At 41.2% G+C, this 230,686-nt stretch carries 221 protein-coding genes and 2 pseudogenes (2 of these 223 running past the window's edge); 120 read left to right on the top strand and 103 right to left on the bottom strand.

What is annotated here, in order from left to right; genetic code table 11:
- The 17 genes from NSQ17_RS08595 to NSQ17_RS08675 form a co-directional block, all read left to right on the top strand.
- Nucleotides 1-783: the 3' portion of a DUF3388 domain-containing protein gene (locus NSQ17_RS08595; protein WP_039166619.1), read on the top strand. It extends 9 nt beyond the left edge of the window; the window shows 783 of its 792 coding nt (coding positions 10-792); the start codon falls outside the window, past its left edge; its stop codon occupies nt 781-783.
- Between the two features lie 23 nt (nt 784-806).
- Complete coding sequence (locus tag NSQ17_RS08600) at nt 807-1,718, top strand: helix-turn-helix domain-containing protein (protein ID WP_039166616.1); 912 nt, start codon at nt 807-809, stop codon at nt 1,716-1,718.
- 75 nt (nt 1,719-1,793) lie between these two features.
- Nucleotides 1,794-2,375, top strand: a complete 582-nt coding sequence (gene pgsA, locus NSQ17_RS08605) for a CDP-diacylglycerol--glycerol-3-phosphate 3-phosphatidyltransferase (RefSeq protein WP_008358030.1) — start codon at nt 1,794-1,796, stop codon at nt 2,373-2,375.
- 16 nt (nt 2,376-2,391) lie between these two features.
- Nucleotides 2,392-3,642, top strand: coding sequence for a competence/damage-inducible protein A (locus NSQ17_RS08610; RefSeq protein WP_081114823.1), 1,251 nt, complete (start codon nt 2,392-2,394; stop codon nt 3,640-3,642).
- A gap of 177 nt (nt 3,643-3,819) precedes the next feature.
- Complete coding sequence (gene recA / locus NSQ17_RS08615) at nt 3,820-4,863, top strand: recombinase RecA (RefSeq protein WP_007499478.1); 1,044 nt, start codon at nt 3,820-3,822, stop codon at nt 4,861-4,863.
- 300 nt (nt 4,864-5,163) lie between these two features.
- The gene (rny, locus tag NSQ17_RS08620; RefSeq protein WP_003211958.1) at nt 5,164-6,726 is read left to right on the top strand and encodes a ribonuclease Y; all 1,563 of its coding nucleotides are present in this window, start codon (nt 5,164-5,166) and stop codon (nt 6,724-6,726) included.
- 89 nt (nt 6,727-6,815) lie between these two features.
- A complete protein-coding gene (locus NSQ17_RS08625) occupies nt 6,816-7,610 on the top strand; it encodes a TIGR00282 family metallophosphoesterase (protein WP_019744184.1) in 795 nt (264 codons plus the stop codon).
- A 202-nt stretch (nt 7,611-7,812) separates the two neighbouring features.
- Complete coding sequence (gene spoVS / locus NSQ17_RS08630; protein ID WP_003211281.1) at nt 7,813-8,073, top strand: stage V sporulation protein SpoVS; 261 nt, start codon at nt 7,813-7,815, stop codon at nt 8,071-8,073.
- 203 nt (nt 8,074-8,276) lie between these two features.
- The gene (locus NSQ17_RS08635) at nt 8,277-11,321 is read left to right on the top strand and encodes an efflux RND transporter permease subunit (protein ID WP_342468025.1); all 3,045 of its coding nucleotides are present in this window, start codon (nt 8,277-8,279) and stop codon (nt 11,319-11,321) included.
- A gap of 178 nt (nt 11,322-11,499) precedes the next feature.
- The gene (gene tdh, locus NSQ17_RS08640) at nt 11,500-12,564 is read left to right on the top strand and encodes an L-threonine 3-dehydrogenase (protein WP_058337312.1); all 1,065 of its coding nucleotides are present in this window, start codon (nt 11,500-11,502) and stop codon (nt 12,562-12,564) included.
- On the top strand, nt 12,561-13,742 hold the full coding sequence (locus NSQ17_RS08645; protein ID WP_007499472.1) for a glycine C-acetyltransferase: 1,182 nt from the start codon (nt 12,561-12,563) through the stop codon (nt 13,740-13,742). The genes tdh and NSQ17_RS08645 overlap by 4 nt, the downstream gene beginning before the upstream one ends.
- Before the next feature lie 158 nt (nt 13,743-13,900).
- Nucleotides 13,901-15,427: a tRNA (N6-isopentenyl adenosine(37)-C2)-methylthiotransferase MiaB gene (gene miaB, locus NSQ17_RS08650; RefSeq protein ID WP_007499471.1), complete on the top strand. Its 1,527-nt coding sequence runs from the start codon at nt 13,901-13,903 to the stop codon at nt 15,425-15,427.
- A 1-nt stretch (nt 15,428) separates the two neighbouring features.
- Entirely contained in the window at nt 15,429-15,863 is a 435-nt protein-coding gene (locus tag NSQ17_RS08655) for a RicAFT regulatory complex protein RicA family protein (protein ID WP_008344661.1), read from the top strand.
- Nucleotides 15,864-16,325: 462 nt separating this feature from the next.
- Nucleotides 16,326-16,871: an outer spore coat protein CotE gene (cotE, locus tag NSQ17_RS08660; protein WP_007499466.1), complete on the top strand. Its 546-nt coding sequence runs from the start codon at nt 16,326-16,328 to the stop codon at nt 16,869-16,871.
- Between the two features lie 124 nt (nt 16,872-16,995).
- Nucleotides 16,996-19,572: a DNA mismatch repair protein MutS gene (mutS, locus tag NSQ17_RS08665; protein WP_342468026.1), complete on the top strand. Its 2,577-nt coding sequence runs from the start codon at nt 16,996-16,998 to the stop codon at nt 19,570-19,572.
- Nucleotides 19,573-19,594: 22 nt separating this feature from the next.
- Nucleotides 19,595-21,496: a DNA mismatch repair endonuclease MutL gene (gene mutL, locus NSQ17_RS08670; RefSeq protein WP_342468027.1), complete on the top strand. Its 1,902-nt coding sequence runs from the start codon at nt 19,595-19,597 to the stop codon at nt 21,494-21,496.
- 201 nt (nt 21,497-21,697) lie between these two features.
- A complete protein-coding gene (locus tag NSQ17_RS08675) occupies nt 21,698-21,871 on the top strand; it encodes a hypothetical protein (protein ID WP_155720697.1) in 174 nt (57 codons plus the stop codon).
- 145 nt (nt 21,872-22,016) lie between these two features.
- Here NSQ17_RS08675 and bslA read toward each other — a convergent pair whose 3' ends face one another.
- On the bottom strand, nt 22,017-22,553 hold the full coding sequence (gene bslA, locus NSQ17_RS08680) for a biofilm surface layer hydrophobin BslA (protein WP_024720390.1): 537 nt from the start codon (nt 22,551-22,553) through the stop codon (nt 22,017-22,019).
- Between the two features lie 125 nt (nt 22,554-22,678).
- Complete coding sequence (locus NSQ17_RS08685; protein ID WP_173426647.1) at nt 22,679-23,080, bottom strand: hypothetical protein; 402 nt, start codon at nt 23,078-23,080, stop codon at nt 22,679-22,681.
- A gap of 590 nt (nt 23,081-23,670) precedes the next feature.
- Here NSQ17_RS08685 and NSQ17_RS08690 point away from each other — a divergent pair.
- From NSQ17_RS08690 to NSQ17_RS08700, 3 genes are all read left to right on the top strand, one after another.
- Nucleotides 23,671-24,144 carry a CarD family transcriptional regulator gene (locus NSQ17_RS08690; protein WP_007499456.1) on the top strand — a complete coding sequence of 158 codons (474 nt, stop codon included), beginning with the start codon at nt 23,671-23,673 and terminating at the stop codon, nt 24,142-24,144.
- 314 nt (nt 24,145-24,458) lie between these two features.
- Nucleotides 24,459-25,208: a poly-gamma-glutamate hydrolase family protein gene (locus tag NSQ17_RS08695; RefSeq protein ID WP_008344021.1), complete on the top strand. Its 750-nt coding sequence runs from the start codon at nt 24,459-24,461 to the stop codon at nt 25,206-25,208.
- 165 nt (nt 25,209-25,373) lie between these two features.
- On the top strand, nt 25,374-26,522 hold the full coding sequence (locus NSQ17_RS08700; protein WP_056704766.1) for a Rap family tetratricopeptide repeat protein: 1,149 nt from the start codon (nt 25,374-25,376) through the stop codon (nt 26,520-26,522).
- Nucleotides 26,523-26,611: 89 nt separating this feature from the next.
- On the opposite strand, the gene NSQ17_RS08705 is transcribed toward NSQ17_RS08700, so the two are convergent.
- Entirely contained in the window at nt 26,612-27,937 is a 1,326-nt protein-coding gene (locus NSQ17_RS08705) for a S8 family peptidase (protein ID WP_342468028.1), read from the bottom strand.
- A 583-nt stretch (nt 27,938-28,520) separates the two neighbouring features.
- Here NSQ17_RS08705 and NSQ17_RS08710 point away from each other — a divergent pair.
- Both NSQ17_RS08710 and NSQ17_RS08715 read left to right on the top strand, forming a co-directional pair.
- Complete coding sequence (locus tag NSQ17_RS08710; protein WP_024720397.1) at nt 28,521-29,255, top strand: poly-gamma-glutamate hydrolase family protein; 735 nt, start codon at nt 28,521-28,523, stop codon at nt 29,253-29,255.
- A gap of 76 nt (nt 29,256-29,331) precedes the next feature.
- Nucleotides 29,332-29,781 carry an OsmC family protein gene (locus tag NSQ17_RS08715; RefSeq protein ID WP_058213761.1) on the top strand — a complete coding sequence of 150 codons (450 nt, stop codon included), beginning with the start codon at nt 29,332-29,334 and terminating at the stop codon, nt 29,779-29,781.
- A 45-nt stretch (nt 29,782-29,826) separates the two neighbouring features.
- Here NSQ17_RS08715 and NSQ17_RS08720 read toward each other — a convergent pair whose 3' ends face one another.
- The 4 genes from NSQ17_RS08720 to NSQ17_RS08735 all read right to left on the bottom strand — a co-directional run bounded on the left by NSQ17_RS08720 (nt 29,827) and on the right by NSQ17_RS08735 (nt 31,449).
- Nucleotides 29,827-30,195, bottom strand: coding sequence for a multidrug efflux SMR transporter (locus NSQ17_RS08720; RefSeq protein ID WP_007499443.1), 369 nt, complete (start codon nt 30,193-30,195; stop codon nt 29,827-29,829).
- Between the two features lie 15 nt (nt 30,196-30,210).
- The gene (locus tag NSQ17_RS08725) at nt 30,211-30,528 is read right to left on the bottom strand and encodes a multidrug efflux SMR transporter (RefSeq protein ID WP_017367286.1); all 318 of its coding nucleotides are present in this window, start codon (nt 30,526-30,528) and stop codon (nt 30,211-30,213) included.
- 2 nt (nt 30,529-30,530) lie between these two features.
- A complete protein-coding gene (locus NSQ17_RS08730) occupies nt 30,531-31,073 on the bottom strand; it encodes a TetR/AcrR family transcriptional regulator (RefSeq protein ID WP_041507251.1) in 543 nt (180 codons plus the stop codon).
- Nucleotides 31,074-31,185: 112 nt separating this feature from the next.
- On the bottom strand, nt 31,186-31,449 hold the full coding sequence (locus NSQ17_RS08735; RefSeq protein WP_017359036.1) for a hypothetical protein: 264 nt from the start codon (nt 31,447-31,449) through the stop codon (nt 31,186-31,188).
- A 104-nt stretch (nt 31,450-31,553) separates the two neighbouring features.
- On the opposite strand from NSQ17_RS08735, the gene NSQ17_RS08740 reads away from it, so the two are divergent.
- The 9 genes from NSQ17_RS08740 to NSQ17_RS08780 all read left to right on the top strand — a co-directional run bounded on the left by NSQ17_RS08740 (nt 31,554) and on the right by NSQ17_RS08780 (nt 38,426).
- A complete protein-coding gene (locus NSQ17_RS08740; RefSeq protein WP_007499437.1) occupies nt 31,554-31,955 on the top strand; it encodes a YmaF family protein in 402 nt (133 codons plus the stop codon).
- Nucleotides 31,956-32,023: 68 nt separating this feature from the next.
- Nucleotides 32,024-32,974: a tRNA (adenosine(37)-N6)-dimethylallyltransferase MiaA gene (gene miaA, locus NSQ17_RS08745; protein WP_342468029.1), complete on the top strand. Its 951-nt coding sequence runs from the start codon at nt 32,024-32,026 to the stop codon at nt 32,972-32,974.
- A gap of 25 nt (nt 32,975-32,999) precedes the next feature.
- Nucleotides 33,000-33,221, top strand: a complete 222-nt coding sequence (hfq, locus tag NSQ17_RS08750; RefSeq protein WP_003211269.1) for an RNA chaperone Hfq — start codon at nt 33,000-33,002, stop codon at nt 33,219-33,221.
- Nucleotides 33,222-33,382: 161 nt separating this feature from the next.
- Entirely contained in the window at nt 33,383-33,715 is a 333-nt protein-coding gene (locus NSQ17_RS08755; RefSeq protein ID WP_035391989.1) for a YmzC family protein, read from the top strand.
- 79 nt (nt 33,716-33,794) lie between these two features.
- Complete coding sequence (locus NSQ17_RS08760) at nt 33,795-34,007, top strand: hypothetical protein (RefSeq protein ID WP_045035119.1); 213 nt, start codon at nt 33,795-33,797, stop codon at nt 34,005-34,007.
- Nucleotides 34,008-34,272: 265 nt separating this feature from the next.
- The gene (gene nrdI / locus NSQ17_RS08765) at nt 34,273-34,665 is read left to right on the top strand and encodes a class Ib ribonucleoside-diphosphate reductase assembly flavoprotein NrdI (RefSeq protein ID WP_017359034.1); all 393 of its coding nucleotides are present in this window, start codon (nt 34,273-34,275) and stop codon (nt 34,663-34,665) included.
- Complete coding sequence (gene nrdE / locus NSQ17_RS08770; protein WP_017359033.1) at nt 34,625-36,727, top strand: class 1b ribonucleoside-diphosphate reductase subunit alpha; 2,103 nt, start codon at nt 34,625-34,627, stop codon at nt 36,725-36,727. Before nrdI ends, nrdE begins: the two co-directional genes overlap by 41 nt.
- 17 nt (nt 36,728-36,744) lie before the next feature.
- The gene (gene nrdF, locus NSQ17_RS08775) at nt 36,745-37,725 is read left to right on the top strand and encodes a class 1b ribonucleoside-diphosphate reductase subunit beta (RefSeq protein ID WP_024720404.1); all 981 of its coding nucleotides are present in this window, start codon (nt 36,745-36,747) and stop codon (nt 37,723-37,725) included.
- An 83-nt stretch (nt 37,726-37,808) separates the two neighbouring features.
- Nucleotides 37,809-38,426: a hypothetical protein gene (locus NSQ17_RS08780; RefSeq protein ID WP_007499431.1), complete on the top strand. Its 618-nt coding sequence runs from the start codon at nt 37,809-37,811 to the stop codon at nt 38,424-38,426.
- A gap of 55 nt (nt 38,427-38,481) precedes the next feature.
- On the opposite strand, the gene NSQ17_RS08785 is transcribed toward NSQ17_RS08780, so the two are convergent.
- Nucleotides 38,482-39,240 (bottom strand): N-acetylmuramoyl-L-alanine amidase, encoded by a 759-nt coding sequence (locus NSQ17_RS08785; protein WP_008344009.1) that lies wholly within the window; start codon nt 39,238-39,240, stop codon nt 38,482-38,484.
- A 320-nt stretch (nt 39,241-39,560) separates the two neighbouring features.
- Here NSQ17_RS08785 and spoVK point away from each other — a divergent pair, with 320 nt between their 5' ends.
- The 5 genes from spoVK (at nt 39,561) to glnA (ending at nt 45,099) form a co-directional block, all read left to right on the top strand.
- On the top strand, nt 39,561-40,520 hold the full coding sequence (spoVK, locus tag NSQ17_RS08790; RefSeq protein ID WP_008344008.1) for a stage V sporulation protein K: 960 nt from the start codon (nt 39,561-39,563) through the stop codon (nt 40,518-40,520).
- A gap of 120 nt (nt 40,521-40,640) precedes the next feature.
- Entirely contained in the window at nt 40,641-41,903 is a 1,263-nt protein-coding gene (gene hflX / locus NSQ17_RS08795; protein WP_342468030.1) for a GTPase HflX, read from the top strand.
- A gap of 18 nt (nt 41,904-41,921) precedes the next feature.
- Nucleotides 41,922-43,202, top strand: a complete 1,281-nt coding sequence (locus tag NSQ17_RS08800; protein WP_342468031.1) for an aminotransferase class I/II-fold pyridoxal phosphate-dependent enzyme — start codon at nt 41,922-41,924, stop codon at nt 43,200-43,202.
- A gap of 91 nt (nt 43,203-43,293) precedes the next feature.
- A complete protein-coding gene (locus NSQ17_RS08805) occupies nt 43,294-43,704 on the top strand; it encodes a MerR family transcriptional regulator (protein WP_007499423.1) in 411 nt (136 codons plus the stop codon).
- A 60-nt stretch (nt 43,705-43,764) separates the two neighbouring features.
- Nucleotides 43,765-45,099, top strand: a complete 1,335-nt coding sequence (glnA, locus tag NSQ17_RS08810) for a type I glutamate--ammonia ligase (RefSeq protein ID WP_007499421.1) — start codon at nt 43,765-43,767, stop codon at nt 45,097-45,099.
- Between the two features lie 115 nt (nt 45,100-45,214).
- On the opposite strand, the gene NSQ17_RS08815 is transcribed toward glnA, so the two are convergent.
- On the bottom strand, nt 45,215-45,475 hold the full coding sequence (locus NSQ17_RS08815) for a YesK family protein (protein WP_268355797.1): 261 nt from the start codon (nt 45,473-45,475) through the stop codon (nt 45,215-45,217).
- 34 nt (nt 45,476-45,509) lie between these two features.
- Nucleotides 45,510-45,929, bottom strand: coding sequence for a hypothetical protein (locus NSQ17_RS08820; protein ID WP_024720408.1), 420 nt, complete (start codon nt 45,927-45,929; stop codon nt 45,510-45,512).
- Between the two features lie 190 nt (nt 45,930-46,119).
- Here NSQ17_RS08820 and NSQ17_RS08825 point away from each other — a divergent pair, with 190 nt between their 5' ends.
- The 6 genes from NSQ17_RS08825 to NSQ17_RS08850 all read left to right on the top strand — a co-directional run bounded on the left by NSQ17_RS08825 (nt 46,120) and on the right by NSQ17_RS08850 (nt 52,492).
- Nucleotides 46,120-46,965 (top strand): SMI1/KNR4 family protein, encoded by an 846-nt coding sequence (locus NSQ17_RS08825; protein WP_144678753.1) that lies wholly within the window; start codon nt 46,120-46,122, stop codon nt 46,963-46,965.
- Nucleotides 46,966-47,363: 398 nt separating this feature from the next.
- On the top strand, nt 47,364-48,473 hold the full coding sequence (locus NSQ17_RS08830) for a RapH N-terminal domain-containing protein (RefSeq protein ID WP_039166523.1): 1,110 nt from the start codon (nt 47,364-47,366) through the stop codon (nt 48,471-48,473).
- A gap of 223 nt (nt 48,474-48,696) precedes the next feature.
- Nucleotides 48,697-48,918 (top strand): hypothetical protein, encoded by a 222-nt coding sequence (locus tag NSQ17_RS08835; protein WP_259254330.1) that lies wholly within the window; start codon nt 48,697-48,699, stop codon nt 48,916-48,918.
- Nucleotides 48,919-49,405: 487 nt separating this feature from the next.
- Complete coding sequence (locus NSQ17_RS08840; protein ID WP_072367230.1) at nt 49,406-49,741, top strand: hypothetical protein; 336 nt, start codon at nt 49,406-49,408, stop codon at nt 49,739-49,741.
- Between the two features lie 337 nt (nt 49,742-50,078).
- Nucleotides 50,079-52,004, top strand: coding sequence for a T7SS effector LXG polymorphic toxin (locus tag NSQ17_RS08845; RefSeq protein WP_342468032.1), 1,926 nt, complete (start codon nt 50,079-50,081; stop codon nt 52,002-52,004).
- Between the two features lie 5 nt (nt 52,005-52,009).
- Nucleotides 52,010-52,492 carry a TIGR01741 family protein gene (locus NSQ17_RS08850; protein ID WP_342468033.1) on the top strand — a complete coding sequence of 161 codons (483 nt, stop codon included), beginning with the start codon at nt 52,010-52,012 and terminating at the stop codon, nt 52,490-52,492.
- Nucleotides 52,493-52,561: 69 nt separating this feature from the next.
- On the opposite strand, the pseudogene NSQ17_RS08855 reads toward NSQ17_RS08850, so the two are convergent.
- Nucleotides 52,562-53,028: pseudogene (locus NSQ17_RS08855) on the bottom strand (macro domain-containing protein).
- A 186-nt stretch (nt 53,029-53,214) separates the two neighbouring features.
- On the opposite strand from NSQ17_RS08855, the gene NSQ17_RS08860 reads away from it, so the two are divergent.
- Nucleotides 53,215-53,757 (top strand): GNAT family N-acetyltransferase, encoded by a 543-nt coding sequence (locus NSQ17_RS08860; RefSeq protein WP_058337299.1) that lies wholly within the window; start codon nt 53,215-53,217, stop codon nt 53,755-53,757.
- Between the two features lie 140 nt (nt 53,758-53,897).
- A complete protein-coding gene (locus tag NSQ17_RS08865; RefSeq protein ID WP_047946250.1) occupies nt 53,898-54,479 on the top strand; it encodes an undecaprenyl-diphosphatase in 582 nt (193 codons plus the stop codon).
- Between the two features lie 58 nt (nt 54,480-54,537).
- Here the strand turns inward: NSQ17_RS08865 and NSQ17_RS08870 are convergent, their stop codons facing one another.
- Complete coding sequence (locus tag NSQ17_RS08870) at nt 54,538-54,909, bottom strand: iron chaperone (RefSeq protein WP_017357912.1); 372 nt, start codon at nt 54,907-54,909, stop codon at nt 54,538-54,540.
- Nucleotides 54,910-55,294: 385 nt separating this feature from the next.
- Here NSQ17_RS08870 and NSQ17_RS08875 point away from each other — a divergent pair, with 385 nt between their 5' ends.
- The 5 genes from NSQ17_RS08875 (at nt 55,295) to NSQ17_RS08895 (ending at nt 59,409) form a co-directional block, all read left to right on the top strand.
- Nucleotides 55,295-55,948, top strand: a complete 654-nt coding sequence (locus tag NSQ17_RS08875; protein ID WP_024720419.1) for a CotZ-related putative spore coat protein — start codon at nt 55,295-55,297, stop codon at nt 55,946-55,948.
- A gap of 74 nt (nt 55,949-56,022) precedes the next feature.
- Complete coding sequence (locus NSQ17_RS08880) at nt 56,023-56,367, top strand: S-Ena type endospore appendage (RefSeq protein ID WP_008343952.1); 345 nt, start codon at nt 56,023-56,025, stop codon at nt 56,365-56,367.
- 44 nt (nt 56,368-56,411) lie between these two features.
- On the top strand, nt 56,412-57,368 hold the full coding sequence (locus tag NSQ17_RS08885; RefSeq protein WP_342468034.1) for a collagen-like protein: 957 nt from the start codon (nt 56,412-56,414) through the stop codon (nt 57,366-57,368).
- A gap of 244 nt (nt 57,369-57,612) precedes the next feature.
- Entirely contained in the window at nt 57,613-58,725 is a 1,113-nt protein-coding gene (locus tag NSQ17_RS08890; protein WP_056703282.1) for a tetratricopeptide repeat protein, read from the top strand.
- Between the two features lie 462 nt (nt 58,726-59,187).
- The gene (locus NSQ17_RS08895) at nt 59,188-59,409 is read left to right on the top strand and encodes a hypothetical protein (protein WP_024719106.1); all 222 of its coding nucleotides are present in this window, start codon (nt 59,188-59,190) and stop codon (nt 59,407-59,409) included.
- Nucleotides 59,410-59,448: 39 nt separating this feature from the next.
- Here the strand turns inward: NSQ17_RS08895 and NSQ17_RS08900 are convergent, their stop codons facing one another.
- Together NSQ17_RS08900 and NSQ17_RS08905 are read right to left on the bottom strand one after the other, a co-directional pair.
- Nucleotides 59,449-60,144: a YoaK family protein gene (locus tag NSQ17_RS08900; RefSeq protein ID WP_008343947.1), complete on the bottom strand. Its 696-nt coding sequence runs from the start codon at nt 60,142-60,144 to the stop codon at nt 59,449-59,451.
- Nucleotides 60,145-60,178: 34 nt separating this feature from the next.
- Entirely contained in the window at nt 60,179-62,044 is a 1,866-nt protein-coding gene (locus NSQ17_RS08905) for a DNA ligase D (protein WP_342468035.1), read from the bottom strand.
- Nucleotides 62,045-62,159: 115 nt separating this feature from the next.
- Here NSQ17_RS08905 and NSQ17_RS08910 point away from each other — a divergent pair, with 115 nt between their 5' ends.
- Entirely contained in the window at nt 62,160-63,008 is an 849-nt protein-coding gene (locus tag NSQ17_RS08910; RefSeq protein ID WP_007499384.1) for a Ku protein, read from the top strand.
- 28 nt (nt 63,009-63,036) lie between these two features.
- Here NSQ17_RS08910 and NSQ17_RS08915 read toward each other — a convergent pair whose 3' ends face one another.
- Nucleotides 63,037-63,480, bottom strand: coding sequence for a DUF2188 domain-containing protein (locus NSQ17_RS08915; RefSeq protein WP_007499382.1), 444 nt, complete (start codon nt 63,478-63,480; stop codon nt 63,037-63,039).
- 159 nt (nt 63,481-63,639) lie between these two features.
- Here NSQ17_RS08915 and NSQ17_RS08920 point away from each other — a divergent pair, with 159 nt between their 5' ends.
- From NSQ17_RS08920 to NSQ17_RS08950, 7 genes are all read left to right on the top strand, one after another.
- Nucleotides 63,640-64,113, top strand: coding sequence for a VOC family protein (locus tag NSQ17_RS08920; protein WP_051404169.1), 474 nt, complete (start codon nt 63,640-63,642; stop codon nt 64,111-64,113).
- 48 nt (nt 64,114-64,161) lie between these two features.
- A complete protein-coding gene (locus tag NSQ17_RS08925) occupies nt 64,162-64,575 on the top strand; it encodes an Rrf2 family transcriptional regulator (protein WP_259254351.1) in 414 nt (137 codons plus the stop codon).
- 134 nt (nt 64,576-64,709) lie between these two features.
- Nucleotides 64,710-65,561, top strand: a complete 852-nt coding sequence (locus NSQ17_RS08930; RefSeq protein ID WP_342468036.1) for an SDR family oxidoreductase — start codon at nt 64,710-64,712, stop codon at nt 65,559-65,561.
- Between the two features lie 188 nt (nt 65,562-65,749).
- Nucleotides 65,750-66,466 carry a (Fe-S)-binding protein gene (locus tag NSQ17_RS08935; RefSeq protein WP_135008851.1) on the top strand — a complete coding sequence of 239 codons (717 nt, stop codon included), beginning with the start codon at nt 65,750-65,752 and terminating at the stop codon, nt 66,464-66,466.
- A 21-nt stretch (nt 66,467-66,487) separates the two neighbouring features.
- Nucleotides 66,488-67,912: a LutB/LldF family L-lactate oxidation iron-sulfur protein gene (locus NSQ17_RS08940; RefSeq protein WP_342468037.1), complete on the top strand. Its 1,425-nt coding sequence runs from the start codon at nt 66,488-66,490 to the stop codon at nt 67,910-67,912.
- Complete coding sequence (locus NSQ17_RS08945) at nt 67,909-68,631, top strand: lactate utilization protein C (protein ID WP_342468038.1); 723 nt, start codon at nt 67,909-67,911, stop codon at nt 68,629-68,631. Before NSQ17_RS08940 ends, NSQ17_RS08945 begins: the two co-directional genes overlap by 4 nt.
- Before the next feature lie 132 nt (nt 68,632-68,763).
- Complete coding sequence (locus NSQ17_RS08950; protein WP_039167701.1) at nt 68,764-69,672, top strand: DMT family transporter; 909 nt, start codon at nt 68,764-68,766, stop codon at nt 69,670-69,672.
- 13 nt (nt 69,673-69,685) lie between these two features.
- On the opposite strand, the gene NSQ17_RS08955 is transcribed toward NSQ17_RS08950, so the two are convergent.
- On the bottom strand, nt 69,686-69,877 hold the full coding sequence (locus NSQ17_RS08955) for a hypothetical protein (protein ID WP_057079493.1): 192 nt from the start codon (nt 69,875-69,877) through the stop codon (nt 69,686-69,688).
- Nucleotides 69,878-69,984: 107 nt separating this feature from the next.
- Here NSQ17_RS08955 and NSQ17_RS08960 point away from each other — a divergent pair, with 107 nt between their 5' ends.
- From NSQ17_RS08960 to NSQ17_RS08995, 8 genes are all read left to right on the top strand, one after another.
- Complete coding sequence (locus NSQ17_RS08960; protein ID WP_342468039.1) at nt 69,985-72,201, top strand: RNA ligase; 2,217 nt, start codon at nt 69,985-69,987, stop codon at nt 72,199-72,201.
- A gap of 64 nt (nt 72,202-72,265) precedes the next feature.
- Complete coding sequence (locus NSQ17_RS08965; RefSeq protein ID WP_047946233.1) at nt 72,266-72,976, top strand: DUF421 domain-containing protein; 711 nt, start codon at nt 72,266-72,268, stop codon at nt 72,974-72,976.
- Nucleotides 72,977-73,204: 228 nt separating this feature from the next.
- The gene (locus NSQ17_RS08970) at nt 73,205-73,786 is read left to right on the top strand and encodes a TetR/AcrR family transcriptional regulator (RefSeq protein ID WP_058213736.1); all 582 of its coding nucleotides are present in this window, start codon (nt 73,205-73,207) and stop codon (nt 73,784-73,786) included.
- A gap of 21 nt (nt 73,787-73,807) precedes the next feature.
- On the top strand, nt 73,808-76,951 hold the full coding sequence (locus tag NSQ17_RS08975) for a bifunctional cytochrome P450/NADPH--P450 reductase (RefSeq protein WP_342468040.1): 3,144 nt from the start codon (nt 73,808-73,810) through the stop codon (nt 76,949-76,951).
- 245 nt (nt 76,952-77,196) lie between these two features.
- Nucleotides 77,197-78,105 (top strand): trypsin-like serine protease, encoded by a 909-nt coding sequence (locus NSQ17_RS08980; RefSeq protein WP_342468041.1) that lies wholly within the window; start codon nt 77,197-77,199, stop codon nt 78,103-78,105.
- Between the two features lie 146 nt (nt 78,106-78,251).
- Nucleotides 78,252-80,246 carry a glycosyltransferase family 39 protein gene (locus tag NSQ17_RS08985; RefSeq protein ID WP_342468042.1) on the top strand — a complete coding sequence of 665 codons (1,995 nt, stop codon included), beginning with the start codon at nt 78,252-78,254 and terminating at the stop codon, nt 80,244-80,246.
- A gap of 227 nt (nt 80,247-80,473) precedes the next feature.
- Nucleotides 80,474-80,854 (top strand): NucA/NucB deoxyribonuclease domain-containing protein, encoded by a 381-nt coding sequence (locus tag NSQ17_RS08990; RefSeq protein WP_224559893.1) that lies wholly within the window; start codon nt 80,474-80,476, stop codon nt 80,852-80,854.
- 144 nt (nt 80,855-80,998) lie between these two features.
- Nucleotides 80,999-81,847, top strand: a complete 849-nt coding sequence (locus tag NSQ17_RS08995; protein WP_017359585.1) for an STAS domain-containing protein — start codon at nt 80,999-81,001, stop codon at nt 81,845-81,847.
- Nucleotides 81,848-81,879: 32 nt separating this feature from the next.
- On the opposite strand, the gene NSQ17_RS09000 is transcribed toward NSQ17_RS08995, so the two are convergent.
- The gene (locus NSQ17_RS09000) at nt 81,880-82,422 is read right to left on the bottom strand and encodes an IseA DL-endopeptidase inhibitor family protein (RefSeq protein ID WP_017359584.1); all 543 of its coding nucleotides are present in this window, start codon (nt 82,420-82,422) and stop codon (nt 81,880-81,882) included.
- A gap of 296 nt (nt 82,423-82,718) precedes the next feature.
- On the opposite strand from NSQ17_RS09000, the gene NSQ17_RS09005 reads away from it, so the two are divergent.
- A complete protein-coding gene (locus NSQ17_RS09005) occupies nt 82,719-83,156 on the top strand; it encodes a hypothetical protein (protein WP_057079489.1) in 438 nt (145 codons plus the stop codon).
- Nucleotides 83,157-83,203: 47 nt separating this feature from the next.
- Here the strand turns inward: NSQ17_RS09005 and lexA are convergent, their stop codons facing one another.
- On the bottom strand, nt 83,204-83,824 hold the full coding sequence (gene lexA, locus NSQ17_RS09010) for a transcriptional repressor LexA (protein ID WP_007499350.1): 621 nt from the start codon (nt 83,822-83,824) through the stop codon (nt 83,204-83,206).
- A gap of 159 nt (nt 83,825-83,983) precedes the next feature.
- On the opposite strand from lexA, the gene yneA reads away from it, so the two are divergent.
- The 6 genes from yneA to NSQ17_RS09040 all read left to right on the top strand — a co-directional run bounded on the left by yneA (nt 83,984) and on the right by NSQ17_RS09040 (nt 88,400).
- The gene (gene yneA, locus NSQ17_RS09015; protein ID WP_007499348.1) at nt 83,984-84,295 is read left to right on the top strand and encodes a cell division suppressor protein YneA; all 312 of its coding nucleotides are present in this window, start codon (nt 83,984-83,986) and stop codon (nt 84,293-84,295) included.
- A 17-nt stretch (nt 84,296-84,312) separates the two neighbouring features.
- Complete coding sequence (locus NSQ17_RS09020) at nt 84,313-84,960, top strand: recombinase family protein (RefSeq protein WP_017359583.1); 648 nt, start codon at nt 84,313-84,315, stop codon at nt 84,958-84,960.
- Nucleotides 84,961-85,029: 69 nt separating this feature from the next.
- Nucleotides 85,030-85,260 (top strand): DUF896 domain-containing protein, encoded by a 231-nt coding sequence (locus tag NSQ17_RS09025; protein ID WP_008343816.1) that lies wholly within the window; start codon nt 85,030-85,032, stop codon nt 85,258-85,260.
- Between the two features lie 188 nt (nt 85,261-85,448).
- Nucleotides 85,449-87,452, top strand: coding sequence for a transketolase (gene tkt / locus NSQ17_RS09030; protein WP_041092713.1), 2,004 nt, complete (start codon nt 85,449-85,451; stop codon nt 87,450-87,452).
- Nucleotides 87,453-87,650: 198 nt separating this feature from the next.
- On the top strand, nt 87,651-88,097 hold the full coding sequence (sirA, locus tag NSQ17_RS09035) for a sporulation inhibitor of replication protein SirA (protein WP_041507216.1): 447 nt from the start codon (nt 87,651-87,653) through the stop codon (nt 88,095-88,097).
- 84 nt (nt 88,098-88,181) lie between these two features.
- Nucleotides 88,182-88,400: a YneF family protein gene (locus tag NSQ17_RS09040; protein ID WP_003212379.1), complete on the top strand. Its 219-nt coding sequence runs from the start codon at nt 88,182-88,184 to the stop codon at nt 88,398-88,400.
- 268 nt (nt 88,401-88,668) lie between these two features.
- On the opposite strand, the gene NSQ17_RS09045 is transcribed toward NSQ17_RS09040, so the two are convergent.
- The gene (locus NSQ17_RS09045; RefSeq protein ID WP_008343814.1) at nt 88,669-88,836 is read right to left on the bottom strand and encodes an aspartyl-phosphate phosphatase Spo0E family protein; all 168 of its coding nucleotides are present in this window, start codon (nt 88,834-88,836) and stop codon (nt 88,669-88,671) included.
- A 214-nt stretch (nt 88,837-89,050) separates the two neighbouring features.
- Here NSQ17_RS09045 and NSQ17_RS09050 point away from each other — a divergent pair, with 214 nt between their 5' ends.
- Together NSQ17_RS09050 and NSQ17_RS09055 are read left to right on the top strand one after the other, a co-directional pair.
- Entirely contained in the window at nt 89,051-89,758 is a 708-nt protein-coding gene (locus NSQ17_RS09050) for a cytochrome c biogenesis protein CcdA (protein WP_008343813.1), read from the top strand.
- A gap of 94 nt (nt 89,759-89,852) precedes the next feature.
- Nucleotides 89,853-90,335, top strand: a complete 483-nt coding sequence (locus tag NSQ17_RS09055; RefSeq protein WP_342468043.1) for a CcdC protein domain-containing protein — start codon at nt 89,853-89,855, stop codon at nt 90,333-90,335.
- 21 nt (nt 90,336-90,356) lie between these two features.
- On the opposite strand, the gene NSQ17_RS09060 is transcribed toward NSQ17_RS09055, so the two are convergent.
- The 4 genes from NSQ17_RS09060 to sspO form a co-directional block, all read right to left on the bottom strand.
- Nucleotides 90,357-90,785: a DUF2621 domain-containing protein gene (locus NSQ17_RS09060; protein WP_007499335.1), complete on the bottom strand. Its 429-nt coding sequence runs from the start codon at nt 90,783-90,785 to the stop codon at nt 90,357-90,359.
- A gap of 259 nt (nt 90,786-91,044) precedes the next feature.
- Nucleotides 91,045-91,434: an Hsp20/alpha crystallin family protein gene (locus NSQ17_RS09065; protein WP_024719083.1), complete on the bottom strand. Its 390-nt coding sequence runs from the start codon at nt 91,432-91,434 to the stop codon at nt 91,045-91,047.
- Between the two features lie 102 nt (nt 91,435-91,536).
- A complete protein-coding gene (locus NSQ17_RS09070) occupies nt 91,537-91,683 on the bottom strand; it encodes a small acid-soluble spore protein P (protein ID WP_003211331.1) in 147 nt (48 codons plus the stop codon).
- A 17-nt stretch (nt 91,684-91,700) separates the two neighbouring features.
- Nucleotides 91,701-91,847, bottom strand: coding sequence for a small acid-soluble spore protein O (sspO, locus tag NSQ17_RS09075; RefSeq protein ID WP_017359581.1), 147 nt, complete (start codon nt 91,845-91,847; stop codon nt 91,701-91,703).
- Between the two features lie 220 nt (nt 91,848-92,067).
- On the opposite strand from sspO, the gene acnA reads away from it, so the two are divergent.
- The 7 genes from acnA to NSQ17_RS09110 all read left to right on the top strand — a co-directional run bounded on the left by acnA (nt 92,068) and on the right by NSQ17_RS09110 (nt 96,859).
- On the top strand, nt 92,068-94,797 hold the full coding sequence (acnA, locus tag NSQ17_RS09080; RefSeq protein WP_008343808.1) for an aconitate hydratase AcnA: 2,730 nt from the start codon (nt 92,068-92,070) through the stop codon (nt 94,795-94,797).
- 66 nt (nt 94,798-94,863) lie between these two features.
- Complete coding sequence (locus NSQ17_RS09085) at nt 94,864-95,367, top strand: TlpA disulfide reductase family protein (RefSeq protein WP_008343807.1); 504 nt, start codon at nt 94,864-94,866, stop codon at nt 95,365-95,367.
- 75 nt (nt 95,368-95,442) lie between these two features.
- Nucleotides 95,443-95,568, top strand: coding sequence for an FbpB family small basic protein (locus NSQ17_RS09090; RefSeq protein WP_003211002.1), 126 nt, complete (start codon nt 95,443-95,445; stop codon nt 95,566-95,568).
- Between the two features lie 51 nt (nt 95,569-95,619).
- Nucleotides 95,620-95,763 (top strand): acid-soluble spore protein N, encoded by a 144-nt coding sequence (locus NSQ17_RS09095; RefSeq protein WP_008357830.1) that lies wholly within the window; start codon nt 95,620-95,622, stop codon nt 95,761-95,763.
- A gap of 15 nt (nt 95,764-95,778) precedes the next feature.
- Nucleotides 95,779-96,021: a small acid-soluble spore protein Tlp gene (gene tlp, locus NSQ17_RS09100; protein ID WP_017359579.1), complete on the top strand. Its 243-nt coding sequence runs from the start codon at nt 95,779-95,781 to the stop codon at nt 96,019-96,021.
- A gap of 103 nt (nt 96,022-96,124) precedes the next feature.
- Nucleotides 96,125-96,547 (top strand): thioesterase family protein, encoded by a 423-nt coding sequence (locus NSQ17_RS09105; RefSeq protein WP_178930214.1) that lies wholly within the window; start codon nt 96,125-96,127, stop codon nt 96,545-96,547.
- Nucleotides 96,548-96,550: 3 nt separating this feature from the next.
- Nucleotides 96,551-96,859 (top strand): hypothetical protein, encoded by a 309-nt coding sequence (locus NSQ17_RS09110; protein ID WP_024719080.1) that lies wholly within the window; start codon nt 96,551-96,553, stop codon nt 96,857-96,859.
- 41 nt (nt 96,860-96,900) lie between these two features.
- Here the strand turns inward: NSQ17_RS09110 and NSQ17_RS09115 are convergent, their stop codons facing one another.
- A complete protein-coding gene (locus NSQ17_RS09115) occupies nt 96,901-97,188 on the bottom strand; it encodes a HesB/YadR/YfhF family protein (RefSeq protein ID WP_008343795.1) in 288 nt (95 codons plus the stop codon).
- A 95-nt stretch (nt 97,189-97,283) separates the two neighbouring features.
- The gene (gene plsY, locus NSQ17_RS09120; protein WP_008343794.1) at nt 97,284-97,865 is read right to left on the bottom strand and encodes a glycerol-3-phosphate 1-O-acyltransferase PlsY; all 582 of its coding nucleotides are present in this window, start codon (nt 97,863-97,865) and stop codon (nt 97,284-97,286) included.
- A 154-nt stretch (nt 97,866-98,019) separates the two neighbouring features.
- Here plsY and NSQ17_RS09125 point away from each other — a divergent pair, with 154 nt between their 5' ends.
- The 3 genes from NSQ17_RS09125 to parC all read left to right on the top strand — a co-directional run bounded on the left by NSQ17_RS09125 (nt 98,020) and on the right by parC (nt 103,260).
- A complete protein-coding gene (locus NSQ17_RS09125; RefSeq protein WP_041092719.1) occupies nt 98,020-98,433 on the top strand; it encodes a CoA-binding protein in 414 nt (137 codons plus the stop codon).
- 415 nt (nt 98,434-98,848) lie between these two features.
- Nucleotides 98,849-100,816 (top strand): DNA topoisomerase IV subunit B, encoded by a 1,968-nt coding sequence (parE, locus tag NSQ17_RS09130; protein ID WP_007499323.1) that lies wholly within the window; start codon nt 98,849-98,851, stop codon nt 100,814-100,816.
- Nucleotides 100,817-100,818: 2 nt separating this feature from the next.
- Entirely contained in the window at nt 100,819-103,260 is a 2,442-nt protein-coding gene (gene parC, locus NSQ17_RS09135) for a DNA topoisomerase IV subunit A (protein ID WP_282747253.1), read from the top strand.
- 53 nt (nt 103,261-103,313) lie between these two features.
- Here the strand turns inward: parC and NSQ17_RS09140 are convergent, their stop codons facing one another.
- The 3 genes from NSQ17_RS09140 to NSQ17_RS09150 form a co-directional block, all read right to left on the bottom strand.
- On the bottom strand, nt 103,314-103,439 hold the full coding sequence (locus NSQ17_RS09140; RefSeq protein WP_008343787.1) for a hypothetical protein: 126 nt from the start codon (nt 103,437-103,439) through the stop codon (nt 103,314-103,316).
- Between the two features lie 29 nt (nt 103,440-103,468).
- Nucleotides 103,469-103,816, bottom strand: coding sequence for a hypothetical protein (locus NSQ17_RS09145; RefSeq protein ID WP_008343786.1), 348 nt, complete (start codon nt 103,814-103,816; stop codon nt 103,469-103,471).
- Between the two features lie 194 nt (nt 103,817-104,010).
- Entirely contained in the window at nt 104,011-105,183 is a 1,173-nt protein-coding gene (locus NSQ17_RS09150; protein ID WP_282747255.1) for an MFS transporter, read from the bottom strand.
- Nucleotides 105,184-105,260: 77 nt separating this feature from the next.
- Here NSQ17_RS09150 and NSQ17_RS09155 point away from each other — a divergent pair, with 77 nt between their 5' ends.
- Together NSQ17_RS09155 and NSQ17_RS09160 are read left to right on the top strand one after the other, a co-directional pair.
- Complete coding sequence (locus NSQ17_RS09155) at nt 105,261-106,424, top strand: isocitrate/isopropylmalate dehydrogenase family protein (protein WP_342468044.1); 1,164 nt, start codon at nt 105,261-105,263, stop codon at nt 106,422-106,424.
- Between the two features lie 2 nt (nt 106,425-106,426).
- The gene (locus tag NSQ17_RS09160; RefSeq protein ID WP_024719077.1) at nt 106,427-106,981 is read left to right on the top strand and encodes a sugar O-acetyltransferase; all 555 of its coding nucleotides are present in this window, start codon (nt 106,427-106,429) and stop codon (nt 106,979-106,981) included.
- Between the two features lie 237 nt (nt 106,982-107,218).
- Here NSQ17_RS09160 and NSQ17_RS09165 read toward each other — a convergent pair whose 3' ends face one another.
- The 4 genes from NSQ17_RS09165 to NSQ17_RS09180 form a co-directional block, all read right to left on the bottom strand.
- Nucleotides 107,219-107,671, bottom strand: a complete 453-nt coding sequence (locus tag NSQ17_RS09165) for a VOC family protein (protein ID WP_039167759.1) — start codon at nt 107,669-107,671, stop codon at nt 107,219-107,221.
- Nucleotides 107,672-107,859: 188 nt separating this feature from the next.
- Nucleotides 107,860-108,573, bottom strand: a complete 714-nt coding sequence (locus NSQ17_RS09170) for a DsbA family oxidoreductase (RefSeq protein WP_342468045.1) — start codon at nt 108,571-108,573, stop codon at nt 107,860-107,862.
- A 125-nt stretch (nt 108,574-108,698) separates the two neighbouring features.
- The gene (locus NSQ17_RS09175; RefSeq protein WP_342468046.1) at nt 108,699-109,319 is read right to left on the bottom strand and encodes an NAD(P)H-dependent oxidoreductase; all 621 of its coding nucleotides are present in this window, start codon (nt 109,317-109,319) and stop codon (nt 108,699-108,701) included.
- A gap of 127 nt (nt 109,320-109,446) precedes the next feature.
- Nucleotides 109,447-110,091: an NAD(P)H-binding protein gene (locus tag NSQ17_RS09180; protein WP_342468047.1), complete on the bottom strand. Its 645-nt coding sequence runs from the start codon at nt 110,089-110,091 to the stop codon at nt 109,447-109,449.
- A gap of 226 nt (nt 110,092-110,317) precedes the next feature.
- On the opposite strand from NSQ17_RS09180, the gene NSQ17_RS09185 reads away from it, so the two are divergent.
- Both NSQ17_RS09185 and NSQ17_RS09190 read left to right on the top strand, forming a co-directional pair.
- The gene (locus tag NSQ17_RS09185) at nt 110,318-110,596 is read left to right on the top strand and encodes a TetR/AcrR family transcriptional regulator (protein WP_342468048.1); all 279 of its coding nucleotides are present in this window, start codon (nt 110,318-110,320) and stop codon (nt 110,594-110,596) included.
- A complete protein-coding gene (locus NSQ17_RS09190) occupies nt 110,565-110,897 on the top strand; it encodes a hypothetical protein (RefSeq protein ID WP_342468049.1) in 333 nt (110 codons plus the stop codon). Before NSQ17_RS09185 ends, NSQ17_RS09190 begins: the two co-directional genes overlap by 32 nt.
- Nucleotides 110,898-111,268: 371 nt before the next feature.
- On the opposite strand, the gene NSQ17_RS09195 is transcribed toward NSQ17_RS09190, so the two are convergent.
- A complete protein-coding gene (locus NSQ17_RS09195; protein WP_203144357.1) occupies nt 111,269-111,850 on the bottom strand; it encodes an NAD(P)H-dependent oxidoreductase in 582 nt (193 codons plus the stop codon).
- Nucleotides 111,851-111,973: 123 nt separating this feature from the next.
- Here NSQ17_RS09195 and NSQ17_RS09200 point away from each other — a divergent pair, with 123 nt between their 5' ends.
- Nucleotides 111,974-112,318, top strand: a complete 345-nt coding sequence (locus tag NSQ17_RS09200; RefSeq protein ID WP_039167768.1) for a helix-turn-helix domain-containing protein — start codon at nt 111,974-111,976, stop codon at nt 112,316-112,318.
- A gap of 62 nt (nt 112,319-112,380) precedes the next feature.
- Here NSQ17_RS09200 and NSQ17_RS09205 read toward each other — a convergent pair whose 3' ends face one another.
- The 6 genes from NSQ17_RS09205 to NSQ17_RS09230 form a co-directional block, all read right to left on the bottom strand.
- Nucleotides 112,381-112,635, bottom strand: coding sequence for a hypothetical protein (locus NSQ17_RS09205; protein WP_342468050.1), 255 nt, complete (start codon nt 112,633-112,635; stop codon nt 112,381-112,383).
- Between the two features lie 78 nt (nt 112,636-112,713).
- Nucleotides 112,714-113,817: a threonine synthase gene (locus tag NSQ17_RS09210; RefSeq protein ID WP_342468051.1), complete on the bottom strand. Its 1,104-nt coding sequence runs from the start codon at nt 113,815-113,817 to the stop codon at nt 112,714-112,716.
- Between the two features lie 72 nt (nt 113,818-113,889).
- Nucleotides 113,890-114,264 (bottom strand): RidA family protein, encoded by a 375-nt coding sequence (locus NSQ17_RS09215; protein ID WP_017367342.1) that lies wholly within the window; start codon nt 114,262-114,264, stop codon nt 113,890-113,892.
- 11 nt (nt 114,265-114,275) lie between these two features.
- Nucleotides 114,276-114,926 (bottom strand): PAS domain-containing protein, encoded by a 651-nt coding sequence (locus NSQ17_RS09220; protein WP_342468052.1) that lies wholly within the window; start codon nt 114,924-114,926, stop codon nt 114,276-114,278.
- Nucleotides 114,927-115,088: 162 nt separating this feature from the next.
- Complete coding sequence (locus NSQ17_RS09225; protein ID WP_342468092.1) at nt 115,089-115,748, bottom strand: TetR/AcrR family transcriptional regulator; 660 nt, start codon at nt 115,746-115,748, stop codon at nt 115,089-115,091.
- 63 nt (nt 115,749-115,811) lie between these two features.
- Entirely contained in the window at nt 115,812-116,981 is a 1,170-nt protein-coding gene (locus NSQ17_RS09230; protein WP_342468053.1) for an NAD(P)/FAD-dependent oxidoreductase, read from the bottom strand.
- A gap of 254 nt (nt 116,982-117,235) precedes the next feature.
- Between NSQ17_RS09230 and NSQ17_RS09235 the strand changes: the two genes are divergently transcribed.
- From NSQ17_RS09235 to NSQ17_RS09245, 3 genes are all read left to right on the top strand, one after another.
- Nucleotides 117,236-117,424, top strand: a complete 189-nt coding sequence (locus tag NSQ17_RS09235) for a hypothetical protein (RefSeq protein WP_047946213.1) — start codon at nt 117,236-117,238, stop codon at nt 117,422-117,424.
- A 108-nt stretch (nt 117,425-117,532) separates the two neighbouring features.
- Entirely contained in the window at nt 117,533-117,700 is a 168-nt protein-coding gene (locus NSQ17_RS09240) for a YdhR family protein (RefSeq protein WP_342468093.1), read from the top strand.
- A 93-nt stretch (nt 117,701-117,793) separates the two neighbouring features.
- Entirely contained in the window at nt 117,794-118,561 is a 768-nt protein-coding gene (locus tag NSQ17_RS09245) for a pentapeptide repeat-containing protein (RefSeq protein WP_342468054.1), read from the top strand.
- A 43-nt stretch (nt 118,562-118,604) separates the two neighbouring features.
- Here the strand turns inward: NSQ17_RS09245 and NSQ17_RS09250 are convergent, their stop codons facing one another.
- From NSQ17_RS09250 to NSQ17_RS09260, 3 genes are all read right to left on the bottom strand, one after another.
- Nucleotides 118,605-119,027: a cytidine deaminase gene (locus NSQ17_RS09250; protein WP_178896722.1), complete on the bottom strand. Its 423-nt coding sequence runs from the start codon at nt 119,025-119,027 to the stop codon at nt 118,605-118,607.
- A 224-nt stretch (nt 119,028-119,251) separates the two neighbouring features.
- On the bottom strand, nt 119,252-120,178 hold the full coding sequence (locus tag NSQ17_RS09255) for an alpha/beta hydrolase (protein WP_045034793.1): 927 nt from the start codon (nt 120,176-120,178) through the stop codon (nt 119,252-119,254).
- Between the two features lie 26 nt (nt 120,179-120,204).
- Nucleotides 120,205-120,606 carry a MerR family transcriptional regulator gene (locus tag NSQ17_RS09260; protein WP_217967104.1) on the bottom strand — a complete coding sequence of 134 codons (402 nt, stop codon included), beginning with the start codon at nt 120,604-120,606 and terminating at the stop codon, nt 120,205-120,207.
- 385 nt (nt 120,607-120,991) lie between these two features.
- Between NSQ17_RS09260 and NSQ17_RS09265 the strand changes: the two genes are divergently transcribed.
- Nucleotides 120,992-121,300 carry a DUF4870 domain-containing protein gene (locus NSQ17_RS09265; protein WP_024719064.1) on the top strand — a complete coding sequence of 103 codons (309 nt, stop codon included), beginning with the start codon at nt 120,992-120,994 and terminating at the stop codon, nt 121,298-121,300.
- A gap of 53 nt (nt 121,301-121,353) precedes the next feature.
- Here the strand turns inward: NSQ17_RS09265 and NSQ17_RS09270 are convergent, their stop codons facing one another.
- The 18 genes from NSQ17_RS09270 to NSQ17_RS09355 form a co-directional block, all read right to left on the bottom strand.
- A complete protein-coding gene (locus tag NSQ17_RS09270; protein ID WP_144680424.1) occupies nt 121,354-122,757 on the bottom strand; it encodes a HAMP domain-containing sensor histidine kinase in 1,404 nt (467 codons plus the stop codon).
- A gap of 2 nt (nt 122,758-122,759) precedes the next feature.
- Nucleotides 122,760-123,467, bottom strand: coding sequence for a response regulator transcription factor (locus NSQ17_RS09275; RefSeq protein ID WP_342468055.1), 708 nt, complete (start codon nt 123,465-123,467; stop codon nt 122,760-122,762).
- Between the two features lie 131 nt (nt 123,468-123,598).
- Entirely contained in the window at nt 123,599-124,864 is a 1,266-nt protein-coding gene (locus NSQ17_RS09280) for a glucuronoxylanase (RefSeq protein WP_342468056.1), read from the bottom strand.
- A gap of 41 nt (nt 124,865-124,905) precedes the next feature.
- Complete coding sequence (locus tag NSQ17_RS09285; RefSeq protein WP_342468057.1) at nt 124,906-126,450, bottom strand: glycoside hydrolase family 43 protein; 1,545 nt, start codon at nt 126,448-126,450, stop codon at nt 124,906-124,908.
- A gap of 223 nt (nt 126,451-126,673) precedes the next feature.
- Complete coding sequence (locus NSQ17_RS09290) at nt 126,674-128,134, bottom strand: CoA-acylating methylmalonate-semialdehyde dehydrogenase (RefSeq protein ID WP_041092751.1); 1,461 nt, start codon at nt 128,132-128,134, stop codon at nt 126,674-126,676.
- A gap of 374 nt (nt 128,135-128,508) precedes the next feature.
- Entirely contained in the window at nt 128,509-129,840 is a 1,332-nt protein-coding gene (locus NSQ17_RS09295; RefSeq protein WP_342468058.1) for an alpha-glucosidase/alpha-galactosidase, read from the bottom strand.
- A 31-nt stretch (nt 129,841-129,871) separates the two neighbouring features.
- A complete protein-coding gene (locus tag NSQ17_RS09300; RefSeq protein WP_039167804.1) occupies nt 129,872-130,702 on the bottom strand; it encodes a carbohydrate ABC transporter permease in 831 nt (276 codons plus the stop codon).
- Nucleotides 130,702-131,634, bottom strand: a complete 933-nt coding sequence (locus NSQ17_RS09305) for a sugar ABC transporter permease (RefSeq protein WP_100325064.1) — start codon at nt 131,632-131,634, stop codon at nt 130,702-130,704. The genes NSQ17_RS09300 and NSQ17_RS09305 overlap by 1 nt, the downstream gene beginning before the upstream one ends.
- A 30-nt stretch (nt 131,635-131,664) precedes the next feature.
- Complete coding sequence (locus NSQ17_RS09310; RefSeq protein ID WP_342468059.1) at nt 131,665-132,921, bottom strand: ABC transporter substrate-binding protein; 1,257 nt, start codon at nt 132,919-132,921, stop codon at nt 131,665-131,667.
- Between the two features lie 217 nt (nt 132,922-133,138).
- Nucleotides 133,139-134,179, bottom strand: coding sequence for a LacI family DNA-binding transcriptional regulator (locus tag NSQ17_RS09315; RefSeq protein ID WP_024719056.1), 1,041 nt, complete (start codon nt 134,177-134,179; stop codon nt 133,139-133,141).
- A gap of 183 nt (nt 134,180-134,362) precedes the next feature.
- The gene (gene alsE / locus NSQ17_RS09320; protein WP_039167812.1) at nt 134,363-135,055 is read right to left on the bottom strand and encodes a D-allulose 6-phosphate 3-epimerase; all 693 of its coding nucleotides are present in this window, start codon (nt 135,053-135,055) and stop codon (nt 134,363-134,365) included.
- A gap of 17 nt (nt 135,056-135,072) precedes the next feature.
- On the bottom strand, nt 135,073-136,335 hold the full coding sequence (locus NSQ17_RS09325; RefSeq protein WP_265786155.1) for a PTS ascorbate transporter subunit IIC: 1,263 nt from the start codon (nt 136,333-136,335) through the stop codon (nt 135,073-135,075).
- Nucleotides 136,336-136,360: 25 nt separating this feature from the next.
- The gene (locus tag NSQ17_RS09330; RefSeq protein ID WP_017359544.1) at nt 136,361-136,627 is read right to left on the bottom strand and encodes a PTS sugar transporter subunit IIB; all 267 of its coding nucleotides are present in this window, start codon (nt 136,625-136,627) and stop codon (nt 136,361-136,363) included.
- Between the two features lie 15 nt (nt 136,628-136,642).
- On the bottom strand, nt 136,643-138,715 hold the full coding sequence (locus NSQ17_RS09335; RefSeq protein ID WP_342468094.1) for a BglG family transcription antiterminator: 2,073 nt from the start codon (nt 138,713-138,715) through the stop codon (nt 136,643-136,645).
- A 398-nt stretch (nt 138,716-139,113) separates the two neighbouring features.
- Nucleotides 139,114-139,413, bottom strand: coding sequence for a contact-dependent growth inhibition system immunity protein (locus tag NSQ17_RS09340; RefSeq protein WP_024719051.1), 300 nt, complete (start codon nt 139,411-139,413; stop codon nt 139,114-139,116).
- Between the two features lie 160 nt (nt 139,414-139,573).
- Nucleotides 139,574-140,029: a hypothetical protein gene (locus NSQ17_RS09345; protein WP_024719050.1), complete on the bottom strand. Its 456-nt coding sequence runs from the start codon at nt 140,027-140,029 to the stop codon at nt 139,574-139,576.
- 14 nt (nt 140,030-140,043) lie between these two features.
- Complete coding sequence (locus tag NSQ17_RS09350; protein WP_342468095.1) at nt 140,044-141,639, bottom strand: T7SS effector LXG polymorphic toxin; 1,596 nt, start codon at nt 141,637-141,639, stop codon at nt 140,044-140,046.
- 168 nt (nt 141,640-141,807) lie between these two features.
- Nucleotides 141,808-142,227 carry a MarR family transcriptional regulator gene (locus NSQ17_RS09355; protein ID WP_335350305.1) on the bottom strand — a complete coding sequence of 140 codons (420 nt, stop codon included), beginning with the start codon at nt 142,225-142,227 and terminating at the stop codon, nt 141,808-141,810.
- A 170-nt stretch (nt 142,228-142,397) separates the two neighbouring features.
- On the opposite strand from NSQ17_RS09355, the gene NSQ17_RS09360 reads away from it, so the two are divergent.
- Nucleotides 142,398-143,921 (top strand): MDR family MFS transporter, encoded by a 1,524-nt coding sequence (locus tag NSQ17_RS09360; protein WP_342468060.1) that lies wholly within the window; start codon nt 142,398-142,400, stop codon nt 143,919-143,921.
- A 41-nt stretch (nt 143,922-143,962) separates the two neighbouring features.
- Here the strand turns inward: NSQ17_RS09360 and NSQ17_RS09365 are convergent, their stop codons facing one another.
- From NSQ17_RS09365 to NSQ17_RS09385, 5 genes are all read right to left on the bottom strand, one after another.
- Nucleotides 143,963-144,832, bottom strand: coding sequence for a class II fructose-bisphosphate aldolase (locus tag NSQ17_RS09365; RefSeq protein ID WP_024718283.1), 870 nt, complete (start codon nt 144,830-144,832; stop codon nt 143,963-143,965).
- A gap of 2 nt (nt 144,833-144,834) precedes the next feature.
- Entirely contained in the window at nt 144,835-145,293 is a 459-nt protein-coding gene (locus NSQ17_RS09370) for a fructose PTS transporter subunit IIA (protein WP_039167830.1), read from the bottom strand.
- Nucleotides 145,294-145,308: 15 nt separating this feature from the next.
- Nucleotides 145,309-146,724 carry a PTS fructose transporter subunit IIBC gene (locus tag NSQ17_RS09375; protein ID WP_039167833.1) on the bottom strand — a complete coding sequence of 472 codons (1,416 nt, stop codon included), beginning with the start codon at nt 146,722-146,724 and terminating at the stop codon, nt 145,309-145,311.
- A 12-nt stretch (nt 146,725-146,736) separates the two neighbouring features.
- The gene (gene pfkB, locus NSQ17_RS09380; protein ID WP_039167835.1) at nt 146,737-147,651 is read right to left on the bottom strand and encodes a 1-phosphofructokinase; all 915 of its coding nucleotides are present in this window, start codon (nt 147,649-147,651) and stop codon (nt 146,737-146,739) included.
- A 130-nt stretch (nt 147,652-147,781) separates the two neighbouring features.
- On the bottom strand, nt 147,782-148,558 hold the full coding sequence (locus NSQ17_RS09385) for a MurR/RpiR family transcriptional regulator (protein ID WP_342468061.1): 777 nt from the start codon (nt 148,556-148,558) through the stop codon (nt 147,782-147,784).
- A 160-nt stretch (nt 148,559-148,718) separates the two neighbouring features.
- Here NSQ17_RS09385 and NSQ17_RS09390 point away from each other — a divergent pair, with 160 nt between their 5' ends.
- Nucleotides 148,719-150,125 (top strand): phospholipase D family protein, encoded by a 1,407-nt coding sequence (locus NSQ17_RS09390; protein ID WP_024718279.1) that lies wholly within the window; start codon nt 148,719-148,721, stop codon nt 150,123-150,125.
- 12 nt (nt 150,126-150,137) lie between these two features.
- Here the strand turns inward: NSQ17_RS09390 and NSQ17_RS09395 are convergent, their stop codons facing one another.
- The 3 genes from NSQ17_RS09395 to NSQ17_RS09405 are packed head-to-tail and all read right to left on the bottom strand — an operon-like array spanning nt 150,138 to nt 151,770.
- Complete coding sequence (locus tag NSQ17_RS09395) at nt 150,138-150,623, bottom strand: DMT family transporter (protein ID WP_039167841.1); 486 nt, start codon at nt 150,621-150,623, stop codon at nt 150,138-150,140.
- A 21-nt stretch (nt 150,624-150,644) separates the two neighbouring features.
- Nucleotides 150,645-151,331 carry a Crp/Fnr family transcriptional regulator gene (locus tag NSQ17_RS09400; protein WP_041092782.1) on the bottom strand — a complete coding sequence of 229 codons (687 nt, stop codon included), beginning with the start codon at nt 151,329-151,331 and terminating at the stop codon, nt 150,645-150,647.
- A gap of 13 nt (nt 151,332-151,344) precedes the next feature.
- Complete coding sequence (locus NSQ17_RS09405) at nt 151,345-151,770, bottom strand: DMT family transporter (RefSeq protein ID WP_342468062.1); 426 nt, start codon at nt 151,768-151,770, stop codon at nt 151,345-151,347.
- A gap of 212 nt (nt 151,771-151,982) precedes the next feature.
- On the opposite strand from NSQ17_RS09405, the gene NSQ17_RS09410 reads away from it, so the two are divergent.
- The 3 genes from NSQ17_RS09410 (at nt 151,983) to cysI (ending at nt 157,187) form a co-directional block, all read left to right on the top strand.
- Nucleotides 151,983-153,410, top strand: a complete 1,428-nt coding sequence (locus tag NSQ17_RS09410) for an aldehyde dehydrogenase family protein (RefSeq protein WP_135008810.1) — start codon at nt 151,983-151,985, stop codon at nt 153,408-153,410.
- A 213-nt stretch (nt 153,411-153,623) separates the two neighbouring features.
- The gene (locus NSQ17_RS09415; RefSeq protein WP_342468063.1) at nt 153,624-155,435 is read left to right on the top strand and encodes an assimilatory sulfite reductase (NADPH) flavoprotein subunit; all 1,812 of its coding nucleotides are present in this window, start codon (nt 153,624-153,626) and stop codon (nt 155,433-155,435) included.
- A gap of 33 nt (nt 155,436-155,468) precedes the next feature.
- Nucleotides 155,469-157,187, top strand: a complete 1,719-nt coding sequence (gene cysI, locus NSQ17_RS09420; RefSeq protein ID WP_039167852.1) for an assimilatory sulfite reductase (NADPH) hemoprotein subunit — start codon at nt 155,469-155,471, stop codon at nt 157,185-157,187.
- A 27-nt stretch (nt 157,188-157,214) separates the two neighbouring features.
- Here the strand turns inward: cysI and NSQ17_RS09425 are convergent, their stop codons facing one another.
- The 10 genes from NSQ17_RS09425 to NSQ17_RS09470 form a co-directional block, all read right to left on the bottom strand.
- Entirely contained in the window at nt 157,215-159,149 is a 1,935-nt protein-coding gene (locus NSQ17_RS09425) for an AMP-binding protein (RefSeq protein WP_327855587.1), read from the bottom strand.
- Between the two features lie 14 nt (nt 159,150-159,163).
- The gene (locus NSQ17_RS09430) at nt 159,164-160,687 is read right to left on the bottom strand and encodes an acyl-CoA carboxylase subunit beta (RefSeq protein WP_342468064.1); all 1,524 of its coding nucleotides are present in this window, start codon (nt 160,685-160,687) and stop codon (nt 159,164-159,166) included.
- An 18-nt stretch (nt 160,688-160,705) separates the two neighbouring features.
- On the bottom strand, nt 160,706-161,485 hold the full coding sequence (locus NSQ17_RS09435) for an enoyl-CoA hydratase (RefSeq protein ID WP_047947138.1): 780 nt from the start codon (nt 161,483-161,485) through the stop codon (nt 160,706-160,708).
- Nucleotides 161,486-161,500: 15 nt separating this feature from the next.
- On the bottom strand, nt 161,501-162,406 hold the full coding sequence (locus NSQ17_RS09440; RefSeq protein ID WP_342468065.1) for a hydroxymethylglutaryl-CoA lyase: 906 nt from the start codon (nt 162,404-162,406) through the stop codon (nt 161,501-161,503).
- 12 nt (nt 162,407-162,418) lie between these two features.
- The gene (locus NSQ17_RS09445) at nt 162,419-162,634 is read right to left on the bottom strand and encodes an acetyl-CoA carboxylase biotin carboxyl carrier protein subunit (protein WP_309173023.1); all 216 of its coding nucleotides are present in this window, start codon (nt 162,632-162,634) and stop codon (nt 162,419-162,421) included.
- Entirely contained in the window at nt 162,631-163,980 is a 1,350-nt protein-coding gene (locus tag NSQ17_RS09450) for an acetyl-CoA carboxylase biotin carboxylase subunit (protein ID WP_041507175.1), read from the bottom strand. Before NSQ17_RS09450 ends, NSQ17_RS09445 begins: the two co-directional genes overlap by 4 nt.
- 8 nt (nt 163,981-163,988) lie before the next feature.
- Nucleotides 163,989-165,626, bottom strand: a complete 1,638-nt coding sequence (locus NSQ17_RS09455) for an AMP-binding protein (protein ID WP_025207461.1) — start codon at nt 165,624-165,626, stop codon at nt 163,989-163,991.
- 42 nt (nt 165,627-165,668) lie between these two features.
- Nucleotides 165,669-166,811, bottom strand: a complete 1,143-nt coding sequence (locus tag NSQ17_RS09460) for an acyl-CoA dehydrogenase family protein (protein WP_039167867.1) — start codon at nt 166,809-166,811, stop codon at nt 165,669-165,671.
- A 148-nt stretch (nt 166,812-166,959) separates the two neighbouring features.
- Nucleotides 166,960-168,495, bottom strand: a complete 1,536-nt coding sequence (locus NSQ17_RS09465) for a family 10 glycosylhydrolase (protein ID WP_342468066.1) — start codon at nt 168,493-168,495, stop codon at nt 166,960-166,962.
- A 24-nt stretch (nt 168,496-168,519) separates the two neighbouring features.
- A complete protein-coding gene (locus NSQ17_RS09470; RefSeq protein WP_017367392.1) occupies nt 168,520-169,407 on the bottom strand; it encodes a tyrosine-protein phosphatase in 888 nt (295 codons plus the stop codon).
- 90 nt (nt 169,408-169,497) lie between these two features.
- Here NSQ17_RS09470 and NSQ17_RS09475 point away from each other — a divergent pair, with 90 nt between their 5' ends.
- Entirely contained in the window at nt 169,498-170,250 is a 753-nt protein-coding gene (locus NSQ17_RS09475) for a DeoR/GlpR family DNA-binding transcription regulator (protein WP_342468067.1), read from the top strand.
- 121 nt (nt 170,251-170,371) lie between these two features.
- Nucleotides 170,372-170,761, top strand: a complete 390-nt coding sequence (locus NSQ17_RS09480) for a tautomerase family protein (RefSeq protein ID WP_047947144.1) — start codon at nt 170,372-170,374, stop codon at nt 170,759-170,761.
- A gap of 33 nt (nt 170,762-170,794) precedes the next feature.
- Here NSQ17_RS09480 and NSQ17_RS09485 read toward each other — a convergent pair whose 3' ends face one another.
- On the bottom strand, nt 170,795-171,349 hold the full coding sequence (locus tag NSQ17_RS09485; protein WP_342468068.1) for a branched-chain amino acid aminotransferase: 555 nt from the start codon (nt 171,347-171,349) through the stop codon (nt 170,795-170,797).
- 125 nt (nt 171,350-171,474) lie between these two features.
- Here NSQ17_RS09485 and NSQ17_RS09490 point away from each other — a divergent pair, with 125 nt between their 5' ends.
- The 6 genes from NSQ17_RS09490 to NSQ17_RS09515 all read left to right on the top strand — a co-directional run bounded on the left by NSQ17_RS09490 (nt 171,475) and on the right by NSQ17_RS09515 (nt 179,208).
- Nucleotides 171,475-172,608 carry a sugar diacid recognition domain-containing protein gene (locus NSQ17_RS09490; protein ID WP_342468069.1) on the top strand — a complete coding sequence of 378 codons (1,134 nt, stop codon included), beginning with the start codon at nt 171,475-171,477 and terminating at the stop codon, nt 172,606-172,608.
- 77 nt (nt 172,609-172,685) lie between these two features.
- Entirely contained in the window at nt 172,686-174,095 is a 1,410-nt protein-coding gene (gene glcD / locus NSQ17_RS09495; RefSeq protein WP_342468070.1) for a glycolate oxidase subunit GlcD, read from the top strand.
- Entirely contained in the window at nt 174,092-175,432 is a 1,341-nt protein-coding gene (locus NSQ17_RS09500) for a (Fe-S)-binding protein (protein ID WP_342468071.1), read from the top strand. The genes glcD and NSQ17_RS09500 overlap by 4 nt, the downstream gene beginning before the upstream one ends.
- A gap of 78 nt (nt 175,433-175,510) precedes the next feature.
- Nucleotides 175,511-176,998 (top strand): spore germination protein, encoded by a 1,488-nt coding sequence (locus tag NSQ17_RS09505; protein ID WP_110487512.1) that lies wholly within the window; start codon nt 175,511-175,513, stop codon nt 176,996-176,998.
- 12 nt (nt 176,999-177,010) lie between these two features.
- The gene (locus tag NSQ17_RS09510; RefSeq protein ID WP_025207468.1) at nt 177,011-178,111 is read left to right on the top strand and encodes a GerAB/ArcD/ProY family transporter; all 1,101 of its coding nucleotides are present in this window, start codon (nt 177,011-177,013) and stop codon (nt 178,109-178,111) included.
- On the top strand, nt 178,108-179,208 hold the full coding sequence (locus NSQ17_RS09515) for a Ger(x)C family spore germination protein (protein ID WP_025207469.1): 1,101 nt from the start codon (nt 178,108-178,110) through the stop codon (nt 179,206-179,208). The genes NSQ17_RS09510 and NSQ17_RS09515 overlap by 4 nt, the downstream gene beginning before the upstream one ends.
- A gap of 43 nt (nt 179,209-179,251) precedes the next feature.
- Here NSQ17_RS09515 and NSQ17_RS09520 read toward each other — a convergent pair whose 3' ends face one another.
- On the bottom strand, nt 179,252-179,482 hold the full coding sequence (locus NSQ17_RS09520; protein WP_008346618.1) for an excisionase family DNA-binding protein: 231 nt from the start codon (nt 179,480-179,482) through the stop codon (nt 179,252-179,254).
- Between the two features lie 155 nt (nt 179,483-179,637).
- Here NSQ17_RS09520 and NSQ17_RS09525 point away from each other — a divergent pair, with 155 nt between their 5' ends.
- Genes NSQ17_RS09525 through NSQ17_RS09535 form a run of 3 tightly spaced genes read left to right on the top strand, consistent with a single transcriptional unit; the run spans nt 179,638 to nt 181,599 of the window.
- Nucleotides 179,638-180,057, top strand: coding sequence for a GtrA family protein (locus NSQ17_RS09525; protein WP_342462620.1), 420 nt, complete (start codon nt 179,638-179,640; stop codon nt 180,055-180,057).
- Between the two features lie 4 nt (nt 180,058-180,061).
- Nucleotides 180,062-180,943: a UTP--glucose-1-phosphate uridylyltransferase GalU gene (gene galU, locus NSQ17_RS09530; RefSeq protein ID WP_039167895.1), complete on the top strand. Its 882-nt coding sequence runs from the start codon at nt 180,062-180,064 to the stop codon at nt 180,941-180,943.
- 53 nt (nt 180,944-180,996) lie between these two features.
- On the top strand, nt 180,997-181,599 hold the full coding sequence (locus NSQ17_RS09535) for a DedA family protein (RefSeq protein ID WP_007499192.1): 603 nt from the start codon (nt 180,997-180,999) through the stop codon (nt 181,597-181,599).
- A 38-nt stretch (nt 181,600-181,637) separates the two neighbouring features.
- Here NSQ17_RS09535 and NSQ17_RS09540 read toward each other — a convergent pair whose 3' ends face one another.
- Complete coding sequence (locus NSQ17_RS09540) at nt 181,638-182,459, bottom strand: uroporphyrinogen-III synthase (RefSeq protein ID WP_058337187.1); 822 nt, start codon at nt 182,457-182,459, stop codon at nt 181,638-181,640.
- Between the two features lie 148 nt (nt 182,460-182,607).
- Here NSQ17_RS09540 and NSQ17_RS09545 point away from each other — a divergent pair, with 148 nt between their 5' ends.
- Nucleotides 182,608-183,228, top strand: coding sequence for a GPR1/FUN34/YaaH family transporter (locus NSQ17_RS09545; protein ID WP_007499188.1), 621 nt, complete (start codon nt 182,608-182,610; stop codon nt 183,226-183,228).
- A 38-nt stretch (nt 183,229-183,266) separates the two neighbouring features.
- Here NSQ17_RS09545 and NSQ17_RS09550 read toward each other — a convergent pair whose 3' ends face one another.
- The gene (locus NSQ17_RS09550; protein WP_160757612.1) at nt 183,267-184,286 is read right to left on the bottom strand and encodes an LLM class flavin-dependent oxidoreductase; all 1,020 of its coding nucleotides are present in this window, start codon (nt 184,284-184,286) and stop codon (nt 183,267-183,269) included.
- A 175-nt stretch (nt 184,287-184,461) separates the two neighbouring features.
- Here NSQ17_RS09550 and NSQ17_RS09555 point away from each other — a divergent pair, with 175 nt between their 5' ends.
- On the top strand, nt 184,462-188,811 hold the full coding sequence (locus NSQ17_RS09555) for a collagen-like protein (protein WP_342468072.1): 4,350 nt from the start codon (nt 184,462-184,464) through the stop codon (nt 188,809-188,811).
- A gap of 31 nt (nt 188,812-188,842) precedes the next feature.
- Here NSQ17_RS09555 and NSQ17_RS09560 read toward each other — a convergent pair whose 3' ends face one another.
- The 9 genes from NSQ17_RS09560 to nirB (NSQ17_RS09600) all read right to left on the bottom strand — a co-directional run bounded on the left by NSQ17_RS09560 (nt 188,843) and on the right by nirB (NSQ17_RS09600) (nt 201,554).
- Nucleotides 188,843-189,403, bottom strand: coding sequence for a CatB-related O-acetyltransferase (locus NSQ17_RS09560; RefSeq protein WP_058336768.1), 561 nt, complete (start codon nt 189,401-189,403; stop codon nt 188,843-188,845).
- A 64-nt stretch (nt 189,404-189,467) separates the two neighbouring features.
- The gene (locus NSQ17_RS09565) at nt 189,468-190,835 is read right to left on the bottom strand and encodes an MATE family efflux transporter (RefSeq protein WP_035703202.1); all 1,368 of its coding nucleotides are present in this window, start codon (nt 190,833-190,835) and stop codon (nt 189,468-189,470) included.
- A gap of 19 nt (nt 190,836-190,854) precedes the next feature.
- Complete coding sequence (gene dacB, locus NSQ17_RS09570) at nt 190,855-192,339, bottom strand: D-alanyl-D-alanine carboxypeptidase/D-alanyl-D-alanine-endopeptidase (RefSeq protein ID WP_277518507.1); 1,485 nt, start codon at nt 192,337-192,339, stop codon at nt 190,855-190,857.
- 131 nt (nt 192,340-192,470) lie between these two features.
- Complete coding sequence (locus NSQ17_RS09575; RefSeq protein ID WP_057079440.1) at nt 192,471-193,451, bottom strand: pectinesterase family protein; 981 nt, start codon at nt 193,449-193,451, stop codon at nt 192,471-192,473.
- A 99-nt stretch (nt 193,452-193,550) separates the two neighbouring features.
- Entirely contained in the window at nt 193,551-194,243 is a 693-nt protein-coding gene (locus NSQ17_RS09580) for a DUF421 domain-containing protein (protein WP_144665578.1), read from the bottom strand.
- A 66-nt stretch (nt 194,244-194,309) separates the two neighbouring features.
- Entirely contained in the window at nt 194,310-194,633 is a 324-nt protein-coding gene (gene nirD / locus NSQ17_RS09585; protein WP_144665580.1) for a nitrite reductase small subunit NirD, read from the bottom strand.
- A gap of 23 nt (nt 194,634-194,656) precedes the next feature.
- Entirely contained in the window at nt 194,657-197,068 is a 2,412-nt protein-coding gene (nirB, locus tag NSQ17_RS09590) for a nitrite reductase large subunit NirB (protein ID WP_342468073.1), read from the bottom strand.
- Between the two features lie 89 nt (nt 197,069-197,157).
- Nucleotides 197,158-199,296, bottom strand: a complete 2,139-nt coding sequence (locus NSQ17_RS09595; protein ID WP_277518510.1) for a nitrate reductase — start codon at nt 199,294-199,296, stop codon at nt 197,158-197,160.
- Nucleotides 199,293-201,554 (bottom strand): nitrite reductase large subunit NirB, encoded by a 2,262-nt coding sequence (gene nirB, locus NSQ17_RS09600; protein WP_342468074.1) that lies wholly within the window; start codon nt 201,552-201,554, stop codon nt 199,293-199,295. Before nirB (NSQ17_RS09600) ends, NSQ17_RS09595 begins: the two co-directional genes overlap by 4 nt.
- Nucleotides 201,555-201,723: 169 nt before the next feature.
- Here nirB (NSQ17_RS09600) and NSQ17_RS09605 point away from each other — a divergent pair, with 169 nt between their 5' ends.
- Entirely contained in the window at nt 201,724-202,926 is a 1,203-nt protein-coding gene (locus NSQ17_RS09605) for a nitrate/nitrite transporter (RefSeq protein ID WP_008346586.1), read from the top strand.
- Nucleotides 202,927-202,989: 63 nt separating this feature from the next.
- Here the strand turns inward: NSQ17_RS09605 and gltD are convergent, their stop codons facing one another.
- Together gltD and gltB are read right to left on the bottom strand one after the other, a co-directional pair.
- Nucleotides 202,990-204,474: a glutamate synthase small subunit gene (gene gltD, locus NSQ17_RS09610; RefSeq protein WP_024718332.1), complete on the bottom strand. Its 1,485-nt coding sequence runs from the start codon at nt 204,472-204,474 to the stop codon at nt 202,990-202,992.
- Nucleotides 204,475-204,490: 16 nt separating this feature from the next.
- Nucleotides 204,491-209,062, bottom strand: a complete 4,572-nt coding sequence (gltB, locus tag NSQ17_RS09615) for a glutamate synthase large subunit (protein ID WP_159159710.1) — start codon at nt 209,060-209,062, stop codon at nt 204,491-204,493.
- 153 nt (nt 209,063-209,215) lie between these two features.
- Here gltB and NSQ17_RS09620 point away from each other — a divergent pair, with 153 nt between their 5' ends.
- From NSQ17_RS09620 to NSQ17_RS09630, 3 genes are all read left to right on the top strand, one after another.
- Nucleotides 209,216-210,118 carry a LysR family transcriptional regulator gene (locus tag NSQ17_RS09620; protein ID WP_024718330.1) on the top strand — a complete coding sequence of 301 codons (903 nt, stop codon included), beginning with the start codon at nt 209,216-209,218 and terminating at the stop codon, nt 210,116-210,118.
- A 94-nt stretch (nt 210,119-210,212) separates the two neighbouring features.
- Nucleotides 210,213-211,946: an ABC transporter ATP-binding protein gene (locus NSQ17_RS09625; RefSeq protein ID WP_024718329.1), complete on the top strand. Its 1,734-nt coding sequence runs from the start codon at nt 210,213-210,215 to the stop codon at nt 211,944-211,946.
- Nucleotides 211,943-213,772 carry an ABC transporter ATP-binding protein gene (locus NSQ17_RS09630; protein WP_024718328.1) on the top strand — a complete coding sequence of 610 codons (1,830 nt, stop codon included), beginning with the start codon at nt 211,943-211,945 and terminating at the stop codon, nt 213,770-213,772. Before NSQ17_RS09625 ends, NSQ17_RS09630 begins: the two co-directional genes overlap by 4 nt.
- A gap of 59 nt (nt 213,773-213,831) precedes the next feature.
- Here the strand turns inward: NSQ17_RS09630 and NSQ17_RS09635 are convergent, their stop codons facing one another.
- Complete coding sequence (locus tag NSQ17_RS09635; protein WP_058336762.1) at nt 213,832-214,653, bottom strand: MerR family transcriptional regulator; 822 nt, start codon at nt 214,651-214,653, stop codon at nt 213,832-213,834.
- Nucleotides 214,654-214,741: 88 nt separating this feature from the next.
- Between NSQ17_RS09635 and NSQ17_RS09640 the strand changes: the two genes are divergently transcribed.
- Nucleotides 214,742-215,311 (top strand): GNAT family N-acetyltransferase, encoded by a 570-nt coding sequence (locus NSQ17_RS09640; protein ID WP_217967072.1) that lies wholly within the window; start codon nt 214,742-214,744, stop codon nt 215,309-215,311.
- Nucleotides 215,312-215,659, top strand: a pseudogene (locus tag NSQ17_RS09645) (hypothetical protein); the annotation flags it as partial.
- 53 nt (nt 215,660-215,712) lie between these two features.
- Here the strand turns inward: NSQ17_RS09645 and NSQ17_RS09650 are convergent.
- The 4 genes from NSQ17_RS09650 to proC form a co-directional block, all read right to left on the bottom strand.
- Nucleotides 215,713-216,276: a GNAT family protein gene (locus NSQ17_RS09650; RefSeq protein WP_178896681.1), complete on the bottom strand. Its 564-nt coding sequence runs from the start codon at nt 216,274-216,276 to the stop codon at nt 215,713-215,715.
- An 87-nt stretch (nt 216,277-216,363) separates the two neighbouring features.
- Nucleotides 216,364-217,632: a glutamate-5-semialdehyde dehydrogenase gene (locus NSQ17_RS09655; RefSeq protein ID WP_342467382.1), complete on the bottom strand. Its 1,269-nt coding sequence runs from the start codon at nt 217,630-217,632 to the stop codon at nt 216,364-216,366.
- 18 nt (nt 217,633-217,650) lie between these two features.
- A complete protein-coding gene (gene proB, locus NSQ17_RS09660; protein ID WP_058336759.1) occupies nt 217,651-218,769 on the bottom strand; it encodes a glutamate 5-kinase in 1,119 nt (372 codons plus the stop codon).
- A 27-nt stretch (nt 218,770-218,796) separates the two neighbouring features.
- Nucleotides 218,797-219,642, bottom strand: a complete 846-nt coding sequence (gene proC / locus NSQ17_RS09665; protein ID WP_072368378.1) for a pyrroline-5-carboxylate reductase — start codon at nt 219,640-219,642, stop codon at nt 218,797-218,799.
- A gap of 421 nt (nt 219,643-220,063) precedes the next feature.
- Between proC and NSQ17_RS09670 the strand changes: the two genes are divergently transcribed.
- Entirely contained in the window at nt 220,064-221,260 is a 1,197-nt protein-coding gene (locus tag NSQ17_RS09670; RefSeq protein WP_096881522.1) for a cytochrome P450, read from the top strand.
- A 118-nt stretch (nt 221,261-221,378) separates the two neighbouring features.
- On the top strand, nt 221,379-223,418 hold the full coding sequence (locus NSQ17_RS09675; protein ID WP_342467383.1) for a molybdopterin oxidoreductase family protein: 2,040 nt from the start codon (nt 221,379-221,381) through the stop codon (nt 223,416-223,418).
- 46 nt (nt 223,419-223,464) lie between these two features.
- Here the strand turns inward: NSQ17_RS09675 and NSQ17_RS09680 are convergent, their stop codons facing one another.
- The 3 genes from NSQ17_RS09680 to xylA all read right to left on the bottom strand — a co-directional run bounded on the left by NSQ17_RS09680 (nt 223,465) and on the right by xylA (nt 227,110).
- Nucleotides 223,465-224,151: a glycoside hydrolase family 11 protein gene (locus NSQ17_RS09680; protein WP_008346560.1), complete on the bottom strand. Its 687-nt coding sequence runs from the start codon at nt 224,149-224,151 to the stop codon at nt 223,465-223,467.
- 94 nt (nt 224,152-224,245) lie between these two features.
- Nucleotides 224,246-225,739, bottom strand: coding sequence for a xylulokinase (gene xylB / locus NSQ17_RS09685; RefSeq protein WP_342467384.1), 1,494 nt, complete (start codon nt 225,737-225,739; stop codon nt 224,246-224,248).
- A gap of 33 nt (nt 225,740-225,772) precedes the next feature.
- Complete coding sequence (gene xylA / locus NSQ17_RS09690; RefSeq protein ID WP_268360963.1) at nt 225,773-227,110, bottom strand: xylose isomerase; 1,338 nt, start codon at nt 227,108-227,110, stop codon at nt 225,773-225,775.
- A 213-nt stretch (nt 227,111-227,323) separates the two neighbouring features.
- Between xylA and NSQ17_RS09695 the strand changes: the two genes are divergently transcribed.
- On the top strand, nt 227,324-228,484 hold the full coding sequence (locus NSQ17_RS09695) for an ROK family transcriptional regulator (RefSeq protein ID WP_342467385.1): 1,161 nt from the start codon (nt 227,324-227,326) through the stop codon (nt 228,482-228,484).
- A gap of 46 nt (nt 228,485-228,530) precedes the next feature.
- Here NSQ17_RS09695 and NSQ17_RS09700 read toward each other — a convergent pair whose 3' ends face one another.
- Entirely contained in the window at nt 228,531-230,138 is a 1,608-nt protein-coding gene (locus tag NSQ17_RS09700) for a glycoside hydrolase family 43 protein (RefSeq protein WP_159145746.1), read from the bottom strand.
- A gap of 25 nt (nt 230,139-230,163) precedes the next feature.
- On the bottom strand, nt 230,164-230,686 hold the 3' end of the coding sequence (locus NSQ17_RS09705) for an MFS transporter (protein WP_024718316.1). Its footprint extends 869 nt past the window's final position; 523 of the gene's 1,392 nt are visible here — the last part of the coding sequence; its start codon lies off the right edge, out of view; the stop codon is at nt 230,164-230,166.

A 230,686-nucleotide genomic window follows, 5' to 3' on the forward strand; every position in this document is an offset into this window, starting at 1 on the left:
CTCGAATGGTATTTTGAATATGAGATACAGGTGAACCGTCCCGGACTTTTAGGAGACATTTCTTCTTTAATGGGGATGCTTTCAATTAATATTGTGACAATTAATGGTGTTGATGTATCAAGACGCGGCATGCTTCTTCGCTGTGACCACACAGAACAAATTAAGCGGCTTGAATCAATTTTAAATACAATGGAAACGATAAAAGTAACGAAACTAAGACAGCCAAAACTTCGTGACCGTTTAGCTGTTCGTCATGGAAGATACATTCAGCGTGATGCGGATGACAAAAAGACGTTCCGTTTTGAAAGGGACGAGCTTGGTCTACTTGTCGATTTTATGGCTGAATTATTTAAAAAAGAAGGACATAAATTGATTGGAATTCGCGGAATGCCGCGGGTTGGAAAAACAGAATCAATTGTTGCTTCAAGTGTATGTGCAAGTAAGAGATGGCTGTTTGTATCGTCTACTCTTTTGAAACAGACCATTCGCAGTCAGCTGATTGCAGATGAATACAGCCCGGATAACGTCTTTATTATTGATGGGATTGTGTCGACAAGAAGAGGTTCTGAGAAGCACTTGCAGCTTTTAAGAGAAATTATGAGACTGCCTGCTACAAAGGTTGTAGAGCATCCAGATATCTTTATTCAAAATTCAGAATATACAATGGATGATTTCGACTACATCATTGAATTGCGTAATAGTGCAGACGAAGAAATTACATACGAGCACGCTGAAGAACCACAAGTGTTTGATCATTCTGGTTTTTCTGGCTTCGATTTTTAATATGGTAATGGTAGGTGTTTGTTTTGACTGAATTGGGAAAACGGCTCGTTGAGGCCAGAGAGGAAAAAGGGATGTCGCTGGAGGATCTGATGGCGGCTACCAAAATCCAAAAGCGCTATTTGCTAGCAATAGAACAAGGAAATTATGATATCATTCCAGGTAAATTTTACGTCAGAGCGTTTATTAAACAATATGCCGAAGCCGTTGGACTGAATCCTGAACAATTGTTCGAAGAGTTTCGTAAAGATGTACCAAGTACGTATAACGATGAAGTGTCTGATAAATTATCAAATATTAAACCGCAAAGAGAGCTGCCAAAGCCCGCCTCAAAGGTACTAGAGCTGCTTCCGACGATTTTAATCATTGGAGGGATTCTTGTGGTGATCGCTATCATTTATGTGATCGTTCAAGCGGTTAATCATGATAGCGGACAAAAAAATAATCAGGCGGCTCCTCAGCAATCAGAATCAAAATACGAAGTGTCTGAGGATTCATCGCTTGCAAAGGATCAAAAGAAAAAGGATAAAGCTTCGTCAGATGATCAAGAAAAATCATCTGAAAAAGACGATTCCTCAAAGGATTCATCTAAAGACGATGAAGATGTTTCTTTGAAGGCGACGGATACAGAGGGTTCTACGACAACGTATGAAGTATCAGGTGCAGAAGAGATGGAGCTAACCATTTCTGCCTCACAAGCTTCATGGCTTCGTGTGAGAGACGAATCTGGAAAAGTGCTGAAGATGGGTGAATTGAAAGATGGCGAATCGTTTAAAACAGACTTAACTGATCTTTCCCAAGTCGATATCCGCTTAGGAAATGCAACAGGAATCGATATCAAAGTCAATGACGAAACGCTGAAGTACGAATTAGACCCTAAAAACACCATGACACAAAACATTGTGATTGTGAATAAAGGAAAGGAAAAGTCATCTTAAGCAAGTAGATGACTTTTCTTTTGTTCCTACTATTATATATACATAAAAAAATGGCTTATTGGAGGATTGAAATTCATGTTTAACTTACCGAATAAAATAACTCTTTCTAGGATCGCCTTGATCCCTGTTTTTATGATCATTATGCTTGCTCCATTAGATTGGGGTGTTGCGCGCTTTGGTGACGTCAGCATCGAAGTCACTCACCTTGTTGGAGCGATCTTGTTTATTGTCGCTTCGACAACCGACTGGATTGATGGTTACTATGCACGTAAGCTCAATTTAGTCACAAACTTTGGTAAATTTTTAGATCCGCTTGCAGATAAATTGCTTGTTTCAGCGGCTTTAATTATACTTGTTCAATACAATCTCACACCGGCATGGATGGCAATTGTGATCATTAGCCGTGAATTTGCTGTAACGGGCCTAAGGCTTGTCTTAGCTGGAGGCGGTGAAGTGGTCGCAGCCAATATGCTTGGAAAAGTGAAGACGTGGGCGCAAATCATTGCGATTTCGGCACTTCTTTTGCATAACCTGCCGTTTGAACTTGTATCATTCCCTTTTGGTGATCTTGCCATGTGGGTAGCGGTGTTCTTCACTGTTGTCTCAGGATGGGATTACTTTGCGAAAAACTGGGAAGCCTTAAAGAATTCTAACTAAAAAGGACGTGTACGCTTTGAAGTCAGAGAGAAAAGCAGAAATTATTGCAGTCGGTTCCGAACTTTTGCTAGGGCAAATTACGAATACGAATGCACAATTCATCAGCAAACAACTAGCTGAAATTGGTGTGAATGTTTATTACCACACAGCAGTTGGTGACAATCCAGAGCGTTTAAAAAGGGCCATTCAAGTGGCACAGGAAAGATCGAATTTTATTATCTTCTCAGGTGGTCTTGGACCAACGAAAGACGATTTAACAAAAGAAACCATTGCGAGTACGCTCGGTAAAGAGCTTGTGCTAAATGAAGAAGCATTTGAGTCTATTCAAGAATACTTCCGTAAAACCGGACGTGATATGTCGCCGAACAACCGTAAACAGGCGCTCGTTCTAGAGGGATCTGATGTGCTCGTAAACCGTTTCGGAATGGCACCTGGTATGTTTATACAAGAGGGAGATACGTTTTACATTCTGCTCCCTGGACCGCCAAGTGAATTGCACCCGATGTTTGAAAACGAAGCGAAGCCGCTTATTTCTGAAAAACTCGGCCTAAAGGAAAAAATCGTGTCTGTTGTCTTGCGTTTCTTTGGCATCGGTGAATCTCAGCTGGAAACAGATCTTGAAGATTTAATTGATGCACAGACCAATCCAACGATTGCACCGCTTGCAGCTGACGGGGAAGTGACGCTAAGGCTGACAGCCAAGCATGAGGATGAAAAAGAAACAGAGCGTCTGTTAAAAGAAACAGAAGCACAAATTTTAGAACGGGTCGGCGAGTACTTCTACGGATATGGTAATACATCTCTTGCCTTTGAAGCTTCAAAGGCCTTGCATGAACACGGGAAAACAGTAGCAGCGGCTGAAAGCCTGACTGGTGGTATGTTTTCAGAGTGGCTGACAGATCTCGAAGGGGCATCATCCATTTTAAACGGCAGTGTGGTTTGTTACACAAATCAAGTCAAGCAGCAAGTGCTGGGCTGCCGTGAAGAAACATTGTCTTCTCATGGTGCTGTCAGCAAAGAGTGTGCGTTAGAGCTCGCCGAAGGCGTTAGAAAACTGACGGGAAGCGATATCGGTATTAGCTTTACAGGTGTGGCAGGTCCTGAACCACACGAAGGACAGCCGGTTGGAAAAGTATTTATCGGGCTATCGACAAAAGACCAGACAGACGTGTTTGAATGGATGTTTACTGGCAGTCGATCAGGCATTCGCAAGCGTGCTGTGAAATATGGTTTGCACCACCTTCTCAAATTATTAAAAGAAAGTTAATTTTGTTTTTTATGAGGTTTACTCCTTTATAAAAGAGCGTTTTTTCTAATAGAAACAGCTCTTTTCTTAAATAATCTGCCAAGAAAAAATCGAATATGTGTTCGTTTTTTTCTTGGCAAATGACGTGAAACAAGGTATAGTATAGATAGTGGAATTGATAAAGGAGGAAACAATAGAATGAGTGATCGTCAAGCAGCCTTAGATATGGCTCTTAAACAAATAGAAAAACAGTTTGGTAAAGGCTCTATTATGAAACTAGGAGAGCAAACAGATACACGTATTTCAACAGTACCTAGTGGTTCGTTAGCACTTGATACTGCGCTTGGAATAGGTGGATACCCTCGCGGCCGTATTATTGAAGTATATGGTCCAGAGAGTTCTGGTAAAACGACAGTAGCACTTCATGCGATTGCTGAGGTTCAGCAGCAGGGAGGACAAGCTGCATTTATCGATGCGGAGCATGCGCTAGATCCAGTTTACGCTCAAAAATTAGGTGTCAATATTGATGAGTTGTTACTTTCTCAGCCGGATACAGGAGAACAAGCACTTGAAATTGCAGAAGCACTTGTTCGTAGTGGTGCAGTTGATATTGTTGTCATTGACTCAGTAGCTGCTCTTGTACCAAAAGCAGAGATCGAAGGAGACATGGGAGATTCACACGTTGGTCTTCAAGCACGTTTGATGTCTCAAGCACTTCGTAAACTATCTGGTGCTATCAACAAATCAAAAACAATTGCGATCTTTATTAACCAAATTCGTGAAAAAGTAGGGGTTATGTTTGGTAATCCTGAAACAACGCCTGGTGGACGTGCACTTAAGTTCTATTCATCTGTTCGTTTAGAAGTACGCCGTGCTGAACAGTTGAAACAAGGGAACGACATCATGGGGAACAAAACGAGAATTAAAGTTGTGAAAAACAAAGTGGCACCACCATTCCGTATTGCCGAAGTAGACATTATGTACGGTGAAGGTATCTCGAAAGAGGGAGAAATCATCGACCTTGGAAGCGAACTAGATATCGTACAAAAGAGCGGGGCTTGGTATTCTTATCAAGAGGAACGTCTTGGACAAGGACGTGAAAATGCGAAGCAATTCCTAAAAGAGAATAAGGACATTCTTCTTATGATTCAGGAGCAGATCAGGGAGCACTATGGTTTGGATACAAACGGAGTGAAATCAACTGACGAAGAAGGACAAGAAGAATTGGAATTGAATGACTAAAAAGACGCTGAAAAGCGTCTTTTTTTTACAATTACATAACAGCTAGCGGGTCAAAAGTTCTGTCTTTGCTTGAAATAACGACTTACGCCTTAGTCTGACTAGCTTGACAAGTATTTCCGACACAATTACAATGGGAATGTATCACTTGTTTTTCTTAACATGATTGATAACTAATTTAAACTTGACAAGGGCAGTGAGGATCTCATTCCCTGTGAAGGCCCTGTATGTTGAGACACAAAACAATGTACATGCCGACACTTTATTTGTAAAACCAAGTTCATAGCAAGAGGAGGTGAAAATATGTCGCCTACGATGTTTACGATCATCTCCATTTTGCTGAGCCTAATCTGTTTAGTTGTTGGCTACTTTGTTCGTAAAACCATTGCAGAAGCAAAAATATCCGGCGCAAGAAACATGGCCGAACAAATTGTTGAGGATGCAAAGCGTGATGCGGAAGCATTGAAGAAAGAAGCGCTCTTAGAAGCGAAAGATGAAATTCATTCGTTTCGTGTAGAGGCGGAGCAAGAAGTTCGTGAAAGACGTAATGAGCTTCAAAGACAAGAAAACCGTTTACTTCAAAAAGAGGAAAACCTTGATCGCAAGGACGAATCTTTAGATAAACGGGAGTCCCTGTTGGAGAAGAGAGATCATTCTCTGAATGAACGACAACAACATATTGAAGAGATGGAAAGCAAAGTGGATGATATGATTCGTTTGCAGAAAGCTGAGTTGGAGCGTATTTCTAGTCTAACTCGAGATGAAGCGAAACAAATCATTCTGGATCAAGTTGAAAATGAGCTTTCCCACGACATTGCAGTCATGACGAAAGAATCTGAAAACCGGGCGAAAGAAGAGGCTGATAAAAAAGCGAAAAACATTCTTTCACTTGCGTTACAGCGTTGTGCAGCTGATCATGTAGCTGAAACAACAGTATCTGTAGTCAATCTTCCAAATGATGAGATGAAAGGTCGTATTATCGGGCGTGAGGGACGAAATATCCGTACGTTAGAAACGTTAACAGGTATTGACCTGATCATTGATGATACACCTGAAGCTGTCATCTTATCGGGCTTTGATCCGATAAGACGTGAAACAGCGAGGATAGCTCTGGACAAGCTAGTCCAGGATGGACGTATTCATCCTGCACGAATTGAAGAAATGGTGGAAAAATCACGCCGTGAAGTCGATGATTATATCCGCGAGATGGGTGAGCAAACGACATTTGAAGTCGGAGTTCACGGTTTGCATCCGGATCTCATCAAAATTCTCGGTCGCTTAAAATTCCGTACAAGTTATGGACAAAATGTCCTGAAGCATTCAATTGAGGTTGCACATCTTGCAGGTCTCATGGCTTCAGAGCTTGGAGAAGATGCAAAGCTTGCAAAACGAGCAGGTCTTCTGCATGACATTGGAAAAGCCATTGATCATGAAGTAGAAGGAAGCCACGTGGAAATTGGCGTTGAGCTTGCGACGAAATATAAAGAGCATCCTGTTGTCATCAACAGTATTGCATCTCACCATGGTGACCAAGAACCGACATCTATTATCGCTGTTCTTGTTGCGGCAGCCGATGCATTATCTGCAGCACGCCCTGGTGCAAGAAGTGAGACGCTTGAAAATTACATTCGGAGACTTGAGAAATTAGAAGACATCTCTGAATCTTATGAAGGTGTTGAAAAATCGTTTGCGATACAAGCTGGACGTGAAGTGCGTATTATGGTGAAGCCAGATTCAATTAATGATCTTGAAGCTCACCGTCTAGCAAGGGATATTCGTAAGCGGATTGAGGACGAGCTCGATTACCCTGGTCACATTAAAGTGACAGTTATTCGAGAAACTCGCGCAGTAGAGTATGCAAAATAGAGCGGTGCGCTTAGCGCCGCTTTATTTTTTTGTGTAAATATGCAACACTGATAAGAAGATCATTTTATAAGAGAAAGGGTTCAAAACGTATGAAAATATTATTTGTTGGAGATATCGTTGGTTCACCTGGCAGAGATACACTGAAAGAATACTTGCCAAAGCTAAAGAAAAAATATCAGCCACACTTTACGATTGTCAATGGAGAAAATGCGGCTCATGGGAAAGGGCTTACTGAAAAAATCTATCACGAGCTGCTTCAAGCTGGGGCTGATGTGCTCACGATGGGGAACCATACATGGGATAAAAGAGACATTTTCGATTTCATCGATGATGCACCCCATATTGTTCGTCCGGCAAACTTCCCGCAAGGTACACCAGGGAAAGGTCTCACTTTTATTAAAAAACAAGGTAAAGAACTAGCTGTCATCAACTTGCAAGGCCGCACATTTTTACCTCCGATTGACTGCCCATTTCAAAAAGTAGATGAGCTCATAGCAGAAGCTTCAAAACGTACACCGTTTATTTTTATTGATTTTCATGGTGAAGCCACAAGTGAAAAGCAAGCAATGGGTTGGTATACTGATGGCCGTGCATCGTGTGTCGTTGGAACGCATACACATGTTCAAACAGCAGATAACCGTGTCTTGCCAAAAGGAACTGCTTATATTTCGGATGTTGGCATGACTGGTCCTTATGACGGTATTTTAGGTGTTGATCGGGAAACGATTATTAAACGATTTAAAACGAGCCTCCCTGTCCGTTTTGAAATTGCAGAAGGCCGCACGACATTAAGTGCAGTGATCGTAGAAATTGACGAACCGTCGAAAAAAGCTGTCAAAATTGATCGAATTTTGATAAATGATGACCATATTTTCTTTGAATAAATATTCACATATTTATTTCAGAAAAATATTAATCAGAAAGAAGGAATATGCGCCCTCTATCGTGAATATAGTAAAAATGGTAGGTAGCCTGCTATTTTTGAAAAACATTTTGGGGATGGATTTTCAAAAAAATAGCAACATCTAACAAAGATTGTTCTAATGAACACTCACTTATCCATTGTAAATTTAAGGGGGAGCAAAAATGGAAATTTTAAAAGTTTCAGCAAAGTCAAATCCAAATTCAGTAGCAGGAGCATTAGCCGGCGTTTTACGTGAACGCGGTGCAGCGGAAATACAGGCTATCGGCGCTGGAGCACTGAATCAGGCGGTCAAGGCTGTCGCCATTGCAAGGGGATTTGTTGCGCCTAGCGGAGTGGATTTGATATGCATTCCAGCCTTTACTGACATTCTTATCGATGGAGAAGAAAGAACAGCAATCAAACTGATTGTTGAACCACGATAATTCTAATTTTATTATTTTCAACCTGCTTACATCATGTAAGCAGGTTGTTTTTGTTTACCGCTATACATTTCTCATATAACATATTTCTTTCACAAAATAGATAGAAAATGACATATTAGAGCTTGCATTTTTTCACCATGATGATAAATTAAGATTAAGTTGAAAATACTTCATCAAAAATAAATATTTAAGTAGGTGAAATAATGATCGAAGCTTTTTTAAAAAGAGGAAAGCTTGTTTTTATTTTATTTTTTATCGTTCTCATTGCTGGAGGTTATTTGTTTACACAGCTTCCTAAACGAGAACTGCCAGAGTTTCAAGCAAATATTGTAACCATTTCGACTGTTTTCCCTGGTGCTGATGCAAAACAGGTAGAAAGTGATGTCACCAATAAGCTCGAGTCGGCCATTTCTGATATCAATGGTGTAGAGAAGACAAGCTCTGTTTCTGCTATTGGTATCTCAAATATTGTGCTTGAAATTGATGATCAAGCCGATTTTCAAAAGGTGGCAAGTCAAATCAAGAGTGAAACCACAAATGCCACCTCTTCTTTTCCAGATGGTGTGATGGAGCCAGATGTAAAGGATGAGTTTGGCAACGTGCCAGTTGGTTCTTATATGATTGTAGCAAGTAACTCATCTGATTTAGCAAAAAGTCAGGAATCGCTGCGTGCGTTAAAAGAAAAAGTGGAGGACATCAAAGGTGTTGATGGTGTCGTCATCAAAGGGTTCAATGACAAACAAGCAATATTGAACTTGGATTCAAGTAAACTGGAGGATAACGGGTTAAACGTGACCGATGTCACAAATGCCATCAATCAAGAATTTGACACATCCCCTCTAGGTGACGTCCAGGCAGATGGAGAAAAGGTCAAGCTGTCCATTGATGCCTATGATCGTTTAGATCAAATGAAAAAGATTGAGATTTTCTCAAAAACGAGCCGAGAGCCTGTTACAATCGGTGAGCTTGGTCGTTTAAAAGAAGTAGAAAAAGAGAAAAGTGATATCGTTTCATATAACGGAAAGCCAGCCTATTCATTTACAGTCAATATTAAGCCAGGACTGGATATTCCTAAAATGTATGACAAAGTCAGTGCGGTCATTGAAAAAGAGAAAGAGCTGCCAAATGGTGTGGATTGGATAGACTACTATTCACAAAAAAGTGAAGTAGATGCCATTTTTAACGATTTAATCAAAGAAGCGATCGTGGCCGTCATCGCCGTCATTGTCGTCACCACACTTGGTCTAACTATTGGTGGTGCGTTTATCGTTTCACTTGCGATTCCGCTATCCATAACGATCGGAACCATCCCGCTGCCGTTTTTACAAGTGGACCTTAATCAAATTTCAATTATTGGCTTTATCATTGCGCTAGGGATACTTGTAGATGACGCCATTGTCGTCAACGATAATATTTTGAGGCAGATGAAAAAATACGAAAGTCCGCTTAAAGGAACAATTGCAGGTGTAAAAGAAGTGGCTGGATCCATTTTGACGTCAACACTAGCTGTTGTCTTTGCCTTCTTGCCGCTTGTTTTCCTTTCTGGTGCGAACGGTTCATTTATTCGAGCGTTACCGTCTGTTCTAGTCACAACTGTACTTGCGTCAATGGTCATTTCATTGACACTTGTGCCAGTGTACCAATATACAGCAAACCGAAAAAGAAAGAACAAGAAGATTCAAAAAGAACCGGGCTTTTTAGGCAAACCATTAAAAAGGTTAGCCGATTTTTATGCAGATCGAGTACTGACAAACATCGTGAAGCGACCACTTCTCATTGGATTAAGTGGTTTGCTCGTTGCCACACTTGCCTTTTTGCTTATTTTCGCCACACCATTTGAGTTTTTCCCTGCGGCGAATAAGAAAGAGGTGGTTGTCACTGTGACACTGCCAAGTGAAACAACCTTAGATAAAACGAATGACACATTAGAGAAAATAGAACAAGAGATCAAACAGCAAAAAGGCATTGAAGAGACGGCCATTTTTGCAGGCGGCGGTGTGCCGAACTTGTTTAATGAAAGTATCTCAAACGCAAGTGATCATACGGGTCAGGTTGTTGTCAGAGTAGACAATGAACAGATGACAAGCAAAGCATTGATCGATCGTATGACAGAGCCATTGCGAAAGAAATTTAAAGATGCTGATATCTTTATGAAAACCATTGTTCAAGGACCGCCAATTGGGGCGCCTGTGACCGTAACCATTGCAGGAGAACAATTTTCAAAGCTCGTGGATGTGAAAGAGAAGCTCACAAAAGAAATGAAAGAAAGCGGAGCAAGTCTGATCACAGACGATGTCAATCAACCGGTGAAAACCATCTCATTTGAATTGAATCGTGACCGAATGGCAGAGGATGGGCTCACTGCTCAGTTTGTCAGCAGACAGCTTGGTCTTGTCACAGAAGGAATTCCATTAGGCACCTTTAAACAAGGAACAGATGACATCGACCTCGTAGTGAAACAAGACATGAGCACACATCAAAACGGACTGAAGCTAAAAGACATCAAGGTGCCTGTGAGTGCAAATGAGGGAGGCATGCCTCAACTGGAGCCGCTTAGCCGATACGTAAAAGAAAAAGAAACAGAGCAATTTGAAAGTATTCCGCATGAAAACGGGATGCCGACGATCACGTTAAAGGCATATCCTGGTACATCAGATACGTTTAAAGACGATATGACAGAAGTTGTAAATGAAGTTGGGAAAAGCGATGCAGCGAAGAATTTGTCCATTTCTCAGGGCGGAGAAAATGAAGATCAAACCCAATTCTTTATTGAAATTAGTCTCTTATTTGGGGTAGTCCTGCTGCTCATTTATGTGACCATCGCTTTCCAGTTCAATTCACTCATGCTGCCGCTTTTAGTTCTTGGAACGGTTTACTTAGCGATATCCGGAGCCATTATTGGACTATTTGTCACTCAAACGCCATTTAGCTTTATGGCGACAATGGGGATTGTCTCATTGGCAGGTATCGTGGTCCGAAATGCGGTCGTTTTGTTTGAATTTATTGAACAGAGGCGCAAGCAAGGTCTCGATCAACAGGCAGCTGTGATTGAAGCGGGGAGGGCAAGGATTAGACCTATTTTGCTGACAGCATTTACAGCACTTGTCGCTCTTATGCCCGTTGCTCTAAGTAATGACCCACTCTTTAAGCCGTTAGCGATCTGCATCGTATCAGGTGTCTTTTTCTCAACGATTCTGACACTACTGATTGTGCCGGCTTTATATGTAGCCGTTTCAAAAAAACGCTGACAACTTAAAAGCAAATCTCCGAATAAAAGGAGATTTGCTCTTTTTTTTTAGAAAAATGTCTAAAAAAATATGTGGAGTGTTCATTTGTCTTCTCCTGAAAGACAGTGGTATTTACGTCTAAAATAAGACATGATAAGATCGGATTGGGAGAAGTTTTTTAACAAAGGGGTTGTACGTCATGTGTGGAACGATGAAAGCGATTGTTAAAAAAGAAAGCGCTTACGGAGCGACGATGATGGAAATGCCGATTCCAGAAATAAGTGATCATGAAGTGCTCATCCAGGTAAAGGCTACATCGATATGCGGAACGGATGTGCATATTTATAATTGGGATGATTGGGCGAAGGGGAGAGTCCAAGCACCGTACATTTTTGGTCATGAATTCACAGGGGAAGTTGTCAAAACGGGGAACCAAGTCTCACGAGCAAAAGTAGGGGATTTTGTATCGGCTGAGACGCATATTGTCTGTAATCAGTGTTATATGTGTTTAACGGGTCAGCAGCATTTGTGCAGCGAAACGAAAATTTTAGGGGTAGACATTGATGGCTGTTTTGCTGAATATGTCAAAGTACCAGAACAAAATGTGTGGCATAATCCAGCTCAAATGCCAGTGGAACTTGCATCTATTCAAGAACCGCTTGGAAATGCTGTTCATACAGTTCTGCATACACCTGTTTCAGGAAAGTCAGTGGCGATTTTTGGCTGTGGTCCCATTGGTTTAATGGCGATTGCGGTTGCAAAAGCCTCCGGGGCTGTCCAAGTGTTCGCTGTTGATAAAAATGAATACAGACTGGATCTTGCCCGTAAAATGGGTGCAGATCATATCGTGGATATCGGAAAAGATGATCCTGTTGCCATGATTAAGCAGCTCACGCGGATGGAAGGGGCAGACGTGATGTGTGAGATGTCAGGACATCCCGTTGCAATTAATCAAGCACTCGAAGCTTGTGCAAATGGAGGGAAAGTGAATATACTAAGTTTGCCAGAGCGGCCAGTAACCATTGACATTACGAATCAAATTGTTTTTAGGGGATTAACCGTGCAAGGGATCACGGGGAGAAAAATGTTTGAGACGTGGCGTCAAGTATCTGAACTTTTAAGAACGAATACCATTGATGTACAGCCGGTTGTCACCCATACGCTGCCATTTGAAGATTTTGAAAAGGGATTTGAACTCATGAGAAATGGTACGTGCGGGAAGGTCGTACTGATCATGCCATCATATCAAAGGGGGACGAAATGATGAAAGAATTTACGTATTTACAAGATGAATTGGACACAATGAAGCAGCAAGGCACCCATCAAACACTGAAAGAAATCGATTCCAAACAATCTTCCACGGTGACATTAAATGAACAATCCGTCATACAACTCTCTTCAAATAACTACTTAGGTCTCACCTCACATCCAAGGCTGATGAAAGCGGCAAAAGAGGCGATTGATGAATTCGGTGCTGGAACAGGATCTGTACGAACCATTGCTGGAACGATGACAATGCATGAACGGCTTGAAAAAAAGCTCGCTGCTTTTAAAAAGACAGAGGCAGCCCTCGTATTCCAATCAGGCTTTACGACCAACCAAGGGGTTTTATCCAGCATTCTCACAAAAGATGATATTGTCATTTCAGATGAGCTGAACCATGCCTCAATCATCGATGGGATTCGCTTAACAAAGGCAGATAAAAAAGTATATGCTCATTCTAATATGGAAGAGCTTGAGAAAATTTTAAAGAAATCGATGAATTACCGCGTCCGTCTTATCGTGACAGATGGTGTGTTCTCAATGGATGGAGATATTGCACCGCTTCCTGAGATTGTAAGACTTGCAGAAGCATATGATGCCTTTGTGATGGTAGACGATGCCCATGCGTCTGGAGTACTTGGTGAAAATGGGCGCGGAACAGTGAATCATTTTCAACTTGACGGCAGAGTGCATATTCAGGTTGGCACACTTAGTAAGGCAGTTGGTGTGCTAGGCGGTTACGTCGCTGGTTCTGCCGTTTTAATCGACTATTTAAAGCATAAAGCAAGACCGTTTTTATTCAGCACCTCACATCCGCCGGCTGTCACAAGAGCCTGTGAAGAAGCCATTGAAGTGCTGTTAGACGAACCGGAGCGCATTGAAACACTTTGGGAGAACGCGGCCTATTTTAAAGAAAAAGTCATCGGTCTTGGATTTGAGGTGGCACCAACAGAAACGCCTATTATTCCGATGATGATTGGAGACGAGGCACTCACTTTCCGGTTTTCAAAAGCATTAATCGAGCGCGGCGTTTTCGCTCAAGGCATTGCTTTCCCAACTGTAGCGAAAGGAAAAGCGAGAATTAGAGCCATCATCACAGCAGAGCACACAAAAGAAGAGCTTGACCGTGCACTGACAATCATCGAAGAAGAAGCAAAAAAACTGAATATACTTGATTGAGAGAGCTGAGGCTCTCTTTTCTTTTGATAAAGAGTATTGATGACTGTCCAGATGAATAGACATTTTTCATAGAAAAAACACATATGAATTTATTTTCAATTCACGACAAAATAGTCTATACTGTAGGGTGGAGCTTGGTTTGAAAGGAGTACAAATTCATGAATGAAGAGCAGAGAAAAGCGAGCGGACAAGTAAGTTCATCGGACAAAAAATCCGAGAAGGACTACAGCCAATATTTTGAAGCTGTGTACATTCCGCCTTCCTTAAAAGATGCAAAAAAACGGGGTAAAGAAGAAGTCGAATACAATCAATTTCAAATTGACGAGCGGTTTCAAGGGTTAGGGAACGGCCGCAAGTTTTATATTCGCACATATGGCTGTCAAATGAATGAGCATGACACAGAAGTGATGGCTGGTATTTTTATGGCGCTTGGTTATGAACCAACAAATTCGACTGAAGATGCGAATGTCATCTTATTAAACACTTGCGCCATTCGTGAGAATGCAGAAAACAAAGTGTTTGGAGAGCTTGGTCATTTAAAAGCATTAAAGCGTGAAAAGCCAGATTTAATCTTAGGCGTCTGCGGATGCATGTCGCAAGAAGAATCTGTTGTTAACCGTATTTTAAAGAAACACCCATTTGTTGATTTGATTTTCGGTACCCACAACATTCACCGCCTGCCAGAGCTATTATCTGAATGCTACCTTTCAAAAGAAATGGTCATTGAGGTTTGGTCTAAAGAAGGCGATGTGATTGAAAATCTTCCGAGAGCCCGCCAAGGAAAAATTAAGGGCTGGGTGAATATTATGTACGGTTGTGATAAATTCTGTACATACTGTATCGTCCCTTACACGCGCGGGAAGGAAAGAAGCCGCCGTCCGGATGAAATTATTCAAGAGGTCAGACGCTTAGCAGCAGAAGGATATAAAGAAATTACCCTTCTTGGTCAAAACGTGAATGCGTATGGAAAAGATTTTGAAGACATGGAATATGGTCTTGGTCACCTCATGGATGAGCTGCGTAAAATCGATATTCCACGTATCCGTTTTACAACAAGCCACCCGCGTGACTTTGATGATCACTTAATTGAAGTGCTTGCCAAAGGCGGAAACCTTCTCGACCATATTCATTTGCCGGTTCAATCAGGAAGTTCTTCTGTGCTGAAACTCATGGCAAGAAAATACGACCGTGAACGTTACCTTGACTTAGTGCGTAAAATCAAAGAGGCAATGCCAAATGCTTCATTAACAACGGACATTATCGTTGGGTTCCCAAATGAAACAGATGAGCAGTTTGAAGAGACGCTTTCCCTCTATCGTGAGGTTGAGTTTGATGCGGCTTATACGTTCATTTACTCTCCAAGAGAAGGAACACCAGCAGCCAATATGAAAGACAACGTGCCAATGCGTGTAAAAAAAGAACGTCTGCAGCGCCTGAATGCACTCGTAAATGAAATTTCTGCGAAAAAAATGAAGGAATATGAAGGGCAGACTGTCGAAGTATTAGTAGAGGGTGAAAGTAAAAACAACCCTGAGATCCTAGCCGGATATACAAGTAAAAGCAAGCTTGTGAATTTTAAAGCACCAAAAGAAGCGATTGGCAACATCGTCAAAGTGAAAATCACACAAGCCAAAACTTGGTCTCTTGACGGAGAAATGGTTGGAGAAGCTATCGAGGTGAATTAAAATGACGCTTTATTCAAAGAAAGAGATTGTCGAGCGCGCAAGAGAGCTCGCAAAAATGATTTCTGAAACAGAAGAAGTTGATTTCTTCAAAAAAGCAGAAGCGCAAATCAATGAAAATACAAAAATTGCAGCGATCATTAATCAAATTAAGGCGCTTCAAAAGCAAGCTGTGAATTTAAAGCATTATGGCAAACATGAAGCCTTAAAACAAGTGGAAGAAAAAATTGATGCCCTGCAAGAAGAACTGGATGAGATCCCAGTGATTCAAGAATTCAAAGAATCACAAACAGAGGTTAATTCCCTGCTTCAGCTTGTAGCGCACACAATTTCTAATCAAGTAACGGATGAAATCATTCTTTCAACCGGCGGTGACCTCTTATTAGGAGAAACCGGTTCAAAAGTGAAAAACTCATCCCCAAGTTGCTCCATTAAATGAGAAAACCCCGCAGATGCGGGGTTTTTTGTTTGTGTATTCTTATCTATATTTGTTATTTGTAGTTTAAAGGCTGTGACATCAACAATTTGTTGACGCCACAGCCCCTATTTTATTTTATATGGTTAGTTTATTTCTTTATGAAATACCTAATACGAGTTAAAAGAAGTAAAAATTTTTTGATATTCATTTTAATCTTTAATTCTAAACGAAAATTTATATTAATTTTTATATATAGCCACTCCTAAAGGGACTGTGACTTCATTATTAAATCACATCTTTCAGCTTCCATCAACCTCAATCTCTCACTCTCCAACTTTTCCAATTTTCAAGGCAAGTTTATGGGCGACCATGCATACACTGAAACAGAAATGAATTTAATTGAACATGAGACTCAAAATCGTGACACACTAGACGAATGCCCAGCATAAGATAAAACGATCAAGAACAAGGAGGCATGCCGGAATGTCTGAATACAGAGAAATTATTACAAAAGCGGTGGTTGCAAAAGGGAGGAAATTTACCCAAAGCACACACACCATTTCTCCATCGCAAAAACCAACCAGCATCCTAGGCGGTTGGATCATTAATCATAAGTATGATGCTGAAAAGGTCGGTAAAACAGTTGAGATTGAAGGTACATTTGATATTAACGTGTGGTATTCTTACGCAGACAACACGAAAACCGAAGTGGTCACAGAACGTGTAAAATATGTAGATATCATCAAACTGAGATATAAAGATAAAAACTTCCTTGATGATGAGCACGAAGTGATTGCGAAAGTCTTACAGCAGCCCAATTGCTTAGAAGTCACCATTTCTCCAAATGGCAATAAAATTGTCGTTCAAGCAGAGCGTGAATTCATTGCTGAAGTAGTAGGGGAAACCAAAATTGTTGTAGAAGTCAATTCAAGCTGGAAAGAAAAAGATGATCACGAATGGGAAGAAGAAGTGGATGAGGAATTAGAAGATATTCATCCAGAATTCCTCGCGGGTGATCCAGAAGAGTAATTGATGACTAGGGCGCATATCCCCCTAGTTTTTTTGTGCCTTGATCTAGGGAAAAAAGGTGAATTTTTATGCTATAATGAAAGATGGTATGAATTCGAAAGTAATATAGTGAGGGATTAGAAATATGGCAAGTTATACGCCCATGATACAGCAATATTTAAAGATCAAGGCAGATTACCAAGATGCCTTTTTATTTTTTCGCTTAGGCGATTTTTATGAAATGTTTTTTGATGATGCAAAAGAAGCAGCACAAGAATTAGAAATTACGTTAACAAGCAGGGATGGCGGCACGATTCCAATGTGTGGTGTTCCATATCATTCTGCGTCTGCATACATAGAACAACTGATAGAAAAAGGCTATAAAGTCGCCATTTGTGAGCAGGTGGAAGACCCTAAAACGGCAAAAGGTGTGGTCAAAAGAGAGGTCGTTCAACTGATTACACCAGGTACGGTCATGGATGGCAAAGGACTGAATGAAAACGAAAATAACTTTATCGCGTCTGTTTCCAGCTTTCAAAATGGCTACGGTCTTGCGCTTTCCGATTTATCAACAGGTGAAAACATGGCGGCTTTCATTGAACGGTTAGATGAAGTTGTGTCTGAAATTTATTCTGTCGGTGCAAAAGAGATTGTGGTATCAAAGCAGCTCGATGAAGAAACGGTGAAAACCCTGAAGGAACGCTGCCAAGCGACCATCTCATACGAAGATAGCGATGAATTAATAGATGAAGCTGAACGACTCGTTTCTCATCTTGACGAGCATCTGAAAATAGCATTTTTAACACTCTATGCATACTTAAGAAGAACGCAAAAAAGGAGTCTTGATCATCTTCAGCAAGTTCAAGTATTTGAGCTTGAACAAACGATGAAAATTGATCTTTACTCAAAAAGAAACCTTGAATTAACAGAAACCATCCGTTCAAAAAGCAAGAAGGGTTCTTTATTATGGCTCTTAGATGAAACAAAAACGGCAATGGGCGGAAGATTGCTGAAGCAATGGATCGATCGTCCGCTCATCCGCCTTTCACAAATCAAAGAACGCCAGGAAATGGTGCAAATTCTGATGGAACATTTCTTTGAGCGAGAGGATCTGCGAGAACGTTTAAAGCAAGTGTATGATCTTGAACGTCTAGCAGGCCGTGTGGCATTTGGAAATGTGAATGCCCGTGATCTTATTCAATTGAAAGAATCTCTCAAGCAAGTGCCGGCTATTAAAGAGCTTGTCCATTCTCTCCCGGAGGATATGGCGAAATCTAGAGCAAATGACATTGACCCATGCGGTGATTTACTTGATTTATTAGAAGATGCTCTTTATGAGAATCCGCCGATGACGTTAAAAGAAGGCAATTTGATTAAAGACGGCTACAATGCAAAATTAGATGAATATCGTGATGCGAGCCGAAACGGGAAAGACTGGATCGCTCGTCTTGAACAGCAAGAAAGAGAATATACAGGCATTCGATCGTTGAAAGTCGGCTTTAATAAAGTGTTTGGCTACTATATCGAAGTGACCCGTGCAAATACGCATTTATTAGAAGAAGGCCGTTATGAAAGAAAACAAACCCTTGCCAATGCAGAGCGGTATATTACACCTGAATTGAAAGAAAAAGAAGCCCTTATTCTTGAGGCGGAATCAAATATTAGTGAATTGGAATATGAACTATTTTCTGCGCTTCGGGAACAAGTAAAAGCCTATATTCCTAGATTACAGTTGCTCGCAAAACAAATGAGTGAGCTTGATGCGCTGCAATGCTTTGCGACTGTGAGTGAAAAGCGGCGTTATGTCCGCCCTGAATTTTCATCAGATGAAGTGGAAGTCATTGATGGTCGTCATCCTGTTGTTGAAAAAGTGATGGATCATCAAGAGTATGTGCCGAATGACTGCCAAATGGGCAAAGGGAGACAAACCTTGCTCATTACTGGTCCGAATATGTCAGGGAAAAGCACATATATGAGACAAATGGCATTGATCTCGATTCTTGCGCAAATTGGCTGTTTTGTGCCAGCATCAAAGGCAACCCTTCCGATTTTTGATCAAATCTTTACACGTATTGGGGCGGCAGATGATTTGATTTCTGGTCAAAGTACTTTTATGGTAGAGATGCTCGAAGCAAAAAATGCGATGGTGCATGCGACAAAGAACAGCTTGATTTTATTTGATGAAATTGGACGCGGGACAAGCACTTATGATGGAATGGCTCTTGCACAGGCAATCATTGAATTTGTGCATGATCATATTGGAGCCAAAACGCTTTTCTCTACCCATTATCATGAACTGACGGTACTGGAATCCCAATTAAGCGAACTGAAAAATGTCCACGTACGAGCAGAAGAACATGAAGGGACAGTTGTTTTCTTACATCAAATCAAAGAAGGAGCAGCGGATAAAAGCTACGGCATCCATGTAGCGCAGCTTGCTGAACTGCCTGATGCGATCATTGATCGAGCCCAGACCATCTTAACGGAGCTTGAGAGCGGATCACATGAAGTGATTCCGCGCGTCTCTAAAGCCCCGAAAAAAGAAGTGGCTGAGGAAAAACAGCAGCTTTCTTTCTTTGAAGTGGAAGAAAAACCGCAAACAAAACCTGTGCTGAAAAACAAAGATCAAGCAGTGATCGAAGAATTGAAGTCATTTAATTTAATGGATATGACACCGCTTGAAGCGATGACAAAGCTATATGAATTGCAAAAGAAATTATAATGTAAGGTGAGGTGAGCAAGAAATGGCAAAGATTATTCAGTTATCCGATGACCTATCAAATAAAATTGCAGCTGGTGAAGTGGTCGAACGTCCGGCTTCTGTTGTGAAGGAGCTCGTGGAAAATGCGATCGATGCTAGTAGTACTGTCATTGAAATCGATGTAGAAGAAGCAGGACTTTCTTCTATTAGAATTATTGATAATGGGGTGGGAATCGATGCTGAAGATTGTAAGCTCGCCTTTCAGCGTCATGCGACGAGTAAAATCAAAGATGAAAATGATCTGTTTCGTGTCAGGACGCTCGGTTTCAGGGGGGAGGCGTTGCCAAGTATTGCCTCCGTCTCTCACTTAGAAATGAAGACAAGTACCGGTGAAGGTGCTGGAACACACTTAGCTCTCCAAGGCGGGAAGATCATTTCGGAGAAAAAAACCTCTGGCCGTCGCGGCACCGAAATTGTGGTCACCAATTTATTTTATAATACGCCAGCCCGTCTAAAATACATGAAAACTGTTCATACGGAGCTTGGCAACATTTCTGATGTTGTGAACCGAATTGCACTTGCTCATCCAGAAGTGTCGATTCGTTTGCGACATCAAGGAAAAGTGCTGCTTCAAACAAATGGAAACGGAGATGTGCGGCATGTGCTTGCGGCCATTTATGGAACGGCAGTGGCCAAAAAAATGCTGCCACTACATGTACAATCACTTGATTTTGAAGTGAAAGGCTATATTTCCTTACCAGAAGTGACAAGGGCATCACGTAATTATATGTCTTCTGTTGTCAACGGTAGATATGTCAAGCATTTCCCGCTGGTGAAAGCCATTCATGAAGGATACCATACACTGCTCCCGATCGGACGCCATCCGATTACATTTATTGAGATGAAGATGGACCCAATTTTAGTCGATGTGAACGTACATCCTTCTAAACTTGAAGTAAGACTAAGTAAAGAGCAAGAACTTCATGAGTTGATCAAACAAGGGATTAAGGACGTCTTTCAAAAGCAGCAGCTTATTCCAAGTGCTTCAGTGCCAAAAAAAGCACCAATGACAGCAGTGAAAAATGAGCAGCAGTCTTTATCTTTTGATTCTAAACAAACAATGAATAGCCGAATGGAAACACCTGTTTCCTATGAGCCGGACTCGCTCGAATCGGCTGTATACGAGACCAGTCAGAACAACACATACGGGGTGCGTGAACCGGAAAGTACGGAAGCGACTTTACCAGCATCGTCTGAAGAAACGTTTGACCATGTATATGTAGAGGAATCTGCAGCTTCGCATGAACAACATGACGAAGTGATGCTGGAAGACAGTGCAGCCCAGCATCAGGCTGAAAGTGAACGTGTCCCTGTGATGTATCCGATTGGACAAATGCACGGAACGTATATTTTGGCTCAAAATGAACGCGGTCTTTATATCATCGATCAGCACGCTGCCCAAGAGCGAATCAAGTATGAGTACTTTCGTGAAAAGGTAGGAGACATTGAACAGGAAGTGCAAGAAATGCTTGTTCCATTAACCTTTCACTACTCAAAAAACGATATGTTGATTATTGAAGAGCATATCGATATTTTAGCCAAAGTAGGGGTCTTCTTAGAGCCATTCGGATCAGGCAGCTATATCGTTCGATCGCATCCGCAGTGGTTTCCTAAAGGAGAAGAGGCTGAACTCATCGAAGAAATCATTCAGCAAGTACTTGATGAAAAGCGTGTGGATATCAAGAAACTGAGAGAAGAAGCGGCGATCATGATGAGCTGTAAAGGCTCGATTAAAGCAAATCGTCATTTGCGTCACGATGAAATCAAAGCCTTATTAGATGAACTCCGGCAAACACAAGACCCATTTACATGTCCGCATGGTCGACCGATTATAATTCATCATTCCACATATGAAATGGAAAAAATGTTTAAACGGGTGATGTAGCTAGGTTTGAGATGGTGGGTGAATCGGTTTGCCCACCAATTAATTTTTCAATCCGATAGTCTATTTCGTGTTGTTGTGATGTGAAGATAAACATCCGCTGTCATGTTGTAAGGATAACCCCTTTCCTCAAATGGATAGGGGTTTTTGTTATTTGGTTATACGATTAAGTGAAGCGTGATATGATTGTAAAAAGGAGGGAATATGATGACATTCAAAAAAGCGTTCAATATAGGTTACTTTGTTTTGCTTTTATCTTTTGTTGTCGTATATTTTTTGCTTCCAGTCGATCAACTATTTACCGCAATTATGATCCTAACCTTACTATTTGGAGTATATCAATTTGTGATTTTTAAAAAACTAAAAGAGCAAAAATAACAATAAAAAACGCCATATATGGGTTTGCCAACTAAATGATGACAGACCATCATAAGATATGGTGTAACAATTATATAAAATGCAGTAAGCACAGCGGCAAGACATGTGATAAATGAGAAAAAGCGCTCTAAGAGCGCTTTTTTGTTTAGCATCCGCAAGGATTTGGCGGTGTGACGACAACTGGTCGTTTATTAATATCAATCGTATCCTCTGCATAAAATGTGGAACCGATGCTGATCGCACGATTTTCTGCACGGAACGTATATGTACCTGCAGCAGGAAGTACTTTATGAGAAAGTTGTAATGTATATTGGGAACTTCCGAATAAATCGAAACGAGCTGGAATGCGGACAGTTTTTCCATTGTTCAAAATGTAACTGTCTTTTAAAGCTTTTCCATTGATAATATCCTTTGTTGTGGCTTGAAAACCTGCTGGTAAAGTAAATTCAACTGCACCAATACTTAGAACAGAATTTGGACGGTAAGTCAGGTCAATGTCAGAAAAAGACCATTCTTGTTTACTTGCTCCTGTGATTTTTGCATAAAGGGCAGCTGGCCTTGCATTCGTTGAAGCTTTGCTTTCCTCTGTTTTAGCCCCTTCAGCTGATGCGGCTAGCGGTACTGAGAGTGCCATGACCAATGTAAGCATCCCCATCATAATCATTGTCCATGTTTTCTTCATTTCTTCCTTCCCCCTTGGTTGATTATAGGTAAATAATAGATGATTACATCCATTATTTACCTATAAGGTTACCATATTCCTATATGTCATTAAATGGTATTTTATACCCTTATTTTGCTTGTTTTTTAGTAATAACGGGGTAGGAATGCATTTGGTTGGTTCATTCCGTAAGCATTTCCTGTCATATGATGATTTGCAGGCATCATCATCTGCATATCATGATAGCCGTTTGGATGGTAGGGAGCCATACCATAACCGCCGTAGTGACCGAAGTGATGGTGATCGTTCATCTGTACATTTGAATAGGGTTCATACTGCTTCGTAAAAGGGGAATAAGCTGAATGATGATGCGGGTGGTGTCCGCTATAAGCATCTTTTTTACCGGTATGATAATGATTTGGCATATTCATAGGGTCATGCATGTTTGGTGCGATCATATGCTCATGATTGGCTGTATACACATTTTCAAACGTGTGATAGGGATTTCCTTGATGGTAATGGTTGGTTTGGTTATTCATATTATTCATTTTGTATCTCATCCTTTTTTTCAGGTTGCCATATCTTATGAGCTGCACCTGTTTCATGAGCCTATCCATATGAAAGAAAAGAACGACATGTAACAAAAAAACCGGCTTTTCAGCCGGGAAAACAAAAAGCAGGTGCAGCGTCAAACGCTAAAATGAGAAGCTATGTCTTTTTCTGCGACGCTTCTTACATCTGCTGCAGACACTTTTAGGAAAATAATGGGGATCGTAGCTTCTTGACGTATCCCAAAAATCGCTCTCAAACCAATCATCTTTTTTATGATAAAACTTCTTTTTTTCACACGGATCAATATGGTGATGATCGTCATGCTTTTTATAGCATTTTGAGTGGGAATGTTTGCTCTTGCATTTGCACATTGTCATCCCTCCTAAATGTGACTCAATGCTAGTATATGCAAGAAAGGTGTACGAGGACTGGATGGTGGCGCTCCTTTTGTAAAAAAAGGCTAATTCTTTAAAAACTCAAATAAAAAGAATTGACTAGTGCTAAATTAACATGATAAAATATAAATTTTTATCCTCTGCTGAAATGTGTTATAATGATATTGTGAATACTTTCGGAGGTGGCGGATTTGTTTCAAATAGGTGATAAAATTGTTTATCCAATGCATGGAGCCGGTGTGATTGAAGGAATGGAAGAAAAAGAGATTTTAGGTAAGACGCAGGAATATTTTCTGATTCAAATGCCGAATATGCAGATGATGGTCCCAAAAGGCAGAATCAATCAACTAGGTATACGTCCGGTAGCTGATCAAGCTACGCTGAAAGTTGTGATGAACAATTTTGCAGAAGAAACAAACGACGACACGCTTACTTGGAAGCAAAGATATGATGAAAATCTGAAAAAGCTAAAAACAGGTTCGATTGAAGATGGCGCAGACGTTGTCAAAGATCTGATGAGACGTAATCAGAAAAAAGCCTTAAATTCTAGTGAAAAGAAGATGCTTGAAGATGCACGGGGCATGTTAGTGAGCGAAATTTCACTGGCACAAGGCATGTCGCAAGATGAAGTGCTGACAGCATTAGAGAATGAATTAAGAGTTTAATGCTGGATATACAGAGACTGGCTGTAAACAGAAGGAGATATTCCTTTTGTTTACAGCTTTTTTATTTGAAAAAAGATGAAAATTCCCAATTTTGTAGGTGTTTTTGACTAAAACTAAAATGAGGTCATAGGATTTAGTTTTTACTTACACATGAACCGTTTTAAAGAAGCCGAAAATACCTAGGGCAACATAAAAAAACAGGTAAGTTCTCCTGATTCATGAAAAGGAGCCGGACATTCTTTGAATTCTTTTTGCGATTGATAGTAAAATAATGCGATAAGATGACATCGAAGAGAATGAAAAGGAGCGGTGAAATGAAAAGACTACTCATAAGTGGATTCATCTTTCTAATCCTGTGTGCTCTTTTAATGGTGAAATGCAGCCATTCTATCCAAGAAAATAAAGAGCAAAAACAACATCATGAAGAAGTAGAAAAGTATAAGAAAGAGCGAAAAAAAGGGGATCAATATGAAAGTTTTAAACAGCTTATACGGCATGAAAGAGACGGCTATGAGATAGAGTTTCATGAAAAAGGGGGAAGTGACTTACTTGTCTTTTCTCCTCACGGCGGCGAAATTGAACCAGGAACAAGTGAAATTGTAGAAGCATTTGAAAAGAAGTACTCTACGTATTTATTTGAAGGGACAAAACAAGATAACAATCGTGACTTGCATATCACTAGTACAAAATTCGATGAACCAATTTTGGTTCAAATGATTAAAACATATCCCTTTTCTATATCAATCCACGGCTATAAAAGTGATAGAAGACATACACTTGTGGGCGGGACAAACGAAAAAATGCAAGAAGCGGTTGTGCGAGAACTAAAAGACCGGGGCTTCTCCGCAGAGCTCGTGCAAAAAGGTGAGCGCCTCTCTGGAACGGATCCAAACAACATTAATAATCAAAATGCCAGTGGCGAAAGCGTCCAGTTAGAAATTAGTACGGCGCAGAGAAAAGCTTTTTTTGACAACTTTGATACGAGAAAAGGAAAGAAAAAAGCATTTAGTCGCTATGTCAGTGGTTTAAAAGAAGTGCTTAGAGAATTCGACCCTTCTTCGTAGAAAAAAGGTTTTGATGGGCAAAAGTACTCTCTTTAAACTTGGTAAAAAAGATAGAAATGTGCAAAATCAACATAAAATATGAAATAAATGACAATTTGCCTTAAAATCATAAATTATGTAAAATAATAGTTATCAGTTTGATATGATAGAATGGGGCTGAAGTGGATGGCACACAAAATACCATCTTCCGAAGTAGGTGTAAAAATCAATCAATGGTACACACATATTTGCAAATTTGAAGTTGATCAGGCAAACGATATGAAGCGCCTTGTTGAAGAAGACATTCATGAGATGGAAGAAGATCAAGATTTATTACTCTATTATTCTCTCATGGATTTTCGCCATCAAATGATGCTTCAGCACTTAACGCCAGTCCATGCAGGGAATGAATCGCTTCAAGCGGTTTCTTTTCCAAAAGAAATTGAAGAGGCAGAAGATGAGATGACGGGTTTATTGGGCTATTACTTTCATTTTTTCCATGGAATGTATGCATTTACCCAGCACCGGTATATCGAAGCCATTTCTTATTATAAGCATGCGGAACATCAGCTGATCTTAGTGACAGATGAGATCGAAAAAGCGGAATTTTATTATAAAATTGCTGAAGTATACTATCATATGAAACAAACCTATTTTTCTATGCATTATGCGAAAAAAGCGAGAGACATCTATAAGAAACATCAGCTTTATGGAAAAAGAAGCATTCAATGCGATTTTGTGATGGCAGGTAATTGGATTGATGTAAATCAGCATCAAAAAGCGCTCCCGTATTTAGAAAAAGCTTTAAAAGTGTGTGAAGCAATGGAAAGAAAAGAATGCACATCTTATTTTAAGGCGATGGCCCTCAATAACTTAGGAACTTGTCATTATAGTATGGGAACCTATCATACAGCGACTGTCTTCTTTGAACAAGCCATTTCACTTTATCAAAAAGATCAAGCTGCAACGATGATCAAATCATTGTTTTCACTGGCTCTTACTTGTTTTAAACTCGAAGATATGGAGCGAGCGAGTGAGGCTATAAAGGAAGGCATGAATCAGGCCTCTATATTGGGAGATGAAATTTATCAATTGAAATTCCAATTTTTACAGGCACTCTATATAGAAACAGACAGCTCTGAACAATTGAGATCAGCCCTTTTGGGACTACGAAACAAAAAAATGTTTGCTGATTTAGAGGAATTGGCACTTGATGCGGCTAATTATTATAAGGAACGCGACATGTACAAGGAATCTTCCACTTTTTTTGAAATTGTGATCGAAGCGCGTACGCACATTCAAAAAGGAGATGAGATGTATGAGAACGAAGCATAACATGTCAGCTGCTCAAGTAGAAGAAAGACTTCACACATAAAAACAGACAAAACAACACCCTTTACGAAAAACGTAAAGGGCTTTTTTATTTATTCTTGGATTGCTTTTTCTGCGTCGATGGCACCTGCTCCGTAAATCATTGGGTCCTCTCCAGACCACTTGCTTGTATTTTCTTTTAATAAGGCTTTGACTTCATCAGGTGTTAAATCTGGTGAATGCTCTAATAATAGTGCGCAGATACCGGCACAAATGGGTGTCGCCATCGAAGTGCCAGATAACGTCGTATAATCATCATCGACTCTACTTGATTTATCTAGTTTATCTAGGAATGATCTTGGTGATCTAAGAGAGACGATATTGACTCCTGGTGCGAGGAGGTCGGGCTTTGTTTCACCGTAGACCGTTGGACCTCTGCTCGAAAATGGTGCCACGACATCGTCACTTGATTCTGGCGTATTTCGATCGTCATAGGCTCCGACTGTAATGACTTTTTGACTCACGGCAGGGCTTGCGATCGTTTGACTGTTAGGACCGGAGTTCCCGGCAGCAACGCATACGACAATCCCTTGATCCCAAGCTGCATTAACAGCGCGCACCATCGGATCGTCTTGTTCGTCATCATAACGCTGCGCATCGCCGCCTAGTGACATACTGATGATGTGAATTGGGTCATCAGGATGGTCTTCGTTGAACTGTATGCACCACTCAACACCTTCTATAATAGTAGAAAGTGATCCAGCGCCTTGTTTATTTAACACTTTTACCCCAATGATATTGGCTTTTGGAGCGGGTCCTTTGTACAAGCCGTCTGAGGCAGCTCCGTCTCCAGCCACATCCCCAGCGCAATGCGTTCCATGACCGTTATCATCATAAGGTTTCATTTTTTGTTTGACTAAATCTACAAAGTCGCGAATTCTTCCATCTAAGTCCTCATGTGGGTATACGCCTGTGTCAACGACCGCAACCGTAATGCCTTCACCGGTTAAGGTTGTGCCATTTCGGATGACTTCATCCGCATGACTTGATTGTGTTGCCACATCCAGCAGTGCATGTACCTGTCTGTCTAAATATATTTTGCGAATATGCTCCCCATTTGCTAAGAGTTCCTCTAAAGCAGCAGGGGTAAGATCAGCAGCGCAGCAGTTAATATGTGAAAAATGTTTTTTGATGTTTGTTTTTCTGCTTTTTTTCATTAGCTGCTTTGTGCTTTGAATACCTGCTTCAACTGCATCTTCTTTAAATTCAATGATGACCCGAAGCTTCTTGCTCTTCTTTAACCTTCCTTCAAAAAAACGATGAAGAAAACAAGGCGTCCACTTAAAAGGCTTATAGAGGTGAAGGACGGTTTCTCTTAAAGGCTGATCCAATTTACTAGCATGTGTTCTGACCATTTGTACCATGGAAAATCCAAACATGTGATGCCCTCCATTCTAGCTATCCATTCTCGTACACTCTTACGTTATGAACATGACAGCATCTTTGTTCGGATTCTTGTCCCTTCTTTTGTTCATATTGGCGGCTGACTCATTCCCTTTAAAAAGAAAAGCGCTTACATTTTGTAAAATAATAGAAAAAGGTGGAAATCATATCAAAACTGCCGATGATAGGTGGGAGAGTTCTTCTTAGAGAACCAGTAAAACAGAGGATTCTGCAGAAAAAAGGGGGTTCTAGACAGGGTCAATGCTCATACAAATGTGATTCATTCCAGATGAAAAAAATCAAATTCGCATAAAAAAAAGACGAATTAAAGAAAACAGACTGGGTAGGACTAGGTCATTTTAAACATAACTTCATTTGTTTGTCATACTATTCTAACTCTGTTTTCAATCAGGAGAGGCGTTTCTGTGTATATAAATGCAATTATCTTATTTTTGAGGAATCTCATGATCTAGAGTGTTATGATCAAATTTGAAGAGAAAATGTGGAAAAAATGAAAAGAAATGATGATTCAATATTAATCATAGAAACGGCTTAGAAATCTGTTAAAGGAGAACGGGAATGAAGAAGTTTTTTGCTTTGCTTCTCCTGCTTGTCATCGGATGGGGCGTCTATTATACCATGCAAGCACAGGAACATGATGAGCCAGTGTCATCAGGTGGAGAAGACGAAAGCGGTTCAAATGATATGTATCGCAATTTTAAAGAACTGGAAGAGAATGAATCAACAGATCATTATCAAATTACATCCAATCCAGTGCCCGGCAGCCGTCTTCTAGTGATGTCGCCTCATGGCGGGAGAATCGAAGGCGGCGTTAGTGAGATTGTCCATTTTTTTGATAACGATTTTTCTACGTACTTATTTGAAGGTTTTAGAGAAAATGCATCAGAACTTCATATTACAAGTACAAACTTCGATGAACCAATCGGAGTCGCACAGGCAAAAGCACATGATTATGTCTTAGCTGTTCATGGTTATAAAGGGGAGCCGGGAATTGATCACACCCTTGTTGGCGGAACAGACTATAACCGTGCTGAGAAAATTGTGAACTCATTAGAGCGCAACGGTTTTTCTGCTGAACTTGCAGTTGCACACGCAACCCTAAGCGGAACGAGCAATCATAATATTAATAATCTTACAAAAACAGGGCAAAGTGTACAGCTTGAGATTAGTAGAAGTCAACGGGAAGCGTTATTTGACAGTTTCGATTTTCGGCAGCGGTCGAGTACAAAAAACGAGACGTTCTACCGGTATGTCAGGGCGATTCGAACGGTGCTGGATGAAGAATATACGTAAGGATGGTGCACATCTTAAGACAGCAAGATGAATTCTTGTTACACTATAAAAAGTGATAACAAAAGGAGAGACAGATATGGCGCGTCATCATTTTCATCTTCAGGCAAACTGGCCTGGTCTGCGTAACGATGTGGGGACAATCGAATGTGAACAGTTAAAGACGGAGATTTCCATTCCAAAAGAAATGGATGGACCGGGTATTGGAACAAATCCAGATGAGATGCTCCTAGGTGCAGCGGCCACATGTTATATCATTACACTTGCAGCCATGATGGAGCGGAGTCAATTAGAGAAAGAGGATTTATCGATGAGCTCTGAGGCAGTTGTCGATGTGACAAACGGTGTGTTTACATATGAGAAAATCATTCACCGTCCTGTCATCATTCTCAAAGAGTCGGCTACAGCACAGGACATAGAACGAGCTCGTAAGCTTGCACATAAAGCTGAAAGCTCATGTATGATCTCTAGAGCTGTGCAAGGGAATGTCCATATTTCCTTAGAAGAAACCATCAAAGCTGGTTATTAAGTAAAAAAGTCATTTTCTCTTGATTAATGGAGAAAATGACTTTTTTTATGACGTCCATTCGGTTTGATCGAATGGTTCTTTCTTTTCTTCCTTTTGTTTTTTGGATTGATTTAAGACAATGACGCCGCATATGACAAGTGCAAGACCAATGAATCCTTTCATATGAATGGTTTCGTTAAATAGCACGAGGCCCACAAGAGCAGTAAGTGCTGTACCGACCCCAGACCAAGTGGCATATGCAGATGACAGCTCAATTGTTTTGAGTGCCAAACTGAGAAAGGTAAAGGCACACCCAAATCCGATCAGCACCCCCATACTCGGCAGCACCTGTGTAAAACCTTGCGAAAGCTTCAGCATCGTACTGCCAAAAACCTCTGTCAAAATGGCTCCTGTTAAATAAAGCATTCCTTTCATATCACTTCACATCCTTTAAGACATATTTAATAGTACGACCCCTGAAACAAGCATTGCCATTCCAATAAGTGCTTGACGGTTCAAGGTTTCTTTGAAAAAGAGCACGCCAAAAAAAGCCGTGAGGACGGTACCGACCCCAGACCAAGTGGCGTAAGACATGCTAAGTGGAATGATATTAAGGGTCAATGACAACATGTAAAAAGCAAGTGTGTAGCCAGCGACAACGACAGCGCTAGGTTTAAAGCGTGTGAAACCATTTGATAGTTTCAGCATCGCTGCCCCGATTGCTTCTGAAAAAATGGCGATAGCCAAAAAAAGATATCCGAGGATCATCATCATCCCTCCTCTAAAATGTGTAAAATCCGATGAAGTAAAAGGGTTTTTTCCTCTCGATTCAATGGTTCAAGCTGAAACATTTCTGAAAACCATATACCATCACAGGCAAGACGGATCAGCTGGCTAAGTGCAGGGTCATTGATTTCCTCGGTTGCTTTTTCTTTAAATTCCGCATAAAAATGACGCCAAGGATTTAATAATGCTTCATCAAATGACATGGTAGCCAGCATGCTTGTACATAGCTGTGTGGTGTTTTGTCTATCAAGGTCATTTAATGTGGCCAATATATAGGCACGTACATAAGGTGCCTTTTCGTTTTTGTATGTTTCCTGATACGTGTCAAGCTGCTGACGAAAAGAGGCAACCGCATGCTCATTCATTTGCTGGATCAGGTCTTCCTTGCTCGAAAAATGATACAGTAGCCCGGCTTTGGTCATATTTGCATGTTCTGCCACCTGCTGAAGGGTGAGCTGACTCAATCCTTCTTTTAGAATGGTGTGAGCTGCTGCCTCAAAAATTTGTTCTTTTTTCGTTTTAGACATAAAAAAAACACCTACTTTACTGAACGGTCGGTAAAGTAAATGTTAACCTATGAAAAACAAATGTGTCAATCGATTCATTTTATAAGAGGATGTTTTCACTAAATCGTCATATTTAATAATAAGGGTATGGTCCATATGGCGGGTATGGCGGTGGATAAGGATAACCATAGCCATATCCTGGAGCAAGAAGCGACCCAGCTAAAAGCCCTCCAGCAAAACCACCTAAAAATGGCGGTCCAAAAAATCCAGGTCTCCCATAGCCAAAACCAGGGCGCCCAAACCCAAACCCAGGTCTTCCAAAACCAAATCCAGGGCGTCCAAATCCAAAAGGTCTTCTCATCTCATCTTGAACAAACGGTGCGTCAAAATAATTCATAAAAAAAGACTCCTTTCACATAAAATCACTGTAACTGACATCAGTGTATTCGAGTGGCCCACTTGTGTTTGGGTGAATGCCTAAAATAAGGAGGAATGTAAAAAATGGGCCTGTATCCGTCTGATTGGGCTAAATGTCCACCTCATGCACATGCTTATAAAGCGCGAACGGATGTAACAGAAGAACATTATCATTTAATAGAAGGTATTTCTCAGCCTGTGAATGGAAGCAGTACCGACAGACATACTCATTATTACCGGGGGATCACGTCATTTGAAAGAGGGCATTTTCATAGATATTATGGCGTCACTGGACCTGCTATCCCAAGAGTGGACGGGACGCACTACCATGAAATTGAGGAAGTCACGTTTTCTGCCTATACCGACTCTGTCCCGATTCCATATGGGGGAGTCGTTTACAGTCCAGATGAAGAAAGGCCAACGCATAAGCACCGTTTAAAAGGAAAGACATATGAAGTGGTCGGGAATGAACCACTTGGCTGGTGACGGGAGGATATAGGAGAGAAAGAGAAGTTATGCTATACTTTAGGCAGTTTGTAAAAGAGAGTGATGTTATGAAAAAACAACCAGTGATTGTATTAGTAGGTCCGACGGCTGTCGGAAAAACAAAGCTGAGCATTGATATAGCGAAAGCATTTAATGGAGAAATTATCAGCGGGGATTCCATGCAGATCTATAAAGGGATGGATATTGGCACAGCGAAAATCACCCCTGAAGAAATGAATGGCGTACCGCACCATTTAATCGATATTAAACAACCGGATGAATCGTTTTCTACAGCTGAATTTCAGCAGCTTGTCCGCTTAAAAATCAAAGAGATTGCTGCGAGAGGGAAAACGCCCATGATTGTTGGTGGAACTGGGCTATATATTCAGTCTGTTTTATATGATTACACGTTTACTGATGAGAAAAGTGATCCTGCTTTTAGAGAAGAGATGACGCTGTTTGAACAGCAACATGGACCGATCAAGCTGTATGAAAAGCTAAAAGAAGCCGATCCTATCGCTGCAAAAGCGATTCATCCGAATAACGTCCGCCGCGTGATCAGGGCGCTTGAAATCATCCATACAACAGGTCAGAAAATGTCTGATATGCAAAACGGGCATCAAGAAGTTCCTCTTTATGACACTGCCTTCATTGGGCTGAAAATGGACCGAGAGCTTTTGTACGAGCGCATTCATCAAAGAATTGATATGATGTTAGATGAAGGCTTAATTGAAGAAGTGAGCGCACTTTATCAATCTGGTTTGAAAGATTGTCAGTCTGTTCAAGCGATTGGTTATAAAGAGTTGTATGCCTATTTTCAAGGCGAGTGCTCACTTGATGAAGCCATCCAGCAATTAAAACAAAATTCCCGCAGATATGCGAAGCGTCAGTTTACGTGGTTCCGTAATAAAATGGATGTCACCTGGTTTGATATGACACCACCTTGCCACTTTTCGGACAAAAAAGAGGAAATTTTCGCATATATAGCAGGAAAGCTTGGACTTAAAGCGAAACTGTAGTTATCAGAATCAAGGAGGACGAAACATGAAACCGATTAATATTCAGGACCAATTTTTGAATCAGATCCGCAAAGACAATACATTTGTCACAGTATTTTTACTGAATGGCTTTCAGCTTCGCGGTCAAGTAAAGGGATTTGACAATTTCACGGTGCTGCTTGAGACAGAAGGGAAGCAGCAACTTATTTATAAACATGCGATTTCAACATTTGCTCCTCAAAAAAATGTAAATCTTGAATTAGAATAAACACCCGTTTTCACCAATAGCCCCATGCAGCTGCGAATAAACCGGCCGAAACCCGCTACGTTTTTTGTCAGTGCAGAGGGGCTATTTTGTATGCCATGAAACTTTTCTGTCCAAGTTGCGTATAAATCCTTATTGGACATTTAAAAGGTGAGGGGCTTTATATGGAAAATGCAGAGCTTGAATTGAGAAGGATTCGAGTGATCCTTCTTTTGATTGGAATCGTTGTCTTATTTGGATCATGCGCCATCTCGAACATCGAAACGAGACAAGAAAGTTGGCATAACCATTCTAGTGAGCATGATGGGAGCCATGTTGATGGTCTTTTACCATCATCTGTTGCGCTAAAAAATAATCACATTGCTGTTGTGAAAGATGATGAAGTACATGTATACCGGTTTGATGAAAAAGAAGGAGAGCTGACGCTCATTACGACAAAGTACATAGATGAATGGGATGAAGATGATGGTGATAGTGAAGACTTTGATGAAGAGTAAGCACGTAAATTTACAAATGAATGTGAAGTCGCTACACTATAAACATGCATTAGACATCTAGACAGAAAAGGATGAGTTCATGACACACAAAATTAAAATTAATCATTGGGAACAAACTTGTGAAGATGACTCCTGTTTCGAATATGGAACAAGCGTTTCTGTAAACGGGAAAGAGTTAGTAAGAGAAGCCTCGATCGTCTCTGCGCTTGAAGCGGTGCTCAAAGAATTAGGTGTTGCAGTGGAAATAACAGAAGTGTCAGAAGATTTACAGTGCGATGCCTACAAAAAATAAAACAAAAAGTCTAGTCTACTAAGCGATTTTTTTTCGTGTTATGATAGATTTCGGTTTCAGTTGAATAGGGAGTAGGGCAGTCTATTTTTAGAACCTGCTCTGCTCTATTTATTTGAACGTACGAGTTCGGCTATGAATGTTCGGCCGGGTTGGTTGATTTTTTTCGTTTCGAGTATCTATATATTGTGTTTTGAAAAAACATAGTATACTATATATAGTGAATAACGAAATGATCAACAATACTAAAAACTAGGTCGTGATGGAATTGATTCAAATCGTATTTGATTCAAAAACAGGAAATGTTCAACGCTTTTTGGACAAGACCCCTTTTACAGACAAACGAAAATTGACTGGAGAAGAGTTTTTGGATACGCCGTTTATTCTCGTCACCTTTACGACAGGATTTGGACAAGTCCCTGGTACCACTCAGTCATTTTTAGAGAAAAATGCGCACCTTTTACTAGGTGTAGCGGTGAGTGGGAACAAAGTGTGGGGAGATAACTTTGCCAAAAGCGCCGATACGATTTCTAAACAATATCAAGTTCCTATTTTGCACACCTTTGAACTAAGCGGAACAAAAAGGGATGTTGAATTGTTTACACAGGAGGTAGAAAGAATTGTCACAAAATCAGGTTCCAAAGTGGATACAATTAAATAACGAGATTATGATTCAAAAAGAAGGAAAGTTTCAGTTCGACAAGGACAAAGAAGCTGTACATAGTTATTTCGTAGATTATATTAATCAAAACACGGTCTTCTTTCATAATCTAGAAGAGAAGATTGATTACTTAATAGAAAACGACTACTATGAGGAAGAATTTTTAAGACAATACAGCATGTCAGATATTAAAGAAGTATTTGAAGCTGCATATGCCAAGAAATTTAGATTCCCATCATTTATGAGTGCGTTTAAGTTTTACAATGACTATGCACTGAAAACAAATGACAAAAAGAAAATCCTTGAACGCTATGAAGACCGCATTTCAGTTGTGGCTCTTTTCTTTGCGGGCGGAGACAAAAAGAAAGCACTCGAGTTTGTGGAACTGATGATCAACCAAGAGTATCAGCCAAGTACACCAACATTCTTAAACGCAGGCCGTAAAAGACGTGGTGAGCTGGTGAGCTGCTTCTTGCTTGAAGTGAATGACTCATTAAACGATATCTCAAGAGCCATTGATATTTCCATGCAGCTGTCTAAATTAGGCGGCGGCGTCAGCTTGAACCTTTCAAAGCTTCGTGCGAAAGGTGAAGCAATCAAAGATGTTGAAAATGCGACCAAAGGTGTCGTAGGCGTCATGAAACTTCTTGATAATGCATTCCGATATGCAGATCAAATGGGACAAAGACAAGGTTCAGGCAGTGCCTACCTGAATATTTTCCACAGAGATATTAATGATTTCTTAGATACGAAAAAAATCTCTGCGGATGAAGATGTTCGTGTAAAAACACTTTCGATCGGTGTCGTCATCCCAGATAAATTTATCGAGCTTGCTAGAGAAGATAAAACAGCTTACACATTCTATCCTCATACAGTTTATAAAGCTTATGGACAGCATCTTGATGAGATGGATATGGAAGAAATGTATGACGAGCTTGTAGAAAACCCGAAAGTCAAAAAAGAAAAAGTCAATCCGAGAAAACTTCTTGAAAAATTAGCTGTTCTGCGCTCAGAATCAGGCTATCCATATATCATGTTCCAAGATAATGTGAATAGAGAGCACGCTCTGAACCATATTTCACGCGTGAAATTCTCAAACCTTTGCTCAGAAGTACTTCAAGCTTCAGAAGTCTCTTCTTACACGGACTATGATCAAGATGATGAGATCGGACTTGATATTTCTTGTAACCTTGGTTCTTTAAATATCATGAACGTGATGAAAAACAAATCCATTGAAAAAACAGTCAAGCTTGCAACGGACTCACTCACACTTGTGTCTGAAACAACAGATATCCGCAATGCACCAGCTGTTAGAAAAGCGAACAAAGCGATGAAGTCAATTGGACTTGGTGCGATGAACCTTCACGGGTATTTAGCTCAAAACCAAATCGCTTATGAAAGTGAAGAAGCAAGAGATTTTGCTAATACGTTCTTTATGATGGTGAACTATTACTCCATTAAGCGTTCAAGTGAGCTTGCAAAAGAAAAAGGGGAAACATTCCACCGTTATGAGGGCTCTGGTTATGCAACAGGTGAGTACTTCAATAAATACGTAGAAAATGATTTCACTCCAAAAACAGAAAAAGCAGCTGCGCTATTTGAAGGGATGCACATTCCAACAAAAGAAGACTGGGCAGCACTCAAAGATTTTGTAGCGGAAAATGGCATGTATCATAGCTATCGATTATGTATTGCGCCAACAGGTTCTATTTCGTATGTTCAATCGGCAACAGCGTCTGTGATGCCAATTATGGAACGTATCGAAGAAAGAACATACGGAAACAGCAAAACGTATTATCCAATGCCAGGACTTTCAGCACAAAACTGGTTCTTCTATAAAGAAGCATACGATATGGACATGTTTAAAGTGGTCGATATGATCGCAACCATTCAGCAGCACGTCGATCAAGGAATCAGCTTTACATTATTCCTAAAAGATACGATGACAACGCGTGACTTAAACCGCATCGATCTTTATGCACACCATAAAGGCATTAAGACACTTTATTATGCAAGAACGAAGGATACAGGGCAGGAAGGCTGTCTTTCTTGTGTTGTTTGATTAAAGGAGAGTTTAACGTGACAAAAATTTATGATGCAGCCAACTGGTCAAAACACGAAGACGATTTTACACAAATGTTTTACAACCAAAACGTCAAGCAATTCTGGCTTCCAGAAGAGATTTCCTTAAACGGGGATCTCTTAACGTGGAAATATTTAGGTGAAAAAGAGCAGGATACGTACATGAAGGTACTGGCTGGACTGACGTTACTTGATACAGAACAAGGAAATACAGGAATGCCGATAGTGGCTGAACATGTGGACGGTCATCAGCGTAAAGCCGTGTTAAACTTTATGGCCATGATGGAAAATGCCGTGCATGCAAAATCATACTCAAATATCTTCATGACACTTGCACCGACTGAAACGATTAGTGAAGTATTTGAATGGGTCAAGAAAAATAAATTCTTGCAAAAGAAAGCAGATATGATTGTAGGTCTGTACCGTTCCATTCAAAAGGATGACCCGATTTCATTATTTAAAGCAATGGTTGCTTCAGTGTATTTAGAAAGCTTCCTATTCTATAGCGGCTTTTACTACCCGCTATATTTCTATGGTCAAGGAAAGCTCATGCAAAGTGGTGAAATCATTAACTTGATTTTGCGCGATGAAGCGATTCACGGTGTGTATGTTGGATTATTAGCACAAGAAATTTACAACAAACAAACACCTGACGTGCAAAAAGAGCTTTATGATTTCTCTATCGATCTGCTTAATGAGCTTTATGAAAATGAACTTCATTACACTGAGGATATTTATGACCAAGTCAATTTATCGCATGATGTGAAAAAGTTCATTCGTTACAATGCCAATAAAGCGTTAATGAACCTTGGATTTGCCCCTTACTTTGAAGAAGAAGAGATCAACCCAATTGTATTGAACGGACTCAATACAAAAACAAAGTCACATGACTTCTTCTCAATGAAAGGGAACGGCTACAAAAAGGCAACAGTTGAGCCGTTAAAAGATGACGATTTCTTCTTTGGAGATGAATCATAAGAAAGCGCAAAAGTCAAAACGCATCACTCGTTTTGGCTTTTTGCCATTTCTAACAATGTGTTACATACTGGAGGTTACCGAACATGGGAAAAATGGACGAAATGATTTTAGTTGCACCGCGCGCACGCGTGTTCCAAAACGAAACACTTGCGTTTAATGGTGTGAATAGTGAAGAGAAAACAATCAGCACCATTATGAAAGAAATCGAAGAACACTTCGAGCAGATGCGAAGAGGCGATGCAGAAGAAAATCCTGACTTCAAACAGCCGATACCTTATGTCGTGATTAAGCGTGAGGACGAAGTGTATGTATATGAAAGACTTCAAGGCGGGGGAGAGACGCGCTTACATCATAAGTTATCTCTTGGCTTTGGGGGTCATATGAATTTCATTGAAGGAAAAAAATTTGCTGAGATTCTAAAAGAAAATACCGATCGTGAACTGGACGAGGAACTTTCGATTCAAGAAGAAGACAAACTTGAGATGAAAACCCTTGGACTCATTAATGATGATGACAACAGTGTCGGCCGTGTGCACATCGGACTGTTATCAGCTCTTGAATTATCGCCGGGTGCTCATGTAGAAGTAAAAGAAACAGATCAAATCTCAGGCAAATGGATGAAAGTAACAGATTTGAAAAAGCCTGAGTACTTCGATCGTCTTGAAACATGGTCTCAATTTGTCGTGAACATTTTAGCATAATTGGATAGACAACAAACCGGCTCTAAAGATGACTTGAGCCGGTTTGTTTTTTAGATTATTGAAAAACGAATGCGTCGTGACCGGCCTGCTTTAATCGAGCGACGAGGTCATCTGCATTTTGCTTTGAACGGAAAGCGCCAGCTTGGACTCGGTACATGCCGCTATCCAGTACGACCAGCGCTTCAAATCCTTTGGATCTGAGTGTAGCTGCTAGTTCATCCGCATTGGCTTTGACCTTGAAAGCCCCTGCTTGCACTTTATATAGGTTACTTGCTTTTTTTTTCAATTGAAGGGCTTTTTCTAATCCAGTGGCATGAGCACGAGCGATCCCTTGAAGGAAAGTAGCGTTACGGAGCTTATTTGCATCAGCTACCGTATCAATGAAACCGTTTTCAGTTAAAATGGCAGACATAGAAGTTTCCCGCAGAACGTGGAAGTTCGCCGTTTTCTTGCCGCGGTCGGCAAAATCAACGGAGCGGACAATCTCATCATGAAGGGCATTGCGATACGTGGTGGTTGGTGCTGAAACGCCAGGGTACACATAACTTTCAAAACCTGTGCCTCCGCCAGCATTAATATGAATAGACACGAAATAGTCAGCTCCCCAGCTGTTTGCCGCATTCGTACGCTGGGATAACGTGACGGATTGGTCAATTGAACGACTTAAGCGGACGGAAACCCCATCATATTCACTAATCAACATATCTCTCAGAAAAAGCGCAATTTGCAGTGTGATATTTTTCTCCAAAAGTCCATTAGCAGCAGCTCCAGAATCTGTTCCTCCGTGGCCAGGATCAATAAAAATTTTCACCATCTATTCATCACCTCGTCTTTATTTTATGAGGAAATAGAAAAATTGCCTGTACAAAATGCGGAAATCATTGAGACTCTTTTTTGCACAATTTGTGATGAAAAAGCGCCATTTTTCTAAGAAAAAACAAATTGTTGGTTTGTCCGCCCGAAATGGATGAATACAATGGAAATAGCACATCATTTCCTGGGAAACCGCACAATCCCCTACAATAACCGGTATCTCGGGTCATTTTGACAGTAAACCGATGCTAGTGCGGGCGATTGTCACGATTACAGCTCCACCCGAATAGATTAAAGAGAGAAGAGCGAGAGGTGAATACGTTGGAGCGAGCTGTCACATATAAAAATAACGGCCAAATCAACATTATACTTAATGGACAGAAGCAAGTATTGGTTGATGCAGATTCAGAGGCAGAATACCTAGAGGCCTTGCAAAAAAATGAGGCCAAACACAGCATCTTACGAGAAATAGAACGAGAAATGAACAGCCTTGTCGGGATGGATGAAATGAAACGAAACATAAAAGAAATTTATGCTTGGATTTTTGTCAATCAAAAAAGACAAGAACAAGGATTAAAGGTAGGAAAACAAGCGCTTCATATGATGTTTAAAGGAAATCCTGGCACAGGGAAAACAACGGTTGCACGGCTTGTCGGGAAGCTTTTCTTTGAAATGAATGTTCTTTCAAAGGGGCACTTAATTGAAGCAGAACGAGGAGATCTGGTTGGAGAGTACATTGGACATACAGCTCAAAAAACAAGAGATTTGATTAAAAAATCACTAGGCGGCATTTTGTTCATCGATGAAGCCTATTCTCTTGCCCGCGGAGGAGAGAAGGATTTCGGGAAAGAAGCCATTGATACCCTTGTAAAACACATGGAGGATAAGCAGCATGAATTCATCCTCATCTTAGCTGGATACTCCAAGGAAATGGATCATTTTCTTTCTCTAAATCCTGGTCTGCAATCGAGATTTCCGATCAATATCAACTTCCCTGATTATACGGTCGATCAGCTGATGGATATTGCAAAACGAATGATGGCCGATCGGGAATATGTCTTTACCCAAGAGGCAGAATGGAAACTGCGAGACTATTTAATGCACATCAAGAGCACAACGAGTCCTGCTAAATTCAGCAACGGCCGTTTTGTGCGAAACACCATTGAAAAAGCGATTCGAACTCAGGCGATGAGGCTGCTTCTTGTGGATCATTATGATAAAAAAGACTTACTTACGATTAAAAGCCATGATCTGCAAATGAAAGAGGATACGCCTTCTTGAAATGGCGTATCCTTTTTGTAAAGAGACAAGAAATTAAACCTTCCGAATGGTGGTATACGTGTGATGTGTTTGGTATGATGGTACTACTGAAACTTAAGTACAGAAAGGAAACAACTGACGTTGAATGAACATGAAATGATCGAAAAAGCGATCCTTGTCGGCTGTCAACTGCCGCATATAACGGATGAACGCTTTCAATATTCTATGGAAGAATTAGCTTCCTTAACCAAAACAGCTGGCGGTGAAGCTGTCAGCATCATGACGCAAAAAAGAAATAGACAAGACAGCGCGACTTACATCGGGAAAGGGAAAGTGGAAGAGCTTGAAGTGCTTTGCGACGAGTTAGACTGTGACGTTATTATTTTTAACGACGAGCTTTCGCCTAGCCAGTTAAAAGCTTTGGCGACTGCCTTAGATGTGAAAATCATTGACCGTACGCAATTGATTCTAGACATTTTTGCCAAAAGAGCCCGTACAAGAGAGGGGAAGCTGCAAATAGAGCTTGCCCAGCTTCAGTATGCCTTGCCAAGACTGAGTGGACAAGGGATCAGCCTTTCAAGACAAGGCGGCGGAATTGGCGCAAGAGGTCCAGGTGAAACAAAACTTGAAACAGACAGACGTCATATTCGAAACCGCATACACGAAATTCACGGACAACTGTCTGCAGTCAAAGAACATCGCACGAGATACCGGGAACGACGGAAGAAAAATGGCGTATTCCAAATCGCTATTGTCGGGTACACAAATGCCGGGAAATCTACATTGTTTAACCAGTTAACAGAAGCGGATAGCCATGAAGAAGATTTGCTGTTTGCCACACTTGACCCAATGACGCGTAAAATGACACTTGAATCTGGCTACAGTGTACTGATTTCCGATACAGTTGGTTTTATTCAAGACCTTCCAACCACACTGATTGCAGCATTTCGTTCCACTCTTGAAGAAGTAAAAGAAGCAGACTATTTGCTTCATGTGATCGATTCTTCGAATGAGGATTATGAAGGGCATGAACGAACGGTTCATAAGCTTTTAGAAGAATTAGAAGCTGACCGTATTCCGATGCTCACTGTCTATAACAAAAAAGACCAAATCCGGCCGGATTTTATCCCTTCCTCAAAGCAGCGCCACATTTTAATCAGTGCTAGGCGCGAGGAAGATGTGAAGCGGTTAAAAACGGATATCATGGCTGAACTGAAAAAAGATTTTTTAAAGCCATATCATGTAAGGATTCCGGCATATGAAGGGAAACTCATATCTGCCTTAAAGTCAGAAACCTTGGTGGAATCACTGGAATTTCAAAAGGAAGCAGAGCTTTATGACATCACTGGATTTAGTGGTGAGGAACAAACCGTATTAGGACAAATCAAGAAGTATATGTTGTAGGAAAGGAATTAAATCACGATGTTTCACACTTTAAAACATGGCACCATTTTAGAAAAAATAGCAGCAGAAGCAGAACAAGACATTTCACAAATACATCAGCAAATTGATCGAAAGAGCGAACGAAATGAGTGGCGGGTTCTTGAAAGCTACCGGAAACATAAAGTCAGTGACTCTCATTTTAACCCGACAACTGGTTATGGTTACGATGATATGGGAAGAGACACGTTAGAAAAGATCTATGCGGATGTATTTGGAGGGGAAAGCGGTCTTGTACGCCCGCAGATCATTTCTGGAACACATGCCATTTCCATCGCCTTATTTGGTGTGCTAAGACCTGGTGATGAATTGATCTACATGACGGGGAAACCTTACGATACCCTAGAAGAGATTGTCGGGATTCGCGGCAAAGAAGGGACAGGCTCATTAAAAGATTTTCAGATCGATTACAAAGCCATTGATTTGCGTCAAGATGGATCTGTCGATTTCGACAAAGTCAAAGAATCTATTTCCAAAAAAACAAAAGTCATCGGGATTCAGCGTTCTAAAGGCTATGCGTCAAGACCATCTTTTACAATAGAAGAAATTGAACAAATGATTTCATTTGTGAAAGACATCAATGAGGACATCATTGTGTTTGTTGACAACTGTTATGGTGAATTTACTGAATTACAAGAGCCGTGTCATGTGGGCGCAGACCTTATGGCAGGTTCTCTCATTAAAAACCCAGGCGGCGGCCTTGCCAAAACTGGCGGCTACATCGTTGGAAAAGAAAAATGGGTAGAAGCTTGCTCTTATCGAATGACATCTCCAGGCATCGGCAGTGAAGCGGGTGCATCGCTGTATGCGCTCCAGGAAATGTATCAAGGATTTTTCTTAGCACCGCATGTTGTTGCACAAAGTTTAAAAGGTGCCGTGTTTACAGCGCGTTTTCTTGAAAAACTCGGGTTCCAAACAAACCCGTCGTGGAATGCGAAAAGAACCGACTTGATTCAATCTGTAGAATTTGGAGACCCTAAAAAAATGATTGCATTTTGTCAGGCCATTCAATATGCATCACCGATTAACAGTCATGTCACACCTCATGCGAGCTATATGCCTGGATACGAGGACGATGTTATTATGGCAGCGGGCACATTTGTCCAAGGAGCCAGCATTGAATTATCAGCTGATGGTCCGATTAGACCGCCTTACACAGCCTATGTTCAGGGTGGTCTCACGTACGCCCATGTGAAAAATGCCATTTGCAGTGCTGTAGATGCCTTACTAGAGCAAGGTTTTATTGAAGTGCCTGCTCGATAAAAAAATCCATGTTAATATTCCTAACATTTCGTTGACACATAATATAACATGACATATAATAAATTTAAGCAAAGAGGAGGAGACAGTTGAGATGAGTGATAACATTCGCCGCTCAATGCCTTTATTCCCAATTGGGATTGTCATGCAGCTAACAGAATTATCTGCAAGACAAATTCGCTATTATGAGGAAAATGGTTTAGTATTTCCAGCGAGAAGTGATGGGAATCGCCGATTATTTTCTTTCCATGATGTTGATAAATTACTAGAAATCAAAAACCTCATCGAACAAGGTGTAAACATGGCAGGAATCAAAAAACTTTTTGCCAAAGCTGAGGCAGAAAATCCATCGTCTGAAACAAAGACAGAGGAGAAAACCACAGCGAAGCACAACTTGACAGATGATGAACTCAGGAAGCTACTGAAGAAGGAACTCATTCAGGCTGGACGTTTCCAACAAGGAACGACCTTTAGGCAGGGGGATATGTCAAGGTTCTTCCGTTAACCAATTAGCAAAAGCATTGCTATACACATTTTACCTTTTGTAGGGGAGGAGTTTTACGAAATGGCAAAGTACACAAGAGAAGATATCGTAAAATTAGTAAATGAGGAAAACGTAAAGTACATCCGTCTGCAATTTACAGACATTCTCGGAACAATTAAAAATGTTGAGATTCCTGTGAGCCAGTTAGAAAAAGCTCTCGATAACAAATGTATGTTTGATGGTTCATCTATTGAAGGGTTTGTACGTATTGAAGAATCAGATATGTACCTATATCCAGATCTAAACACGTTTGTTATTTTCCCTTGGACAGCAGAAAAAGGTAAAGTTGCACGCTTTATTTGTGACATTTATAAGCCAGACGGAACACCATTTGATGGAGACCCTCGTAACAACTTAAAGCGTATCTTAAAGGAAATGGAAGAACTAGGATTTAGTGATTTCAACCTTGGACCTGAGCCAGAATTCTTCTTATTTAAATTAGACGAAAAAGGCGAGCCAACGCTCGAACTAAACGATAAAGGTGGATACTTTGACCTTGCACCAACAGATTTAGGTGAAAACTGCCGCCGTGACATCGTGCTTGAGCTTGAAGAAATGGGCTTTGAAATTGAAGCTTCTCACCACGAAGTAGCACCTGGTCAGCATGAAATTGATTTCAAATATGCAGGCGCCATCCGTTCTTGTGATGACATTCAAACGTTCAAGCTTGTTGTGAAAACAATCGCTAGAAAGCACGGACTTCATGCGACATTCATGCCAAAACCATTGTTCGGTGTAAACGGATCTGGTATGCACTGTAACCTATCATTATTTAAAAATGGTAAAAACGCATTCTTTGATGAGAAAGCAGATTTACAATTAAGCGAGACGGCTAGACACTTTATCGCGGGTATTGTGAAGCACGCAACAAGCTTCACAGCGGTCACAAACCCAACAGTGAACTCTTACAAACGTCTTGTTCCTGGCTATGAAGCACCTTGCTACGTAGCATGGAGTGCACAAAACCGCAGCCCATTGATTCGTATTCCAGCATCACGCGGCATTAGCACACGTGTAGAAGTACGCAGTGTAGACCCATCTGCAAACCCATACCTTGCACTAAGTGTATTACTTGCAGCAGGTCTAGACGGAATCAAAAACAAACTAGACGCACCAGCGCCAATCGACAGAAACATCTATGTCATGGACAAAGAAGAGCGCCTTGAAAATGGCATCGCTGACTTACCTGCAACACTTGCAGAAGCACTTGAGCTGCTCAAGTCAAACGAAGTCATGATCAACGCACTAGGCGACCACTTATTCGAGCACTTCATCGAATCAAAAGAAATCGAATGGGATATGTTCCGCACCCAAGTACACCCATGGGAACGCGATCAGTATATGTCTCAGTATTAATAAAGAAAACCCCTTGGAGCCATTGGCTTCAGGGTGTTTTTTGAGGGTGTTTTTATTTTAATTAGTATATTTTTATAATCGAAAGAGCCACTTCTTATGCAGAAGTGGCTCTATGTTATTTATGACTAAAATAACTCAAGGTACTATGAATAATTAAGGTGATCACAGATGCAATCAGTAAAGATATACTGATTGCACCCAGTCCTAAACCTTCCCACTTTCCTACGAAAAAACTTATTAATAATAAGATAATACTGATGAGAATGAGAATCGATGGTATTCCATACTGTAAAGGTGCATTCTTTCTTTTAAAGATCAAAGAAACACCCAATATAACAATCGTAAGGATAACTGTTAGCAGCCAAAATGATGACATTTATTGACCTTCCTTCTTTTAAAAATATATGAAATTATTTTATTTCCTCATCCATTACTTTCTTATACTTTTCAAATTCAGCATCTTTCATTTCACCGTTCATTTGTAATAAAAAGTTTCCTTTTGAATAGGTGTGAGAGAAGAACATAGATCCAGCATTGCCTAACTCATCATAATAAGATTTCGCCTGCTGTAAATCAGTTTCATTTCCAAATTTAAAAATCCGTCCACCAGCATTTTCACCTAAGGAAGGAACGAGAATTCTTTTTCCTTCTTCTCTTATATTTCCAAACTCTTTTTGTTTAAGATCAGATGGTTTTTCTGCTTCAAGCCCAGCACTTTTAAAAGCTTCAATAATATTGGCTGTCGTGAGCTGTTTTTCATTTGATGCTGCGCTACTGCAAGCTGTTAGCATCATTAAACAAATAAAAATGAATATAGATAATTTCTTCATATTGGATCCTCCTGATTTTTAGGTGCAAAGGAAATTTTACATGAAGTACCTTCTTTTTACTATCGTTTCGACAAAAATAGACATTGTGAATGACTAAGTAACAAATATTCTTCTTTTATTTTGCCTAAATTGTTAAATATACTCAGCAAGATGGTATACTTATGTGCATATTTTACTAGGAGGCATCACCTTGAAATCATTTTGGGAAATAGACGAGGAAGGTTACTATACGTTAAAAAAGATCAACGAAGCAGAAATAGCTAAAGCTGAAAAGAAACTTGGTGTCACTTTGCCAGATACATATAAAAAGCTCATATTAGAGCAGAATGGTGGTTATACCATTCATAATGCTTTTCCAACCACTCACTCTAATTCATGGGCTGAGGATCATATTCGATTTAATCACCTGCTGGGAATTGCTGAAGATGAAGGAATTATGGAGAGTGCCTATTTGATAAAAGAGTGGGAGCTGCCAGAAGGGCTTGTTTTGATCAACGGGGATGGCCATACTTGGGTAGCGATGGATTATCGAAAAACGAAAGAGAATCCTACAATTCATTATTTTGATGTTGAGATGGAAGAAGACTTTAAGTTAGCAGATTCCTTTGATGAATTCATTGAGGGACTTTATACAGCTGAGTACAGTGTTGATGAGGAAGCAGCAGAGGGTGAATACGAAGAAGAAGAGGAGGAATATATAACTAAAGCAGAACTTGAAGCGATCTTAGAGAAAGAAGCAGCTAATCCAGCCGATATTCATCAAATTACTAAATATCCGTTACAAGATTTAGAAGAAGTAGAGTGGTTCTTTAAAAGAATAAAAAGTTACATTGAATCTGTTAAAGATGAAGACGTTCTTTTTGAAGTAGCTAGAAGCATTGAAACAATCCTTATATTAAGAGTATATACAATGCCAAGTAACGATATTATAAAAAAGACATTATTTGAAATTGTAGACATTTTTGAAAAAACTAAAATTCCTCAGATAACTGTAACAGCTGGAAATTTCGCTGTTAATATTGATTTTTTAGATTAAGGCAAAATTAGAGCATGTAGAGTATACTGTATAGGTTGAATTTTCAAAGAGTGAATGAGAACGGATGTTTAATTATCTGTTTTGATTTCATTATAATATAATTTAGATTGACCCCTTCATGAACCTGGCTGAAACTCAGTCAGGTCTTTTTATATCAATTTCAAAACAATATTTTGTGAATTTCTTTTTAAAAAATGAAGGTGGTCAATAAAAGAAATAAGTATCAAGTCCTTTCTGGCTACTCTCTCTTTTAACCAACTCTTATAATTGCATACCATTCAATTATTATCATATTTGCGGGATACCGAAAATTTCTATTATGAGCAGATTCACTTTACATATGTTGTAAAATGCGTGTTAGAATTATACTAGGGATTTGTTTAGAAGGGGGTAAAGGAATGTCAGGATTAATTGCCTCTCAGGAGGTAGGGAACATGTTAAACACTTGGAATCTTGCGATACAAAAAGGGGATTTATCGGCAGCTATAGAAATGCAAGATGACATAGACAGGGCAATTGATTTAATGGAAGAAAATCAAGATATTCTTTTGTACTATCAACTTTTGAGCTTTAGGCTTAAGCTGAAACTTCAGAATATTAGCAGAAATTTAGATAAGCCATTCTTTCAGCGGAATGCTCCAGACGAAAAAGAAGAAAAAACAAATAAACTCATGTCATATTACTTCTACTTTTATAATGGGATCTATCATGACTACTTGCAAGATTATGATAAGGCATTAAGTTACTTCAGAATAGCTGAAAAAAAGTTGGCTTATGTTGATGATGAAATAGAAAAAGCTGAATTTCATTATAAAATCGCAGTTCTATTTTATGATTTGAAAATGACCTTTTTATCAAAATATCATGCACAAATTGCGTGTGACACATTTAATGCGCATGAAACATATATCAAAAGACAGATTAACTGTAGGATGCTACATGCGTTAAACTTAATTGATCAATTTGAATATGATAAAGCAAGAGCTCTTTTTAGTGAAGCTGAGAATATGATCGAAAGTATTAATGACAATCATTTAATCATTCATCTATATTACAATATGGGTTTTCTAGAAAGCAAAAAAGAAAATTTAGAAGAAGCATCAGCACTATTTAGGCGCACGTTGAGTTATAAAGAGATCGAAAATCAAGATTTATTGAAGATGAGATGTTTATATGAACTTTCTAGAATAGAAATCTCCAGTAAAAGTAATGACGCGATTGAATGGATTGATCTAGGCATTTCTTTATCAGAACAAGTCAACCATAACGTTTTTCAAATAAAATTTAAATTGTTAAAAGAACTATTGTATGAAAAAAATCAATCTCAATTGAACAATATAAACAATCTGTGTTTAGAGCTTGAAGAGAAAAGAGTATGGGTTGATTTAGAGGAGATTCTGGTTGATGTGGCGAAATATTTAGAGGGGAGAGGCTTGCTGAAACAGTCATTAAATTACTATAAAAGAGCCTTACTCGCAAGCCAGTATGTAGGAAAAGGAGTGAATTAATTGAAGAAGTCGGTTTTTATTACATTTTCACTAGCTGTGGTAGCTCTAGGTACACTTTTCTTTACAAACGGTTTGACTCAACCTCTACATGAAGATGTCCAAACAGTTGCATCAAGAGGTAGCTCTGGAGGTTAATTGGTTAAAAAACGATAAAGTGGATTAAAGTGTCAGGCTCCTTATGGTATTCTGGTAAAAGAATATGCCATAAAGGAGTCTTTTTTATATGAAAATATTAGATGCTCCATTTGCTTTGATGGCAGCGTATAGAGATTCTAAAAAAATAAATGAATTTATTTGCTTTTTGAAGAGGGAAATTTCAGTGTCCGTTAGAGGAACTCTGGGTATTACCCAATTTCACTGTATATATTTATGCGAGAGCTGTATAAAGCATGGGATTCTGAAAAACCGAAAAAAATTTATGAAGAAAGAGAAGAAAACAATTTGAGGTAAAAACAAATATAGTACATACTTTCAATTTTGTTACTTAAATCCTAAATATGGCACTGACTGTAGAATGTTAAGACTGATTGTTTTATAATTTCACGGTAACATAACTTTCTCTGGATTGTAATTAAAAGTATAAAACGTAAGTGAATGTATATCGGGGGATTTGGATGATAAAAAAAGAAGTTTTTCAAATAGTTTTGTTTACAGTCCTTTTGGCAATTTTTCTTTATCAAGGTGTACAAAGAGATTTTCCTTTTGAATATCTGATTACATTAGTTACATGCTATGTTGCAGTGATAGTTTATAGAATTATAAAAGTAATGAAATATAAAAAGAAGCAAAGTACCGTTAAGTAGTTTGAGCTATTTTTGTTTGCGGTGTCCGCAATCACTATTGGGATCAGACGTTTGAGGTCATGGCTCTTTGGCATGTTGACATTAAGAATTATATAATGAACTAAAATTTAACTTCAGAGGTGCTTTTGAATGTCTATTCAAGTGGATGATGATGATGTTTTAGAGATGTGTAATATATATGCTCAAGAAACTCATCACAGAGAAGCATTGATTTTAGGAAACAGGAAGGGTCTATTGGAATTAAAAAATGCGATAGGTCAGGCTTTAAAAAACGGCAGTGCTGTTGCAAATTTATACCCATCTGATTTTGAAGGGTATGAAACTTGTATTGCTCTAGTGGATGATGAAAAGCAGTTTGAGAAATTAATTACTCCTTATGTAGAGGAATATACACAAGATGATGATGCGATTGATCCAATTGATATTATTAAAGAGTACGATTCCAAAAAAGAAAAACCCTTATAATAGGGTTTTTCTTTTTTTAGTGGAGTATAGTTTCACCTTTTTTAGCTTTGTGTTTACTTGGAGTAAGGGATGGAGAAAGTTCTTTCTTCACATGTAGGTGTGAAAATAAATGAATGGTAAACAGAATATAGCTTTGTATATGGAGATAGATAAGAGAAGAGTGAAGCCCTTCTCTTTATTAAGGATTCCTTATTAATTCCTATTGATAACAGCATCTCATTCAATGAGTATGTTCAAACCCTTCAAAATTGGTTAAAAAACGATAAAGTGGATTAAAGTGTCAGGCTCCTTATGGTATTCTAGTAAAAGAATATTCCATAAAAGGAGTCTTTTTTATATGAAAATATTAGATGCTCCATCTTTACTATCAGCTGTAGAACAGAGATCAAAGGCCTATCATGAGCTTCAAGAAGAAATGAAACTTGTGAAAAAAGCATTAAAAAGTGTGTCAGGGTTAGGTGATGAATTTACTGGAAAAGGTGCAGACAATATCAAATCTTTTTATGAGGACCTTGCGCTGTACACAGACGCTTATCTTGATTTTATCGATATGCAAAAGGCTTTTTTAGATGGAGTCAAAGGAAAGCTTGATGATGAATCATTAGGCGGGAGTACTTTTATTGATGAGCACTTTTTAGACACTCAATTGAAACAAGGGATTCAGAACAATAAAGATATGGTCAAAGAACAAAAAGAGGCACTTTCCACTATTTTTGATGATATTAGTGATTTAATTGAATTACATACATTTTCAAGTAAAGAGGTCAATGAACATTTAGACGATGCGAACAAAAAAAGAAAAGAGACCATTGAAGTTTTACATCAAATAGACAATGATTTAAAAACGGAATACGCAAAGTCAGAAGCGGTTGAGAACCACCTCAACACTTTTTATGCAAAGATGATGGCTGCTACTGGAAAAGGAAAGAATGCGCAGCCAATGTATTATGATGCAAAAGCATTTCATGAGACAGATGTGTACAAGAACCATGATAAAATCGATGCACAGGTGAAAGCCTATTTAAAGGTGAAAAAAGAAGAAAAAGAAAAACGAAGAATCAAAGAATTGAAAGAAAAACTCAATGATCCTTCGTGTCTATCAGAAGCGAAGTACTTTGAGATTGTAGATGAGATCGGTTATGAGAATCTCACATATGATCAAAAAATGTATTACAGCCAGCTTCTCCAAATCAAAGCACAGGAAGAAGCATCGGAGGTATTCGTTGATAGTGTAAAAGGTGCTGCAGTGGGTCTATATGATGTAGCAAAAGATACAGTAGTTGGTATCTACGATCTTGTGACAGATCCTGGAGGTGCCGTTGAATCGGTCGTAACGGCTGTTTCACATCCAATTGAAACATCGAAAGCGATTGGAAAATCGATTTCAGACTCATTCCAAAAAGAAGTCATAAATGGTGACGCGTATTCACGGTCACACTGGTTCGCCTATGCGACAGGTTCTCTTGCAGAAATTGTCTTTGGTTCTAAAGGGGCAGGAGCCATCACAAAAACAGGGACAACAGCTGCCAAAACAACAGTGAAGAAAGGCCTTGAACAAGGGGCAAAATCAATCGGTAACGTCACCATTCCGAATCTATTGCCATACTCACCAAAGTTTCAACTATCAGGTGGAGGGAAACTCCCTTATAACGTGTTTGACGGAGAAAATCTCAAAAATAAACTCATCTCCATGGCAAAGCGTCTAGACAACAACTCAGGATACGGTATCTCTCAGACAGGCAGAAGATTACCAGCACCCAAATCACCACCGACCGTTGTCAGTTACGGAGAGCACTATGTGCGCTGGAAACGCAAAAAGGTATTAAAACCGAATGTCGTTTATTCAACAAAGCAAGGTTACACCTACACAACAGATCACTATGGTCGCATTGTCAAAGTAGAAGCAAGTGATTTAAAATATGGAGAGATGAAAAGAAACCAATATGCTCAATCCAATTCAGGAAAGCCGGATCGATTACTGGATGATGATGGAGGGCATTTAATTGCATCTATTTTTAAAGGGTCTGGGGATATTGATAACCTACTTCCGATGAATTCCCAGATTAATCGTAGTGGCGGGAAATGGTATAACATGGAGCAGGAATGGTTGGCTGCACTCAAAGAGATTCCACCTAAACATGTAGAGGTAAGTATTGAGCCTATTTATCAAGGTGATTTGCTAAGACCTGATAGTTTTTTTGTGGAATATAAAGTAGGAAAAAGTTATGTTCAAGAATTTATCAAGAATCAACCTGGAGGTTAAAGATAATGGAATCAATAGAACACTATTATAAAAAGATAGCAGAATCAATTAATGAATTAATACCATATGATTGGGATAAAGTTTGGATGTATGCAGAAATCCTTGATGATTCGGCTGGAATTACATTTTGTTTCAACGAGACTAATAGTGAAGAGTATGTTTATGGACATGAAATTCCACTTAAATATAATGTAAGTAAGTCAACATACATTCATTCATTATACGAACTAAGTAAAACTTTTGAAGAATTGAAAAAAGCATATATACAAAATGATTTAGGTGCTTGGACAACAGCTACCCTACAATTAGATAAAACAGGGAAATTCTCGATTGATTATGGCTATGAAGATATTTTATCTATAGGGCTTTATGGTATCCAGAGAAGAGCCGTATGGGAGTATAAAACGTTCGGGTTTTTACCAGAAGATGAGAAAGATAAAGAAGCTGTGCTAGATTATTTGAAAAATAAAGAAGAAAATAGAAAATAGCAAATGACCCTCCAAATAAATGAAGGAGGGTTTTTGTAATATTAGTTTCATAAGAATTTCTCATTTTACTTATTTAAACCGATAAACCGTCACTTCACACTCACCAAGGACCTCTTCTATCATCTCTCGAACAACCGTCCAATCGCCACCTGCCAAGCCGCAGCCGATCCCATAAGGAATGGCGATAGAATGAAGGGGGTTCTCTTCATTTGGATTTGTCACTGTCTGTTTTAGATGTTCAAAGCAGCTGCGTAATGCGTCGTCATCTGTTTGTTTTGTTTTTCTTCCGTATCCAACTTGAGCGAATAAGTTGGCAATGGTTTTTCCGTCGTTTGTTGTGATGAGCTGGACGGAGCTTAATAAGTCATCTCCTTGTTCTGCACATAAACGTTTATAGTCTTTATACACATTTGGGTATTTGCTTTTGATTTGCTTTGCTTTGCTAATCCTGCTCCCATGACACCCTTACAATTCACTTGGTGACAGATGATATCTTCTTCTGCGTCTAAGATATTGCCTTCTACCGTTTTGATCATTTCAAGTCATCCCTTTTCAATAAAATGCAAACTTATGTTCTATTATATCAGTTTTGATGACATTATTTCATTACAAAAAGCGCTTGGAGTTTGAAAAATGGATACGTCCATGCGATCAAATGATCAAAAACAGTCCATGACATCTAAAATAGTGAAAGATAAAGAAGAAATAGTAAGGAGACCCTTATGGATAAAATAGAAACAAAACGGTTAATTCTTAGACCATTTCGCGATGAAGATGCACCTGGAATGCTTGCATACTTATCTCATCCAAGAGTAAATTGTTTTCTGGATGATCAAATCTCTACATTAGAAGAAGCGGTCGCTAAGGTGCAAAAAAGAAAAGCAGATCACTCTTATATGGCGATTTGTTTAAAAGAAAGTCAGTTGATTATCGGTGAACTGTTTCATTTAAAAGATGAGCCTGACACGTATTCAATTGGCTGGAATTTTCATGCGTTATATGAAGGGAAGGGATATGCCCGTGAAAGTGCAGAAGCTCTCTTGTCATATCTATTTGTCAATCAAGGAGCAAGGCGCTTATATGCATATGTAGAAGATGACAATGATCGATCTCAAACATTATGTGAGCGTTTAGGCATGAGGAAAGAAGGCCTCTTTCTTGAGTTTGTTTCATTTACTACAAATGAGGATGGCACCCCTAAATATGAAAACACCTATCAATATGCTTTGCTGAAAAAAGAATGGGAGCAGTTTCATTCTAAATAGTGCTTTGTTTCTTTGTATCCGGATGACAACGAAGTGACAAAAATGTGAGATGATCCCTTTATTTTGTTCGCTCGATCGATGTCACGGGCTTCTTTTTTCATTTATCCTTTTCCTAAACGAAGCAAAAGGAATGAAATGAGATGCAGGAGTTTAATGAACGGGTATTTCGGTCGATTAATCAACTTAGTATGAATCACGATGTCTTAAATCCAGTTCTTATTGGATTGGCTGAATATTCAGTGATGTTCATTGCGATCATGTTTTTGATCATGTGGTTTCAAAATCGGAGCAGAAGAAACAGATGGATGATGATATCTGCTGGGTTGACCTTTATCTTGGCAGAGATGTTAGGGAAAGTCGCTGGGCTCTTTTATTCCAATCAACAGCCCTTTGCAGAATTGAATCAAGTCAATCTTTTAATCGAAAAGGAAGTGAACAACTCTTTTCCGAGTGATCACACCATTTTTATTTTTTCCATTTGTATAGTCTTTTGGCTTTTCCACAAGCGTCGTATTTATTGGCTTTTCATTGCCTGCGCTGTAGGCTTTTCAAGGATTTGGGTAGGTGTTCATTATCCATTTGATGTGTTGGTAGGTGCTATGATCGCCTGTTTAACGGCGGTAACCGTTGTTTATTTGCCGCTATTCCAAAAGGGCGTTAGCCTGCTTCTGTCGTGCTATGAATGGGTGGAGCAGAAATGGGCAGGAGAGAGAACCAAATAGAATGTAAATCCCACGAAAAAACACCCCAATCTGTTATGACATCAGATCGGGGTGTTTATTACTTTCGCCAAAATGTAGTACAATCTGCTTTGTCTTCAATGTTAAATTCGATGATTTTTTTTAGCAGAGGATAGTCAATCGGTAAGCTTTCCTTCATCCGAAACATCTTTTTTCCATGGTCATAACCAGCTTGTACAATATCTGCTGAAAAGTGATCAATCCCTTTTCCTTCTGGTGCGACAGAAATGTGGTGTTTTGCGACGCTAAATCCGATAATAAATGTGCCATGATCTGTGAACATGGGCTGATTCCAAGCAATTCTTGGCTCTAATTGAGGGAATGTGTCTGAAATCCATTGTAAGATGTCTTGCATGCGCTGTTTCAGCTCTGGATGACCGATATTGCTTACATATTCTTCAAAAACCTGCATTGTTTTCACCCTCCATATTCATCAAGCCTCAGACGGGATTCGAACCCGCACTCCTTTCGTAAGCATAGGCTAGGGGGCAACACGCTTCCCTACGGAATTTCACCGACAGGAGTTTCACCTGTCTCAGCTCATTTGCTTTTCGGTGCTTCTGAAACCCTTGCCTTGCGACCCGCTAGCTACAATTGTTTTACGGCGCTCTTCCCTTCTAGAGCTACTGAGGCACGGAAAGTTCTTGTTCATATTATATAGAGAAACTTGAAAAATGAAAAGCTATGCTCATCATCTAATCCAATCGCACAAAATAGTCAAAGGCACATATGATAAAAGACCATATAGTTATGTATACAGCATGGAATTGGGCTGATTGTAAGTGACAAACCTGTTGATGAGTAAACTAAAAGAGATAAACAATCAAACAAAATTAGAAGGCTTTACTCACAAACGTTCGATGAGTTCTCCCTTTTTGCTCACCATGGAAGATGGGGAACCTTTTTACTCATGGGTGTTTTTTGAAAGAAGTGTGTTTAAGACTTGCTATTTTTCTTTGAGTTCTATCAATGAAAAGCAGAATTGTGTGGTGTTGGAACTTCTTGTACCGTGTTGCAATAGATCAACATGCTGTCAAAAAGTTTTGTATCGATCCAGTTCGAAAATTCTTGTAGATCTTTCTTTTTTATGTGGAATCATTGAAGTAGAGCTTCCTGTATATGATGCGCTTATTTTAAAAAACATAGAATCTCACCACATCTTTCTTTGTTTTTCCACAACGCCCAGTTCGGTGGAAGTATGGCGGAATGGAACAAAATTTCTCAATACGGCAACTGTTGTGTTGCATCATCAAGATCATCAGGATGTACCAGTCGCAATTAGGATTCACACTGGTACATTTTGTTATGATCTTCTTGTCCAAAAAGGAGAAAGTCGTGCGATTACTGTGAAAGATGTGAAATTTATCTTGAAATCTCCATCAACTGAAAATGTGCAAGCACGATTAGACATGCAAATCAACATGGTGCAAAGAAGAAAAATAAAGCTTTGAAGCTGTGATAATCGCACAATCATCCAATATCAATGGATCATAGTCTATCAAGACTAGGTTGAAGGAGGGTTAAAATGGCTATTTTAGGCGGATGTAGTAATGAACAAGCGGGCTTTGTAAATGATGCAGTATGCTTCACACTTGATTTAGCAGCAGCAGCTGATGCAGTTGTCGTCTGGACAGATGGAACACCTTATGTCATAAACGGAACCATCATGGTGGAAAACAATGGGATTGTGGCTGTAGCACCTACTGTGGCTTTAGAGGTAAACGGTACAGCTGTTCCTGATTTCACGGTACCTCCAGGAGAGAGTCGATCCATTACGCTCAGTGATCTGAACTCGATTGGGATTTTAGCTACTGGTGGAACCTCGACTGGAAGTATTGTCGTTTCGTTTTCTCTCAATTATCAGTATTAGTGTGTATGTCTTGAAGATTCCACAGTTTGAAAGTAGTGAGAGACATGTGCGCCCAACTTAATATGTGTGGAGGAATAACCGGCCCGACTGGAGCCACAGGTCCAACGGGAGTAACTGGCGCAACAGGGACAACTGGAGCCACGGGTTCAACAGGAGTAACTGGCCCAACTGGAGCCACAGGTCCAACCGGTGCAACGGGCACAACTGGAGTCACAGGTCCAACCGGTGCAACGGGTCCAACTGGAGCCACAGGTCCAACGGGAGTAACTGGCGCAACAGGGACAACTGGAGCCACGGGTTCAACAGGAGTAACCGGCGCAACCGGCTCGACGGGTCCAACGGGAGCCACAGGTTCAACAGGAGTAACCGGTGCAACTGGAGCCACGGGTTCAACAGGAGTAACCGGCGCAACCGGCTCGACGGGTCCAACGGGAGCCACAGGTTCAACAGGAGTAACTGGCCCAACGGGAGCCACAGGCACAACTGGTGCCACAGGTTCAACAGGAGTAACCGGTGCAACTGGAGCCACAGGTCCAACGGGAGTAACTGGCTCAACCGGAGCAACAGGTGACACAGGTCCAACCGGTACTAGTTTAACAACTAACTCGATGTACGCATCCAATACGTCGGGAAGTACGGTGCTGGTTGTTTTAGGCGGAACGGCAGTGACGCTGCCTAATAACCAAAGTTTAGATGGATTTACCGTAAGTGGTGGTAATACGGTGTTTACTGTACCTGTTTCAGGGCGGTATTTTATCACGTATCAAGTAAATACAAGCGCTGCACTTCTGGCAGGAACAAGGGTGATTAACAACGGAACACCCATAGCAGGGTCTATTTTAACACCTGCTTTATCTACATCTACCTACAATGTATCTCTCATTACAACACTTGCAGCAGGGAATCAAATTTCTCTTCAAATATTCGGTTTAGTCGCAACCGTAGTATTACTTGGCGGGGGATCTGTTGGAGCGGCATTAACCATTATCAGATTGGAATAAATCCAAAAAGCCCAATAAGGGCTTTTTTTCAATTCAACCGTGTCCTTTAGTAGAAAAAAGACGGAATTTTTAGTGTATACATCATTGACTAGGAGAAAGAAACGCAATAACAAAGGAATCGGTTATTGAAGATTCAAGTGATTCATATTAAAATGATGTCAAATGGACGAATTAGCAATTGCTAATAGAAGTTCCATATTTAGTGAAATCATGTGGTGTAGCTGAAGGTGATTGGGGGTGTAGAATGAGCAAAGTTCCTGTGGCGGAATTGGCATCACTATTAAATGACTGGAACATGGAAATCAAAAAAGATCATGCAGATGAGGCAGAACGGCTATTTGCTAAAGCGAAACAGGCAGTAGAGGAAATTGATGATGCTGACATCCTCATGTATTATTCTCTTCTAGAGAAAAGGCATCATATTTTGATGTACAATTTAAGAGGGCAAAAAGGCAATGTTTCAACGAAAAGTATAGAAGGCCATTATGGGAAAAAAGATGATGATTTGTCTAATCGCCTTGCTTATTATTTTGATTTTTATGAGGGTGTGTATGAACAGCATCAGGGGAATTATGAGGTTGCATTACAGATGTATCAAAGTGCGGAAAAGCTCTTAGATAAAATTCCAAGTGAAATCGAACGCGCTGATTTTGATTTTAAGGTCGCGTGGCTTTACTATCGCCTGAGTCATATTATGCTTTCATTAAGTTATATTCGTAGGGCTCTACACGTCTATAAGCGTCACAAGCACTATGAAAGAAGAACTGCACTTTCATATTCTCTTATTGCAGCCAACCTTACAGAGATTGGCAGGTACGAAGAAGCGCTTGAGAATTATCGTTTAGCGGAAGAGGTGTTGACTAGCGAACAGGATGATTTTATGCTGGCTCAGCACCACCATAATGTGGCCATTTTATATTCATTTTGGAATAAACCGAAAGAATCTATACGACATCTTGAAAAAGCATTGTCTCATCAAGAGTATTATGATTCAGATTTCTTTTTCCATTCTACGTATCTGATCAGCCGGGAACTCTGTGTGATTGGTGAAAAGCAACGTGCAAGCCAGTATATAGAGGCTGCATATGCCCGAATGAAAGAAGCTTCTCATGAAGTGTTTCAGCTCAAAATAGGCATCGTACATGATCTTTACTTAACGAATGTACCACAAAGATTTCAGCAAATTAATGAGAAATTAAGAAAGTTAGAAGAAAAGAATGAATATCATGAAGTGAAAGAGCTTTCTCACTTTGCTGCAAAGTATTGTGAAAAGCAAGCACTTTATGAGCAGTCTGTTTTTTACTTGAATAAAAGTTTAGAAGCGGATTTACATATGAAAAGAATGGGGTTGATATAAGATGAAAACAGGATTAAAAGTATTATTCGTTGTAGGGTTAGCGGTCGCTGCGGCTGTTTTAACTGAAAATGTAGCGGGTTCTTTCGAAGTAGCAGAAAAAATCATTGGTGGTTAATCACCCAATCATATCTCGCCCTTGTTGATGATGATCAGCAAGGGTTTTTTATATGGGTGAAAATAGGCTCTTCTTATTAAACGCTGCAAGAACGTTTAATAAGAAGAATTCGCAACAAAGGGGGTGTGCAAATTTGTTACCTGCTCCATTATTCTAAATAAACATTGGGCAGAGCAACAAGTTAAAAAGGTCACCTTTCTTTGCTTAATTTAATTTTTTGCAGGACTTTTCATTCAAATTTCATCAAATTGGTCTATTGTACATAGAAATTGTTACAAAAGAGGGAACACCGCTCCATTTGTCACGCATATGATGAGATGAGGTGTAAGTTGAAGGCAGGTGATTGTATGGATTCACGGGTGTATGGAGGCTTTCATGGCGGCGGTTTTAGCGGCGGAGCAGTGGGACCTCATATTGGCTTTGGCGGGTATTATGTGAGCCCTGGCGTGTTTTCGGGCTTAGGAGGTTACCCTGGATATGGGGGGTTCGGGACGTTTTCTGGATATTCTCCATATGGCTCCACATTCATTATGGGGCGTCCTCCTGGTTTTTATGTAAGAAGTTATTAATGTTTCATCACAGTGATTGAAATAGCCATCTAAGATTGGCTATTTCAATTGGTGAAAGTGCTTAAATGTAGCTGTGATCACAATAACCCCTAGGATGCAAATAGGCAGCCAAATGATGATAAACGGATCGTAAGCATCTGTATACGCAGCTAAAGCAGCTCCTAGGCAGTAAAAGACAATAGAACCGATTCGCAGCAAGCTCACATGTTGAATAGGGGCTTTTCTTTTTTCCCGATTTGATAAGCGTTGCGCCAAATCTTCAAATAAGTTAGCAAGTGTACTCGTTAAAACTGTTGTAGAAATGCCAGCGACATTTAATTTGCGTGCGGCCGCCGTTTGCATGCCCATCGCCATACTTAAAAGGATAATCAGCATAAAATAAGCACCTTGCGTATAAGGAAAAATGGTCATAAGAGCAAATAGAAGCAAGATGATGACTTCTATGATAAAGATGCGTGTAACGGCTTTTGGCCAAAATGTTTTTTCTTGTTTTCCACCTATGACAACAGCTAGTAAAACACCTAAAACAAATCCGCTAAGTGCCGTGATGGAATGAAGAGCGGTTAACTGCAATGAACTGCCTGCTGCAATGCCAAGCAGTACAATATTGCCCGTCATATTTGCTGTAAACACATGTCCTAGGCTTAAATAGCCGATAACATCCACTATTCCTGCGGTAAGACATAAGAACATCAGGGCAATGTTTCGTATTGAGTGTGCGGTCAAAATGGTCATCCCTTTCTTTCTCTCTAATGAATAAGTGTAACGCTTAATGACCGCGTATGTCCATTTTATGAGCTGGTAACATGTCCTGCAGCTGATATAAAACTTGTCGAAAAGAATCATCATTCACATGGTGCCTCATTTGCCGGAATGGGTCGCCTTTTTCCTTTAGACGTTTCATAACAGCCGGCATCGTAAATAAAGAAGGGTGACATTCTTCACTATTTAATTCTTCCCATTCAATCGGTGTTGCAACAAGTCCGAGCTCGTTTCCTCTCGGGGAATACGGGGCGATGATTGTTTTTCCAGCATCATGTTGAAGGTAGTCTAAATATAAACGGTTGCCGCGGTTTTTCTTTAGACGCTCTAGCGTAAACAGCTCGGGTGCTTGTTCACATAAAAATTGGCAGATGAACGCAGTGAATTGTCTAGTTTGTTCATATGTGAAGGCATTTTTCTTCAATGGGATATAAACTTGTAGCCCTTTTCCACCACTTGTTTTAATAAATGCGGTGAGAAAGAGTCCATCTAAAATGACCTTGATTCGTTTGGCTGCTTCTATTGCTAGGTGAAACGCTTTAACAGAAGGCGGATCTAAATCAAATACAATTTCTACAGGCCGCTCTGTATCTCTCGTTTCAAAAGGAATATGAAATTCCATCGCCAGCTGGTTACCAAGCCAAAGCAACGTGTCAGGATCATTACAGATTGTGTAAGTAATATCGTGTGCTTGATCTGTCTCAACAAAATCAGGCGCATAATCGGGCGTTGCCTTTTGATAAAAAGATTCTCCACCAGTGCCATGAGGAAAGCGTATTAACGTAAGACGTCTTTCACGTAAAAAGGGTAATAAATAGGGAGCGGCTTGCCTCAAATAAAGTAAGTAATCTGCCTTTGTGATATGAAGGGCAGGTACAACCGGTTTCTCTGGGTGGGTGACGTCAATCAAAGCTGGGAGCGGATAAAGCTGTTTGAGCATGTGTTGAAAGGTACACGTTGCTGGGTCTGCATCGAATAAAAACGAAGAAAACCGGGGCTCTCGTAAGGCTGATCCATCAAAAGAGATACAGGCAATCTTTGCGACAATGGATGGTGGGATTTCATAATGTGATGCTCCAGTCATTTGACCTTTCGTTAGAAATAAGGTGCGCAGGGTTTGTTCTTCTTCTTTAGAAAAACCATGCTTAAATTGGACAACCTTTATGAGATTCGTTTCTTGATAAAGACATCCTTGAAAATAGCCATTGTCTTTATCAAAACGAGTCACGATGACAGATACATACCGCCAATTTTTGATTTTGAGCCATTCTTTCGAGCGGGTATGCTCCTGCCATTTACTCATCTTCTTTTTAGCAACTAATCCTTCCGCTAAATAGGTCAGCATGATTTTTTTCATGTCATCAGGGCTGCTATCGGTTTGGATGATTTGAAGAAGAGAGGGGTGATTCAGCTGAACGGAGGGAGGAAGATTTGCTTCTTGGAACACCTCATGCAGCTCAGCTTTTCTTTCAATCAGCGGTAAATCAACGAGGGATTTCCCTTTAAATCTCAATAGATCAAATGCAATCAAATGACATGGAAACCGCTTAGCCTGGCGTTGAATGGTTTCTGTGTTTTTCAGGCGGCCTCTTTGCTGAACCTTTGTAAAGTCGCTTTCTTGTTCACTCAGTAAAAAGACCAATTCTCCATCTAGGGTCAGCGGTAAAAAAGGTGCAAGCTGCTTTGTTAGTTGCTGGCACTGATCAATGACTTCAGGAAATTGTTCATTTAATCGCTTTCCGGCTCTGCTCTCTAAATGGATGGTGTCTTTTTCCCAAATAAGAATGGCCCTGAAGCCGTCATATTTTAATTCATACAGCCAGTCTGCTCCAACAGGAATATCATGTGCAGACGTTAAACGCATCGGTTTCATTGTGTTTTTCACTCCCTTACATCATGTGTTCTTAGAGTGGGATGAAATTTTCATAAACATACATAACTCTGATGAAAACATTACATAGTAAGGAGAAAAGAACGGAGGCGTTACGATGCATACAGTATGGAAGGGTGGCATTAGCTTCGGACTGGTGAATATTCCAGTCAAGCTGTTTACCGCTACAGAAAACAAAGATATTAAATTAAGACAGCTTCATAAAGAATGCCATACGCCGATTAACTACAAAAAGGTTTGTGCTAACTGCGGCGAGGAGGTAGCGCCAGAGCAAATTGTAAAAGCGTACGAGTATGCCAAAAATAAATTCATTGAATTGGATGAGGAAGAACTCGAAAGGCTGAGAAAAGAAAATGAAGAAAAAGCCGTCGAAATCATTGATTTTGTGAAGATAGAAGAGATCGACCCCATCTATTATGAAAGAAGTTATTTTCTATCTCCAGATACCGGCGGAGCAAAGGCTTATTCATTATTAAGAAAAGCGTTACAAGAATCAGGGAAAATCGGTGTAGCCAAGATCATGATTCGCTCAAAGGAGCAATTAGCGATTGTTAGGTGCTACGAACATATTTTACTAATGGAAACCATTCATTTCCCTGACGAAATTAGGCAAGTATCAGATGTCCCGAATATCCCGCAAGAGGAAAATATCGTGAAGAAAGAGTTGGATACAGCACTCCTTTTAATTGAGCAGCTGACCACCACATTCGATCCAGCCGCTTATCGCGATGAATACAGAGAGCAGCTGATGAATGTAATTGGAGACAAAATCTCTGGAGAACATACCGTTCAACCAGCAACGACAGGTAAAAAAGAGGCTTCATCCAATGTCACCGATTTGATGGCCGCTTTGCAGGCTTCTATCGATCGATCAAAACCTGAAAAAACGAAAAAAGCAGCACCTAAGAAAAGAAAAGCACCCGCTAAAAAAGAAAAGAATGCATAAAGAAAAGACCGCTCGCCAAAGGGCGGTCTTATTTTGGCTTCACCACATCCTGAATCGTCCCGTCTGTTCGGTGGATGACAACTGCTGTTCCTTTTTTAGATGAAATCTCTTTCGCGCGGTCGATGGCTTCCTGTTTCGTTTCTTTTACCTCACTTGCACGCTTCGCTTTTTCAGTTTGAACCGCCCAGCCTTCATCATGTTTCACGACATGCTGCGCATGATCCATGAGCTCAGGTCGTGCAGAGCTGCTTTTCTTAGAAGGAGTCACAGAACCATGAGAGTGAAAGTCCTCCATTTCTTTTTCCGTCGCATTCTTTTTCCACTCTTTCGCTTGATTGATCGCAATTGGAATCGCTCTACCTTCTTCATAGCCTTCCTGCACCATTTTGTTGGCAATCTCAAGTGCTTTTTTTCGAATGACTTTGTCTAGTGATTGGAATGAAGCTGGATAATCTTCCATTGTCCAAGGCATATTGAACGCTCCTTTCTTTTATTTGAACACCTTCCCCCATATGCAATGGATCAAACATTTCACCATCTCAATCCAATGGCTTGGTTGAAATACATCGTTTTGCTGAGGAAGAATGTTTTCAATTCCTGCACAATAGAAGATAGTAAAGGAGTGATTGAAATGATGATGAAAGGCTTGTATGAAGCACATTTACCTGTGAGTGATTTGAAGGCATCCATTTCTTTTTTTGAAAAATTGGAATTAACGCTTGCTCATGAAAATGAACGAGTGGCCTTTTTATGGATTGAGAAAGGAAAGAGCTGGCTCGGCCTTTGGAAGGTTGATATGTCCACTGTTCCATATCACCCAGCGACGCGACATGTGGCCTTCCAAATAGAAACATCCAGCCTTGACCAGATCAAAGAATGGCTGATAGAAAAAGGGATCAGCATACATCCGATGTTTGGCTTTTCGGAAGAGCAACAGCCTTTAGTACTTGATAATCCACCACAATTTCATGCCGCCATTTATTTTCTTGATCCCGATGGAAATCTGCTTGAATGTATTGCACCGCTAGAAATTGATGCAGCAGAACATCATGAGATGATGACATTTGAAGATTGGGAAAGAAAGAAAAATCCGTTTATTGATTGACAAAACCGCTCATTGTAACTATATTGATTACAACGGTGGTGAAGGAATGTGAAACAAATTAGCAGCAGGTATACCATTGCTGTTCATATCTTATCTTTTATTGCGGGTGTTTCAAAAGAGTGCACAGGGGATTTTATTGCAGAAAGTGTCAATTCAAATCCAGTCATTATCAGAAAAATGATGGCTATGCTCAAAAAGGCGGATCTCATTGAGATTCGCCGAGGAGTTGGCGGTGCTTCCTTAAAAAGGCCGGCAGAGGACATTACTCTACTAGATGTGTACCAGGCTGTGGATGTAAGCGCAGATGAAGAGTTATTTAACTTTCATCAACCAGTCATTGCATGTTCAATTGGTCAAGCCATGGATACGAGACTGCGGCAAGAACTTAAAGAAGCACAGTCCGCACTTGAGCATCACCTTAAACAAGTGACAATTAAGCAATTATTAATCGAGGCGGAGTAGAAAAAGCTCATACATAGAGCTTTTTTTACCCATTCGTTGTAACCATTTTGATTATAACGAATGCTATGATGTAAGAAACAAGCTGTTTCATTCAGGAACATCACCGTTGAACGAAAAATGAGGAGGTCAAATCAATGACATTATTAGTGACAGGTGCAACAGGACAACTTGGATCGCTCGTCGTCAAACATTTGCTCGCGAAAGTGCCAGCTGAACAAATTGCGGTCAGTGTTCGAGATCCGCAAAAAGCAGTACATCTAAAGGAAGCTGGGGTGGATGTGCGCAAAGGAGACTTCACACAGCCGGATACACTTCAATCAGCGTTTCAAGGGATTGACCGTCTTTTGATCATTTCGTCTGGGGATGGAGAACGAGTGAAGCAGCATCTAAATGCCATCGAAGCAGCGAAAGCAGCGAATGTATCATTTATTGCTTATACAAGTGTTGTCAATGCAAGAGAAAGTCAGCTTAACCTAGCACATGACCATGCAAAAACAGAAGAAGCGATTTTGGCTTCTGGCATTCCTCATGTTTTTTTAAGAAACAATTGGTATGTGGAAAATGAAAAAGATACGATTCTGGCATCAGTCAACGGAGCGCCGTTTATCAGCCCAATTGGTGAAGGTAAAGTCGGCTGGGCGACAAGAAATGACTATGCAGAAGCAGCAGCAAATGCGTTAACACTGCCGGCACATGATCAGGAAATCTATGAATTGTCAGGACCGCTTCGCACACACACTGAACTTGCACAAATGGTTAGCAATGTGAGCGGGAAAGAAATCAAAGTAGAACACATGGGTGTAGATACATTTGGAGAATTTTTAGCGTCAAATGGTGTACCGAAAGAAGCTGTTCCATTTGTCAAAGCGATGCAAAGCGGAATTCGCGATGGGGCATTAGCAGTCGAAAGCCATGATTTCGAAAAACTATTAGGCCGTTCTTTAACACCTCTTGAAGACGGAATACGTGAAATGATTTCAAAATAAACATGTCAAAACGCCCTGTAAAAAGGGCGTTTTTTCATGTACCTTCACAAGCATGATGTCCAAATTTTAGACAAATCCGTTCGTTGAAATTTCAGAAATTTGGGATTAAAATGAAATGAAGGTCCATTATTTAGTCATCAGATGACCAGACATAAATCAAGGTGCAGCAAAAGAAAGGAAGTTCGCCGATGAGAGTCAGTTTATTTGTCACCTGTATCATTGACACGATGCATCCACATGTAGGAAAGGCGACTGTTGAGGTATTAGAGCGGCTTGGTGTTGAAGTGGAATTCCCTGAAGCACAAGTGTGCTGCGGGCAGCCCGCCTTTAACAGCGGCTATACAAAAGAAACAATCAAAGCGGCCAAAAATATGATGAAAGCCTTTGAATCAGCTGAATATGTCGTCACACCATCAGGTTCTTGTAAGGCCATGTTTTTAGAATATCCGCACCTTTTTAAAGAAGACCGAGCGTGGTTTGCCCGTGCTCAGGCACTTGCTGCGAAAACATATGAATTAACGGAATTTATTGTTGATATATTACATGTAACAGATGTAGGAGCGAGTTTGAAAGGAAAAGCCACCTATCATACCTCCTGCCATATGACGAGACTGCTTAGAATTAAGGAAGCGCCTTTCACACTGTTGTCAAATGTCAAAGATTTGGTGATGGAACCATTGCCTCGCGCTGAAAATTGCTGCGGATTTGGAGGAACTTTTTCAATCAAAATGACACCCATTTCTGAGCAGATGGTTGATGAAAAAGTACAAAGCATAGAGGAGGCAGGCGCTGAATATATCATCGGTGCTGACTGTGGATGTCTGCTCAATATCGGAGGAAGGCTGAATCGTCTTCATAAGCCAGTTAAAGTGATGCATATCGCAGAAGTGTTGAATAGCCGCTGAAGCTAAGAGGGGGAACGGCACATGAGTATGAAAATTGGAGAGAAGGCTTTTAAAGAGCGGATCGGCGAAGGATTAGAAGACGCTGTGATGAGAGGAGCTGTTTCCTCGGCACAGGAGCGTCTGTATAAAAGACGGATGACTGCAAGTGAAGAGCTTGGAAACTGGGAAAAGTGGCGTGAACTTGGAGAGGACATCAGGCAGCATACACTTGCCCATCTTGATGACTACTTATATCAATTAAGTGAGAGCGTGAGTAGACGTGGAGGTCATGTGTTTTTTGCAAAAACAAAGGAAGAGGCATCGGCGTACATTCAAGATGTAGCACAAAAAAAAGCAGCAAAAAAAATCGTGAAATCAAAATCAATGGTCACAGAAGAAATTGAAATGAATGAAGCGCTAGAAGAGATTGGCTGCGAGGTAGTTGAAAGCGATCTTGGAGAATATATTCTTCAAGTTGATGACCATGAACCACCTTCACATATCGTGGCACCAGCCCTTCATATGACGAAAGAACAAATACGGGAAGTTTTTCACGAAAAGCTTGGATATGATATGTCAGAGACTCCTGAAGAAATGACCAAATTTGTAAGAGCTTTGTTACGAGAAAAATTTCTTGAAGCAGATATTGGTGTGACGGGCTGTAACTTTGCTGTGGCTGACACAGGATCGATTTGTCTTGTGACGAATGAAGGGAATGCGGATCTTGTCACGTCTATTCCAAAGACACATATCGCAGTCATGGGGATGGAGCGGCTTGTACCAACGATGGAGGAGCTCGATGTTCTTGTCGGTCTATTGTGCAGAAGCGCAGTCGGTCAAAAGTTAACAAGCTATATCTCTGTCGTGGGACCAAAAGGAGAAGGAGAGGTCGATGGACCAGAAGAGTTTCATTTGGTCATTGTGGATAACGGACGGTCAAATATATTAGGGACGGAATTTCAGCCAGTTTTGCAATGTATTCGGTGTGCAGCCTGTATCAATGTGTGCCCCGTTTACCGGCATGTTGGCGGTCATTCGTACGGATCAATTTATCCGGGTCCGATTGGCGCTGTTCTTTCGCCGCTATTTGGAGGATATGACGACTACCAAGAGCTTCCTTTCGCCTCAAGTTTATGCGCAGCCTGTACAGATGCTTGTCCAGTGAAAATTCCACTTCACGAATTATTAATCAAACATCGACAAGCCATCGTTGAAAAAGAGGGGAGAGCGCCTAAAGCGGAAATGATGGCAATGAAAATGTTCGGAATGGGCGCATCCACTCCTAGAATGTATCGATTTGGAACAAAAGCAGCCCCTGTGCTCTTGAAACGTATGGCTTCAAACGGACAGATTTCAAAAGGTGCGGGTCCTTTAAAGAATTGGACAGAAATTCGTGACCTCCCAGCGCCAAGCAAAGAAAGGTTTCGGGATTGGTTTAAAAAGAAACAAAAGGAGGAGCGGCAATGAAAGGTACCATTTCTCATCGAGATCCATTTTTAGCACATATCCAGCAACAATTAGGCAAAAGCTCCTCCAAGCCTGCATCTATTCGGCGTCCGGTTTGGAAGCATCGAGTCAATTGGGAAACAAATGAAGGTCTGTCGAAAGAAGAATTGATAGAGCAATTGAAGGTGCAATGTCAGCAAATTCATACGAGAGTGGTAGAAACAACGCCTAAAGAAGCACCCTCAACGATACGATTATTGATGAAAGAGTATGGAGAAGGTCCTGTGATGACTTCGAGCGATAGACGTTTTGCACAATATGAATGTCATCCTATGTTTCAAGCCTTGCTGAAAGAAGGAATCTCAGTCACTAGCTGGAATGCAGATACATCAAGAGAAGAAAATATAAGGCAGGCAGAACAAGCGAAATATGCAGTGGTATTCAGCGATTACACACTTGCAGAATCCGGAACCGTTGTTCTTTCCTCCCATCAAGGTCAAGGGAGAGCACTTCATTTTTTACCGATGATGTATATCGTATGTATTGAAAAAAGCATAATTGTCCCGCGGATGATTCATGCTGTTTCAGCTCTTCATCGCCTAGTAGAAGAAGGAGAGCAGACGAAAGGTGCCATTCATTTTATATCAGGTCCAAGTAATTCTGCCGATATTGAAATGAATTTAGTGGTTGGTGTTCATGGGCCGGTGCGGGCTGTTTATGTATTAATAGATGATGAATGAGGCTTTCGTGAAGAAAGCCTTTTTTATGTAAACATTCTTAAAATTCATCTTGCCTCTAGGCGAATAGTCATAGTAAGATGACGTCATACAAGATGAGAAGCTCATCTACTGCTGATGTAAAGGAAGCTGCTAATGGAAATGAAGACAAATGCTCCAAAGAAGTCGATTGCGGTGCCGCTTGTGATCTCAATCATTGCGATTTCGTTTTCGGCCATTATTGTGAAGTGGTCAAGTGCGCCTGCTGCTATTTTAAGTATGTATCGAATGATATTTGCGGCGGTTTTGATGCTTCCGTTTATTCTGCCGCGTCAAAAAGAGTTTGTCTCGTTAAAGCGGAGAGACTGGTTTTTCTTATGTATGTCAGGTTTCTTTTTAGGGCTCCATTTTGTTTTGTGGTTCGGCTCATTGAAGCTCACCACAGTGGCGAGCTCTACAATCATCATTGCACTTCAGCCGATGGTGTCATTATTAGGCGGATTTCTCATTTTTCGTGAACGAACAACGAAGTCAGCCATTTTCACAATGTGTGCGGCGATTGTTGGTGCGCTCATGATCGGATGGGGGGATGTCGGCCATAGTCAAGACGCCATTATAGGAGACATTTTATCCTTTTTCAGTGTAATCGCTGTTGTTTGTTATTTATTAATCGGTCAACAAGCTGTGAGAAAGATATCTCATTGGATTTATAGTTTTTGTGTATTTGGTTTTGCCGGCCTTTTTTTAATTTTATTTAACCTTATACAGCAAACGCCTTTTGTAGGCTATTCGGGTAAAGAATGGGGGATTTTCTTACTGCTCGCCATTATCCCTACCATGTCCCATGTCATTAACAACTGGCTGTTAACCTATGTGAATGCGACAACTATTTCAATGAGTATTCTAGGCGAACCTGTTGGGGCAACGATACTCGCTGTTTTACTGCTTGGAGAGAAAGTCACGCTGCTGCAAATGTTCGGTGGTCTTCTTGTCCTTTTAGGTGTCTTTTTCTTTTTGATGCAGCAGCGACAAGGAATCGTGATGAAAACAAAAAAATCCGGTTAACTCCCGGATTTTTTTACTCTTTTAAATGATTTTTTTCAATTACTTTGTTTAATCTAGCCTCGACTTTCTTCAATTCCACTTGTTTTCTTCTTATCATTCGAATCGCGATGACAACGATGGTCACGATCAATGCAATGAATAGAAGAGAAAATACTTGAAATGCGATATCCCCAATGTTGAATGCAGTATTCGCTTCATTAGGCATGTGTAACCCTCCTTATATCTATATATTACCATAATCAATAAAAGATTGAGATTTATCCATAATTTATCTATAATAGGTAAAATATCACTCATTAAAGGAGAACCATTATGAGAACTTTAGTCCTTTTACGAGGTCTCCCAGGTGCAGGTAAATCAACTTGGATCAAAGAACAAGGCTTAGAACCATATACATTATCAGCGGATCAAATCCGTCTGTTAACCCAGCCTCCGCAGTTATCAGTCAATGGGAAACCGGAAATTTCAAGCAAACATGATCATAAAGTCTGGTCTTTATTATTTGAACTCCTCACAGCCCGAATGGAACGAGGAGACTTTACTGTCATTGATGCAACACATGTCACAAGTAAGTCCATTTCGCAGTATAAATCATTAGCTACTTCATACCGCTATAGAGTGTATGTCGTCGATTTTACGCAAGTGCCTCTTGAAACATCCCTGCTGCAAAATCGCGGTCGAGAGCCGCACAAAGTAGTGAAGGAATCTGTGTTATATCAAATGAATGAACGGTTAAAGACAGAGAAGGTGCCTTCATGGGTAACCGTTTTGACGCCTGAGGAATATCCAGCCATTATGACTTATCAGCCCAGGTCTTTTGATCAGTATGAGGCCATTCACGTCTTCGGTGATATTCACGGCTGTTACACGGCTCTAAATACTTATTTGCAAGGAGACTTGAAAGAAAACGAGCTTTATATCTTTGCAGGTGATTTGCTTGATAGAGGAATAGAAAACAAGGAAGTTTTAGAATGGATGCTGGCACATAGAGAATGCCGCAATGTGATCGTCATTGAAGGAAATCATGATCAGCATCTTTACAAATATGCGCATGAAGAAAAAGTGAGAAGCAATATGTTTAACCGTCATACTGCGCCTGAAATTGCGGAAGCAGGTTTTGACCTAAAAGAGTTAAGGAAGTTTGTCAGAACATTTCATCAGCTCACCTATTTTACGTATCATGGTCAGACATTTCTTGTCACCCATGGTGGGCTTGCTCATTTGCCAGAAGAGCTTCTGCATGTCTCAGCGCAGCAGCTTATTCACGGAGTAGGTGAATATTCAGATGACATTGACCACTTATTTGTGCAAAATACTTCTGGATTAGATATCATTCAAATTCATGGTCATCGCAATTTATATAGACTGCCTATCCAAGCGGCGGAAAGATCTTATAATCTCGAAGGTCAGGTTGAATTTGGCGGACAGCTGCGTGTGTTAAAAATCACAGCAGGCGGGATTGAGACACATGAAATTGACAATCCTGTCTACAGAGCTTCTGAAAACAAGCAACCGGTCTTTGTGCAGCCCAATGTGACGCTGGATGATTTTTTAGCCCATTTAGATCAGCATGAATATGTACAGGAATTAAAGCTGCCACACGATATTTCATCTTTTAATTTCACCAAAAAAGCATTTAGTGAAAGACAATGGGATGAAATAAATGTCAAAGCAAGAGGGTTGTTTATCAATATGACTTCAAAGCAGATTGTGTCTAGAAGTTATAATAAGTTCTTTAATATTGATGAACGTCCTGAAACCAGAATGCAGCATCTAGTGAATCATCTTCAATTTCCTGTGACGGTCTATGATAAAGCAAATGGATACTTAGGTACGGTTGGGTTTAACGATATAAAAGATGAACTGGTGTTTACGTCCAAATCGTATACGTCACATGTGAAGCAAAATCAGCATGCTGCTTGGGTCGAAGAGCTATTTTATGCGACCTTTGACGATGTGCAGGTCGATTACATCAAATCATACGTACGCGACAACCATGTATCCCTTGTATTTGAAGTCATTTTGCCAGAGAAAGACCCGCATATTATCACATATGATCATGATCAACTCATTTTACTTGATATCGTGAAGCGTCAGCTGAGCTATGAAAAAGAACCATTTGCTGAAGTGAAAAGGCTCAGTGAACAGCTTGGCATGCGGTGCAAACAGCAAGTGGCAGTGTTTCATGATTGGACCTCTTTCTATAAATGGTATCAATCTGTATCACATGATGACACAATCAAAGAAGAAGGCTATGTCATTGAGGATAACAGCGGCTTTATGACCAAGTTAAAGCTTCCTTATTATCAATTTTGGAAGCAAATGCGATCCATTAAACAGCGTGTTGCAGATAAGCGCTCCACCCAAAAATATATGCAGGCTTTGCAAACAGCAGAGCAAGCAAGATTTTATACATGGTTGCTTGAGCAAGATCCAGTAAACGTGAGAAACTGCTCAATCATTGAGCTGCGTTCACAATTTGAGCAAACGGAAGCGGGCCATTTGAATAATGACGGAATAAATGCATAGTCTAACAAAGAGTCTTTTCTAAAGAAAAGGCTTTTTTTCATGAAATCGAAAGGTGGAAGCTGAAATGCCAGATCATATTGAAGTCATTCTTCGAACCATATTTGCTTTTGCTATTTTATTCGGCGGTGCCCGTCTTCTTGGAAAGCAAACCATTGCGCAAATGAATATTTTTGATTTCATTGCAGCGATCAGTCTAGGTTCAATTGCGGCGAACCTGGCGTTTAATACTACGCTTCCGCTTCATCACACAACCATATCTTTTGTGTCACTTGTCATCATCATTTATGTCATTTCTTTGCTTGCTTTAAGAAGCCGGAAGATGAGAGGTTTTATGGCCGGTAAACCAACGCTTGTGATTCAAAATGGCAAAATCCTTGAAGAGAATATGAAAGGAATGAGGTATACACTTGATTATTTAAATCAACAGCTCAGAGAAAAGAATGTGTTTGACATTAGTGAAGTTGAATTTGCAATGATTGAAACAGATGGGCATATGTCAGTGAAAAAATACCCTTCATTTGATTATGTCACGCGAAAAGATCTTAACCTGTGGAAGCAGGCAGAGCGTTACATGCCCATTGAAGTCATTATGGACGGAAAGCTCATTTTGAAAAACCTTCAAGAAAACCAATTAACGGAGCAGTGGATCTATGAAGAACTTCAAAAAAGGCAGCTGTCTTTAAAAGACATTGTTTATGCGGTTCGTTCAAGTAATGGCAGTTTATATATTGATACATATGACGATCACATCCATTCTCCAATTGACCAAGAATGAACATATAGTTCAGACGACACCCACGCGTCACAGAACTGCCAATATTTATAAGTCGTTTGGATGTCATCTATCTAGGTATCATTTCTCAATTATTATTATTTTCAGAAAATGTAGTGACGGAGAAAAATAAGTATGTTTAAGTATAAATAGAAGAATTTAAAATATCAATATAATATACATCAAGCGGAATGAACATTCATTCCTATTAAAACGAAAGGAGAGGATGAAATGCCCGCAGCAACTACTGATAAACAGGAGCAGATTATGAAGGCTTCTCTGGACTTATTTATTGAACGGGGTTTTGACGGTACAACGATGCCGATGATTTCGAAAAGAGCCAATGTTGGAGCAGGAACCATTTATCGTTATTTTGATAGTAAAGAGGCTCTTGTGAACATTTTATACCAGCGAAGCCTGATTGCATTTATCGACAAGGTGAATACAAACAGTCCAGACCCTAAAGCAAGTATCAGGGCTTATTTCAAACATGTCTTTTACTGCTTAGTGCTCTTTACAAAAGAGAATCCAAGTGGTCTGTACTTCTTAGAAATTGACAAACGCTCACACTATTTAGATGAGACAAGTAAAGAGAAGATGCAGCAGCTATTAAATGAGCTATTTCATATTTTTGAAGAAGGCAAAAAGGATGGAATTCATCCAAATCTTTCAGGGAGAACGATTTTATCCATTGTATTTGGAGCGTTCGTTCAGCTTCATAAACAGATTCTAGCAGAGGAAATTGAGCCAACGATTGAATTTTTAGAAGATATTGAGCAATGCTTATGGCGTGCCATTAGCGTTGCATCATAAAGAAATAAAGGGAGTGGGCACATGCAACAAACATCAATCATTCCAAAACCAAAAACATACGGACCTTTAAAAAATATTCCTCATATCAAAAAAGGAGAGCTTTCTCAAACCTTTTGGCGGCTGGCAGATGAATTAGGGCCGATCTTTCAGTTTGAATTTTCAAAAGCAACAAGTATTTTTGTTTCCAGCCATGAACTTGCCAAAGAAGTATTTGATGAGAGGCGTTTTGATAAATTCATTGGAAGCAGTCTCAATAAAGTGAGAACATTTTCAGGGGATGGGTTATTCACAAGTTGGACAGAAGAGCCGAATTGGAGAAAGGCTCATCACATCTTGATGCCGGCGTTTAGCCAGCAGGCCATGAAGGGCTATCATGAGATGATGCTCGATATTGCCACACAGCTTGTACAAAAATGGCAAAGAACGGGCCGTGATGAAGAAATTGAAGTAGCAGAGGATATGACAAAGCTCACTTTAGATACGATCGGGTTATGCGGTTTTGATTTTCGATTTAACAGCTTTTATAAAGAAAATCAACATCCATTTATTGAAAGCATGCTGAATGGCTTAAATGAAGCGATGGATCAAGCAAGTAGATTGCCGGTCGCAGATAAATTAATGATCAAAAGAAGAAAAGAATTTGAACAAGATGTTGATTTTATGAAGCAATTAGTAGATGACATTATTCAAGAACGGAAAAAACAAGATAAAACGGGCAATGATTTACTTTCTCTCATGCTACATGCAAAGGATCCTGAAACAGGTGAACGCCTGTCAGATGAAAATATCCGTTATCAAATCATTACCTTCTTAATAGCAGGTCATGAAACAACAAGTGGATTGTTGTCATTTGCGATTTATTTTTTACTAAAGAATCCAGACAAATTAAAAAAAGCCGTACAAGAAGCAGACGACGTGCTGCAAGGCGGACTGCCGACATTTAAGCAGGTTCAAAAACTAAGTTATACGCGTATGGTCTTAAACGAAGCACTTCGCCTCTGGCCGACGGCGCCTACGTTCTCTCTTTATGCGAAAGAGGATACAGTCATTGGAGGGAAATATCCGATCAAAAAAAACCAAAGTGTCAGTGTGCTGCTTCCTAAAATACATCGGGATCAAGCGGTTTGGGGGGAGGATGCAGAAGAATTCAAGCCTGAACGTTTTATGCATCCTGAAAAAATTCCACAGCATGCCTATAAACCGTTCGGAAATGGCCAGCGTGCATGTATTGGGATGCAATTTGCCCTTCATGAAGCCACGATGGTTCTGGCGATGGTTCTGCACAACCTTGAACTGATTGACCATACGTCGTATGAACTGGATTTAAAAGAATCTCTGACGATTAAGCCGAATGATTTTAAAATCAAAGTGCGGCCAAGAAAGCAGCAATTCTTTATGGCGCCTCCGAAAGAAGAACCAACAAAAAGCACGGCATCTGCTGAAGTGAAAATAGCGAGTCATGGAACACCGCTATTGGTCTTGTACGGATCAAATCTGGGCACAGCAAAGCAGATGGCAAACGAATTTGCTGAAGACGGAAAAGCAAAAGGGTTTGACGTGACAACGGCACCGCTTGATGATTATACTCGAAAGTTACCAGAGTCAGGCGCAGTTTTAATTGTAACGGCTTCATACAACGGTCATCCGCCTGATCATGCGAAACAGTTTGTGGATTGGGTGACGCAGGATGAGGAGCAGGATCTATCAAACGTGACATTTGCAGTCTTTGGGTGTGGGGATCGAAATTGGGCGAGCACGTATCAGCGTATTCCTCGTCTGATTGATGAAGCACTTGAAAGAAAAGGGGCGAAGCGTGTAACGGATATTGGTGAAGGCGATGCGGGCGGTGATATGGATGAAGATAAAGAAACATTCCAGAAGACAGTCTTCAATGAGCTTGCAAAAGAATTCAAATTAACCTTGCAGGAGAAACGTCAAGAAAAGCCAAACCTATCCATTGCATATACGAATGAGCTAGTGGAACGTCCTGTTGCTAAAACATACGGTGCCTTTTCAGCTGTTGTATTGAAAAATCAAGAATTACAATCTGAAAAAAGTACCCGCCAAACAAGGCATATCGAACTTCAATTACCTGAAGGCAAGCACTATAAAGAAGGAGATCATATCGGAATCGTGCCAAAAAATAGTGCAACACTCGTTCAGCGAGTGACCGATCGTTTTAAGCTCGATCCAGAGCAGCACATGATACTCTCTTCGGAAAAAGAAGCAAGTCATTTACCATTAAATCAGCCAATTCAAGTCGGAGAATTGTTGGCGTCACATGTAGAGCTACAAGAGCCTGTGACACGTACTCAGCTAAGAGATCTTGCAAAATATACGGTATGCCCACCTCATCGTATTGAACTTGAACAAATGGCGGGAGAAATTTATCAAGAAGCTGTATTAAAGAAGCGTGTGACCATGCTGGATTTACTAGAACAATACGAAGCATGTGAACTGCCATTTGATCATTTTTTAGCCCTTTTACCAGGATTGAAGCCTCGTTATTACTCGATCTCCAGTTCGCCAAAGGTAGATGAAAAGAGGCTTAGTATCACAGTAGCTGTTGTGAAAGGAAAATCATGGAGCGGACGCGGTGAATACGCAGGCGTCGCATCAAACTATTTATGCGGACTGCAAGAAGGAGATGAAGTGGCCTGCTTCCTTCATGAAGCTCAAGCAGGATTCGAATTGCCGCCTTCTCCTGAAATACCAATGATCATGATTGGACCAGGAACAGGTATCGCCCCGTTTAGAGGGTTCATTCAGGCAAGGGAAGCATGGCAAAATGAAGGGAAGTCGTTAGGTGAAGCCCATCTTTATTTTGGCTGCCGCCACCCGCATGAAGATGATCTGTATTATGACGAAATGCAGCTTGCACAAGAAAAAGGAGTCGTCACCATCCACCGTGCTTACTCTCGCTACGAGGAGCAAAAAGTGTATGTCCAGCACTTCATTAAAAATGATGGAGCCAAGCTCATTGAATTGCTCGACAAAGGCGCCTACCTGTATATTTGCGGGGATGGAAAGGTCATGGCACCAGATGTCGAGGCAACACTTATTGAACTGTATCAGACTGAGAAACAGTGTGCGAAAGAAACAGCTGAACAATGGCTGACATCTTTAGCCAATGACAACAGATATGTAAAAGATGTATGGAGCTGATCATGTTGAAAAGAAGACAAAGGGCTAAAATAAATCACATTTTAGCCCTTCGTCAACAATCTTGAAACCGCCAAAATGGCGGTTTTTTCTTTTTTCATAGAGAGATCGCTAGAATAAATATTTGGAAGATACGAAACACCTAATTTACAAATGAAATATTTTGTAAAAAATAAGAATATTCTCTCATTTACTCCAATATGAAACAATCGTATCATTTTTGATATAGGATATAAAGGAGGAATATGATGAAAAAGGTGAAAAGAATAATCCCTTCTCTACTCGTTTTTGGTGCTTTAAGTGTGCCTAGTTTTGCCCATGCAGCTTCTGATTCAGTACTTACGTCTGATTATGACATGGTGACTTCTGACGGAAAGGTGATTTCTTCAGCTGACTTCCACAACGATATGAAAACCCCCTCATCCTTTGACAAAGTGGATGATCTCTCTTCTACTATTGGCGAAAAAGTAAAACCACTCACAACATATTTAAAAGACTTTCAAACAAAAGTAGTCATTGGAGACGATGGTAGAACAAAAGTGACGAATACAAGAGTAGCACCCTACAACTCTATTGCTTATATTACATTTGGTGGGTCTAGCTGCACCGGAACACTCATTGCTCCAAACAAAATATTGACAAACGGACACTGCGTCTACAATACAGCCACAAGAAGCTATAGTGCAAAAGGGTCTGTCTACCCAGGCATGAATGACAGCACGGCCGTGAACGGCTCAGCAAACATGACCGAATTCTATGTACCAAGCGGATATATCAACACGGGGGCGAGTCAATATGATTTTGCCGTCATTAAAACAGATACGAACATTGGAAATACGGTCGGCTACCGCTCTATTCGTCAAGTGACAAATCTAACAGGTACAACGATTAAAATTTCTGGATATCCAGGTGATAAAATGAGATCGACTGGCAAAGTGTCACAATGGGAAATGTCAGGTCCAGTCACGAGAGAAGATACGAATCTCGCATACTATACGATCGATACATTTAGCGGAAACTCTGGCTCTGCGATGCTAGATCAGAACCAACAAATCGTCGGGGTCCATAATGCGGGTTATTCAAACGGAACGATCAACGGCGGACCAAAAGCGACTGCTGCCTTTGTTGAATTTATCAACTATGCGAAGGCGCAATAAAAAATAGAACAATCAGCTTGTTTCCTTTACAGGGGACAGGCTTTTTTGATTGTCAAATGCAGAAAAGTTTCTTTTTTTGTTCATCACTATTTCATATTTACAAGCTATGCTGAATGAAATAAATGAAAAAGAAAGAAGAGATATGAGTGAAAAATAAAAAAATAGATATGATATTGTTGTTGATTTTATTGATTGCAGCTTTTCTCTACACTTATCAAATTTGGCAGAATGACAGTGCCAATCAATATTATTTAGCTGCAGTCAAAAGTATGTCCAAAAGCTTCCATCACTTTTTTTATGCCTCATTTGATGCAGCTGGATTCGTATCAATTGATAAACCACCCGTCGTTTTATGGATTCAAACCATCAGCGCACTTATTTTTGGCTTTCATACATGGAGTGTGATATTGCCGCAGGCACTTGCTGGAGTGGGGTCTGTTCTTCTTCTTTATCTCATGATAAAACCGGCTTTCGGTCAAGGTGCTGCAAGGGTGTCAGCGGCCGTTATGGCTCTCACACCAATTGCCGCAGCTGTGAGCAGAACAAACAATATAGACAGTATGCTCGTCTTCACATTACTTGCGGGTACATATTTCTTAATGCGTGCTGTAAAAAGCGGAAAGATGCGCTGGCTTCTTATGGCCTTCGCTTTGGTAGCGGTAGGATTTAATATGAAGATGCTGCAAGCGTTTATGGTCGTTCCAGCATTTATTTTCTACTATTTCATTGCTGCTCGCGTACCGTTAAAAAAGAAAATTTTCTCTCTCTTATGCTCGATCGTCGTATTAGCCTGCTTATCTCTATCGTGGGCAGTTGCTGTAGATATGACAGCTGAAAGTGAGCGCCCTTATGTGGGAAGCAGCCAAACAAATTCAGTGTTAGAACTTGCCTTTGGTTATAACGGCACGGAACGGCTGCTTGGTCAGACGACAGGGAAATCCTTTGGTGACATGAACCAGCAAGCAGGTATGATGATGCCAGACAATTCTGGATTAGGGAATTCGTCAGAGGATCAGTCAAACAGAAATCAGCCGCCTCCATCCCAAAATCAAATGATGCCACCTCAACATGGTTCAGGTAGTGGTTCTCCGCCTGGAAGTGCTGTAGGTCAACAAAGTATGAATATGTATGGCACTGGGAATCCCGGTATATTTCGTTTATTTCAATCTGCATTGTCAGGTCAAATCAGCTGGATGCTGCCATTTGCTTTGTTTGGGCTTTTAGGGATGATCATCAGCTGGTGGAAGGAGAGAAAAGCTCAATTAAATGAATGGAAACAAACGATGTTTTGGACAGCATGGCTGATTCCTGCTGCCGGATTCTTTAGTATTGCGGGTTTCTTTCACCATTACTATCTCATTATGCTTGCCCCGCCTATTGCAGCACTATGCGGCATAGGAGCTAAGAAGATGGGAGAGTTATTTAAGGCAAACAAAGGAGTATCTGCGTATTTGCTTCCAGCAGCAATCGCTGTTACAGCCATCTTCCAAGGGTATATTTTGAGTAACTATACGACTCAAATCAGTAGTATTTGGATGTATGCCATTGCGATTGCTGGAACAAGTATCGCTATCCTATTGCTGATGTACAGAGAAAAACAATTGATCATGAAACGACTGCTCATCACTGCTTTGACAACGCTGTTACTGTTTCCAGGTTTTTGGTCCGCCACCCCAATCATATATGGTGGAAATGCTGTTCTTCCAGAGGCAGGTGTACAGCTGGCTAGTTCACGAGGAGGGAACATGTTTACATCTAGTGTCGATCAAGGCTTACTCACTTATTTAAAGGCTCATCAAACAGGTGAAACGTATTTATTTGCAACGCTTACGACTGTTACCGCAGCGCCATATATCATTGACGAAGATGAGAATGTCATGGCTTTAGGCGGTTTTAATGGGACAGATCCTATTTTGAATGTCAACAAATTAAAAGCACTTATTCAACAAGGAAAGGTGAAATACTTTTTATTACCAGACAATCAGTCATCAGCTAACAGCAAATTGGTTAGCTGGATTAAATCACATGGTACAGTCATCTCATCTGAAGAATATAAACGATCCACATCAGCTGAAGAGGGGATGCCATCCGAGATGTCTTCACAAAACGAAACATTATATAGAGTAGATGAAATATCTTAAGTAGAACAAGGCGAATGATGAAGAGATCATTCGTTTTTTCTTATGGATCAGTATCCAGGAAGATTCAGCTCATGTTTTTCACATGTCATCACTCAGCCACTCATACATTAAAAATGACTCATTCCCTTCAAGTCAACATCATTTCATCAAAAGTATGAGGAGGTCACGAGCTTTTGAAGATGAGAAAAGGCTGGATCGCTGCTGTCGTTCTTTGTTTTGTCATTTGGATGGGTGCGTTATTAGGTGGTTTTGGAGAGGATCGTTCCGCAAAAGGAGCAGATCGTTATGATCATGTGATTCAATTTCCTAAGGAACGGTATCCTGAAACAGGCAGTCATATTCAAGAAGCTATTCGAAAAGGGCACTCAGACGTGTGTACCATTGACCGAAATGGGGCAGATGCCCGCAGGCAAGAATCATTAAAAGGAATTCCCACAAAACCTGGTTTTGACCGGGATGAATGGCCGATGGCGGTGTGTCTTGAAGGAGGAAAGGGGGCAAGCGTTCAATATGTCAGTCCATCAGATAATAGAGGCGCTGGTTCATGGGTCGGGCATCAAATCAGCGGGTATCCTGACGGGAAACGAATTTTATTTATTGTCAAATAAACATAGACAAGAGGCTCCTTGAGAGGGGGCTCTTTTTGTTCAACAGGAGCGTATTCGAGCTAGCAGGTACAAAAGATTCAATGGTACAATCAATCCATCAGGTACAAAGACTGACAAGTAGAAAATGTGAAGGGACATATGCTTATGGAAAAGAACCGTGCATTATACGATTTTTTCATGCAACATGCAGAGAAACTGACTGAAACATGGTATGAATCAATTGAGGATGATGATCCAGAATCCATTTATCGTTCAACAGATTCCAGCATCATAGCAGAGCTTAAACGGCAAAATCAAGATTATTATCAGCATTTTATCCGCGCACTTATTGAAGACAAGACGTATTTACATACGAAATTTAAAAAATGGTCTGAAGACTTAGCAAGTGATCCGAAGCACTTGAACACACCATTAGATTACGTCGTGAGAGAATATATGTCCAATCAAAGAGTGGTTCTTCATTACTTAAAAGAGTTTATAAAACAGCATCAAGGTGATATTGACATTGATCGAATATTTTATTGGTATGATTTGATATCTGAGGCATTTAACATTTCGATTCATGTCTTTATTCAGCAATATGTGAAAAATACCACCAAAAAACTCGTTGCACAAAGAGACATGATTTATGAGCTGAGTTCTCCAGTCATTGTGTTAAAAAGTCATGTTGCCTTATTGCCTTTAGTTGGAGATATTGACACTGCGCGAGCAAAGATTATCTTAGAAAATACATTAAAACAGTGTTCGCAAAAAGGTGTTCAACATTTATGTATTGATTTATCAGGTGTCGTCATCATTGATACGATGGTAGCACATCAAATCTTTGATCTTGTCACGTCACTTCGGTTAATTGGGGTTGATACGACCATTTCAGGGATTAGACCAGAAATTGCTCAAACGGCTGTACAGCTTGGACTTCCTTTTAATGAATTTCAAACGGCTTCATCACTTGCTCACGCTTTAGATCGTATGACTGAATTTTCATCCATATAAAAACCAGGCCTAGTAAACGGCCTGGTTTTTATTTAGATCACAGCGTCAATTTTTGTTACTTTCCACTCGTTTTGTACTTTCTCGAAAGTGACAGTACGTTTTACTTTGCGTCCATCAAGTGTTGGAACTGTGAATTCGTATGTGCGGATTGTACTTTTCTTAGAGACGAGTTTAGGTGTTGCCTTATCCCAATTAAGCATATTGTCTCCGTCACCAACTGGCACAGCCATTTTTCCTTTATGAACGATGAACTGATAGTCTTTTAAACCGTGAGTAATGGCATCTTTTGTGAAAACTTGAGATAGATAGCTGTTTAGTTTTTTCTTTGTATCAAATGTTTTAGACAGGTAGTTGTAAGTCATATCTTTATAAGTAAATGATTTTAATTTGTAATCTGAATGCTCTTTAATGTTGTAGCCTGACATCGCACTCCAAAAGTGTTCTCTTGCATCAAGGGCAATATGTAACGCTTCTTTATTTGTCAAAGCGGCTGATTTTTTGGAAGCGGCCAGTGTTGTTGTTTGTAATGAGATCATAAGCATAATAGCGGTTAATAAAACAAATAATTTTTTCAAGGCGATTGCCTCCTTTTCTCAATGAAAACTTCTTATGTTACAAATGTTACAATAGTTACAGAGATATTACAAGTATTAAATCTAAATGTTTTTTATTTCTTTTCTTTCTATCTATATAACGTTTGAGGGAGACAAAAAGTTTTCATTTTTTTATTTTTTTCTTCCTCATTAGTATTTAACCGTTCTAAAGAAGAATAAAACGTCTTTTGGAAAGATTTCTATTTGTCTCCTCAACACTCTTTTTTTATGTATGACATATACTGTCGTGATGAATGTCTAAGAAAGTGGTGTTTAGTATGTATAATCCATATGAAGGTACGTGGAATGGGTACTTGTACGATCGGCAGGTACAAAGCATGCCGGCGTTTCCTATTTCTCAAGTTGGAGGATTTCCCGGTTTGCCATTCGGAGGGACTGGGCAAGGTGCAGGAGGACAATCGGTCCCGCCAGCCCCGCCGCAGCATATCATCTCGCAATATCAACAAGCAGTCTCTCAGCCTCAAAGTATGCAGCCGCTCATTGCGGGGCAGAGTGTAGGCGGAAGCCAGCAAACGGTTCAATTTGCAGCTGGATGTAATAGAAGGTGGACCATTGTGTTCCTTAGAAACGGTCAAGTATTTCTCATGTATGTTCTTTCCTCGCAGCCTTTTGGCCGTACAACGGGTTTCATATGGCCGAACTTTACATTTGGCTCGTTCCCAAGCTCCAGTATTCTTGCATATTCTTGTTCATAAAAGAAAAAGCCGGCTCTCATCAGCAATTGATGAAATACCGGCTTTTTTTAATGAATATTTCTAAATACGCCAATCACTTTACCTAGTATACTCACATTCTGTAAAATAATCGGTTCCATTGATGGATTCTCGGGCTGTAATCTAAAGTGTGTATCTTCCTTATAAAAACGTTTCACTGTTGCTTCATCTTCTTCTGTCATAGCCACCACAATATCTCCATTGTTGGCAGTGCTTTGCTGACGCACAATGACGTAGTCTTTGTCCAAAATACCTGCATCAATCATACTTTCTCCCATAATTTCAAGCATAAATACTTGTTCATCTGGCGCTGCAAAAGTTTCTGGAAGTGGGAAATATTCTTCTACATTCTCAACAGCCGTGATAGGCAAGCCTGCTGTGACTTTTCCGATGACTGGAACATTCATTACAGCGCTTTTTGGAATATTCATTTCCTCTTCATCTAGTACTTCGATCGCTCTAGGTTTCGTTGGGTCTCTTCTAATTAAACCTTTCGTTTCTAGTCTAGCTAAATGTCCATGGACAGTTGAGCTGGATGCTAGACCGACAGCTTCGCCAATTTCACGAACGGATGGGGGATAACCCTTGCTTTTTACTTCTTCTTTTATGAATTTCAGGATATCGAGTTGTCTTTTTGATAGCTTCGTCATCTTTTGCACCTCAAAACGTCAATTTTAAAGAAATTATAGCATGTTTTTCCTAACAGTACAAACATAGGTTCGAAAAAAACGTTTGACAGAAACGTTTGTTCGTATTTATAATGAGTGTCAGAAAGAACGAACACACATTCTATTAGGAGAGATGACATTATGAGGTTAAAGGAATCTATTATTTTTATTGGGCTATTCTCATTCATCGTTGGCATATTTCTCTCACTTATTGCAGTCACTAGCCATAATGATCCAAATCAATATGTTAAAATAGAGGTTCAATCAGGTGATACTCTTTGGGGATTAGCTGATCAAGTAAACGACAGTAAATCAATCGATAAAAATGCTTTTATTGACTGGGTAACTGAACACAATGATCTCGCTTCAACTGACATCCAGCCGGGAGATATCCTTGTGATTCCAGTTAAAAAAGAGCATCCAGTCGTATATCAACTTGCAACAGTACAGTAGAAAGGTCGATTGAAGACATGAATGCAATCATTTATGCGAGAGTAAGTACTGCCAAAGAAGAGCAAGAAACCTCGCTTAAAAGACAAGAAGAAGAACTGCTTGCTTTAGCTGCAGCGCACAAGATGAATGTAGTCAAAGTGATTAAAGAAAAAGCGAGTGGATACGATCTTGATCGTGACGGTGTTTTTGACATGCTGGCTGCGCTGAAAGAGGAAGAAATCGATGCTGTTCTCATTCAAGATGAGACACGCCTTGGAAGAGGGCAGGCGAAAATCGCTCTTCTTCATTGTCTGTTTAAAGAAAAAGTCAAGGTGTACAGCGTATTTCATAGAGGAGAGCTTGAGCTTTCAGAAGCAGACGAAATGGTCATTGAAATTGTAGGCGTTGTAGAAGAGTATCAGCGTAAAATTCATAATTTGAAAATTAAGCGTGGGATGAAAAAAGCTGTTGAGCGAGGGTATCAACCCGAACTAAATTTAAAACACCAAGAACAGGCGCCTGGCCGCGAACGTATTGAAGTACCGATTTCTGAAATTGTTCGATTAAGAAAAAACAACATGACATTCGCTGAAATTGCAGTGACATTGCAGGCACTTGGTTTTGACATTTCAAAAGCAACCGTCCATAGAAGGTACCAAGAATATGAAAAAGGGCTTGCGACTTAAAGCGTGATTTGTTGTAAAAATGACTGATATTTAGTAGTATGTAGAGAAAATGTTTTAAAGGAGTTTGTCATGATTTCTAAAGAACAGCTTGCAAGAATCAATGAGCTTTCAAAAAAGTCGAAAGAAGCCGGTTTGTCGGACGCTGAGAAAACAGAACAGAAGCAATTAAGAGAGGAATATTTAAAGGCTTTTCGTTCTTCTATGAAAAATACACTCAAAACCGTGAAAATCGTCGATCCAGAAGGAAACGATGTCACACCAGAAAAATTAAAAAGAGAAAGAGACCAGAATCTTCATTAAAGGTCATCATTTCTTTATTTTTGAAAAGATGGGAGGAATATTCTCATCTTTTTTCATATTTGCATAAGTTTTTAGGTGATCGATAAACTAAATGTGACAAAATCCTTCTTTTTCGGCGTGAAATAGTTGTGAAAAAAGGACAGTAGATTTATGATAATGGTGTACACAAGATACGGAAGGGGATTTATATGGAAACGATTGAATTGAAATCTATTGCAACAATACGTACTCTCTCCATAGACGCAATTGAAAAAGCGAATTCCGGTCACCCTGGAATGCCGATGGGCGCTGCACCAATGGCATACGCTTTATGGACGAATCACTTAAACGTAAGTCCGCAAAATCCAAATTGGTTTAACAGAGACCGTTTTGTGTTATCTGCGGGACATGGCTCTATGCTTTTATATAGCATGCTTCATTTAAGCGGATACAATCTGAGCATCGAAGATTTAAAACAATTCCGCCAATGGGGAAGCAAAACACCTGGACATCCTGAGTTTGGACATACAGAAGGCGTAGATGCGACAACAGGTCCTTTAGGACAAGGGATTGCGATGGCTGTTGGAATGGCACTTGCAGAAAGACATCTTGCAGAAACGTATAACAAAGATAACTTTAATGTTGTGGATCACTATACATACAGCATTTGCGGAGATGGAGACTTAATGGAGGGCATTTCCTCTGAAGCTGCTTCACTTGCTGGTCATTTAGGCTTGGGCCGTTTAATTGTTCTTTATGATTCAAATGACATTTCTTTAGATGGCGACCTCGATCGTTCTTTCTCTGAAAATGTGAAGAATCGTTTTGAAGCGATGAATTGGGAAGTTCTTTATGTAAAAGACGGCAATAACATTGACGAAGTGACGGCTGCCATTGAAAAAGCCAAACAAAGTACAGACAAACCTACACTTATTGAAGTGAAGACGACGATCGGTTTTGGATCTCCAAACCGTGCGGGAACGTCTGGGGTGCACGGTGCACCGCTTGGCAGTGAGGAAGCGAAGCTAACGAAGGAAGCTTATTCTTGGACGTTTGAAGAAGATTTCCATGTACCTTCTGAAGTGTACGATCATTTCAAAACAGCTGTTAAAGACGCTGGACAGAAAAAAGAAGCAGCGTGGAATGAACTGTTTGAGCAATATGAAAAAGAATATCCAGAACTAGCAGCTCAGCTGAAGCTTGCGATTGAAGGAAAACTTCCTGAGAATTGGGATCAAGAGGTTCCTGTTTATGAAGCAGGTTCAAGCCTTGCCTCTCGTGCTTCTTCTGGAGAAGTATTAAATGGCATTGCAAAACAAGTACCATTCTTTATTGGCGGGTCTGCTGACCTTGCTGGATCAAATAAAACAACAATCAAAGATACAACTGACTTTGGCAGAGAGAATTACGCTGGCAGAAACATTTGGTTTGGTGTGAGAGAATTCGCAATGGGTGCAGCATTAAACGGTATGGCACTTCACGGCGGACTTCGTGTATTCGGCGGAACATTCTTTGTTTTCTCAGACTATTTAAGACCTGCCATTCGTCTTGCTGCATTAATGGGACTTCCTGTCACTTATGTATTTACGCATGACAGCATTGCGGTTGGGGAAGATGGACCAACGCATGAGCCAGTTGAACAGCTCGCTTCATTACGTGCGATGCCTAACCTTTCTGTGATTCGTCCAGCTGATGGAAACGAAACAGCTGCAGCATGGAAAATTGCTGTATCTTCAACGAATAAACCGACAGCGCTTGTTCTTACTCGTCAAAACCTTCCAACGATTGATCAAGCACCAGAGAAGGCGTATGAAGGCGTAGAAAAAGGTGGATATGTCGTCGTTGAAGCAGCTGATGCACAGCCAGAAGCTCTTCTACTTGCTTCAGGATCTGAAGTAGGTTTAGCCATTGAAGCGCAAAAAGCACTTGAAAAAGAAGGCATTCGCGTTTCTGTCGTGAGCTTACCTGCATGGGATCGCTTTGATGAGCAGTCAGACGAATACAAAGAGTCCGTTCTTCCTAAAGCAGTGAGAGCACGTGTTGCAATCGAAATGGGTGCTTCACTTGGCTGGGAACGTTACACTGGCCTTGATGGCGATGTGATTGCGATTGATAAATTTGGCGCTTCTGCACCAGGCGAAACCATTATTGAAAAATACGGTTTCACTGTCAGCAACGTGGTGAGCCGCGTAAAAGCAAAGCTGAATAAATAATCAGTCTCCAAGCATCATGCTTTTTTGCAGTCGGTTTGCAGAGCTTTTCACTATGCTCTGCAAACTTTTTTCTTTTTTCTTGTTTTTTTGACAAAACTAGTTTCTTCTTGCTTCATATATAGACAATTCTTTCTTTCACATTTTTGTATAATACAAGCAATAAGCGAGATTGACGAAATGTGAAAGGAAGGGATAGACATGGAACGCCATTATTATATTTATTGGATTGAGGATGAGTTTGCTCATCATTATTTTGGTAGAGAATCTATTTTGTTTCATTTGTTTGAATCGTTACACTGGACGAACCGCAGTGATGACGAATTAGTCATGCTTGTTAAGCAAGTGGATTATGTAACAAAACGAATCCCTGCTTTTCATATGCACCAGCGTTTAATGAACAATTTAACCAACATTCACTATACACAAATAGGCTCAATATACAGTGCATCGCTGCCAGATGGAAAAGGCACAGCCGCATTCATTATAAAAGACCGTTACATTCAAATGTCTGCCACAGGCAGTTATGAGGCAGAAGCGGTGTTTTTTGAAGTACTCAGAAAAATTAGTCCTTGTTTCCTGGCTATGGACTTTGGATCAAAGAAGCATGGGTGGCTCAATCCGGTAAAAGTGATGAATTTTGTTTAAAAAAATAAAATTGAACGTGAAATGTTGTATAATAGCCTTTTGTTTAGTACACTTTATACGAGACAACATGAAGGAGGAAGAATTATGGATTTATGGGTTGTCATCCTTGTAGGCGTTGTTGCACTGCTTGCAGGAGTTGCACTCGGATTCTTTATTGCTCGTAAGTATATGATGAGCTACTTGAAAAAGAATCCACCAATTAATGAACAAATGCTTCGAATGATGATGATGCAAATGGGCATGAAACCGTCCCAAAAGAAAATCAATCAAATGATGAAAGCCATGAACAACCAAGCGAAATAATACGTACGTTATTATGATCATAGATGGAACATGGTCCCTAAAGATTGGACAAGCGATGTCCTTTCTTTATTGAAGTCACCTTCATCAGACGCATAAAACCACTGTACTTGCATGAATAAAGCAGGGAAAGTGGTTTTTATTTTGCCGTGAACCGTCCGTTAAAGACAAAACAAAAAACCCCTGTGAGCAGAGGTTTTCGTTTCTTTTATTGTCACACATATCAACTTTTCTAAAATCGTGCGGCATTTGTTTCTATCTTGAGATATCATTAGTTGGCTGAGTTTGAGTGTAAGTGTCGTTGATATTGTAAGAGGAGATGATCTAGCTGCTGGCTATGTTCGATGGTCACTGTTGATGTCATCCCATTATGCAAGACAACTTTCATCAACTCTTCTCTTTTTTCTTCAATTTGAGTTAATAATGATGTTTTTACCAAAGTCATGTTCCTTTCATGCAAATCTTGATAAAAAGAATCGGTTCTATTATATCCATTTTAAGGTTTATTTTCAAATTTAAAGGGTTTGGTATCTTGATGTCAAATTAAATTATATAAGGTTTTAAGAGATTAGACCATCTTTATTGAGATGATGTAAAAAAAATGAAATGAATTTGTCATCTCTTATTGTATATTGTAAGAAGGGGGTGTTCTTTTGTCAGATTTGAATTACTTTTTAGCGTTTGGAGCAGGGTTTCTTTCTTTTATCTCACCGTGCTGTCTGCCACTTTATCCAGCCTTTTTATCCTATATTACGGGCGTTAGTATAGATGAAGTGAAATCTGAGAAGGTGATGCTGAGAAGGAGAAGTCTTCTTCATACATTATTCTTTTTAATTGGGTTCTCTCTCATTTTTATTGCCATTGGATTTGGGACATCGTTTGTTGGGAAGTTTTTCATTGAATATCAAGATGCGATTCGTCAAATCGGTGCCATTCTCATTATTTTCTTTGGCTTTATGATTCTTGGTGTATTTCAGCCTTCTTTTTTAATGGGAGAAAAGAGGTTGCAGTTTAAAAATCGTCCAGCCGGTTTTTTTGGATCGATTCTCATCGGAATGGGTTTTGCTGCTGGTTGGACACCATGTACCGGCCCGATTTTATCAGCTGTCATCACACTTGCCAGCAACAAGCCAGAGTCCGCTGTGACCTACATGATTGCGTATGTATTAGGTTTTGCTATCCCATTTTTTGTTCTTTCCTTTTTCATCACAAAAATGGCTTGGATCAGAAAGCGTCAGCAGCTCATTATGAAAACTGGCGGGATTATTATGATCGTGGTAGGAATCTTGCTGTTCTTTGATCTTCTGACGTGGATCATTATTATGTTCTCATCATTATTTGGAGGATTTACTGGTTTTTGAAATCGTTTTCTACAGTCGCGGCGAATGGTTTTTTTTCGTCAATTGGAGTATATTATACATAGGCTGACCTTAAAGAATAAAGGAATGATTTGATATGATGATCATAATTTCTTCTATAGTGGCGGTATGTATGGCGGTAGCCGTCATGTTTATTCGCATTAAATCATCTGCAAAACCTGCAACCGCGAAAAAAATTATTTTACCTCCTATCTTTATGAGCACTGGTGCACTGATGTTTTTTGTGCCAATGTTTCAAGTAACTGGAGCTGAATTTTTAGAGGCGATTACTGTAGGGATGTTTTTCTCTATCTTTTTAATTAAAACATCGAAATTTGAAATTAGAGGCAATGAAATCTATTTGAAGCGTTCAAAAGCATTTGTGTTTATTCTCATTGGGCTTCTTGTCCTTCGTATCGGAATGAAGACGATTTTAAGCTCTTCCATTGATTATGGTGCGCTTAGCGGGATGTTTTGGATTCTAGCCTTTGGCATGATTGTCCCTTGGCGGGTTGCGATGTATTTGTCGTTTAGAAAGATGTCTAAACAATTAGATGTGCAGCATGCCCAAATAAATTAAACCTCCTTTTTAAAAAGGAGGTTATTTTAATAAAGATTCATATGGTGAATGGTCGATCTTTTTTTCTTGAAGGCGCTTTAGTAGAAATTTATGATCCCGCTTCGGTGTAGCGATAATATAGCCGCGAATGATTAAGTCTAAATTAATGCTGGCCGCTTGTTCTTTAAGTGCCAGCTCGCCAATTTTACCGGCGATTTTTTCTTTGGCGACATCTCTAAACAGCTCTGGAACCGGTAATACTAGCTCATTTAATAGCTGTTTGTCTTCATCGCGCCATAGGTGCAGGCTCTTTTGAATATATTCATCCTGCCAATCAAGCTCTGATTTCCCGTCTTCTTTCGGCAATCGTTTTAAAAACTTGCGAAACATAAAAAAGCCACCGATTGCTAGTAATCCAATCATCACTGTACCCCAAAATAAAATGAACCACAAAAACCAGCCGCTTAACATGTTCTCACTCCCTATATCCCTTCTCTCTATTCTATTTTACATGAAGGGAAGGTAGAAGAAAATAACAAAAATGTATGAGTTTTTTCTCTATAAACGCCTTTTTTGATCAAGAGGCGCCCATTTACTAGAATGACCCAAACCATTTAGTAGAAAAGGAATACATTATTGTATAGCGACTCTACTATTTGGCCATGGTGGTTCGCACAAGGTATTGACTTGAAACGAACGGAAGAGAGCCCGCCTGTATACAGGCGGGCTCTTAATGTTTGAAGTGTGGCATTTGAAAGGAAAATGCTCCGTCTTGACGATGGGCATCCTTTTTGATTTTGATTGATATGATTCTGTTTTCGTAATCTGTATCAATGTCTTTGTCATTCAAATAAAAAGGGAGCATGACACTTTTTTCAATCGGCTGTTCTCTTTCATCAATCAAATAAGCGAGGATGAGCTCACATCCGGAAAAGGTCAGTTTTAAATCAGTGATCGATAGGGTGGAGAGGTCGATTTCAATAATATAATCACGGCTCGTTTCATAAAGATCTATTGGGAGCTGTTCGTCATACCATGCAAAAGGATCGTCCATTAATACACTCAGCCAATCATCTATTTCAAGAAAATCAGAGGAATTCACTTGCTTTTCATTCTCCATAAACACTCCTCCATCACATCTCATAATAAATCATATGATAAAAGCTGAAATGTGTGAAAGACCTAAAACATCCCGTTTGGTCACGGGCTTAAGAGAGAATGTTTACATATCATGATGTGAATTGTGCTTTTGTCTTGTATGGTTGCGATTTTTCACTTTTTTACTGCCTGATAGTGGCTCAGGCTGCCCGCCTTGATGCTCTTTAGGAGAGTTTTGACGTATGTCTTTCCCTGTGTTTTTGTTCGTCATCATTTCTCACTCCTTTCTTATTGGTTTTTTTTACGCTTTTTATTGTTTTGCTTTTGTTCTTCTGTTAAAACGAGCTGATCATTTTCTATATAACCTGCACCATTTCCTTGGCTTTTGGCTGCGTTCATGCCGTCAATGACATGATTTGCTTTTCTTTTTGTCATGTTCTATCACCTCAGCATTAGTATGAACCCGTGCTGCTCAGTTTATGAAGAGTAATCATTTCCTCATGATAAGCTAAACTTATTGAATTTAATAAAAGCATTGTTATTTACTTATGTATGAATTTGTTTTAAGATGAAATTGTGAGAAAATTGTGGTGAAATACGACGATTTTTCTGAGAATTGAAATTGATCTTGATCATCAAAAGGGGGATTTTGGACATGTCGAAACAGCAGCAAGTCGCTAAACAAGACGCTTTTCAATCTAGAAAAACGTTTTCGACAAATGGGAAAACGTATCACTATTATTCGTTAGAAGCACTAGAGAAACAAGGAATCGGAAATGTTTCTAAGCTGCCTTATTCCATTAAGGTACTTTTAGAATCAGTGCTTCGCCAAGTAGACGGTAGAGTGATCAAGAAGGAACACGTTGAAAACTTGGCAAAATGGGGAACTGCCGAGGTAAAAGAAATTGATGTTCCATTTAAACCTTCTCGTGTTATTTTACAAGACTTCACGGGTGTACCAGCCGTCGTTGACCTTGCTTCTTTAAGAAAAGCAATGGCAGATGTGGGCGGAGACCCAGATAAAATCAACCCTGAAATTCCAGTTGACCTGGTCATTGACCACTCTGTACAAGTCGATAAAGCTGGAACTGAAGATGCATTAAACATTAACATGGATTTAGAATTCGAACGTAACGCAGAGCGTTATAACTTCCTTAGCTGGGCAAAGAAAGCGTTTAACAATTATCAAGCTGTTCCGCCTGCAACAGGGATCGTTCACCAAGTGAACTTAGAGTATCTTGCAAGTGTTGTTCATGCAATCGAAGAAGATGGCGAGATCATCACTTACCCAGATACATTAGTTGGTACTGACTCACATACAACAATGATTAACGGTATCGGTGTACTTGGATGGGGCGTTGGCGGTATCGAAGCAGAAGCTGGTATGCTTGGTCAGCCTTCATACTTCCCAGTACCAGAAGTTATTGGTGCTAAATTAGTTGGAGAGCTTCCAAACGGAACAACTGCAACTGACCTTGCATTAAAAGTGACACAAGTTCTTCGTGAAAAAGGCGTAGTGAACAAGTTCGTCGAGTTCTTCGGACCTGGTGTTGCACAATTGCCGTTAGCAGATCGTGCAACAATTGCAAACATGGCGCCTGAATACGGTGCTACTTGCGGATTCTTCCCAGTAGATGAAGAAGCTCTTGCTTACCTTCGCCTTACTGGACGTGATGAAGAGCAAATTAATATCGTTGAAGAATATTCTCGCGCAAATGGCTTATTCTATACGCCAGATGCAGAAGAGCCAATCTTTACTGATGTTGTGGAAATTGATCTTTCTCAAATTGAGTCAAACTTATCTGGTCCTAAACGTCCACAAGATTTGATTCCACTTTCTCAAATGAAAGAGACGTTCCATAAACACATCGAAAGCCCAGCTGGTAACCAAGGGTTTGGCTTAGAAAAATCAGAGCTAGACAAACAAATCGAATTTGATCTAGCAAATGGTGAAAAAGCTGTGATGAAGACAGGTGCGATTGCCATTGCAGCGATTACGAGCTGTACGAATACATCGAACCCATACGTCTTAATCGGAGCAGGTCTTGTTGCGAAGAAAGCAAGTGAGCTTGGCATGAAGGTGCCAAACTACGTGAAAACGTCACTAGCGCCAGGTTCTAAGGTTGTAACAGGATACCTCGTGAACTCAGGACTTCTTCCATACTTAAGAGACCTCGGATTTAACATTGTTGGGTATGGCTGTACAACATGTATCGGAAACTCAGGACCGCTGGAAAAAGAAATTGAAGATGCTGTCTCTGAAAATGATCTGCTGATCACTTCTGTTTTATCAGGTAACCGTAACTTCGAAGGTCGTATCCACCCGCTTGTAAAAGGAAACTACCTTGCATCTCCACCATTAGTTGTGGCGTATGCACTTGCTGGTACGGTGAATATTGATTTAACAAAAGATCCGATCGGTGTCGATAAAAATGGCGAGAACGTTTATTTCAATGACATTTGGCCATCAATGGATGAAATCAACAGCGTCGTGAAAAGCACTGTCACACCTGAGCTATTCCGTTCAGAGTATGAAACTGTTTTTGACAACAATGACCGCTGGAATGAAATTAAAACGACGGACGATGCATTGTATAAATGGGATGAAAATTCCACATACATTGATAACCCGCCATTCTTCGAAAACTTATCAGTTGAACCTGGTAAAGTTGAACCACTTAAAGGATTGCGCGTAGTGGCGAAGTTCGGTGATTCTGTCACAACGGACCATATTTCTCCTGCTGGAGCGATTGGTAAAGACACACCTGCAGGTAAATACTTGCAAGAAAGAGGCGTATCGCCTAGAGACTTTAACTCATACGGATCTCGCCGTGGTAACCACCATGTTATGATGAGAGGTACTTTTGCAAACATCCGTATTAAGAACCAAATCGCACCAGGAACAGAAGGCGGGTATACAACGTACTGGCCAACTGGTGAAGTAACATCCATTTATGATGCATGCATGCGTTATAAAGAAGATGGAACTGGTCTTGCGATCTTAGCAGGTAAAGATTACGGAATGGGTTCTTCTCGTGACTGGGCTGCAAAAGGAACAAATCTTCTTGGAATTAAATTCGTTCTAGCGGAAAGCTTTGAGCGTATCCACAGAAGTAACCTTGTCTTCATGGGTGTACTTCCTTTACAGTTTAAAGATGGAGAAAGTGCAGAAACTTATGGACTAACAGGAACAGAAACATTCGAAGTAGATGTTGATGAAACAGTTCGTCCGCGTGATCTTGTCACTGTAAAAGCAATTGATACAGATGGCAACGAGAAAACATTTGAAGTAATTGTTCGCTTTGACAGTGAAGTCGAAATTGACTATTACCGTCATGGTGGTATCCTTCAAATGGTATTGCGTGAAAAATTGGCAAGCAACTAATAAAGCAAAGAAGAGAAGGCGCTTAGACAGCTTTCTCTTCTTTTTTAACATAGTGGAGGATCAATCATGTGGAAAAAAGGAATGGCAAGCGCTGTTTTACTTGTGTTGATTGGTTTACTTGCATGGAATGTATTCGGACCAAAAGAACCTGCCATCGGTCTTGAAACAGGGGACAAAGCCCCTGATTTTGAGCTCAAAACCCTTGATGGCAAAACGGCATCGTTATCTGATTATCGAGGGAAAAAAGTACTCCTCAATTTTTGGGCGACATGGTGTAAGCCTTGCCGAACAGAAATGCCAGATCTAGATGCAATTAGAAGTGAAAATGACCAAGTTGAGGTACTAGCGGTGAATTTGACGAACACTGAAAAGAGTGTGGATCACGTCGCCTCATTTATTGATGAACTTAAGGTCAGTTTTCCTGTTTTATTAGATCAAAAAGGTATTCAAGCGAGATATCAGGTACTTTCCTATCCGACGACATACATACTAGATGAAAAAGGGCGTATCCTGTCTGTAAAGCATCAAATGCTCACAAAAAAAGAAATTGAAAAAGAGCTGGATCTATAATGATTCAGCTCTTTTTGCTTATTTTCTAAATGTTTTGGCGAAAATGGTATGAACAGAGTGGAGGTGGTGATAGACATGAGAAGAAGAAAGCGCCGTACATTTGAAGAACTTGTGCTTGAAAATAAAAAAGAATTATTAAGCAATGAGGAATTTTTAAACCAGCTTGAAGAAAAGTTGGAAGAGCGATTTAGACAGAAATAAGTTATGATTTGTCCTTTTTCGTTCATCCTAAAGAAGAGGGAGGGATGAATGATGGGTAGAGAGCATGATAAACAAGCGCAGTTTACACCAGACCATTTAGGGACAAAACCTGTAGCATACAAACGAAATAAAGGCAAAAAGATGCATAATAAATCGAATGAACAGCCTGATGTGATACAGACGAAGGGCGAATAATAGGAGGGAAGCATGATGAATGACAAGTCATATCAATCCAATCCAGATGATCGTTCTGACAATGTTGAGAAGCTGCAGGATATGATTGAAAACACACTTGAAAATATTGATGAATCTGAAGCAGCAATGGGTCTTTCAACAGAGGAAGAAAAGCAGATGATCAAGCAAAAAAATGAAAACCGTAGAACAAGTATTGACGCAATGCGTTCTGAAATAAAGGACGAGGAAGCAGCAAGAAAGAGCGGTTACACTGAATAAACCAGGGATTCCTGGTTTATTTTATTGCCTCTTTTTAGAAGAACCATTTGGAATGTGGTAAAATGTCAGAGACGTTAGGTTTTGATAGGAGAGCGATGAAAACGTGTATGTATCTAGAAAAGAAATAGAAGTCCGTTATGCAGAAACAGATCAAATGGGCATTGTGTATCATGCCAACTATTTAATTTGGATGGAAGTCGGTAGAACAGCGTTAATTAAAGAATTAGGCTTTTCCTATGCCCAGTTAGAGGCAGACGGTGTCCTTGCACCTGTTGTCGATCTTCAGGTTCAATATAAGAAACCACTACTGTACGGTGAAACGGCTACAGTTCACACATGGATTGAAGAATATAACGGCGTGAAAACAGTGTATGGCTATGAAATACAAAAACCTGATGGACAAACGGCTATTACAGGGACCACCTCACATATTTGTGTGGACAAAGAAACCTTTAGACCGATTCAATTTAGAAAAGCTTTCCCTGCATGGCACAGCGTATACGAACAGTCCAAGAAGCAGGTTTGATTCATGGCATTTGGTATTAAAAGAAAGGATCTAAATGCTTGGAAATCAGCTGTTCGGCAAGGGAATGTGGCCTTTTTGACACACTATTGGCTTGATGACCGTTTTCCGCATGCGAATACTGTCACAAAGGCAGCCTGTCAGGATATGGAGCAATTAATCGCTTGGGGACAAAAGCATGGATTAAAGAAAGAGTGGATTCATGTTCGTGAAGGTTTTCCTCATTTTGATCTCATCGGTGATTCGCAAAAACGGATTTTGCAAAAAGAGCGGTCATTAGGAAACATTCAGGAGTATGGACTTTATATTGAGTGATAAACAAAAAAGATACCCGAGGGATGAGGTATCTTTTTTGTTTATTCATAATGAAATTCTGGTTCTTTCACGGACTCGTTATAATCAATATGCAGATCATGGTTGTCAAAATACCAAATATCACTTTCTTCCACGAAGAAAGTAATGCCTTCTACTTCAGCGGTTGCGCCGGCATTTTGAGGTTCATCTTTTGCGACGCCGAGAGAAAAGCCTTTTTGTACATTACTGCACCCGCCATATCTGACAAAAAAGCGAACATGATCACCTTTTTCTAAATCCAGTTCATTCTTGTACCAATTGAGTGCATCATCTTTTATCGTTAATTTCAATGTGATCGCCCCTTTTTGAAGTCATGCTGTTTTAAATGCAGGATGCAAAAACAGCTTTTCTTTACTTTTACCACATATTTAAATTGATGAAACGGCTAAAGCCATTTGATTTTCGGTTCAGTTTTGTTGAGAATTCGTTTGAGGTTGGCGATGTGTCTGAAGATCACAAAGCCAGCAAGAACAGCAACAACAATAATTAAAAATAGATCTTGGGTGAATATGCTGTAAATGAATGTGTAGATCCCAGTCAGCATAGATGATAATGAAACATATTTACTAATGTATAAAAATAAGAAAAAAGCAGCGATCATCGTGATAAATAAGAACGGGGCATAAAATAACAGCACGCCGCCTGATGTAGCGACCGCTTTTCCCCCTTTAAATTTTGCAAAGACAGGAAAGCTGTGACCGATAACAGCAGCAACTCCTGCTAATAAGGGATGAATGTCCAGTTGCATGAAAAACGGTAAAGCCGAAGCAAGAGTCCCCTTTAAAATATCAGCTGTGATAACGATGGACCCTGCTTTCACACCTAGTGTACGGAATGCATTCGTCGCACCTAGGTTCCCGCTGCCATGTTCACGGATATCGATTCCCTTTGCAGCTTTCCCGACAATGAGACCTGATGGAATACTGCCGAGAAGATAAGCCAAAATAAACATCAAAGCAATTAACATCTGCATAACTCCTTTATATTCTCCCTCTTGTCTTACATTTTAACATGATCTTATGAAAAACATGGCGATCTTTTTTTGAAAAAAACGATGGCCGATGAATTCAGCTTTGTTTTTAACAAGAAATTCGCTAAAATAGAAGAAAAGGAGTGTCTGGATGAATCATCCTTCAAAACAAGAAATTGGGCATATATTAAAAAGCAGTAAGCGAATTGCAGTTGTAGGTTTGTCAGATCAGCCGCACCGAACGTCCTATATGGTTTCAAAAGCCATGCAAGATGCCGGTTATGACATCATTCCTGTCAATCCAACGATTGATGAAGCACTTGGGGTAAAAGCGGTCGCCTCTTTAAAAGACATAAAAGAGCCTGTTGATATCGTCAATGTCTTTAGACGTTCTGAGTTTTTGCCTGAGGTGGCGAAAGAATTTCTTGAAATAGACGCACCTGTTTTTTGGGCGCAGCAAGGCGTATATCATGAAGAGGCAAAAAGGCTGATTGAGGAAAATGGCAAGGTCGCCATCATGGACTTATGTATCAAAGTGGCTCATGCGATGACAAAAACTCATTAAATCGTCAAAAATCCTTGGTTTTTCAAGGATTTTTGCTTTTTTGTTGCAGAAATATATTTGCGATTCTAGAAGAAAGCGATAAAATAAGGCGACAGGGACCTATCGGTGACCTTGCATATCGAGAAAAAGAGCGATAAGATAAATATAGAACATTTGTTCTGTTTTGCTAAAACCATCATATGATTGCATTTGGCTTATGAAACAGTCTTGTTTATAATGGACTTCTAGTTCTGATTGCAGAATGTAGAACATTCTCATAACCGTGCAAAAGAGCATGTATCGCTGAATCACACATGCATGGTGATGATGCAGCTTATTAAAGTGGACAGTAATGAGCAGCATGATCATCATTAAAATCTAGAGAGATCATTGATGATTAGCCGGTTATGTTTGTTAGTGAAAGGGGATTAAGCATTTGGTTAAAAAGCAGCAAGTAGATTATAACGATGATTCTATTCAGGTGCTAGAGGGGCTTGAAGCGGTCCGTAAACGCCCAGGGATGTATATTGGATCGACGGATTCACGCGGTCTTCATCACCTTGTCTATGAGATTGTAGACAACTCTGTCGATGAAGTGCTCGCTGGCCATGGAGATCATATCATTGTCAAAATACATAAAGATAACAGCATTTCCGTCCAAGATAAAGGGCGCGGAATGCCTACTGGTATGCATAAGCTTGGAAAACCGACACCAGAAATCATTTTAACGGTCCTGCACGCAGGCGGAAAATTTGGTCAGGGCGGTTATAAAACAAGTGGTGGACTTCACGGAGTTGGGGCGTCCGTTGTGAACGCACTTTCAGAGTGGCTCACCGTGACGATAGAACGCGATGGATTTATTTATCACCAGCGCTTTGAACATGGCGGAAAGCCAGTCACATCACTTGAAAAAATCGGGAAAACGAAAAAGACCGGTACACTGATTCATTTTAAGCCAGATCCAACGATGTTCAGTGTCACCACCTATAATTTTGATACATTATCAGAGCGTTTAAGAGAATCAGCCTTTTTATTAAAAGGGTTAAAAATAGAGCTGATTGATGAGCGCCATGATGTGCAGGAAACCTTTTATTATGAGACAGGTATTGAAGCGTTCGTTGCTTATTTAAACGAGGAAAAGGATGTACTTAGTGAAGTCGTTTCGTTTGAAGGCGAACATCAGTCCATTGAAGTCGATTTTGCCTTTCAATTTAACGACGGATATTCAGAAAATATTTTGTCGTTCGTCAATAACGTAAGAACCAAAGATGGCGGTACGCATGAGTCTGGTGCAAAAACGGCCATGACGAGAGCCTTTAATGAATATGCACGCAAAGTGACCCTTTTAAAAGAAAAAGACAAAAATTTAGAAGGTACGGATATTCGTGAAGGCCTGTCAGCTGTTATTTCTGTCAGAATTCCTGAAGAACTTCTTCAATTTGAAGGACAAACAAAAGGAAAGCTTGGAACGAGTGAGGCAAGGTCAGCTGTTGATGCCGTGATTTCTGAAAAATTGGCTTATTTCCTTGAAGAAAACCGCGAAACGGCGACACTGCTTGTGAAAAAAGCGATTAAAGCGCAGCAGGCAAGAGAAGCGGCTAGAAAAGCAAGAGAAGAAGCAAGGAGCGGCAAGAAACGAAAAAAATCTGAAGCAACACTCAGCGGAAAATTAACACCTGCTCAATCTAGAAACCCGGCAAGAAATGAACTGTATCTAGTAGAGGGCGACTCTGCTGGTGGATCAGCCAAGCAAGGACGTGATCGAAAATTCCAAGCGGTGCTGCCGCTTCGAGGAAAGGTCATTAATACAGAGAAAGCAAAGCTTGCTGATATTTTCAAAAACGAAGAAATCAACACCATAATCCATGCCATTGGCGGCGGGGTTGGTGTCGATTTTAATGTAGAAGACATCAATTATGACAAAATTGTCATCATGACAGATGCTGATACAGATGGTGCGCATATTCAGGTTCTATTGCTTACATTCTTCTACCGCTATATGAAGCCGCTGATTGAGCATGGCAAAGTATTCATTGCCCTTCCGCCTTTATATAAAGTTAGCAAAGGCTCAGGGAAGAAAGAAGTCATTGAATATGCTTGGTCTGATGAAGAAATGGATGACGTATTAAAGAAAGTTGGAAAAGGATATACGATTCAACGCTATAAAGGTTTAGGTGAAATGAATGCCGACCAGCTATGGGAAACGACAATGAATCCAGAGTCGAGAACGCTTGTCAGGGTGAAGATCGATGATGCTGCACGGGTGGAGCGCCGCGTCACGACACTGATGGGTGACAAAGTAGAACCACGCCGTAAATGGATTGAAAAGAATGTCGCCTTTGGACTTGATGAGGAAAGCAACATTCTTGAAAATGAAAACTTGTCGCTAGCTGAGGAGGTTTAAACATGGCACAACAAGAACGATTTCATGATTTACCGTTAGAAGAAGTGATTGGGGACCGTTTTGGTCGCTATAGTAAATATATTATCCAAGATCGTGCACTTCCAGATGCACGTGATGGATTAAAGCCTGTACAACGAAGAATTTTATATGCAATGTATGCAGAAGGAAATACACAAGATAAAAACTTCCGTAAAGCTGCCAAAACAGTCGGTAACGTAATTGGTAACTATCATCCGCATGGTGATTCTTCTGTTTATGAAGCAATGGTGAGAATGAGCCAGGATTGGAAAGTGCGAAATGTGCTGATTGAGATGCATGGAAATAACGGGAGTATCGACGGAGATCCTCCTGCTGCCATGCGTTATACGGAAGCAAGGCTTTCTGCAATTGCATCAGAGCTTTTAAAAGACCTCGACAAGGAGACAGTCGAATTTGTCGCGAACTTTGATGATACAAGCAAAGAGCCTGTTGTCTTACCAGCGATGTTTCCCAACCTTCTTGTGAACGGGTCAACAGGGATTTCAGCCGGTTATGCGACTGATATTCCGCCGCACCATCTAGGAGAAGTGATTGATGGCGTGATTAAGCGAATTGAACAGCCGCATTGTACGGTTGAAGATTTAATGACAGTCATCAAAGGGCCAGATTTCCCAACAGGCGGGATCATTCAAGGTGTGGATGGTATTAAGAAGGCATATGAAACAGGAAAAGGAAAGATTATGATTCGCGGAAAAGCGGAGATTGAAACCATCCGCGGTGGACGTCAGCAAATCGTGATCACAGAAATTCCTTATGAAGTGAATAAGGCCAATCTTGTCAAAAAGATGGACGAGTTCCGCATTGAAAGAAAAGTAGAAGGAATCTCTGAAGTTCGGGATGAGACGGACCGTACCGGCCTTCGGATTGTTGTAGAGCTGAAAAAAGAAGCGGATGCGAATGGTGTCTTGAATTTCTTATATAAAAATTCTGATCTGCAAATCCCATATAACTTTAATATGGTCGCGATACATAACAGAAGACCGACTTTAATGACGCTTACAACTGTACTAGACGCTTACATTGCTCATCAAAAAGAAGTGATGACGAACCGCTCAGCATACGAGCTTCGAAAAGCAAAAGAACGTCATCATATTGTAGATGGGTTAATTAAAGCTCTTTCCATTTTAGATGAAGTCATTGCGACGATTCGCTCGTCTAATGATAAACGTGATGCGAAAAACAATTTGATGGAAAAATATGATTTTACAGAAGCACAATCAGAAGCGATTGTTTCTCTCCAGTTATATCGTTTAACAAATACAGATATCACTCAACTAAGAGACGAAGCAAGAGAGCTTGACGTGCGAATTGCAGAGCTTGAAGACATTTTAGCGAATGAGAAGAAGCTGTTTAAAGTCATTACGAACAACTTGAAGAAGTTGAAAAAGACGTATGCTGAAGAAAGACGATCCGTCATTGAGGAAAAAATTGAAGAAATTAAGATTAACCTTGAAGTGATGATCGCATCAGAGGACGTGTACGTCACAGTCACAAAGGATGGATACATCAAACGGACGAGCCAGCGCTCCTATGCTGCATCAAACGGTAAGGACTTCGGTATGAAGGATACAGACCGACTGATTCACCAGTTTGAAATGAATACAACAGATGTTCTTCTGCTATTTACGAATAAAGGGAGCTACATTTACTGTCCAGTTCATCAGTTGCCAGATATACGCTGGAAAGACATGGGGCAGCACATTACGAATATTATTTCGATTGATCGCGATGAAACCATTCAAAAAGCGATCCCAATTAAAGAATTCGATGAATCATCGTATCTCTTGTTCTTTACAAAAGGCGGTATGGTGAAGAAAACAGAGCTTCTCCAATATAAAGCGCAGCGCTATTCAAAACCGCTTGTCGCCTTGAATTTAAAAGGTGATGATGAACTTGTAGATGTTCATGTCACAACAGGTCAGCAAGAATTGTTTATTGCAACGAAAAATGGCTATGGATTATGGTTTGATGAAGAAGAAGTGAGTGTGGTCGGTCCGAGAGCGGCTGGTGTGAAAGGCATCAATTTGAAGGACGGAGACGAGGTGGTCTCTGGACAAATCATTGATCCGAAGAACAATGTGCTTGTTCTTACGACACAAAGAGGTGCTGTGAAGCGGATGAACCTCTCTGAATTTGATAAGACATCAAGAGCAAAACGTGGAGTGATCATGCTAAGAGAATTAAAGAAAAACCCTCACAGAATTGTTGCTGTGATTGCTGCTTCACTGCACGATACACTTGAGATTGATACGGAAAAGGGTGCCACGATCCCGCTCGATATTTCCACACTAAGGGCAAATGATCGTTATAGCAATGGATCGTTTATTTTAGATGAGGAAGAGCAGGGAGAAGTAACTCAAGTTCTTTTATCACCTGCTGCATCTGACCAAGATGACAATAAATAAGCAAAACGAAAACCCCCTGCCTTACGCAGGGGGTTTTTTATATTGAGGTCAATTTAACTCTCGTGATTGCCAAACATGCTTGTGATGGCATGCACTACTTCAATTCCTTGGTAAACGAAAAGAGAAAGTGAAGTGACAGAGAATAGACCTAGAATGAATACTCTTAAGAAAAATAACATCGTGTAAAACCTCCCAATTTTTGTTTGATTTAAATGGTTGGGTTAACACGAGCTACTCGGAAATTCGAAGACTGGTAGAACACTGCAAGTAAATGCTTCTTTTTCCGGTCAAATCGATCAGTATAAGTGATGCGTGCAAATCCAGCTGCCATACTGCCAATGACTAGCAGTGCTGTAAATGCCGCAAATACTGCGTTCACATGTTTTTGTTTCTTTTCATCGCCTGCTGTCTGAACGATTTTCATTTCATGTGATTCTTGATCAGCAACCACCTTTGCATGATGGTATACCTGAACGGAATGAGGCATTGAGAACAAATGAAAACTTGCAAGTGCTATGAATAAGACTGCTAATTTTAAAAGCATATTTTTTTTCATTTTTCTCACCCCTTCCTGTTTATTTTCATGATCTTACCACGTTTTCAGTTATTTGAAAAGTCTTATTTTTTTACTTTCCCTCTTTAAAAAAGCGATAAACATCAAGACATCTATAGGACTGTTTCACTTCATGAAAGGTTTCAATTTTATTTATTAAATTTAAAAAAGTACCGAGATCAAAGATCTGGCACTTTTCAAAAAGAATGTATTGATGTCGGTTTTGCAACAGCTTTTGTAAAGATTCCTGCAATACAAATGGCAAACAGAACAAAAATAAACGCATGAAGCAGACCGACTTGATTGGCGAGCAGTCCTAAAACAGGGGGCCCTGATAGAGAGGCTGTATACCCAGATAAAGTGACGATACTGACACGTTTGACAGCATAGCGGCTATCATCACCAGCTGCTGAAATGGTCAGCGGGAAGCCTAAGGACGCGCCAATTCCCCATAAAAAGATAGATATCATACACACAATGAGTGAAATCTTTAAAATCACCAAGAATAGTCCGGCGGCAGCAGATAAGATCGCGACTCTTAGCAACAGCACCCTGCCAAAGCGATCAATGAAACGTCCGCTCAGTAATCTGCCACTAATCATCCCGCACAAAAATAATGCATAGATGACCGTACTCATTGAATGAGAAACCTGATAGCCATCAACCATTGCTAGTGGAATCCAATCATTTGCAGAACCTTCTACAAATGCGAGACATAAGGCAATCATCGCTAATGAGATCGTCCGTTTGTTCAGCCATGATGTTTGAGAAGCCTCAACTGATTCTGTCTGCGTCTCATCCGGATCTTTTCCTGTCCCGTGCGGAATAAACCGTGTACAAATCAGGATGCTGAGAAAGAAAAGGAGTGCAATGGTGAGAAGGTGAATGAGGACAGACACACCTAAATAAATAAAGAGTATTCCGGCACCTGCACCAATTAACGTTCCAATACTGAAAGAAGCATGCAAAATCGGCAGGATCGTTCTCTTGATCTGATACTCAATCTCCGTTCCTTCTAAGTTCATGGCTACATTGCACATGCCTGAGCCTGAACCAAAAAGAAAAAGACCAGCAGTGACAATCAGCGTAGAAGAGAGGGCGGCGCCGATTGCAAGGGTTGAGAAACCAATAAACATCAAAAAAGCGCTGACCACAATCGCCACTCGGCCGCCTTTTTTGCGAACGAATACATTGGAAAGAATCAGCCCGACAATGGAACCTACAGATAAGCCGAGTAAAATGAGTCCCATTGTGCCTGTATCTGCTTGCAATAAATCTCTCACTTCTGGTGTTCTTGAAAACCAAGTGGAGATGGAGATCCCAGACATCGTAAAAATAACAATAATCGCTTTATACCACTTTAATTTCATCTAATCCCTCATATCTATGTAGTCATACAGAACAAATCTACTCGATTATAAAGGAGACTTCTTGATTCGTAAATAACATGAGGGAGGATCATCATGAAGAAAATATTCCAACTTCATCATTCTTTGATAGAATAAAGACAAAAGGGGCGATACATATGTCATATCGAATAGGTATTTTAAAGGGAGACGGGATTGGACCGGAAATTGTTGATTCTAGTATGCGTATTTTAAAGACAGCGTTGTCACAGTTCAATGAACCATTTGTGGAATTTGTAGAGTGTCCTATCGGTGCTGAAGCCATTCATTCTCATCAAGATCCAGTGCCAGCTTCTACTATAGCCGCCTTGAAAAAATGCCATGGCTGGATATTAGGACCTCATGATTCAGCTTCATATCCTGATCAATTGAAAGAAAGAAGAAATCCAAGTGGAGAACTGCGTCATACATTTGATTTATTTGCAAATATTCGTCCATCGCAATCGCTGCCAGGTGTGAAAAGCGTTGCCAATGGCGTCGACCTTGTCATTTTTCGAGAAAATACAGAAGGCTTTTATCCAGACCGGAATATGTATCAGGGGACAGGAGAGTGGATGATTACACCAGATGTCGCCATATCTACAGGTGTGTTTACAAAAAAAGCAATTACCCGTATTGCCCACGCAGCTTTTCAACGTGCAGTGGAGAGGAGGGGGAAAGTCACCATTGTTCATAAAGCGAACGTGATCAAATTAGGATCTGGCTTGTTTTTACGAACATGTCAAGAGGTAGCGAAAGCATATCCACAAGTGGAGGTTGAGGATATTCATATTGATGCGATGGCTGCTCATTTAGTGAGACGTGCAGGTGATTTTGATGTGATTGTGACAGAAAATATGTTTGGCGACATTTTATCTGATCTTGCAGGGGAACTAGTCGGCAGTTTAGGAATGGCACCCTCATTAAATTGCAACGAAAATCAAGCGATGGCACAGGCGGCACATGGTTCAGCACCGGATATAGCTGGTCAAAATATCGCCAATCCAATGGGCATGATTCTGTCTACAGTGATGCTTTGTAACTGGCTACATGTGAAATATCAAGATGAAAGATTAAAACAGACAGCCAGTCTGATCGAACATATTCTTGCTGAGGCCTTAAAAAAGAACTTGAAAACGAAGGATTTAGGAGGAAATGAGACGACGACACAATTCACCGAGGCATTCATTCAAACGATGAATGAATTTTCAATAAAAGGGAGATGAACATGAAAACAGAAAAAGAAAAGATGATCAAGGGAGAATACTATCACCCAAATGATCACACATTGATGGCAGATCGAGCAAAAGCACGACAATTGACATTTGCCTATCAGCAAACAAATGAGCCATCACAGAGAAAGGCCATTTTAAAGGAGCTTTTAGGCGCTTGCGGAGAAGATGTGGTATTTGAAGGCAGAATACAATGTGATTATGGATACAATATCGAGGTTGGCGAGCATTTTTTTGCAAATTTTGATGCTGTGTTATTAGATGTTTGCAAGATTACAATTGGACATCATTGTTTGTTAGGTCCGAATGTACATATATACACAGCTGGACATCCGTTAAATCCAGAAGAACGTCAAACAGGTATTGAATTCGGCAAACCAGTCACAATTGGACATCATGTATGGATTGGCGGCGGCGCCATTATCAATCCAGGTGTGACAATCGGAGATCATGCTGTCATTGCATCAGGAGCCGTTGTGACAAAAGATGTTCCGTCAAATGTGATTGTTGGCGGGAATCCTGCAAAAATCTTAAAACATTTAGAGGAATGAAAATCTGACGAATCAACCGTTGGATTTTTCATTTTTTGTTTTATCTCAATAAGATAAGTATACTTAATAATGAGACAAAGAAAATTCAATTGTTGTTTAACTTCCTAGAATATATATTATGTAAACTAGATAAAAAAGAGAACCTTTGACTTGATCCTCTTTATTATTAGATTTTATATTCAATTGACTCAAACGCAGCACTATTTTCCAGTCTCAGCAAACTGTTTCAAAAATAGGTCATAAAGGTTTTTGGGGTAATTCCATTATTTGAATCTCCATCCCCCATGAAGTTGTGATATAGAAAAATCCAAGAGGGCTCAGCTCTCTAACTTTAACATCAGACTGTTCTGCAAAATATTTTAAAGCCTCTTCTATATTGGTAACTGTAATAGCTAGATGGGCTACACCGATATCACTGGGTTTTAGGTGAACATTCTGTTGATCTGGCGTCGACCATTGAACCAGTTCGATCTTTCTACCGCCATATTGCAAAAATGCCGCCCCTTCTACAATTGACTGTTCGTGAACCCCAAAGTATCTTTTTAAACTATCGTCCTCAAACTGCATCCGTCCTGGCCGGAACAAGACTTCAAAACCCAAAATATGAGTGAAGAATTCAACTGCTACTTCGATATCGGGTACTACAAATCCTGAATGCTCGATTGTGCCTTGGAAAATTGTATTTTTCATATCGCTAAACCCCTTTGATTTTTTGGAAGTAAATGATTCATAATAAAGTGGTATATCACACGAGCACCAATTAGGTTCAATACAAGTCAAGTGGTGTTGGCACTACTGCAAGATTTAGAACAACAATACCTGTGCCTTGAAATACTATAATATTCTTTTGTGATTTCTGAATCTTTTTTGAATATCCATTAAAATTTACATGTTCCATCTGAACAATCATCATCGAGCGACGACTCTAATTTATGCTCTTCAACCTTACGATTCGCGTACTCTTCTTTCCATACCTGTTGTAATGTTTCTAAAAACACTTCGCTAGGTTGTGCTCCTGAGATGACATATTTATCATTCACAACGTAAAAGGGCACGCCCTGAATCCCAATTTTAGATCCCTCGGCTCTATCAGCTGCAATATTCTCGCTATATTGATCATTTGATAAAACATCCATAGCTTCGTTGCCATCAAGCCCTATTTCACTTGTAAGTTGAGCAAGTGTTGCGTGATCACCGATATCTAGTGAATCCGTGAAATGAGCTTTCAAAATACGCTCCATAAACTCCCGAATCTTCCCTTTCTCTTTTGCATAATAAGAAAGACGAAGTGCATCATATGAATTTGTAGGAATCATTGTATCAAATTGATAATCTAACCCAACCTCTTTTGCTTTCTGTTTCAATTGATTGTTCAGTACTTTTGCTTTTTCATATGGGACACCATGCTTAGAGGATAATACTTGATGGATATCCATTCCTGTATTTTTTTCCGCATATGGATCTAATTGAAAATGTCGAAATAAGACTTCGACCTCTTCTTTATGTTCAAACTGTTCTAACCCTATTTCAAATTGACGTTTGCCAATATAACAAAACGGGCAAACAAAATCAGACCAAATTTCTACTTTCATCCTATGTTCCCCCTTTATGATTTTGATGAATGTATCTTGTCCATTCTTCTTTATTACGCTTTTGAACGTGCGAGCTGGGATGATGTTAATTAAAATCTTTTTAACTAATCCCACCAATGCTTTTTTTAAAACGTTCGTGCTACCGCTTTTGCTTTTTCAATTGTTGAAGTAACAATTTCTTCTTCTTTAGTTGGATCATAGTCAATACCTTCAACAAAAATCGTTGGTTCCACTTCAATTCCAACAAACTTCAGCGCACCTCTTACGTAAGAATCGGAATGTTCCATTCCAATTGCCTGCGAATAAAATCCTCCCATTCCATGAATATGGATTGCTTTTTTCCCTTTCATCAATCCTTCTGGACCTTCTGATGTATATTTAAACGTTTTTCCAGCACTCATGATTGTATCAAAATAGGCTTTTAATAAAGGTTGGATTCCTAAATTCCACATTGAAGACTGAATGATGTATTTATCTGCTTCCATAAATTGCTTTGTGAATGCATTCACTGCATCTATTTTTTGTGCTTCAACATCTGTTAGCACTTCCCCACTTCTTAACTTCTTTTGTCCAGTTAAAAAATCAGCATCGATTAATGGCACATTTGCATAATAGACATCTACTTCTATTATTTCATCTGTTGGATTTACTTCCTTATATTCATTGATAAATGCTCTAGCAACTTGCGTACTTCTTGATTGTTCCTCACTTTGAGGTGTTCCTTTAACAAATAATACTTTTGACATGATCATTTCCCCTTTATGATTTTGATTTTGAATACTTATAAAAAGAATTCACACGCAATATTTTGGTATGACTCTAAATGATTCCTATAATTTCTGCTGAATCAACAACCTCATACAAAAAGCTCATTTAATGATTATAAACAATGGGCATTTTTCCGATTAATTGGGGTTGCCTAGCAGCGTCATACATGAGTTTAGCGACATTTTCCCTAGATACGGACATTTTAGCTGGCTGATCGCCGAATGAATAACCGTAAGATTGCCCGTTGTATTTGATATTAGGATTAATGATTCGAACGACTGTCCAATCCAGGTTCGATTGTTTAATCAGTTCTCCTATCTTCTTCATTTCGGCATAACCATTTGGCATGAGAAGTTTAGGCAATATTCTTGGCAATATCGTCGATAAGCTTTTCTTATCGTCTTCAGATTGCAAGGCTGGCGTCGCGAGTGTAATCAACCTTTTTTTGGTGAATTTCTTCATCGCATTGACAATTCGGTTATGTCCGTCGGCGATCGGTGTACCTTTTTGTTTTCGAGACAAATCAATGCCGGGACCTAAGGTGCTTATCACGACATCAGCTTCTGAAACTGCCGTTTCAATAGCTGAAGTGTTCGTTAGTTCACCCGTTACAATGCGTAAATTCGAATGCTTTTGCTTGATTTTCTCAGGGTTTCTAACATATACCGTAACGAAATCTCCGTTTTCTAATGCAAACTGTGTTAAAAGTTGACCGATTGCACCAGTTGCCCCAAAAATAGTGATATTCATGGTCGTCTATCTCCTTTTGTTATTCAGAATGATCACAATGATTTCCTTGATCAAAAATCTTTCGTGATAACATGTGTTATTTAAGCAACGCGCGTTGTATAATTGATGATAAGATGAAAAAGAATAATAAACAATAACCAAAATAGCCAATATGTAGTTTACGCAACACTTCTATATGTATTGTCGTTTTTAGACAAGATGATGAACCCTAAAAGGAGAAGAAAAAATGATTATGCCAAAAAAAGATCCGAGAATCCTTCGTACAAGACAGTTGATTGTAGACTCTTTTCTTTCGTTAGCTAGTGAAAAAGATTTCAACCATATAACGGTACGTGATATCACAGAAAAGGCTACTATTAACCGGGCTACATTTTATGCGCACTTTGACGATAAATTTGATTTGTTACATTCTACAATCACCAATACATTTACAGACAAATTGAAAAAAAGACTCAATGATCACGATGGATTCAATGAAAAAGTCATTGCAAATATTTTTGTGTGATCACCATAAAGAGATAAGCGACCTATGTCCCAAAGGTTATCATTCTTTAGGAACTATTATCGAAAGTAAAATTAAAGAGGAGTTACAGAAACTAATAGCTGATCTTATGCTAAAAGGAACTAACAACATCATCGAATTAGAGGATAAACAAATGGTAACAACCCTATCTACTATGCTAAGTTGGGGGATATACGGAGCTGCATACACATGGAATAAGGATGGAAGACTTATTTCATCAGAAGAGCTAGTGACTAAGACACTGCCTATCTTTAGAAATGGTATGAGTCAGTATTTTCTTTAATGAAATGATGTTAACAATCTGCTTGAGCCGGCAGTGCTATAACACAGAAATGGTATGGATTTAAATAATGGGGTATTTGGAGGAGTGCAAGAGGTCAATTAGGCAGGCTCGATTTGTTGTTGCTTAAATGACTGGTGATAAAGAGTCTGCTGAAACGTGTAGCACTAAAGTTATAAAGCTTACTTTAAATAGTGGGATTCTTATACGACTATTGTTTATCAGATCATACAATGGATCTACATTTACCTTCTTGTACAAGTCTATCCTTTTGTTTGTCTAAATCTCACCTCTTTCAAATTTCAAAACTTCTACGACCTTCTCAAGAAATTAAATCGGTCGTAGAAGATGGGCCTTATTTGTTGTACTGTAAATCAAATATTCTGGGATATTTCTTTTAAAAATTGCTTTCTCTTTTCATCTGTTGTTAAGTTCACTCTAGAAAAATGAATCCATTTCGTGGATTCATTTTTCAATCCCAAATCAGCTAGTGTTCTGTTAATAAAAACGCTTTGAATGGCATTTCCAGCTTCCGATTCAATATAATCCTTATCTGTTGTAGATGTTGAGATCACGGTTGTTTTTTTTATATTTGTCAATAAACCTTTCAAAGCACCAGTGTGTTGATCTTCCGTAAATGCGAAACCCCTTAACATCACTTTATCAATAAATCCTTTTAAAATAGCAGGTAAATCCCACCACCAGACAGGGAATATAAATACCAATTCTGTTGACTGTTTTAATTTTTCTTGATAATCCTTCACTAATGGATAAGGCGTTTCTCCTTTATGAAAATGTTTTAATTCTTCAGCTGTAAAAACAGGATTAAATCCATCTTTATATAAATCGATCACTTGAAACGGTTCTTTCTTTGTTTCTAATTTTTCTGTTATGGAAGTCAAAATGGCATGATTATAACTTCCATCCCAAGGATGTGCATAGACAATCGTTTTCATTATTCATTCACCCTTCTTCTGAGTTTTGCATCATTTTTTGATGTACATTCATTTTATTGTGTGCTATAACATACTACAAGTACGGTAATCAAAGTGCGATACTAACCCAAAGGAGAGTATAAAATGAATGAGGAGTCCTTCCAGACGAAAGCTGAGCTAAAAGATACTGGTTTTGGGTATACTTTGTCATTAATTGGTGGGAAATATAAAATGCCAGTTCTGTATGCTTTATATTCAAACGATGGTGCTGTTCGCTATAATCAGCTGAAACGTAAGCTCGGAACGATTTCTTTTAAAACATTAACCAATACACTAAAAGAGCTTGAAGCGGATCACTTAATTCATCGTAAAGAATATCCCCAAGTGCCTCCAAAAGTAGAATATAGTTTATCTGAAAAGGGTTTATCACTGATGCCTGTATTAGATGAGATATGTTATTGGGGAGAGGAACAAATGAAAAATAATTAGGTAGAGTGGAAAGAAAGCTACTACGGTTTAAACATACTTTCTAAAGTAGCTTTCTTCTCATCTTATATCAATCCGATTGGCTCATTTTGTTGATGCGCTAACTCCATTCCTTCTGCCAGATAGAGAGCGTTCTTTTTATCTATATCATCATCAGGCCAATTGTGAATCAGTTGACGTAATCTAACTGCAACGGTCTTACAAACATCTGGCATTAAGTAACTATCAGAATCCGAAAGATTCAGCAAAGGAATGATGTCATCTGTAAAGTTTTCAAAGGGTGTGTCCCCGCCAAATCCCTCCATTTCATCTAAATTCATTTCGCAAATATTACTCCTGATTGAACCTATAATAGGACAACGAGGCACGCAACGCTCTATTCTACCAGAGTCCTAAGGTTATTTTGATTTAATCCCTGCCCCACAAAGAGGTATGATAATGGTTTCTTCTGATTCCTTTTGATATTTCATGTAGCCAGCAAAATTGATGGCAGATGTCACTTCGACATAAAATCCTTTCTGACTGAGTTTAGAGCGTGCATGTATAATTTCTTCTTCTTCAATATCAATAAACGTACCATTCGTCTTGTATACAGCTTCTAAAATTTGTTTAGAACGCGCTGGGGCAGCAATAGCGATCCCTTCTGCTACAGTCCCTTTATTTGTCACAGGCGTTGCTGATTCCTCCGCATGTTGAAAAGCTTTCACAAGTGGTGCGCAGTTCTTTGCTTGTACGGCAATAATTTTCGGTATTTTATGAACGAGACCATTTTCGAATAACTCTCTAAAGCCATAATACGCACCGAGCAGCAGAGTGCCGTTTCCAACCGGAATGATTAAAGCATCCGGTGCTCCTTTTAGTTGCTCATAGATTTCATAGGCGTATGTTTTTGTACCTTCGAAAAAATAAGGGTTATAGACATGGCTTGCATAAAAAACGTTTTCCTCGTCTACTGCCTTTTGGGCCGCAGCTGCGATGTCCTCTCGTGTACCATGAATTTCTTTAATCGTTGCTCCGTGGGCTTTTATTTGAGCGACTTTTTTAGGTGATGTTTGATCACTTAGATAGATGTCACAGGCAATACCACAACGCGCCGCATACGCAGCAATTGCCGTTCCTGCATTCCCGCTGCTATCAGCAATGACTTTTGTTACCCCTAATTCCTTAGCTTTTGTCATTAACACAGCTGCTCCACGGTCTTTAAATGATAGTGTCGGCATCATATAATCAACTTTTACATAAGTGTTTGGCTCATTAGGATCTAGAACGATTAAAGGAGATTGGCCCTCGCCCATTGTCACAGTTTCCCACGTCTTAGAACCTTTTGGAAATGGCATGGTTTCAACATAACGCCATAATGAATTTGGATAGTGATCCCAAGCTGTGACGTCTATTTTCGGGGTATCTTTCACTAGATTTAATACTCCACCACAATCACATTTCCATAGAGTTGGTGTCATCTCATATTTTTTCCCGCAATGGTTACAACTTAATTGATTCATTCTTCATCTGCCCCTTTGAATATTTTTTTATACAAAATATAATTTTTTATATAGGGTGGTCAAAAAAATATTCTAAATATATGCAATGGCATCCATTTCAATTTTGAAACCAAAATGTAATTCATTCGTTGGTACAATCGTACGAGCTGGTTTATGTTCACCGAAAAATTCGGTATAAACCGCATCTACTTTGTCCCATAATTCAATATCTGAAATGTATAATGTCATGCGCAAAATCTTTTCTTTTTGACTTCCAGCAGCCTCTACAATCATCTCTACATTCTTAAGCGCTTGTAATGTCTCTTTTTCAATGGGGCCGAACTCTTTTTCTGTCGTTTCAGGATTGATGGCAAATTGTCCTGACACATAGACCGTGTTTTGATGAATGGTTGCGAATGCATAGTGTCCGTTTGATTTTAGATTTCCTACCTCGAGTATGCTTTCCATTTTGACACTCCTTACCTCGATTTATTTTTGATTTCATCCAAATAGCTATAGACGGTTACTTTGGAAATACCTAACATAGATGCGACCTTCTCAACAGATCCTTTCATTAAAAAAATGCCCTTTTCATCCATAAATTTGATTAGTTCAATTTTTTCATGACGTTTCATGACTGGGTGAACACTGTTTTGAATGATTTGTTGAATCAATTGATTTACTATTTCTTCCACATTTTCAAGATCATCATTTGATGTTGTTTCTTTCTCTTGAGCTTCCACCTGTGTAGTAAGAAAAGTATCCATAAATTGCTGCATTTGATTCAGTGCTTCAACATCAAAATTGATACAGAAAGCACCGATCACTTTTTGCTTTGAATCACGTATTAATGAAGTCGAAGAACGAATCGTACGCTTATCTTCTGTTACAAATGTATAACCAGCCAGATAATCTTCTTTAAAATCTTCTGATTGTAATACAGTCTTTACTAGATGATCAAATGATTGGCCGATTTCTCTTCCTGTCACATGGTTATTTACTGTAAACATGACAGATGCTTGAGGATTCGTTAAATCATGAATCACCACTTCACAATTTGGTCCAAACATTTTTGCAGTAGATTTTGCTAAAGGAATATAACTCTCTAATAACTTTTTAATATGTTCCATGCCTAAGCACCTCATTTTTTTATTCCACTAGATTATATAATTTTTTATATATAAAAACAATATATAGATTTATTTATATATTGTAATGCTCACAAGATCACAAATATGAAAATCACCACATAAAAAAAGCAGCCATTGACTGCTTTTTGCTAATGCTCCTTTCTAATTGTCTTCCTGCTGGATTCCATACAAAATAACGTCAATTCCCCATCGGAACCGTTCCATTGATACGGTATCACCTGCAAACATTTCTTCTTTTACACGATGAATGAAAGGAAACTGCATTTTGTCTGCTTGAAGAAATGCTTTTTTTGTGTCTGAAATCTGTGAAGAGCCTTGTTTCTTCCAAGAGACCTTTTCGTAAGCTACAGAAGATACGTATAACAGCAATAGGTCTACTCCCCATGCTGCGGATGTAGATTTGATCCCGCCTTCATGCAATGCAGCCAGAATACGTTCGGTCAACTGAAGAAAGTTCGTTCCTTGTGGAATGGTGGAAAGAGAAATTTCAGCGAGACCCGGTTTTTCGAATAGCAGTAGGAAATAAGTATGCAATATGTCGAATAACTGTTCTTTCCATGTGCCATCCTCTGAATCTGGATAAACCATTTGTCCGAGACCATAATCCAAAACGAAAGCACTGAGTTCTTGAACATTGTTCACGTAGACATACAAGGATGCAGGTCCCGTATCCAATGCTTTAGCCACCTTACGCATACTCATGCCCTCTATTCCTTGCTCCTTAAGAAGCTCATAGGCTGTTTTCACAATCAGCTCACGGCTTAAGGGTTCTTTAGCCGGCCGAGACCGGCGACTGATCATACGACGATTTGAATTGTTCATACTCTCTTTATAACATGTCGAAGTAAAATAGTAAATTGAGCATCAATCATCATCCTTTTGAAAAGAATTCATCATATCTGCAAGCTTGACCGCAGCGTCTTTTGAAAAACACAGTTTTAAACTATTCTCCGATTCATGCGCTTTTTCCGATGAATATTCATACATCATGTCTTCATATTCTTCAATCGCCTTTTCAATATGATGAGGATGTCGGACAATAGCAAGTGCTAGCTCCCTTGCATCAAACATCGCCATGTTCACACCCTCGCCTGCGAATGGCGACATGACGTGAGCTGCATCACCGATAAGCGTTACTCCTTTATGACGATTCCATTTAAAACCGGTAGGAAGCGTATAGATCCGCCTTGGAATGATGGCATCTTCTGCATAACGAATATAGTTTTTCAGCTGATCATCCCAATCACTAAATAACGCTAATAATTGTTCTTTTGCTTCTTTCGCTTGATGAAACGGTATACCACAAGTCTCGATCCAATTGCGTTCTACCATGAAGCTTGCGTACACTTTGATTCGGCCATCTCCGTTTAACTGCCCAATCAGTCCTTTGTGGTCTGCCAAAGCAAACATCTTACCTCGTTTATTAAATTCAGCTAAATCAGGGTGGTTCTCCTCTACGCTTATGACATTCAGTTCTAGCATCGTGAGCCCAGAGTATTCAATCTCAATATCTGTTAACAGAGGACGCACACGAGAAAAAGCACCATCAGCCCCAATCAAAAGGTCAACTGTTTCGACAACTCCGTTTTCAAAATGAAGCTCGGTCATACCACTTTCTAATGAAACGCATCTTTCTAGTTTATATCCATATTTGATGGTTTCAGCATCAATTTGTTCTAATAGTAGTTCACATAACACACCACGATCAATTTCCGGGCGAGTACCTATTTGATCTGATTCCGTTTCTTCATCTAAATAAATTCTTCCTGATTTATCAAGTAATCGGAAATCTTCCCCTTCATAGCGAGCATTCTTTTGAAATTTCTTATAAACTCCTGCTTCTTTTAAGGCTTTTTGACCTGTTTCTTCGTGAATATCCAGTGAGCCCCCTCGTTCAAGGCTCTTGTCATGCATCTCCCGTTCATAGATGGTTGTTTGTATACCGTAATTTTGCAAAATTAAGGCGAGTGTTAGTCCCCCAGGTCCTCCTCCAATGATAGCGATTTGCTTTTGATTCTTAGATAATGACGTCATCTTCTGCATCTCCTCATCCTTTTATGGAAAGCGTTTTAAATTTCATTTCATTTATATTATAACGAACACCGTTCGTAAAGAACAGTGTTCGTTTAAAATTGTTTGTTGTACGATTGTGTTTTCATGAAAAAAACAATCGCCTACCATCATATGATACACTCCATTTAGGACGGTTAAAGGTTGTCGAATCATAACAATGATACTTAGATCAGTAGGTCTCCATTGTTCTCACTCTAAGTGTAAGAGGTGTTTCTATGAATAAATTATTGGCCATGTTGATATTAGGATTAAGCTTTAGTGGTGCTGCGCTCATTCTTTCAGTCCCTTTGTTATTCAAACCGAAACCGGGACAATTTGAGCTGGTGTTTGCTGCTGGATCAGCGGGCGCTTTCGTAGTATTCGCTGTCTCATGCCTAGTTCTTCGAAAACGATTCAATCGCTAAAAAACCTAAACAAATACCCATTGTTTATGACGGTGGATTTTGTTTAGGTTTTTGTGATTTACCTTAGTGTTCAGTCAAAGAATGTATACAAGCTGACCCCGATAGGGAATCTACTTATTCAAAACAAAAGAAACCGCTGAAACATATCACGATATGCACGCTAAACGAATCACTAGCTTTGGCATAACAGACATCAATGCGAAAATCTTTAATATGAATTCTGACATTCCTCATATCACAAAAGGTCCATTAAACGCATATCGTTTTGTGATATAATCTTGAGTCAAAGACAAGCGCTAAGAGAAAATGAACTGGCTGAATGGACATCATGATTGTGAAAAATTCTGAAGAAATGATGGGGTGATAGCGATGAGAAGACTTGAGTCTGGTATATCAGTAGACAACGAAACATTTTCTGATGTTGCCAGGTATGAAAACGAAACAATCAGCAGAATGACGATCATCAACTCAAATGTTCATTCTCCTATTTTTTGGAGCTGTCACTTGGATCATCTTGTATTTGATACGTGTGATCTGACGAATGCGAGATTTTTTGCCGGTAGTACGATTGATCATTGTACTTTTAGTCATTCAGACTTGCGCTCTGTGGGCATTGGCAATAACGAAGCCGTCTTCACCAATTGCGAATTTTCTTCCTGCGATATGAGGGGAATGACATTGGAGAATGCTACGTTTATCGATTGTACTTTCTCTAATTGTAGATTCAATGACCGTGGTTTACAGGCAGCGAACATCGTCAATTGTACCTTTGCTGGTAAGCTAATAGATATAACGTTTGAGGGAAATGGCAAACAAAAGCTGATCGCCAATTTTGAAAACTGCACCCTTGATGGTGTTCGTTTTATAGGCTGTGACCTAGCGGCATGTATTCCGCCAGCATCCAAACACCATTTATATGTTGAACATGTATCTGCACGTGTGAAAAAGGCTTTAGAGAAGGTAGATGATGATCTTACTCTTTCTGACGATGATCGGAAAATACTAGTGCGGAGTCTGCGGAAGCTTGAACAAATGGAACAGTATATTTTTAACACGAAATATATGGAGAACATACATGGGGCCGCTTTTGTTGAACGCTTTTTCAGTCATCTTGGATGTAGCAAGGATCACATGTAACGTTTGCTACATCCCTTTTCCTATTTTATCTTTATGTGGTACATCAGTTTCGAGTATATTTGAGCGGAATGAGTTCTTCGATTTTCACCTTGACCAGCTCCCCATCCATATCAAGAATGACAAAACATGTTGGCCCAAAGTCTGAAATGAGCTCTCGGCAGATGCCGCAAGGGCTGACTACCCTGATTCTTCTATCTTCTTCATCTGAATAAGGGTGTCTCACTGCAACAATTGTATCAAAATCTTTGTATCCATTCGATAAAGCGCTGCCAATCGCAATGGCTTCTGCACAAACAGTTACCCGTCCGATGTAGGCTTCTATATGGACAGCTGATATGATTTCTCCTGTTTTCATGCGGATCGCTGCCCCTACATGATGCTTGTCATCTTCATAAAGACTGGTAATCTTCTTTTTTGCTTCGTCTATTAATTCGATATCTTCTTGTGATAGATCAAACGTTTTCATTGCGTTCCCCTTTCGCCTCACTGCTCGTATGTATTATACCAAACATGAGGTGATGAACTGAACTTCACTCTCCTTTACTAACCAGCCAAAAGACCGTTTAATCTGTAGTGAATTGCCATTCTGAATGTATTTCATATTCAATTGAAAAAGGCTGCTTTCAAGTAAGCAGCCTTTTCGCCTATTTACACCAGAACATGTATCCTTTCTAGGTGTGAACTGAATCCCTAACGATTGATCACTTGAATGATTTTCTTCAGAGCATCTGCCGCTTCAGGAATTGGCATGACAACAAACACATGTAGCATTTCAGGATAAACAAAGGTTTTGATGTCCATTCCTTGTTCTGATAGTTTTTCATCAAGTTTTATGGCATCTGGATATAACATATCATGTGTTCCGATAAAATGAGTGATCTTCCCGAGCCCTTTAAAGTCACCGTAAATGGGACTAATCAATGGGTCTGTGAGACTTTGATCAGCTGCCCACATTTTTGTGATGACTTCCATTCCTTCATGACCTAGAATCGGATCCTTTTTTGCGTATTCAAATATGAGAGGGTTGCTCATGCTCATATCCACACACGCAGATAGTAACACGATATCCTTCGGCTGCGGCAGATCCTCTTTCTTTAAAAGGTGCGCAAGACCAAGTGAGATGTTTCCTCCAGCTGAATCTCCCATGATCGTCAATTGATTGGCACTTCCGGCAGTTTTCAGAAGGTCTTTATATAGGTTAAGCATTTTCGGATACGTATCCTGGTTGCTATAATGAGGTACTTTTGGGTAAATAGGAGCGACTACTTTCGCACCTAGTGATTGCGCCATTTTATCCATAAACCACCAATGGACATTCAAAGGCTGATTTGTCCACGCACCACCATGTAGATAGAGAATGGTTTTTTGATTTTGTGATGCTTGTTCATTCAATGTGAAAACTTGCATGCCTTCGAATGTCTGCTCTTGTACCTCACTGATTAACTTCACATCATCCCCAATGGCATAAGGCTGCGTATTTTCAATTCCTTTTTGCTCAAGAAATTTTTTTGTCTGTTCGATACTGGAAAAACTCTCTTTATTACTTTGCGAAGCGAATAATGTTTCAAATTGAATACTTTCTTTAGAACGTTCACCATGATACATTTCTACACTCATTTTTTTCTCTCCTTCACTCAATAGGTTTATTGATCATCCTGCTTTGGAACACGAAATGATTCCAGGTAGACTTGTACTTTTTTTTCAGGGGTTTTTAATAAGTTAGATAAAAGGTCTTGAATGAGACGAAGGCTTTTAATTTTTTTTTCAATTTCTTCATGTTTAAGATGGACAATTTGTCTTAGGGTATCAAGGTCTATGTCTTGACTTAGCATTTCCATAATTTCAGCTATTTCCTTTAATGAATAACCGAGCGTTTTCGCATCTTTGATCAATTGAATTTTCACAACATAGTCGTCTGTATAGAATCTGTAACCGTTTGAACGTCGTCTTGGAGCAGGTAATATGTTGTGCTCTTCATAGTAACGAATTGCGGCAGGACTCACTCCTGTTTTTTTGGCAAGTTCTCCTCTAGTCATCAACTCCATCGTTACTCCTTTTTTATTATTTTGTTTTACTATATGTACATTATAAAGGTTGAACTATACTTCAAGGTCAAGGTGAAACATTTTTCGGCTAACTTTTGTTATCAAATGATTGTAGCGAAGAGGTCTCTAGCTTGAACATCCGGGTAGAACATCTTCAAATGGTTCGATTTTACTGATTGTAGATTCAGAGGGGGTGAAGTCAACTTTTTTTCTGAAAAAATAAATGGAAATATCGATCATCATTTTAAGGTTTAACATATTTAAGGTTGCTGTAAGGTTCGGATTAATACGAGTTAAGGTTGAGGTTGTACAATGAGTTTGTAAGGAATTGAGGGATGAGTCAAATGGGTCCCCTCTTCTAAATCAATCATAGAGGTGAAAAGCTTTGAGAGAAAATAAAATTTTGTCTTCATTATGTTACTTCAGCATCTTTTTTGCACCGTTTCTGTTTCCGATTATCGTCTACTTCTTAGGAAAGGATGAAGTAAAGTATCATGCGAAAAAGTCACTATGGACGCATGTTATTCCTTATTTGATTTTCGGTCTTGGGATTGCCGGTTCAGGTTTACTTGGCATGAACGATATCAGTCATGCTGGTCCGTTCTTAATTGCAACGTATGCTGTGACATTCCTTGTGGCGATCTACTTCTTCATTTGGAACATTGTGAAAGGCATTAAAGTGTTTTCAGAATAATAGATGGAAAAACGGTTCTGTGATGAAGCAGAACCGTTTCTTTGTGTGTCCGCTCAAGCGGGTAATTGGATATCAATCGTTGTTCCTTCTCCTATCATACTTTGTATTGTAATATCTCCCCCGTGTTTTTGGATGATATCTTTTGCAATCGCCATTCCAAGACCTGAGCCTGCATGTGTCCCTCCTGTATTCGTCCCTCTATAGTAGCGGTCAAACACTTTTTCTAGTTCTGCCTCTTCAATTCCTTTGCCGTTGTCTTGAATGGTGATGTGGGTATGTTCTTTTTGTTCAAGCTGTACAATGATTTTCACATCAGCATCATTGTGAACAAGGGCATTTAAAATGAGATTGGTGACCGCTCTTCGTATGAGGATCGTATCAATATTCAGCATGAGCTTGTCTACATTCGTTTGTAGCTCAATGGTCTGATCTGCATATCTCGAATCGTTGAGGATATCAATTAACGTTTCACGCAGCAAGGGTACAATGTTCACAAGCTCTTTATGCAACATCACGTCGTTATTTTTCAGCCTTGTTGTTAAATTTAGATCCTCCATCACATCTTTGATGTACAGTGATTTATTCTCAATGATGTCAGCGTAATGTCTGATATCTTGTTCTGAAAGAGAATAATTTGGATCTTTCATGATTTCTGCATAGCCTTGAATAGAGGATAATGGTGTTTTAATATCATGAGAAATATGACTGATCCACTCTTCCCGCATTTGCTCTAATTTGTCTTTTTCTTTTTGACTTGAAGCGAGCTGCTCGGATAAGTGATTGACATTATAAAACACATCTTTATATATTCCCTTAGTTGGCAGATTCGTCGTATAATCTCCGTTTGCGAGCCGCTGGATGCCGTAAATGGCACGGCCGAGCGGTTTGATGAGTTGCCGGCTGAATAAGTATCCAATGAATAAGGCAATGATGGCATCAATCGATAATAAAATCATCGTCCCGATATTGAATTGCGATATTAATTCTTTCGTATCAAAAGAAAATAAATATTTTCCGATGGAAGGGTCCTTAAATCCGATGAAGTAGCTGTATTCCTTACCCTTTCCATTTTTCCCCCCAGCATAGATCGTCGACATCAATTGCTTATCTTTATATTTATGTAAGTTTACAATTTCTATAGGTGTGTATTTGCTCTTTAAGCCTTTAGGTGCTAATGCATGATAGACGTCTTGTCCATTATCGTCTAATATTTGAATCCACGCATTTTGTTGTTTTAAGGCTTGCTGTCCTTCTTTACTCACAGTGATATTTTGATCAGACAAGGTGATGTATTGTTCAAATGTTCTTGTGAAGGTTTCCGGCGTATTTCCTTCGTTTTGCTGACTGCTTGCTTGTAGTACAAGCCATATCATGAATCCAAATAAGTTAATAAAGACCGTGATAATGGTCACGATAATGACAGAGACCATGTATCTGCCTGTTAATCGCCATTTCATCTTTACGCATCCTTTACAACAAATTTATAGCCAAGCCCTTTGACCGTCACGAGAAATTCTGGTGTAGATGGGGAATTTTCTATTTTTTCCCGCAGTCTTCGTATATGAACCATTACCGTATTATCAGAACCGAAGAAATCCTCTCCCCAAACCGTTTGATAAAGCGTTTCTTTACTGATTACGCGATTCGGATGCTGCAAGAAATAAGTCATCAACATAAGTTCTTTCGGAGTGAGCTCAATCGCCGCTCCGTTTTTCGTCAGTTCGGCTTGCTGCTCGTTTAACTCAAATGGGCCTTTTTTGATCACGGGCTCCGCTTGAGAAGGCTGTAAGTAGGATGACCGTCTTAGCTGGGCTTTTACACGGTAGGCGACTTCTTTTGGACTGAACGGCTTTGTAATATAATCATCACCGCCAATGGCAAGTCCTACAATTTTGTCTGATTCCTCTCCTTTTGCTGATAAAAAGATAATCGGAACATGCGAGACATCTCTGATTTGTTTGCAAATATCGTAGCCTTCTCCGTCTGGCAACATAATATCCAGTATGACGAGATCTGGTTGTTCTTGATGAAATTGCGTGAGCCCATCACGGGCAGTTGAAGCTGTTAACACCTGGTCAATGCCTTCTCTTGTTAATACGGTATGGATTAATTCTAAAATTTCTTTTTCGTCATCTATAATCAATACTTTGCTTTGAACCTTTGGCATGATGATCACTCTCCTGAAGTCATTGTTATTATTATACCCAAAGTGTTGACGTCGTGAAAAATCAACTTTCTATTTACACAGAAAAAAGCCAATTTTCTTTTTTAATGAGAAAATTGGCTTTTCGTGTTTCTTTAGCGTTTGACCACAAATGTTGTCACACTTTGAGCCGGGAGATGAGCCCAAAATTGATTTCCTGATATGTTTAAGTCAGTTCCAGGCTGAAGGTTGCTGCTGCCGCTCGTCACCCATCTAGACGCCTGAGAAACAGAGCCATTTTGCACGACGAAGTGTTGATTGACCCCTGCATTGTTTTTATTAATCGCGACAATGACGACCTGATTGTTTCCTTTATAGGCTGAGACGAAAACATTCGGTTCAGGGCTTTTCGTTGCATCAATCCTGACGTACCCTGGACGCACAAACTTGGAGAAGTGCGCCATGTTGTATCCACGTTTGCTAATCATTCCATCTTCTTTCATAGGACCGTATGATCTCCGGATGTACCACCACACATACGCCTGAAAGTCCCCTTCCACCATTGAATGGTGAATATGCTCTGATACCCCTAATGCCTCAGGCCAGCGGTCCGCTGAATTGTTATCACTATTCGGATAGTAGACCTCTGTCATCCATAGCTCTTTCCCTGCCCCTTTTTGTTTGAAAAGAGGGTACGGAAGCTGGCTAATTTGGGTTCCGTATAGATGAGCGCCGAGAATGTCCATATTTCCAAGCGCCTGCGGATCGTTTAAGATAGGATCTGAGATATTCTTAAGGTATTGAAAGGATTCTGGTGCAATCACACGTGCATTAATGGAGCCGGCATTTTCTCTCATGAATCGCAGGATTTCCTGAGGTGTCCACCATGTCCATTCGTGTGCATAATCGGGCTCGTTTTGAACAGAAATCGCATAAAGATTGACTCCGTTGTTTTTCATGTAAGTGACAAAATCATTCAGATGCTGAGCATATGCTGCGTATTGATTGTATTTAAGCCGCTTGGCAGGTGATCCATTCCGGTTGAATGTTTCAACCATACTGCTTGGAGGATTCCAAGGGGAAGCAATGACTAGAGCACCATGCTCGATCGCTCGTTTGGCCGTCGCGACTTCTCTGCTCCAATTGTTTCTGTTTTCGTCTACATAAATTCTAAGAATGGAAAACCCTAACTGATTTTGTCCATTGCCAAAGGCGGTTTCCCTTTGTGGTGCTGTCAAATCACCAATCCAAGCTGGATGGTTCATTCCGCCAAAACCACGAATCACTTGTCTTTCTGCGTTGAGGTTAATGTTTGCGTCAGCTGCTGATACTTCAGTTACTCCGGGGCCTATGAACATGACAGACAGCATGGTGAAACACACCAATAAAGCAAGCATTGGTTTTTTTATACTTGACATCAAATTCCCCACTCCTCTATCAAACATTTAAGCACCTTTATTCGCTACCTTTGAGTAAACTGCCAAGAATCAAATTGGAATAGATTTCCCCCGCCTGTTCCGGTAAAGACAAAAAATACGTTGTGCACTCCGGATGCGCCGTTAATCGATGTTTCTATTTCCCGCCAGTTTTGTGTTCCACCGGTGGAAGGGACATTCAGTGTACCGACCAGTCTGCCGTTCGCGCTGCCAAGGCGTACTTCTATTTTCCCGCCTACTGTCGATGCGACATTGGCTTTAAATGTTCTAGCGCCATTTGAACCAAAGTCTACATTCCCTAAAGCGACCCAATCGCCATTTTGAATATTGGTGACATGCTGGTTATTCACTGGTCCTCCGGGTGCTGACGAGGCTTCTGTCAAAATGCGTCCATTCCAAGCGAATGTTTCAGCTTCAACACGTTGATATGGATTCAGATTAGATAGCTGTTTCACTCCTTCATAATTGGCTGCTACTTCTCGAAGGGAGCCATCTGCATTATGCACAAGCTTGTTAATATGTGGAGAGCGATAGCCTTTGCCGCTTCCGTATAATGCAGAGCTAACGGTTTGCGTATGATACACCACATACCACTCATTTTTAAAATTGAATACCGCATGATGGTTGTTACCGCCGCCACCAAAAAAAGCACCCGGATTTTTCAGAAAGTGTCCTTTATACGTGAAGGGTCCCATCGGACTTGAGCTCGTCATATAGCCGATTTCACCAGGTGGTTTATCAGCAGGATGTGAGCCGCCAAAATTGATGCAATAGGAATAGTAATAGGTTCCGTTATACTTATGCATCCCTGAGTCTTCAAACATAAAAGGAGCATCAATGGTGGATGCGCTACTGGCCACACTTGTCATATCAGCACCTAGCCTCAAAACTCTTGCTGTTTTAGGATTTGCCCATTGTCCCTGCGTTGGATTGGAACCACCTGGAACGCCTCCGCCGGCATATAGATAACCAGTACCGTCATCATCTACAAATACGGCCGGATCAAAAAGCCATACAACTCCGGACATGCCAGGTGTACTTGGCGTAACGAGTGGTTTTCCAATCGGATCAGTCCATGGGCCGATCGGGCTGTCTGCTGTAAGGACACCTATCCCTCCGCCGCTGTTAGCGAAATAAAGGAAAAATTTATCCTTTCCGTTGATCTTCTTTACCGCTGCTGATGGGGCCCATGATGCGCCTGCCCATTTGGCAATGCCTCTGCCGCCATTTGCCCCATTTGCCCCCGCAACTGGAATCGCTCCGTGATCGGTCCAGTTGACCATATCCGCCGAAGAGATGACGAATACTCTATTCAGATTTGCAAATGAATTGTCCTTAATCGTTCCGTTGCTTTGATATTCATAGTCATCACTCGACATATAAAGGTACACTCTTCCGTTATAGGTAAGTGCAAACGGGTCTGCTCCTAAGTGATGATCAATGAGCGGGTTTGCATTTCCTACTTGTTTGGCAATAGGAGTGCTTGCCGCATTCGCTTCATATACCGGCAAACAACTCAGTACCAAAGTGAAAATCAATAAACAAACGCTGCACTTCATCCTCGTCCTCATCGTGTCATTTCCTCCTGTTTTCATCTTCCTGATATTGGGGTTTAGGCCCAATTTCAAATTATGTTGATGTTTCGTGATGAAGAATGAATACAAAGAATGATTTCTCCCTGTGAATCCTTGTAAAGAGTGCGATGAAAACCCTTACTTTTTAACTAGAAGACAACAAAAAAATGCAGTCTCCATGATGGAGCTGCATTCTTCCTCAATGTTCAATAAATGTAGGCTACATATACCGAGCGGTCACCATTTTCTTTCTCGTGTAAAACTCTACTCCGTCTGTTCCATTGGCGTGTAAGTCTCCGTAGAAGGAATCTTTCCAGCCGGAAAATGGGAAGAAAGCCATTGGAGCAGGAACACCAATGTTAATGCCTAACATGCCGGCTTCGATGTTTTCACGAAATTCTCTTATGCTTGAAGCGCTGTCTGTGTATAGGCAGGCACCGTTTGCGAATTTTGATTGATTGGACAGGTCGATTGCTTCTGCGAGTGATGAGACACGGACAATGGATAAGACTGGGGCAAAAATCTCGTCCTGCCAGATTTTCATTTGATTTGTGACATGATCAAAGATCGTTGGTCCGACAAAATACCCTTCTCCATTTGTTTCGTTATCTTGTCTGCCATCACGAATCAGGCTTGCGCCTTCTTCAATTCCTGATTGGATATATTGAAGAGTTCGTTCTTTATGCTCTTTCCGAATGACTGGTCCGAGAAAGACATCTTCATTTATTCCGTTTCCGATGACAAGCTGGTTGGATTCATCGACCAATTGTTGAATCAAGTCGTCCGCCACGTCTTCTTCCACTGCGACAACGGCTGCTGCCATGCAGCGTTCACCTGCTGATCCAAAAGCAGCACCAATGATCTGTTTTGTTGCCGATTCTAAATCAGCATCTTTCAAGACGATGGAGTGATTTTTTGCACCGGCAAGTGCTTGTACACGTTTACCATGTGCTGTCCCTTTTTTATAGACGTATTCTGCGACTGGCTGAGAGCCGACAAACGAAATGGCTTTTACCTTTTCATGTTCAAGCAGACCGTTTACTACATCGTGAGCGCCATTGACAATGTTGAGCACACCTTTTGGAAGTCCCGCTTCTTCAAATAGTTCTGCTAACCGTGCAGCAAGGATTGGCGTCCGTTCTGAAGGCTTTAAAACAAATGTATTTCCGCAAGCGATGGCAAGCGGGAACATCCAGCATGGGACCATCATCGGAAAGTTAAACGGGGTAATGCCGCCGATGACGCCAATTGGGTAGCGGTACATGCCAGACTCTAGACCAGTCGCAATATCAGGCAGTTGTTTCCCCATCATTAAGGTTGGTGCACCAGCGGCAAATTCCACACATTCAATTCCTCGCTGCACCTCTCCTTTTGCTTCTGTTACACTTTTTCCGTTTTCCAGCGTGACGAGTTCAGCCAACTCATCCCATTTCTCAACGAGTAACTGTTGGTATTTAAATAAAATACGTGCCCGCCGGGGAACAGCTGTTTTAGACCAAGTGGTGAACGCTTCCTGTGCTGCTTGGACTGCATGTTCTACATCCGTTTTTGTTGAAAGCGGTACTTCTGCGATGACTTCGCCAGTAGCTGGATTATAAACAGCTTCCGTTTGGTTCGTTTCGGCGTCCACCCATTGTCCGCCAATATAATTTTTCAACGTTTGTACATCTGTTTTGGTCATGTTCCCTCTCTCCTCTTTGTTTGGATTGTGATGTAATCGTGTGTTGATTTATCGTCATTGTCTCATCTAAGGGGCCTTCATCTGTATACACTCTTTGTCAAATGAAACCACAGTTTTGCTTTACGTTCTGATAAAACATGTGAAGTCTATCGCTTTCAGCTCTTTTGGTTCCGCAGATCTGTCCCCCCTTTTAGGTCGTTTTGTCTGTATGTCATGTGGCATGATCATGTTAACTAATTGATGATGTATTTTTGGTTAACTGTTGGTTAACTTTAGAAAAATCATAATATTAAAAACGCTTTCAGTCAATGAGCAGTTTGTTGATTTAAAAAAACCTGATGCCAGGTGCATCAGGTTAAGACTGTTTATGTTAGTTATTTAGAAGAAATTGCGTATTGACTCGGCTCTGTATAAGCCGGGAGCATCTCCCCGTGTGCTTCAATTAATTCATTACATAGTTTGATGGTGTCATCAATTGATAATTCAGCACTTGTATGCGGGTCTAATAATGCCGCTTGGTAAATGTGTTCTTTTTTGCCGCTGATTGCAGCTTCAATCGTCATGAGCTGTGAGCTGATATTGGTCCGGTTGAGTCCAGCCAATTGTTCAGGTATCTCTCCGATATAACATGGCATGATACCGCTCCGGTCTGCAATACATGGCACTTCGACACAGGCTTTTTCCGGAAGATTGTGAATGAGTCCTCCTGTGTTCAGTACATTTCCACCAAATTTAAAGGGAACGTTCGTTTCAATCGCTTCAATGATACGTGAACCATATTCTTTAGAGCGCGTATGCGTGATCTGTGTGTTTCCCACAAGGTCATGTTTCATCGTATTCCAATTGTTGATTTGTTCCTCGCAGCGTCTTGGATATTCATCGAGCGGAATGTTAAACTGTCCAATCAGTTCTGGATAACGAGATTTGATAAAATACGGATGATATTCTGCATTGTGCTCTGAGGATTCGGTGACATAGTAGCCGAATTTATCCATTAGTTCAAAACGAACCATATCTGGATGCCGTGTTTTTTGTTTTTCTTTTGCTCTTGCTTTGATTTCTGGATACAAGTCTTGACCGTCCCGTTTCACTTCTAATAACCATGCCATGTGGTTAATGCCGGCAATTTTTTCTTCAATGCCTTCATGGTCCATTTCAAGTGATTGAAATAAATCTTTCGTACACACCTGTACGCTATGGCAAAGACCAACCGTTTGAACCCGAGTATAACGCAGCATAGCGCCAGTCAGTGTGGCCATTGGATTCGTGTAATTTAATAATAAGGCGTGTGGACATACCTCTTCCATATCCTTTGCGAAGTCCAGCATCACGGGAATGGTTCGAAGTGAACGGAAAATGCCGCCGATGCCAACCGTATCTGCAATCGTTTGTCTTAATCCATATTTTTTTGGAATCTCAAAATCAATAACAGTGCTTGGCTGATAGCCTCCCACCTGGATGGCATTGATGACATATTTCGCATTCTTTAAGGCTTCTTTCCGGTTGTGATACGACTGAATGGTCACATGTGCACCGTAGTTCTCTTTTAAGTGACGTAGCATCGTTTCTGATTCTTTCAGCCGGTTATGGTCGATATCATATAACGCAAATTCAAAGCCGGCAAGTGCGGGAACGAACAGACAATCTCCTAATATATTTTTAGCAAAAACGGTACTTCCTGCACCGATAAATGTGATTTTAGACATAGACGACACTCCTTTTTACATCAAGGTTGGATTACCCTTTAACAGAGCCTTGAGACAGCCCTGCGATAAAGTATTTTTGCAAAAGTAAAAACATCGTGACCATTGGCAGCATCGCAATGAGAGCAGCGGCGCCAACGAGCTGGAGCTGGTGTTGATTTTGACCAAAGAAATTGGATAAGGCGACTGTCAGTGTATGCATCTCTTTATCTTGCAAGAAGAAGATGGCAAATTGATAGTCGTTCCAAATATACACACAGGCAATGATTAAAACAGAAGCGGTAATCGGCTTCAGCAGCGGAAAAACGACGGTGAAAAAGACTCTAAGTGTTCCCGCACCATCAATACGAGCGGCTTCTTCAAGCTCCTTTGGAATCGTCGACCGGATAAAACCGGCATATAGAAAAATCGTCAGTGGCAAAAAAGCAGCAACATTGTTTAAAATAGCGATTTGATAAGTATTCATCATGCCAATTTGTACAACCATTTTGTATAAAGGGACAAGGGCTGTGAGCGGCGGTATCACCATAATGGCAATGAATAAGAGATAGACCGCTTGATTCAGCTTTGTTCCTCTTCTTGCGAGCGGATAGGCGGCAAGTGATCCAAAGATGATGAGTAGGGCAGCCGAGCTGAACGTAATGATCACTGTATTCAAAAAGGACTGGCCAAGCTGAGCATCTGTCCATGCCATGCGAAAGTTTTCAAAATGAAGCGTTGATGGGAACAACCATTTTGAGCTAAAATCTCCTATCCCCTTTAGAGAGGTCGTGACTAAAATATAAAATGGAATCAGGTGCAGCAATGTTATCAAAAGGGCGAGTAAGGAGTACCATCTTTTCTTTCGTTTATAGGCGTTATCCATCACACCTCGGTCTCCTTTCGTTTGAAATAAATAAGCGCTGCAACACTAACGACAAGGATGATGACAGCCATAAAGACACCTTGCGTCGCTGCATAGCCTGCATCCTGCCGTTTGAAATACAAATCGTACATAAAAGTCGACATCGATTGCGAGGAATCTCCGGGTCCTCCGCCAGTGAGCGCGACAATGACATCAAATAATTTAAGTCCACCGATGACATTGAGCACAACATTGATGGTGATAGATGGCATTAAAAGTGGTAATGTGATGCGCCAAAATTGCTGAAGACCTGAAGCTCCGTCGAGTTGTGCTGCTTCATAATAATCTTTAGGAATGCTTTGGAGTCCTGCTAAATAAATGATCATGGCAATCCCGACGAATTGATACGTATTCACAAACACGATGATCCAAGTGTTTAGCTGCGGATTACCAAGTGCGTTCATTGGATCAAATCCAAAAAGGGTAACAACGTCGTTTAAAGCACCACCTTGGTACGCAAAGACAAAATACCAAATATAGCCCATGGCAATCGGGCTGATCATAACGGGTAAATAGATCACCGTTCTTGTGATGGCTCTCATTTTTAAACTTTGATTTAATAAGAGTGCATATCCAAGACCAATCATATTTTGTAAGATGGTGCTCCCGATGCCGTAAAGAAGGGTATTTTTCACAACAAGCCATGTGGTTGGATCTTGCAGTAGCCGTTTGTATTGATCCAGTCCGATCCACTTATACTGTTGTGAGAAACCGTTCCAATTTGTAAAAGAGAGCTGAATCCCGTTAAAAAAGGGATAAATGATAAAGGTACTGACAACGAGAACAGCAGGCAGATACATCCACCAAAGTGAAGAATTTTGGCTATTTTTCATCTTCTGTTTTGGAAAAGAGGTAAATGTCGCCGCCTGTTTTTCTTTTGTGATGTCACTCATTGGCTTCACTCCTGTTTCAGCATGAGCCTGCTATTGTTTTTTCAGACGCTTATATTCCTCTTCCATTTTCTTCGATAGTTGTTCCGGTGTGATGGAGCCTGCTAATAATTCTTGACCGGTCGTTGCCATGACAGCCCACATGCCGCTCGGTAAGTATTTCCGATCAAAATATGGTTCAATCTTAATATCTTCATATTGCTCGTAAAATGTAGAGTAATAGTTTTTGGCTTTGACTTCTTTTAAAGCCGTTTCAGAGGAAGTGCCCTCCGCGATTTTTTTTGCGTTTTCAGGCTTTGCTAAAAAGTCAATGAATTGTTGTGCTTCTTTTAGATGCTTGGAGTCTTTCCATGCCGCAACAGTAAAGCGTTCCCCGCCAATCCAGCTTTGCTCATCTCCTTCATGAATCGCTGGTACGGGCATGGTACCTACTTTGATCGATTGATTGAGTTCAGTCGCCTCAGGTCCTAAAGATCCTCCCACAAAGGTGAAAGCGATTTTGTTTTGTGCCATCAGCTCAGGTGCTTGAGATAGTTTCGCAGTGAGTACATCTTTGTTTAAAAGGTCTTGATCTTTCAGCTCCTTCATAAACTGTGCAAGCGGTGTATAGTGAGACCAATCAAATGATCCATTTTCAAGGTCTTTTCCGTATTGATGTTTTTGATCGGTAATGAGTAAAGGCGTTGCCAGCTCATCAAAGACTTGGGCAATATTAGAATTATCGCCTCCTGGGATCCAGAGCGGCACAACGTCTCCTTTACTTTTTTCTTTGACAGTCTGTAAAGCACTTTTCAGTTCATTCAGTGTTTTAGGAACTTTTATGCCATATTCTTTTAATAGATTGGCATTAAAGCTGAGTCCGTCTTTTGCTTGATTCAGCGGATAGGCATAGACTTTGCCATCTTTGTCTTTTAAAATTTGATCGAGTGAAGGATCGAGTTGTTTTACCCAGTCCATCTCCTTTAGATCAGCCACGTATTCGCTATATCGCAGCTTGGCCCAGCCGTGTGTATCAAATAGGTCTGGCATGTCGTTTGCGCCCATTTTGACGCGTATCATATCTTCATAGCTGTTGCCAGGGAAGTTGGCATCAATTCGGATGTTTTGATGTTCTTTTTCAAAGTCACGGATCACTTCTTCAAATGCTTTTCTCTCCCCGCTGTTGCTCATTGTAGAGAATAGAGTCAAGGTCACTTTTCCGTTTGCTTCAGACGCACCGTTATTGCCACAAGCAGACAAGATTATCGACAAAACTAGAGCTACACACAGCATCAAATTTTTTTTATTCATCGTTTCCTCCTTTTGATCACTGAAAATTCAGACGATTATAGGTAGAATTCATGCAGTTGCGGAAACAAAAGAAGTCCATTATACTGGAATTCTATTCTTTTCAAAGAGATAAGAGAGCAATTGGGTAAACTGCGTTGTTTTCAGCATGATCTGGCCATCATGCTCAGCAGCTCCCTTCCTGCTTTTTTGTCTCTTTTTTGTTTACTGAAATGCTTATTCACCCCCTTTCATGGATTGGGCATGTGCTGCCTCTTTGCATGAGCTTTGTTGGCACGACGACTTTTAGAGGAAGCTTTCTGCCTTCTATCCGCTCAAGCAAAAGCTTTAGACCTACTTCCCCCATTTCTTCTGTATATACTTTGACCGTTGTGAGCGGCGGGCTTGAAAAGGAAGCGGCTTCGATATCATTAAATCCCACGATTGAGACATCTTGAGGTACACGAAGACCGGCTTCATGTAGCGCACGCATAGCGCCTATTGCCATAGAGTCACTTCCGATAAAAAAGGCTTCTGGAAGCTTTCCTTTCTGAATGGCTTTTTGCATAAGTGAGTAGCCTTCTTGCATCGAATATTCGCCTATGTGGATGTCATTCATATGAAGAGTTCCCGCTTCTTGCATTCTTTTGATAAAAGTTGTTTGTCTTTCGTCCTCAATCACAGCATTTCCTTCGAAATAATGCTCCCTCTCTTTCCCGCCAATATAGCCTAGATGTGTATAGCCGAGAGATTGCAGATGACGAATGGCACGATCTGCCGCTCTGACAAAATCCACATGTACACAATCATACAAATCTTCATCCGCATAATGATTGATAAAAACGATATGTTCCATACGGTTTGTCATTTTTTCAACCGTATCAGGGCTGATTCGTCCAATGACAATCAAACCGTCAATATCCTTTAGTATCGCCCCTTTATCCATGTTTCTTAGGCGAAAGGTATGGAGAGTGGACAGACCTTGTTTGGCATATTCTTTTTCAATTCCTTTTCGAATCGATGAAAAAAAAGGATCATTTAATTCTTCGTCAATGGATTGGGCGACAACGACACCGATGACTGGGGATGCGGGTGGGCTTTTTACTTCTGCTTGGTCGGCTTTTCTTGCTCTGACTGGGGTATAGTTTAATTTCTTGGCTATGTCGAGGATGTTTTGTCTTGTTGCGTGTGAAACGGCAAGCGTTTGGTCGCCATTTAACACACGGGATACAGTAGAGACGGATACTTTTGCATCATGAGCAATATCTTTGAGTGTAGTCATAGGCAAACTCCTCATCATTTTTGACTAAATGTTTACTAAAGATATTTGAAGAATAACACATAAATAAAGCGCTTTCAATTATAAATTTGTGCTTTTATGAAGTTTTTGAGTATGTTTTGATAAGGAGATAGTTTGTTTAGTAAAATTGCGTAAAAAAGAGGATGGGCTTCATCCTCTTTTTTACTAAGGTGATTTCATTGTGGCTGTTTCTTTTGCGAACAATTGCTTCATTATTTCCCATGCTTTATCTAATTCTTCGTGAAGTCCAAATAAACCTGAGGTGCCGATGATGTAAATTTCATTTCCTGCCTCAGCAAGCAATCGGAACGTGCTTTCATTACAAGAGCCGTCTACCTCAATTGAAAATGAGTATCCCCCCTTCTCTTTGATTTCTTTCACCTCTTTCATTTTCGGAAGCATTTCTTTGATAAAAGGCTGACCAGCAAACCCTGGATCAATTGTCATGATTGTCACCCGGTCTATTAAATGAATAAAAGCATCTAATGCTGCAACTGGTGTGGCGGGATTGAGAACAAAGCCGACCTCACACTTTCTTTCGTGGATATGCCGAATGATTCGAAAAACGTCTCTTTGCACCACTTCTGGATGTAAACAAATCATCGTTGCGCCTGCATCAATACATGCATCAATTAAAAATTCCTGAGGCTGTTCGGCCATTAGATGAACATCAATCGGAACGTCTGTCAGTTTCCGAAGTTGTTCAATGAAAAAGGGTGATAAGGTCATATTTTTTACATAATGACCATCCATGACGTCGACATGATAACGATCTGCCCTTGTGTTCAGAAGCTGAATTTGTTCACGGAAGTGCGTTAAATCCATGCACATCAATGAAGGTGAGAAAATAGCTGTCATCCTGAAATGCCTCCTTTTTAAAGATGAAATATAAATTTGATCAATCCAATCAAGATTCCGATGATACCGAAGTCTGTATCGCCAAATGTTGTCCCTTCAAAGCCAAGAGTGCCTAACACAGGAAGTAAACAAGCTGGTAAAAATGAAAGGAGTATTCCATTCACAAAGGAACCGGCGACTGCACCTCTCACTCCCCCTGTTGCATTGCCATATACGCCCGCTGTCGCACCGCAGAAAAAGTGCGGCACAAGTCCAGGAACAATGACAGTTAAACCAAACAAAGGAAGAAGGAAAATAGACACGATGCCTCCAGCAAAACTGCATAAAAAACCGATGATCACTGCATTTGGAGCAAATGGGAAAACAGTTGGCGCATCAAGTGCCGGCTTTGCCCCTTTGACGAAACGATCGGCAATCCCTTTGAAAGCAGGCACAATTTCCCCGATTGCCATCCGTACACCTGCTAAAATAATGTACACCCCAGCAGCAAAGGTAATAGCCTGAATGAGAATGAAGACAGCAAAGTTCGTACCACCACTAATGTTTTCTATATATGAAATTCCCGCAAACGGTGCAATCGCAAAGAAAAGCAAAGCCATCGTAATGGAGATGGCCACCGATGTATCTCTTAGAAAACCGAGTGATTTAGGCACTTGAATGGTTTCCGTTGATTTCTCTGGGCGCCCGACCCATTTGCCGATCATTCCCGCTGTAAAATAGCCGAACGTACTGAAATGACCGAGTGCCAGATCATCACTTCCAGTGACTTTCCTTGTAAACGGCTGAAGGATTGCGGGAGCAATGACCATCGCTGCACCTAATACGATTGAACCAATGGTGATCAGCAGCGTTCCTTGCATGCCGGCTGTTGACAGAACGACTGCAAGCATAGCCGCCATATATAGCGTATGATGCCCAGTTAAAAAGACGTATTTAAAGGGTGTGAATTTTGCCAAAAGCAAATTGACCACCATACCAAAAATCATAATGAGCGCTGTCTGTGTACCGAATTCCTTTTGGGCGATGGCCGCCATGGCATCTGTATTTGGGACAACCCCTTGAATGTGAAACGCTGCTTCAAACATCTTCCTGAAAACCCCAAGTGAATCAGATACGACTGTGGCGCCCGCTCCTAATATTAAAAAACCCATTGTTGTTTTTAAGGTGCCTGATACAGTATCGGCAGCTGACTTTTTCTGCAAAAGTAAACCAGCCAGTGCAAACAAACCGATGAGAATTGCGGGTGTGCCCAATATATCGTTCATGATCAGTTCTATCATGATGTGAATCCCCCTTTTTCGTCGATTATATGTGTTTGCGAAGGACGTCTTTAATGGCTTCCTGGTCTAACAAGTTATTTAATCCAGCGACCTTTCTTGTGCCGTCATCCAGCTGATCGATAATGTCTGTTGCGCCGATATAGAGGTCTGCTTGTTCATTTTTGCTTGTACTGAGATCGGTGTGGTCCACTTCCGCTAAAAGTCCTAATTCTTCTAAAGCCTTTTTGACATTCATTTCAACAATAAAGCTGCTTCCTAAACCGTTTCCGCATACAACTAGAATTTTTTTCATCCTCTTTTTCCTCCTTTATACTTGTGAAAATTGATTGATTAGTTGTTGGATGGTTGCTAATTTCTCTGCTTCAATCAATTGTCTCACCCGTTTTTCTTCACTTAACAGCATCGTCAGCTGTTTGAGTGCTTTCAGGTGGGTCATACTGTCAATGGCAGCTAATACAATGATGAGCCGAACTTGCTTTTTTCCATCCTTTGAAAAGAAAACGGGCTGATGACATGACATAAGTGACATGCTTAATTTGTTCACGCCATCCTCTGGCCTGGCATGCGGAATCGCCACTTGTGGCGCAATCACAATATAAGGGCCATTTTGATGAACAGACTGGATCATCGCTTTCACATAACTTTCCTGAATCGCTTGTTGATCAAGCAAAGGCTGCGCTGCTTTTGTAATGGCCTCCTGCCATGTGTCTGCTGTTTGCTGGAGCTGAATGGTTTCTTCTGTTAATAAATCGTTTAACACTGGTTTCCACCCTTTCTGGTGTGATACATATGTGGAATGAAGCAGCTCCTTCAAGTCATGAAGCAATGCTTTTTCATTTTGAACGATGGTATGCTGCTGAATGATATTGAATAAAGCATTCACATGGTGCTCATCAAGCTTAGGTTCTGAGCCTTCTCCATATTGAAGCAATGTTTTTTTCTCATAAGCAGTGAGAATAGGGTGAACGAGATGAACAGGTTTTCCTTTAAACGAAATAGGTGTCGTTGACACAACAAAGTCGGCATCAATGGATGTTAATTCTTCATATGAACGTTTTGATAACAGTCCGCGTATGTCGATGTAACCGATTAATTCAAGAAGCTGCGTTTTCAGCATGTGACTTGTGCCAATTCCTTCTCCGCAGACAATGTAAACAGAACGTTTCGCAATCGACGAAATCCCTTCTCTTCTCATCCAGCCGCCAAAATGCATCGCCACATAGGCAATTTCATGATCGCTCATCTTTGAACAGGCCGCCTTCTCTAAATGACAAGCAACCTTTTGCGTGATGTCAAACACCTCTGGCTGTGCATGTTTCATGGAATCTGTTAATTCATTGATGATATCAATGTGATAGATGAGCCTATAATAGGCCGGAATTAAATGCATGGTTAAGTTTTGTTCCAAGACTTCTACTTCCTGGAAGGAAATACACGCATAACGCTGAAAGTCAATGATCATTTGTCTCGCAATGGTTCGAATGAGATGTTCTTCTGGTTTTTGACTTGTTGGAAGTTTTTGTTTTTTGGCACTGAGCCATAGCGTACTAAGAAAATAGATTTCATCATCATGAACCAAAAGACTGGTTTCTTTTTGAATTTGCGCCATGAAACGAATAGCAGCCAAGCATTCATCTGTTTCCTGCAGTGTCCGTTTTTCTTCTGTTGAAATGTGTACAGCACGTCCTAGCTTCATCCGTTTAAAGTAGAAAAAGAGATCCATAGACAGCTGATCCAGCATGTCATCTGCAAACTCAAGCTTCAGATCTTGTTCGGACTGTTGAAGGAGAGCATGTATTCTCTTATATGAGATAGGACCCTTTAACCAAACCGATGGAAATGTTTTTTCATTTTTTATCATGTTGCGAATGAAATGAATATAAGGTTTCAGCGCCAACCGAATTGTTCTTTCTTCTCCTGAAATTAAATAGCCACTGGCCGCCTGATAATGAAGTGTAAGCTGCTGTTTTGAAAGTGCTTCTTTTAGTTGTTTCATATCTTCAAGCAGTGTATTGCGGCTTACCTTCGTCATCTCCATAAAATCATCAATTTTTAGATGCTTCTCACTGCATGCAATGGAAAGGAGCAAGATGGCACGTCTTTCTTTTACACATGGTTCATAGTCATGACCGACAAGAACAGTGTCAGCTTTTTCGATAATGACTTCTTTCTCGTGTGGATTTAAATAGTAGCCTCGTTGATCTTTTCGCTGGACGCCACTAAGCTGATGGGTTTCCAGCCAACTATTCATTCGTTTGATTTCAGCGTAGACCGTTCGAGTAGAGACATTCAGTCGATTCTGTAAATCTTCAATTGATAGATAAGTGGTCGTGTGAAGCAGCATCGATAATAAAGTCGTGCCCCTCTTGGTTAAGTGCAGTTGGAATCCCTCCCTTCTTCCCTTTGGTTATAAGTCTAATCAACTCCCATGCGTCAAAGAAGTCCAAATGTCTTCAGTAAATGCTGTGCAGCTTTTGGGTGCTGTTTTTTCGTCAAAAAAGCACACCCGTATGAGTGTGCTTTTAAACTTATATCCAAAGAGTTCTTTGTCTTCTTTTATTATGAAAGGAATGAGGTCATGAATGTCCTGGTAAATCTTTTTGAATGCCTATATTTTAATATTTCTCAATGCCTTTCGCGTTCTTGATTCACCCATATATACTGCATAAAACGGACATTCATCACAGGGCCAATAGCCTTTGTTTCGGTTTTATTCGGTTTGAAGCGCAACAAACACAAAAACCTTAAAAGGCATAAAGACAATCAAGATTCATTTTGTTACTTCATTTTCACTGCTTCTTTCATTTCCTCTATTACTTTATCAAACCACTGTAGAGGATTTAATGAGATCGCCGGAAAGTAGATTTCTGCATTATTTTCGATAAAGCTTTCTTTTTCCTGTATTGTTAAAGGACTATTCGAAAAATCCTGACAATCCTTTATAGTGGACAGCAGACATTCTTTGCTAGCTTCATGAATAAACTCATCTAACGCTTCTTCTGGTGACACGATATCCTGATGAAATGAACCACCTAAAAAATCTTTTAACTTCTTTAAATAACTGGAGCTCTCATTCATTGAATCACCTATCATAATTAAAATTATCAGTTTAAATAGTCGAATTTAAAAACCTTCATCTCATAGAAAACAATGTAGTGGTGTTTGCTAACCTAATTAATGTCAAACGAGAGATTTCAGGTTGTGGCTCTGCTCTTTGATTAATTAATCTTGCTTACAATTAAATTGCGCAGTTTCCAATATGAAGTTCAAAGTGTTTTTCTTCTGAAAATATTTGAGCAATTTTACCTGTTATTTTATCTGCTACAATGATGCTATGATTCTCTGAAAATAGCCAAATTTCTTCAATTGCCTTATCGAAATCTAAAGCTTTTACATTTGCCCAAACAGGAAAAGGGTCATTTTCAATTAAAATAAACCATTCTTTTTTCTCTTTGAGAAAATCTAATGAATTTTTTAACCAAGTCATAATCGAGTCTTTGTCTGTATTTGTTAATATTTCGGAAGGTGTTGAATCTATTTGACGAAATTGTTTTAATACTGTTTCACATAATTTTAGCCATTGAGAAGCATCATCTTCAAAATCAATTACCTCAATATATGCTAATTGTTGTATTTTCTTTTTAGCATTCATCAAAGCAATTTTTTTCTGTATTTTTTCATTTTTATATACCATTTTTTCATTCCTCGTTATTCATTATAATAGATATGGTGATCACCATTTGGTCCATATATATTTGAATATCTTTCTTTTTTAAAATCATAATTAAATGGATCGGCACCCTCTTTTGGTTTCCCTGCATGAGTGTGTAATTTTCCATCATTAGTATGTTGTACTATAACTCTTTTTCCTTTTGGGGTATCAAATTCATAGTACCGACCATGGTGAGTATGGTTAGAACTGTACTCATAATTACGATGTTCTTGCCCTTTCTTAAAAACATTATCTCCTACTTGCCATTGACGAGTAGGTTGTTGAGATCTAGGTATCCCCCCTAAATCCTTAGCGTGTCGCAAAGCCCTTTTTCGATTAAATCCTTCTGGACTTTGAGAACTTAACCCTATCTTCCCATGAAACCCTTTTGCCCCAAACGGTAAAAGCATCCCCAGAGCCGCATTCATACTCGCTTCCTGCTGTTCTTTCGAGACTTTGTTTCCAAACATGTCTCGACCTGTAATTGCTTCGCTGAAGCCGTTTGTGGCGGTGAGGCCATATAAACCTTTTTGAGATGTTTTCAGGGCGTCAAAGGATTTTTGTGACGTCTTGTAAATGTCCACTGCCCTGACTGCGGCTGACGTGGCTTGAGTTGTTTTATAGACGGCTTTTCCGCCTTTGAAAATACGTCCTGCCCAACCGACGATTGGGATGTATCCTGCTGCTGCCATGCCGCCTGCGGCGACTCGCTGGCCTGCGGTGAGTTCTTCACCTGTGATCGGATCGACACCTGTTGCGGCACGTTTTGCATCGTTCACGCCTGTCAGTTCATTGACGATATTTCCTCCGTAATCAAGAGCTTTTTCATACCACGGACGGTTGGCGAGCGCTTCTTGTTCCTTTGCAATCTTGCGAGCTTCTTCTTGATCTTTTTTGATTTTTAGATATTCAGAAGTTTGCTTCTCAATATCGCTTTTTGCCTTGTAGATTTCGCTATTTTGATACGCTTTCTTGTCAAAATTCATAGGCGAAATGGACTTTCCGTCATTTGTGGCATTGATCATTTCTGCGTACAATGCCATTGTAGCCTTCTCCTCAGTCTCTGACAAAGCATATTCATCTTTTAGATTTTGATCAAGTTCTATTAAATCTTTAACCGTTTTCTTCCGTTCATCTTCCGCATCTGCAATTTTTTCGTCAAAGGTTTTACTATCAAATACATCCAGAGAAATGAGGTCATCAATATCTTGAAAAATCGTTTTGAGTGCCTTTTTTTGATCCTTCACGATGCTTTTGGCATTCTTGATTCCCATATGTACAGCGTTGTCTAAAAAGTGTTCTTCTACAAAGGTGTCGCCGCCGAAATTTGTATCATCAAGTGTCCCAGAAACACCTTCATGAAAGGCTTTTTGTTTATCAATGAAGCTAATAAACATGTCCACATTTCCGGCGAGTTCTTTGTAGAAGCTTTTAATGTTATCGGCACCTTTTCCAGTGAAGTCGTCACCGAGGTTGGCAACACCTTGAAGTGCCTTTTTTAAATCGACCATTTGTTCTCGTAGTTCCTGGTAGTGTTTTGCCCTTGTATCCATGGCACTGGTTAGTGCTTTTGCATCAAGTATCTTGCCCAGAAGAATTCACTCCTTCCTATTCATTGACGAGGTCAATTTTACCAACACGAAGTTTGTCATTAAATAGGAATAAAGATACAAAAACAGTACTTAATATGTAAATGATCAGAAGCATATCCTCGCTATTTTATTTTTCAAAGAAAAGCACCCCCTTAACATTGTGCTCTCTTAAGACTTAGACTTAAGCAATTGCAGCTCTTGATCCATGACCTCAGCTGCTTCGGTAATAAATTGAATGATTAAATCCAATTCTTCAGGCTTGTATTCATTTGTGAGTTTTTTGGTGGATGCCGATAAAGATAGAAAGAGTTCCTTCACTTGTGATTTCCCAGCCGTTAATGGAACAATGATGACCCTTCGCTTGTCTTTTGGGTCCTTCTCCCTTTTGACGTAGCCTGCTTTTTCTAACCGGTCAATGAGAGCGGTGACCGCACCTGAGCTAAGACCGGTTTTTTCACTTAATTCACCTGCTGTGAGTGGTCCAAGTTCGTTTAACAAATCTGCTGATTTGAGATCTGTTGGGAAAAGGCCGAGCGATTGAGCGGCTGCTTGGTGAAATAGGACTGTTCGTGTAGCAAGGCGTCTCATCGTATGTATGATCTGGTCCGCTCGATCTTCTGCCTCGTTCTTTGTTGACAACTTGTTCTCCTCCCTTTAAAATCAATTTATCTTGATCATCAAGATAAATGTTCTCTTACTTTATAATTAACTTGATCATAGCAAAAAAGTGAAGAGAACGTAAGCAGGAGGTAAATGAAATGAATAACGTGGATCATAAAGGCAAGGCATCCACTCGCTTTGTTGTCATCGGTTTGCTGTTAGGGATTTTTATGGCAGCGATGGACAACACCATTGTCGCAACAGCAATGGGAAGCATCGTCGCCGATTTGGGCAGTTTTGATAAATTTGCTTGGGTGACTGCTTCTTATATGGTGGCAGTGATGGCCGGTATGCCGATTTATGGAAAGCTTTCAGATATGTATGGTCGAAAGCGTTTTTTTCTGTTTGGACTTATTTTCTTTTTAATTGGATCTGCGCTGTGCGGCATCGCACAAACAATGGATCAGCTCATTATTTACCGTGCGATTCAAGGACTTGGAGGCGGTGCTCTTCTTCCGATCGCTTTCACGATTATCTTTGATATCTTCCCGCCAGAAAAGCGCGGGAAAATGTCCGGTATGTTTGGTGCAGTTTTTGGTCTATCCAGTGTATTAGGACCGCTGTTAGGAGCAATTATTACGGATTCGATCGGCTGGCATTGGGTGTTTTATATTAACGTACCAATCGGTATTGTCAGTGTGTTCTTGATCGCCAAATTTTATCAAGAATCGCTCGAGCATCGTAAGCAGAAAATTGACTGGTCAGGTGCCATTACACTTGTCGTTGCGGTTGTCAGTTTAATGTTCGCCCTTGAGCTTGGCGGTAAATCGTATGCGTGGGATTCTGTTCAAATCTTGACACTATTTGCTGTGTTTGTTGTCTTTGGCACCATCTTCTTCATTGTTGAACGGAAGGCAGAAGAACCGATCATTTCATTTTGGATGTTTAAAAATCGTTTGTTTGCGACATCTCAAATTTTGGCGTTTTTATATGGCGGGACGTTTATTATTCTAGCTGTCTTTATTCCTATCTTCATCCAGGCAGTGTACGGTGAATCTGCAACAAGTGCTGGGTTTATTTTAACACCGATGATGATTGGGTCCGTGATTGGCAGTATGATTGGCGGAACGATGCAGACGAAAGTACCTTTTAGACGATTAATGACCATCTCTGTGATTTCATTTTTTGCTGGGATGCTGCTGCTTGCCAATATGTCGCCTGATACAGCAAGATTGTGGCTTACGCTCTTTATGATGATTTCAGGTTTTGGCGTTGGATTTAGCTTCTCCCTTCTGCCATCTGCTTCAATGAATGATCTCTCTCCGCGCTACCGCGGCAGTGCTAATTCTACCAATTCGTTCATGAGATCACTTGGGATGACTTTAGGCGTGACGATTTTTGGAACGATTCAAACCAATGTCCTAACAAATCGTTTAGCAGATGCTTTTAGCGGAATGAAAGGAGCTTCTTCTCAAGTTGGTGATCCACAAGCCATTTTCCAAGAGGGGGCACGCTCACAAATTCCGCCTGATATTTTAAATAAAGTGATTGATGCGATGTCACAAAGTATTACGTATGTATTTATGATTGCTTTATTCCCGATTGCACTTGCGGCGATTACGGTCGTATTTATGGGAAATGCACGAGTACGTACATCAAATGAAATGAAAGAAAACGAATAATGTGAAAAAAGCAGAGCGATGCGGCTCTGCTTTTTTTCATCTTATTGATATAAAAGTTGGGCTTTTCCTTCGCTGCCAACGATCTTTATTTTAGATGTGACCATGTCTTTGGCTGCTTGTTTTGCTTTTTGTAAATACATACGCGGATCTAAGCTTTCAGGTTCGTTTGAGAAATGATCACGAATCGCTTCAGAGTATGCATTTTTCAGTTCAGTGGACACATTGACCTTTGCCATACCGAGTGCGACACATCTTTTGACATCCTCATCTGGTACAGCTGAACCACCATGAAGGACAAGCGGCACATCGACAAGCGCTGCAATTTGTTCAATGCGGTCAAAGTCGATATCCGGCACCCCTTTATAAATGCCGTGGGCCGTGCCGATCGCAGGTGCTAAAGTAGGTACACTAGTATCTTCTACAAATTGACGGCATTCTGATGGAATGGCTTTTTGAGCATCTTTTTCATCCACGACAATATCATCTTCTACCCCGCCTACCTTGCCTAACTCGGCTTCTACATTCACACCTACTTTTAAGGCAAGGTCCACCACTTCTTTTGTGCGGCGTACATTTTCTTCATATGAATGCATGGAAGCATCGATCATCACGGATGTATATCCCGCTCGTATACAAGTAAGAATCACATCAAAATCAGTGCAATGATCGAGATGAAGGCCGATTGGTATTTGGTATTGATCAGCTGCCGCCTTTACTGTATCTGCAATGGCTTTTGCGCCAAGCGATTGGACCGTGCCAACCGTTGTTTGCAAAATGACAGGTGATTTTAATTCAGCTGCCGTTTCGAGTACCCAGTAAATACTATCAAAGGAATGTACATTGAATGCGACAATTCCGTATTTTTCTTTTTTTGCTGCTTCAAGCATAGGTGTTGTGGAAAGTAAAGGCATGGTCAAACATCCTCTCTCGTCAAAATATCTGTTTTTAATACAGCGAGCATTTCTTCATTTGTTCTTGTTTCGAGCAGTTTTTGCCGTTTCGTTTCATCCATTAATCCGCGTGAAAGAGCAGAAAGTGCTTGTAAGTGAGTGGTTCCTGCTTCACTTTTTGGAATGAGTAAGGATAAGAAGAAAAAGCAAGGCTTTCCATCAAAAGCGTCCCATTCGATTCCGGTTTCTGTGCGGACGATGACGAGTGCCGGTTTTGTGATGGTGTCTGACTGTGTATGCGGAATGGCAAATCCATCTTGAAAGCCGGTTGTACTAAGAGCTTCTCTTTCAGCTAGTCCTTTTTTGACAGCCTCAGGAGATGTACAAATCCCTGCTTTAGAGGCAATGTCAGCTATGGCTGCGAAAACGCCAGCCTGTGAAGAAGCGGTTTCATGTAGATTCATATAAATATGTTCCATCATTTCTCTTCCTCCCTATTAAACTGCGGGTTTGTCTATTTTCTTGCGGTAAAGCCCGTATAAAATCGCACCTACAAGTGAACCGATGAGTATGGAAAGCACCCACTGAAATGCGCCTGTGACGACTGGAAGGACAAGGAATCCACCGTGTGGAGCTGGAACCTGTACGCCAAAGAGATACGTCAATATAGCAGAGATGGCGGAACCAAACATGATAATTGGCAGGACAACGACTGGGTTTTTTGCTGCAAATGGAATGGCTCCTTCGGTAATATGAGTCGCTCCGAGAATATAGTTGATCATCCCAGCATTTCGTTCTTGTGGTGTAAAATGTTTTCGGAAAATCGTTGTGGCAATCGCAATGATAAGCGGCGGTGTGATACATGCTGCTGACACCCCTGCCATGAAGTAAAGGTTACCTTCTGCGAGTAAAGCCGTTCCTGTGACATAGGCTGCTTTGTTAAAAGGTCCTCCCATATCAAATCCACACATGGCTCCAACAATTAAACCTAAAAGCAATGGATTTGTGGATTGAACTGATGAGAGAAAATCCATTAATGAATTATTTAGCCCTGTAATTGGAACTAATAGCGGGGTCATGACAGCCCCAATTAAGAAAATACCAATGACAGGATAGATGAAAATTGATTTTAATCCGTCAAGTGATGCTGGTAATTTTTGAAGCAGGAATTGAAGAAGTACGATGATATACCCTGCTGCAAAACCTGCGATAATACCACCTAAGAATCCAGCGCCTCCATCGTTTGCAAGCAAGCCACCGATAAATCCGACAACCATCCCTGGGCGTTTCGCGATTGAATCAGCGATAAATGCTGCTAAAATAGGCACCATTAAGCTAAAGCCGAGTCCGCCAATGTTTTTCAAGTAGGCAGCAAACGGATGATACGTTTCATGCTGAGGATCAGCTGAGTAAATACCGAATAGAAAAGATAAAGCAATTAAGACACCGCCCCCAACAACAAATGGAAGCATGTGTGATACACCGTTCATTAAATGTTTGTAGATGGTGTGTATCCACTTATTCGCTGACTTTTGTTGAGCTGATGAAGGCGCAGATGTTTTTTCTGTTCCAGAAGCTCTTCCTTTCACTTGATGAACGGGGGCTTCTCCATTGATAATGCCTTGAATCAGTTCATTTGGTGTGCGAATTCCCTTTGCTACAGGCACTTCAATGAGTGGTTTGCCGTGAAAACGATCTGTATTCACATCTTTGTCAGCAGCGACAATGACCCCATCGGCCTCCAAAATGTCTTGATCCGTTAAAGCGTTTTCAATTCCTACTTGACCATGCGTTTCAACTTTGATGTCGACCCCTAATTGCTCAGCTGCGATTTTTAATGCCTCAGCTGCCATAAATGTGTGCGCAATGCCTGTTGGACAGCCAGTGGCAGCGACAATTTTCTTGCGGCTCATGTGAACTCCCCCTTATATGTTCTGAATGTGTATTTGTTCAATTAATGAATCAATGTCATGTAAATCACTTAACCCTTTTGAAAAGGCGGTAGATGCCCCTGTTGCAATGCCGTATCGTAAGCATTCTTCATGAGGTTGTCCTTCCAGCTGTTTACTTAGGAATGCAGCGAGCATGGCATCACCAGAACAAGCCGTGTTTATGACCGTTCCTATTGGTGCATTTCCTTTTAATACGGCTTCGTTTGTAAGGAATAGTGCACCTTCCCCTCCTCGGGAAATGAGTACTTGCTCTGCACCCATCTCGATCAGCTTTCGTCCTGATTCAACGAGTTCTGTTTCTGATAAACGGTGGGTTTTCCCAAAAAATGCGGCAATCTCTTCTTCATTTGGTTTTAGTAAATATGGTTTGTATTGAAGTGTTTCTAAAACCGCTTTAGAGCTTGTGTCTAAAATAAATTTCACGTTGTTTTGATGACAAATAGCGGCTATCTCTGAGAAAATGCTAGCAGGAACGCCTTTAGGCAGACTGCCTGACATAATGAAGATGCTGCCTTTTGGAATGGTCGAGATTTTTTCGCGAAACGCATCAAGCGCTTTTGCCTCAATAGCAGGTCCTTGATTCACAAGCTTGTATTCTTCCGTTGTGTTAATAAATACATTAATGCGTGTAATCCCATCCACTGGGATAAAATCAGTTTGAATGGAGAGATCTTTTAACGATTGTTCAATATATGAACCTGAAAACCCAGCAATAAATCCTAATGCAGTGCTGGTGAAGCCATATTTCTTTAGCATAATGGACACATTAACACCTTTTCCATTCGGCTGATAATCCTCATCTTCAGTGCGGTTGACTGTATCTGCCCGCATTTCTTTTAATGCAATATATAGGTCAATAGCAGGATTTAAGGTGCAGGTATAAATCAATTGGTTTCACCTTCTTTCTTTTCTCTAAAGAAAGTATCTCATACGATTCAGTGAAAATGTTTTCAGATTGTGTAAAGGTTTTCACGGTAAAAAGCCTCCCATCATAAAGTGTGGAAGGCTTTTTGAGTGTTTATTTCATCCGAATCACATAGGCGTCTAGTAAAATGCGGGCAATGACATGAAGCGACAGGCGGGACCTGACTTCATAATCTGGGAAGAATGATTGTTCCCCTTTATATCCGACGAGTGTCATATCTGATATTTTACTTAATGTAGAATCAATTCTAGTTGTGACTGTAATGGTCGTGACCTGCTTCATACTGAGGTTTTGGCAGGCTTCCACTAGTTCTGACGTTTCTCCATTTAATGAAACAAAGATGGCAAGTTCGTTTTTATCAATGTCACGCGATTTGAGCCGAATGATATTCGGGTCGTCATGTACCTCGCATGTTTTTCCGATGAGCTGCAATTTGATGGTCATCTCTTTAGCGATCATCTCTGAAAAGCCTCTGCCAAAAATATAAATTTTGTCCGCATCATGGATCTTTTGAACCGCATCTTCAATTTGCCCAATACTTTGCAGTTGAATCGTCTTTAAGACCTCTTCTTCATTTTTTCGAATGGCTAGTTTGATGTCTTCGTCAATATTTTTTAGTTGATCACTATCATCTGTCATTTTCTTTTCTTGCTTCAATCGATATTTAAAGGATGTATAGCCATTGTATCCGATTTTCTTCATCAGTCTGACAATGGTCGCTGTCGACACGTTGGCTCTTTCACTTAATGTGACGATGGATAAGGTGGAGATATCCTCTAAATGCTGGTGAATATAATGCAGTAAATAACGTTCTGTTTCACTTAACATTTGATACACATCACTTGGTATATTAAATAATGGTTCATTCAATGCGATTCCCCCTTACTCATTTCATACTATAATTAAATGCCCTATGAAAACAAGGTGATTCTTTTATCCTGTATTTTTCATTGAAAAGCTGGATGAGTGAAATTTTGTTTTTAACATAAACTAAGAAAAAGAACGGTTTGTGTGAAAGGAGTTGATCACTGTGCTTCAATTCTTGTTTTTTCTGATCCTTTTATATGTGGTGTATGTATTTTTGACCGCATTTGTCTTGTTTTATTTACCGTTTCAAAAAACATGTAAAGAACATTGCATCTATAAAGCCTCTTCTATCTCAGGAGACGACCAAGGCATAAATCAAGTCATGCTGCTTGATGACGGGTTTGAATCAGGTCAAGTGAGAGTTCAAATGATTCGAGAGGCTAAAAAGAACATTCGTTTGAGTTATTATTCCATTCAAAAAGGAAAAACCGCCGAATGGGTGCTTGGTGCTTTAATTGAAGCGGCTGATCGAGGAGTAAAAGTTCAGCTGTTGTTAGATGGCATTTGCCATAGCCTGCGTGGACCGCTGAAGCATTTGCGTTATGCTGTGGCGAATCATCCGAATATGGCCATTCGTTTTTATGAGCCTTTTCGTTTGTTCAAGCCATGGACGTGGCATAACCGCCTTCACGATAAGCTTCTTTTGGCAGATGGCAGGGTCGCTGTCATGGGCGGCAGAAATATTGGTGATAAATACTTTGCAGATCAGCCGCCGAAAGACTTTGCATATGACCGAGATGTGCTGCTTTACAACGCCAAAAAGGGGAAAGTATTAGATGAAATGGAACAGTATTTCGTTTATTTGTGGAATCATGATTTTACGAAAAGAACGAAAGATGTATTTTCCAAGGCAAAAGCGAAAAAAGGAAAAAAGCTAAGAAAACAGCTGCTTCGATCTTATCAGGAAGCCATTCGTACAAAAGAACCTTTTGTCACGTCCACATATGATTGGGCAAAAGACGCCATTCGTGCAAAACAGATTGCATTTTTCACAAATCCAGTGGAACGCTTAAATAAACGTCCGCTCGTCTTGAAAAAGTTAAACGATCTCGCACAGCGGTCAAAGCGTTCGGTTCTTATCCAGACGCCTTATGTCATACCGACACGGCCAATGAAAGACGGACTCACGCCATTACCAAGTGATATTCAAACGACGATCGTGACGAATTCTCTTACAGCGACACCAAACCCTTTAGCATTTGCAGGATATTTAAGCACGAAAAAGGAACTCATGAAAACGGGTGTTCATTTGTATGAATATCAAGGTCCGTATTCAATTCACGCCAAATCAATGGTCATTGATGATAACTTAAGTATTATTGGAACATATAATCTAGATGCAAGATCCAGCTTTTTAAATACTGAATCGATTTTGGTGATTGATAGTGCACCATTTGCGTTATCTCTGACGGAAGCAATCGAACGAAAAATCGCTTATAGTGTTCTCGTAGCGAAAGATCGGACAGAATATAAAGCAAGCGACTATGGACAGAAAAAAAAGCCTTTCATGAAAAGGCTCCTTTTAACTGGTTTATCTACCATAACGGTTTTATGGCGGCGGTTGATTTAAATAAAAGGGCAGCTACTTTTGTGGCAGCCCTTTTTCTCTGGACTGCTCCTCTTCTATTGGTTCAAGCTTGGTTAACTTAAATACGAGGATTCCTGCCACAATGACAAGTACACCTAATAATTTTGTAAAAGAAAATGTTACTTTTTCTAACCCAAGCCAGCCAAGCGAATCAAATAGAAGCGCACAACCTAGCTGGGAGGTGAGAACAATCGAGATTCCATAAGTGGGACCGAGACGTTTGATGCTCTGAACAAGACAGATGACAACGCCTACCCCGATGGCTCCGCTTATCCAGTACCAGGCTTCCATATGCCTTAATTGAAACATGCCGGTTCCTTCTAACAAAAGACCCATCAGAAGTGAAGCGATAAAGCCCATTCCTAGAACTAGCGTCGTTGTTGACCAAGAGCCTGTATGCTCATTGACTTTACTATTAAAAATGGTTTGTAAGCTGACAAGTGCCCCAGCAGTGACAGCTAATATTATTCCTATGATCATATATAAGTCCCTTCGTTTCTTCTATTCATAAATGTTGTGTTCTGCTATTTCTAAAAGCCCTTTTTGATCACAAATCGTAATCTTTCCTCTTCGCCTTTCAATCAGCCCTTTTTCTTGGAACTGCTGAATGACCCGATTAATATGGCGGTAGCTTGTTCCAATTAAGCTCGCTGCATCCGTGAGGCGAAGCGTGCGTGCGTGCGCGTCATCATCACCTGTTAAAACAGACAATAAATAGCTTGCAAGCCTGACCTCTACAGGGTATAAAAGGTGAAAGCTTAAATCATTTGATTTTGTATAAAATTTGTTTGTGATGCCCTTGAGCAAAAAGGTTAAAACTCGAGGATCGTCCTTTGCATGCCGCATGAGGGCTTGATGAGAAATCCTGAGCATATGTACTTCTGTAACGGCTTCAACTGTATTGACCATATCTGTCTGCTGAACGTATTCAATATCTCCAATCGCTTCAAGAGGGTTTTTAAAGCAAAGAATAAATGTTTTTCCTTCCTTTGTGGTGGTGAAAATCTTTAATTTTCCTTTCACCAGCAAGTACATATACTCCCTTTTATCCCCTTTTGAACAAATCAGCTCACCTTGCTGATAGCGCCACAAGCTCACATGTGAGATGAGTTTTTGATGAAAGACATTCTGTAACTGATGCGTCTTCATATAAGAGGAAAAAAGAGATTCATCATGCAGCTCCTCCATCTGATGCCCTCCTTTATAGTTTTAAGATGATGACGCCTGCAATCATTAAAAAGATGCCTGCATAATGGGGCCATTTCATTTTTTTCTTCTGAACACCAAACCATCCTTTTGCATCGATGGCAAAGGTAAACGCAAGCTGTGCGATAAGTAAAGCAGCGATGGTGAGTGTCACACCAATGATTTGAATGGCAGTGACCTCATTAAAGATAATAATGGCTGCAAATGCACCTCCAATTAAATAAAGAGGCTGCACTTTTTTGTATTCCTTAAAGTGGCCATCCCGTACGATGAGTAAAATGGTGAGAGAGATGATAAACCCTGTCAGCTGCGTGATCGTTGCCGCCTGCCACGTCCCGATATCTTGACTAATTCTGGCGTTGGCTACGCCTTGCAGTGTAATACAAGCGCCTCCTAATAATGCAAAAATAACACCTTTCATTCGTTCAAAAGCTCCTTCTTTTTTCAGTCTAGTTTCATTAAATGATAGATGCCCTCATGTTGAAAAGGACATATGTCCCACTTTGCGTATTATATCAGAAACTTTTTCTCATGCAGTTTCTCCGTTTTAGATTTTTCACAGTGGGTACAGTTTTATATGAGCTGAAAACAGAATATTGGATTGAATCACATATAAAAAGGAGACATGTCAGAATGAGAAATCAAGAGAAACACTTTATTAATGGAGAATGGGTCGCATCAACAGGAAACGAAACGACGGAGGTCATTAACCCTGCGACAGAGGAAGTCATTGGCACCATTAGTTTAGGAACGAAAGAAGATTTAGATCAAGCTGTCAAAGCAGCTCGAGCCGCCTTCCCTTCTTTCTCAAAAACATCTCGAAATGAACGAGTAGAAATGCTGGAAAACATTGTGCGCGGGTACGAAAAACGCAAGGATGAACTTGTAGAAGTGATGACAAAAGAGCTTGGTGCACCGCTGAAAGTGTCCGAAGAAGTTCATTACAAAATGGGTTATGAACATTTTTCTAAAGCAGCGGAAGCACTGAAATCTTATACATTTACCGAAGACCGCGGTGGACATACGATTATAAAAGAGGCGATTGGTGTCAGTGGATTGATTACACCGTGGAACTTCCCGACGAATCAGACATCTCTTAAAATTGCGGGTGCCATTGCGGCAGGCTCAACAGTTGTCTTAAAACCAGCGGAAATTACCCCTTTTGCTGCGATGATTCTTGCAGACATTATTGATGAAGCAGGTGTACCGAAAGGAGTCTTCAACTTAGTAAACGGAACGGGTGACGTGATTGGTGACGGCATTAGCTCACATCCTGATATTGACTTCGTTTCATTTACAGGATCAGGTGCCGTCGGCTCTAAAATTATGGAAAACGCAGCGGACAATGTGAAGAAAGTAGCACTTGAGCTTGGCGGAAAATCCCCTCTTATCGTCTTAGACGATGCAGATGTGGACGAAGCAGCAGAAACAGCTATTCATCATATTGCAATGAACACAGGTCAAGTATGCTCTGCAGCTACACGTGTGCTGATTCCAGAATCAATGAAAGACAAGTTTGAAAAAGCGCTGCTGAACGCCCTGCCGAAGTTTACAGTTGGTGATCCGAGAGAAGATCACGCTACTGGCCCGCTTGTTTCTAAAAAGCAGTGGGATACGGTGCAATCTTATATTGAAAAAGGAATCGAAGAAGGTGCTACCCTTCTTGCTGGGGGAACTGGAAAGCCAGACGGAATCGATAAAGGATATTTCGCCAAGCATACCATTTTCACCAATGTGAAAAATGATATGACCATTGCACAAGAAGAAATCTTTGGGCCAGTCATGAGTGTGATCACGTATCAAGACCTCGATCATGCCCTTGAGATCGCCAACGATACAGTGTATGGTCTTGCTGGGTATGTTGTTGGTCAAGATGAAAAAACATTAAAATATGTCGCTGAACATATTCGTGCCGGTCAAATCACCATTAACAATGCAGAAACAGATTACTTTGCCCCATTTGGAGGCTTTAAGCAATCAGGTATCGGAAGAGAATGGGGAGACTTCGGTATCGAGGAATATTTAGAAGTGAAAGCTGTGATGGGGCTTCCAACGGCGTAAGTCAGGCGAAAAAGAGGAAAACGGTGATCCGTTTTCCTTTTTTTGTGCCCTCTCCCCTATTCATCCGTGTTTTGTCATTAGAAATCTTAATCATGACAATCAATATTATATATTTTACTTAATGGCAAACTTTCGGTAAAGTTCAAATTGAACCTATATATATAATTCCTATCGAATTAATCTATGTTTATATTCCTTGTGAGGTGGATATTGTTGCAACTTCATGTATTGAACAGTCCGTTTAGCCAGGAGCAGGCAGAGTTACTCAATCAGCTGCTTCCGACTTTAACAGATCAGCAAAAAATTTGGCTTACTGGTTATTTATCAGCGCAGGCAACGCTTGCCGGCTCAGAAGCTGTCACTCCGGCGCCTTCTGCCGCAGCATCTGCCCAGCCTGTGAGCAAAGATGTGACCGTGCTTTATGGGTCGCAAACAGGCAATTCCGAAGGGTTAGCAAAAAAGACAGCCCAGCATCTTGAAGAGAAAGGCTTTCAAGTGACGCTCTCTTCTATGTCCGATTTTAAACCGAATAATCTGAAAAAAATAAACAATTTACTGGTCATTGTCAGCACACATGGCGAAGGAGATCCGCCGGATAATGCCCTTTCGTTCCATGAATATGTTCACGGCAGACGTGCGCCGAAGCTCGATCATTTAAGCTTTTCTGTCCTTTCATTAGGTGACAGCTCATACGAATTCTTCTGTCAGACAGGAAAAGAATTTGATGAACGCTTCGAAGAACTTGGCGGTACTCGCCTGTTTGACCGAGTGGATTGTGACCTTGATTATGATGAGCCGTTTTCAGAATGGCTTCAAGGTGTTGCCTCTTCTTTGAGTGAAGGTGAAGCTGTATCACTGCCGCAAGAATCAGCGGGAGCCAACAGTACGGCCGTTTCTGAATATTCAAGAACGAATCCTTTTTATGCTGAAGTTCTTGAAAATATCAACTTAAATGGGCGTGGATCTAATAAAGAAACACGTCACTTAGAGCTTTCGCTTGAAGGTTCAGGTCTCGTGTATGAGCCAGGTGACAGCCTTGGCATTTATCCGACAAATGATCCTGCGCTTGTCGACGAACTGATTCAAACATGCGGGTGGAATGCAGAAGAATCCGTCACCGTTCATAAAAATGGAGACACTCTTCCTTTAAAAGAAGCACTCACCTCGCATTTTGAGATCACGGTTTTAACAAAACCACTTCTTCAAAAGATCGCTGAACTGACAAAAAGCGAATCCTTGCATACCCTTTTAGAAGAAGGAAACGAAGAAAAACTGAAAGAATATATCGCAGGTCGGGACCTAGTAGATGCGGCTCGTGATTTCGGTCCTTTTGAAGGAACCGCCGCAGATTTCACGTCCATTTTAAGAAAAATCCCTGCACGCCTTTATTCCATTGCAAGCAGTCTCAAAGCAAATGACGAAGAGGTTCATTTGACGATAGGGGCTGTCAGATATGATGCGCACGGCAGAGAACGCCAAGGTGTCTGTTCGATTCTATGTGCAGAGCGCCTGCAGCCAGGTGATACGTTACCTGTTTATATTCAGCACAACCAAAACTTTAAGCTTCCTCAAGATCCAGATGCACCGATCATTATGGTAGGACCAGGCACAGGCATCGCCCCTTTCCGTTCATTTATGCAGGAACGTGAGGAACTGGGTGCAAACGGAAAGTCATGGTTATTCTTCGGTGATCAGCATTTTGTGACGGATTTCTTATACCAAACAGAATGGCAAAAGTGGTTAAAGGATGGCGTCTTAACGAAAATGGACGTGGCTTTTTCAAGAGATACTGAGGAAAAAGTATATGTCCAGCACCAAATGAAGAAACAAAGCAAAGAATTATTTGAATGGCTTGAGCAAGGTGCTTACGTGTATATTTGCGGAGATGAAAAGCATATGGCGCATGATGTTCACAATACCCTTCTATCCATCATTCAAGAAGAAGGTGCGATGAGCAAAGAAAAAGCAGAAAGCTATCTTGCCAACTTACAGCAGCAAAAACGCTATCAGCGTGACGTTTATTGATTTGATGCTTGAAAGAAAGGAGCTTTTACTTACATGGTGAAGACAGCATTAACAGCGCCGGATGGACCTCCGAGCGACGTAGAGGAAATCAAAGAAAAAAGTGATTATTTACGGGGTACGTTAAAAGAAGTGATGCTTGATCCGATTTCAGCGGGAATTCCGGATGATGACAACCGTCTGATGAAGCATCACGGCAGCTACTTACAAGACGATCGTGATCTGAGAAATGAACGACAAAAACAAAAGCTTGAGCCTGCCTATCAATTTATGCTGCGTGTCCGTCTGCCTGGCGGAATCGCCACATCTAAGCAGTGGCTTGTGATGGATGAGCTTGCTCACAAATACGGAAACGGTACGTTAAAGCTGACTACTCGTGAAACCTTTCAGCTTCACGGTATTTTAAAATGGAATATGAAAAAAACCATTCAAGACATTCATTCTACTATGCTTGATACAATTGCTGCTTGCGGCGACGTGAACCGGAATGTCATGTGTACATCAAACCCATATCAATCAGAAGTGCACCATGATGTATACGAGCTGGCGAAAAAATTAAGTGATGACCTGCTCCCACAAACAAGAGCCTATCATGAGATTTGGCTTGATGAGGAAAAGGTTGCGGCAACGCCAGATACGGAAGTTGAACCGATGTATGGTCCGCTTTATTTGCCAAGGAAATTCAAAATTGGTGTGGCGGTCCCTCCTGCTAATGACATTGATGTTTTTTCGCAGGATCTAGGCTTCATTGCCATTATCGAAAACGATCAACTGGTCGGTTTTAATGTCGCAATTGGCGGCGGAATGGGTATGACGCATGGTGATACAGCGACTTATCCGCAGCTTGCAAAGGTCATCGGCTTTTGTACACCTGAACAGGTCGTAGAAATTGCCAAACAAGTCATCACCATTCAGCGTGACTACGGAAACCGTTCCGTGCGAAAAAATGCCCGCTTTAAATATACGGTGGACCGCCTTGGTCTTGAGAATGTAAAAGAAGAGCTTGAGCGCCGTCTTGGGTTTACTCTTTTAGAGGCAAAGGATTATCACTTTGATCATAACGGTGACCGTTATGGCTGGGTAAAAGGCATCAATGGCAGATGGCATTATACGATGTTTGTGGAAGGCGGACGCATCACAGATTATGATGATTATCCGCTGATGACAGGCATCCGCGAAATCGCCAAAGTTCATACAGGTGACTTCCGTTTAACCGCCAATCAGAATTTAATCATTGGGAATGTGACAACTCATAAAAAGAAACAAATCGAACAGCTCATTCAGAAGTTTGGTTTATCAGACGGCCAGCAGCACTCTGCCCTGCGCCGCAGCTCAATGGCTTGTGTATCTTTGCCAACTTGCGGCTTAGCGATGGCTGAAGCAGAGCGCTACCTTCCTCGATTGATTGATAAAATCGAAGACATCGTTGAAGAAAACGGATTAAGTGATAAAGAAATCACCATTCGAATGACTGGTTGTCCAAATGGCTGTGCTCGTCATGCGCTTGGAGAGATTGGATTTATCGGAAAATCACCTGGTAAGTATAATATGTATCTTGGTGCCGCATTTGATGGCAGCAGATTAAGTAAATTATACCGTGAAAATGTGGGTGAGGAAGACATTCTAAAAGAACTTGGCTCTATTCTCCCCCGCTACGCAAAAGAACGAGAAGAAAATGAACATTTCGGCGATTTTGTCATTCGGGCAGGGATTGTGAAAGAGACAACAGATGGAACGAATTTTCATGTGCAATAAAAAAAGACAGGAACCATCCTGTCTTTTTTATTTTTTCTGTTTCTTATTCAAGTATTCGGTCAGACTCTTATATACATCTGGATTGTCTAATGAAGATAGATCGGGTGAAGGCTGATCTTCATACGCCCCTTTAAGTAAACGTCGTACGATTTTTCCATTCCTTGTTTTCGGCAAAGCTGAAATGAGATGAACTTCTTTTGGTGTGAGCGCTTTTCCGGCATGTGAACCAACATGGGCTGAAAGCTCTTGGATAAGGGCAGCTTCTTCAAAAGCATGCGGACTGGTCACGATGAAACAGACGAGCGCCTCCCCTTTCACCTCATCCTTTACCCCAATCACAGCGGCTTCATGCACGGCAGGATGCCAGGTAAGGATGGATTCAATTTCAGCTGGCCCGATGCGTTTCCCTGCTGTATTAATGACATCATCCGATCTGCCGGTGATGTGGAATTCTCCGTCCTCTGTTTGCATGACCCAATCTCCGTGTGTCCATACACCATCAAATCGTTTGAAATACGTATCTTCATAACGCTCCGGTTCGTTCCAAAAACCACATGTCATGCCGACCCATGGCTTTTTCACCACAAGCTCCCCTACTTCATTCATCACGCTTTGCCCAGCTTCATTGTATACATCTGCCGCCATTCCTAAGATCGCCGCATTAAAGAGAATCGGTTTGATGGGGCGAAGCAACGTACTGCCTACAATGCCACCAGAAACCTCGGTTCCTCCTGAATAATTTAAGATTGGAATGTTCTTTTGACCAATGATGTGAAATAACCATTGCCACGGAGCTTCATTCCATGGTTCCCCTGTAGAAATAATGGCTTTGACATGCGATAGTTCGACCCCATCAATCGTTTGCTGCATCGCAGAACGAACAAATGTAGGGGAAAGTCCAAAATGAGTGACTTTCTTCTCGTGGATGAATGACCAGAGCTGCTGCTCATCTGGATAATCGGGAGCGCCGTCATATAAAACGATGGCAGCTCCATTGATCAAGCCGCCAAAGACGAGGAATGGCCCCATCATCCAGCCCATATCAGTCAGCCAAAACAGCCGGTCTCCTTTTGCCACATCCATACATAGCCCAGCATCAAAAGCTGCCTTTATCGGAAAGCCTGCGTGTGTATGAACGGCTCCCTTTGGTGTGCCGGTTGTGCCTGACGTATACAAGATCATCAGCGGGTCTTCATTTGTGACATAGATCGCGCCGGTGAACGGCTGTTCTTTTAACAAATCATTCAGCAGGACATCGTCCTGATATCCGGTATGAGAGGAAGTGTGCACAATCACTTTTTGCACAGTTGTGGTTTTGTTGATGGCATTAGCCACACATTCCCGCATGTTGATCGTTTTCCCTCGCCGCATCATTTCATTCGCTGTGACGACAATGGATGCGCCTGACGCACGAATGCGTACAGCGAGTGGCTCGCTTCCATAGCCTGAGAAGACTGGGCTGAAAATAACACCAATCTTTGCAAAGGCAAGCATGACGGCGACCGTTTCTGGAAGCATTGGCATATAGATGATGGCTACATCCCCTTTTTGAAGTCCTTCTTTCAAAAAGCCAGCTGCAAGACGGCTCACTTTCTCTTGAAGTTCGAGAAATGACCATTTCTTTTCTTCACCGGCTTCATTGCTCCAAATGATGGCGGGCTGATGCCTCGTCTCTTCTTTTTCTGCCCATTTGTCCACAGCCGTTTCGGTGATGTTTAGTGTGCCGCCCTGATACCATTTCGGCCACATCAATGAGTGGTGACCTAATGCCGCTTCATATGGTTTTTTCCACTGAATGCCGACTGCCTTCTCCGCTTCTCTCCAAAACCAGTCTGTGCGATCAATACTGGCTTGATAGAATGAGTCATACGTAGAAAAACCAAGAGATTTCATCCACTGATACAAACGTGTTTTTTGGCACTGCTTTTCTTCCGGTATCCATTCTGGTTTCAGGTTGATCATGAGGTCTGCCCCCTTTAGACCGGATAGACCGGATGTTTTCGTTTCGTAAATGTCATGTCTTTCGATGAATAGGCTACTAATCTATGACAAAGTTCCGTTCTGAGACGGTCAAATGGGATGACGCCATCGACAATCATTTCAGAGGCAAGCTCATAGATATTCATATCTTCCTGGTATTCCTTCCGTTTCTCTTGTATAAATGAAGCCCTCTCTTCGGGAGGGAGTTCTGCAATTTTATTTGCATAGACGGCATTTACAGCGGCTTCTGGACCCATCACAGCGATTTGCGCCGATGGAAGAGCGAGACAGCAGTCTGGCTCAAAAGCAGGGCCTGCCATTGCATATAGTCCTGCTCCGTATGCTTTACGGACGATGACGGATATTTTCGGAACGGTCGCTTCTGACATAGCGGAGATCATTTTTGCCCCATGACGAATAATGCCGGCTTGTTCCACTTTTGTTCCAATCATAAATCCTGGTATGTCCGCAAGAAAGAGCAGCGGGATATGAAAGGCATCACAGAGCTGAATAAACTTGGCGGCTTTATCAGCTGAGTCGTGGAATAATACGCCGCCTTTGACTCTTGGCTGATTGGCAATGAGACCGACAGGCTGACCGTTCATTCTGCCAAAGCCGGTGATTAACTCTGCGGCAAACAGCTTTTTGATTTCAAAAAATGACCCTTCATCAATCAGTAAATCGATGAGTTGATACATATCAAATGGGGTATTCTGGCCTTTAGGGATTAAGTCTTGGATAGTGATTTCAGATGGTTTAGGTGCTTTTGCTGCTGTCGTTTTTGGTTTTTCTGTATAGTTGGCAGGCATATAGGTTAAATAATCACGTGCAATTTGAATGGCCTCTTCCTCTGTTTTGGCTAATATATCTCCGCATCCAGAAATGCTACAATGCATTTTCGCACCGCCCATTTCCTCAAGCGATACTTTTTCACCGATCACCATTTCAGCCATTCGCGGCGAGCCTAAATACATAGAGGCATTTCCTTCGACCATGACGACAATGTCACAAAAAGCAGGGATATACGCACCACCGGCTGCAGAAGGACCGAATAGTAAACAAATTTGAGGAATGCGCCCAGACAGCTTGACTTGGTTATAAAAAATGCGCCCTGCTCCTCTTCTGCCTGGGAACATTGCGATTTGATCGGTGATTCTTGCACCCGCTGAATCGACTAGATACAGCATAGGACAATTGAGCTTCTCGGCCGTTTCTTGAATTCGAATGATTTTTTCTACTGTTTTGACGCCCCACGATCCTGCTTTAACCGTAGAGTCGTTTGCCATGACACAAACAGTCTGCCCATTCATACGCCCGGTTCCGGTGACGACACCATCTGCTGGTAAATGTTCATCTTTGCACTCTGCAAACATGGCATCTTCAATGAAAGAATCCTCATCTAATAACAAATGGAGGCGGTCACGGACAAATAATTTTCCTTTTTCTTTGTTTTTTTGATGGTAGCGTTCTGCCCCGCCCTTTTCAATTCGTTGTTTTTTTAATTCATATTCTTCGATCATAAACATTCCCCTTTCTTGCTATTTCCCTCTGTAATAAGGCGTTCGTTTTTCTTGAAAAGCCTTGAGACCTTCTAGTCGATCTTCTGTATGAATAAGCCGCAGATAAGCTTCGTATTCTTTCGTCAGCCCTGTTTGTAAATCGTGATCAAGGCTGGATTGAATGGCTTGTTTTGCTTCTTTTAAAGCGATCGGTCCATTTTTGGTGATTTGTTTTGCGAGTGTGATGGCATCATTCATCAGTGAATCGGCTGTAGAGATACGTTCAATCAGCCCAATTTGAACGGCTTCTTCTGCTCGTAAAGAAGTGCCTGTGAAGATCATTTCTTTCGCTTTCCCGGGTCCGATCAGGCGCGAAAGTCTTTGTGTGCCCCCTGCTCCCGGCAGGATAGCTAGTCCTGTTTCCGGCAGGCCGAGCGCTGCACCCGCTCTTGCGATGCGGAGATCACAGGCGAGCGCGAGCTCAAGACCTCCGCCAAGTGCGTGTCCGTTTATCACGGCAATGACAGGAACAGGCAAAGATTCAATGTCTGTAAAGGTTTGCTGAATGGTCAGAACGGCTTCTTTCGCTTCTTGTTCTGTCATCAATCGCCGTTCTTTTAAGTCTGCTCCTGCGCAAAAAACTTTAGCGCCAGCTCCTGTCATGAGCAAACAGCGGATGTTTGCATCATGTTTGATTTCTTGAATCGTTTGGTTGATTTCCTCTAGCATAGCAGCGGAGAGAGCATTGGCTTGTGCTGGTCTATTTAATGTCATGATGCCAATGTGATCTTGTATTGAAAAATTGATCAATGAAGTCATGTGATTCACCCTTTATCAAGTAGTGTGAGACTGAAAAGCGCGTAAACAGTGACTTGGCAGGGTTCGATCCACTTTTGCTTCAATCCATTCAGCCGCTTTAATCAAGCGAGGAAGGTCGACATTTGTTTCGATCCCGAGTTTGTGAAGCATGTGCACCACGTCTTCTGTCGCCACGTTTCCGCTGGAGCCAGGTGCATAAGGACAGCCGCCAAGCCCCCCGCTAGAGGCATCAAATATGGTGATGCCGGCTTTTAATGCTGTATAAATATTGGCAAGCCCCATTCCTTTCGTATCATGAAAATGAAGTGCGATTTTATCAGCAGGAAAGCGTTCAAGTAAAAGGTCTAACCGTCTTTCTACTTGCAGCGGATGGGCTTCCCCAATGGTATCCCCAAGTGATATTTCATCAATGCCGAAGGACAGCAGCTGTTCCGTTAATCGCAGCACTTGGTCCATCGGCACTTGTTTTTCATAAGGACATCCAAACACGGTTGAAATATAGGCCCGCGTTTGCCGTCCTTCTGCTTTTAAATCGACTGTCATTTGTTTGATCACAGGCAATGTTTCCTGTATAGATCGATTCATATTCTTTTTGTTATGTGTCTCACTCGATGAGATAAACATAGCCCCTACCTCAAGGTTTGCTTCAAAAAAATGAGCTAATCCTTTTTCATTTGGGATGAGTGCGGCATAGGTGATATCCTCTTTTTTGTTTAATGATTGGGCTAATTCTTTGGCGTCTTTTAAGGCTGGAACCCATTTCGGATGAACAAATGAGGTGACTTCAATATAAGGAAGATGGGCTTCTTCGAGTAAATGGATCCATGTTCGCTTCTTCATTGTGTCCAGCCAAACGGATTCATTTTGTAGTCCATCGCGCGGGCCGACCTCTCTAATGAACACATTTTTTGGTAATGCCATGCGGCTTTCCCCCTATTCTGTCAGCTCTAAAAGTACCTCTCCCTCGTCAACAAATTCCCCCTCCACCTTATACACTTTACTGATTACACCTGCTTCTTCTGCAACAATGGGAATCTCCATTTTCATCGATTCTAAGATGGCGACTTCCTGTCCTTTTTGCACATCATCACCCTGTTTCACAAGAAGTTTCCACAAGTTTCCGGCCATTTGTATCGTGACAGTTTTCATGAACGGTTTTCCTCCCTTTTTTTCATCAGATAATCGGTTGTGATGCGGCCATGTAAAAAGGCAGTTGATTCGGCCATTTCCTTTAAAAGCGGTACATTGGTTTTGATCCCTTCTATTTCATATGCTTGTAATGCTGCTTTTAATCGTTCTATGGCGAGTTTTCGAGTATCACCGTACACAATCATTTTCGCAATCATTGGATCGTAAAATGGGGTAATGACACTTCCGCTCGTGACGCTTGACTCATGACGGATATATGGGGCATCAGGTGTAGAAAGCCGAGTGATCGTGCCTGGCGAAGGGTAAAATGTCACAGGGTCTTCAGCGTATATTCTAACTTCAATCGCGTGCCCAATTTGATGAATATCCTCTTGGCTGAAGGACAGGGGCTCTAATGCGGCAATTTTTAGCTGCTCCTCGACAAGGTCAATCCCGGTAATTTCTTCTGTGACCGGGTGTTCTACTTGCAATCTCGTATTCATTTCTAAGAAATAAAATTGCTGGTTTTGATCGACTAAACATTCAATTGTGCCCGCATTTTCATACCCAATTGCTTTGGCAGCTTTGACGGCCATCTGTCCCATTTGCTGTCTCACCGTTTCTTCAAGACAGACGGCTGGTGCCTCTTCAACAATTTTCTGATGTCTTCTTTGGAGTGAACAATCTCTTTCAAATAAGTGAACGCCGTGACCGAACGAATCAAAAAGAACTTGAATTTCGATGTGCCGTGCGTGTTCAATCACCTTTTCCATGTATAAAGTTCCGTCTTGAAAGAAACTTTGTGCTCTTTTTTGATTTCCTTCAAACGCTCGATGCAGTTCTTCGTCGTTGCGGACGAGCTGCATACCAATCCCGCCGCCACCGCTCGATGCTTTTAGCATAATGGGATAGCCGAGTGTCTGTGCTTTATGAACACCTTCGTCTGCATCATGGAGTGGGGCTGAAACACCAGGAACGATTGGGATGCCCGCTTGTTCCATCGTTTTTCTCGCTTCAATTTTATTTCCCATCTGCTGAATGACTTGTGCAGATGGTCCAATAAAGGCAATGCCTTCACTCCGGCAGCGTTCAGCAAATGCCGCATTTTCTGATAAAAGACCATACCCTGGGTGGATAGCATCAGCATTTGTTTGTTTGGCAACCTTAATGATCGCTTCCATGTTTAAATAGCTTTCAGAAACTTTAGCGCCGCCGATATAATAGGCGCTGTCTGCTTCTTGCACATGAAGTGCATGCTGATCAGCCTCTGAATAAACGGCAACGGTTTTGATTCCGAGCCGTTTACATGTCCGAATCACTCTACGGGCAATTTCGCCTCGATTGGCGATCAATACTTGTTCAAACATCGCTGCCTTCACTCCTTTATTAGATCAAGCGCCTGCTTTTTCAAGCGGAATTTCTGAATTTTGCCTGAGGCGGTCATTGGGTACTCATCTGTAATGAAAAAGTATTTCGGGATTTTGTAGCGTGCCATTTGCGACTGACAATAGCTCGTTAATGTCTCAATTGAGACCGACTTCCCTTGTTTCAGCCGAATGAATGCGGCTGCTTCCTCGCCGTATGTCTCGTCAGGAATACCAACGACCTGTGCGTCAAGAATGGCAGGGTGAGTGTATAAGACATCCTCAATCTCTTTTGGGTACACATTCTCTCCGCCTCTGATGATCATATCTTTGAGCCGGCCTGTGATTTTCACATAACCGTCATGATCCATCTCAGCTAAATCCCCTGTGTGAAGCCATCCGTCCTCATCAATGACTTCATTAGTTGCTTCTTCGTTTTTATAATAGCCCTTCATGACATGATAGCCTCTTGTACAAAGCTCTCCTTGCTGTCCTCTTGGCACTTCTTCTGATGTCCCTGGTAAAGCAATTTTGACTTCAATTTGAGGAAGCGCACGTCCGACCGTTTGAACGCGTCTTTCAAACGAATCATCGGTTCTTGTTTGGGTAATGACGGGGGAACTTTCGGTTTGACCATAGGCAATCGTGAGCTCTCTCAGTCCCATTTTTTCAATGACTGCTTTCATGACATGGGATGGGCAGAGTGAACCGGCCATAATCCCCGTTCGTAATGTGGACAGGTCATAGGAGTGGAAATTTGGATGATCAAGCTCTGCGATGAACATGGTTGGCACACCATGAAGAACGGTGCATTTTTCTTTTTCTACTGTTTGAAGGACTCGTTCTGGATGGAAAGATTCAAGTGGGATGATCGTTCCCCCTTTTGTGAGACAAGCAAGTACACCAAGAACAGAGCCGAAGCAATGAAAAAACGGTACTGGGATACACATACGGTCCTGCTCTGTTAATTTCATACAATCTGCGATCTGACTCGCATTACAGACGATGTTTGTGTGGCTGAGCATGACGCCCTTTGGATAGCCGGTTGTGCCTGAAGTGTACTGCATATTAATAACGTCATCAGGCGTGAGCTCATTCATTCGCTTCTCCCATTCATGATCTTCGGTTCTTTTGGCTGCCACTTGAAGACGATCCCAGCTGAGCATACCGTTTGGTACATGCTGACCGATATAGATACATCTTTTTAAATAAGGAAATTGTGTGGAAGTGATCTCCTCTTGATGAGCGGTTTGAAGTTCTGGAATTAGCTCTTCAAGCATGTTGACATAGGACGTTTCTTTAAAGCCGTCTACAATAAACAACATTTTGCTGTCAGAATGCTTGAGTAAATAGGCGAGTTCCTGTGATTGAAAATTGGTATTCACAGTGACAAGAACAGCACCAATGGAGGCGCAGGCAAATTGAAGAATGAGCCATTCAGGTATATTTGGTGCCATAATGGCGATGTGATCTCCCTTTTGAACCCCTAATGCCATGAGACCTTTACCTGTTGCCTTGACCTCTTGATAAAACGCTTCGTACGAATAACGTAAAGAACGTTCTGGGTAAACAATGGCTTCATGTGCTGGATGCTGTTCTTTTTTTTCTCTTAATAGGGAGCCAATCGTTTGCGGGTGAATCGACATCATTGCTTTCCTCCCTTATGTGTAGTAAGCGTTTTCATTAAGGTATTACGCTAACAACTGTCTTGCGATCACGAGCCGCTGAATTTCAGAGGTTCCTTCTCCGATTTCCATGAGCTTGGCATCTCTCACAAGCCGTTCAACACCGCATTCTTTCATATAGCCTGTTCCGCCATGAATTTGGACAGCATCAAGACTTGCTTTTGTCGCCATTTCTGAAGCAAACAGTTTGGCATAGGCCGCTTCTTTTGTAAATGGTTTGCCTTGATCTTTCAGCCAAGCGGCTTTCCAGACCATTTGTCTTGCAAGCTCTATTTGCATCGCCATATCCGCCAGCTTAAACTGAATGGCCTGGAAGGATGAGAGCGTCTTTCCAAATTGCTTTCTTTCTTTTGCATAGGAAAGTGAAGCATCAAGTGCAGCTTGTGCAATTCCGACAGATAAGGCTGCAATGGAAATTCGTCCGCCGTCTAATGTATATAAAAATTGCTTGAATCCTTTCGATTTGTCTCCCAATATATGATGCGCTGGTACACGCACTTCGTCTAAAATGATTTCAGCCGTATCTGAACCGCGAACCCCCATTTTGTCATATGGATTTGTAATTGACAGTCCCTTTTGCCCTTTCTCCACAATAAAGGCGGAGATGATCGGACGTCCGTTTTCATCATGATCTGTCACAGCGGTGACAATAATCGTTCTGGCATAATTGGCATTTGTGATCCAGCACTTTTCCCCACTGATGACATATTCTTGTCCGTCTTTAATGGCTTTTGTTTTTGTTCCTTTTGCATCTGATCCGGCGTTTGGTTCTGTTAATCCGAAGGAGCCAAGCGCTGTTCCAGAGGCTAATGGAACAAGATGGTCCATCTTTTGCTCCTCCGTGCCGAAGTAATAAAGTGGACTTGCGCCTAAGGAAACCGCTGCGGCATAACTTAGACCTGTACTGGCACACTGCTTGCCAATTTCCTCGACTGCCAGTGCATACGAGATCGTATCTCCTCCAGAACCTCCATATTTCTCTGGAAAGGGTATACCCATAAAACCGAGCTCCCCCATTTTTTGAAATGTGTTCACCGGAAATGCTGCCTGTTCATCAACAGTTTGAGCGTGTGGTGCAATTTCTGTCTTTGCAAATTCTTTGACCATCTGACGGATCATTTGCTGCTCTTTCGTTAATTCAAAATCCATTTTGCTTCCCCCTTTGGCGCTTTTCTATCATATTTATTATTGAAATAGCTGCTTCATGCCAAGCTTGATTGAATTCAGAAAATTAAAATAAAAATAGAGAAAGCAAAAAAGCATAAACGGAGGAAACCCCTCATTTATGCTGTCTTTGTTACTTTACTGTTTTTGTAGAAGGTTTGCTTTCATGATGAAGGCGATTGAGTGCCGTCACTTTATAGGTATAGCTCTTCTTTTGATTTGCTAAAATGTCTTTCGTTTGTGTGAAGGAACCTGTTTCTTTTCTGACCGTTTGCACAAATTCGTATGTCCCTTTATGCGACAATCGATAGACTGCATAATAGGATGCACTAGAGCGCGGATCATTTTGTATCTGTAAAACTGCACCATCCTCTGTCTTTTTCACCGATTGAATGATTGGTTTTTTTGGCGCTTTTTGATGAAGCCATGGCATCTCTGGTATGAGAGCCGGTTTGCTATAGGTTTCTTCTATTAATCGTTTCTTTACATTCAAGGGATTCCGATTGATATCTTTCAGACTAAAATGCATGCTTCCTTGTACGAGCTGTGACTGCCTGTTCAGCTCGATCTGGCGAAAATACTCCTCGGGATCAGACCAAGCAGGATCACTGTTTTGATTGATTTTATACGTCGCTTGGCCAATGTACAAGTGAACAGGCTGCCCCTTCACTTCATTTGACCACCATTTCGTCAGCACATCATAGGCAGCGGGCTGAAAGCCAATACTCCAATAAATTTGCGGGGTGATATAATCAATATGGTGCTGCTGTATCCATTCTCTTGTATCAGCATACAAATCATCATAATTGGTCATCCCTGCAGTTGTGTTTGAACCGGTTGGGTCATCTTTTATGTTGCGCCATACACCAAATGGGCTAATACCAAATTTCACATACGGTTTTTCTTTCTTAATGGTGTTATTGATCTGCTTCACTAGCTCGTTCACATTATCCCTTCGCCAATCTTCTATATGAGTGAACTTCTTCCCGTAAGTTTCATACGTTTCTTGATCTGGAAATGGCACACCAGCGATTTTATTCGGGTAAAAATAATCATCCATATGCACCGCATCAATATCGTAGTTTTTCACTACTTCCTCTATCCCGTCAACAATGAAGTCCTGAGCATCAGGAATGCCTGGATTAAAGTAAAGCTGATTTCCGTAGGCGATGGTCCAATCAGGGTGTGCTTTTGCAGGATGATCGGCTGATAACCGGTTGAGATCGGTATGATTCATGGTGATTCGATAAGGGTTAAACCAAGCATGAAATTCAAGGCCACGTTTATGTGCTTCTTCTATCATAAATTCAAGCGGGTCATATCCAGGGTCTTTCCCTTGTGTACCAGTCAAATATTCAGACCATGGCCCGAATTTCGATGGATAAAAGGCATCTGCTGTTGGTTTAATTTGCATGATGACGGCGTTCATATTCATCGCTTTGATGTCGTCTAACAGTTGAATGAACTCTTGTTTCTGCTCATCTGCGGGCAGTCCTTTCTTTGAAGGCCAATCTAAGTTATAAACTGATGCGATCCACACTGCACGCATCTCTCTTGTGCTCTCAAGCTTCCCTTTTGGCATCGAACGAGCTAGACTGCTAGACGGAATCAATAAGAAGACACCCATGAAAACTAGTGTCAGAACCGTCATACTGATCTTTTTCAGCATGTTTTGCATCACCTCATATTAAGTTTATTCTGCGTTTTGTGATGGAATGCCAGCAGATGGTGTAAGCAAGATGTTTTTTACTTTAAGCAGCTGAGCTTTAGGGACGTCGCAGGCTTCTACTAAATACCGCTCTGCATTTCCGTATGTATCCATCATCTCATTCAGTACATCTTCAAGATAATCTTGCTGCACACCGAGCAGGGGCTGAATTTGTTCTTTTGACACCCGATATAAACTCATCATGCGAACAAATCGTTCTTGTCTTTTCACTAGCATTTTCACGCCTTCATTGGAACGCATGTATTCACTTAAAACGGTATGCACCGGCACACCCGCTGCTAATTGAATAAGAGCAGATAAAAAGCCTGTACGGTCTTTTCCGCTTGTACAGTGTAGCATAAGCGGATAATTTTTTTCATCGGACAGTAATGTAAACAATTGCTGAATCTCTTTTTTTCGCTCATAGAGCATGCTTTGATATACTTCTTTCATGATCGGTGTAAAGGATAGAGATTTTCCTTCTGCTATTAGCATACGAAACATGGTCCATTTGCTAGGCATCATGCTGTCAGGCTGCATAGGGATATGAACAATTTTGTCATGCTCCATGATCTTTGGCGGGTGTGATTTTCGTTCTGAGCTTGTACGCAGGTCACAAATCGTTTGAATTCCAAGTGTTGAGAACGTCAATATGTCTTGCTTCGTGAGACGTGATAAATCGGCAGATCGATAAATCATTCCTTGTTTGATGACCATCTGATCCGTTGTTTGGAGTCCCCCTACTTCTCTAAAATTTGCAAGCTTTGAAAATTGTATGTTGTGCTGATTCATAGAAGTGAAAATCCTTTCTATCCTCTTTTCTCTATCATACGCTTTTATGAAAAATGAGAAAAGATAAGAGAAAAAGATCATTCGATTCTCCCATGTTGATCAGTGACATCTTTTACGTGGAATTATTGTTATAATAGAATCAGCATATTCGTATTGATTGGAGATTGTAGCATGATAAAAACAAAACGTATTCAGCAAATAAAAGAGTATGTATTTGACCGGGAATCTGCCTCTCTTGATGAGCTTGTGACGCATTTTGGCGTCTCAAAAAACACCATACGCCGAGATGTACAAGCATTGGTAGAATCCGGCGTGCTAAAGAAAGTGTACGGCGGCGTCGCTGTGAATCACTCAACATTGGTGGTGTATCAGGAGCGAAAGACTCGTCAGCTGAGTAAAAAACAATTGATCGGACAGGCTGCCGCTGCTTTTGTTGAACATGGTGATATGATTTTTGTTGATTCTGGTACAACGACACTGGAGATGCTTCCCTATTTGAAGGAGAAACGGATTACCGTTGTGACAAATAACGTGGATTTCATTACACAGGCTATGCCTTATGAACAGCTCACCATCTTTTCAACCGGCGGTATGCTAGAGCGAAAAACAAATTCTTTCGTTGGTTATCAAAGTGTTGAGCGCCTAAAAGCATACAATGTCAATAAAGCATTTATTGCGTCAACGGGTTTATCCATTGATCATGGCGTGACGAATTCCTCCCCGCTTGAGACAGATATTAAAAAAACGCTTGTTGAAAAAAACGCCAAAACCTTTTTATTAGTCGATGATAGTAAGTTTGACCATTATGCCTTGACCACGTTTTGTGACTTAAAAGACATAGACATCGTCGTGACGAATGAACAACCAAATGAAGATTACCTTCAATATGGAAAAGAGCATGATGTGAAGTTTGTCACGCCTTAGTCCAGAGCAAAAAAGCCAAGCGCCAATGTTTTGGCTTTTTTCTTATGCGCAAAAGAGTGAAACGGCGAAGTGTTGGTTACATTATGATTGTACATTTAACACATGTTTGGAGGTTGACCTGATGCCGTTGTTACGTTTTGACGTGATAGAAGGCCGTTCAAAAGAGGAATTAAAAAAACTGCTGGACACTTGCCATGAAGCAATGGTTGATGCCTTTGGGGTACCTGAACGAGATCGCTATCAAATTGTTCATCAGCACCGCCCTGAAGAGATGATCATTGAAGACACTGGGCTTGGTTATCCGAGAACAAAGGATCTTGTTGTCATTAGTGTTGTCAGTAAACAGCGGACGAAAGAACAAAAGGAACAGCTTTATGCACAAATCGCAGAACGTATAGAAAAAGAATGCGGAGTTGCCAAGACGGATGTGATGATTTCCATCGTGGAAAATGGAGACGCCGATTGGAGCTTCGGGATGGGTGAGGCTCAATTCATAAGAGGATTGCTCTAAAAAACGGCTCAGGAATGTGAGCCGTTTTTTGATTCATTCATTTTCAAGCTGCATGAGCAAGTTGAATAAATAGCGGTACACTGCTGAGATCACACCAATTAAAGGCGTATCTTCTTTGATGTCTTCTAGTTCAAGAAGCGGAATGTTGATATCAAATAATCCGTCTTGTCCATTAAATTGAAGCTGAGCACCATTTAATGTTGAGAGCATCTCTTTTAGTAATCCAGTATCTTTTTTAGGACGCTTCAATCCGAATAACACGGTATACGTCTGAAATACTTCATCCCATTCTATGGCAAGTCCGTCGGCTCTCACCACATCAAACCACTTCGACTCGATATAAATGAATTCTTTTTGTTGTTTTTTTAAGTATGTAAGAGGTGTATTTAAAAAGGAAGCATTTTCTGTTTGAATCATTTCCTCCGATTCCTTGTCCACTCGTTCTATATAAACATCTGCAAAGCGTGCTTCTTCTGTCATTTTTGCCCCTTCTAGCGGCCAATTTTGACTTGCGGCTTTGTTATATTCAAAGTCGGTGAGCGCCTGCCCTTCTTTCAATAAATCTTGTAAGCGATTTTGCAGTGACATGACTGTATCTCCTTTCATCTACTTCATATGCGTTTTTTATTTTAGCATAACACATGAAAAGAAAGATATGCCTGAGCATATGATGGTATGATAGTGGAAAAAGAAACATCTCGGAGGGGACCGTTTTGCTCACAATGACACTGGCAGAAAAAATCGTAGATGAGGTCAAAAAGGTACTGACGGAAGAAATCATCATCACACAAACAAACGGTACCATTATTGCTGCAACAGATCCAGCACGCATTGGACAATTTCATGAAGGAGCATATGTCACATCCTTAGAAGGGCAGAAACGAATTCTCACAAAGGATGATGTGCTGCAGATGAAAGGCGTCAAAGCCGGTATCAATCTGCCTATTTATTTCAAACAAGAAGTCATTGGGGTCATTGGAATGACAGGTGATCCTAGGCATGTCTCCCCTTTTGGCGACATTTTACGTAAAATGACGGAGCTGCTCATTCAAGAGCATGAATTCTTTCAAGAAACGGAAACAGATGAACGGCAGCTTGAAGCCTTTGTATTCGATTGGCTTCATCTGCCAGAGACAGCTGTTGGTATGACCGAGAAGGCGCAGCGGCTTGGCTTTGATGTCAACAAGCAGCGTGTCGCTATTCTCATTGATTGTCAAGACGAATCGTTTATGAAGCAGGATCAATACAAACTGATGAAGGACAAATTGCACCTCACCAATCAGGAGATCATTGTGCGCTGGGGGCATGCACGTTTTTTGCTCATGCTACAAGCCACACCAGATGGTCGAGAAACATGGCACAAGCGCTTGTTCCATATTCATGCTGCGCTCACAGCGCTGTCACCATCGAGGATTTTAATGGGGGCAGGAAAACCAGCAGCTTCTCATGTCATGAAGCAGTCCTTTCATCAAGCTTTTCGCGCTTTAAAATTGGCGCATGCTGAAACACCCATTGTGTTTGATGAAGATTTGACGCTTGAACTTTTTATGGAGGAAATCAGTCAGGAAACAAAAGATGCGTTTCTTGATCGAACGATTGCGTCCCTTTTCCCCTATCCTGAACTAGTGAAAACATTGCGGGTTCTCATCGCTTCGGATTACTCATTGAAACATACAGCAGAAACTATGCATGTCCATATTAATACACTTCATTACAGATTAAAACGGATTCAGGATTTAACGACACTTGATCCAAAGCGCATGCAAGATGCGATGCTTTTTTATTTGGCCTTGCTGCTTTTAGATCATGATACAAAAAATACGATAAAACAGCCTGATATTTTGTAGAATCGTCTATAGTCATGTGGCGGTTCTTTTTTTATACTTGTAGAAACGAGACGTTAAATGAGCGGGAGTGATTGTATATGCTAGATTCAGAATTTTCAAATCAATTAAAAGAGATTGTCGGTGCGCCCAATGTCCAAGACAGCAAGGCGGATCGTCTTGCCTACTCTTATGATGCGACACCAAATTTTCAACAGATGCCAGATGCCATCGTGACACCTCGCACGGCAGAAGAAGTGCAGCAAATTGTGAAACTGTGCGCCTCTTACAAGGTGCCGATCGTCCCAAGAGGCTCAGGGACGAATCTGTGCGCAGGAACATGCCCTACTCAGGGCGGATTGGTGATTCTCTTTACTAGAATGAATCAATTATTAGAAATAGACGAAGAAAATTTAACCGCAACGGTGCAGCCTGGCTTAATTACGCAGGAATTGATTCATCAAGTAGAGGCAAAAGGTCTCTTCTACCCGCCTGATCCAAGCTCTATGAAAATTTCCACATTAGGCGGCAATATTAACGAAAATTCAGGGGGACTGCGGGGGTTAAAGTATGGAGTAACAAGGGATTATGTCCTTGGGCTTGAAGTGGTTTTGCCAAATGGTGATATCATCAAAACAGGCGGAAAGCTTGCAAAAGATGTCGCTGGCTATGATATGACTCGATTGTTCGTTGGTTCAGAAGGAACACTCGGGATTGTCACAGAAGCGGTGCTAAAGCTCCTGCCGCTTCCAGAAACGAAACAAACAATGCTTTGTTTATACGAAAGCCTTGAAGAAGCTGCGACTTCTGTATCGGCCATCATTGCTGAGCGTATCATTCCTGCTACATTAGAATTTATGGATCAGCCGACCCTTGAAGTCGTTGAAGATTTTGCAAACATCGGCCTGCCCACCGACGTTCAAGCTGTGTTATTAATTGAACAGGACGGCAACCCTGAAGCTGTTTCTCGTGATATCCAAAAAATCGCAGAAGTCTGTGAGCAGCACGGGGCTAAAAGCGTCAAGATTGCACATTCAGAAGAAGAGGCAAGTGCGCTCTTAACAGCGAGACGCTCTGCTTTATCTGCCCTCGCTCGATTAAGTCCTACAACGATTTTAGAAGATGCTACCGTTCCCCGGTCTGAAATTGCCAATATGGTTCGTGCAATCGAAGACATTGCACGAAAGTACGAGGTGAACATTTGTACGTTTGGTCATGCAGGTGATGGCAACTTACACCCCACTTGTGCGACAGATGCAAGAAATGAAGAAGAAATGAAACGTGTAGAAGCTGCCTTTCAGGCCATTTTTGAAAAAGCCGTTGCACTTGGCGGCACCATTACAGGCGAACATGGCGTGGGTCTCATGAAAGCCTCCTATTTGGAGCTGAAGGTCAAAAAAGAAGGAATCGCTGCCATGAAGGCGATTAAACAGGCACTTGACCCGGCAAATATCATGAACCCAGATAAAGTGTTTGGAAAAGCCTCAAGAAAGCGAGTGGTGGTCTCATGAGTTCTTCTTCTAAGCAAAAAGAGATCCAGCAGCAGTTTCAGGAGCAAATGGATGAAAAGGAGCTGCTTAATTGCATGCGCTGCGGATTCTGCCTCCCTTCCTGCCCTACCTATATTGAATCTGGACAACAAGAAACGCACTCTCCTCGGGGCCGAATTGCGTTAATGAAAGCTGTAAGAGATGGCGTCATTGAGCCAGATGAAGATGTTGAACATTCCCTTAATCTTTGTCTTGGCTGCCGTGCATGTGAACCAGTCTGCCCTTCTGGCGTCAAGTATGGACAGTTGCTAGAAGATGCCAGAGACATTATTCAACAACATAAAAAACAATCATTTCCTGTCAAATTGATGAGACGTGTTGTGTTTAAAGGTCTCTTTCCGTCACAAAGTCGTATGCGACAAGCTGCTAGTTTTCTTCGATTTTATCAAACATCTGGACTGCAAACAGCCGCCAGGAAGACGCGCATACTGAAGGTGCTTCCCTCCCATTTACAGTTGATGGAACAGGCACTTCCAAATGTACCGCCTCAAAAGAAAAAACGTTTGAATGAATATAAAGCCATTGGTCAGGCAAAAAAACGGGTGGCGTTTTTTACTGGCTGTTTAATGGATACAGTTTTCTCAAACACAAACAAAGCGACCATTCATCTCTTGCAGCTGGCAGGCTGCGATGTGATCGTTCCTCCTATACAAACGTGCTGCGGCGCGCTACATGGTCATAGCGGAGAAAAAGACCAAGCAAAACAGTTAGCCAAGCGGAATATTGAAGCATTCGAGGAAACAGATGCCGATGCGATCATCATGAATGCAGGCGGCTGCGGTGCCTTTTTAAGTGATTACGATCATTTGCCTCAGGATGACCCAGATTTTCAAAAACGAAGTAAAGCTTTCTCACAGAAAATAACAGATATATCAAGTATCCTTGTAGAGCTGGAGTTTCACCGCCGCGTGCCACTGGTTTTGCCAGCGCAAGTGATCACCTATCAAGACTCCTGTCATTTACGAAATGGGATGAATGTACAACAGGCGCCGAGGGTGCTCATGAAAGCCATTCAAGGGGTAACGTTTAAAGAAATGAAAGATGCCGGCCGCTGCTGCGGATCTGCAGGAATCTACAATATCTTGCAGCCAGACATGTCGATGCAAATTTTAGATCATAAAATGACGGAAGCGAGCAACACAGCTGCAGCTGCCATTGTGACGTCGAATCCAGGCTGTCAATTACAAATGGCAGCAGGCGTCAAAAAGGCAGGACATATGCCTAGCATGAGAGCGATTCATCTGGCTGACTTTTTATTAGAAGCCGTTCAATATGGAAAAAAAGCGTCCAGCTCATGAAGCTGAACGCTTTTTTTATGCATATCTTCAGACGATTGGTTGGATAATAGAGGAAAATCGCGGAAGGAGATGGTTCAAGTGCTGAAGAAAAACAAATCAAAACAGAAAGACCCGAATTCAGTATTTGAGGCACTATCGCGTTCCTCTGATTTTATCAATGAATTATCAAGTTCCGGAGGTTTCCTTTATAGAATTTCTTTTTTTCGTCCTTTAATTAATGGCAATCTCCTTCATGAACAAATCTTGCCTTTTATTCAGCAATTGCATCTGACACCCACCCTTGAAGAACTGAAAGAACACATCCCAATCGAACAAGCTGTGATTACGAGGGACCTTCAAAAAGTGGAAGAAGCTCTTCATCGAGGCAGTATTGCTGTTCGAATTGAGACAGACTGGGGCAAAGTCCTCCTTTTGCCGATTGAAGAAAAGAAAGGCAGACAAGTGAGCCAACCTGAGATTGAATTCGGGATTATCAGTGCGCAGGAAGCCTTTGTGGAAGGGCTGGATACAAACTTAAACTTGCTGAGACGTAGGCTGCCCACTCCTGACCTTAAAGTAGTTGAACACACAGTTGGTACCCTTTCTCAAACGAAAGTAGCCGTTGTATACATAGAGGATATCGCCAACCCGCAGAACATTGAAACCGTTCTTCAGCGGATTCAAGATGTTGACTATGACCAAATTCTAGATTCTAATTATCTTGCGCAAATGCTTTATGATGTGTCCAATACAATCTTTCCATTGTTTTTAAATACAGAACGGCCAGACAGGGTTTCCTCAGGTTTAACGGAAGGAAAAATAGCCATTATGGTTGACGGTTCGCCTCATACCCTGCTTGCACCTACAATTTTACTCGAGTATTTTTCTACAATGGAAGACTATAACATGTCTTGGATCGCAGCATCCTCCTTTCGGCTGTTACGCATTTTTGCTGTGATTTTTTCTATTTTTGCAACCCCTTTGTATGTAGCTGTTTTAACGTTTCACTATGAACTGATTCCTAAAGACTTATTAGAGACGATAGTCGCATCACGCTATCTCGTGCCCTTTCCGCCTATTATTGAAGCTTTATTTTTAGAGATATCGATTGAGCTACTTAGGGAAGCCGGTTCTCGCCTTCCTGCAAAAGTCGGACAGACGCTCGGGATTGTTGGAGGTATTGTGATCGGACAGGCTGCGGTTGCAGCGGGATTAACAAGTAATATCCTGCTCATTATAGTTGCATTATCAGCTCTTGCCTCTTTTGTCACCCCTATTTATAAAATGGGGACAACCATTCGTCTCTTACGTTTCCCATTCCTTTTTGCTGCACAAGTGTGGGGAGCGCTAGGGATTTCGCTGATGGGGGCTTTTCTTCTTACACATTTAATGAAATTAACGTCTATAGGCCAGCCTTACTTAGAGCCAATCTTTCCACTTCGATTGGCCGATTTAAAGGGTAGTTTGATTCGTCCCCAGCTCCGCTTTTTGAAAAAACGTCCAGAAAATTTACGGCCGCAAAATGAAACGATACACCGCCAAAAGCCAAAGCAAGGCCGTAAGGGGAAAAATGATTTTTATGAATAAGGAAGTGAAGGCATGAGCTCTTCTTCTGTGAAAGAAAAATTTCAAGTATCCCCTTTTTTTGTGTTTTTTCTGATCAATGCCAATCAAGTAGGTGTTGGTATTTTAAATTTCCAGACGAATCTTGTCCGGACGATTAATAATGATGGGTGGATCGCCATTTTAATTGCTGGTGCTAGCGTCAATTTGATGATTTTCCTCATTTACTTTTTGTTTAAAAAAGCACCTACTGACGAATTTAGTGACATTACGCAATCTGTGTTTGGTAAATGGCTTGGACAATTCATCAACATTCTCTACATTTTGTATTTTTCTTCATTGTCTTTGATTGTGCTTGTTCATTATATGGATGTAATCCATGTTTGGCTGTTTAAAGAAATTCCTGGTCTTTTATTTGCATCAGTGCTGCTCATCCTCGTCTATTACATTCACACAGGCGGATTTAGAACAATCGCTGGCTGGGCATTCTTTAGCATTGTTCTAACGTACTGGATGACCTTTATCTGCTTTTATGTCATGAAATATAGTCACATCCGGTTTATGTTCCCAATGTTTGATCATTCATTTTCACAACTCATGATGGGGGTCAAAGATGCCTCTTTATCCATGTTTGGTTTTGGAACATTGCTTGTCTATTATCCCTTTATTAAAAAAGCACAAACGTCGCAAAAATTTGCACATATGGGAGTGTTGCTAACGACATGCCTGAATTTGCTTGTATTTCTCGTCTCTATAGCGTACTACTCAAGTGCTCAGCTCGAACTAACGAAATGGCCGACATTGACATTAACCAGCATTGTCAAACTTCCGTTTATCCAGCGCTTTGAATTTATTGAAGTGTCGCTATGGCTTTTGCTTATCGTTCCGAATATCGCTATTCCATTATGGGCAGCCAGCAGAATGGCAAAACAAGTGTTTCACACGAGCCAGCGCACCACGTTAATAGTTCTCAGCCTTCTCATTCTCGTCATGTTTTCATTTTTTATCAGAGCTACCTCATTTGAGACATTTAATAAATGGGTGGAATATAGCGGATACATCCTCATCTATGGATTGATTGGATGTATGATCATTGGGCTGCTGCTGAAAAAAAGGTGGGTGAAAAAACGAACATGAAACATTCTATTCTGATATGTCTCATGTTATTGAGTCTTTTCTTAACGAGCTGTGCACAGCCTCGTCTCTTAGATGAATTAAGTATCTCGCAGGCGGCGGGATTTGACTTATTGGAAGATGGAGAAATGAAGGGCTTCTTTGTTTTCCCTGTTTTTAAAAGCGAAGAACAAGGAAGCTATCAAATTGTAAGTGCTAAGTCAAATACCATTAGTAATATTCAGTTTCTTGTTTCGGAAAAATCGCCTTTCCCCGTTGTCATGGGACAAGTACTCGTGATTTTAATAAGTGAAAAGCTGGCGAAAGAAGTGGGTATGATTGATTTGATGAATTACATCTATCGTGATCCGATCATTGGGTCTCGTCAAGTATTTGCCATAGTAGACGGAGAAGTTGAAGATTTATTGCATACAAAAATGAATCAAACCAACTTAAATATCGGTGTATATCTTTCAGATTTACTGGCTCAAAACATGCGAAACGGCAATCAACCTGTGACCAATCAGCATATTTTTATGAATCAGATGATGGCAAAAGGCGTGGATGCCTATCTCCCTTACATTAAAAATACAAGCAACTCTATTAAAGTGTCAGGTGTCGCTCTTTTTGATCAAGAAAAAATGGTTGGGCATATTCCAGGGGAAGATACATTTACGTTTAAAGCGATGATTGAAAATCATAAAAATGGGATTTATGAGTTTCGATTTAATGACAGAAAGAAAACCCATGTTGTTATTGAAAATATCAAATCACATGTGTCTTATCACATTAAACCAACTGAAAACCTTTCAAAAAAGCCTCATATCACCATTGATATCAAGCTGAAAGGTGAGTTAAAAGAATTCATGAAATCAAAAAAAATCGATACGCCTTCTATTTTGCAGCATGTTGAAAAAGAAGTGGAGAAGCGTGTGGCCCAGCAAGGGCAAGACCTTGTTCAATCCTTTAAAAAGCAAAAAATTGATCCACTTGGACTTGGTTTGAGATATCGCTCTAAAGATAAAGCCATGACACCGGAGAAATGGCAAAAACTCTACCCTGATGCAGATGTCCAAGTGAATTGTCATATGAACATTGTCCAAACGGGTGTCAGCCAATAAAAAAGACTGTATGAAAAGGTTCTCCCTTCTCGTACAGTCTTTTTTAATCTTCATCTTTTACGTCCGGGTCCTCAGGGATTGGTTCATTTAAGATGTCTTGAATGAGCTCTTTATATTGTTCTAGCTGTTTCATATGGGTTTGAAACTGCCCTTGATAAATGAGATACGATTCCCCGTCAAATACGTAACGAATCTTTTTTTGCTGGATTAATTTTTCAACATATGCTTCTGATACTTCTAAGTATTCAGCTGTTTCTCCAATTGTTAAATACATGCATGTGCACCACCGTTCGTTTCATCTTACAAATTATATCACGAGCTGGTGAAAAAACAGATATCGCTTGTTCATGTTTTTTTCATCTTTTCTTCACTGATTCGTCAACTCGCTTTTGTACAGTATTCATACACCCACTCAAACACTAGGAGGTGATGATCCTTCGCATGACAAAGAAAAATATTCGGACCTATGCCACATTTTTAACTATAGGCGCAAGCAATACGATGATTGACTTTCTGTTCTTCTTTTTTTTCACTGCTTGCTTTGTTCCCTCTTTTCTTGCACAGTGCCTGTCCTATACAGCAGGAATGCTGAACAGTTATGTTTGGAATCGAAAATGGACGTTCCAAGTAAAAAAGAAAGCGGACAGGTGGGAATGGATCAAGTGGGCCACAGTCAACGGCGTCGCGTGTCTCCTCACCTATGTTGTCTTATATGTCATGCAGCAAGCAGGCTTCTCATTGTTCATTAGTAAAACGATTGGTACCCTTCTTGGCATGATGATCACTTTTACTGGAAGCCGCCTATGGGTGTTTCCATCAGAAAACAAACGATCAGAAATGGAGCGATGATTCAATGAACATTAAAAAAGCCGTTATACCAGCAGCCGGATTAGGCACACGTTTTTTACCCGCAACGAAAGCACAGCCAAAGGAAATGCTGCCGATTATCGACAAACCCGCCATTCAATACATAGTTGAGGAGGCTGTTCAATCAGGCATTGAAGATATACTGATTATCACAGGAAGAAATAAAAAATCGATTGAAGATCACTTTGACCGTTCGATTGAGCTAGAACACACGTTGCTTGAAAAAGGAAAAAAAGAACAGCTGGCTGAAATCAAACATATTGCGGATATGGCCAATATTCATTATATTCGTCAAAAGGAGCCCTTAGGTCTTGGACATGCGGTATTATGTGCACGTCATTTTACTGGCAATGATCCTTTTGCGGTCCTTTTAGGTGATGATGTCATGGTGTCAGAAAGACCTGCACTCTCTCAGCTCATGGAAGTCTTTGAAGACAAACAAAGAGAGGTCATTGGCGTCCAGCAAGTGGATCGTCTAGATGTCAGTAAGTATGGTATGATAAGACCAGCTAGAGTAGACGGTCAAGTGTTTGAAGTCACAGACTTAGTGGAAAAGCCAGCTATTCATGAAGCTCCTTCCGATTTAGCCGTGATGGGCAGGTATCTGTTAACACCATCGATTTTTCCTATTCTACAAGGAATCGAGAGAGGTGCTGGGAACGAAATCCAGCTGACAGATGCCCTGAAAATCATTGCACATGAATCACCCATTTATGCAAAACAATTAGATGGGATGAGATTTGACGTTGGTGATAAGCTGGGCTCATTTAAGGCAGCGGCTGAAATTGGATTGATGCGTCATGATATGCGGCCAGCCATGCTAGCATATATGCAAAGCATACTCATGAGAGAAGCAAAACAAGCATAGGCTCTTATAAGGATGCTTGAAGAAAATTCGTATTTAAAGGCAGAGTGAAATGAATGGGAACCTTGTTTAATGAAATTTTAACCTGGCTGACAAGCCTTGGTTACGCAGGTGTTGCACTTGGACTGATGATTGAAATTATTCCGAGTGAAATTGTACTTGCCTACGGCGGATATATGGTGTCAACAGGAAGCATTGGATTTGTTGGAGCCGTCATCGCTGGGGTTATTGGAGGAACACTTGCCCAGTGCTTTATTTACTGGATCGGCCTTTATGGCGGAAGACCTTTTTTAACAAAGTATGGGAAGTATTTATTCATCCATGAGCATCATATTGCCACGGCAGAACGCTGGTTTGACCGATATGGAACTGGTGTCGTATTTACAGCTCGTTTTATCCCAGTCGTGCGCCACGCGATCTCGATTCCAGCTGGTATTGCAAAGATGCCATTTCTCAAATTTGTTCTTTTGACCGGATTAGCCGCCATCCCTTGGTCCATCCTATTTATTTATCTTGGAATGCAGCTTGGGACAAAATGGGACCACATTCAAAGTGTCGCTCACACGTATACAACACCAATTATGGTCATTGCCATCGTTCTGATCGTACTGTATTTCGTTTTGAAAAAAATTCGCACAAATCGAAAACGGACAATCTAACGAAAACGCCTTTCACTCGTCATGTGAAAGGCGTTTTTCTATGCGTGCGTCGATTGTTTTTTCATATATTGAGATAATTCCATAATCATTGCACCCATTCTTTCAAGTGATGGGGCTAGAATGCGGCTTATCCCCTCTTCTTTTAATGCTTCAGCTGTGACTTTTCCAACAGCTACAGCTAATACATGCTGCTCGAATAGATGTTGCAGTTCTTCTTTTTTGTCCCATTCTTCTGCTAGTTTGAAAAAGGCATGAACCTGAACAGCAGTTGTAAAACAAACGGCATGGACCTTCCCTTCTTTCATTTCTTGAAGCAAAGTGTCCGCCGCCTCTGGTTCAGGGGGTGTGTGCTGATATGGCATGAGCTGCAAAACGTCTGCTCCCTTGTGATGTAAAAAATCAATGAGAGCTGGTGCATTTTCACCGTGAAGCTGTACCATGACTCGTTTACCTTGAAGTTCCTTGTCTTCTAACTTGGAAATAAGGTCACGAACGGTTCCATCTTCATCAGAAACATCTGGCTGAATGCCGTGTTTTTTTAGAGCCGCGAACGTTTTGTATCCTCTTGAAGCGATATGGGCACTTGATAAAATGTTCATAAATGCTTCTCCAAGCTGGAGCTCTTCTGCACTTTCAATTAATGTGTCTGTGCCGATACCCGTTGTTAAAATGACCCAGTCAGCTCCCTTCTTTACAAAGGTTTCTATGCCTGGCTTCAATTCCTCTTTGGCTAAAAATACAGTGCCCTGAAGAGAACGAATAACAGCTTGTCCTCCTTGCTTTTCAACAAGTGTACGCATTTCTTCTGTTTTTCTTGTTCCGCATATGGCAATGGTCTTTCCAGCTAAGCCTTTACTCATTCTCATCCCTCTTTTTCTATCACATGTATGATGTATTGTATTAAATATAGATTTATTTGGAAGACGTTGCAAGTGTCTACTAAAAAAGAGCTTGACGTTTCTATCGAATTCGAGTATCTTTTGTAAGTGCAAATTGTAGGAGGTCATTATGGAAAAACAGAATGTTCAAGCAATTCGATTATCAATCGCAGACCCAACACCACTTGGTTTGTTTGGTTTAGCAATGGTGACGCTTGTTGCGTCTTCACAAAAACTAGGAATCACAGATGGCACATCCCTTATTTTACCTTGGGCTATCTTCCTTGGAGGAATCGCGCAGCTGATTGCGTCCATACAAGATTCAAAGCATCATAATATTTTTGGAGCCACTGCCTTCGGCGCATTCGGTCTTTTTTGGATGGGCGTTGGAACCACTTGGCTCATTCAAGCGGGCGTTTTTGGGAAAACGCTTGCGGGAGCTGCGGACCCAAAACAACTAGGTTTTGCTTTTATTGGTTATTTGATTTTCAGCTTATTTATGACGATCGGTGCAATGGAAACACATAAAGTATTGTTTTTGATTTTCGTCTTTATTGATTTCTTATTCATTGGCCTGTCCCTAAGCTCGTTTGGTGTGATGTACGATGTGACTCATACGATGGCTGGTATTGCAGAATTGATTATTTCTCTTCTTTCATTTTATGGTTCTGCAGCTGTTGTGCTGAATACACATTTTGGTCGTACAGTACTGCCAGTTGGACAACCATTTCGCGTGTTTACTAAAGCATAAATAAAAAAGAACTGCTCTTGGCAGTTCTTTTTTTATTCTTATTTCTCTTGTTCCTCTTGAAATATCTCTGCAATGATTTCATAAGAACGCATTCTTTCTTGATGGTCAAACATATCAGAATTAATCATGACTTCATCTGCTTGAGTCGCCTCAATAAAGGCTTCTAACTCTTTTTTCACCTTTTGTTTATCCCCGATCATCGTAGAACTTAATTGTTCGTCCACCATCGCCTTCTCATATGGACTCCATAGCCCATCCATACTTTCAACAGGGGCTTTGAGTTTTCCTGGTGTATTGCGAATGAGGCTCAAGAAGCGCTGATAATGAGACGTCGCCAAATATTCAGCCCGCTCTGTTTGATCAGCAGCAAAAACCGTCACACCAACCATCGCATAAGGTTCTTTTAACACATCTGAAGGTTGAAATGCCTGTCTGTATAATTCTAAAGCAGGAATGGTATTTTTAGGGGAGAAATGTGCCGCAAAGGCAAATGGCAGTCCCAGTTCTCCTGCAAGCCTTGCACTAAAACCACTTGAACCAAGAAGCCAAATTGGTATATCCAATCCTTCTCCCGGAACGGCTCTTACATGTTTTTTGACCTGACCAGTCGGTTTGAAATATTGCCGAAGTTCTTCAAGCTGCACAGGGAAATCCTCTCCATTATGAAGATTACGTCTAAGTGCCCTTGCCGTTAACTGATCTGTTCCGGGTGCCCTGCCAAGACCTAAATCAATTCTCCCTGGATACAAAGTCTCCAGTGTTCCAAATTGTTCTGCAATGACGAGTGAAGAATGGTTTGGAAGCATAATCCCCCCAGAACCAACCCGGATCTTTTCTGTCCCTCCAGCAATATATCCAATCAAGACGGATGTTGCTGAACTCGCAACCCCTTCCATATTATGATGCTCCGCAAGCCAATATCTATGGTAGCCCCACTTCTCAGCTTTTTTTGCTAAATCCATACTATGTTCAAATGACTCTTTGATTGTGCCACCTTCTGTTACAGAGGATAAATTTAACACGGAATATGCTGCACGTTGTAAAACTGATTGACTCATACATGATGCCCCATTTCTTTCAAAAATCATACTAGTTTCATTCTTTCAACACCATAACATAAAACGATTTAACTTTTAAATGATTTGATTCGATGAACTTCGAACTAAAAAATATCATTTAGCTGAATTCCGCTTTTTAAATTTCCACATAGAATAAAATATTAACTTTTGGGAGATGGGGAATTTGTATAATCAGTACGATAACAAATGTCCCTTTTGCGGAAAAAAGCATGATTGGCAACCTCATTACAGAAAATCTCGTCACGATAGACCTTTATTTGATGATTGCCCTCTTCTTAAACGAGAATGTAAAAAGAAAAAAGTTGTTAAACATCACAGCACTTGTGCTAAAGCAAAAGGACGAAAAAAAACAAATACTAAGATTGTAAAAAGAGGTCCAACTGGTGCAACTGGACCTACCGGTGCTACTGGTGTAACTGGTGATACTGGACCTACTGGAGCCACTGGTGTAACTGGTGATACCGGACCTACCGGTGCGACTGGTGTAACTGGTGATACTGGACCTACCGGTGCGACTGGTGTAACTGGTGTAACTGGTGTAACTGGTGATACGGGTCCAACCGGTGCGACTGGTGTAACTGGTGATACTGGACCTACCGGTGCGACTGGTGTAACTGGAGTTACTGGTGATATGGGGCCTACTGGAGCCACTGGTGTTACTGGTGATACCGGACCTACCGGAGCTACTGGTGTAACTGGTGATACTGGACCTACTGGAGCCACTGGTGATACCGGAGATACCGGACCTACCGGAGCTACTGGTGATACGGGTCCAACCGGTGCGACTGGTGTAACTGGAGTTACTGGTGATACGGGGCCTACTGGAGCCACTGGTGTTACTGGAGATACTGGACCTACCGGAGCTACTGGTGTAACTGGTGATACCGGTGCGACTGGTGTAACTGGTGATACGGGTCCAACCGGTGCGACTGGTGTAACTGGAGTTACTGGTGATACGGGGCCTACTGGAGCCACTGGTGCAACCGGAGATACTGGAGTAACTGGAGATACCGGACCTACCGGAGCTACTGGTGTAACTGGAGTTACTGGTGATACGGGGCCTACTGGAGCCACTGGTGCAACCGGAGCTACTGGTGTAACTGGTGATACGGGTCCAACCGGTGCCACTGGTGTAACTGGAGTTACTGGTGATACGGGGCCTACTGGAGCCACTGGTGTTACTGGAGATACTGGACCTACCGGAGCTACTGGTGTAACTGGAGATACCGGACCTACTGGAGCTACTGGTGTAACTGGTGATACGGGTCCAACCGGTGCGACTGGTGTAACTGGTGATACCGGTGCGACTGGTGTAACTGGAGATACCGGGCCTACCGGTGCGACTGGTGTAACTGGTGATACCGGAGCTACTGGTCCAACCGGTGCGACTGGTGCCACTGGTGTAAGTGGTGATACCGGACCTACTGGTGCTACTGGAGCCACTGGAGATACCGGGCCTACTGGTCCAACCGGTGCGACTGGAGTTACTGGAGATACCGGGCCTACTGGTCCAACCGGTGCGACTGGAGTAACTGGAGATACCGGACCTACTGGAGCCACTGGTGTAACTGGAGTTACTGGTGATACGGGTCCAACCGGTGCCACTGGTGTAACTGGTGATACGGGTCCAACCGGTGCGACTGGTGTAACTGGAGTTACTGGTGATACGGGTCCAACCGGTGCGACTGGTGCAACCGGTGATACCGGACCTACCGGTGCGACTGGTGTAACTGGAGTTACTGGTGATACGGGTCCAACCGGTGCGACTGGTGCAACCGGTGATACTGGTGTAACTGGAGATACGGGTCCAACCGGTGCCACTGGTGTAACTGGTGATACCGGACCTACCGGTGCTACTGGTGTAACTGGTGATACTGGACCAACCGGTGCAGGATTAACAGGAATTGAAGCGTTTGATCCGGTAGTAAGTCCTACTTACCCGGTAGGGCAAGTAGTGACCTTTAATGGCAGTACGTATGTAGTAAATACTGCACCACCGACAGGTACACCAGATACTTCCCCAGACTACACATTACTGGCTGCAGCAGGATCAACTGGAGATACGGGTTCTACCGGTGTAACTGGTGATACCGGACCTACTGGTGCGACTGGTGTAACTGGTGATACCGGACCTACCGGTGCGACTGGAGCAACTGGTGATACCGGACCTACTGGTCCTACCGGTGCGACTGGAGTTACTGGAGATACCGGACCTACTGGAGCCACTGGTGTTACTGGTGATACCGGACCTACTGGAGCCACTGGTGTTACTGGAGATACTGGACTTACTGGTGCTACTGGAGTAACTGGTGATACCGGACCTACTGGTCCAACCGGTGTAACTGGTGATACTGGACCTACTGGTGCGACTGGTGTAACTGGAGATACCGGACCTACTGGAGCCACTGGTGTTACTGGTGATACCGGACCTACCGGAGCTACTGGTGTAACTGGTGATACGGGTCCAACCGGTGCCACTGGTGTAACTGGAGTTACTGGTGCAACCGGTGATACCGGACCTACTGGTGTAACTGGTGATACCGGACCTACCGGTGCTACTGGTGCAACTGGAGATACCGGACCTACCGGTGCTACTGGAGCCACTGGTGATACCGGGCCTACTGGTCCTACCGGTGCTACTGGAGTTACTGGTGATACCGGACCTACTGGTGATACTGGTGCAACCGGTGATACCGGACCTACTGGTGCGACTGGTGTAACTGGTGATACCGGACCTACCGGTGCTACTGGAGTTACTGGTGATATGGGGCCTACTGGAGCCACTGGTGTAACTGGAGTTACTGGAGATACCGGACCTACTGGTGATACTGGTGCGACTGGTGATACCGGACCTACTGGAGCCACTGGAGTAACTGGAGTTACTGGAGATACCGGACCTACTGGTGATACTGGTGCAACCGGTGATACCGGACCTACTGGTGCGACTGGTGTAACTGGTGATACGGGACCTACCGGTGCTACTGGTGTAACTGGTGATACGGGTCCAACCGGTGCCACTGGTGTAACTGGAGTTACTGGTGCAACCGGTGATACCGGACCTACTGGTGTAACTGGTGATACCGGACCTACCGGAGCTACTGGTGTAACTGGTGATACGGGTCCAACCGGTGCCACTGGTGTAACTGGTGATACCGGACCTACTGGAGCCACTGGTGTAACTGGTGATACCGGACCTACCGGAGCTACTGGTGTAACTGGTGATACGGGTCCAACCGGTGCCACTGGTGTAACTGGTGATACGGGTCCAACCGGTGCCACTGGTGTAACTGGTGATACTGGACCTACTGGTGCGACTGGTGTAACTGGAGATACCGGACCTACCGGAGCTACTGGTGTAACTGGTGATACGGGTCCAACCGGTGCCACTGGTGTAACTGGTGATACCGGACCTACTGGAGCCACTGGTGTAACTGGTGATACCGGACCTACCGGAGCTACTGGTGTAACTGGTGATACGGGTCCAACCGGTGCCACTGGTGTAACTGGTGATACGGGTCCAACCGGTGCCACTGGTGTAACTGGTGATACTGGACCTACTGGTGCGACTGGTGTAACTGGAGATACCGGACCTACCGGAGCTACTGGTGTAACTGGTGATACGGGTCCAACCGGTGCCACTGGTGTAACTGGTGATACTGGACCTACTGGTGCAACTGGTGATACTGGACCTACTGGTGCGACTGGTGACACCGGACCTACTGGAGCCACTGGAGTAACTGGAGATACTGGACTTACTGGTGCTACTGGAGTAACTGGTGCAACCGGAGATACTGGGCCTACCGGTGCCACTGGTGTAACTGGAGATACGGGTCCAACCGGTGCCACTGGTGTAACTGGAGATACGGGTCCGACTGGAGCCACTGGTGCTACTGGAGATACCGGACCTACTGGTCCAACTGGAGCTACTGGAAGCACCGGTCCAACTGGAGCTACCGGAAGCACCGGTCCAACTGGAGCTACTGGAAGCACCGGTCCAACTGGAGCTACTGGAAGCACTGGTCCAACTGGAGCTACTGGAAGCACTGGTCCAACTGGAGCTACTGGAAGCACTGGTCCAACTGGAGCTAGCGGTCCAACTGATACGGCACTTTATGCTGGAAATACAACAGGTCCTACAATCATTACTATTGCTGGTGGTACGAACATTGCTTTACCAAGTAATCAAAATATTAATGGATTTACGCCGAATGGTTTAAATGATACATTCACAGTCCAGCAAACAGGTAAATACTATATCACATATCAAGTAAATACCACTGCTGCACTTTTAGTGAGCACAAGGCTATGGTTGAATGGATCAACTGCTATTCCAGGTTCAATTCAGTCGTCTGCCGTATCTACAACTTTTATGAGCAATACAGTTATTGTCAATTTAACAGCAGGAAATACAATTTCATTACAATTTTTCGGAGCGGTTGTAACAGCCATTCTAATAGGTGGTGGTGCAACCGGTGCCTCACTTACCATCATCAGACTCAGCTAAGCGAAACTAAGCTAAAAAAAGAAAGGCTCTGTCAGCCTTTCTTTTTTCTATCTTCAATTACGCTTATACAACGGTCAATATCAGGAGATTGCAAAAGGTGAAAAATAGACTGTATGATCGAAAACTCTAAATTCCACCATTCTAATAACTGAAGTTTTTCAATGATATCAGAAGAAAACCGATATTTCATGAGCCGCTGTGGGTTCCCTGCGACAATCGCATATGGAGGCACATCTTTTGTAATCAGACTATTTGCTCCAATGACTGCCCCGTTTCCTATCTGTACCCCTGACATGATTGTTGCTCCATATCCAATCCAAACATCGTGCCCTATACACACATCCCCTTTTGATCGTGGATGTCCTTCAATGTGGGCAGCATCTGTGAAAATTTGATTGAAGGGATATGTGGTGACCCAATCTGTTCGGTGTTCACCACCAAGAAAAACTTTTACTTCGTTTGCGATGGAACAAAACTTTCCTACATTCAGCGTTGTTCCTTCTCCCCACGTCAAGACTTGAAAATCTGGTCCAGCATAAGTGAAGTCACCGATATCATACGAACTGAGCTCACTTCTTTGGTTTAAAAACATAGAAGATCAGACCCCCTACAAAGTAATTGATCTTCGTATATATATGCCAGATGATAGGCTCACATTATGATTGGACAAGTGCAACGATCTGCTTTTTCTTCCATACCAGTCGATAATAGCCGTATTGGAGCAATAAGTTTACAAAAAAGGCTGCAGGATATCCTATCCAGATTCCTTTGATCCCAAGCGATGTATGATGTGATAGCACATAAGCCACTGGTACTTCAACAAGCCAAATGGAACAAATACTAAAGATGGTCGGCCATAGAACTGTGCCACTTGCTCTCATTGTGGCTGCAACGATTTGTGCTGTTCCGAAAATGAGATAGCTCCATAGGGTAATCACGACCAAACTATATGCAATGTCAATCGTTGCAGGATCTGTTAAAAAGATAGATAAAATTTGCGGTGCGAAAATATAGACGAAAATAATAATCAATCCGCCTATTGCAAAGTTTAGCCCCAGCCCAATTTTAATGACATCCTTCAAACGATTCATGTTTCCTGCGCCAATGAATTGTGCGGCGAAGATAGAAACCGCAATACCAAGGCTCACTGCAGGCATCTGTACATAACTTACGACTTGATTGACAACGCCATAAGCTGCGGTCGCCTGTGATCCATAATCGTTGACAAAAGAAATGACAGCAATTTCTGATAAAGAAATGAGAATCATATTAATACTAGAAGGGATACTTAACTTTAATAGCGTTTTTAATAAATCCCCTTTCATCAATAAATGCTTTCTAACCGACGCATCAATGCGCAGCGGGTGCTTTGTTTTATAAAGATAGATATGAAGAATGATAAACGTAACGATTGTAGAAATCACAGAAGAATACGCAGCACCATATAAACCAAATGCCGGTAAACCAAGCCAGCCGAATAATAAAATTGGCAGCAATAAAATATTGGTTCCTGTACTAATCATTAAGAAATAAAATGGTGTTTTTGAATCTCCTGTTCCTCGTAAAAAAGTTGTATAGACAAAATAAAGAAATAAGATGGGCATGGAGATGAATAGGATTCTGGCATATGCCGCACTTTCCTCCACAATATTTGCAGGTGTCCCCATCAGATGTAAAATATCTGTGGCAAAAAAACCTCCAATGACAGCTAAAGAAAGTCCGATTAAAAAGGTGAACGAAAGCGTTGTACCGATAATTTCCTTTAACCTCTGCTCATTTTTTGCTCCGTATGCTTGTCCAATAAGGATCGAGCTCCCTGATCCAATCCCAATGGAAAAAGAAACAAGTAAAAAGAAAAGTGGAAAGAATGCCGAAATCGCAGCTACTGCATCCTCTCCAATCCATCTACCGACAAGCACAATGGAAACAAGCTGTCCAATTGATTGCAAAATATTGCTTAATAAAAGTGGAATTAGAAAGATCGACATGGTTTTTACTAAAGATTGATTATTATCTAACGTCATGATGGTTCTCCTTCTCTGTCTAAAGATCCTCAGCTAACATGCTGACAATGCGGTCTTCTATCTCTTTTCCTTTTTCGTCATCAACGAGATGATTCAATAAGATGGAAAAAGCAAGCGTTTTTCCACTCTGTGTTTCAATATATCCAGATAGTGTGCTGACCGTTGATAGCGTACCTGTTTTTGCACGCACTTTTTCTAGTGTAGCTGGTTCTTTCAATCTGTTTCTTAATGTACCTCCCACCATACGCTCACTTGCCCCAGCTAACGGAAGTGCATGGACATAGGTGTTAAACCATTTTTCCTTTTGAATGTTTGTCAAAAATAACGTGAATTGATTTGCAGAAACAAGGTTAATGGGTGATATGCCTGATCCGTCTCTCAACACAGTCATAGATGCATCTATGCCATAGGCAGGAAGACGTTCATTCAGCACGTCAAGCCCTTTGTCAAAACTCCCTTTGTTCTTTACCCGCTTCCCAAGTTCTTTTAACAGAATTTCTGCATGTGTATTGTTGCTTAATTTCATCATCGGAACAAGAAGATCGGATAAAGGCATTGATGTATGGGAAGCGATTTTTTTCGCTTTTTTAGGAACTTGTTTTGTTTTGAGTGGTCCTTTCAGCTGAATCCCCTCAGCCTTTAATGCTCGTTTCATTAAGTCTAAAGCATACGTTGTCGGTTCCCATAATGCGACCCATTGTTTAGACGAGGATGCTTTTAGCGGAATCGTTCCAGTCAGTGTAATTTTGTTTGTACCGTGAGAGCGTTTAAAAGATATTTTCTTCTTTCCGCCTTCTGGCACAGTTTTCACTTGATTGACAACTTGAGCGACGTCAGTCTTCGGGATCATCTCATAGCTGGCCTTCTGCCCTGCTTTCTTTCCCGGCTTAACTTCGAGAATGATCGTCCCTGCATCATAATCCTCATTCGGTGAAGCAGTAAGAGCAGATATTTGAGCGCCGTAATATTGATCTTCATCACTCCACGGCAGATCGATGGAATACCTTGTGTCATCAAACCAAGTATCATCAGCTAAAAGCTGTCCACGAATCGTATGTATTCCGGCCTTTTTGACTTGTTTGGCTAATGCGGCAAAATCGCTTTCTAACAATGTCGGGTCTCCAGAGCCTCGGAGATAAAGATTGCCGTGCAATGTTTTTTTGTGAATTGAACCATCTATCCAAACGTCTGTTGGAAAAGTGTGTGTTTCACCCAGTAGATCGAGTGCGATAGCAGATGTGAGTAATTTCATATTAGAAGCAGGAGTCAGACGGATGTCCGCTTGATGTTCATAAAGAAGAGAAGTGTCAGAAGTATCGCGTACGCTGATGCCAGCAATTGCGCCCTCTAAATCAGGTGCTGTTCGAATGAATTCGTCTAAAGAAGTGATCCATTTTGATTGATCATCATGAGCTGTTAGTTGTTCATCTTTCACTGAAAAAGGGAGAAATAACATCGACAAAATACATAGTTGTAAAAACATGACCTGCGAGAAACGTTTCACGCAATCCCTCCTTTTTAGAAAAGCAGCCAAATTTAGCAGATTATGTTCATTATACACAAAAGAACGTTTGTTCTCAAAGGTTTTTTAAACAGAAAAGTCAGCTTTCTTTGACGAAAACTGACAAGCCTCTTTTACCTTTTTTCAGGATTCCAGCCATCGTTTCCGCTAAGTACGGATTGAACGGTGATTTGACTTGCTTCGTTTTTTGTTAATATCGTTGACCACTTCACCCGGTTTGCCACATGACTCCCTGCGCCCGTTGATCCATATTCTTGATATCTAGCCGTTCTTTCGTTGTCTTTGTTATCCCAGTTATGCCATCCCTCAGCTTTAATATGTTCATCCATTTTTGTTTGGAGGAACGTGACGGCCGAATGAGGTCTCCATGGACGGCCTAAGTACACAGATTGAGACGCAGCCGTTCCTTTATTTAATGTGGAATCAATAAAAACGTAGCCATACTTTTGAGCTTCTGTTGTGGATGCCGCTGTAATGTACCCGTTTCCAAGACTTTTTATTTCAGCTCTTTTAAATACAGCCGTTGCTGAACCAAAGATGAAGTCAACCGTGCCCTCGATATAGCAATCTTCATAATATTGTCTCCCTGTGCCTGTGGCATAAAGTGTATCTTGATAACCGAGAACACGTACGTGTTTAAACACAGCCCGGTCCCCGGATACATAAAGGGCAACCGCCTGCCCTGCGTTTCGGCCAGCTGTATTTTGAAACGTGATATTTTCTGCGTAAAAATGATTTGCCCGAATCATTGTACTTGAGCTATTGGTTGTGCTCCCGCTGCTTGCATTTGTATCATCATACGTCAGAATCGTCTGATACTGATTTTCTCCAATAAAGGACACATAAGGCTTATTTTGCGGAAGGAGAATCTTTTCTTTATACACACCATTTTTAATATATATCGTCGTTTGCTGTTGATTGTTCACTGGTATCGCATCAATGGCAGATTGAACCGTTCGAAATGTCCCATTTCCTTTTTGATCGACAATAAGTACGCGGTTTGTTTGATGGTTGTGTCCAGCTGCTTGCGCATAAGCTGAGTCAAAAAGCAGTAAGGCCAATACCATCATCAGCAGTCGTTTTCCATACTTCATCACACATCTCTCCCTTATATTGTGAACGTTTTCATTGACGTATTCTTTTTGATCCTATTCAGTTATAAAACAAAAAAACACAAAAAAACATCCACTGTGTTAGGTTGTGGATGTTTTTTCATATTTCATCGCATAAATTCCTTCATTTTCAATCCATTCACAAAATAGGACGTCTTTATAAGAGGAAATGTGCTGCTTTTTCAATTGCTCTCGCAGCCACGTTTCATCAAATCCAGCTTCCTTTAAATCTTTTCTTAAAATCTCCCCGTCGATAATAAACGTTCTAGGCAATGTGACTTCTTTTCCTTTCACGTTCACATCTTCGGCTGTAGCTGGTGCATATTTCATTTTCGGAAGCACACTCACAGACCCATCCGTTTCCAAAATGGCAAATTCAATTTCATTAAGAGCAAAATGCCCTTTCGCTCGAATCAGCGTCTGCAACTGATTTAAATCGAGCATATTTTTCTTTAATCGATTGTAGTGAATCTTTCCTTTATCAATCACAAGAGTGGGTCTTCCCTCTAAAAAAGCGCGAATGGATTTGAATTTTTGTGAAAGCCATTCAACTGTGTAGATTAAAACGCCCCAGACTGCAACTGCAAAAAGGATATGTAGCACGCTGACTTCTGGATCAAAAATGGCGTTACCGACCATCTCCCCTAAAATCAGTGCAGAAATAAAATCAAACGGCGTGATTTGTGCAAATTGTGTTTTCCCTAATAGCTTTGTAATGGAAAATAAAGCGAAAAATCCGATAAAGAGTTCAATCAAAATATTAAAAAATGGCACACATATACCTTCCTTTCTCACTGCATGTACTTACAGCATGTACAGGAAAGGAAGGTTCTAAACCATTTATGAAGGCAGTAAAATAAAGACGTCGTCTCCCTCAACCAATGCTTCATATGTTTTCACGCATCCATGATCTGGTTCTTGAACATTTCCTGATGAAAGATTGATTTTCCAATCATGCATTGGACAGAAGACATGATCTCCGCTCACCATTCCTTCAGCTAGTACACCGCCTTTATGAGGACAGCGATTTTCAATGGCTTTGAACTGCTTGTTAGAGGTTTGAAAAACAGCTAATTCAAGTGGACCGGCTGCGACTGTTTTCCCTAGCTGTAATGGAAAATCTGATATTGTACCAATATGAACTTTTACAATTGAAACTGCCATCTGATCTCATCCCTTCAATTGATTTAGACGGAAGCAGTTGCCTTTTGAAATAATTGTCTTGTTTCTGTTTCGTTCTCTCGAATCTCTTGCCACGGTTCTTCATAAGTTGAAAGTGCGATGTCCATTCTTTCGATTAATGCTGCACGTTTCTTGTCATCTAGCAGTACCGTTTGGATATGATTCAATCCAAGCCGTTCAACCCAAGCGGATGTTCTCTCTAAATAATTTGCGGTTTCTCTGTAATATTGAAGGTAGGCTGCGGCCATTTGTTCTACTTCTTCTGCTGTACTTACTTTCATTAATAAGTCTCCAGCTCGTAAATGTGTCCCTCCATTCCCGCCAGCATACAATTCAAATCCCCCATCGATACCTACGATGCCAAGATCTTTAATCCCAGATTCAGCACAGTTTCTCGGACAGGCTGATACGGCCATTTTGACTTTGTGCGGTGTGGCAAGTCCTTCAAATTTCTTTTCAAGCGAGATCCCAAGAGATATGGAATCCTGCGTTCCGAATCTGCAAAATTGTTCTCCAACACATGTTTTGACAGTTCTTAATGATTTTCCGTAAGCATAACCAGACGGCATATCTAAATCAGCCCATACTTTTGGTAAATCTTCTTTTTTGACACCTAAAAGGTCGATTCGCTGCCCTCCAGTCATTTTCACAAGCGGTATCTCATATTTGTCAACGACATCCGCTATTTTTCTCAGGTCATTAGCATTAGTCACGCCTCCGTACATACGTGGAACGACCGAATAGGTACCATCGTTTTGGATGTTGGCATGCATTCGTTCATTCACAAATCGCGAGCTTTTTTCATCTTTGTAGTCAAGCGGATACATCATCCCTAAATAGTAATTCAGTGCAGGCCGGCACTTTGAACAGCCTTCTTCTGTTTCCCAGTCAAGTACATTCATCACTTCTTTGACATGCTGCAAGCCTTTCTCTTTGATTTCATGTATGACTTCATCTCTTGATAAGGTGGTGCAGGCGCAGATGGTTTCTTTTTGCGCAGTGCGGTTTGCATCATCGCCTAAAGTGTGCCATAAAATCTCTTCCACAACAGGTTGGCAGCCTCCGCATGATCTAGAAGCACTTGTACATTGCTTGACCTCTTGTATAGTCGTCAGGCCTTCTTTTTGAATAGCTGCCACTATTTGACCTTTTGAGACACCATTACAGCCACAAACGATATGGTCGTTTGCCATTTGTTCAATCGTGTTTTCTTGCGCCAGCTCATTTGATGTTAAGACAGATACTTTTTCCATATCTGACATATCAACACCTTCTCTAATGTACGAGAATAAACGTGGTCCATCGCTTGTTTCTCCAAACATGACGGCGCCGACTAATCGGTTTTGCTGGAAGACTAGTTTTTGATAAATACCTTGCTGTTCATCAAAAATTTTAATCGCTTTTTTCTCATCGTTTTCTATAAAATCTCCAGCTGAAAATACATCAACCCCTGATACTTTTAGCTGTGTCGATAGTACAGATCCTTCATAAGGCGTCGAGGCCATATCACAAACATGCTTCGCAAGCACCTTTGCTTGATCGTATAATGGCGCAACAAGACCGTACGTTTGTCCTCTATGTTCAACACATTCTCCGACTGCGTAAATCCGCGGGACACTTGTTTCCATGAAATCATTGACGATAATCCCCCGGTTCACTTCAATGCCGCTCGTTTCGGCAAGCTTGTGATTCGGTTTAATTCCTGCTGCCATGACCACCATATCTGTCTCTAATGTAGAACCATCTGAAAATGTTAGCCCTTCTACCCTTGTATCTCCTAAAATCTCATTTGTCTGTTTTCCTAATAGAAAGCTCATGCCTTGTTTTTCTAAAGCTGCTTGCAGAAGCTGACCTGCCACCGGATCGAGCTGACGGTCCATTAAATGAGAGCCAAGGTGAATGACGGTCACTTCCATACCTAAGTTTAATAGACCACGCGCGGCTTCAAGTCCAAGGAGCCCGCCTCCAATGACGGCTGCTTTTTTGTACATCATAGATGCTTTGACCATTTCCTCTGTGTCTTGTAATGTACGAAAAGCTTTTACCCCTTTTTTATCGCTCCCTGGAATGGGCGGGATGAACGGGAGTGACCCTGTCGCTAAAATTAAACGGTCATAATGCACGGTCCGTCCTTGATCACTCATAACGGTTTGATTGTCTGGATCGATCTTCACAATGGTCTCATTTGTAAACAGCTGAATATGATGTTCCTTGTACCAATTCCAATCGTTTAACGTAATATCCTCTGTCTTTGTATCCCCTTGGAGAACTTTCGATAAAAGAATCCGATTATAGTTAGGATACGGCTCAGTTCCAAATACAGTCATGTCGAATCGTTCATTGTCTGTTTTTAAAATGTTTTCGAGCGTTCGGATACCAGCCATACCATTCCCTACTAATACGAGTTTTTCTTTCATGAAAAACACCCCTCATGTGATCGTTTTTTAGAAAGTACCATAATCTAAACAAAGATGGAAAATACATGTTAAAATTTCTCACATAGTTTTCAATTCTTGTAGGCTGACAGCTGTACAGGACAATATTTAAAACCTGGCATTTTACTGTGTGGATCTAACTGTTTACCAATTAATAGGTTAATTGATTGATGTTTATTCCAGTGAAATGGAACAAACACAGTATCTTTTCGGATGCTATCTGTTATGTGGCACCTCATGATGACACTACCTCGTTTTGACTGGATGGTGACGAGTTCCCCGTGCTGAATCCCGTAAGCTTCGGCTGTATCAGGATGAAGCTCTACATAAGCTTCAAACTGCCGGGCAACAAGAGAGGTGCTTTTTCTTGTTTGAACGCCCGTTTGGTAATGAGCCATCACCCTGCCGGTCGTTAAATAGAGTGGATATTCTGGACTGACTGGTTCTTTTGCACCCTGTTGTCCATGTGCAACGACTGCAAATTTTGCTAATTGATCAGGATGTGAGAATTGATGCTCAAATAGTCTTTCTGTTCCTCGGTCTTCCAAATGAGAGCAGGGCCATAATATGCCTTGCGTCTTCCTTAACCTGTCATAGGTCATACCGGAATAATCGGCTTTGGCTCCTTTCGTTGCTGTTCTCAATTCCTCAAAGATGTCTTCTGCAGATGAAAAAGAAAAAGAGCCGCCTTTGCCTAATACTGCTGCTATATCACAAATGATTTGCCAATCGTGCTTTCTTTGGTGTTTGAGTGGATAGGTTGCTTCTCTCAGCGTAACGCGTCCTTCTATGTTCGTCATGGTCCCTTCGTCCTCTAAATATGACGAAGCTGGTAAAATAACATCTGCGAGTGCAGCCGTCTCAGAGATAAATAAATCAATTGCGACAAAAAAGGACAGCTGCTCGATGGCTTTTTTGATAAAGCTTGCATGCGGACCTGATTGAACGGGATTAGAACACATTAAAAAGAGCGCTTTTATCTCTCCTTTCTGCATTTTTTCAAACATTTCAAAAGCAGATACACCTTTTCCAGGCAGTTCTTTTTCATCGATCTTCCATATTTCAGCCATTTCTTTTCTATGTACTGGGTTTGTGATATCACGGTAACCAGGAAGCTGATCTGCTTTTTGTCCATGCTCTCTTGCACCCTGTCCATTTCCTTGCCCAGTAATCGCGCCATAGCCACACCCAATCCGGCCAATTTTCCCAGTAACAAGCAGAATATTCAGGAAATTACGAACGGATGCTGTCCCGTCTATTTGCTGCTCAATGCCTCTTGCAGTCAGAATCATGCCTGTTTTTTCGCGGGCGAATTTTCTCGCTATTTTTTGAATGACTTTCATCGATACACCGGTTTGCTGCGTAATGTCTTGCAGGGACATGTGTGAAATATGCTGTTTCATTTCTTGAAAACCTGATGTTCGTTTTTTAATAAATTCTTCGTCTAGTAACTGTTCATGAAGCATGACGTGTAAGATTCCATTTGCGAGTGCAGCATCTGATCCAGGCCTTAAGCTGACATGTAAGTCAGCTAGTTTGGCTGTTGCTGTTTTTCGCGGATCGATCACGATGAGAAATGCCCCGTTCTTTTTAGCTTCTTCCAAGTACGGCATGAGGGTCGGCTGACATTCCGCTATATTGGTTCCAACCAATAGTAAAACCCGGGCATGCTTGATGTCACGAAGCGGAAAGGTTAGACCCCGATCAAGTCCAAATGTTTGGTTAGCTGCTGTTGCTGCTGAAGACATACACAGTCTTCCGTTGTAATCAATGTATTTCGTTTTAAGGGCGACCCTTGCAAATTTTCCGAGTAAATAAGCTTCTTCATTTGTAATCGATGCACTACCATACACACTGATAGCATCGTGTCCATGCGCCGCTTGAAGGGTTTGAGTGCGTTTTTTGATTTCATCAAGAGCCTCCTGCCAAGTCGCTTTGACAAATTGACCGTTTCTTTTGATGAGGGGGTGATTCAATCGTTCCTTGTGCAGTGCGTGCTGGTGGGCATGCTGCCCTTTCATACAGATCCTGCCGAACGTGGTTGGATTATGAATACCTATCGTCTGGTAGCGTGTTCGCCCTTCTGCGTGCTGCTCGACTAATTGCATTTTGCACTGCATACTGCAAAACGGACATTGAGATGGGAACACCCTTTTTCGCTCTTGCTGCTCTGATGTTTGCTGCACATATTGTAAAAAAGATTGATTCATACATTCACACCCTTTTGTCTACTTTGCTCAAATTGCTCGCAGAGCTCTTCTCTCATTTCCTCATCGAGCAATTTTTCTCGGATGGAAATGATGCCGTTTTTTTGGATCCAGTCTCCAATAGATTCTTGAAAATATGCACGTTTTCTATAATCTTCAAGCAGTGCTTTTAAAAAAGGAATCAGCTCATCCGTTCGGCTCACAGAATAAAAAAGTTGACCTGCCTTAGGTTGACGTATGCTGCCTCCTATATAAATGTCCCATTCATCCAGCTGCTTCTTGATGCAGATGTCATAGATGGGGCTGAAATGACATACGCAGGAAGGACCAGCGATATGAATCGATGTGACTGCAGGTAAAAGCGTGTTTTCTAGTTGTCTTTCGATCTCCATGACAAGTGTTGTGACAGATGGATCGTGACGACAATCACATGAAAGAACATGAGAAAGTCTCTTGCTTTCCTGTGGCATGATGTGTCCATGTTCTTTTACAATATGGGCGGCCTCTTGTGAAATACCGATCAGCCGAATTCGTTTATTCTCCGTTAGTTCTACGTGCTGAATTTGCTTTTGCTCTAATAATTCGGTTATCATCTGTAAAAATGTCAGATCAAGACGGCCACCATATAACTGAGGCATTAGTATGTGCTCATGATCTGATGGGCTGTCTTTTACGAAAAGATCTTGAAACTGCTCAAGATAGTATGGAATGGCTGCTCGGCACTTGTCACAGCCGTTATCTGTCATCCAATCAAATTGTCTTCTTACTTGCTCTTCATTCAGCGGATGCTGATTTTTTATATACGAAAAAATGGTCTGTTTCTCTACATTTGTGCACGAGCAAAACGTGTCCAGTGCTTCCGTTAGCTGATTTGATGAGACATGGCAGCAGGCACGAACAAGCTCTTGACAGCCTCCGCAGCCCGTTGCGGCCCCTGTCTGTTTTTTTATCTCTTCTAAATTTGTCAGCTGATGGACCGATATGCTTTTGAATATCGCTCCCTTCGTCACCGTATGGCATTGGCAGATGAGATCCTCTGTTTTTAATGAATCTAAAGGGGATATCTGCTCTTCATTCAGTGATTTCATGACTACGCTTTTATCACGCCCCACTTTTACATCCTGCAAAAGCTGCTCAGCTCTCTCAAGTTGACCAACTAATACAACGCCTGTGAGCACATCATGTTCAAACACTAGTTTTTTATATACATCTTGTTCTTCATCTAAGTAAGTCACCACTGAAGCGGAGGGGGATCGGTTTACAATACTGCCAGCAGAATAAATAGATATGTCATTTGCTTTCAATTTTGTTGAATAAATGGTAGGAGGTAAATTCGTGACCAGTTCATCTAATAAATGATTCGCAAGCACGTTTGCTTGTTCATAAATAGGCTGCACAAGACCGTGCACCATCCCCTTATGCTCTGCACATTCTCCAATAGCATAAATATTCTCAACGTTTGTCTGCATGACATCATTTACAACAATGGCTTTTCTTGTATGAATGCCGTGCTGTTTTGCAAGCTCTATATTCGGACGGACCCCTGTTGTGAAAACCACGAGATCAGCATCCACGATGTCTCCACTTTTTAACAGAACGCCTTCTACTCTCTCGTTTCCTAAACATGCAATCGTATGAGCATTTGTTTTTACCTGAATCCCCTTGCGACTTAATTGTTGAGACAAGAGCCCTGCAGCTGTTTCATCTAATTGGCGTTGCATAAGCCAATCCGTGTGATGAATCAAGGTTGTCTTCAGTCCAGCGATCTGTAAACCAGCGGCCACTTCCACACCAAGTACACCACCTCCAATGACTGCTGCACGCTCATAGCGTAAAGAATCAGCGTAAATGGCCTCATAATCGTCAATCGTACGAAAAGCATAGACCCCTTTTTTGGATACGCCTTGTATAGGCAGAAAATGAGGCGATGAGCCTGTGGCGATAACCAGTTTGTCATACGGGATATTCCGGCGTGCTTCTGTCATGAGCAATTGACGCTTTGTATCGATGTGGACAACTGCTTCGCCTGTTTGGATGGTGATGTCATGTTTGGTGTACCATTCTTTTGGCTTTAGTTCAATCTGAGACAATGATTCACTTTTTTGTAAAACCGATGAAAGTTTTATTCGATTGTAAGCTGGGTGCTTCTCTTTTCCAATGATTGTGATGGAATAGCGTTCTGGCTGTTTCTTTACGATATGTTCGATACATTTCATACTCGCCATGCCATTTCCGATAAACAAGAGTTTACGTTTTGCCATGTGAGATCAACCTTTCTAGCTTTTTGCGCCAAAGCAATGTTTGCCTAGATTATGGCACACATTTGTAAAAAAGTGTTTATCCATGTCATTTTTTCTAACACAATACTTCCATTCCTTCTATCAACTCGCTATCTTTAAGTCAGAAAATTCAAAACAAAGGAGGGGTTTTGTGAAACTCTCAGAATTGACTTCTAGTGGTCATCCTAAGACATTGTTTGGTTCATTTTTATATTTTGACGTGAGTTTCATGATTTGGGTTTTGCTGGGGGCACTCGGTGCTTTTATTGCACAAGATTTTGCCTTATCGACAATAGAAAAAGGCATGATTGTAGCCATTCCGATTTTATCCGGATCTTTTTTTCGAATTGTGCTAGGCCTATTAACAGACCGAATGGGACCTAAAAAAACAGCGATGATGGGCATGATTTTGACCACCATTCCGCTCATATGGGGGTTTTTCGGTGGTACAACCCTTTCAGAGCTAGTACTGATCGGGATTTTATTAGGGGTTGCAGGTGCGAGTTTTGCGGTCGCTTTACCGATGGCAAGCCGCTGGTACCCTCCTCATTTACAAGGGGTAGCGATGGGAATTGCCGGCGCCGGAAACAGCGGAACACTGATCTCGACACTCTTTGGACCAAGGCTTGCGGAGATGTATGGCTGGCATACAGTGATGGGGCTCGCTCTTATTCCTTTAAGTTTCGTCTTTTTGTTTTTTATTTTCACAGCAAAAGATGCACCAAACCAGCCCGCCCCTCAGCCGCTTCGGTCCTATTTTTCAGTCTTTCAAGTGAAAACAACGTGGTTTTTCTGCCTGCTTTATGCGATTACATTCGGTGGTTTTGTCGGCCTTTCAAGTTTCTTGAGTATTTTCTTTGTGGACCAATATGCGATTTCAAAAATTCATGCTGGTGATTTTGTGACGCTTTGCGTGGCGGCAGGCAGCTTCTTTCGACCAGTTGGCGGTTTGATTGCCGATAAAATTGGCGGGATGAAAGTACTGCTCGGTTTATTTGCTTTGATTGGTATCTGCTTAGGGGCAGTGAGTAGTCTACCTGCTTTACCAGTGGTCATTGCGCTTTTATTTGTCGGAATGATGTGTCTTGGTATGGGGAATGGGGCGGTGTTCCAGCTTGTGCCGCAAGTGTTTCATAAGGAAATTGGGATTGTGACTGGAATTGTAGGGGCTGCAGGAGGCATTGGGGGATTCTTTTTACCAAACGTTCTTGGCAGTTTAAAAGAAATGACGGGCTCCTATACGTTTGGTTTTTTGACCATTTCTCTTTTTGTTCTTGCTGTCTTCCTCTGTTTGGTTGTCTCCCAGTTCAAACGTAAAAAAGTCATTATCCAGCCAACCATGTCTGAATCATAAAAAGCCATGACCACTCTTTGGTCATGGCTTTTCTCTATATATGGTAAACACCCTTTGTTTGACCTATTTTGGCAGAACCGAACTCCCCATTAAATAACGGTCTACCTCATGCGCCACTTGTCTGCCTTCGTTAATTGCCCAGACAATCAAGCTTTGACCGCGTCTTGCATCTCCCGCTGCAAATACGCCTTCTACATTCGTTGTATATTCCCCATATTTTGCGTCAATCCGATTGTTTTTGCTGTCCACGCCAAAGTGTTTCACTAGCGGCTGTTCAGTTCCCTCAAAACCAATCGCAATAAAGACTAGCTGAGCTGGCCATACCTTCTCTGTTCCTGGAATCTCATGAAATTCAAACTTCCCTTGTTCGTTTTTCACCTTTTCCATTTGAATGGTATGAAGCTCTTTTAACTTCCCATTTTTATCAGCCACAATCTTTGTGGTTTGAATCGAATATTGGCGCGGGTCTTCTCCAAATTTTGCTTGTGCTTCTTCGTAAGCATAATCTAGAGAGAAGACATAAGGCTGTTCTGGCCACATGTTATCCCCTACACGTGTATCTGGAAGCTTTGGATGCTTTCCGAATTGAACAACACTTTTTGCTTTTTGGCGAAGTGCAGTTGCGACGCAGTCAGCGCCTGTATCTCCTCCGCCAATCACAATGACGTCTTTCCCTTTTGCGTCAATAAAGTTTTTATCTTTGAATCCTGAATCAAGCATGCTTTTTGTTGCGAGTGTTAAATAATCCATTGCCAGATGAATCCCTTTTGCTTCCCTGCCTTCAATTAACAGGTCACGCTGCTTTTGTGCACCTGTACAAAGGATGACTGCATCAAATTGCTCTTTCAGTTCATCAGCCGTGATATCCACACCAATTTCTGTATTGGTCACAAAGTCAATCCCTTCTTGTCTTAGAAGTTTAACTCTGCGCTCAACGACTTCTTTGTCGAGCTTCATATTCGGAATACCATAAGTGAGCAGTCCGCCTAGACGATCAGATCGTTCAAACACGGTTACAGCGTGTCCTGCTTGGTTTAGTTGGTCTGCACTTGCCAGTCCTGCTGGTCCTGATCCGACAATAGCGATCTTTTTCCCTGTACGGCTTGAAGGAATTCTTGGTGTAATCCAGCCATTTTCAAAACCTTTATCAATGATCGTCCGTTCGATATTTTTAATCGATACTGCTGGATCATTGATCGCGACGGTACATGAGCCTTCACAAGGTGCTGGACATACTCTTCCAGTAAATTCAGGGAAATTGTTCGTTTTTTGTAGTCTTTCAAGCGCTTCTTTCCATCTGCCCCGGTAGACAAGGTCATTCCATTCTGGAATTAAATTGTAGATCGGGCAGCCAGAAACGCCGCCCCTGATCTCCATTCCAATTTGACAAAACGGTGTTCCGCAATCCATACATCTAGCACCCTGCTGTTTCAATACCTCATCTGTATAAGGAGCTGAATATTCTTTCCAGTCATTTTGACGAGTGAGAGGGTCACGTTCATTTGGCTTTTCTCTTTTATAATCCATAAAACCTGTTGCTTTGCCCATTGTCCTCTCCCCTTTCTTAATGAGCGACGGCTGCTTTTTGCCCGTTTGCCGTTTCTTTATTTTTCGGTTTTGTGTTTGCTTCAAATGCGAACATAACAGCTTCCTCGTGGCTGAGGCCTGCTTGTTTTTGTTCCTCAATGCTTTGAAGCATCATTTTGTAATTTCTCGGAATGATCTTAATGAATTGATTCTTTTCTTGTGCCCAGTTCTCTAGAAGCGCTGCTGCTTTTGAGCTGTTTGTATAATCAAGGTGTTCCTGAATCATTTGCTTCACTTCTTGTTCTTCTTCGTGATCTGTGAGTTTTTCAAACATGATCATTTCCATGTTACACATTCTTTTGAACTGTTTTGCATCGGATGTATGCACGTAAGCGATACCGCCAGACATCCCTGCGCCAAAGTTTTTCCCGACGTCACCTAAAATGACAACACGTCCGCCAGTCATGTATTCACAGCCGTGATCACCGATTCCTTCAACGACCACATTGACACCTGAATTACGCACGGCAAAACGTTCACCTGCACGACCGTTAATAAACGCTTTTCCGCTTGTCGCGCCGTAAAATGCAACGTTACCGACAATCACGTTCTCATGTCCATTTTGTACAAAGTGATCAGATGTTTTGACAGCAATTTTGCCTCCAGAGAGTCCTTTGCCGATATAGTCATTTGAGTCACCTGTTAAATATAAAGACATCCCCTTTGGAACAAATGCGCCGAAGCTTTGTCCAGCTGAACCAGTGAACCGAAGTGTGATCGTATCCTCTGGCAGACCTTCTTCGCCGTAGCGCTTAGACACTTCACTGCCCGTAATCGTTCCAGCTACACGGTGAATGTTGCGAATGTTTAGTGACAGATCAACTGGTGTTTGATGATCGAGCGCTTCCTGTACATAAGGGAGAATCTCATTCATATCCAGTGATTCATCAATTTTATGATTTTGCGGCGTTCTGAATGTGCGTGGTCCCTCTGGCTGATAAAGCAGGGTTTCAAGGTTCAGCTGTCCTGCTTTCCAGTGTGCTTTTGCTCTTTCACTTACTGATAAAACATCCGTACGCCCAATCAATTCATCCATTGATGTAAAGCCAAGTTCAGCTAAAATTTCTCTTACTTCCTCTGCAATAAACATCATGAAATTGACAATGTGATCAGGGTCACCCATGAATTTTTTGCGAAGTTCAGGGTTTTGAGTAGCGACTCCGACTGGGCAAGTATCTAAATGACATGCTCTCATCATGACGCATCCTAATACGACAAGTGGAGCTGTCGCAAAGCCGTATTCTTCTGCTCCTAAAATCGCAGCCATGACAACGTCGCGTCCTGTCATTAATTTGCCATCCGTCTCAAGAACGACTCGCTCTCGAAGGCCGTTTAAGACAAGGGTTTGATGCGCTTCTGCCAATCCAAGCTCCCAAGGAAGTCCTGTATGTTTAATACTTGTTTTCGGAGAAGCTCCAGTACCGCCATCATATCCACTAATTACGATGACATCAGCTGTCCCTTTTGCTACACCTGCTGCAATCGTACCAACGCCAGCTTTAGAAACTAACTTGACACTGATGCGTGCATCACGGTTTGCATTTTTCAAATCATGGATCAATTGAGCCAAATCCTCGATTGAGTAGATATCATGGTGAGGCGGTGGTGAGATTAGGCCAACACCTGGCGTAGAACCACGTACGTCTGCGACCCAAGGATATACTTTATTTCCTGGCAGCTGTCCGCCTTCTCCAGGCTTTGCACCTTGCGCCATTTTAATTTGCAGTTCATCTGCATTGACTAAATAATGACTTTTCACGCCAAAGCGGCCAGAAGCAATCTGTTTAATCGCACTTCTGCGATCATCCCCGTGCTCATCTACTGTGAAGCGTGCAGGGTCTTCCCCGCCTTCTCCGCTGTTGCTTTTGCCGCCAATTCGGTTCATCGCAATCGCTAGTGCTTCATGCGCTTCTTTACTTAGTGAACCAAATGACATCGCACCTGTCTTAAAGCGGCGTACAATGGATTCAGCAGATTCAACTTCTTCTAGACGAACTGGCTTTTGTTTTGAACGAAAAGCAAATAGATTTCTAAGGAAACCAATTCGTTCTTCATCCGCCGCCTTCGTATATTGCTTAAATAGATCATAATCTTCGTTGCGGCATGCCCACTGAAGGGTATGAATGGTTTTTGGGTTAAAGGCATGATGCTCTCCATTTTTTCTCCACTGGAACTCACTGCCTGATTCTAGCGTTTGATCAGTTGATGCCTGATACCCAGCCTCATGACGAAGCTTTGCTTCACTTGCAATGGTGTCAAGATCAATACCGCCTAGCTGAGAAGCTGTTCCTGTGAAATACGCCTGGATGACATCTTCACTAATGCCGACTGCTTCAAAAATTTGTGCGCCTCGATAGCTTTGGACAGTGGAAATTCCCACTTTAGACATTACTTTAACTACGCCCTCAGTCACACTTTTCCCAAACTTTGTGACAGCTTCATCAAAGCTAATCGCAATCGCTTCTTCAGCAATAAGCTGTTTGTATGTTTCGTAAACGAGGTACGGATGGATCGCATCTGCACCGTAGCCAATCAGTGCGGCAAAATGATGAACCTCTCTTACTTCTCCAGATTCGACGATTAAGCTCACCTTTGTTCGTAAGCCTTGACGCACAAGATGCTGATGAAGTGCACTCAATGCAAGAAGTGGTGGAATCGGCACTTTTTCTTCCGTCATGTCACGATCGGAAAGAATTAGTAAAGATACCCCTTCACGAATCGCTTTTTCTGCCTCTTCAAACATCGCATCAAGACCACGTTTTAGGTCATCAGTGAAAAGTGTATGAATCGTTTTGCTTTTAAAGGCGTTATGAACAATCGTTTTCAAGCCGTTGAACTGCCCGCTTGTTAAAACAGGTGTATAAAGTTTAATTCTTCGGCATGAATATTCATTTGGATGTAAAATATCTCCCTCAGCACCTAACCAAGTCATGGTCGATGTAACGAGCTGCTCACGAATGGCATCAATTGGCGGGTTCGTGACTTGAGCAAACAGCTGTTTAAAATAAGAAAACAGCGACTGCGCACGATCTGATAACACAGCAAGCGGTGTATCACTTCCCATCGAGCCGATTGGGTCCTTTCCTTCTTCTAGTAAAGGAATTAAATACTTTTGAATGTCTTCGTACGTATAATGGAAAGCACGCTGACGTGTTAACAAATCACTCATTATACTAGAATTTTCTGAATTTTCTTCAGAGCGATTGACGTGAACCATTTCTTCATCGAGCCATTTTTGATAAGGAAGTTCATTCGCAATCGAAGATTTCACTTCTTCATCCGAAATAATGCGTCCTTCTTCTAAATCGATTAACAGCATTTTACCTGGTTCAAGACGGTCTTTATACTTCACATCTTCTTCATTTGTGTCGATGACGCCGACCTCAGATGAGAAAATGATATGATCGTCATTTGTTACGTAGTATCTCGCGGGTCTTAATCCGTTCCGATCTAAGATGGCGCCGATTTGTTTACCATCCGTAAACGAAATCGCTGTCGGGCCATCCCACGGCTCCATTAACGAACTATGATATTCATAAAATGCCCGTTTCTCTTTAGACATGTGCGTATTCTCCGTCCACGGCTCAGGAATCAGCATCATCGCTGTATGAGCAGGAGTACGCCCTGCAAGCACGAAAAATTCAAAGGCATTGTCTAAAATGGATGAATCACTTCCGTCTGCATTCAGCACTGGCAAAATCTTGTCTAGATCTTCTCCGAAGGCTTCAGACACGAATTGTTGTTCTCTTGCTCTCATCCAATTGATGTTTCCTCTTAATGTGTTGATTTCTCCGTTATGAATTAAGTAACGGTTTGGATGCGCTCGTTCCCATGTCGGGAATGTATTTGTACTAAATCTTGAATGAACAAGTGAAAATGCAGAAACAAATGTTTCATCCTGTAGATCAAGATAAAAAGCATCAACTTGATCTGATGTTAAAAGCCCCTTATATACAATGGTTTGACTAGACAGACTGACAAAGTAAAATTGTTTTTCCTCTGCTGTTCCCCAGTTTTCAGCCTGCTTGCGGATGACGTATAATTTTCGTTCAAATGACAAACGGTCTGTTACGTTGTCGTTTGCTCCGATGAACACTTGCCGGACAACCGGACAGCTCTTCGCTGCAACCGTTCCAATTTTCCCAGCATCAACAGGGACCGTTCTCCAGCCAATTAATGTTTGCCCTTCTTGTTTAATGAAGCCGTTGATCTTTTGTTCGATCGCTTGACGCGTTTTGGCATCATCATCTTTTGAAAAGAACACCATTCCTACCCCGTAACGGCCCTTTTCAGGAAGTGCAAAGTCTTGGCAGTTCTTTCTAAAAAAAGCGTCTGGCAGTTGTACCATTAATCCGGCACCATCACCTGTATACGGATCACTGCCTTGCCCGCCGCGGTGATCAAGCTGGCACAGCATTTGCAATCCCTTTTTGACGATGCTATGTGTCGCCTCCCCTTTTAAATGGGCGTACAGTCCGATTCCACATGCATCATGTTCAAATTCAGGACGGTAGAGACCTTGTGGTTGTGGTAGTTGATTATAAGTCATCGTTTCTCTCCCCCGTTTAAAAGATCCGTTTTTTCACAGTAATAAAATCTCACAAACTCTGTAACTTATTTTAAGTTTTCAAATTAATATAAACAATATATAATTTAGATCAAAACAATCTCTTTTTGAGATAGATGGGTGTGAAGTGCAAAAATGGAGCTTCGTCAATTACGTTATTTTGTAGAAGTTGCTGACCGTGAACACGTGTCAGAAGCGGCTGAAAACTTACACGTTGCCCAATCTGCCATCAGCCGGCAGATTGCCAATTTAGAAGAAGAACTTGGAGTGGCTTTATTCGAACGAGAAGGACGAAATATCAAATTAACGAAAATCGGCAGACAATTTTTGGACCATGTCAGAACCGCCCTAAAAGCGATAGATTACGCCAAAGAACAAATTGATGAATACTTAGACCCCCACAAAGGGACAGTGAACATTGGATTTCCTACAAGTCTAGCAAGCCAAGTGCTCCCTTCTGTCATTTCCGCATTTAAGCTGGAATATCCAGAGGTCGATTTTTTACTTCGTCAAGGTTCCTATAAGTTTCTGATTGAAGCTGTCAAAAATCGAGACATTGATCTTGCCTTTTTAGGACCCGTCCCGACAAACGATCCTCAAATAGAAGGAAATATCTTGTTTTCCGAAAGCATTTATGCCCTTTTGCCTATTAGTCACCCCTTTAGCGGGCAAAGAAGTATTCATTTAAGTGATTTGAGAAAAGACCATTTCGTTTTATTTCCTGAAGGATATGTGCTGAGACAAATTGCGGTTGATGCCTGTAAGCAGGCTGGCTATGAGCCAACTATCTCATCTGAAGGAGAAGATTTGGATGCCATTAAAGGTCTTGTGTCAGCGGGTATGGGCGTTACCTTATTACCCGAAAGTGCTTTTTATGAAACAACACCGCGATTTACAGTGAAAATTCCCATTGATTTCCCGCAAGTGAGAAGAACGGTCGGAATTATTGCTTCTAAATCGAGAGAGATGTCTCCTTCTGCCCATGATTTTTATATGTTTGTAAAGGACTTCTTTTCAAAAATTGAACAATATAAATAATTCATTAAAACAAGACATTTCATTTGTAGAAATAATCCCTCTTTGTATATGATGAGTTACAGAACAACAGACTATATGGAAGAAAGGTAATCGTATGAAATCAATTTTATCGTTTTTAAAGCCCTATCGGCTATCCGTTGTGTCCATTGTGATTCTCACCTTTTTAAGCAGTATGCTCCAGCTGTATTTACCGACGCTTACGGCAGATATCGTTGATGTCGGGATCGTCCAAGGAGATGTCGCTTATATATGGAAAGTTGGGGGCTGGATGGTGGGTTGTTCTTTACTTGCCATCTTGCTCACGATTTGGAAGTCCTACTTGTCATCTAAGACAGCTCTAGGCTTCGGGCGTGATATGAGAAGACAGCTGTTTGTGCATGTCGAACAATTCTCATTAGAAGAATTTCAAAAAATCGGGACATCTTCCTTTATTACAAGATCCACAAATGATGTGAAACAAGTTCAAGATGTCACGATCATGATCTTACAAATGATGACACGGGCGCCTCTTATGCTCGTTGGTGGAATTATTTTGGCTGTATCTAGAGATGCTGTGTTATCTCTCATCTTTTTAGCAGCTCTTCCCCTTCTTGGCGGGTTCATTTATTTAGTGTCGAGAAAAGCGATCCCCCTCTTTGGCCAGCTTCAGAAAAAAACGGACCGGCTGAACTTGATTATGAGAGAGTCGCTTTCAGGCATTCGGGTCATTCGAGCGTTTAACCGAGTAGATGACGAAAAAGAACGTTTTCAAGAAGCCAATACATCGTATAAGGATACTGGCCTTAAAGTCAATCGATTAATGGCGTACTTGTTCCCTTTTATGCTCATTATCATGAACTTCACGAATATCGGCATTGTCTGGATTGGCGCTAATCGGATTGATGCCGGACAGATGGAAGTCGGGAATCTAATCGCCTTCATTCAATATGCGATGATGATTTTAATGGCACTCATTATGCTGTCTATGAGTTTTATTATGGTGCCTAGAGCTCAGGCATCAGCTAAACGGATGAATGAAGTGTTAAATCTAGAACCAAAAATTAAAGACAAAAAAGAAGCTGTCACTAAACTTGATCAGCCAGCCCAGTCCATTCGCTTTGAGGATGTGTCATTTTATTATTCAAATGCTGAAAAACCAGCCGTTCAAGACATGACGTTTGAAGCCAAAAAGGGTGAAACGACGGCGATCATCGGCAGTACAGGTTCCGGGAAAACGACACTTCTTCAGCTGATGACACGTTTTTATGAAGCAACAGAAGGAAAAATTACATTAGATGGTGTCGATATTAGAGAATTGCCTCAAGAGAAACTGAGAAGTCAGATGGGTTATGTTTCTCAAAAAGCCATTTTATTTAGCGGAACCATTGCTGATAATGTGCGCTTTGGCAAACGAGATGCTACAGATGACGAGATTTGGCAGGCACTGCGGACAGCACAGGCCGAAGAATTTGTTTTGCAAAAAGATGGCGGAATTCACGCAGAGATAGACCAAGGGGGTTCGAATCTCTCTGGCGGTCAAAAACAACGTCTTTCGATCGCAAGAGCACTCGTAAGAAAACCTGCATTCTACCTGTTTGACGATAGCTTCTCTGCCCTTGATTACAAAACGGATGCAAAACTTCGGTCAGCGCTAGAAGCTGAAAAAGAGCATGCTGCTTTGATTATTGTGGCTCAAAGAATCAGCACAGTGAAGCATAGCGATAAAATCATTGTGTTAGATGATGGAAAAATAGCAGGTATCGGTACACATGAACAGTTACTGAAAGATAACCTTGTCTATCAAGAGATAGTCGCATCACAGGAAGGTCAGGAGGTGGAGCAAGGATGAGTAAAAAAATGTCGTCTGGAATGGGACATAAAGGCGGTCACCCAAGGGGCCCAGTACAAAAACCGAAGGAATTTAAAAAAACACTTCTTCGTTTAACGGGCTATTTAAAACCGAGGAAATTTCAGCTGATCATTGTCCTGATTGCAGCGATCGGTTCAACCGTTTTTAATGTCGTCAGTCCAAAATTACTTGGGGATGCCACCTCTTCCCTATTTGAAAGTTTTACACAAGGAACTGGCGTTCAATTTGATGTCATTTCACGCATTTTATTGCTGCTTGTTCTATTATATGTCGTGGCATCTCTCTTCTCATTCGTGCAGCAATATGTAATGGCGGGTGTCTCGCAGCAGACCATTGCTGAATTAAGGCAAGAAGCAAATGACAAGCTCACACGTCTCCCCCTTCGTTATTTTGATAAAACAACACACGGAGACACGCTGAGCCGGGTGATGAACGACATTGATAATATTAATACTTCTTTACAGCAGGCACTCACGCAAGTGATCACATCTGTTATTACAGTCATTGGAATTGTCGTCATGATGCTTTTCATCAGTCCGCTGCTGACGCTGCTTGTTTGTTTGACGCTGCCTCTTAGTTTGTTTGCGATTCGAGGCATTACATCATTTTCGCAAAAGCATTTTAAAGCACAGCAAAAAGAACTAGGGATGATCAATGGACATATTAATGAAATGTTCACAGGACATCAGACGGTTCGTGCGTATGGCTATGAAAAGAAAGCCATTGATACATTTGATCAATTAAACGAACAACTATATGAATCTTCAAGAAAAGCACAATTTATCTCCGGCTTAATGATGCCGATGATGACCTTTATTGGGAATCTTGGCTATGTGGCGGTAAGTGTTGCTGGCGGAATTCTTGTCATTAATGGGAATATTCGTGTTGGGGATGTGCAAGCATTTATCCAATACACACAACAAATGTCGCAGCCGCTTGTGCAAGCATCCAGTGTTGCAAACTTAGTTCAATCTGCTATCGCTTCTGCTGAACGGGTGTTTGAAATTCTAGATGAAGAAGAAGAACATGCGCAAGAAGATGCAGCGATTGATCTTAAATCCCTTTCCGGAGATGTGGCCTTTGAGCACGTTCACTTCGGTTATGAGAAAGATCAACCCATTATTAAAGATTTGAATTTACAAGTCCGAGAAGGACAAACGGTGGCCATTGTTGGGCCAACAGGCGCTGGAAAAACAACGATTATTAATCTGTTAATGCGCTTTTACGAGCTAGATCAAGGCTCCATTCGCATTGGCGGCGTAAAAACAACCGACCTCAGCCGAGAGCAAGTGCGTGACTTATTTGCGATGGTTCTTCAGGATACATGGCTCTTTGAAGGCACAATTTATGACAACATCGCATATGGCAGACCAAATGTTTCAAAAGAGGATGTGTTGAAGGCCGCTAAACATGCCTATGCAGACGATTTCATCCGCACCCTTCCAGATGGATATGACACACTCTTAACAGAAGATGCCGGCAACCTCTCACAAGGTCAGCGTCAACTGTTAACCATCGCCCGTGCCATCTTATCTGATCCGAAGATATTAATCTTAGATGAAGCAACAAGCAGTGTCGATACACGGACAGAGATGCATATTCAAAAAGCGATGAATGAATTAATGAACGGCAGAACAAGCTTCGTCATTGCACATCGACTTTCAACGATTAAAGATGCCGATCTCATTTTAGTCATGAAAGATGGCACGATCATTGAAAAAGGAACTCATCGTGAGCTTTTGAAAGAAAAAGGCTTTTATGCCGACCTCTATATGAGTCAATTTGCCGAAAACCAAGTCGGTTAAACAGCACCAAAAAGGATAGACAGCATGTAAAAATGCCTGTCTATCCTTTTTGTGATGCCTTAAGCTTCCCGTTTTTTGACTTTCACACTAAGTTTCGTCATGTAATCCGCTTCATTTTTAGACATCAGAGAATGAAGTAAATACTCCTCAAAGACATCTCCATCCAGTATCATATCCTCTGCTTCGATTCGATCTAATAAACGTGAATAGGCAGTCTCCATCTCTTCATATGTTCCTTGTTGATACATGACTGCATATAGACCAGCTGGCTTTTTGACTGCATCCGGCCCTTCCATTCGGCAAAACAGCCTATCAGATTGATGATAATGACGCTGCAAAAACTGCTCCTTGTTTAAAACAGAACCATTTGCCGCGGCACCTTTAATACCAATCCCTTTCAGAAATTCTCCTACAATTCGAGAAATTTCTTCTATAGGTGTGTTTGAATCAATCGGGTTTGATGTACTGAGGACGATCGGTTCTTCTGGCAGTTCTTGAAACAAGACCTCCCCTGTTTTCACTGATGATAATTCATTCGTTGTCTCGATCACACGAAAAAGAAAAGATTGAATATCCTGTAGTTTTTGGATCTCCTCCCCGACCTTTTCTGCTTGCTCAACCGCCAGGCTTTGCAATTTTTCCTGAGAAGGCTCAGTAAAGTATTGTTTTAATTGCTTGATCGGAAATTGAACAGCACGAAGAGATTGAATGGCCATGAAATGATCAAACTGTTCAAATGTATAATAACGGTACCCATTTTCCTGAACACCTGCCGGCTTAAACAAATCGATCTTATCATAATAGAGCAGTGTATCTTTTTTCACTTCAAATAATGCCGCAAATTCTCCAGTTAAAAATGTTTTTTGAACATCGTTCATCATTTTTAGGGCTCCTTTCTTGACTATGGAGTTACTCCATCCTTTATGATAACATGCAGAAACACCACATATGTGGAGAAAGGATTTACACATGAACAAAATCGCACAAGATCAAGTCACATTATCACTTGCAAATCAAGAAGACTTCCCTTTGATGAAAAAGGAACTGCAAGATGCTTTCACAGCTGGCATCATTGATGCATTTGGCGATGCAGAAGGTGGACCAATTCCTCCTGATGAGTCGATTGATGAATCTTTTTATTCAGCTGAGAACCTTGTCTATCATATTTTACTAAACGGTCAAAAAGCAGGAGGGGTTGTTTTAAAAATCAACCCTCTCACACACCGCAATTTGGTGGACCTATTATACATTTCTTCATCATCTCACAGCCGCGGCATTGGTCAGGCAGCATGGAAAGCCATTGAGGCGCAATATCCAGAAACGAAGGTGTGGGAAGTTGTCACTCCTTATTTTGAAAAGCGCAACATTCATTTTTATGTGAACAAATGCGGGTTTCAGATTGTTGAGTTTTATCACTTGCACCATCCAGATCCGAGCTTGCCTCATGAGAACGATCAAGAAAATGACCCTTTAGCGCCTGAGACATTTGAATTTTTCAAATTTGAGAAAGTCATGAAAAAAGACCGTTCAAGTTCATAAAAAACTCCCCCTCATATGGGGGAGTTTCAGCTTGTAGACAAAACCTCGCATTCGCCAAGAACAAAAGCTGGTTATTTGAAAAGAATGAATACGTGTATGATGCATATTTTGATTGTTACATTTGCCCCAACGGGCATTATCGTACAACGACTAGAGAAGGCTATAAGCAATATGCGTCTGATTCAGAGATATGCAAGTCCTGCTCGTTTTTAGATAACTGTACACAAAGTCAATTGGACGAAACTTCGTGGACTCAAAAAAGTTTCAATATAGGCGATGCTTACTTTCGCTGCCATGAATCTCAAAAAGCTAGCAAACTGGACATGGAAAGGACCATGTCCAGCCTAAGTTAACAGATAAATTTTATTAAAATCAGTGAAAACCCCTCATCTGGGGAGTTTTTATTTTGATATAATGTGAGGCCTTTCATCCGTCGCAAGAATCGCAAACAAATAATGATCTTTCCACTCCCCATTGATTTTTACATTTTGTCTAGATAGACCTTCTTTTTGAAAACCTGCCTTTTCAAGTACTCGTATGGAACCTATATTATGAGGCTGAACACCTGCTTCAATTCTGTGAAGATCCAGCACATGAAATGCCTCATCTAGCATGAGGGCAATTGCTTCAGTTGTGTAGCCTTTTCCATTATGTTTTTGATCAAGTCCGTATCCAAGCCAGGCGCTTTGAAGAACATCTCTGACAACACCAGATAATGTGATTGTGCCAATGAGCTGATGTGACGCGCGGTGGAAAATTCCTTTTGCATATGTTTCGTCTTTTTGGCGGCTTTGCTGAAATGTCTGAATTCGCTTCAATTGTTCGGGGATGGTGTAAAAATCCTCTTGTCTAAATGAAGTAAATGGCTGAAAGAACTCGCGATTTTCATATTCAAGTGTTGCCAGTGCTTCAGCATCGCTTTCTTTGAAATCTCTTAAATAGATCGATGTGTTGATCGTTTCCATGTCGTTCCCCCTTTTTTCTCTCTTCTTTTATCATACACTAAAAAAACACTACCCCAAGTAAGAAAGGTAGTGTTCGTTACATTCATTCTAGCTTCTAATCTGACCATCACCAGACAGAAGAAGCTTTGTTGTTGTCAGTGCAGGAAGTCCCATTGGCCCTCTTGCGTGCAGCTTTTGAGTAGAAATGCCAATTTCAGCGCCATATCCTAGTGCACCGCCATCTGTAAAACGTGTAGATGCGTTATGATAAACAGCGGCCGCATCGACTTCGTTTAGAAAGATTTGTGCGTTTTTTTCATTCTCTGTTACGATGGCTTCTGAATGTTTCGTTCCGTACTGATCAATGTGGTGAATGGCGTCCTCAATTGAGTCAACGACTTTCACCGCAAGATCAAGACTTAAATACTCATCTGTCCAATCTACTTCCTCCGCAGGAACCGCTTCGGAAAAGAAAGATTGAGCGTCTTGATCTCCATGCACAGTGACATGATGCTGAAGGAGTGCTTCATTCAATGCTGCACCATTTTTTTTCAGCCAATCGCGATGAACGATCAGAGTCTCAAGCGCATTACAAACGGCCGGACGATTTGTTTTCGCATTGATGACAATCTGAATGGCTTTTTCTACATTCGCTGTTTGATCAATAAAGATATGGCAGTTCCCTGTCCCTGTTTCAAGAACTGGAATGGTCGATTCTTCTACAACTGTTTTGATTAAAGAAGCTCCGCCTCTCGGAATTAAAACATCAATCCACTCTTTTAGATGAAACATCGCTTGAACCGATGAACGGTCTGTTTGTTCAATAAACTGTACCGCATCACGAGGGATCTTTGTTTGATCCAATGCCTCATGAATGACGCGGACGATGGCTTTGTTGGAAGAAATAGCGGAGGAACCGCCTTTTAAAATCACTGAGTTGCCTGCCTTGAGGGCAAGCCCTGCTGCATCGACAGTGACATTCGGTCTCGCTTCATAGATCATCCCGATCACGCCGAGCGGTACTCTTCGGCTTTTCACATGTAAGCCGTTTTCAAGAGTCCATTCATCCAATATTTCTCCAACAGGATCTGTTAATCTCGTCACAAGCCGCAAACTTTCCGCAAACTCATGAATTCTCTCTTCATTTAACATTAATCGATCCATTAATGCTTCAGAGAAACCCTTTTCTTTTCCTGCCTCTAAATCCTTTTGATTTTCCTGTAAAATAAAATCACTTTGCTGTTCGAGTGTTTCTGCTATTTTCAGCAGCGCCTCATTTTTTTCCTCTGTTTGAAGTAAACCTAGTTTTTTTGATACGTGCTTTGCTTTTTTCGCTTTTTCTTTGACCGATGTGACAACTTCAGCTGTCAGTGTCATGAAATTCCTCCCTTATGTTTAGCAAACTGGTATTGATAAATCTAAATGACAAACAAATGCTTCAAGATCTACGACATGCACCACTTCATCCTGTAGCAAGTCACCGTTCAGTGCGAGTTCGTCGGACGCATAATTGACAATGCCAAGCCCTATTTCTCTTTCATCTTGATCTAAAATACGGACAACATCGCCTTTTTTAAACGAACCCTTTACATCGACTATGCCGTCAGAATCCAGACTTTTCTCACGATGCATGAGAAGCTCCTGTGTTTTCTCTCGAACAACGATTTCGCCTTTTGGGCCAGAATGAAAAGCAATCCACTGTTTTTTATAATTCAGCGGCGCTAAATTTTCGTCAGCTGTAAAATAAGTGCCGTCCTCTGTCCCATTAATGGCTTTGTCTAAAATGTGAGGCGTATCGGCTTTTCCCAAAAAGCCATTGATGCCTGAGGCCATTGAAATTTTAAAGGCGTCGAGTTTTGATTTCATTCCGCCTGTGCCAACGCTGCTTCCCGCATCTCCAGCGGCTGCTTCGATGTCTTCTGTGATTTCTGTGACTTCTAGAATTCTCTTCGCATTCGGATTTGTATGAGGGTTATCTTCATACAAGCCGTCAATATCAGATAAAATAGCGAGGAAATCCGCATCAATCAGTCCAGCTACTTTTGCAGACAATGTATCATTATCTCCAAATTTCAACCGATTGATCGTCACTGTATCATTCTCATTAATAATCGGGATGATCCCTCGATCTAATAACACATTCATTGTATTTCGCACATTTTGATAGCGCGTTTCATCTGAAAAATCGCTTCTTGTAATTAATAGCTGTGAAGCAATATAACCGTGCGATAAAAATAAAGTAGAATATGACTCCATTAAAAGCCCTTGCCCTATTGAGGCAGACGCCTGTTTTTCTGGCAGTGTTTTCGGTCTATCAATAAATCCTAATTTTCGGTAACCAGCTGCAACCGCACCAGATGAGACCAAAATGACTTCGTGTCCTTCATCTTTGAGTTTTACAATTTGATTGACGAGGTTTTCTAGTTTTTTTAAACTAATCTCACCTTGAAAGCTAGTAAGAGAGCTGCTTCCGATTTTCACAACAATTCGTTTTCTCTCTTTATCTGCGTACACCTTATCACTCCTGTATTGAGGCTCTATTTATATCGTTACTTTTTGTTTTTGCTGTTCACTTATTTCTTTTGATCGATTGGCAGCATGTTTGACAGCCTGTTTGATGGCTTCTCCTCCGCCAAAATCATCTAATGCATCTAGTCCTGCAGCAGTTGTTCCATTAGGTGACGTAATTTTTTCTCTGAGGACAGAAGGATTTTCAGCTGTTTCTTGCAGCATCTTCGCTGCACCGAGAAGTGTCTGTGTACCGATTTGACGGGACATTTCTTTTGATAAGCCAGCTTCTTCTCCAGCCTCTTCGATTCTTTCCATTAAGAAATAAAAATAAGCTGGACCACTTCCGGCAATTCCTGTGAAAATATCCATTTGCTCTTCCTGAATGGTATACACTTCTCCCATTTCAGATAAAAGAGCCCGACTCATGCTTACATGTTCATTTTTCACATAACGTCCAGCAGATAAAGCGGTCGCCGACGCCCCAATCGTACTTGACGTATTTGGCATTACTCGCATAACAGGCTGCCCATCATGCAGCATGTCTTCAATATACGATGATTTCACACCTGCAAGTACAGACAGGATGAGCTGATCTTTCTGAATATGAGGTTTTAATGATTCAAGTGCTGTTTCAGCATCCTTTGGCTTCATTGCCAGGATCAACATATCCATTTCTTCAAAAGGAAATGAATCCATTGTGGCTGTTTGGATTCCGTAGCGTTTCGTTAGTTCGTTTAATCGCTGCTTATTTTGCTTGTTTGTTGCGTAAATTTGGCTGAGCGGCATCTGACCTGATCGCACAATACCTGCAATCATTCCTTCCGCCATAGAACCTGCTCCAATGAAAGCAACTTTCTTTTGATCAATGATATTGATCCTCTCCCTTGTTCGCTTTTTGTTCGTGTTTTTCGCACGTTAGTTATCGTAACATGATGAGAAATCGTGTCAAGAAAGAGCCAGCGCTTTTCAAAAGTCCCGAATACACGCTGAACAGCTTGCGGTATGTATGTTAGCCGTGTTTTTTAAAATCATCAATTTAGATCAAAAGAACTATACAGATTTGAACCATAGTACCCTTTCGTTCGACTGAATTCACCATTTTATTTTTGGTTTCGGTGACTTCAATTCTAGTTTTTAGAAAGCGCTATCATTTTGATGACTTTCTATTTTCCTATAGGAAGAATGTGTTTGAATCTTTCGATTAGACTATTGACATATTTTAGAAAACATGTCCGTTGAAATGCGTTTTTCGTGGTGATACCGTGAAAGGGAATCAAGAGAAAAAGGAGCGTTCATAATGAAAGTAAAAGAAAATTACGTCAATGTCATCCCAATGAAAGAAATCCGATCTACAGATGACCTTCTTTTCCCATTCCCTATCTACAATGAATTACGATCGCAGGGTGATATTCGATACGATGAAACGAGAAAGTGCTGGGATCTCTTTCGATATGCTGATATTCAGTCCGTTCTGAAGCAGCCAAAAGTGTTTTCATCACAGCGAGGAAGAAGCACATCTAAAACGAGTATTTTAACAATGGACCCTCCAAAACATACCAAAATGAGAGCACTCGTCAATAAAGCCTTCACGCCAAAAGCGATCAAACAAATAGAAGAAAAGATCAAAGACTTGACCCATGATCTATTACATCAAGTAAAGGATCAACATACCTTCGATATTGTGCAAGATCTGGCCGCTCCCCTACCTGTCATGATCATCGCCGAGCTTCTCGGTGCAGAAGTGAAAGACAGAGAGCTGATCAAAAAACATTCAGATGCTCTAGTTGCAGGAGCCAAAGATGATTCAAAAGAAGCTGTTCAAGCCGTTGTCGACATGCAAAAACAAGCAGAAAAAGAGCTGTCAGAGTACTTTGCTCATTTGATCCAAAAACGAAAAGAAACGCCAGCCGATGATTTAATCTCCCTTCTCATCCAAGCGGAAATTGACGGTGAGCGTTTATCAGAAAATGAACTGCTTGGCTTTTGTATACTCTTACTCGTTGCTGGTAATGAAACAACAACGAATTTAATCACAAATGCCGTACGACTTTTAACAGAGCAGCAGCATATCGCCGAATCAGTGCGGCAAGACCTGTCTCTCATTCCTCAATTGACAGAAGAAACGCTACGCTATTATCCGCCTGTTCAAGCGATTGGGCGAGTTGCAGCAGAGGATGTTCAGATTGCCGGTTCTCACATTGAAAAAGGAGACTATCTTATCAGCTGGGTGGCATCTGCGAATCGTGATGAACGGAAGTTTGACGATCCAGATACGTTTCGTCTTGACAGAAAATCAAATCCACATTTGAGCTTTGGCTTCGGCATCCATTTTTGTCTTGGTGCCCCTCTCGCCCGGCTTGAGGCTCATCTAGCACTTGAGGTTTTACTCCGTACGTTTCGAGAAATCACCTGTGCGGCAGATCAGCTGAAACCGATTCAAAGCACGTTTGTGTTTGGGGTCAAAGAATTCCCTGTGCAGGTCACCCGTTTTTAAAAGTCCCTTTCACTAGGGGCTTTTTTTCATATGCTTATCCTTACCTTCCTCGTCTGAACATGCTAAAATAAAATCCATATGTACAGTGATCACGGAATTCGGAAAGGAAGCTAAACGTATGACCGATTACACAGCAATGAAAGACGGAATATTCAAATCAGTTTGTTCGTTAGATTGCCCTGATCAGTGCGGTCTTTTAATACATAAAGAGAACGGAAAGATCGTTAAAGTTCAAGGAGATCCAGATCATCCAGTCACTCAAGGAAACATTTGCAATAAAGTGCGGAATGTCACAGCTCGTTTATATGATGAAAAACGTCTGACAACACCATTAAAACGTGTAGGTCAAAAAGGTGACCGGCAGTTTGCTCCAATTACGTGGGAAGAAGCGATTGAAACCATTCGTAAAAAATGGACAAAGCTGATCGAAGAAAAAGGACCAGAAAGCATTTTGCCTTACAGCTTCTATGGGAATATGGGGAATCTCAATGCAGAAGGAATGGACCGCCGCTTTTTCTATCGACTTGGCTCAAGTCAGCTAGACCGAACCATTTGTCAATCAGCCGGAACAACTGGCTATAAATATACAATGGGCGCAAGCATCGGGACAGACCCAGAAGAGACCATTCATACGAAACTATTTATCTTTTGGGGCATCAATGCGGTTTCAACCAATATGCATCAAATCACGTTGGCACAAAAAGCTCGAAAGCAAGGGGCTAAAATTGTCGTCATTGATGTGCACAAAAACCAAACGGGCCGGATGGCAGATTGGTTCATTCCGCTTCGCCCTGGCACTGACAGTGCGCTAGCTCTTGGGATCATGCATGTCCTTTTTAAAGAAGACCTCACAGATACGTCATTTTTAGAGACTTACACGGTCGGTCACAACGAACTTCGCGAGCATGTGAAGCAGTACGATCCAGAAACGGTTGAACAAATCACGGGTGTCCCGAAAGAAGACATCATCACACTTGCGAGAATGTACGCAGAGACATCGCCGTCTCTCATTCGTATTGGCAATGGGCTACAGCATCACGATAATGGCGGTATGAGTATTCGAACCATCTCCTGCCTCCCTGCCCTCACCGGTCAATGGCTGCACAAAGGCGGCGGTGCGATGAAATCGAACTCTTCTTTTCTTAGTTATAATGAAATCGCTCTTCAGCGGCCGGAATTATTAAAGGAACGCGAACCTAGAACATTTAATATGAATCAGCTGGGCAGCGTGCTAACGAACGCAGAACCTTCTATTGATTCTCTTTTTGTCTACTCTTGCAACCCGGCTGTTGTGACACCTGAAGCAAATAAAGTAAGAGACGGTTTGATGCGGGAAGACTTATTTACGGTTGTCCATGACTTGTTCATGACAGAGACGGCCACTTATGCGGATATTGTTCTGCCAGCGACCTCTGCCTTTGAAAATGAGGATTTTTATACTTCATACTGGCATCATTACATTCAAATTCAAGAACCTGTTATAGAACGTTATGGAGAAAGCAAATCAAACACAGAAGTGTTTCGTCTTTTGGCTCATGCGATGGGCTTTGAAGATGAAGCCTTTAAAGACACAGATGCGGAACTAATGGAACAAGCTCTTCATCATCCTGAAAATCCGCACTATGAAAACATTTCATATCAAGCGTTAAAAGAGAAAAAGTGGATCAAAGCAAAACGAGGGCCTTTCGAAGATTTAAAGCTCCCTACCCCAAGCGGGAAAATTGAGCTTTACTCTGAACAAATGAAAAAAGATGGATATCCAGCCCTTCCAACCTATGTACCTTTATTTAAGGAAAGTGATTATCCACTGACGTTTATACCGGGACCAAACCATAATTTTCTTAATTCCACCTTCTCTCTTCATGAGAAGCATCAAAAGCTTGAGAAATGTCCGAAGCTTCATATGAATGAACAAGATGCAAAAGAAAGACAGATTGAAGATGGGGACATGGTTCGTGTGCTGAATGATCGAGGAGAATGCGAGCTCATCGTGTCAGTCGGACAAAATGTGTTATCTGGCGTTGTTGTCAGCCAGGGATTATGGGCAGATCAAAAAGGCAAAAAACATTTGGTGAATGGCCTCACACCTGATCGTTTGGCAGATATGGGCGGTGGTGCGACGTTCTTTTCCGGCAGAGTCGAAGTTGAAAAATTATGATAGAAAGAGCCAGGCGTTTTGCTCCCGGCTCTTTTCTTTGACTTTTTTAGTTGCCAATAAACAGCTGATTGGTCATCACATTTGCACTTCCGCTGCTTTGGTAGCCTTCTACAGTAAATGCCGTTTCATACATTTTCCCCATTGGCATCCCTAAGCTTTCCCATTTTTTAAAATGCGCACTGACGGAGACCGTTCCGCTTGTACGTTTCGTTTGACGTACACTCCAATATTGCTTGAAGGTTGCGATCCCGATAATGGAAGGCTGATTGACACGGGTTGTTTCATAAATGTCATATGTGCCCCCGTCTGCATAAAATGTTCCTTTATGTGTGCCTGTTGGACGGTATGTGCCCCATGAATCAACAATGTAGTATTCTGCTAATGGAGATTGTGTCCAGCCATAGACACATAAATAGGAATTCCCGACTGGGTTAAAACTTGCGTTGTAATTGATGGAGATGTTGCCAAGTTGATGGTGAGTTCTAGTGGAATCAAACTTTTTTCCTTTTCGAAATAAAGCATTTCCGATATTGTTCCAGCCTGCACTAAATGCCCCGCCGTTATTGAGTGTCATCGAGGTGTTTCCATAATCCTTCCATAATTCATAATCGTACCCGCTATGGTTACCCATTTCATTATTCGTAATGGTTCTCGCATGGGCCGGTACAGCCGTCAGTATAAGCGTCAGTCCAATACACATCACAAACAACAGTCTTAATTTTCTCAAATTCATCTTCCATTCCTCTCCTTTTTCATCCTTTTGATTCTGTCATCTCTAAGATGAAACGAATTCATCACCTCCTTTCATGCCCCCACTCACTACTAGATTATCGATACTGTGCTAGCCCCGCATGAATGTCTCTTGTGTTTGTATAAATGCTTTGATACAAACGAAAGAGATGATCATATACATCGACATGCTGTTGATTTGGTGTAAATACGGCTGCTTGTTGGATAAACTGATCCGCGCACGCCTCAAGTGACTGGTACCAGCCGCATCCAACTGCTGCAAGCATCGCTGCACCTAACGCAGGCCCTTGCTCATTTTCAAGCTGAATCACCTTAGCTTGAAAAATGTCTGCCTGCATTTGAAGCCATGTATGACTTCTCGCACCTCCACCAATGGACACAATAGCATCGATTCTTTTTCCGGCCTGCCTGAATAAAGCGATCGATTCATTTAATGAAAAAGTGATTCCTTCGAGCACAGCTCTAACCATATGCGCTTTTTCATGCCGGCTGTCTAATCCAATGAAGCTTCCACGAATGACTGAATCTGCATGAGGCGTTCTTTCCCCAACTAAATATGGCGTAAACAGCAATCCATTTGCGCCAGGCGCTATATCCTTTGCTCCGGCTAAAAGGGCTTTAAACGAATCATTTGGAGCAAGTAAAGATTTAATCCAATCGAGGCTATAACCTGCTGATAAAGTGACTCCCATTGTATAAAAAGCGTCTTTTTTTGCATGATGGAATAAATGCAAGTTTCCATTCAGCTCTCTGTTATGATTTTCTTCATAGGAAAGAATGACACCTGATGTGCCAATGCTGCATAGTGTGTGACCTGATGATAAAATGCCGGCACCAATGGCACCGCAAGCATTATCCGCGCCACCCGCAAAAACCTTCGCCTCTTCTGTCATCCCGGTTTCCTTTGCGATCTGCGGCAAAAGTGTTCCAACCTCCGCCTCCGATGAAACGAGCGGCGGGCAAATACGAATCGGAATATCAAAGGTTTGACAAATCTCCTCACTCCATGTTTGTTCTCCAATATCCAACAGTAACGTACCAGCCGCATCAGAATAGTCCATATGAATAGCGCCGGTTAATCGATATCTGACATAATCTTTTGGAAGTAAAAACAAATGGATTCGTTGATCAATTTCTGGTTCATGTTCCTTTACCCATAACAACTTTGGCAGTGTAAACCCTTCTAACGCCTGGTTTTTTGTGATCGCTTGCAGCCTGCCTCCTAGCTTTTCTGTCATGCGCCCGCATTGCGATGTTGTTCTTGTGTCATTCCACAAGATGGCAGGCCTGAGCACCTGAAGGGATTCATCCAATAAAACAAGTCCGTGCATTTGTCCAGAAAAACTGATGCCTTCTACCTGCATTGACTGAACAGGCCTTCTCTCCATAAGTTCTGTCATCGCGGCCATCGTCTGCTCTACCCAGTCTTCAGGATTTTGCTCACAATAACCTGGTTTGCTTTGAATGAGGCGGTAAGATTTAGTCGTCTCGCAGCATACCTTCCCGCTCTCATCTACTAATATCACTTTGACTCCGCTCGTTCCAAGATCAATTCCCATCACATACTTCATGTGTTCACTCCTTCAAAACATCAGCCCGCTCCATTAATCTTCTAACAAATATTGATTCAATCTGGCTTTCAGCTGTTCCTCTCTGCCAGATTCGTTTCTGATGAGCGGATGTTTCAGTGCATATTCTTCTAATGTATGAAAGTTTGCCGTTCCTTCTGAAATCTCCCGCCCAATTCCTTCAGAAAAACTACGGTACCGGTGCTTGATCACATCTTCAAACACACGGTCTTCTATGAGTCTATGAGCCACCCGCAGCCCTTTTGCGAATGCATCCATCCCCGCAATATGGGCATACAGAAGATCTTCCAGTTCAAAGGAGGCTCTTCTGACTTTTGCATCAAAATTGAGACCGCCTGTTCCAAGTCCGCCATTTTGCAAAATTTCATACATGGCGAGTGTTGTGGCATATAAATCCGTTGGGAATTCATCTGTGTCCCAGCCTAGAAGGGAGTTTCCTTGGTTGGCATCAACGGAACCGAGCAGTCCATGAATTCTTGCTACACGCAGCTCATGCTCAAACGTATGACCCGCTAATGTCGCATGATTGGCCTCGATATTTAATTTAAAGTGTGTATCCAATCCATATTGTTTTAAAAAGGCGATTGATGTCGCTGCATCCGTATCATATTGATGAGTTGTCGGTTCCTTCGGCTTTGGTTCAATTAAAAATTGACCTGTAAATCCAATTTCTTTTGCATAATCCACCGCCATATGCAAAAAGGTCGCCAAATGGTCAAGCTCTCTTTTCATATCTGTATTCAGTAGTGTGTCGTAACCTTCTCGTCCTCCCCAGAAAACATAATTTTCTGCGCCGAGTTCCTTTGCTGTTTCGATGCCCTTTTTCACTTGTGCGGCTGCATAGGCAAATACATCTGCATGACAGGATGTCGCTGCACCGTGAACAAATCTTGGATGCTTAAACATATTAGCCGTGTTCCATAGAAGCCGAACCCCGCTTTGCTGCATGTAATCTTTCATTCTTTCTATGATGATGTCTAACTGCTGATTGGTCTCTTGGAGCGTGTCGCCCTCTGGTGCAATATCACGGTCATGGAATGAAAAATACGGAACATCCAATAGATCAAAGAGCTGAAAAGCCACTTCCAATCTAGCTTTCGCCAAATCCATTCCACTATAAGAATCCCAAGCTCTTTTCATCGTGCCAGTTCCAAACATGTCTGTTCCATCAGCAGTCAGTGTATGCCAATAAGCGACGGAAAATCGCAGGTGTTCTTTCATTGTCTTTCCGCCAATCATTTCGCTCGGATTATAATATTTAAATGCGAATGGGTTCTTTGAATGTTTTCCTTCATATTGAATGTTGCCAATCCCCTGTAAACTACTTAACGAAGTCATATTTGATTTGACCATAAGTGATTCCCCCTATATATTCACTTAGTAAGTTGATTCAACAAACGAACGAACGAGTTTACCAACTAATCTCTTTGAATTTTCCATATTTTTTAGTTTTTTAGAAATATTTTCGTTATAATAAAATGAAAAGCATGTTTTATAGAGAATGAACACGATAAAAAGTGGCTTTTCTTCACTTAATCTAAAGACGAAACAAATGGAGTGGATACAATGGATATTGCGGATCAGAACTTTGTGAAAAAAATAAATCAAAAGCTATTGCTAAACGAAATTCTGCACCATGCACCAATTTCCAGAGCAAAATTATCTGAACGCACTGGGTTAAATAAATCGACCGTTTCTTCTCAAGTGAGTACATTAATGAAAGAACATCTTGTTTATGAAATCGGTCAAGGCGAATCTAGCGGCGGAAGAAGACCCGTGCTCCTCATGTTTAATAAACGTGCAGGTTACTCTATCGGCATTGATGTCGGTGTTGATTATGTCAACGGCATTTTAACAGACCTTGAAGGGTCGATTATTCATGATGAGCAGCTTAAGCTCCCATCCAGCACACCTGATGTGACCGTCCGAATATTAATTGAATTGATTCAGCAGTTACGTTCACACATTCCTTCTTCTCCATACGGGCTGATTGGTATAGGGATTTGTATACCAGGTCTGGTCGATGCAGATGAACAAATTGTGTTTACGCCTCATTCAAAATGGAAAAATGTCGATCTGAAAACAAGTCTCCAAGACATATTCCAAGTACCGGTTTTTATCGAGAATGAAGCAAATGCCGGTGCGTACGGTGAAAAAATCTTCGGTGCTGCTAAACATTATGACCATCTGATCTATGCAAGTATCGGCACTGGTATTGGAATAGGCATCATTATCAATCATCATTTATATAGAGGCACAAACGGTTTTTCTGGTGAAATGGGACATATGACGATCGACTTTAATGGACCGACATGTAGCTGCGGAAATCGTGGTTGCTGGGAACTGTATGCATCTGAGAAGGCACTGTTCCAATCGCTCCAAACAGATGGTCAGCCATTCACCTATCAAGATATTGAGCGGCTGGCGAAGTTAAATGATATGAAGACACTCAATGCCTTGCGTAACTTTGGCTTTTACATTGGGGTAGGTCTCACAAACGTTCTGCATACCTTCAACCCACAAGCCGTTATTTTACGAAACAAGGTCATTGAATCTGAGCAGGCCGTTCTGAGTGTCATTCAAGATGAAGTATCCTCTAGAATGGATGCACAATTCAGCTCACGGGTGGAGCTGCTTCCTTCGTCATTAGGACAAAACGCACCAGCCTTAGGGATGACATCTCTTGTCACTGAAGCTTTTTTGCGTGATGTCACGCCTTCACCATAATGGAATACATGTTAAAGAGAGACAGCCTTTAGAGTGTTGTCTTTTTTTATTCAGTTGTTTCTTCGTATCGAAAATACTTAAAATCGGCAGGCAGACGTTCGCCGCTTGTGTCTTGGCACTGCATTCCGACAAAAGCCCCTGTAAAGAACCCCCCTCCTCGAATAAAATCATCTGATAAATGAGTCGATTCAAGCGGTATATCTATTTTTTTCCACTCTTGTTGATCAAAAGAATAAGAATACGTGTACGTCTCTCTCTGAACGGTCACTTTTAAATACACATACGGAATCTCGTCTGGGATGATGATTTTTTTAATTAGCGGCTGAGAAAAGGCCAGATTTTCACACACAGATAACTCAAGGATACGGCCAAGCGCCTCGTCATAAGTCACCTGAAGTGCAGTCCAATTTTCCGTATTATAATAATTCACAAGACCTGCCGCTTGCTGAAAGTTTTTCGGAAAGAAGGAAACCGCTGTCTCTGCTTCAAAATAAAAGCTTTGCCAGCGCCTCGCAACAAACGCTTGGGTAAATTTAGACGTTAAAGATTCCTGCCCATACAGCCTTAAATGATGAGGATTTTCCGTCACTGAACCAATCTGATCCGTAAATGGGATTCTTAATGTTTGAAAATGTCTATTTAACGATGAATCTTTAAATTCATCGACTATGTGATAGGTTGGAGAGAACTCTTTTACGCTCATCGCAGGCGCTTCAACCTCTAGGAGCCCCTCTTTTCCGCCTACCACATACGGCCAGCCATCTTTCCATTCAAGCTTTTGTATGGCTGTCTCTCTTCCTAAAGGGCACCAGCCTCTTTGCTGAAAAATGGATTCCTTCCTTGAATGAATTGGGCGGCCAGTCAGATGAGCCATATACCATTCATTTGTATGCGTTTGTACAATGGAAGCATGCCCGCATTTTTGTAGTGGATGGCTAGGCGCATGAAAAGCCGTTAAAATTGGGTTGTCAGGATGAACCTCGTACGGCCCATCAATACGCGAGGAACGGGCGATTGTGGCTGCATGTTCGTAACGTGTTCCCCCTTCAGCTGTTAATAAATAATAGACATCATTGATGTAATAAAGATGTGGGGCTTCTGTCAGTTTGATTGGCGTGCCTTTAAAAATGACCTTCCGCTCACCGACCAGTTTTTTTTCAGATACACTATATTCCTGCAAGGCTATACCTGCAAAGGAGTGATGTTTTTCTCGATGGTCCCACAGCATATTCAACACGTATTTCTTTCCGCTTGGATCATGGAACAAGGAAGGATCAAACCCAGAACTATTGAGCCGAACCGGATCGCTCCACTCGCCATCTACTTCGTCAGCTGTGACCAAATAATTATGACCATCCTTAAACGGACCATCTACTACTTTAATATCTGAATAGATGAGCCAAAACTGACCATCCGCATAACTTAAACACGGCGCCCAAACCCCGCCGGAATCAGGATTTCCTTTCATATCGAGTTGAGAAGTTTTTTGCAAGGGACGCGCGGCGAGCCGCCAGTGGACGAGATCCTTCGAGTGATAAATTTGCACCCCCGGGAACCATTCAAATGTAGAAACCGCCATGTAATAGTCCTCTCCCGCACGGCAAATACTTGGGTCAGGGTTAAACCCTTTGAGCACTGGATTAGTAATCTTCAATTGAACTTCCTCCTCTTTCAGAGAACTACATTTTAAAGTCGTCCATATGATCGATATACACCTTGTCTCTATTCTCAAGCTCTCGTACGACTTTTTTATGTTTTTCTTCATCTAGGTTATAAAAATTAATATCAACCATCGCTAAAATTAGTAAGCATACAGGAATCACCGTTGTCGTGATTAAAATGCCCAGTAAAGCTTCTGGTGTTTGCACTTGGTTTGCAATATAACCAAATCGGTCAAGGACAAGCCCTGGAACGATGCCGCCTAAGGCCATCCCAAATTTAAAGAAGAAGCCAATCACTGCGTAGATCAGTCCACCCATTCTTTTCCCTGTTTTATATTCACCATATTCAACGGTTTCAGGAATGAGTGCCCACATGTAAGCACCTGCTGTAATACTCCCTGCAGCCGCAACGAGCCTGAAAACAAGTATTAAAGTGATTTGACTCGGCGGGATCACAAGTAATGCAAGAAGGCCTACAATATTCAGCAATAATGAATAATTCAGCAGCTTTTTCTTTCCTAACAACTTGTGCAGCTTAGGA

Source organism: Bacillus sp. FSL W8-0629, assembly GCF_038593225.1.
In the GTDB taxonomy this organism is placed as follows: Bacteria; Bacillota; Bacilli; order Bacillales; family Bacillaceae; genus Bacillus; species Bacillus altitudinis.

Excerpts from the sequence above, each read along its gene's own strand:
- pgsA (WP_008358030.1), top strand. The coding sequence starts at position 1,794 with ATGTTTAACTTACCGAATAAAATAACTCTTTCTAGGATCGCCTTGATC.
- recA (WP_007499478.1), top strand. The coding sequence starts at position 3,820 with ATGAGTGATCGTCAAGCAGCCTTAGATATGGCTCTTAAACAAATAGAA.
- rny (WP_003211958.1), top strand. The coding sequence starts at position 5,164 with ATGTCGCCTACGATGTTTACGATCATCTCCATTTTGCTGAGCCTAATC.
- NSQ17_RS08625 (WP_019744184.1), top strand. The coding sequence starts at position 6,816 with ATGAAAATATTATTTGTTGGAGATATCGTTGGTTCACCTGGCAGAGAT.
- spoVS (WP_003211281.1), top strand. The coding sequence starts at position 7,813 with ATGGAAATTTTAAAAGTTTCAGCAAAGTCAAATCCAAATTCAGTAGCA.
- NSQ17_RS08635 (WP_342468025.1), top strand. The coding sequence starts at position 8,277 with ATGATCGAAGCTTTTTTAAAAAGAGGAAAGCTTGTTTTTATTTTATTT.
- tdh (WP_058337312.1), top strand. The coding sequence starts at position 11,500 with ATGTGTGGAACGATGAAAGCGATTGTTAAAAAAGAAAGCGCTTACGGA.
- NSQ17_RS08645 (WP_007499472.1), top strand. The coding sequence starts at position 12,561 with ATGATGAAAGAATTTACGTATTTACAAGATGAATTGGACACAATGAAG.
- miaB (WP_007499471.1), top strand. The coding sequence starts at position 13,901 with ATGAATGAAGAGCAGAGAAAAGCGAGCGGACAAGTAAGTTCATCGGAC.
- NSQ17_RS08655 (WP_008344661.1), top strand. The coding sequence starts at position 15,429 with ATGACGCTTTATTCAAAGAAAGAGATTGTCGAGCGCGCAAGAGAGCTC.
- cotE (WP_007499466.1), top strand. The coding sequence starts at position 16,326 with ATGTCTGAATACAGAGAAATTATTACAAAAGCGGTGGTTGCAAAAGGG.
- mutS (WP_342468026.1), top strand. The coding sequence starts at position 16,996 with ATGGCAAGTTATACGCCCATGATACAGCAATATTTAAAGATCAAGGCA.
- mutL (WP_342468027.1), top strand. The coding sequence starts at position 19,595 with ATGGCAAAGATTATTCAGTTATCCGATGACCTATCAAATAAAATTGCA.
- NSQ17_RS08675 (WP_155720697.1), top strand. The coding sequence starts at position 21,698 with ATGATGACATTCAAAAAAGCGTTCAATATAGGTTACTTTGTTTTGCTT.
- bslA (WP_024720390.1), bottom strand. The coding sequence starts at position 22,553 with ATGAAGAAAACATGGACAATGATTATGATGGGGATGCTTACATTGGTC.
- NSQ17_RS08685 (WP_173426647.1), bottom strand. The coding sequence starts at position 23,080 with ATGAATAATATGAATAACCAAACCAACCATTACCATCAAGGAAATCCC.
- NSQ17_RS08695 (WP_008344021.1), top strand. The coding sequence starts at position 24,459 with ATGAAAAGACTACTCATAAGTGGATTCATCTTTCTAATCCTGTGTGCT.
- NSQ17_RS08700 (WP_056704766.1), top strand. The coding sequence starts at position 25,374 with ATGGCACACAAAATACCATCTTCCGAAGTAGGTGTAAAAATCAATCAA.
- NSQ17_RS08705 (WP_342468028.1), bottom strand. The coding sequence starts at position 27,937 with ATGTTTGGATTTTCCATGGTACAAATGGTCAGAACACATGCTAGTAAA.
- NSQ17_RS08710 (WP_024720397.1), top strand. The coding sequence starts at position 28,521 with ATGAAGAAGTTTTTTGCTTTGCTTCTCCTGCTTGTCATCGGATGGGGC.
- NSQ17_RS08715 (WP_058213761.1), top strand. The coding sequence starts at position 29,332 with ATGGCGCGTCATCATTTTCATCTTCAGGCAAACTGGCCTGGTCTGCGT.
- NSQ17_RS08720 (WP_007499443.1), bottom strand. The coding sequence starts at position 30,195 with ATGAAAGGAATGCTTTATTTAACAGGAGCCATTTTGACAGAGGTTTTT.
- NSQ17_RS08725 (WP_017367286.1), bottom strand. The coding sequence starts at position 30,528 with ATGATCCTCGGATATCTTTTTTTGGCTATCGCCATTTTTTCAGAAGCA.
- NSQ17_RS08730 (WP_041507251.1), bottom strand. The coding sequence starts at position 31,073 with ATGTCTAAAACGAAAAAAGAACAAATTTTTGAGGCAGCAGCTCACACC.
- NSQ17_RS08735 (WP_017359036.1), bottom strand. The coding sequence starts at position 31,449 with ATGAATTATTTTGACGCACCGTTTGTTCAAGATGAGATGAGAAGACCT.
- NSQ17_RS08740 (WP_007499437.1), top strand. The coding sequence starts at position 31,554 with ATGGGCCTGTATCCGTCTGATTGGGCTAAATGTCCACCTCATGCACAT.
- miaA (WP_342468029.1), top strand. The coding sequence starts at position 32,024 with ATGAAAAAACAACCAGTGATTGTATTAGTAGGTCCGACGGCTGTCGGA.
- hfq (WP_003211269.1), top strand. The coding sequence starts at position 33,000 with ATGAAACCGATTAATATTCAGGACCAATTTTTGAATCAGATCCGCAAA.
- NSQ17_RS08755 (WP_035391989.1), top strand. The coding sequence starts at position 33,383 with ATGGAAAATGCAGAGCTTGAATTGAGAAGGATTCGAGTGATCCTTCTT.
- NSQ17_RS08760 (WP_045035119.1), top strand. The coding sequence starts at position 33,795 with ATGACACACAAAATTAAAATTAATCATTGGGAACAAACTTGTGAAGAT.
- NSQ17_RS08780 (WP_007499431.1), top strand. The coding sequence starts at position 37,809 with ATGGGAAAAATGGACGAAATGATTTTAGTTGCACCGCGCGCACGCGTG.
- NSQ17_RS08785 (WP_008344009.1), bottom strand. The coding sequence starts at position 39,240 with ATGGTGAAAATTTTTATTGATCCTGGCCACGGAGGAACAGATTCTGGA.
- NSQ17_RS08800 (WP_342468031.1), top strand. The coding sequence starts at position 41,922 with ATGTTTCACACTTTAAAACATGGCACCATTTTAGAAAAAATAGCAGCA.
- NSQ17_RS08805 (WP_007499423.1), top strand. The coding sequence starts at position 43,294 with ATGAGTGATAACATTCGCCGCTCAATGCCTTTATTCCCAATTGGGATT.
- glnA (WP_007499421.1), top strand. The coding sequence starts at position 43,765 with ATGGCAAAGTACACAAGAGAAGATATCGTAAAATTAGTAAATGAGGAA.
- NSQ17_RS08815 (WP_268355797.1), bottom strand. The coding sequence starts at position 45,475 with ATGTCATCATTTTGGCTGCTAACAGTTATCCTTACGATTGTTATATTG.
- NSQ17_RS08820 (WP_024720408.1), bottom strand. The coding sequence starts at position 45,929 with ATGAAGAAATTATCTATATTCATTTTTATTTGTTTAATGATGCTAACA.
- NSQ17_RS08830 (WP_039166523.1), top strand. The coding sequence starts at position 47,364 with ATGTCAGGATTAATTGCCTCTCAGGAGGTAGGGAACATGTTAAACACT.
- NSQ17_RS08835 (WP_259254330.1), top strand. The coding sequence starts at position 48,697 with ATGAAAATATTAGATGCTCCATTTGCTTTGATGGCAGCGTATAGAGAT.
- NSQ17_RS08840 (WP_072367230.1), top strand. The coding sequence starts at position 49,406 with ATGTCTATTCAAGTGGATGATGATGATGTTTTAGAGATGTGTAATATA.
- NSQ17_RS08845 (WP_342468032.1), top strand. The coding sequence starts at position 50,079 with ATGAAAATATTAGATGCTCCATCTTTACTATCAGCTGTAGAACAGAGA.
- NSQ17_RS08850 (WP_342468033.1), top strand. The coding sequence starts at position 52,010 with ATGGAATCAATAGAACACTATTATAAAAAGATAGCAGAATCAATTAAT.
- NSQ17_RS08860 (WP_058337299.1), top strand. The coding sequence starts at position 53,215 with ATGGATAAAATAGAAACAAAACGGTTAATTCTTAGACCATTTCGCGAT.
- NSQ17_RS08865 (WP_047946250.1), top strand. The coding sequence starts at position 53,898 with ATGCAGGAGTTTAATGAACGGGTATTTCGGTCGATTAATCAACTTAGT.
- NSQ17_RS08870 (WP_017357912.1), bottom strand. The coding sequence starts at position 54,909 with ATGCAGGTTTTTGAAGAATATGTAAGCAATATCGGTCATCCAGAGCTG.
- NSQ17_RS08875 (WP_024720419.1), top strand. The coding sequence starts at position 55,295 with ATGAGTAAACTAAAAGAGATAAACAATCAAACAAAATTAGAAGGCTTT.
- NSQ17_RS08880 (WP_008343952.1), top strand. The coding sequence starts at position 56,023 with ATGGCTATTTTAGGCGGATGTAGTAATGAACAAGCGGGCTTTGTAAAT.
- NSQ17_RS08885 (WP_342468034.1), top strand. The coding sequence starts at position 56,412 with ATGTGCGCCCAACTTAATATGTGTGGAGGAATAACCGGCCCGACTGGA.
- NSQ17_RS08890 (WP_056703282.1), top strand. The coding sequence starts at position 57,613 with ATGAGCAAAGTTCCTGTGGCGGAATTGGCATCACTATTAAATGACTGG.
- NSQ17_RS08895 (WP_024719106.1), top strand. The coding sequence starts at position 59,188 with ATGGATTCACGGGTGTATGGAGGCTTTCATGGCGGCGGTTTTAGCGGC.
- NSQ17_RS08900 (WP_008343947.1), bottom strand. The coding sequence starts at position 60,144 with ATGACCATTTTGACCGCACACTCAATACGAAACATTGCCCTGATGTTC.
- NSQ17_RS08905 (WP_342468035.1), bottom strand. The coding sequence starts at position 62,044 with ATGAAACCGATGCGTTTAACGTCTGCACATGATATTCCTGTTGGAGCA.
- NSQ17_RS08910 (WP_007499384.1), top strand. The coding sequence starts at position 62,160 with ATGCATACAGTATGGAAGGGTGGCATTAGCTTCGGACTGGTGAATATT.
- NSQ17_RS08915 (WP_007499382.1), bottom strand. The coding sequence starts at position 63,480 with ATGCCTTGGACAATGGAAGATTATCCAGCTTCATTCCAATCACTAGAC.
- NSQ17_RS08920 (WP_051404169.1), top strand. The coding sequence starts at position 63,640 with ATGATGATGAAAGGCTTGTATGAAGCACATTTACCTGTGAGTGATTTG.
- NSQ17_RS08930 (WP_342468036.1), top strand. The coding sequence starts at position 64,710 with ATGACATTATTAGTGACAGGTGCAACAGGACAACTTGGATCGCTCGTC.
- NSQ17_RS08935 (WP_135008851.1), top strand. The coding sequence starts at position 65,750 with ATGAGAGTCAGTTTATTTGTCACCTGTATCATTGACACGATGCATCCA.
- NSQ17_RS08940 (WP_342468037.1), top strand. The coding sequence starts at position 66,488 with ATGAGTATGAAAATTGGAGAGAAGGCTTTTAAAGAGCGGATCGGCGAA.
- NSQ17_RS08945 (WP_342468038.1), top strand. The coding sequence starts at position 67,909 with ATGAAAGGTACCATTTCTCATCGAGATCCATTTTTAGCACATATCCAG.
- NSQ17_RS08950 (WP_039167701.1), top strand. The coding sequence starts at position 68,764 with ATGGAAATGAAGACAAATGCTCCAAAGAAGTCGATTGCGGTGCCGCTT.
- NSQ17_RS08955 (WP_057079493.1), bottom strand. The coding sequence starts at position 69,877 with ATGCCTAATGAAGCGAATACTGCATTCAACATTGGGGATATCGCATTT.
- NSQ17_RS08960 (WP_342468039.1), top strand. The coding sequence starts at position 69,985 with ATGAGAACTTTAGTCCTTTTACGAGGTCTCCCAGGTGCAGGTAAATCA.
- NSQ17_RS08965 (WP_047946233.1), top strand. The coding sequence starts at position 72,266 with ATGCCAGATCATATTGAAGTCATTCTTCGAACCATATTTGCTTTTGCT.
- NSQ17_RS08970 (WP_058213736.1), top strand. The coding sequence starts at position 73,205 with ATGCCCGCAGCAACTACTGATAAACAGGAGCAGATTATGAAGGCTTCT.
- NSQ17_RS08975 (WP_342468040.1), top strand. The coding sequence starts at position 73,808 with ATGCAACAAACATCAATCATTCCAAAACCAAAAACATACGGACCTTTA.
- NSQ17_RS08980 (WP_342468041.1), top strand. The coding sequence starts at position 77,197 with ATGAAAAAGGTGAAAAGAATAATCCCTTCTCTACTCGTTTTTGGTGCT.
- NSQ17_RS08990 (WP_224559893.1), top strand. The coding sequence starts at position 80,474 with ATGGGTGCGTTATTAGGTGGTTTTGGAGAGGATCGTTCCGCAAAAGGA.
- NSQ17_RS08995 (WP_017359585.1), top strand. The coding sequence starts at position 80,999 with ATGGAAAAGAACCGTGCATTATACGATTTTTTCATGCAACATGCAGAG.
- NSQ17_RS09005 (WP_057079489.1), top strand. The coding sequence starts at position 82,719 with ATGTATAATCCATATGAAGGTACGTGGAATGGGTACTTGTACGATCGG.
- lexA (WP_007499350.1), bottom strand. The coding sequence starts at position 83,824 with ATGACGAAGCTATCAAAAAGACAACTCGATATCCTGAAATTCATAAAA.
- yneA (WP_007499348.1), top strand. The coding sequence starts at position 83,984 with ATGAGGTTAAAGGAATCTATTATTTTTATTGGGCTATTCTCATTCATC.
- NSQ17_RS09020 (WP_017359583.1), top strand. The coding sequence starts at position 84,313 with ATGAATGCAATCATTTATGCGAGAGTAAGTACTGCCAAAGAAGAGCAA.
- NSQ17_RS09025 (WP_008343816.1), top strand. The coding sequence starts at position 85,030 with ATGATTTCTAAAGAACAGCTTGCAAGAATCAATGAGCTTTCAAAAAAG.
- tkt (WP_041092713.1), top strand. The coding sequence starts at position 85,449 with ATGGAAACGATTGAATTGAAATCTATTGCAACAATACGTACTCTCTCC.
- sirA (WP_041507216.1), top strand. The coding sequence starts at position 87,651 with ATGGAACGCCATTATTATATTTATTGGATTGAGGATGAGTTTGCTCAT.
- NSQ17_RS09040 (WP_003212379.1), top strand. The coding sequence starts at position 88,182 with ATGGATTTATGGGTTGTCATCCTTGTAGGCGTTGTTGCACTGCTTGCA.
- NSQ17_RS09055 (WP_342468043.1), top strand. The coding sequence starts at position 89,853 with ATGATGATCATAATTTCTTCTATAGTGGCGGTATGTATGGCGGTAGCC.
- NSQ17_RS09060 (WP_007499335.1), bottom strand. The coding sequence starts at position 90,785 with ATGTTAAGCGGCTGGTTTTTGTGGTTCATTTTATTTTGGGGTACAGTG.
- NSQ17_RS09065 (WP_024719083.1), bottom strand. The coding sequence starts at position 91,434 with ATGGAGAATGAAAAGCAAGTGAATTCCTCTGATTTTCTTGAAATAGAT.
- NSQ17_RS09070 (WP_003211331.1), bottom strand. The coding sequence starts at position 91,683 with ATGACGAACAAAAACACAGGGAAAGACATACGTCAAAACTCTCCTAAA.
- sspO (WP_017359581.1), bottom strand. The coding sequence starts at position 91,847 with ATGACAAAAAGAAAAGCAAATCATGTCATTGACGGCATGAACGCAGCC.
- acnA (WP_008343808.1), top strand. The coding sequence starts at position 92,068 with ATGTCGAAACAGCAGCAAGTCGCTAAACAAGACGCTTTTCAATCTAGA.
- NSQ17_RS09085 (WP_008343807.1), top strand. The coding sequence starts at position 94,864 with ATGTGGAAAAAAGGAATGGCAAGCGCTGTTTTACTTGTGTTGATTGGT.
- NSQ17_RS09090 (WP_003211002.1), top strand. The coding sequence starts at position 95,443 with ATGAGAAGAAGAAAGCGCCGTACATTTGAAGAACTTGTGCTTGAAAAT.
- NSQ17_RS09095 (WP_008357830.1), top strand. The coding sequence starts at position 95,620 with ATGGGTAGAGAGCATGATAAACAAGCGCAGTTTACACCAGACCATTTA.
- tlp (WP_017359579.1), top strand. The coding sequence starts at position 95,779 with ATGAATGACAAGTCATATCAATCCAATCCAGATGATCGTTCTGACAAT.
- NSQ17_RS09110 (WP_024719080.1), top strand. The coding sequence starts at position 96,551 with ATGGCATTTGGTATTAAAAGAAAGGATCTAAATGCTTGGAAATCAGCT.
- plsY (WP_008343794.1), bottom strand. The coding sequence starts at position 97,865 with ATGTTAATTGCTTTGATGTTTATTTTGGCTTATCTTCTCGGCAGTATT.
- NSQ17_RS09125 (WP_041092719.1), top strand. The coding sequence starts at position 98,020 with ATGAATCATCCTTCAAAACAAGAAATTGGGCATATATTAAAAAGCAGT.
- parC (WP_282747253.1), top strand. The coding sequence starts at position 100,819 with ATGGCACAACAAGAACGATTTCATGATTTACCGTTAGAAGAAGTGATT.
- NSQ17_RS09140 (WP_008343787.1), bottom strand. The coding sequence starts at position 103,439 with ATGTTATTTTTCTTAAGAGTATTCATTCTAGGTCTATTCTCTGTCACT.
- NSQ17_RS09145 (WP_008343786.1), bottom strand. The coding sequence starts at position 103,816 with ATGAAAAAAAATATGCTTTTAAAATTAGCAGTCTTATTCATAGCACTT.
- NSQ17_RS09150 (WP_282747255.1), bottom strand. The coding sequence starts at position 105,183 with ATGAAATTAAAGTGGTATAAAGCGATTATTGTTATTTTTACGATGTCT.
- NSQ17_RS09155 (WP_342468044.1), top strand. The coding sequence starts at position 105,261 with ATGAGGGAGGATCATCATGAAGAAAATATTCCAACTTCATCATTCTTT.
- NSQ17_RS09160 (WP_024719077.1), top strand. The coding sequence starts at position 106,427 with ATGAAAACAGAAAAAGAAAAGATGATCAAGGGAGAATACTATCACCCA.
- NSQ17_RS09165 (WP_039167759.1), bottom strand. The coding sequence starts at position 107,671 with ATGAAAAATACAATTTTCCAAGGCACAATCGAGCATTCAGGATTTGTA.
- NSQ17_RS09170 (WP_342468045.1), bottom strand. The coding sequence starts at position 108,573 with ATGAAAGTAGAAATTTGGTCTGATTTTGTTTGCCCGTTTTGTTATATT.
- NSQ17_RS09175 (WP_342468046.1), bottom strand. The coding sequence starts at position 109,319 with ATGTCAAAAGTATTATTTGTTAAAGGAACACCTCAAAGTGAGGAACAA.
- NSQ17_RS09180 (WP_342468047.1), bottom strand. The coding sequence starts at position 110,091 with ATGAATATCACTATTTTTGGGGCAACTGGTGCAATCGGTCAACTTTTA.
- NSQ17_RS09185 (WP_342468048.1), top strand. The coding sequence starts at position 110,318 with ATGATTATGCCAAAAAAAGATCCGAGAATCCTTCGTACAAGACAGTTG.
- NSQ17_RS09190 (WP_342468049.1), top strand. The coding sequence starts at position 110,565 with ATGAAAAAGTCATTGCAAATATTTTTGTGTGATCACCATAAAGAGATA.
- NSQ17_RS09195 (WP_203144357.1), bottom strand. The coding sequence starts at position 111,850 with ATGAAAACGATTGTCTATGCACATCCTTGGGATGGAAGTTATAATCAT.
- NSQ17_RS09200 (WP_039167768.1), top strand. The coding sequence starts at position 111,974 with ATGAATGAGGAGTCCTTCCAGACGAAAGCTGAGCTAAAAGATACTGGT.
- NSQ17_RS09205 (WP_342468050.1), bottom strand. The coding sequence starts at position 112,635 with ATGAATTTAGATGAAATGGAGGGATTTGGCGGGGACACACCCTTTGAA.
- NSQ17_RS09210 (WP_342468051.1), bottom strand. The coding sequence starts at position 113,817 with ATGAATCAATTAAGTTGTAACCATTGCGGGAAAAAATATGAGATGACA.
- NSQ17_RS09215 (WP_017367342.1), bottom strand. The coding sequence starts at position 114,264 with ATGGAAAGCATACTCGAGGTAGGAAATCTAAAATCAAACGGACACTAT.
- NSQ17_RS09220 (WP_342468052.1), bottom strand. The coding sequence starts at position 114,926 with ATGGAACATATTAAAAAGTTATTAGAGAGTTATATTCCTTTAGCAAAA.
- NSQ17_RS09225 (WP_342468092.1), bottom strand. The coding sequence starts at position 115,748 with ATGATCAGTCGCCGGTCTCGGCCGGCTAAAGAACCCTTAAGCCGTGAG.
- NSQ17_RS09230 (WP_342468053.1), bottom strand. The coding sequence starts at position 116,981 with ATGACGTCATTATCTAAGAATCAAAAGCAAATCGCTATCATTGGAGGA.
- NSQ17_RS09235 (WP_047946213.1), top strand. The coding sequence starts at position 117,236 with ATGAATAAATTATTGGCCATGTTGATATTAGGATTAAGCTTTAGTGGT.
- NSQ17_RS09245 (WP_342468054.1), top strand. The coding sequence starts at position 117,794 with ATGAGAAGACTTGAGTCTGGTATATCAGTAGACAACGAAACATTTTCT.
- NSQ17_RS09250 (WP_178896722.1), bottom strand. The coding sequence starts at position 119,027 with ATGAAAACGTTTGATCTATCACAAGAAGATATCGAATTAATAGACGAA.
- NSQ17_RS09255 (WP_045034793.1), bottom strand. The coding sequence starts at position 120,178 with ATGAGTGTAGAAATGTATCATGGTGAACGTTCTAAAGAAAGTATTCAA.
- NSQ17_RS09260 (WP_217967104.1), bottom strand. The coding sequence starts at position 120,606 with ATGGAGTTGATGACTAGAGGAGAACTTGCCAAAAAAACAGGAGTGAGT.
- NSQ17_RS09270 (WP_144680424.1), bottom strand. The coding sequence starts at position 122,757 with ATGAAATGGCGATTAACAGGCAGATACATGGTCTCTGTCATTATCGTG.
- NSQ17_RS09275 (WP_342468055.1), bottom strand. The coding sequence starts at position 123,467 with ATGCCAAAGGTTCAAAGCAAAGTATTGATTATAGATGACGAAAAAGAA.
- NSQ17_RS09285 (WP_342468057.1), bottom strand. The coding sequence starts at position 126,450 with ATGAGGACGAGGATGAAGTGCAGCGTTTGTTTATTGATTTTCACTTTG.
- NSQ17_RS09290 (WP_041092751.1), bottom strand. The coding sequence starts at position 128,134 with ATGACCAAAACAGATGTACAAACGTTGAAAAATTATATTGGCGGACAA.
- NSQ17_RS09295 (WP_342468058.1), bottom strand. The coding sequence starts at position 129,840 with ATGTCTAAAATCACATTTATCGGTGCAGGAAGTACCGTTTTTGCTAAA.
- NSQ17_RS09300 (WP_039167804.1), bottom strand. The coding sequence starts at position 130,702 with ATGGATAACGCCTATAAACGAAAGAAAAGATGGTACTCCTTACTCGCC.
- NSQ17_RS09305 (WP_100325064.1), bottom strand. The coding sequence starts at position 131,634 with ATGAGTGACATCACAAAAGAAAAACAGGCGGCGACATTTACCTCTTTT.
- NSQ17_RS09310 (WP_342468059.1), bottom strand. The coding sequence starts at position 132,921 with ATGAATAAAAAAAATTTGATGCTGTGTGTAGCTCTAGTTTTGTCGATA.
- NSQ17_RS09315 (WP_024719056.1), bottom strand. The coding sequence starts at position 134,179 with ATGACTACACTCAAAGATATTGCTCATGATGCAAAAGTATCCGTCTCT.
- alsE (WP_039167812.1), bottom strand. The coding sequence starts at position 135,055 with ATGACAGCTATTTTCTCACCTTCATTGATGTGCATGGATTTAACGCAC.
- NSQ17_RS09325 (WP_265786155.1), bottom strand. The coding sequence starts at position 136,335 with ATGATAGAACTGATCATGAACGATATATTGGGCACACCCGCAATTCTC.
- NSQ17_RS09330 (WP_017359544.1), bottom strand. The coding sequence starts at position 136,627 with ATGAAAAAAATTCTAGTTGTATGCGGAAACGGTTTAGGAAGCAGCTTT.
- NSQ17_RS09340 (WP_024719051.1), bottom strand. The coding sequence starts at position 139,413 with ATGAATGAGAGCTCCAGTTATTTAAAGAAGTTAAAAGATTTTTTAGGT.
- NSQ17_RS09345 (WP_024719050.1), bottom strand. The coding sequence starts at position 140,029 with ATGGTATATAAAAATGAAAAAATACAGAAAAAAATTGCTTTGATGAAT.
- NSQ17_RS09355 (WP_335350305.1), bottom strand. The coding sequence starts at position 142,227 with ATGAGACGCCTTGCTACACGAACAGTCCTATTTCACCAAGCAGCCGCT.
- NSQ17_RS09360 (WP_342468060.1), top strand. The coding sequence starts at position 142,398 with ATGAATAACGTGGATCATAAAGGCAAGGCATCCACTCGCTTTGTTGTC.
- NSQ17_RS09365 (WP_024718283.1), bottom strand. The coding sequence starts at position 144,832 with ATGCCTTTACTTTCCACAACACCTATGCTTGAAGCAGCAAAAAAAGAA.
- NSQ17_RS09370 (WP_039167830.1), bottom strand. The coding sequence starts at position 145,293 with ATGATGGAACATATTTATATGAATCTACATGAAACCGCTTCTTCACAG.
- NSQ17_RS09375 (WP_039167833.1), bottom strand. The coding sequence starts at position 146,724 with ATGAGCCGCAAGAAAATTGTCGCTGCCACTGGCTGTCCAACAGGCATT.
- NSQ17_RS09395 (WP_039167841.1), bottom strand. The coding sequence starts at position 150,623 with ATGATCATAGGAATAATATTAGCTGTCACTGCTGGGGCACTTGTCAGC.
- NSQ17_RS09400 (WP_041092782.1), bottom strand. The coding sequence starts at position 151,331 with ATGGAGGAGCTGCATGATGAATCTCTTTTTTCCTCTTATATGAAGACG.
- NSQ17_RS09405 (WP_342468062.1), bottom strand. The coding sequence starts at position 151,770 with ATGAAAGGTGTTATTTTTGCATTATTAGGAGGCGCTTGTATTACACTG.
- NSQ17_RS09410 (WP_135008810.1), top strand. The coding sequence starts at position 151,983 with ATGAGAAATCAAGAGAAACACTTTATTAATGGAGAATGGGTCGCATCA.
- cysI (WP_039167852.1), top strand. The coding sequence starts at position 155,469 with ATGGTGAAGACAGCATTAACAGCGCCGGATGGACCTCCGAGCGACGTA.
- NSQ17_RS09425 (WP_327855587.1), bottom strand. The coding sequence starts at position 159,149 with ATGATCAACCTGAAACCAGAATGGATACCGGAAGAAAAGCAGTGCCAA.
- NSQ17_RS09430 (WP_342468064.1), bottom strand. The coding sequence starts at position 160,687 with ATGATCGAAGAATATGAATTAAAAAAACAACGAATTGAAAAGGGCGGG.
- NSQ17_RS09435 (WP_047947138.1), bottom strand. The coding sequence starts at position 161,485 with ATGACTTCATTGATCAATTTTTCAATACAAGATCACATTGGCATCATG.
- NSQ17_RS09440 (WP_342468065.1), bottom strand. The coding sequence starts at position 162,406 with ATGGCATTACCAAAAAATGTGTTCATTAGAGAGGTCGGCCCGCGCGAT.
- NSQ17_RS09445 (WP_309173023.1), bottom strand. The coding sequence starts at position 162,634 with ATGAAAACTGTCACGATACAAATGGCCGGAAACTTGTGGAAACTTCTT.
- NSQ17_RS09450 (WP_041507175.1), bottom strand. The coding sequence starts at position 163,980 with ATGTTTGAACAAGTATTGATCGCCAATCGAGGCGAAATTGCCCGTAGA.
- NSQ17_RS09455 (WP_025207461.1), bottom strand. The coding sequence starts at position 165,626 with ATGATGTCGATTCACCCGCAAACGATTGGCTCCCTATTAAGAGAAAAA.
- NSQ17_RS09460 (WP_039167867.1), bottom strand. The coding sequence starts at position 166,811 with ATGGATTTTGAATTAACGAAAGAGCAGCAAATGATCCGTCAGATGGTC.
- NSQ17_RS09465 (WP_342468066.1), bottom strand. The coding sequence starts at position 168,495 with ATGCTGAAAAAGATCAGTATGACGGTTCTGACACTAGTTTTCATGGGT.
- NSQ17_RS09470 (WP_017367392.1), bottom strand. The coding sequence starts at position 169,407 with ATGATCTTTTTCTCTTATCTTTTCTCATTTTTCATAAAAGCGTATGAT.
- NSQ17_RS09475 (WP_342468067.1), top strand. The coding sequence starts at position 169,498 with ATGATAAAAACAAAACGTATTCAGCAAATAAAAGAGTATGTATTTGAC.
- NSQ17_RS09480 (WP_047947144.1), top strand. The coding sequence starts at position 170,372 with ATGCCGTTGTTACGTTTTGACGTGATAGAAGGCCGTTCAAAAGAGGAA.
- NSQ17_RS09485 (WP_342468068.1), bottom strand. The coding sequence starts at position 171,349 with ATGTCACTGCAAAATCGCTTACAAGATTTATTGAAAGAAGGGCAGGCG.
- glcD (WP_342468070.1), top strand. The coding sequence starts at position 172,686 with ATGCTAGATTCAGAATTTTCAAATCAATTAAAAGAGATTGTCGGTGCG.
- NSQ17_RS09500 (WP_342468071.1), top strand. The coding sequence starts at position 174,092 with ATGAGTTCTTCTTCTAAGCAAAAAGAGATCCAGCAGCAGTTTCAGGAG.
- NSQ17_RS09510 (WP_025207468.1), top strand. The coding sequence starts at position 177,011 with ATGAGCTCTTCTTCTGTGAAAGAAAAATTTCAAGTATCCCCTTTTTTT.
- NSQ17_RS09515 (WP_025207469.1), top strand. The coding sequence starts at position 178,108 with ATGAAACATTCTATTCTGATATGTCTCATGTTATTGAGTCTTTTCTTA.
- NSQ17_RS09520 (WP_008346618.1), bottom strand. The coding sequence starts at position 179,482 with ATGTATTTAACAATTGGAGAAACAGCTGAATACTTAGAAGTATCAGAA.
- NSQ17_RS09525 (WP_342462620.1), top strand. The coding sequence starts at position 179,638 with ATGATCCTTCGCATGACAAAGAAAAATATTCGGACCTATGCCACATTT.
- galU (WP_039167895.1), top strand. The coding sequence starts at position 180,062 with ATGAACATTAAAAAAGCCGTTATACCAGCAGCCGGATTAGGCACACGT.
- NSQ17_RS09535 (WP_007499192.1), top strand. The coding sequence starts at position 180,997 with ATGGGAACCTTGTTTAATGAAATTTTAACCTGGCTGACAAGCCTTGGT.
- NSQ17_RS09540 (WP_058337187.1), bottom strand. The coding sequence starts at position 182,459 with ATGAGTAAAGGCTTAGCTGGAAAGACCATTGCCATATGCGGAACAAGA.
- NSQ17_RS09545 (WP_007499188.1), top strand. The coding sequence starts at position 182,608 with ATGGAAAAACAGAATGTTCAAGCAATTCGATTATCAATCGCAGACCCA.
- NSQ17_RS09550 (WP_160757612.1), bottom strand. The coding sequence starts at position 184,286 with ATGAGTCAATCAGTTTTACAACGTGCAGCATATTCCGTGTTAAATTTA.
- NSQ17_RS09555 (WP_342468072.1), top strand. The coding sequence starts at position 184,462 with ATGGGGAATTTGTATAATCAGTACGATAACAAATGTCCCTTTTGCGGA.
- NSQ17_RS09560 (WP_058336768.1), bottom strand. The coding sequence starts at position 189,403 with ATGTTTTTAAACCAAAGAAGTGAGCTCAGTTCGTATGATATCGGTGAC.
- NSQ17_RS09565 (WP_035703202.1), bottom strand. The coding sequence starts at position 190,835 with ATGACGTTAGATAATAATCAATCTTTAGTAAAAACCATGTCGATCTTT.
- NSQ17_RS09575 (WP_057079440.1), bottom strand. The coding sequence starts at position 193,451 with ATGAAGTATGGAAAACGACTGCTGATGATGGTATTGGCCTTACTGCTT.
- nirD (WP_144665580.1), bottom strand. The coding sequence starts at position 194,633 with ATGGCAGTTTCAATTGTAAAAGTTCATATTGGTACAATATCAGATTTT.
- nirB (WP_342468073.1), bottom strand. The coding sequence starts at position 197,068 with ATGAAAGAAAAACTCGTATTAGTAGGGAATGGTATGGCTGGTATCCGA.
- NSQ17_RS09595 (WP_277518510.1), bottom strand. The coding sequence starts at position 199,296 with ATGAATCAATCTTTTTTACAATATGTGCAGCAAACATCAGAGCAGCAA.
- nirB (WP_342468074.1), bottom strand. The coding sequence starts at position 201,554 with ATGGCAAAACGTAAACTCTTGTTTATCGGAAATGGCATGGCGAGTATG.
- gltD (WP_024718332.1), bottom strand. The coding sequence starts at position 204,474 with ATGGGCAAAGCAACAGGTTTTATGGATTATAAAAGAGAAAAGCCAAAT.
- gltB (WP_159159710.1), bottom strand. The coding sequence starts at position 209,062 with ATGACTTATAATCAACTACCACAACCACAAGGTCTCTACCGTCCTGAA.
- NSQ17_RS09620 (WP_024718330.1), top strand. The coding sequence starts at position 209,216 with ATGGAGCTTCGTCAATTACGTTATTTTGTAGAAGTTGCTGACCGTGAA.
- NSQ17_RS09625 (WP_024718329.1), top strand. The coding sequence starts at position 210,213 with ATGAAATCAATTTTATCGTTTTTAAAGCCCTATCGGCTATCCGTTGTG.
- NSQ17_RS09630 (WP_024718328.1), top strand. The coding sequence starts at position 211,943 with ATGAGTAAAAAAATGTCGTCTGGAATGGGACATAAAGGCGGTCACCCA.
- NSQ17_RS09635 (WP_058336762.1), bottom strand. The coding sequence starts at position 214,653 with ATGATGAACGATGTTCAAAAAACATTTTTAACTGGAGAATTTGCGGCA.
- NSQ17_RS09640 (WP_217967072.1), top strand. The coding sequence starts at position 214,742 with ATGAACAAAATCGCACAAGATCAAGTCACATTATCACTTGCAAATCAA.
- NSQ17_RS09650 (WP_178896681.1), bottom strand. The coding sequence starts at position 216,276 with ATGGAAACGATCAACACATCGATCTATTTAAGAGATTTCAAAGAAAGC.
- NSQ17_RS09655 (WP_342467382.1), bottom strand. The coding sequence starts at position 217,632 with ATGACACTGACAGCTGAAGTTGTCACATCGGTCAAAGAAAAAGCGAAA.
- NSQ17_RS09670 (WP_096881522.1), top strand. The coding sequence starts at position 220,064 with ATGAAAGTAAAAGAAAATTACGTCAATGTCATCCCAATGAAAGAAATC.
- NSQ17_RS09675 (WP_342467383.1), top strand. The coding sequence starts at position 221,379 with ATGACCGATTACACAGCAATGAAAGACGGAATATTCAAATCAGTTTGT.
- NSQ17_RS09680 (WP_008346560.1), bottom strand. The coding sequence starts at position 224,151 with ATGAATTTGAGAAAATTAAGACTGTTGTTTGTGATGTGTATTGGACTG.
- xylB (WP_342467384.1), bottom strand. The coding sequence starts at position 225,739 with ATGAAGTATGTGATGGGAATTGATCTTGGAACGAGCGGAGTCAAAGTG.
- xylA (WP_268360963.1), bottom strand. The coding sequence starts at position 227,110 with ATGGTCAAATCAAATATGACTTCGTTAAGTAGTTTACAGGGGATTGGC.
- NSQ17_RS09695 (WP_342467385.1), top strand. The coding sequence starts at position 227,324 with ATGGATATTGCGGATCAGAACTTTGTGAAAAAAATAAATCAAAAGCTA.